This is a genomic window from Janthinobacterium goodfellowi, from assembly GCF_051380695.1.
Classification (GTDB): Bacteria; Pseudomonadota; Gammaproteobacteria; order Burkholderiales; family Burkholderiaceae_D; genus Janthinobacterium.
Genome location: NZ_JBNYXN010000002.1, coordinates 1 through 219,199, shown reverse-complemented (window position 1 = coordinate 219,199; position 219,199 = coordinate 1). Strand labels below are relative to the sequence as shown.

Here is a 219,199-nt window from a genome sequence, read left to right as displayed (position 1 = left end):
GCGCCAGCGACCAGCGTGGCGCCGCGCGTGCCGCCAGCCTGAAAACCGGCAAACAGGATGCTGTTGCGGCGGTCCGGCGCGAATGCCTTCAGATGGTGCAGCACGCGCCCTCCCGTCGCCATGCCGCTGGCGGCGATGATCACCATTGGCATGCGCCGCTGGTTCAGCTCGATCGACTCCTGTGCACTGTTGATGATCGTGGCGGCATTCGACATGGCCTCGCACTGCGCCGGCGTCAGGCGATGATCGTGCGGATAGCGGCGATACAGCATGGTGGCATCCACCGCCATGGGGCTGTTCAGGTAAACGGGCAGCGCCGGAATGACGCCACGCTGCTTGAGCAGATGCACGTCATACAGTATCGTCTGCGCACGCCCGACGGCAAAGGCGGGAATGATCGTGACACCGCCGCGCGCGGCAGTCTCGCTGATGGTCGTGCCCAGCAGTTCCATGGCGTCGCTGGCGTCATGGCGCCGGTCGCCATAAGTCGACTCCACGACCAGATAGTCGGCCTGCGGCAAGGATTCCGGAGGCGCCATGAGCACATCGTTCGGACGCCCGAGATCACCGGAAAAGACCACCCGGATGCCCTCTCCCTGCAGCAGCACGCTGGCCGCGCCAAGGATATGACCGGCACGCTGCAGTTGCACGCGCAAGGAGGAACCGATGGTGAAGGGCTGGCCAAACGCCACGGGAGAAAGGTGTTCGAGCGCCAGGATGGCATCGGCCTCGGTGTACAGGGGCAAGGCGGGGTGATGTTTGCTGAAGCCATGCCGATTCGCGTACTCGGCCTCCTCCTCCAGCAGGCGGCCGCTATCGGGCAAGATGATGCGGCACAGATCGCATGTCGCGGCACTCGCATAAATCTTGCCACGAAAGCCGTCGCGCACCAGCAGCGGCAGGTAACCGCTATGATCCAGGTGGGCATGCGTGAGCACGACGGCACTGATCTCGGCCGGCGCCAGCGGCAAGCCCGCCCAGTTGCGCAAGCGCAACTGTTTATACCCTTGGAACAGGCCGCAATCGACCAGAATCGTCTCATTACCGCTGCTAACCAGATATTTCGAACCGGTGACCGTCCCCGTCGCACCCAAAAAGGTCAGTTTCATCATCGTCCCCCAGCAAGCAGTACAACGTTCAGTCGCTGCTGAACGTCAGGTCCCATGCGCGCGTCACGCGGGCTCTCTCCCGACAGAGCCGTGGGCCGCCTACAGCACGCCAAGTTCCAGCGCATAGCGGATCAACTCGGCGTTACATGCCATTTTCATCTTTTTCAGGACGCGTGCACGGTAGCTGGTGACGGTATTCGGGCACAACTGCAACGCGGCGCCGATCTGCACCAGCGACTGGCCAGCGGCGATGCGCTGGAACACTTCCAGTTCGCGCTCGGATAGACTCTCGTGCGCCCCCAGCGGCCCCTGGGCAACCAGCATTGCCAACCGCTCCCGCATCGCCGCGCTGATGTACTTTCCACCGGAAGCCACCTTGCGCACGGCCTGCACCAGTTCGTCGGCTGAAACATCCTTGGTCAGGTAGCCAGAAGCCCCGAGATGCAGCGCCCGCAAGCCGTAGACATCCTCCGAATAATGACTCAGTATCATCACCGGCATGTGCGGCCTGGCAAACCGCAGGGTTTGCAACAGTTGCATGCCGTTTTTTCCCGGCATGGCAATATCAACAAGGGCCACATCGAATGCCTCGGACGCAATACGTTCAGTCGCCTCGTCAAAATTTGTTGCCTGAGCGCCAACGCAAATATCCTGTGCCGTGCCGAGCATCAGCGACACGCCGTTGCGCGCAATGGCATGGTCGTCCACCAATAGCACCCGAATGATTCGCGCTTCCATGAACGAGGTCCTGACGATGTCTTGCCCAGAGTGTAAGGATGATTGCCGTGCATTTGATTCTGCGCCGAACGGCAAGCGGCGTCAACGCTTGGCTGCAGCAGCCGCGCCTGCGCGTCAGACAAAGCCTCTGCGTACTGGCAAAGAATGGATGTAGGGGATCCCCTACCCAAAAGCTTGTGGAATTTGCTACGCAAGACCAGCGGTTAATCTTATATGCACCTTGCCTGGGCGCGCACATACTATTAAGCGTGTAGAAATACATATGGTCAGAAACATAAAAATTTAATGCAAACCATGGACAACAATAAGAGGCACCCATGAACATCCAACTCCCGACCAGTCAATCGCTGCCAGCGAAAAATTTCATTAGCGGCAATACCTGCGCGAAATGCAGTTCTCGGCTGCGCTGCCTGCCATACGGCCTGGACGAGCGTAGCGTCGCTCAGATCGATAGAATCATTGGCAAACGGCACTGGGTGGAACGCAATGAGTTGCTGCTAAGGGTAGGCGAGCCTTTTAGTTGCCTGTACATTATTCACGGCGGCCAGTTCAAGACGTTCCGCGATAGCGCACATGGCAAACAGCACGTCATGGGCTTTCACATGGCCGGCGAAATTCTGGGCATGAACGCCATCAGTACCGGCATTCATGACAGCAATGCAATGGCCCTCGAAGACAGCGAGGTCTGCGAAGTCCCCTTTGCCCAGCTACAGATACTGTGCGCAAACATTCCTACGCTACAACAACATTTCCACCGCATCTTGAGCGAAGAAATCAATCGTGACCAGCGCGTCATGCGCTTCCTGGGCAGCTCGGCCGAGCTGCGCTTTGCCACTTTCCTGCTGGATCTGTCGAGCCGTTTCGCGGCCCGCGGCTACTCGCGGCATGACTTCACGGTACTGATGTCGCGTGAAGACATCGGCAACTACATAGGCTTGACGATGGAAAGCGTCAGCCGCCTGATGTCGAAGTTCCGCCGCCAGGGCTGGATCAGCACGGACGGCAAGGATTTGCATATCCTCAATTACGGGGCCATGGAAGCCCTGGCCAACGACGAACCCATGAAATCAGGGGCACGCATCGATTCGTTCACGGAGCGGACCACGGCGATACTGGCCTCCATCTCGAAGACGGCAAGCCATGCCTGAGCAGCGCGACGGCCGCGCAGCGTCGATTCCCGTGGCGCGCCACGGGCGGCTGCGGGCGGGCTAGTCGCCGCCGGAAATCGGCGGACCGATGCCGTGCTCTATGGCAAAGCGCGTAAGCTGGACATTGTTCTTGGCCCGCGTCTTTTCCAGCAGGCGCGCCCGGTAAGTGCCTACGGTATTGATACTCAAATGTAGGAGCTGTGCGATGTCTGCCAGGTCTTCGCCGGCAGCGAGCAGCCGCAGGACTTCGAGCTCACGATCCGACAGTTGCTCGTGCCAGGCCATCCTGCTGCCACTGATCATGTCGGCAAGATCTTCCGTCACCGCCGAGCTGATATATTTCCCACCAGAGGCCGCCTTGTGGATGGCTCCAAGCAGTACGGACGCATTGCAGTTCTTGGTCAGATAGCCCGCGGCGCCATATTGCAGTGCCCGTACGGCGTACACCGTCTCGGCATACATGGACAGCATCAGCACGGCAACGCGTGGCCACTCCCGGCGTAATTTCTTTAACAATTGCAAGCCGTTCTGATCGGGCAATCCGATATCGACAATGGCAACGTCAAACGCCTGAGCCTGCAGCAGATACAATGCCGCGCGTGCCGTCTCGGCCTCGGCCACGACTTCTATGCCGTCGTCCGTGCCCAGCATTAAGCGTATGCCATTGCGGGCAACGACATGGTCGTCCACCAGCAATACCCTGATTTTCCCGCATCTCATGCGCCCCCCCGTATCGGCAACCGCACGGCCAGCAAGGTTCCGTGCTCGACGGCCATGAAACGGATATCGCCGCCAAAATGCTGGGCGCGCTCGCGCATGCCTGCCAGCCCCCAGGAGTCGGCGGTCACCAGACTCTCGCAATGCATGCCCTTGCCATCATCTTCCACTTCCATCCGGATCGATGAATAGGCATGACTAACGCGCACGTCGACCCGCGTTGCCCCGGCATGGCGGACGACATTGGTGAGTGCTTCCTGCAAGATGCGGAACAAGGCGGTACTGCGCTCGGGGTCGATCTCCAGCAGCACAGTCTCCGCAGAAATATGGGTGCGGCAAACGAGACCTGCCCTGGCGCAGACTTCCTCCGCATGCCACTCCAGTGCTGCCCACACACCAAGCTGATCGAGCACGCTGGGACGCAGTTCGGTGATCACCCTGCGTAAGGCTGCGGTAGCGGTATCGAGCAGGGAACAGGCATCCTCGAGCCGAGGCTGCAACGTCCCCCCATTGCGCTGGTCCTGTATCAGGGCAACAGAAAGGTGGGCCTTGACACCAGTTAATACACTACCGAGTTCATCGTGCATTTCCCGGGCGATCCGGATACGCTCCCCTTCCTTCACACGCTCCTGATGGGCAATGAACTGGCGCAGCTTTTCATGCGACTTTTCCAGCGTTTCCAGCGCCAGCTTGCGCACGCTGATATCCTCCACCATGCCCACGTATTGCCGGGTGAGTCCGGCGCCGCCGCATACCGTCGTGGCACTGAGTATGGCCCAAATGACATGGCCATCCTTGTGCAGGTAGCGTTTTTCGATGCGATAACTGCTGATTTCGCCGCTGCACAGGCGCTGTCCGAACTGCACGCTGTTGGCAACGTCGTCGGGATGCGTCAGTTTCAGGTATCCCATCGCCAGCAGTTCCGGCGCCGTATAGCCGAGCATCTCGCACAGCGCCCGGTTCACGGTGACCCAGCGGCCCTGCATATCAGCCATGATCATGCCAAGAGATGAATTTTCAAATGCCCCGCGAAATCGCTCTTCGCTGGCATGCAACTGCGCCGCCGCCATGGTGCGTTCGGTAATATCATTGAGTATCAACAAGACGACGCCTGGCCCAAAATGCTCCTGGCTCAATTTAGCTTCCACCATGGCTGAAAATACGTCGTCCGCGCCCTTTTTCATGCGCAGGACGGCCGAACACGATGCGTCGCGGTCTAGCAGGCGCTGATGCAGGAAATAGAAGATATCCTGGTCATCAGGAAGAATGAAACGCGTGAACGGCTGCCTGGATAGCATCTCCAACGGTGTGCCTAGCAAGACCGATGCGGTAAGATTGGCCTGAATGATGATACCGCGCGCATCCATGCTGATATAGCCGACTGGCGCTTGGTCGTACAGGCGGTTATATAATTCGCCAGTGTTTTTCAAGGCCACCTGGGCCGCGCGCAACTCATCGTTCTGCATTTCCAGCTCGATTTCTCGCACGCTCATCTCGCGCTGCGTTGCTTGCAGGGACGCGGGATAACGCTCGTGAGAGCGGCGCCTGGCCGATCTCTGTTTCAGCCTGAGCCGTAGTTCCGCATGCTGGCGCAATGAAGTCCAATATTGCTCTGTCTGAAACGGAACGGAAAAATGCTTTCTTCGCTTCGCACACATAGTCGGATGACAATACCCGTCGTTGGCAAGATGCCACCTGTAGTATCACATCGGGGTAAGGTTCCGGGATGCAAATATACTAACAAGCAGTCATAATTTATATTAGCGCAATAGCGAGCTCAGTCATAGTAGTGAGAGAAAAATTAACGTTTTTTGCACAAAAGGGCCGCAGGCAGGCCACGGTGCATCGCATCCACCGTCCGGGGTTGTCGCCCACCAAGGTCCCGCCAGCGCAGAACCTGACACTGAGCCATCGGACGACCTGCTGCAGGGACATGAAAAATGTGTGGCGGAGGAGGACTGAAGCGAGGTATGCCGATGCTTGACTGGCTCGCAGGACATGCGGCGGCGACCAATTCGCTGGTTACACTGAATCAGGTCAGCGTGGACTGGATAATTAACAATAGCCCCACCTTACCGTGCCATGCGATGCTCGCCGCACCCGCATGCCGTCAAGCGCCGGACAGGTTCGAACCCAACGCTTTAAGTGTCGTCGATTGAATACAAAGCGGTGACAGCGCATTGCCTGAATCAACCTGAAGACAGCCCGACACGCGAGTGATCTTGACGATGCCTTCGTGCCTGACCTCAACAAAGGCGGCGCCCTCCCCGTTCAAGGTGGAATGCAGGCGCAAATGGCCATGCAACAAGAGATAATCACTGCCGCTTCGAACTATCCAGATATCTGCATGCATGGGGGCCGTCCTGTCATTGTGCATTTGCGAAATATGCAGGACAGTAGCTGAATCGCCCCACGCGCTTGCCAGCGGGGGGGAAGATGGTGTTGCCTGCTAATGGTTACTGTATTGCTTCGTGTAGGCGCAGTCACGAGCAAGGAATGATCTACATCAACAAAGGGGATAACATCAGCCCTGCAGACAACATTATTATCAAAAAATACTCGACATTGATGATGATGCTCCTTACAGACGGACAAGCTGGCGCTCATGCCCATGCAAATCGGCCTGGCCGCCGTCGTCAGCGCCCTGACTTGCCATGTCTGCCTGCCCCGCATACTCCTGGCACCAGTTCTCATTGATTTCAACGGCATTTATGCGGGAAAACTTCTTTGCGCGGGAATCGCAGGTGCATACATTATTGCGCCCCGATGCCTTGGCCTTGTATAGGGCATGGTCGGCAGCATTGAGCAGGGTGATGGCTAACGTTTCCATTTTAATCAAGGGAAACACCGCCACGCCGATACTTACCGTCACCTTGCACAGGGGACTGCCAATATGGGGAATGCCCAGAGTCTCTATGCCATGACGAATGGTTTCCGCAAGTGATACAGCGCCGTCGATATCCGATCCTGGCAAGAGCAGAACCATTTCCTCGCCGCCATACCGTGCGGCCATATCACCCGCCCTGCGCATGCCCGTCGCGACCACGCCGGCAATTTTTTTCAAGCATTCATCGCCAGCCACATGGCCATAAATGTCGTTATATTGCTTGAAAAAATCAATATCGATCATCATCAGGCCCAGGGAATTTCCTGCCCGCTGGGCCCGGCTGAACTCCACCATCAATGCTTCATCAAAACTCCGTCGATTTGCCAGGCCCGTCAAGCCATCGTGCAAGGCCAGGTCTGTCAGGCGCTGGTTGGATACTTTTAACTCATCGCTCGACTCCTTGAACTCCTCCTCGATGATCAAGTGTGAGTTCAGCTGGCTGAGCAAGCGGCAGCCAAAAAATCCGTTCAACAAGATCAAGGCGCTCAACGCCGCAATTTGCAGGCAGGCGTCATTGCGCCAGCCACTCAGGACTTCATCCTGCGACAAGGCGGTCACGATCACCAGCGGATACTCGCTGATCTTACGATAGCTGATGATCGTTGTTTTCCCGCCAAAACCCTCGCTGGCATGCGTTTCCTTGATCTTTACCATCGACGAGGATTCAGAAAACAGTTTGAATGACAAGTCGGCAACTTCGGACATTCCGCCATCATAGGGAATTTTCACTACGAGACTGCCGTTGTCATGTGCCAGCAAGATCGTTCCTTGCTCGCCGATGGAAAAGTCCTCATAGAACTTTCTAAAATAATTGAGGCGGACAGTAGCGAGCACAACGCCGCCAAAACTCCCATCGGGAAGATTAATTCTGCGTGACAGCGCCATAATCCATTCACTCTGGCCCAATCGTCCCGCGCCCATCCCCATATAAGGCCGCTGGTCATTATGCAAACGATGGTACTGAAGATATTCATTGCCCGGGTTGTCGAGATTGACGGGCATCTCCCTGCCGGAATTGATCAATGGCCTGCCATCATCGGCAAAGACGATGATCGCCTGCAGTTGGGGAAGTTCCGCGACACGGCTCCTCAACAACGCTTGCATACGGGATTGGTCAAAGCCTGACGTTCCCGACATGGCGCCGCGCTCGACCAGTCCAAGCAGCAGCGTATCGACCTCCTTGAGCGTATCGTAGGCATGCTGTGCAACAGCCTGGCTGACATTCGCGGCCGCGTCGCGCGCTTCGTGCAGCCGCACTTCACGCGCACGCCATATCGTCGACAGCTGGATCGCCAGGATAGACAGGCATACCAGCACAGCACATCCTGTGGCCAGGGTGCCCAGGGAAAAATGCCGGAAAAGAAACCCGCGTGGATAGTCGGCAGAACGCCCGGCAGCAGACATAGACTCGCCCTTTCCACTCGGTAGATAGCTGCAGCAACGCGGCGGCGATATGCGGCGAAGGCGAGGCTCGGCGTCACCCGAAGTGCGCGGTGGCGGGCCGCAGCCACCTAGGCCGCAGGAATGCGCGCGCTGGCCTGCAGCCAGGATAGCCCTGCACCAGCCGTGCAACAGTCCTAGCTGATCGGGATATGCTTGCTGGCCTTGCCGCTCTTTTTCGGCAAACTGAGGGTCAGCACCCCCTCGGCATAACTGGCGACCACCTTGGCATCGTCGATGTCGTGTGCCAGCGTAAAACTGCGGCACTGTTGGCCATACGTACGCTCCGTACGCAGCAACTTGCCGATTTTCACTTCGCTCTCGTGTTTCAATTCGGCCGTGATCGATACGACGCCGCCCTCGACGTCTACCTTGATGTCCTCTTTTTTCACGCCGGGCATCTCCGCCTTCACGGTATACGCCGTATCCGTTTCCGACACATCGATCTTGATGCGCGGCTCCACATGCCAGTCGCGCAGGGCGGGCCGAAGGTGAAAATCGCGAAACCAGTCCTCGATGCCATTCAAGGATTCGAAGCGCGCGATGTCAGAAAATGGATCGAATCGGGTCAGATGATTAGCCATGATAATGTTCCCTCCCAGGTTACCGGCACCCGGATAGATGCGTGAACTGATGATATTGATTTGCTACAGGAAAATGAATGATGCACATCAAACGATGCGTGGAATCCTTGTACCGCCAAGCGCAGCCGGACCTGCCGCAGCGGGCAACAGAACGCATTCCTAGCTCAGGGTGCGCACCAGCCTGGTGATTGCCATCGGTGACCGGCTACGATCGACCTCGACGCTGAAGCTGCACCATTCCCCCGTCGGGGTAATGACGGCAAGGTCGTCCACATCGGCAGCCGACACCATCCGGTGCCGCGCGAACGCCGGCCCATACTTGCGTGCAGGCAGCTGGGTATCGATCAGCGCCTGGATCGCTGTGGCGCCGTGCACGTCGCCGAACAGCGACGCCGTCGACCACGACGCATCGGGATGCAGCAAGGCCACCGCCCCCGCGCCGTCGCGCAGGTCCACGCAATCGAGAAATTGCATCAACAGCAGGCGCCTGGAATTGCGCGCAGCATAGCTTGTGTGCAGCAGCACGCGCGCCTGGACGGCATTGGCTTCCTGCATTTCCGTGGCGTACCAGGTTTGCACAGCCCGGTTTTCATGCGCACTGTGCCGCACCGCCTGCTTGTCGAGTTCGTAGATCGCCCGCATGCGCTTGTCCAGCACCAGGGGATCCATCGATTTGGGCTCGCCACCGCCGCCCAGGCAGCCGCCGACGCAGGCCATGACCTCGATGGCGACGAATTGATCGCGCCATGCGTCCGTCTCCAGCAGGTGCTGTACCGCGGCGATGCCATTGCAAATGGCGACCGTACCCAAACCAGCGATCTGCGCCGTCTTGATCCCCTGGTCGATGCCGCGCAATGGCTGCCACTCCAGCGCCAGCGCGTCCTGCCTGCCAAGCAAGTGGGCGGCGGTGCGCAACATGGCCTCCATCACGCCGCCCGACGCGGCAAAGATCTGTGCGGCGCCCGTGCTTTCCCCCAGGGGATCGTCGAAAGCGCCATCGTCCGCCAGCGCATGGAAGGCGATGCCGCGCGACTTGATCATCCTGGCCAGCTCCCGCGTGGTCAGGACATGGTCGACGTCGCCGGACAAGCCGGGCCGGACCGCCTCGTCCTTCTTGGCCGTGCAGGGCATGACGCTGACCACGTAAGGTTCCTCCCTGCCCTCGGCAAAGGCAGGCCCGAGCGAGCGCGCGAAGGCGCTGCGCTTCGTCAGCGCGCCATGCATCTGCTGCGGCGATTTGGTCGTGCTCAGGTGCGCCAGCAGGTCCGGCCGGTTGATTTCCACCCAGTTCACCCATCCCGGACAGCAGGACGTCAACAGGGGCAAGGGTTGCGCGCTTCCTGCCTGCCCTTTGATGCGCGCCAGCAACTCGCTCGCTTCTTCCATGATCGTCAGGTCGGCGCCGAAATTGGTGTCGAACACATAGTCAAAACCAAGTTGCCGCAAGGCATTGATCATTTTCCCCGTACTGACCGTGCCGGCCAGCATGCCGAATTCTTCGCCGATGGCAACGCGCGTGGCCGGCGCCACTTGCACCACGCAGACGCGCTCGTGCGCATCCAAGGCATGCAGCACCGCGTGCCAGTGCGGCGTCTCGACCAGCGCACCAACGGGACAGACCAGCGTACATTGACCGCAAGAAATGCATTGGGTATTGGCCAGGGTATGGTCAAAGACAGTCACCGGCAAGCGCCCCGCGCCGCGTTCGGCGAAGCCGATCACGTATTGCTGCTGCCCCGATGCGCCGCACGCTTCCACACACAGGCCGCATTCGATGCATTTGGACAGATCGCGCCAGATACTCGGCGAGGTATGATCGATCAAGCGGTGCTCGGGATGCGCCACCGAGCCGCGCGGCAGCTTTTCCCAGCGTTCTTCCCACTGATTTTCGCTGATCAGGCTTTGCAAGCGGCAAGAGCCGTTGACTTCGCAGCGCAGGCAGTCGTTCGGATGGCGCGCCAGCAGCCATTGCGCATCCATCGCACGAAAGGCATGCAGGTCGTTCGATGCCGTCTCGATAATGTCCCCTGCCTTTGCCAGTGTGATGCAGGCCGGCTGCGGGTGGGGCTGGCCGGCCACATGCACCAGGCACATGCGGCACACGGCATGGGTAGGCAAGCGCGGATAGTAGCAAAGCGTGGGAATATGCACGCCAGCTTGCCTCGCGGCATCGAGGTAGGTGGAGCCTTCCTCGACGTCGACAGCCCGTCCATTGACCGTCAACGAGATCATGTGTATCACTCCCGGCGCACCGCGGCCACGCACTTGCCCGGCGGCAAACAATGCTAGCCCATATACTGCCCGCCATTGACATCAAAGGTTGCCCCCGTGATGAAGCCGCTGGCGTCGTCGGCCAGGAACGCCACCAGGCGCGCGATGTCCGCAGGCGTGCCGAGCCGGCCAACGGGGATGCCGGCGATGATTTTTTGCAGGACTTCGGGGGCGACCTCGGCCACCATGTCAGTATCACAATAGCCGGGAGCGACCGCGTTCACCGTGATCTGCTTACGCGCCCCCTCCAGCGCCAGCGCCCGCGTAAAGCCGAGAATACCGGCTTTGGCGGCGGCGTAATTAGACTGCCCAAGCTGGCCCTTCTCGCCGTTGACGGAACTGATATTGACGATACGGCCGAACTCGCGCGCCCGCATGCCTTCCATGACATGACGGCACATATTGAACATCGAGCCGAGATTGGTATTGATGACCTGCCACCATTGGTCGGGATCCATGCGGTGCAATAGCGCATCGCTGGTGATGCCGGCATTGTTGATCAGGATATCGACGGGCCCCATTTGCTGCTCCACAAGGGCAATGCCATGGCGGCAGGCGTCGAAATCGCTGACATCCCATCGGAATACGGGAATCGCTGTCGCCTCGAAAAATGCGCCGGCAGCGTCCGCATTGCTGTGGTAGACGGCGGCGACCCTGTGGCCGCCCGCTTGCAATGCGAAGGAAATGGCCTTGCCCAGCCCTCGGGTACCACCAGTGACAAGTGCGATTCGTTGCATGAAGACTACTCCCATGGCGGCAATCCGATCGATCTTGCGGCAGCTTCCGCCGGCAAGCGCATTGCGGCAAACGGCGCGACTTGCGTTCAATGTACGCGACTGCAGGCAGTCACGTCACTGGCGCTGTATGACATAGATCAATTCCTGCCAGACTAAATCGGCACAACGCGGCAGCAGCATAGAGCCACCCCGTCCTTCGAGCGCGCCGGATTTCCCTCTGCGTTCATCATGGCGTCGTCTTCAACGGCCTGATCGCAACGGACGTCGTCATGATGTGAGATGCGGCAGCACCCGGGATCGATCGGCGACCGGCGACCGGCTGTTGGTGAGCGGCGGCGTTGGCGTGCTCGCTCCTCATTGATCAAGCGATACCGTCGCAGGACTGCCAATGCGAGGATTGCGACCGCCAGGACGCCGCCGCCTGGGCCCCAGTTCCGGAACGCGCGCGGATATCGAACGGATGTGAGAACCTTCAACCATGGAAACTTATACGCCTGCCCGTTCGGCATGCTGCCTGGCACGACCGAGAGAACAGTGATGTAGATCATGGTCAATGGCGGGCAAGCGGCGCTAGCATGAGGCACGCTCATATCATGAGCACAAATCAGCACCCATTACGGAGGGAAATGCCATGTCTATCGGAAATCACTGCCGCCAGGTCGCAGCGGCGTGCTTGTTCATGCTGCTGGCGTCGGGGGTTGCTGTGGCGCAAAGCAATGGCCGCCAAAGCAGCGCGCCCGATCTCGCCAACAAGGCGATGGAGAGCGCCAACAAGCGCGTTGAAGCCGCCATTCCAGTGGTACACGAGCTACAAGCCGATGCGGGCATGCAGCCATTGCTGCAACAAGCCAAGGGCATCTTAATCGTTCCCTCATATGGCCGCGCTGCATTGGGGGTGGGTGCTCAAGGGGGCGGCGGACTGCTGCTCATCAGGGGCCCCAATGGCAACTGGAGCGGCCCCGCCTTCTACAATCTGGGCGGCTTGACGCTGGGTTTGCAAGCCGGCGCAGAGGGCGGCCCCATCGTCATGGTCCTGAACAATGATAAGGCCGTCAACGCGGTCATGAAGAAGAATAACTTTTCCCTCAACGCCGCAGCGGGGCTGACCGTGGTCAATTGGCGAAAAATGGCGCAGGGCACGGTCGGCATCGGCGACGTCGTGGCCTGGAGCGGAACAAAAGGCCTGTTCGGCGATGTCGTGGCCGTGGGATTGAGCGACATCCGATTCAACCAGCATTTGACCGATGCCTTTTACGGACGCACCTTGTCGCCCAAGGATTTCGCTACAGGGAACATTGACGATCCCCACGCCCTGCCCTTGCAACTAGCGCTGGACGCAGCGTCGGCGGCGCCGAAATAGGCTGTGCGTTGCAGCATGACCATTGGCGCAGGACTGGCATCCAGGAAACGCGGCGCGCCGGGAACAACGAGGCCACCTTGCATGAGACGAAGCGAAAGGATTTGCCATGCTGACAATGGTACTTGAGCACGTCGGACCTGGGGCGCAGCTGCACGCACTGGAGCGCCCGGTGCCGGCACCAATGGGGCAGGATGTGCTCCTGCGCGTTCTGGCCTGTGGCGTTTGCCGCACGGACCTGCACCTGCTCGATGGCGAACTGCCCGCGCACCGCATGCCACTCGTGCCAGGACATGAAATTGTCGGCGCGGTGGTTGCCGTCGGCGCCCGGGTAAACAATCTGCAGATCGGCGCGCGCGTGGGCGTGCCGTGGCTGGCAGGCAGTTGTGGCGCCTGCGTGTATTGTTGCTCTGGCAGCGAAAACCTGTGCGATGGCGCCCGCTTTACCGGCTACGACCGCGATGGCGGCTATGCCGAATACGTGCTGGCCGACGCACGCTACTGCCTGCCGCTCCCGGATAGCCATGACGACGTGCACGCAGCACCGCTGCTATGCGCAGGACTCATAGGCTACCGTGCCTATGCCATGACGGGCGCGGCGCGCAGGGTCGGCATCTACGGCTTCGGTGCCGCCGGACACATCGTGGCGCAACTGGCGGTAGCCCAAGGGCGCGAAGTCTACGCTTTCACGCGCGAAGGTGACGTGCGCACGCAGCATTTCGCCCGCTCTCTAGGGGCGGCATGGGCGGGGGCATCGACAGGGCCGGCCCCGGTCGCGCTGGATGCGGCTATCCTGTTCGCGCCGGATGGCGCTCTGGTGCCACTGGCGCTGGCCGCCTGCGCCAAAGGGGGCAAGGTCGTCTGCGGCGGCATCCACATGAGCGACTTGCCCGCCATGCCATATTCCTTGCTGTGGGGAGAGCGCAGCGTGCGCTCGGTCGCCAACCTGACCCGCGCCGACGGCATGGCGTTCCTGGCGCTCGCAGAACGTTACGACCTCAGGACGACGCCATTGGCCTATCCGCTGCTTCAGGTCAACGAGGCGCTGGCGGACTTGCGCGCCGGGCGATTTGACGGCGCCGCCGTGCTGGTACCCAGCCTCAGGTCCTGAGTCATAATCGTCAGCCTGGCAGCTGCCATTGATCCAGGCTAAGCGGAAGGAATGCAAAACAAGGGGATGCCGCGCCCGGGCAGTAAAATCCATGCTGGCGACCAAGCTGTCGCTGGCAAAGCGCTCTCGTGGCGTTCATCATTGCGACGGCAGGCGGGTCATGCGCCGCTGATTCACGAACGTTGTACATTGAAAGGCAAAATGTATGTCTGGCGACACCCAAGTTTCTGAGCGGATCAAAAGCTGCCGCGAAAATCTTCGTATCTCACAAGTGCTGCTTGCCGAACTGGCGGGCATCAATCCCACGCAACTATATCGCTACGAATCAGACAAGGCCAAACCACGGCCGGATGCGGCAGATAGAATTGCCGCGGCCCTCGGCGTCAGCACCGCCTGGCTTGTCCACGGGACGTTGCCTGTTGCCAGAGGGGCACAAATCGACCCGCCAGTGCCGGCAGGAGGGGGGCTGATCGTGAAATTCCTGGAACTCCCCCCCGCGCTTGCCTTCGTCGTGAAGCGACTGGCCATGCAAAATGGCAGCACCGTAGAGATGGAATTGCTGGACCTCGTGCACCAAGGCCTCGAAGCCAAGCACAAAAAAAAACTGGCTTGCGCTGAGTCCGCAGCTAGTTCAGCCTTGCCTGCGTCTGGCGAAAATTCAACGGCGCCTTGAACGGAACTTCCATCTGCCGGCGGGTGCGGTACGCCGCGGATCCAGTCAACGAAATCGATGGGCGTTCGCCGGAACTGAACCCCTTGGTGCAAGGTGCGCTAAATGGATTGCTGGTTCCATTACAGCAGATGCAGTGGAAACGGACGCCGCCAGTTGCCGTGATGACTCCATGCAGTGAGCATGCGCAAACGCGCCTGCGCGTTCTGCCAGACAAAGCCGGAAACCCATTCGCGTGGCGCTGATGGAATCCAGCCTCCGGCCTTGGCGTTGCTCTGAGGTCGATAAGACCGGGTAAAACGATGCTTGGGCCCAGTTCGGCCCCTTTGCGCCGAGATGATCGACCGGACGCACATCAAAAAAATGGCCGTTGATAATTCTTTTTGAATTATCAACGGCCATATATTTTTCACTGTAAAATCAAACAGTTAAAGCGAACTCGTCATTCCCATTCGATGGTCGCCGGCGGCTTGCCCGAGATATCGTAGACGACGCGGTTGATGCCGCGCACTTCATTGATGATGCGGTTGGAGACCTTGCCCAGCAGGCTGTGCGGCAGGTGCGCCCAGTGGGCCGTCATGAAGTCCTGCGTCTGCACAGCGCGCAGGGCCACCACGTATTCGTAGGTGCGGCCATCGCCCATCACGCCCACCGATTTGACGGGCAGGAAGACGGCAAACGCCTGGCTCGTCGCTTCGTACCAGTTCGCTGGCAGCGCGTCCGGGTCGACGGCCTGGCCGGCGACGAATTCGTACGGCGTGTTGCGCAGTTCTTCGATGAAGATGGCATCGGCGCGGCGCAGCAGGTCGGCGTAGTCCTTCTTGACTTCGCCGAGGATGCGCACGCCCAGGCCCGGGCCCGGGAACGGGTGGCGGTAGACCATGTCATGCGGCAAGCCCAGGGCCACGCCCAGTTTGCGCACTTCATCCTTGAACAGCTCGCGCAACGGTTCCAGCAGCTTGAGTTTCATGGTGTCCGGCAAGCCGCCCACGTTGTGGTGGCTCTTGATGGTCTGGCCCTTCTTGCCCTTGCCGGCCGATTCGATCACGTCCGGGTAGATCGTGCCTTGCGCCAGCCATTTGGCGTTGACCAGCTTGCCCGATTCGACCTGGAACACTTCGACGAATTCGCGGCCGATGATCTTGCGCTTCTGCTCGGGATCGGTGACGCCGGCCAGATGGCCCATGAACTGCTCTTCCGCATCGACGCGGATGACTTTCACGCCCAGGTTCTTGGCGAACATGTCCATCACCATCTTGCCTTCGTCCAGGCGCAGCAGGCCGTGGTCGACGAAGACGCAGGTCAGCTGGTCGCCGATGGCGCGGTGGATCAGGGCTGCCGCCACGGAGGAATCGACGCCGCCGGACAGGCCCAGGATGACGTCATCGGTGCCCACTTGCGCGCGGATCTTTTCCACCGCTTCGCTGATGTAGTCGGGCATGTTCCAGTCCGACTTGCAGCCGCAGATTTCATGCACGAAACGGCCGATCATGGCCTTGCCCTGCACCGTGTGCGTCACTTCCGGGTGGAATTGCACGCCGTAGAACTGGCGCTCTTCATCGGCCATGGCGGCGATCGGGCAGCTCGGGGTGTTGCCCATCAGCTTGAAGCCTGGCGGCATTTCCAGCACCTTGTCGCCATGGCTCATCCACACTTTCAACATGCCGTGGCCTTCGTCGGTGACGAAGTCGGCAATACCGTTGAGCAACTTGGTGTGGCTGCGGGCACGCACTTCGGCGTAGCCGAATTCGCGCACCAGGCCGTTTTCCACCTTGCCGCCCAGCTGGGCCGCCATGGTTTGCATGCCGTAGCAGATGCCCAGCACGGGCACGCCCAGCTCGAACACGGCTTGCGGCGCGCGCGGCGAGTCGCCGTCCAGGGTGGAATTGTGGCTGCCCGACAGGATCACGCCGGCGGCGCCATAGTTGCGCACGAATTCGTCGCTGACGTCATACGGGAAGACTTCGGAAAACACGCCGGAATCGCGCACGCGGCGGGCGATCAGCTGGGTGACTTGGGAGCCGAAATCGAGAATGAGGATTTTAGAATGCATGATGGGGACTTTATCTGTGGTCATTACAAAACCGGCGCACTGGGCGCCGGTCTGGTCTGTCGCTATTTACTCGGAACGGTAATTCGGCGCTTCCTTGGTAATCTGCACATCATGGACATGCGACTCGCGCATGCCGGCCGAGGTGATTTCCACGAATTCCGCCTTTTCGCGCAGTTCGTCGATGGTCGCGCAACCGCAGTAACCCATCGATTGACGCACGCCGCCCACCAGCTGGAAGATGATCGCCAGCACGCTGCCCTTGTAGGCCACGCGGCCTTCGATACCCTCAGGCACGAACTTGTCGGCCTTCATGGTGGCGTCCTGGAAATAACGGTCAGCCGAACCATCGGACATCGCGCCCAGCGAACCCATGCCGCGGTACGATTTGTAGCTGCGGCCCTGGTACAGGATCACTTCGCCTGGTGCTTCTTCCGTACCGGCAAACATGGAACCCATCATGACGGTCGAGGCGCCAGCGGCCAGCGCTTTCGAGATATCGCCCGAGAAGCGGATACCGCCGTCGGCGATACATGGCACGCCCGTGCCTTCGAGTGCTTCGGCAACATTCGAGATGGCCGTGATTTGCGGCACGCCCACACCGGCGACGATACGCGTGGTGCAGATCGAGCCAGGACCGATGCCGACCTTGACCGCGTCGGCGCCGTATTCCACCAGCGCCTTGGCGGCGGCGGCGGTAGCGATGTTGCCGCCAATTACTTCCACTTGCGGGTACTTGGTCTTGATCCAGCGTACGCGGTCCAGGATGCCTTGCGAGTGGCCGTGAGCCGTGTCGACCACCAGCACGTCGACGCCGGCGGCGACCAGCAGGTCGATGCGCTCTTCATCCTTGGCGCCCACGCCGACGGCAGCGCCGACCAGCAGTTTGCCCTGGCTGTCTTTCGACGCGAACGGGTGGGAGGTCGACTTCTGGATATCCTTGACGGTGATCAGGCCGCGCAATTCGAATGCGTCGTTGACCACCAGCACGCGCTCGAGGCGGTGCTTGTTCATCAGGCGCTTGGCTTCGGCCGTATCGGCGTCTTCCTTGACGACCACCAGCTTTTCGCGCGGGGTCATCTTGGCGGAAGCTTCCGCGTCGAGTTCCTGCTCAAAGCGCAAATCGCGGTTGGTGATGATGCCGACGACTTCCTTGCCTTTGACAACGGGGAAACCGCTGATGCCGTATTGTTCCGTCAGAGCGATCACGTCGCGGATTTTCATGTCCGGCGGAATCGTGATCGGATCGCGCAGCACGCCAGCTTCGAAACGCTTTACGCGGGCCACTTCACGTGCCTGGTCCTTCGGATTCAAATTCTTGTGGATGATGCCGATGCCGCCTTCCTGAGCCATCGCGATCGCCAGGCGGGCTTCCGTCACCGTGTCCATGGCTGCGGACAGCAAGGGAATATTCAGGGTGATGTTGCGGGTCAGGCGAGTTTTGAGGGACGTATCGGCGGGCAGAACGTTGGAGTAGGCTGGGACGAGCAGCACGTCATCGAATGTGAGTGCTTTTTGAAGTAGACGCATAGCATTTCCTATTGGCGCAAAAGCAGATTATACAGAAATTCTGGACTCCTGTCTTAAACATTCTGAAACCCTTGTAGACATAGAGTGCATGCCGTTCCTCCCTGTAACCAACGGCCTGGAAAAGTCTGGAAAAGTCTGCGCTTTCGCCCAAATTTCGCCCTCATTCTGCTGCAACCGTGATGCTTCCTAGCCCATCTGCCCTACCTCTGGCCTACAGTACTAACAAGCATAAATTCGGCTAGTTCAACGATTTCAAAATATCATCGAGGCATGCTGGTTTCAACAAGTGTTGATCGAATCCAGCATGCCTTACCTTTGCGCGTGTCTCATCGTCTCCCCACGCAGTGAGAGCCACGAGCTTCGTACAGTCCATGGCCGCACAGCCTCTTATTGCGGCAGCAACCTCCAAACCATTCATTCCAGGCATCCCAAGGTCTAAGAAAAGGACATTGGGGACGTTAGTGCTAGCCTCCCTGATAGCTGACGGACCATCGTAGAGTGCCTGAGCATCATACCCAGACATTACCAAAAATTCAGCGAGGAGATCAGCCGCATCATGGTTGTCATCAACAACCAAAATTCTGAGATTGGGAATTTGATTTGCCATTTTATTCCACCTGTAGATGCACTTCCCTGACCAAAGAAGCTTGAAAAGCCGACAGGTTCGAGGACGGCGGAGAAAAAACCAGCGGCCTCGATGGCCAGGACAGGTTCTTTATTGCAATAACACATACAACACATACGAATGAGGCGATCATGACGGAAGTTGCTAATTTTAACAACGTTTTTTGCGGGTGTCTGTAGGATCGTACGCTATTCGGATGTCGTCAAATTGGCTATAAGCGCCAACTCAGGCACGAAAATAAAGAAACTCCAGAGTTAGTATTCGCGAGAATCATTCCCCTCTAGCCGCTCTATAATTCCCACAAGAAATTGTGCCGCGCAACAATTCGTGCCTCCCTTCGCTAGCGCCAGAGCCATGCTGATCAAGCTCCCCATTTTCTGTAGAAAGGTCAAATTATGTCGCAACCTGCGGTGCTTGCTGAACCACTCAGCGTTGAGCGAAGAACCGACTTCCTTACCGCTAAGATCGTAGATTTGGCTATCGATATGGAAAAAAGTCTCGGGGCGGTCCAGGCAATTGTTTATATGCGAAGGCACAATGTGAACATGACTGTCGCGCTGAGAGTGATCCTACGGGAAGCAGAGCGTAGAAAAGTTACAGAGTGGGAGGATTCGCCTACTCGTCACGATTATGTCGCTGACACAAGGTAGGCATTAGAAAGAGCGTGTATGCAAGGCTCCATGACGACAATGACGGCCCGCCCCCCCCCTAGCCTTGGGGCCTTCGACCACTTTGCTCTCTACGGCACGCCCGCCAGCTATCAGCACCAGGGCGAATACCTGCAGCTGAACTATGGCAGCGCGGCGGCCGGCTGCCAAGTCATAGTGCTGGTCGACCAACAACAGCGCGTATCCGGCTGGGCATCCGCCGGACGATCTTGCCCGGCACGCTGATCGGCCGTCGACTCACTCAGGTGGTTGCATTATGGCAAAGCAAGGCTCGCCGTCCAGTTGCACCCGAAGCGAGGCACGGATCAGCCCGGACATGCCGACGCGCGGCCCCAAGCTGCGCTCCAATTCATCGGCCGCCGCGGCGATCTCGCGCAGGCGCCGAACCTCCCACAAAAGCGCGCGCACGTCGGCCGAGTCATTGCGACCTTGAATTTCTTTCAGCTGCTCAATGCTGAGGGGTTTTCGAATCTTGCTCATATCTTTTCGTTTGCCCGGTGCCAGTTCATCCTCACGCGTTAAACCGGTCGGCATTCTATCGAACCAAGTGCGCCTCGCGCTTCGTCAGCTCGCGTTCTTTCATCTCGATGCTAACCAGCCACCCGCCGCGCTCCAGCTGCTCCTGACGGCTCTCAAAACTCGAGCGCAACTGCAGGCCGCCCAGTTCGAACGACTCTTCCGACATCCACTCGATATAACAGTCGACCAGGCGGCCCTCCGGAAATGTCGAAATCTGATGGCTGCGCAGCTCAGCGCACGTGGTCTGGCGGTGAAGCACATTTGAGTAATTATCAGCCACCGCCAGCAACCCACGCGAGCCACTGCTCTCACGCGCAAGTTTTTTCGGTAGCGCCACTCCAGATCTATACAGTTCCCTAGCGCGGAATCCGATAGCGTTTTCCGGTACGAAAAGTTTGCATACCCAGGTCTGGGCGACCTCGCGGGTGTGGCCGGACTCATCCTTCGTTGCCTCAATGCCACTCAACACCATATTCCATCCTTGAACCCGCACCAGTTTGGGCTTGGCCAGCTGCGCCAGGATGCGCGGCGCGCCTATAGTCTGCAGGCGTGCCACTTTTGAAGGGCGTCGATTCCCCTCCAGCGTTACGTCGACCACCAACAGTTCGAGCAGCATGGCACCCTCTACTACCGGTGCAGGGGCTGCCAGCACCGCCCCTTCCTCTCGACGCCTTGATGCCCAAACCTTCATCATTCATTCCAAATATACTGTACAAAAATACAGTATATTGCCAAGCTTAGGAAACCAGAAGGCGAAATTTGTAACTAGAAGAGTCCGCCCTGCTCCGCTGGCGCGGCCGGCTGAGGCGCTTTCGAACGGGATCGCGTCTGCATAGGGTCAGGCTGCGCGACAAGCAGCTCCGCCGGATACTGCCGATAAACGTCCTCTTCCGACACCAGCGAGCCGTCCAGCCAACCCTGATACTGATCCGGGTCCAGGATCATCACCATGCGCTTTTCATCGTCAGGCTTGTGGAAGCGCTGCATCAGTGGGTGTCCGTCAGCATTGATCGTCAGCATCGAGAACGACAGTAGCTGATCCGCTGGTCGGTATTCCCATATTCCAGCGATGGCCACCGGTCCGCCGTCAGCGCGCTCGATGCGCCAGCGCACGGGTTTGCCGGTTTCGTAGTTGGGTTCGAAGAAGTTGGCTGCCGGGATGATGCAGAACTGTTTGCGCTTCCAGGCGCTGCGGAAGGATGGCTTGCTGGCCACCGTCTCCGTGCGCGCGTTATAGGTCTGGCGGGCGAGCTTGTGGTCTGCCCAGTGCGGAACCATGCCGAACATGGCTTGGACGATTTCCAGCTGACCAGGTGCCTCGTGCGAGTCGCGCAGGATTGGCGCCATGTAGCCGGGCCATGCCTCGGGTGGCAAGTCGAGCAGCGGATATCCGGCTCGAAAGCTTTCTTCGATCTGCTCTTTACGGCTGGGGGTGTAGTCAGCGCACATTTAATCAATAATTGCGTAAAGCCTATCAATGAAACCAGTTACCAAATCGCGAGATTGCGTTAAAAATACCAATGCGTCGTGGTCAGTATTTTCCAATTTAAATTTCAAATCACCGGCATCCCGAGAAATGGCAATCGTTATCCTTGGATTAAATTGGCTTAACATCTCCACATCTGACATCTTACCATTCAAATTTACAACCATACCTTTACCCATGGGCAAATCACCCATAAAGCAATTTTCAAATATTACTTGTCCTCCACCATCACCGAACTTGACCAGCCCACCCACACTTGTGCTTGCTGGTCTGGCCACTTTAGTTTGCGATGTCAAATTCTGATGTTTATTATGATTTGTAAATCCACAAAGATCTAACAAAGTATTTTCCATTAACGAATGGGGCTGGATGGATTCAATTTCCTTGTAAATTACATTATTAACCGTTTCAATTTTTGGATAGGTTCGACTAACATAATCCCTAAATCTTCGCTCATCTACGGCATACGGAAAATAAATCTTAGGAGGATCCTTTTTGTACACAAAATAATAAATATCAATCGCACTATAATCCAATACACTACGCAGATGCTCTAACGCACTTTTTACTTTAACTTTTGGAATACTCTCGATAGAAAAATCACTCTTTGCTTTTTCATATACCCCGGCTAAATTCAGGAGAATTTCGTCTACTTCTTGAAGTAGCTCCCGAATTGCATCGCGTCTGGACATTGGTATTCCTTGAATAAGTTGGATTTCCGATGCTACACCAAAACGCGACCTTTCAACACTTAGCATCATAAAATTCTAATCCGGCAAGATCGAGAGATTTGACCTATTGCTCCATGTCTCGGCCACGCACGAACTCTTGGCAGGCCCTTCCCATCACCGCCATCTCATCAGTTGCGGTATCAGGGCATGAATATCTCGCACGACCGCGTGCTAGTAGCCCGTCGATGGAATCGGCTGCAGGGCCTATTCCAGCGCTATCAGCACCGGCTAGTGCAGCAAATGCAGCACATGCACGGAAGGTGGGTTTGCTGGCTACAGTCTCGGTGCAGGGGTTGTAAGTCCGGCGCGCCTGCTGAAATCCATCCAGCGCGGCACAAGCCCAAGCATGACCCGTGGGATCTCCAGATCGCCGAAAATCACATGTGACCCGAAAAAAATTAGCGCCATGTAGCCTGCCTCGCCTCTGGCGGTAGGTCGAGTTGAAGCGAGCGAACGCCGAGGTGCTCTGCTCCTTACAACTCGAGTGAAATCAGCACACATGCAAAATAGCAATCTGAAATTTCATATAAACGATGAAAAATTCTACGACTTATTCAATAAAATCAAAAACTTACGAACAAGTATTAAGGATATCACGACATATCTTTTGATCTTTATCCTTATAGCACCTACAATAAATAAACAGAGAAAGAAACGTCAACAACACTACCCGCCGCATTGACGTTTTCAGCTTGCCGTCTAAATGTTAGAGGGTAGCCCACCTCTGAACACGGAGCAATTTCACGATGAAAATATCATTGAAGATTAACCACTTTAAGTTGGACATTGACATCCCATCAACGCTAGCCATTACCCTTCTCTCAATATTGCAAATTATTTTCTATTAACCCGAGGCCTCAAACGCTAAAAAGAGCGTTTGAGGCCTCTGCCCCCAGGAAAGCGATGCTGTTATATAATTTCACACAAATAATATCACTTCATCACGCGTGGAAGTAACCGTCTAAACTACAGTCGTCCACAGTGAATTTTAAAGGTAACGTTAAAATAAGCCAGCCGGATCAGAATCTTTATCCCAACTGTAAATAATTAACTCCGTGCGCTCGACTGCCTTGCCACCTCCACCCACGTTGTACTGGATGCCGGTTGTGTCCATCTGAAAACACGCAAACACACGCCGGATGTCCGGATGGTCATTCAGGCTCAGGATGGCCTTGCCCTTCAGCCTGGCCATCAGCTCGGCCATCTTCTCGTACTGCGCGAAGTCAAACTCCAGGCCATAGCCGGCGGTTTCCCAGTACGGAGGGTCCAGGTAAAACAGCGTGTGCGGCCGGTCGTAGCGTTCCATGCACTTGTACCAGTCTAGGTTCTCGATGTAGGCGCCGGACAGGCGCAGGTGTGCGGCCGACAAATTCTCCTCGATACGCAGTAAATTGATCGGTGGCGCGGTCGTGGCCGTGCCCCACGTCTGCCCATCAACCTTGCCACCGAAGGCTTGCTGCTGCAGGTAGAAGAAACGTGCCGCGCGCTGCAGGTCCGTCAGAGTATGAGGCGGCGTGTCCTGCAACCACTTGAACACCTCGCGGCTCGACAGCGCCCACTTGAACTGGCGCACGAATTCCTCTAGGTGATTCTTGACGACCCGGTATAGGTTGATCAGCTCGCCGTTGACGTCGTTGAGCACTTCCACCTCGGCCGGCGGCCGCATGAAGTACAGCGCGGCGCCGCCGGCGAAAACCTCGACGTAGCAAGTGTGGGGTGGAAATTGCGGAATGATGCGGTCGGCCAGGCGTCGTTTGCCGCCGATCCAGGGGATGATGGGTAATGCCAAAATGTGTACCTCCTAGTGTTAAAGTCGAATTCCTCCCATGAGGCAATCCAATCCTACTCACCAGGTTCCACCGGCTGATTGCTGCTGTTAGCGCAGCGACAATCAGCGCTCTGCTTTCTCATCTGGCAGAATGCATCCCGCAATTGCCGCCTCCATCTCCACTTCATACTTCCGGCCGCGCGGCCAGTCCCGCGCCAGCGCCAGGACGATCTCGCCATCCGTTGCCGCGGGCGCCAGCTGGTCGAATTCGTAGGCCGGCCGCTGCGGTACCGACTTTACACATGGTGTAAAGACGGGAACTTCGACCAGCTGCGGCGCCGGCGGCGCGCTGGCGCAACCGGCCAGCAGCAATACAGGCATCCATTTCATCGCGCACCCTCCAGCAGCAGCCTGACGGCCGGCATCGCCTCATCGCAGGTCGCGGCGCGCGCGCCCGCGATCTGCGCCAGCGCTGCGTCGTACTTCTTGCTCTTGGCAGCGGTGGCCGCCTGCGCCGCTGCGCCGCGCTCCTGTGCCGCCAGGGTTGCCTTGGCCATGCCATCGATGGCGCGGTTTTGTTCGCTGATGGACGCGCGCAACGCAGCGCTGACGCGCTGCTCTTGCGCCAGCGCCGCGCGCGCGGCATCCCGGTCGCCGGCGGCCAGCCACCACCCGGTACCGCTGGAACTAGCCACGAGCAACAGCACGCCGGCCAGTACGATGGTGGCCGCCTTCCATATCCCGCTGACGGCGCCGACCGCCAACGCGCCCAGGGCGCTCATACGATGCCCGTCACATAGCTGACGCTGCCGCCGGCAAACTTGGCAGTCAGCACCTGGCGCCGCGGCGCACCTGCAGACAGGCCGATATGCACCCACGTTCCCTCGTAGATCAGCTGGTCGAAGGCGATATCGCTTTGCCGGATCAGCAGGGCCAGCGCCTTGGGCACCAGCTTGGCCGTGCTGATATCGGCGGCCAAGCCCAGCACGTGGGCACTGTTGCCGGTGCCGCCCACGGCCTTGTTAAGCGCGGGCGAGCGGTAGCCGCTGGAAATGGCGATGGGTGCGCCCACCAGCGCGCGTACCTGCTCCAGCAGCGCGGCCAGGCGTGTGAGGTTGGCTATGATGGCCGGTGACGGCGCATTGTCGATACCCTGGCGGGTGGCCACCTGTGAGGCGACCAGTTCGGCCAGGCTGAAATGTGGGCTCAGGTTCACAGGCCACCCCGCACGTCCTTGACGATCGCGGCCGCGTCACGCGCCAGCTCGCCAATGTCTTTGTCCTTGCGTTTATCGAGCCAGCGCACCGTGGCGCCCAGCACCCACCAGGCAGGCAAGCCGGCGGCCACCATCAGCGGTGCGGCGATGAACAGGAAGCCCAGAGCCGGGTCGCTGCCGTACAACACGGCGACGGCGCGAGCGCTGTCGAACAGGCCCGGCATCCAGTTGCGCACGACCACGACCAGGGCCGGACCCATCAGGGCGGAAAACAGAATGGTGACGAAGAAGCGCACGCCCGCTTCCTTGGCAGTTTTTGGCCACATAAACATGAATCCCAGTGAGGTTGCGGCAGCGCCGGCCAGGACCGGGATGCCAAAAAATTTAATCAGTGCGCCGCCAGCGGCGGTTGTTTCGATGGCCATGGATGCCTTTCAGGTGGTGGAAATGAAAAAACCCGCCGAAGCGGGTTTGAGTACTGTTATCTACGCCGGCGTGATTGACACCGAAAGCGTTCGCGCGCCACCGCCGCCGCCGGACGTCATTGCCGGCTGGCCCGTTGGCGTCACGCCCCAAGCCAGCGACACGTCGACAGGGCCGGCGGGCACCAGTATTGGTACGCTGGTAGAAAACGCATGCGGCTGGTCATCCGTTGCGGTTGTGGGCAGCCACCAGGAAAACACTGGAATACCTGCCACGCGCAACTGCAGCACGCCAGGTCCGGTGCCCAAATTCTTGTAGCCGAAATTGATGTGCACCATGCCCACCTGCTCGGAACCCAAGTTGAGATGGCAGGTATTCTCAGGGATCGAGACGACCGAGGAGTCGGTCGGCCCAGAAATCGCCGCACCCTGCGGACCAGATGTCGCTACAGCCGGCCGCGCCAAAATACCCTTCACCTGGTCGACAAACTGCTGGGCTGCAGTCAGGTACACCAGAAAGATACCCTTATTGGATAGGTGGTGGATACCATCGCCGCCATCGCTATCAGGATCCGATAGCAACGAGCCGGGATACGTGCCAAAAATTTCAGACTCATTGAAATACTGCGGCGCCACATCTGCCTCGGTGGCCAGCGCCAGGAAAAAATCGGTCACGGCGCCCGAGCCGACCGGAAATCCAACGCTGACCGTGCCGTGGTAGGTGCAGCTCGTATGCGTGGTGGAAATAACCAGCTGGCCGTTGTAGAAAACGTCATGGCGTGCGCCGGTGGCGCGCACGCGGATATTGCAGATGCCGGTTGGCACCACCGTGGCGGCGGCAATCACAGTCCCCCCATAGTAGAGCTGCACCGCGCCAGAGGTCAGACCGTACTGCACGCTATAGACTGGGAACGCTTTGTACGAGCGATAGCTGACACGGAACACGGAGTTCACAGCCGGGCTCACGTTGGCGCTGACGTCGATATCGCGCGCCGTCGCGCCCACACGGCTGATGACTGAGCCGCCGCCAAACGACATCACCCCACCGGCCTGCGACGGTGCGCCGCCGTTGACCGTCTGCCATTCGTCCGTGTCGCCCCAGTAACGGAAATCGCGCTCGACGCGATACGGAACCACCTCGGTACGGCGGCCGTCGCGCAGCATGCGGAATTGACTGTTGACGTCGATGAGGCCATAGCCGCGCTGCATGGCCGTGAGCCGCAGGAAATCAGCGATCGCCTGACGGCCCACCTGCGCGGCAGCGAACGCGCCGTCGTAGACGTCGGTCCTGGTGGTCGGCAGAAATGTCGGCGCCAAGCAAAACCATGGTTTTTTGGTCCAGGTCTCGGTATAGGTTTTAAAACTGTTCCAGCACTGCTCAAAGAAATTAACGTCCTCGCCCATGTTTTCCTGATGCCCCATGATGATCAAGTCAGGCGCGGCATCGCGCACGTAGTCCCGCCACGCATGCCCGGTAATCACGGAGCCGCCGGGCCACACCTCAGAATCGAGGCCGCCCGTTTTCGGCGCTCGGTAAAACGAACCGGGCGAAGTGAACGCGGCGTCTTGCAAGTCACGCAGCCCGCGGCCGCCCAGCGACAAGTTAATGACGTTCCACGTAATCCACGGTATTTGCGAGCGCATCATCTCGGCAAAATTGCGCACCCACGCATTGCAGTACCACGTGTCTGCACCCTCGGAAATACTGTCATTCGCCACCACGATGGTCACCTCGCCAGCAATCAAGGCATTAACGAATGTGCGATTGGGACGGGCAACCGACGATTGCGCCAGCGCCCGGCGCTGCGGCTCGCCAAAACTGGCCATCGCACGCGCGGCACGCAGGTACTCGGCCACCGCCGCCTCGCCGAGGCCGAGGCGCGCGGCGTCCTGCGGTTCGGCCAGGTCGCGCTGGTCGACCGCATTACCTACTCGCAGCACGCCATCGGGTTCGGACAGATCTACTGCCGTCAAGCCCTGAATCACGCGAAATTTCGCGGTCTCGAAAATGCCGGTCGTGGTGAACGGTAGGCTTCCCAAGATCGGCGCGTAGGTCACGCCACCATATTGTACGGTCTGCGTAGCGAGGGTCATCGCAACGCCCGCGGCATAAGGCACGGGTGGCAAATAGCCGAGCGAGCCAATGCCGGCAGTGACGTTAAACGCCGCGCTCAGCGCGTTCATTGCGGCGAATCTGCTTGGCAGCTCCTGCATCGTGGTATCAGCCTGGGCAATGTAATCCTCCGGCGCCGCACCGCGTCCTGGGAATGGTGACAGCGGCGGAATGGTCAAGACGGTCATGTGAGCCCTTCTAATTCAAGCGAACAAATGGAATGTGTGACATAACTAATGTCAATTGAAAAATCTTTGTAATAGCCATAAATAATGGTCGAGGTATAGGCGTCGCCATCAACGCCGATATAGACGATGGGCGTTGATCGATATTTCGCGAGCAGGTTTTTCACCATGTCGACGTTGCCCGCCTCGATCCAGAGCGAAAAGGTCGCACGGTTGCTGAAAGCTCCCTCGGCGACATCGAACTGACCAAACCGGTCGCGCGTCTTGACCCCGTAATCGCTGATGCCGACCTTGGCACCGTACTGCAGGCCCCCGAATTCGCGGGCCATGCCGACAACGATGCCACCGACCCGCACCATGTTCCCGGGATTGGTCAGGATGACGTCGATGCGCATGTTCGAATACGACGGCAGGTCTGTCAGCGCCAAGTCGGTGACACGCGTGATCGGCTCCCGAAAATAGCTGTAGATGTCGCTGATGCCCGATTTCGCGGCCGGGTTGATGGTCTTGTCGTACACCACGCCGAATTCGACATCGACGGCGACGATATGGATGATGGTGCAGTCCATATTCAGCAGCGCGATTGAGTTGCAGATCCCGGTTGTTTGCAGGCTGTAGCTGATGGTGCTGAGCTGCTCAACCTGCGACGTGATCGAGCGGTCGAATGGTTTCCAGCGGTTCGTCGGGCCGACATCCTCCCAATACGTCGGGCTGGACTCCGGCGCATGGCCGACATTGCCAGCCTGCAGGGACTCGTAGATTTTATGGACGTCAGGCCCGACGACGATGACGCGATCGCCCTGCGCGTACTTGGCGGCGCCCGAATAGGCCGGATAGTCATTCTCCGGTACATTCGTCGCCACCAGCACCGTGTCGGTGATCGTGAGCGGGCGGATTATTTTCATGCGGTTTCCACCTCTTTCGTTGGAATTGGCGTGGTGGCGCGTACCAGCACCCCGTTGTCATCCCACCTCTGCACCAAGCGTGCGACCTTGCCGACGCTTTGAACGATCGCCACGTTCTCGGCATGCGACTGCGTTTTGAAAGCCGTAAGTTCCTCGCGAAGCGCCCGGTTGTCCTCGCGTAGTCCTCGGATCTCGGCAACCACAGCATCGCTACCGCCTCCCGACTGCGCCGAATAATTGCGCGCCTCAAACGCCGTCAGCACGCGCTCCCCTGCATGCAGTTCGGCTGTATAGCCGTCGTACGGAACGGAACTCAGGCCGCCGGCATGCGAGCCATTGATCTGCTTCACGCCCAGCACACCCAGCGACGCAATGGCCTGCGCCACCGTGGCCGCGCCAGCGTTGACGCTATCGTTCAGGACGATCAGGCTCGACACCTGCTTGTCGAGCGCGACCTGCTGCGCCTGCGCGGCCGTGAGCTGGCTGCCAACGTTGGCGGCCATGATGGCCATGTCCGCCTGCACGCGGGCGTAATCCCGGGCGTACTGGGCCGCTGTACCGCTGGCCGCCTGGCTGGCGGTCAGGTAGGCGCTGGCGGCACCGGTCAGTCCAGTCTGGGCTGTGGCGTCGCCGGTGCGTGCTGCGGCCAGCATGGTGCTGTACTGGCGCTGCGCCTCGGCCGCTTTCTCTGTCGGCGAGAGCGTCGACAGGCTGCCCAGCACCAGGCCATCACGAAAAGTCTTGATGGAGCCGGCGAACGTGGTCAGCTTATCAATGGTGCTGGTGATCGCCTTGGACTCGGCGTCGTAGGCGTTGGCCAGATCCTGCCTGGCCGCGACTTGGTCGAATAAGGCACGGTTGCTGGCGTCGAGCGCGGCACGCTCTTGCGCGCGCAGCTGCAGCGTGGTCAACGTCAGCTTGTCGAGCTGCTGCTGCAAACCCCTGCGCTCACTGACGATCTCACTGGCAGTTTTCGCCACAGCGGCATATCCACCAGCTGCAGCAGCCAGCTGGGTCGTGTAATCGGTCGCTGCCTTGAAAGCCGGCGCCAGAGCCAGCAGCTTGATGTACAGCTCCTGATCCGCCGCGCTGGCCAGGTTCAGACCCAGCACCTTCTTCTTATAGTCGTCCATGGTCGTGTTACCGGCCATGCCGAGCTTGCCTAGCGTATCGGCCACGGTCGACAGCACGGGCGCCATCTGCTCGGCTTCCGTCAGGAAGTTTTCGGCAAAGAAGCTGGTCCCGCTGGTGAGCGCATCCAGGCTGCCGGCCAGCTTGATCAAGTTCTCGCGCGCGCCAATGGTGGCTACGCCCACGGCGCCGAAGGCATCTTGCGACGTGCGGCCGATCAGCTGCAGCACCGCGTCGACACCAGCGTAATTGCCGGCCACGCGCTGCAAGGTAACGCTCAGCTCCTCATTGCCGACCTTGAACTGGCCGAGACTCGGGACCAACTCCAGCGCAATCGCGTTGCCCACGCCCTCGAAGAACTTGGTAACCGCGCCCAGCCTGTCAGCTTCCGTGGTGAGCCCGGTCAGATTGATGTTCAGCGCCTGGGCGCGGGTGGCCAGGCTGGACGTATCGATACCCAGCGTATTGGCCAGGGTGGCCGACACGTTGCGAATCGCCGCGTAGGTTTCCACAAACGCATTGGACGTCGTGGCGTCGACGGCTTTACGGTCCGTGTCCGACTTGTCGCTGCGCAGCCAGCCGCCTTTTTGCGTCCATTTGGCATACTCATTGCCCGTGAACCCGGAACCGGACAGCGTCCCGGTAATGCCAGTCTCCCCGTATTTCTTGTCGCCCATGCCGAAGACGCGGTTGCCGATGCCGCCTATCACGCCACCGATGGCTCCGCCGATGGCAGCGCCGATAGGGCCACCCATGAATGCACCTGCGACGGCGCCAATGCCGGTGCCGCCAATCACCGTGGCATTGCTGCCGTATTGGCCAGAGATCAGTTTGCCGCCCAGCACACCAGCGGCGATGCCGGCAGCGGCCGTCACTGCTGCACCAGCATAGGCGCCGGCCGTAACGGCACCCGCGCTACCCACGCCGCCCGAAGCCGCGTACAGGCCGGCGGCATCTGCCGCGCCTACAAGCCCAGTACTACCCAGGCCTGCGCCAAAGGCTTCGACAGCTGTCGAACCAAACAGCGTACCCAGGCTGACCACGTTGGTACCGAGGCCGGCTGTGATACCCGCAAAGCCCTGCGAGGCAATGGTGTATGCGGTTTTGGCGCTTTGCAGCAGGTTGGCCGCCGCGCCAACGCTACCAGCAACGCCGCCAGCACCACCTATCCCACTGAGGTCGCCAGCCATTGCCATGCTGGTGGCATTGGCGCCAGTCATCGACGCCCCGATATTGATAATCCACTTCTTGAGCGTAATCTGGTAGAGCCACGCAAACAGGCCGTTTTTCAGTGCGCCCCACACCCGGTCAACGGCGGAAATGCCGGAATTCCCAATCGATACAAAGGTGTCTTGGGCAGTAGAATCGATCGTTTCCCACATTTTCTTATTGGTTTCGATCTGGGCTTGTGCCAGCTTTACCTGATCCTGTTGATCCAGGCCTTGCGCCAAACGAAGCCGGGCGGCGCGCTGGTCCTCCAGGTACTTGAGAATAGCCGGCGCTTGCGCTATCTCTTCAGCAGTAGCACCCGCAGCAGCCTGCCCTTCCATAAATTGTTTCTGGTAAGCGATTGCCAGGTCCAGGCGTGCAACCTCTTCGCGCTCGATGACGCTGCGCGCCTTCTCATGGATGTGGTTCGAATCCTCGATCTTTTGCGCTTCTTGATTGATGCTAGAAATATACTTATTGATTGCATCGTTTGATGCGGTAACCACGGCAACCTTCCGCAAGCGTTCCTCTTCGTCCCGACGGAAACTCTCGTCAAAGAAGGCTTTCTCAGCCGCGTCACGCTTCCCGAGGATCTCGTTGATCTGCTTTTCGTGTTTCGCAGCCTCGCCGCTGGTGCGGCTGTTGTGACTGGTCAACGCATCGAGCTCAAGGTCATACGCATCAATCTGCGCTTCGTACGTTTTGGTCGCATACGAGCGCTTGTTCTCGTAAGCCTGCTGAACTGACAACTCTCCGCCCTTCAGGTACATATCATCGAGCCGACCGAGCGCGTCGTAGTGCGCCTTTGCAGTCGCAGCTTCTTTCGCGTACTGCTTGATTTGGTCCGCAAGCTGCGTGTTTTCTACCTGGTCAATCTTTACGCCCGTAGGCTTTTTGGAAAATTCCTTGATGGTCGCGAGACGGCGCGCCTCAATGGCCTCCGGCGTGATCATAGCCAGGATGAGGGGATCACTCGATTTCAGGTCGATGAGCGCTTGCTGCGTCCTCCTATTCTTCTCCAATTCGATATTCAGTCGGCCAAGAGATTCTTCCTTGCGCTTATCATCGGCCGCCTGCATACGTTGCATATCATGCATCAAGGCTGATTTTTTTTGCTGCGCATCTCCCTGCGCAATAGCTTCGGCCTCGGCGATATTCAGTTTTTCAACAGCGGCCGTTAATCCCAGGACAATTTTGGTGCGCGTCGCATCCATTTCTGGCGAGATGTCACCCGGCGCCCGTCCCAGGCGAACATTGCTTTCTGCTAGCTGCTGGTCAAAGTGGCTCAGACGGAAACTGTAAGCGTCCACATCTTTGGCTAGTGAGCCTTTCTTGGCGAACTCACCGATTGCGGACATAGCCTCGCCGATGGCCTCGGTGACAGCATGCCAAGCAGTTGCTACTGACCCGAGATTTTTCACCATCTTCTCGGCACCGTCTTTCGTTGCCTTTGCAAATTCTTCCGTTGCCAAGGCGGATGCAGCCTTTTGCTCCCCCTCTTTTTCCAAGGCGCGAATATGTGCAAACACTTCGATTGTCAAGAAGTGATAGGTATCGTCAAGCTTCAATGCAGCCCGGGTGATTGCCTCGGTGGAGCGCGCGCCATTACCTGTCATTTGCACAGCCAGCGACTCAAATTCTGCAATGGTCTTTTTAATGGAGCTGCTGCCAGCATGCTCAAGAGCAATAACGGCATCCGAAATGTATGCGATCTGGTCGCCAGTAAATTTTCCGGTGCCGGCCAGTTCAGTAACCACCTTCTTGGCTTCACGGAGGCTGCCGCCGGCCTCGGTGGCCGCATGCGCCATTTCGTTCAGCTTATCGCTGGTCACCCCTGCATAATTATTTGTCGAGATCAGGGCATTGTTCATTTCGCGCTGTTCACTGGCGCCTTTAATCATGGCGTAGGCAACCGTGCCCAGTGCACCAGCAAAGGCCAGTGCTGCCAAGCCGGCGGCGCTGAATAGCAGGCTGGCGGCACCAGTTTGTTCGCCGAGAACCATCATCGAGCCGCCAAAGCGTTGGAACTGCCCCTGACTCAGCTCATGGGCAAGCACCAGCAGTTCGCGCTTGGCGCTCGCCGATTGAAAACTCAGGCCCTCCATGTGGCCGCCCGCCGACTTCGCGCCGGCGCCGGCCTCGGCCAGCTTGTTGATCAGCGGTGAAGCGGCGTCGGATACGCCCAACTGGGCGGCGCGATAGGTTTGTAGCTGCTGGGTCGTCATGCCCAGCGTGGCCACCTGGTCTTGCAGGCTCTTGATAAAGCGATCGCCAGCCTGAGCCGCTCGATCCTGCGCGCCAGCGGCGTCGCGGGCAGCCCGCTCTTCGCGGTGCATCGCATCGATGCTATTACCCAGGGCTGCCGCCTTCGTCTGAGCGGCGCTTCCCAGGCCAAGCTCGGCCGCACGATAACGCTCCAGTTCACCCCGCGCCATTCCGAACGTGTCGATCTCGCGTTGCAGCTCGATCAGCATCCTGTGGTTGGATTCCTCCAGCGTGCGCGCAGCATCGGCGGCCTGCCGCATGATACGGGTCGTGTCGGCCATCGCACCGTTGTAGTCAGCCTGCTTCTTCCAAGTACGTTCGGTGGCATTGCCAAGACTATCAATCCCAGCGGCGGCGGCCTCACTGCTACGCCAGACGCCCATAGATGAGCCCATGAACCCATCGAGCGTATTACTGCCGCCCAGGAATACCGTGCGGATCCGGGTAGCAGTGGCGCCCATCGCATCGATAGAAGCGGTCGCAGCATCCACCTTTTGGACCACGCGTGCGCCTGCCTCGCCCACGGCATCGACAGCAGCTGCACCTTCCGCAGTTTTCCCCTTGGCGTCCGCGCTCGCCTTCCCAAGTTTGTCAATGGCCGACGTCGCGCTGTCGACCTTTTTCTCGACACTTTGACTGGCGGCGCCAAGGCGATCCATGGCCTGGGCGCCCTGCTCCAGTTGGCGCGTATCGATAGAAAGGCCAAGCTCGGCGATATCAGGCATTTATTATTCCTTCTTGTTTTGATGGTGCATGAAGAGCACGTCAAGGCGATCGATCACGCCTTCCTCGAACGGATCGAAGCGCACGCCGTGGCGCGCCTGCCAGGCCAGTATCTCGGCACTGGTCAGCGCGTTCACGGCCATGCCGCACTGGCGTTTCTGGTTCAGCTGGGTGAACCATGTCCAGATATAGGCCAGCTCGGGCGGCAGCTGCGGCACCGCCGGCGCCTCGGGTGCCCGGTAGAGCGGGTTTTGCCGCGCGGTGTCCAGGTGATCGCCCTTGGCGTTGCCGTCGCCTGCCGCTGCCGCACGATCAAACAGATGATCGGCGTACAGCAGCAGGGCCTGGGTCAGACTTTCAAAAAATTGGCGTCGTTTTCCAGGGCGGTCGTGACGCGGTCCTGCCAGGTCGGGTACTTGTCGAAAGCCACGGCGATCATGTCCTTGTCGAACGGCACGGCGGCGCCGTTACTGGTGAAGCCGTACCAGTCAACGGCCACGGCCAGCGCCAGGCGCTTCTGGTTGTCGTCGATGACGCTCACCAGCTGATTGGAGCCTTCATCGGTCGAGGCGTCGATGGCCGTCTTGCGCTTGGCGGACTTCTTGTAGCCTTCGGCGCGCACGGCGTGGCTTTCCTTGCGATACTCGTCGGAGTTCTTGCCGACGATCTTGATGCCGGCCACGGGCTCGCCGTCGGCGTCGAAGATCACGGGCACGTCGAAGGTGACACGCGCGGCAGGCGCGGACAGGTTGGCGATATCGAAGCCGGCGACGGCGATGGCTTGAGCGGCGTTCAGGGTTACAGGGGCTTGGGTAGTGTTCATGGGTAGTGCCTTTCGTGGGTTTTGATAGTGCCCGTGCCGGCCGCCGCGCCCACGAAGGCGACAACGACCGGTCGGTGCTGGGGTGGCGCTTGCGCCAAAAAGAAAACCCGGCGCTTGGCCGGGTCAGGAAAGAAGTGATGGCTGAATCTGTGTTGCGATCTGGTCGAGTGCCTTTTTCAACGGGGGCTTGACCTGCTTATGCTCGCTCAGGCCCTTGCCGCACATGCTGGCAAACTTGTCTTGCGCGTCGACGGCCGCCCTGGCCTTGAACCAGGCCGCCATCAGCGAGCGGGTGGGTGCGGCTTGGCGGTCCACCTCATCCAACTGGTCGAGTACCCAGGCGCGGAAGGCCTGGCCATTTGCGGTCCGGGAGAACATGCCGATCAAGTGCGCGCCGCGAAGGCTAAACAGGCGAACTTCATTGACCAGATTCGCGTTTCCCAAACTGACGGTCTCGACAATCGAGGTCATCGATGTCGAGAATTCGCGCTTATGGCGCTCGAAAATTCGCGACACCTGGTCGCTCCGTTTGTAGCCCAGTGCGACTGCGATATCGGCGGCGGTCAGCCAAGTGCGGCCATCGAGCTCGACCAGAGCAAAATTGTGTTCGTTGAATTTCAGTTCTTGCATGGCAGAGCCTTTCATGGAAAGCCCGGCGTGTGGCCGGGCGGACTGGTTACAAACTGGTGTCTTGAAAGGCCACGGTCGTGGCCTCGTGCTGCGCGTCGGCTCCCTGATAGCGCAGGATGTCGAACGCGCAGGTGACGATCTTGTTTTTCTCGCCATCATCGACCTTCGCCGAGGTGATCTTGATGCGGCCCATGGCGATCGTCATGACCTCAGCCAGCGGCGCCGTGCTGGCCGCCATGGCGTAGGCCAGCGACAGCTCGACTTCTTGCTTGAAGTAGTCGATGTATGCCGAGTCCTGCATCAGCACCGTGAACTGGCCGCTGCCGAGCACCTTGCCGCGCGAGGCGGCCGTGGCGAACTTCGAACCGATCACCGGATCGATCTTGACCTGGCCATCCAGCGACAACGACATGCCCGTGCAGATTTGCGACGGAATGCCCGCCACCGACAGCATCGCAGTGGCGCCGGAGAACTTGCCGGTACCGGGCGTGGCGGCCGGAGCCGCGAAGTACGCCGCCGGCGTGGTCGGGCCCTCCAGCTTGCCCATCAGGGTGAAGTCCATGCTCGTGATGCCATTCGGCTGCACGGCGATGTCGACCTTGCTGACCAACTGGTCGATGAAGCAGCGATTCACGGCAATGCCCGGATCCTGCACTTCGGCGGTGAACCAGTCCGTGGTGTGCCCGGTCAGCGGCGTGAAGCTGCGCTTGCCGGTTGCGGTCACGGTCACCGGATCGCCCTCCACCTTCACCGTCATGGCGCTGCCGTCCATGAACTGACCCGTGAGCTTCAGCGCCGTGGCGGACGTAACGAAGAAATTCTTGCCATTATTGGCGGCGCCCGTGGTCAAGAAGCCACCGATGCGCACGACGGTACCGGCGCGGTGGCCGTCTGCCAGCCAGGAACCGGCGCTGCGGGTCAGGCCCGTGGCACCCGATGCGATGGTGTTCTGCGCCGCGGTGGTACCGCCGGACGTGAAGTCGCGGCGCAGCAGCGCGGCCAGCAGCACGGCGTAGGTGCCGCAGCTGGCTTCACCCTTGATAGCGCCGGAGGTCCGGAAGTTGCCCAGGCGCGTGTCGCTCTGTTGCTGACTTGGGTCGATCTCGTTGCTCGAGTACTTGTCGGCGTCCGTGTCGAAGGTCGCCGTCACGCGTGGGTACAGGCGGCCGTTGGCGGCCAGCGCCTTCGTGCCTTCCGCCGGTTGCTTGCCGATTACGAGCAGGCTGTCGATGCCGTTTGCAGTGGTCATGGTGTGGATTGCCTTTCTTTGGTCGAAAAAAAAGACCGCCGAGGCGATCTGTGTGGGGTGATGCGGATTACAGGTTGCAGAACCAGCGAATCTTGACCGGGACCATCCAGCGGTCGCCTTCCTCGCGCCCATCGGCGATTATGGGCGTGCGCTCGATCTGCACGGTCACATCGCCCTTCGTGAAGCTTGCGCCGCGCTTGAATAGTGCCGCGATCATTTCAGCGCGCGCGCCGACGGCTGCGGTGCCCTGCCCTGGCGGATACATCAGGCTGACCTGGAAAATTCCGCTCTCCTGGCGCGAGCCGTCGCCCATGGAATGGTTGTTTGGTTCCGCTGGCAGCAGGTAGGCAGCTTGATAAGGCCGGCCGGTGACTGGGGTGTAAGGCACGTTCTGCCAGGCCGTGTCGATGGCCGGCGCAAGGCTGGCGAGCGCTGCTTCCAGCGCCGCGCGTATTGTTGGTTGGCTCATAATTTATAGGTCGAATAGCCCTGCGCAAACTCGCTGGCGGTGGTGCCACTGCGTACACCGTTCACGGCGTCATCCACAATGGTGCGGAATTCCACGACCGTCAGCATCACCACGCCGACGGGGGCCTGGCGGGACCAGCCCTCCTCGATGCGCTTCGCATACGGCAGGTTGTTCACGAGATAGATCACGTCGCCCGCCTTCGCCGCACTGATCGTGCTGCCGTGTGCGGCAATCGTGGCACTGCCGTCCTTGTCGATCAGGTCCCGCACGCCCGCAGCCGGCGAGCCGATGGAAAGCTGCCAGTTGGCACGGAAGCGGCCGCCGGTGTAGCCAGGCGGCGGTTTGTGCTTCCAGAACTTGGCGTCACCTACCGGCGAGCGCTGCACAAGCTTGTTGTCGACCTTCATGGTGATGGCGCGCACCACCAGATCCTGATTGGCCTTCGTCTTGGCGATGAACTCGGCAATCTGCATGGAAAAAGACATGCTGGCCATCAAAGCCCCCTGAGTTGCAGCGTGTGCAGCACGGCCACGTCAACCGGCGCTGTGGTTTCGACGGTTTTCACCGTGTAACTGGCTCCGCCGAACAGCACTAGGTCGGCCGCCGTCGGCGCCGGCATGGCCTGGCCATTGCGCTGGAGCGGTGACAGCAGCAGCTTCTGGTCGCCCGCCTGGATCAATGTGCCATCGATGTTCTCGGCCTCGTAGGCGATCTTCACGCCCGTGCCTTCGTAGTCTGCGGTAGTGGTGGGCGCCGCGCCCAGGTTCGGGTCGTATTCTCCGTTCACGATCTGGCGCAGCACCACAATGCCACCCTTGCGGCGCAGCGAGGCGTCGGCGCGAGCAGCCGTCTTTGGGTAGTCGACCATCAGTCAGCCTTCAAATAGTCATGCGGCGGGGTCTTGCCGAAGCGGACTGCCTTGATGGCGGCCCTGCCGTCGATCAGCGCGCGCAGCACGCGATGCCAGCCGTCCATAATGAAGCCCTCTTGACTCAGAATCACCGGATGACGGGTATCAACGTCCAGCGCGCGCCGCATATGGTGCGCCATGCCGAACGGTGAGCCTTCTGGCGTCCAGACTTCGGTGCCGAGATAGATAGCCGCCAGTGGCAAGTCAAACGGCTCCAGGTCCTTGGAGCGAGCGATGAGGTTTGTGACCGTCCACACCTTGCCGTTATGGCTGTACGTATTCTCGTGGGCAGCGCAGCCCTCGATTTGCACCACCGGGAATGTACTCATGCTCGTGTCACCTTAATCGAATTGCCGCCGCCGGCCGAACCAAAGTACGGCGCCAGGAGCGCGTCGACGGCCACGAAGCGCTCGCGCGCATCCGCGGTGTTCTGGAAGTACTCTGTTTCCAGAGGCCCAGTCTTGTCCTTCTTGATCGCGTTCGAACCGGTATCTAGGTCGGGCAGTAGATCCTCGCCGCGCCCGGCGCGCACCGCCAGGTCCACGCAGGCATTGACCACGTCCGCAGGAACACTGGTGCTCGGCACCGTGAAGCCGTCGACCACCACGTTGTAACGTGGCCAGTCCAGCGCCTGGTGCTGATACACCCGGCGGCCGGTCCAGCGGGTGCGGTAAGTAGCCATGAAGAGCGCCGCTTTGCGCAAGGCGATCTCTTTGTCGGCATCGGCCAGCGCCGCCCAGCTCGTCATGCCCAGGCTGGCGCAACGCGCGTCCGCCGCAGCGACACTGGCATAGGATTCGGCGTCGGCCAGGCCTTCGCCGGTTTCGATGATGATGGGCATAACGGCTTTCGGATGGTGGATCAATGAATGCCCCGACTTGGGGCGCAGGTGGGCAGCGCTTAAGTGGTCTTGGCCTTGGCAGGTTTCGATTCAGCGGCTGCCACCTGGGAGACTGCGGCTTGCTTGGCCGCTTCGTCGCGCAGGCGCTGGGCTTCAGCTTCGTTGGCGGCGGCCTGCGCCACGTTGCGAGCGGCGGCAAGTTCATTTTCGTGCGTATGCTTCGCAACGCGCTCTTTCTCGGCCGCCAGCTCCCGTTCGCGTTGCTGCAAATCTTCGAGCGCTGCCAGCAGATCAGCGCGAGCAGCCATCAACTCGGCCGCGGTCGGCACGCGCTCGCCCGCGCCTTGATCAATATATTCGGCCTTGATCGTGACTTCCGGCACGTCTTCAGCGGCATTGGCGCGGCCAACAGCCACGTTTGCATCGATGATCTTGAGGCCAGCCTGGCGCGCGAGCGCCTTGACGTCCTCGTTATACTGGAACATCGGCCCGGCCAGATACCAGATGTTTTCCGGATCTTTTTCCATTTGGAACTCCGTTTTTTATGCTTTATTGAAGAAGCCGCGCCCCGTTTAGAGGCGCGGCGCAGGCTTACTTGGTCGCGTCACCGATGGTGATCACGCCAGCCGTATGCTTATCGCTGGTGGCGACCTTGTCCCAGTTGGAGCCGGTGCCCAGTGCGGCGTCGGATGGCGATTTGCCGCCCGAGGCTTCGTCCCAGGTGTAGCCCTTCAAGCCCAGGCCGAAGGTGTAGTCGACCTGCATCGTGGTTTCGATACGCTGATTGCCGTTGGTCGTTTCGATGTTGCTGATGATGTCCGAACCGTCGGTAACGGTTGCAGCACCTTCGGCCAAGGACAGCACGCGCAGCTTGGCAGGTGCCGCAGGACCAGGCGCAGGGCCGACGGCAGCCGAATACAGCGCCGGCGCGTCGGTAACCACCACCGGCTTGCCCAGCACATCCACCACGCGCACGTTTTGTGCTTGGAACAGCTGGGTGGCATTGGCCAGGTTGGCGCCGATCAGCTTGTGGAAGGTCGTGCCGTTCATGATCTGCGCCACCAAATTGCCACTGTGGTCACCGAACTTGCCGTGGGCTTCATTCATGGCGATATAGTCCACACCACGCGTCGCGCTCACATCGTTGACCGTGTTGGCGTTGTTGCTGATGGCAGCAACCAGCGCCAGGATAGCCGTGTTCAGCTGATCCGCCAGCATCGCTTCGGCGAAATTGCGCGAGGCAACTTCGATGCCTTCTGCCGTCGGCTTGTGCAGCCAGGTCATCTGCGAAGGCTCGAAGCGGATCGGACCGAAGCCGCCGGCGATCTTTACCGAGTTGTGCTTCAACTGGGTCAAGTCGGTCGACGCCGCCGCGCCGTTGGCGCCGTAGCGATTAACGCGGCGCTGGGCGGAATGAATAGCCGCAAAAAACGATTCCTGCAGGAAGTCGCCTTCAAAGCCTTCGGTGGTGAGGCGAATGGCGCCGTTACTGGCCGCGTTGAACTTGTCCACCATTTGCGCCAGCGTTTCGATGGTCGCCGGCATGATGTACTTGTTGAAGACTTGCATTTGGGAGAGAGACATTTTTTAGCCTTTCGCTAATTCGGGATATTGAGCAGCAAAAGCAGCGGCACGCTCTTCGCGCGTCCCACCGAGATTGCCGGTTTGTTTTTGTCCGCCACCACCGCCCTGCTGCGCACCGCCGCCGGATGCGCCCGACCCCTTGAGGATCTGATCCTTGTAGGGATACTGGTCCACCAGCGTTTCGAGCGCTTCATCGAAGTCAGCGAGATCGCCCGGGCGCGTGCGCGAGAAAATCTTGTTGCCAGCACCGTCGTAAGCCACGATCTTGCCTGCCTCGACCTTGAAGGCCTGGCCGAAGCGCGCCTGGACCAGATCGACCGGAATGGCAAACTTATCGGTGATGAGCTTCGAACGGTTGAAGCTGCCGCCGATCATTTCCGAATACAGGTTGCCGGTAATGGCGTCCAATTCGGTCTTGGTGCGGGCCAGCTCGTCGGCGTGGGCCTTGTTGGCGGCGGCGACCTGCTCTTCTGCTGCCTTTTTCGCTGCCAGCTTGATTTCTTCAACCTTGCCGGCCGCGACCAACTTGCCTTCGTCGACGTTCTTCATCAGTTCGATCGCTTTCGCTGCAGCGGCAGGGTCGTCAATGCCAGCGAACGCTTGCAGCTTTGCCTCGGCAGCTTCCTTTGCTTCGCGGTGAGCCTTCGCCTCACCATTCAGGCCCTGGATCTTCTGCACGGCGGCGGCCGCATCGAACGGGACTTCCTTCCCGTCGTCATGTACGTAGACTGGCTTGCCATCCTGGACAACGACATTGCCATTTGCATCGAGTTTGAGTTTCATTTGGTGGCTTTCTGGGCATCCGCCCTCGTGAATGGCCTTCCGGCCGTGCACCGCGTCGCGTCCGCTTGCGGCATAAAAAAAGCCGCCTGGTTGCCCGGGCGGCCTGAAATAAAGGAAAAAAAACCCGCCGTAACGGGTTTGCTGATTTGCGTTTCTAACTTATAGCCAATATTTGCTCAACTCACGCTGAATGGCGCTTTCTAGAATATCTTTATCGACTTTCCCGTTTGCCCCAAGGCGTATGGATAGATGGAGGGCATAGTCGCTCCCCTCCCTTCGGACCGAGTCGCATTCAATGAATTCGTTTTTCTCGTCGCCGGTAAAGTAAGCGAAGAAATCGAACCCATCGCCTTGAACCCAGTAACCGCACCGCTTCTCATCATGCTCAACAAATATATCGAACGCCATCTTTACGCCTTCCAGTAATCAATGTTTTAGGTAAGTTACCTATTTTTCATTTTACTGGTACTTCGCCCGCAATTGCTCCAACGTCAGCTTGCGGCCCTTCAAGTTCATCAGGTCGTTCAACGTAATCTTGCCCGCTTCGTACATCTCGGCGCGGCCCGGCCCCAGGTATTCAGCACGCCAAGCCTTATCCTTGCTGGCCAGGAAATCCTTGAAGTTCATCTTGCTGCTGACCGCACCGCCGTCGCTCGGCCTTGTATTGTCGCCCGGCTCGTCCAGCTCAATGCCCAGTTCGGCGAAGGTCTTGGTGCGCGTGCTGATCACGCATCGGCAGCTGAAGTGAATGGCACCAGGCCCGCCCGCCCACTCGTGGGTGTGGTTAATGGGCTCCTGCTCGTGCAACGAGTACTCGTGCAAGTCGCGCATGGCGCACAGCAGGCAGGTGTGCGAATCCAGCGTGGCCAGCCACACTAGACACTCGATCAGGTCGCTGTTCTGCTGGAACGACGCCAGGCGCGCGGCATTGGCCACGGCCTGCACCGAGCTGTGCACCAGCGCGCGAGCGTTCGCGGCTGACGTTTTCAAGATGCCCTGCTCGCCCGGTGCAACAGGATCCAGCGCAGGCGCTGGCCCCTTGGCTGGCGGGGCCGCTGGCGCGCCTGGTGTCCCGGCCGGCATCGGTGGCGCGGCAGGCGTGCTTGGCGCCAGATCGGCCGCCTTGACGCTCTTGCCCAGCACGCGCGACACGATCTGCGAGGTCGTTTCACCCTGTGCCGCGCCGAGCCGGACCTGGCTGGCGAAGCGGAATTGCGTGTCGAGCGCTTGGCGCTTCCACCAGTCGGCCGACGGCGCGCCCTTGATCAGCGTATCGCCGACCAGCTTTTCGAGGTAAGTGGCAGGCGGCAGCTTTGCGCCCAGCTCGATCTTGAGCGCCTGCGTCAGCACGTTGGCCGTGTAATCGGCCTCGATGCGTACAATGCCGGTCAGGTTGCGGGTCATTTCCGCCTGCATGCCGGTGTAATGCGAAGAAATCACCGCGTTCGACTCGCGCAGCAGCGCGCCCAGGCGCTGCTTGCCGTAGGTCGATATCTCGCCCTCGTTCAGTTTGGCTGTCAACTCCCGTGACATGGCAGCCATCAGCAGCAGGATCTTCTCTTGCGTGCCGGAAGAAAAGCGCAGCAGGTTCAGCGAGTGCACGAGGAACATCTCGGCAATCCACTCTTCGACCGCGCCCACTTATGCCCCCACCAAGTCAGGCGGTGCCGACTGGATGCGCTCTTGCTCCGTCTCCCAGTCCAGATCCGGCGACAAGATGCCGCGGCGCTGCAGTTCGTTGAAGTAGGTTTCGCCCGAGATTTTCCCGCCGGAGGCGCTCTTGAACAGCAGCTCCGCACTGGCGGCAGCCAAAGAGGCGGCGCCGAAGTCTTTGAAAATGGTGATATGGCCGCCTTCGGCCTCCCCCACCCATTCAGCCATGAACTGCAGCGCTTGGTCGCCAGCGTCTTCGACGTTGCCTGCGATCTTCTGCAGTGCGCATGCTCCCTGCTCGTTGTCGGCTAGGGTCTGCGATTCGGTCACGTTGCCCGGCTTGATCACCAGCAGTTCGGCGCCGGCCTGGCGCATGCGGTCTTCCAGGTCGAGGATGGACAGGCGGCCGGCCTCGATGGCCTTGCCGCCGTGTTCCACGAACTTCAGGTCGCCCTCTGGCGATTCCGACTTGACCGCGCTGCCGGCGCCGACGGTAATGCTGCCTTCACCCAGCATCTTGGCAAACAGGATCGGCACGCGCGCGACGTGCAAGATATTCTGCTGGTCGCTCTTGCTCTGCCAGTGCTCTATGTTGCTGTGCGCCAGCTCGAGCAGCGGCGGCGTGGCCTGCATGTAGCCCAGGCGCTTGCCGTAGACCGGCACGAAGGGAATTGTCTCCAGCGTCGTGACACCTTCCTCGTACAGCGCCCATTCCTTCTTGCTGCCGGCTTCGCGCTGACGCCAAGTCTGCCAGGTGCCGCGCCCCAAGACGCGCACCTGCTCGATTTCCTTGGTGTCGAAGTCGCCATTCGGCTCGGACACGCTTTCCAGCAGTCTCAACTGGGTCAGCCCGTTTAGGCTGGTTGCATTCTTCGGCAGCCAGCCCAGGACGTTCTGCACGTGGATCTGGACGAAGTACGGGCGCACGCCGGCGGCCTGCTCGTCGGCCTTCGTGACCAGGTTGCCTGCCTTGGGGAAGTCGACCAAGATGCCGGCGAAGCCGTACCCCATCGCCTCCTGGGTAATCTCCGACAGGAAGCTGTGCAGGTCGCGCCCAGATAGGTCGACATTTTGCAGCCAGGGCTTGAGCCGGTCCGGCACATCCTCGCCCAGCGTCACCGGCTTGCTAAACGGCTTGGCCGACAGCACGTCGATGGTGTGCGCATAGGCCGGGAACAGCGTGGCCACGGCCAGGCGCAGCTCGTAGCTCTTATCGTCCTCGCCGGGCCACTGCGGCAGATACTTCTTTCCGGCGGCCCGCATGGTCTTGGTGCCGCCCAGCAGCGCGGCGATCAGCGCGCAATCCTCGTTCAGCTTCGCGGCTTCGGCTGATTGTTTGCGTACGGCATCGGTCATGGAAATCCTTGTTATTACATGCGCAGCGGCGCCGTGGTCGTCGCGCTCTTCACGATCGGGTAGCGCTTCACGAGGAAGTAGCCATTGGCGTCGTTCGGGTGGTCATGGCCGGCCTTCTTGTCCGGCTGGCCGTCCGCGCCCCACACCTGCTGCTCCAGCGCCTCGGTGGTGGTCGGGCACTGGTCGGTGTTGATCTTCCAGCGGCGCTCGCCCTGGGCGTTCAGGATCATCCCGTTGTAGGCGTTGACCCGGTCCTTGACCGCAGGGTTTGAATGGTTCACTTCAAGCAGGAAGCCCGCCTGGCGCAAGATGGACAGGTCGGACTCGCTCGCGTTCTTGCTGCTGGTGTTCTGGCCGGACGCATCCGGGAAAATCTTCACCTGATGGCCTTTGTCCTTGAAGTCTTCTTTCAGGATCTTGGCCATGGCCGGTGTATCACGCACCTGCACGCGCTCGGCCAGCGTGCGCGGCAGCCCTTCCCGGACCACGTTGATGCAGGCAGTCATGTTCTGCACGTTAAAGTCGAGACCCACCATCAGCGGCTCGCCGGGCAGGATGATCTCGTTCGTGTGGTTCAGCGCGCGGTCGAAATCGGCATACACGCTGCCGCTGGTCAAGTTGGTGAACTTACCGCGCAGGTAGGCGTCGATCAGCGCCGGCGGATAGCTGGCCATCAGCGACGGGATATAGTCGCCTGGCAGGTTCAGCTCATTGTCGAAGGTGCTGGCCTGGATCAGGCCGTACAGGCTGGCCAGCTCAGGCTTGTCCCGGATGGCCTTCACGAACTGCTGGTAGACGAACTTGAAGCCCTCGGGCGTCGTCGTCACGTTGATGCCGTTCATCAGGCCCGGCACCTTGTAGCGCATGCGGGCGATGATCTTGCGCCAGGCCATCTGCGCCTTCTTCAGCGGCATCACGTCCAGCTCATCGATCAGCGCGTGGCCGATCTTGAAGCCGACGATGGTTTCTGGCTTCTCCATCGACCGGCAGATGACCGTGCCACGGTACCGGCGCCCCTCGTACACCTCGACTTCGTGGTCGCCCTGCTTCACCTTGATGCGCAGGCCCATCGCGTAGGCCACCTCCTCCATCGTGGGATAGAAGATGTCGCGAATCTGCGGATAGGTCGGCGCGAAGTAGCCCTGGTTGATGCCCGGCCACTGCCAGAAGTGGGCGCAGATGCCGGCGCAGCCAACGAACGTCTTGCCGGAGCCGAACCCGGCCACGTAGGCCTTGAACTTGTGCGGCAGCTGCAGGAAGCTCGATTGCGGGACGTTCAGGTCAAACTGGATTGTCGTCATGGCGCTTGGCATCTTTCACGCCGAAGGTAATGGCGACAGGTGTTGGAGCGTCGTCGTCCGGCTTCACGTCCTTACTAGCTTTCAGCAGGTTCATGCCGATCTCGGCGGCGCCGTTCGCCATCCTGGTCAGTACGGCAATATCGCCCAGAGCCAAGCGGCTCTTGTCGTCCAGCGGTTCGGCGTCATCGATCTCGCCAGCCTTGTTGTGCGCAATGCCGGCCAGCCGGTGCGCGGTGGCAGCGCCATATCGTGCGGCGCCAGCCAAGTGCATCGAGATTTCTTTCAGCTCGTCGGCCAAAGTTCGCGCACTTATCTGCGCACCAATCGGCAATGCGCTGAATGCCGATTCAGCCGCAACCAATTGATTTGCAACATCTTTTATTTGTTTCGTCTGCGCACCAAAGCGTTTTCTGATCGCCGCTTCGGATACGCCAAATTCTCTCGCGAGCACTCGGCCCGCCTCACCTTTCAACAGGCGTAGGCCAATCTCCGACCACTGCTTCTCAGCAAGGGATGACTTTCTTCCCATATCTACGCCTTTTCCAATCATCCTCACAAAGAAGACGTAAAAAAAGCCGCAAATGCGGCTTGTTTAGGAACTAATACAAACTAAACGGTCAGCGGTCCTTTAACCATGGCATACAGGATTATTTGTCCAAATTCGTATATAGCTTTAGCTCTTTTTTCATCGAATTGTCCATTACCCGGTGGAATAGAAAAACGGCCGGGATTTAGCCCTGCGAAAATTTCACCCTGCGCGGGAACGATGACTCCCCAGACCGGCTGCCAAGTCGAATCTGAAGACAAACGAAGAACTTTCTTTTCAATTTGTAAATTGCCTATCAGTCTTTCGCCAGCAAGTGAGAAAGACAGTGTGAAGCGGCCCTCTCCGATATCGCTTCGAATAGTGCCGAAAATATCGTTTTCGCCGGTCGACGAAAATTGCACACCATGATTTGAATTTAGATCCCCTTGCGAGTATTGCTCGGCTAAAGTGGCAATAAGCAGTGCTGCTCTCTGCCGAATTTTTTTGGCATCGCCATCTGCACGATGAATGACATCCCATTCGGTAGAATCTACTGACCTGAAATTCATAGTGAACCCCTTAGGTTTTTAAGGATTCAATTATTGCATATAAACCAATAGCGTTCCCAACTTGTTCAACGTAATTTCCGTGGTTCACCCCACCTCACCTTGCCAGGCGATTCCCACATAGAGCATCACGGGTGGCATCGTCACGCCCAGCCCCCAAAGTGCGATGGTCCCGCCAAAACTCAACACGGCCAGCTCGTCGGCGCTTGGGCGCCAGTACGACACCACTGCAGACAGTTCGCCCACGTACGTGCGCGTGATCGACAGCGCGTTGCACGGCAACTCGCCTTGGTCCCAGCCTGCGGGGGCGCCGAGCACCGCATTGTTTGATGAGTGTTGCACTCTATTCATAATATTCAAAAGGTAGGAAACGATTGATGCAAATCAATTCCGATGAATCTTCTTTCGGCATGATCTAGTTTTCCATCTAGCAATACTGGTGCATGCCAAACGATCCTAAATTTACGTCCAAACCGTTATCGATCTCCCGCCCTGACAAAGAAACCGAAGAGATCATCGAAAATGCGGTACGCATAGCAATGGAAGTTGGCATGACAGCTGCAGAGGCATATCTGCAGCTACACAACGTCAATAAACGAACTGCATTGCGCGTACTAAGCCAAGACCCTACGGTGCGGAGAAAGCCGCGCTAATTCCTCTATGTCTCTACGTAGCTAATGCCTGAACCAAGCTGCCAAATGAATCGAATTCACTTCGTACCACCTTCAACGTTTTGTTGACGACAATCCAATAGGTTGTGCAGTGCGCAAGCAAAAACAAAAATGCTTTATAGTCAATATAAATTAACCAACTTGGGTCGCAAAAATGGACAATTTTGAGGCTGGCTTTCCTAAACGGTTCAGAATATATGTTCCAGCAAATGATATCGAGCTAAACAACCTACTACTATTGATAAACAAACACGCCACTATTTTTTGTGAGCCGGTTGAAGTCTGCACTGACACGTACTATTCTGTTCCTCTAAGAAAAGTCACTTTCGCCGTTCCCGCATCCTTCCATCTGACATGCTCAATAGTAACTAAGTGGCTTGTTTCATTAAATATGACCGGTGGGCAGGTCGTTATGAATAAGATTGAAAAACAAAAAAGCCCGCGACCATGAGGTGGCAGGCTTTGGCTTTGCTCCTGTGAGCAAAGGACATGATGATCGTCAAATTCAAGGCGAGCACGTCCGATGCATGGATGGGTACTATCGCGAGTTCTAGCTATCGGTGGCGCGAAGCGCACATTACGATTTCCAGAAGAGTTTTCTTGAGTAAGAGCCTACATTATACAGCGAAATACTGTCCGTAAACACAGGTTTTAAAAATCCCTACGCTACAGGTAGTCGTCGCGTAAAAGGCCCCGCGCCCGGCCAGAATGACTGTCATAAATGGAGCTCAATTCACTCACCATGTCCTTGACGCGCTCCAGCTCCAGGCCAGCCACGCCGTACACAGGCGCCACGCCGGTTCCTTTGCATGACGTGCACTGCCCGTTCCCCAGCAGCACCTTGACTCCGGTACCACTGCAGCCCTTACACTTTCCATCCAGCCAGTGCGCCAGCGATCTTTCAGCCACTCGGCGATACAGTGCCTGCGCCGACTGCGCATCCCAGGCCGTATTTTCCGGTACCCAACGGCGCATGCGGCCACGCCGGATGACTTCGTCGGTCCAGATGCGCAGCAGCTGTGCAAGGTTCTGCTGGTTGCCCTCGAACATACGCGTGAGCGTTCCGTCGGCGTACTTCACGCGGCACAGCAGCGCGCCGATGTCGCCAGCCAGCGCCGCGGCGGCCAGCGGGTCAGTCTGATGGTGCTGTGCGTCGTCCATCAGGTTGCTCGATCCGATTGACGCAACATACTTTTCAGCAAATCCCATGCTTTACTCCTGTCCGAATTCGACAATCGTAGCATGCGATTTCCCCTGCCTGGCAGAGGAATGCGCCAGAAGCTGGGCAAACTAAATACTGCTCACTTTGGCGAAAATAAGAAACCGTCAATAGGTACCTGGTACTAAGTTCACACACTCGGCGCCAAGCTGATATGCGGACAAATTTTCGAAGGTTGTTGATGCAATTTCGCGCATCGCTTCTATCGTAAAGAAACCTTGATGTCCGGTAACAAGAACGTTCGGGAACGTCATCAGGCGCTGGAAAATGTCATCCGTGATGATGTCGCCAGACCGATCTTCGAAGAAAAGGTTGCTTTCTTGCTCGTACACATCGATGGCCAAGGAGCCCAGTTGGCGCGACTTCAACGCTTCAATCACCGCCTGTGTATCAACGAGAGCGCCACGCGAAGTATTGATCAACATAGCCCCCTCCTTCATCAGATTCAGCGTATCGGCATTTATGAGGTGGTGGGTATCGGTAGTGAGCGGACAATGCAGCGAGACGAAATCCGACTCGGAGAGAAGCTCGGACAGCTCGACTACTTCGCCAATGGATTCAAACTCCGATGATGGGAACGGATCATACCCCAGTAGCCGGCAGCCGAATCCATTAAAAATCCTTGCAGTCGCCAGCCCAATTTTGCCAGTGCCGATGATCCCCACCGTCTTCCCGTGAAGATTGCTGCCCAGTAGCCCATCGAGCGCAAAGTTTCCTTCCCGCACCCGAGCATATGCGCGGTGAGTTCGCCGGTTCAGCGTGAGAGTTAAGGCCAGCGCATGCTCAGCAACAGCCTCCGGTGAATATGCAGGCACGCGCGCGACGAAAAGGTCCAACCGCCGTGCGACTTCCGTGTCGAGATTGTTGAACCCCGCGCAACGCAGCAAAATCGCGCGGACGCCAATGTGGGCAAGAGCATGCAGTACTTCCGCATCAAGCACATCATTTACAAACACGCATATTGCCTGGCAGCCTTGCGCAAGAGCCACCGACTGCAGAGCCAAGGACTCAGTGTGAAAACGCATCTCCACGGCATCACGAGCATCGCGTTCATCTGCTTTCTCATTGAGGAAACGGCGATCATATGGTTGGGAGCTGAACACAGCGATTTTCATCTTAAATATCCTTTGTGCAAACGCACTTTGTAAATGGTAAAAATAGCTACACAGGAGATTACTCCTTTCGTAGCTGTATGACCACGCAATTGGGCACCTTGCGGTGAAGACTACCGGCTAGAGAAAAAGGAACGTTCTGCCTGAATCGTGCGACACTGCAGCAGATTGTGTTTCATTCCGGGCGAATATGGTCACTTTGGAAATTTGTCAACATCCAGCCCGTATCTAAGTAAGCCCGGTCATCTTGCAGAGCAGCTCTTGCGATATCTTCACAAAGCCCGGCATCTATCAGTACAAGAACCGCGAACTCCAGGCCATGTATGCGTTTCAGATACACCCCGGCAGCAATCAGTCGTAACGTTTTTTCAGTGGCATTATCAAACATAGCACCCTCCCTGTTTCAGTAGGATGCGACAGGTGAAGGTTGAGGTGTTGATTCGTATCAAGTAAGCGCCAAAAGCTTGCCGTATTTGGCACCTTCCATAGAGGAATTGCATGCGCCGCAAAGCAGTTATACACGTTCCAAAAATACTGATAACTGGTGTAAAGCCAACAGCTGCGGTGTACGTCCGCATGTCTACAGACAATCAGAACCATTCGATCTCACATCAACTGCATCGCATCTCCGAGTACGCGAGTCGCAATGGCATAGAAATAATCAAAACATACACGGACGAAGGTAGAAGTGGACTCGATTTTTCCTCACGCCCAGGCTTGCGTTGCCTGATTGAAGAGGTGCAGAGTGGCGCAGCACCATTTCAGTCGATTCTTGCCTATGATGTGAGCCGCTGGGGAAGGTTCCAGGATTTGGACGAAAGCGCCTACTACGAATACATATGCCGCCGCGCAGGGGTCGCCATCGTATATTGCGCAGAAGACTTCGAGAACAATGGATCTTCGGTCTCGTCCATAATTAAGAGCGTAAAGCGCGCCATGGCTGCCGAATACAGCAGAGAACTATCATCCAAGGTTTTTGCAGCGCAATGTCGGTTCGTAGAAATGGGGTTTAAACAAGGTGGGCGAGCGGGATTTGGATTGCGCCGGATTCCTATCAGCTCAAGCGGCAAAGCCAAGCATGCACTCGGATTTGGCGAAAGAAAGAACCATCCTACAGACCGTGTGCTCCTCGTCCCTGGTCCACCCGATGAACTTGAGATTCTTCGAGGGATCTTCGACTGGTACGTGCTGGAGAAGCTGAGTGAAAGCGAAATTGCTTTCTTGCTGAATGCAATGGAGGCGCCTCGCGAATGCGGGCGCGCTTGGACCCGCGACTGCGTTCGAGACGTGCTTACAAATGAAAAGTACATCGGCAACATCATCTACAACAGAACTTCTTTTAAACTCCGAAAGCATCACATCGAAAATCCAACGTCGATGTGGATACAAAGGATCGGCGCCTTCCCTCCCCTTATCCCGGTTACCCTTTTCCGCAAAGCGCAGCAAGAACGCAAACATCGCCTCGCTCCGATTCCAAAAGAAGAACTCCTGGCAATGCTGCGCAAGCTACATGAAAAACATGGAAAGGTGACCACCGTGCTAATTGATCAGGACGATACACTTCCCGGCGCACAGATGTTCGCCTACTACTTTGGCACCATGCTGGAAGCCTACGCACTTGCTGGGCTGCCACCTATCAACGAACATAAGTTCTTGGCCACCCGGAAAATCGTACGAACTGTTCGCGCAGAAACGCACGAACAAATTGTGAAACTCATTGCTAATACGGGTGTCAGCCATGTAAACGGGCCATCTCGCAATACTCTGCTGCTCGATGATCGGTGTGTCTTGAAAATCACGATAGCAAGATGCCTGTACGAAAAGCAGGCCCCTCCTCGCTGGCGGATACGACTGGATGAGGAGTCCAGATGCGGCTTTGTTCTGGCAGTACTCCTTGATCTTGAAAACACAAAAGCAAGTTATTTTTATCTATTCCCGAAGGCTGAGTTCCTCAAAGTGCAAATCACGCTAACTGAAGCCAACATGCACAATCTGGACCAATATCGATATCCATCGCTAAATGCTATCTTCGAAGGACGTCCCACAATAAACATCCCAGCTTACTGCTAAAGCCATGCCTGGGTTCAAGCGCGCATATCGCCGTTAAGGACCTCAAAAAGGTCACAGTCCAATCGTTGGGCAAGTATCAAGACGTGGTTATCAAGGTGAAAAGTCAGGAGCGAGGGCCGACTACAAGTAGGTCAGATACAACTTGTCTACCACGCGGCCATTTTGGTCTAGATCAATCGACCACGCTTCAAGATCGGAAGACAAGCGGTTCTCGAACCACAGCCGCTCGGCGCAAGGATGAGTGCATGGCCCCCTACTATAACGACCGACCACGCCCCCCGGGCGCTCCACATGTGACGGCGTGCCGAAGCGGGCAAGCACCGCTTGCCGAGTATCGCCAGGCTGAGTTTGATAGAACGCCTCCTTGCGGCTGTTGAAGACCACGCAGCATGCGGCGACATACCAGGCCGGGCTGAGGATGAGCAGGCACAGTAGTATTTTTTTAGGCGATATCTTGATTGGCATGCCGTATTGTCGATGACTTTATCGGGCGCGGCAAGCTTTGCGAAACGATCTTGATTCATGATTTTATCGTGCATATTACTCAACTCGATAAAACAATGCCCCTATTTTAGTCCTGCACGGCTGCAGATTCCGCTCTTGGCCGTTATGCCAGCTGCGATTATGCAGCGACTCTATTTTAACGAAATAGAATCATGGATCGACGTACTCGGAAGCAGAAACCTTGCCTCCTTCATTGGAGCACCAAACCGAAGCACCGCGCCTGACGTTGACAGCACCACAACCAAGCCGCCCTTGATTATTATTTGATCAAATGGATTGGATTGATTTGAAACAAACGTCCAAACAGGTTCATGATTTTGCAGCGATTCCAAAATGACGACGCCGATTGAGCCGTGTTCCATAGCCTCTCCGCATTTAACGATGTACTGCCCACCATACAGCTCTTCCTGTGCCAGAATCGCGACATTGAACCAACCGCTAAGTTCCTGTTTTTCCTGCGCTCTGGCCATCCCGGTTTCGTGCACTTCGTAGATGTCACCATTGCTGCACATGAGGCCATTGTAGTTTCGCACCTCCTGGTTCTTCCACTTTATTGCCATCACTGTCATTGATTCCATATTTAGAAACGGGCGACTGCACGCCCTGAATTAAACAACCGCTACACTACCAAACACCGGCTCAACGATTTGAACAGTGTGTTGCGTTGACTGATTGAATCCGCACCCCACAGCGGACGATTAGAATGCCTCAGTAAAGGTTTTATTGCCGTCATGACAAAAAGAGGGTTTTTAAGGCGTTCTAATATAGCAGCAAGGCTCAGACAGATTCTAAGGTAAACGGAACCAATTACTGCCCAAGCATCTGGTCCAGCCTTCGTTGATCCCCCGCCGCCACAAACCACTGCGCCTGCCAGCGCTGCGTGCGCTGCGCCTGGATGGATTCCGGCGCGCACCACGGCGGATACACGCGCAGCGCGCGCTTGCCTCCAGCTCCGGGGCGCGACATCACGCCCCGCTCGATCAGCACAGCGCGGGAAAAGATGAAAAAGCCGTGCCGCACGCCGTCGCCGTCGGCCACGGCGATGACGACGGCATCGACGGGGTCCGCTTCATCCAGCGGGGCGATCTCGGCGCCGGGATGGGGGCGCTTCCAGACGGTGACGAACTGGCCGGTTTTCGTCGGCGTGGTTTTGGCCATACGCAAGACCAGCCGCTTGCCGTGCAGCTCGGCGCGGCAGGCGCCGTATTCCGCGCTTTCCGCTTCCGGCACGGGTGCTTGCGGCAAGCCCAGGAACGCCCATGGACTGGCCTTCATTGCGCGCTGAATTCGGCTGCGGCCTTGGCCGCCCACAGGGCCTCGTCATGACTGGCGAACGGCCTGTCGTAGCCGTCGACCTTGCCATCCTCGTCGACAAAGTACAGCCACCAGCCGTCGCCCTGTTCTCGGATTGCCGTGTGACCTGGTGCGCAATGGGATTCGATGGGGTCGCTGGAGGCCAAGGTGGCGATGCTGATGCCGCGGTGAGTGATCAGGTGGGGTGTCATGGCAAAATAGCTAATGCAAAATAAATAATGGCGATAGTGTAGCCGCGCTGGTCACCCTCTGGCTACTGCTCTGCGGAAAAAAGACCGCTGCCGCAAATGGCTTGCGCTACACTATTCCTTCCTACGGAGGAGAACATGGCATCACAACAAGGCACGGTGGATTTTTTGCTCGACCAGATGGCGGGTGTGGGCAGCATCAGCGCGAAAAAGATGTTTGGCGAGTACGGCCTGTATTGCGAAGGCAAGATGTTCGCCATCGTCGCCGACGATCAGTTGTTTATCAAGCCCACAGAGGCCGGCCGTGCCTGGATCAGCGCGCTCTGCACGCCACAGGAAGCGCCGCCCTACCCTCAAGCCAAGCCATATTTCCTGATCGATGGCGAACTGTGGGACGAACGCGAGTGGCTGACCCAGTTGGCGCAGCGCACAGCAGCCGAACTGCCCCTGCCGAAACCAAAGCCAGTGCCGAAACCCAAAAAACAGCTTTGACCCGGCCGACGAATACATCAAATTTCATTACCTACTGATTCAATTCGCCAACCACCGCCCTCCCGTTTCGGCCTGGTCCGAACAATAAAAAAGCGGAGCGGATAAATATCAGCAGCCACTTTGATCTTTACGTTCGCGTCCTCCATCATAAATCCTTTCACTTCGTGCGCCTCCAGCGCGCCGTCGGACAGCTGCACGGCAAAATCCGGCGTGTAAAAAGTGTTATCGGCCAGGCGAAATTTCAGGCCTTCGAACTTGTACCAGGCCACCTCGCCGGCAGCCTTACGCAGCTCCAGCGTCCTGGCGTACGCCGCCTCCGTCTGGTTCATGGCGCCGACCTTGAGGCGGCCCAGCGCCTGCAAGCCACGGGCCATCATTGCGTTTTCTCCAAGCGATGTGTGACCGCCTTGACGATTGCAGCACGGGCCGCGGCGTCCCTGTCCGGATAGAACCGGTACCACTCCAGGAAACCGGCGGCATCGACGCCCGCCGACATCGGCATCAGCCGGATCTCGAACTGTGCGACCAGCGGCGCGGCTGCAGCCCAGTCGCCCATCCAGTCGGGCACCAGCGCCTGTCCACGGCTTGCGGCCGCGCCCGGCGGCGGCGTGCCGACCCAGGCTCCGCCCACCTCGACAATGCTTGACCAGCCCAGCAGCTCGGCCAGGCGTTTGTTTGCTGCGATTTTGTTTTCTTGATTTTGCATAGAGCCTCTGTATTGAATTCTTTTCGTATCGGATGAGGCTTGGTGGCGGCCCCACCACGTTCGTGCAGTAGCGAACCGCTCCACAAGCCTGAGCAGCTTTTGCCGCTATGCAGCGCGCCCATTAATGCGGGCCAGCGGCGCTGCGAGCGCGCCAACTGGCACCATGGCGATGATTTGCTGCGACGTTCCACCCGCCATCACCAGCACGGCCAGCTTCTGGTCGCCGATCATCATCGGCGGCTCCACGCCAAAACCGGCGCGCTGGTTTTGCGCTTCCGACATACCCACCAGCACGGGCGTGTAATCTGGCCGCTCATTGCGCATGCGGTACCCGCGGTACCGGTTCTCAAACTCTTTGCCGACAAATGGCCACTCCTGCTCCGTCTTCGCGCCCAGCGAGACCCAGCCACCCATCTCGACCAGCACACGGTGGATCAGCGGATCATCGAACACGACGCTTCGGTATGGCCCAACGACGCGCAATGCGCGGTCGACCTTCGACCAAGCCACAAGCGCCGAGTCTTGTGTCGTCCCGCCCATCATCCGGATCAGGTCGGCTGGTTTCGGCGCAAACTGCCCGGTATCGGGATTGCGGACGTGACGATCGAATGCCTGGCGCACGGCCGGCAGGTCGTACTGGCGCAGCGCGCCCCACCAGATCGTGATCGCAAACTCGCTCGCAACGCGGCCGTAAAGCTCGGTAATCGCGCCGACCATGCCTGAAAATTCTTCGTAGTCATCCTGCGTCATGCTCGTCTCCCTGCGGTGCTGCATTGCCGAAAATTCGGGCTTTGGCGCGCTCAGCGTTGGCCATGGTCTGCGCATAGACCGTGCCAGCGCCCTGTCCCGGGCCGGCGCGCACGGCGTGTTGGGTGATCCATTCGGCCTTGAACCCGCGCCAGCCGCGTTCGCAGCAGATGCGCAAGGCGTTTTCCAGGGTCAGCCCGGCTTTTTCGGCTTCACGCACGATGCCCTGCATGGCCGTGCGCGTGATCGGCGCCTTGTGCTTCGTTCGCAGCGCCTTGAAATCGGCGACGATCTGCGATTCGACGTCGGGAAACAGTGAATCGGGAGCCGGAGGCGACTTGTCTTTGTTCTTTACTGGTTTATGGTTATTGGTTATTGGTTCTTGGTTAGTTTTTGATCCGGTTTCAGCTGGGTTGTCAGTAGCATCCGAATCAGAACCGGATGGAAACCCGCTGGGTTCTTGATTGGTTGCAGCTTGCTTGCGGGGGCGACCGCCCAGCTTGCCATTTGCTTTCGCTGTCTCTGCCTTGACTTGATAGTCCGCAATCACCTGCTCACAGACCTCGTGCCGGTAGCCCGCATCTGTCTTGAGGAACTTGAAGCGAAGCAGTCGTTCAACAATCGCGCGCTCGTCCGCCGCCTCGACGCCCAAGGCGTCGCACAGCACATCTATATCGAGCGGAAGTGGCGCCTCGACGTCGTAGTAGACGTCCATCATGTCGCGGTAAATCCAGCGCGCCTGGCGAGACATGTTCACTGTCCCCGAGCGGAAGTCGCCGATGTGGAAGGGGTAATAATTCAAGGATGGGCCTCCATAAACAGTGATTCTTGAATCGGCGCCGCCTTACGGCTCCAGAATGTGAGGGCCTGGTGCGACTCGATTCGCCCGCGCATGATGTCTGCGCGGGCATCCTTCGTCAGCGGTGGATAGTTCCCGTTGCGCCAATTCTTGTCGATGCCGACATTGCGTGCGATGTTGGTACTGTCGACGCTGGCGAACGGAAAGCGCGTGAAAATTCCTGGGTCAAGCATTCGCAAGCCATGGATCTTGGCGCACGGCCGTCCGGCCCGATCGCAAATGACGTCCATTGCCTCCGCCATGCGCGTCCACCAAGCTGGTGTGCCGATTTGCGCAAACTCGCCCGAACTGCCCAGGCAGATGCGGGGCCATTCACTGACGAGCCGGTCCAGGCGATCGAGCGATTCGTGCAAATGCCATACCGGCGCGCCGACGTGCGGCGCCGACGTACGCCACGGCCATTCGGCCAGCAGCGCGTCGTTATCGGCCTCGCTGCCATCGATGACGTCAGGTATCACTGCGAAATCAAAACTCGGGTAGCGGTGTAGCTCGCCTACCCATTCGTAGAACAACGACCAGTAGGTGATAGGCTGTCCACTGCGCCAAGCTGAAAACGCCCCATTGTCGACGGCAAACGACTGCGCTACCTCCAGCGCAATAGCTAGTTGTTCAGGGTAGCGGAACGACACGAACGCGTGACCTTCTTTGACCGCACGCACAGCGGCTGTAGCCGGTGTGATTGGCAGGCCGTGATATGGGATCATGGGCGAGCCTCCTGGCCACGCGCTGCGCCGAACAGCGCAGCCACCAGCGGATCGCCTACGGCGCCCGCCTTGCGGATCCAGTACTTGCTGCGCCAGCGCGCCTTCATTGAGTCATAGCGGCCATCCTTCTTGGCCTTGGCCTCGAAGCGCAGGCGAATCTGGCGTTTGGTCAGGCACGGTAAAGTGCACGGCGCGTCTGGCAGGTTGCCGACGGCATACACGGCCATGGCGGCGCCGGCGCGCGGGTGCGGCTTCCAGCTGGCGATGTAAATCTTGTGCTCGGCGTGCAGCAGGCGCACCCAGCGCAGCACGGCCGCCTGGCTGACGCCTGACTTGTTGACGATATCTGCTTTGGTGCCGGGCATGGCGCCCAGCACGAAATCACGGAAGTTAATGCGCGTCATGTATGTTCCATATTTTGTTTTTGGTCACTGGGCAGCGAAGCGAGCAGGCCCATCGACCGTAAAATTTCGTGTGTGGTGCCGACGGCCGCGCGAAAGGCAGCCTCCAGTCCGGCCAGAGACAGATCAGCCGGGCGCGGGCGCCGGCCGTCGAGCACGTCGTGGCATGCGCTGCAGCCGAATGCTGCGGCGCTATCTGGCGCCTTCAGGCCCATGCCCTTGCCGTCTGCCAAGAAATTGCTGTGGCAAAGCACGGTGGTGTCAGGGTCGAAGTTGCAGACGGCCAGGCGCAGCGTGCAGTCCCGGCCGCGCGCGGCGCGCCGGATCGGCGTCGAGCGTGGGCCCTTGGACTTCAAGCTGGCCTTGCGCTTCGGCGCCGTGCGTTGGTGCGACTGCACGGAGAGCATGCCGGTGCTGGACATGGGCGAGGTGTGCTTGAATGGTTTTCGCGCCAAGGACTTACCGGGTTTCATGGGCGAACGTTTCATTTCCCACCACCAATATTCGACGTGTTATTATTCAGCCAACTAAAATAGGAGAAAGTATGGCTTGGTATAGCAAATGGGCGATCCTGGTTATCGCGGCAGCAATCGGCTTGGGTGGATACAACGGCATACCTTGGTGCAAAATGGGCGTTGCTGAGTGGGCATATTGGATTGCCGCGATTGGCACCGTTGGTACTTTGATAGGAACGATTTGGCTGGCAACCTCTGAAAACCGCAGAAGGAGGGAACACGCCCTCAGTGCCGCCAGAATTGTCATAGCTAAAATGCAGTTCCCGATGATTCAAACTGCACTTGCAGCGCTTAGAATCAGTAATACACTTGAAGAATATCAAGCTCGAATTCCACAGGTGGAAGGCCTTATCCAGAGAATGCCTCAAAAATGGAAAGCCTTGGGTGATGAGCTCTCCGCACTGGACTATTGGAGCACTAATGAACTTGTGGCTTTGCTTGAATTTGACAGAAGTAAAGCTCAGCTCATAGCCGCATTTCAATCGCAAATATTGTTTGCGAGCAAGCAACTTACTGGCATATCCATTTCGGAGAAAACCACTCCACAAATAATGAGTGATGTTCAAGTTGCTATTAATATTCTCCACAAAGCAGCCACCTCCCTTACCGTGATAGGGAAAGACTTTAGTAGCGATGCTGTCTTCAGATACTGAATGAATCAATTCCATAGGTGGACGGAGCGCGCCGGCATCAAAAATATTGAATTGGCTCATGACGATTTCCCAATCATCGTCACCGCCCTGCGCGCCGCGCCCAAGCGTTTGCGAGCGACCTTGCGCTCCTGGATCGAGTTGTGAGCGGCCATGCAATATGGGCAATCGTCCAGCAGATGCTGACTGTTCCATTCCTTGTGCGTGCCGCCATAGCCGTGATCGTTGTCGACGGTTTCCGATGCGTAGGCCAGCGACAGATGCGTAATTGGGCCTTTCGGGCCGCATTCGCTATCATCGCGGGCTATCGGGCATGCACTCAGGCCTTCGCCAATCAGGCGCGACAGGCGCTTGACCTCGGCCGTGGCCGCGACAAGCTCCTGACACGCCGCCAGAGCGAGCTGCTCAGGCGGCGCCGGGGATTGCGCGGGCAGGAGCGCAAATTCGGCGCGAGCAACTGCAGCGAGACGAGCCACCGAAGCCATGTATTCCTGGTCACTGTCATCGTCGCCCCCCTGTTTGATGATCTGCTTGGCATCGGCGCGGCATGCCGCATCAAGCGACAGCCAGCGGCGCCGACCACCATGGAAGACGGCTGCAATTGAAGTTTTAACAGGCATGGTCAATCCTCCATCGCGCGCTTGATGCCAGCGGCGTCGAGGCCAGCAGCCTTGCAACCCAGGCGGGTAGCGTAGAAATAGATCATGTCGCCGCAAGCGCGGCCGGCCGTCGCAAGACCAGCGGCCACTAAGCGCTGCATGGCCTCGTGTTGCTGGCCACTACCGGCGGCAAAATAATTGCGCCAGCCCCAACGATTCTTCGGCTTGCCCTGCACCGCGCCCAGCATGTGTTGCAACTTGGCGAAGTCGCCGGGCATGATTGCGGCACGCACGGCGGCCAGCGCACATGCGGCGCATTTGCCATTCTGGGTCAGCTGCTTAGCCGTGCTGGCCTTGCCGCAGGCGCAGACCTTGCGGATCAGCGAATATGCGGGTGCGGCTTGGTTTGCCAAGTGATGGCGAGTAATTTGGGCGGGACTGGCGATCATACTAACATTTCCTTTTGATAGGGCAATTCATGTGGAAACTCGCTAACAAGCACGCCAGTAAAGTAGTTACCTTTGTACTTATTTCCGGATTGCTCATATTTTTCGCATACACGATCTGCATTTGGCCGAAACTGCAGCCTGGAGATAAAGGCACATGGTCTGGTGCACTTGGCACCGTAGGCACGCTGATTGGGACAATCTGGCTTGCAACAAGCGAGAGTAGGCGGCGTCATCGTGATGAGATAACCCGAGCGAGACTTCATGCTGCTAGTTTTCTGCTTCAGCTTGCTCATGCAAGTGGCGCGATTGGCAAACTTATTAGATCGCTCCAAATCGACGCTCAAGTTGATAGAGGCCCGGATCCGATACTCGCTTGCTTGAGGGACATGCAGGGCATCGAACTTTGGACAATTGAAGACCTCATTCCATTGGCGCCGCTCTCCAAAAATTTTGCCGCACTGTTGGCCGAATCGGCCGACCAAATAAAATCGTTCACTAAAATTCTGGACATGGCCGGACGAGACTCGTCGCTTAGTACATCCGAAAAAAGAAAAATCTTTGCTGAAAAGGCCGTGCACCTCATGACCGGAACCGCCTCTAACTTGGACGTCGCCATTCAGCAATGTGACGCGGCACGGACAGCAATCCATTTGTCTGGTGATTAACAGTTTCACGCTACCCTCGCAATCTCGCGCTCATGCGCGAAGTTGGCGAGGATTAGCGCCTTGGCCATGGGCGGGCAGACCGAATTGCCGCACATGCGCACTTGGGCGCTCTTCGTCAGTTTCAGGCCCTGGGCCGGGTCATCGCCGATGATGTAATCGTCGGGAAAGCCTTGGGCTCGGAACAGCTCGCGCGGCTGCAGCATGCGCAGGCCGATATCCACGATCTGATAATCCTGGCCGTGGATCGTCACCAGGCCGAAGCGGTCCCGGCTTGTAACGGTGGCCAGCGGCCCGTCGATCTCCGGCGCCTGGTCCGTGCCGTAATAGCTCAGCAGGAAAGCGCGCACCTCGGCGTGGTGCTGGCCGCCGGCGCTGACCGTGCCCAGTGGCTCATCGGTACCGGCCGCCGTGCTGGTGCCTCGCAATTTGACCAGGTTGCTGGTGACGATACCCAGTGCATGCGGCGCGCCTGCTGGGTTTTCCTTTGGCCCGGCCGTGATCGTCGGCAGCGGCGCGTTCATGTCGCTGCCCGTGGCGCCGGTGCGGAACTTGGTGATGTGCGCCGACACCATCGAGAAGTGTCCGCCCGTTACCTGTGCGCAGATAGTGCGCAGCGGCGCGTCGGCCGGCATCACGCGCTGGGTGCTCGCGTTGGCATGCTCCGTCAAGAAAGCGGTCACCAGGCTGTGGTGGTCGCATGCGGTGACCGTGCCGATAGGATCGGCCAAGTCGGAACCCACAACGCCGGTGTAGTGCTTGGCCAGGAAAGCCGTGGCTACCGCCTGATTGCCCGCGGCGGTGATAGTCGGCACCGGCATATCAGCGCCCGCGCCAGGATGACCGGTGGTATTGGTCATGACGAACGGAGCAAGCTCGGCCTCGACCAGCGCATGCTTCGCGGCCGCGCCCACCACCGTGCCCAGTGGCTTTTCAATATCCAGCGCGCGTGGCGCCTGGCCCTCGCGCTCCCCGTAGCCCACCTGTACCAGCGTGGCCACGCCCAGCGCCTTCTCGCCACGGTGGGCGCCAGTGATGGTGCGGAACGGTTCGCCGATGGATTCGGTGCGGTCGCCGCCCTGGTGCGTGACCGGGACGATGGTCGGCGCGCAGAAATAGCTGTCGTTGCGTGCCAGCAGCGTGCCGAATGGGCGTGCAGTCGGGCGCGGCTCACCTGCGCGGGCCGGGCCGCCAGCCCCGACGATGAACGGTTCAGGGGCATCGACCACATACCGCATGATGCCCTTGGCGATGCGGCGCAGCGTGGCCGGCGCCAGCGGCTTGTCGCGCTCGAAGATCGACGGGCACGGCAGGCTGAAGTCGATGCACTCGGCCGCCGTGCGGTACGGCAGCAGCTTGCCGGCGCGCACGCCGATACTGTCGGGCGCGCCATGCGTCGGCTCTGGCCACTTGATGGCGATGCCGTCGCGGCGCGCCACCAGGAAGAAGCGCTTGCGGATTGTGGGCGTGTCGTGATCGCAGCCGCGCATTTCGCGGTAATCGACGGTGTAGCCGTGCGCGCGCAGCTGGCGGATGAAACTGTCGAAGGTCTTGCCTTTCTTGGCCGGGTCCGGCTTGGCGCTGCCGTCGGCCTCGACCAGCAGTGGGCCCCACGTTTTGAATTCCTCGACGTTTTCCAGCATGATGACGCGCGGCTTGCACTTGGCAGCCCAGCGCAACGTCACCCAGGCCAGGCCACGGATGCGCTTTTCGACGGGCTTGCCGCCCTTGGCCTTGGAAAAATGCTTGCAGTCGGGCGACAGCCAGACCAGGCCCACAGGGCGGTTGTTCGTCACCTTGATCGGGTCGACGTCCCACACGCTTTCGCACAGGTGCGTGGTGTAAGGGTGGTTCGCGGCGTGCATGGCCAGCGCTTCGGGGTCGTGGTTGATCGCGATATCGACCGGGCGGCCGAATGCCTGCTCTAGGCCAGTACTGGTCCCGCCGCCTCCGGCGAAGTTGTCGATGATCAGTTCGCTGCCCAAGTCGAGCGACAAGGTGAAGGCGTCGCGCTTCATGCTAAGATTCCTTTCTCAACTTGGAGATCGTGATGCGCGAAAGCTACAAATACCGCGGTTGTGACATCGAAGTCTGGGCGCAACAGCTCACCACTCGGGGCAACTTGGGCAAGATCACAGGAACCTTCACAATTTCGCGAGCACCGCTTGCCAAAGTGCAGTCGTTCTCCGGAGTTCGCGACGAGTTGCAACCTCCAGAAACGGAGAAAGCTGCGCGTGAATATGCGTTGCAGGTTGCAAAGGATTGGATCGACGCTCAATGGTTCGCCGATAAAATGTAAAGATTGCTCTTTCAGCATGGCGTCACCTCCGCAGCTGGCGCGCCGAATAAAGTCGCAACCATGCAATCACGGCCGTGCTGGCCGCGCGGCCAGTTGCTGCTGCGGTTGCGATACAGGTCGAATTCGGCCTGGTCGTCCAAATCGGGCATGCCGCACAGGGCGCGCGAGTGAGTCGCGGCGGCCTGGATGAGGATCAGCTTGCCACTGGCAACCAGCACGGCCAGACGCTTGCGAACCGTTTCACGGTGCAAGGCAAGATCGTCGGCAATATCGATGATGGTCGCGGCGCCGCAGCGCTTGACCGTAGCCAAGATATCGACGGCCCGATCAGCGTTTACCGGATTCCGAGTGCCGACCGTCATGCTTGGCCTCCGATCATTGGGGCTGCCAAAATCCCAGCATTGACGCTCTCTTGATCTACATCAAATGTACGGTTGACCTTATTCAAAGCGGTCCCCGCTACACTCTTACTATTGCTACAGAACCTGCTAAACTCAAATTTCGACCTAGAAAGGGAGAGATGAATACCATTAATATGCATATCGTGAATGGCTTTACCTATCACGTGGATGCAATTCAAGAAATTGATAACCGACACAGAGGTCAAATTTACATATTTGGCCGCGAAGACACCGGGGAGAATTTTTCCCCGCCAAAGATTATCTATACGCCGACCGCGTTCAAGACCGCGCGCGCAGCTATCATCGAAGCAGAGTCCTACTGCTATGAAGTATTTCAAAATGGGGACTTGGAGAGTTTTTTGGCTGTCACTGAACAGCAAACTGCCAACGGCGACTAGTTCTGGCCCCCCTACTTCATTAGATACAGTGGCCAGTACAACCTGAAAACTCTCAGTTATGCCTATCGTGTTTACAAGCGAGCTACTGGTGTACAATTCACACATAATTTCTTCCGGAAATAAGGTTTCAAGGAAAGCCCGCACGCAAGCGGGCTTTTTTATTGGCCGACACGCTGCTCTTCGAGCATTGCTTCGTAGTGCTGGCGCGTCCGGACGTGACCGGGGTCGACTGGCAACGCGCCATCGGGCGGCTCGTGCTGGGCGTCACCGCCCTGCTCGCCCTGCGCCGTACTTGCGCCGGGCGCCGGCCGCAATGTCGTCCAGGTCAAGCCGCCACCTCGGCGCGCGCGATGCGTTTGAGTTCGCGGATCGACACGTCGAGCACCTCGTGCATGCGGATCAACAGCGAGGCGCCGATAGGCAGGCGGCCGTGGCGAATCTTGGAAATCACTGGCGGCACCACTTCCAGCGCGCGGGCCAGAGCTGCGTCGTTTTTCGGGCCCTTAGCCAGCAGCATGTCGAGCAATTCGTTATTGCCATGGGCGTCGTCCAGTGAGCGGTACGGCTTAATTGCATTTGTTTGCGTCATGTCATATTCCTAATTGATGGTGATTAAAGTGGCCGATTCCGGCCATGCGATGCTGTAGTTGTAGGGTGCGGGTTCGTTATGGCGGCAAGCGCCGCGGCACCTCGTACTTCTTCGCCACCCTGTCGGTGGCATCGCGCCATTTCTGGCGCGCTTCCTTGTGCGCGGCCTTCGCCGCGCTCTCCCCCTCCCCGTCCTTGGCGCCCTGCAGGTCTTTCTCGGCCTGGCGGTAAATCATCGAACGCTGGAAAACCAGCTCCTTTTCCTCGGCCGTGACCTCAGCTGCTCTATTCAATAGCTGCCTCCATGCCGTTAAACCCGCATCCGCACGACGCGCGGGACGACGCCAAAGCACGGGCGCGGCGTCGGCAAAACCTGGGCCCTGTTATTTACTGATTTGGGCCTAGTGCCGCTGGAAAACGGCGGCGTATCATTCCGTTTCGGCCTGGCGTCCAGGTGATTGCGGATGATCACGATCGTGCATTCGTTCAGCACGTCGCTGACGGTCTTGCGCATTGCAGTACATGCAGCTTGCAAGGCATCCTTGTTCTCGTCGGTGATGTAGCCTTTGACGAGCGCGGTACGTTTTTGCTTCTGTTTCATGGTTTTCTCCTGGTGGTCGGTGTTACAGGGTTTGGGTACAGCAAAAGTAGGTAGAAGTTGCCAACGTGTTAAATTTCTATTCCCATGTATCAATTAACAAGAAAGGCAACCTCCATGGAAAACGAAACCTATGTGGTAAAGCTCGCTCTGGATGCGAACGCACCGGTGCTTTGGCCTAAAGACGTGCCTGCGCCGGCTGTTGGCGACAAAATAACTGGCTTAATCCACGGCCTCGCAGTCAAAGGGACGGTGGTCGAACGTGAATGGGGTGTCGACTTCGCTCCTGGAAAAGCGGTGATTGCCACAGTGCTGACGATCACTGTGAAATCTCAATCACTGGCGCAACCAAAATCGGCAACAGTCCAGCCGCTGAAACTTTGACGGCATTCGAACGCGGGCCGGTCGCATTGACGAGGTACACCACGGAGCTCTCGCGCATTGCGATGATTGCCGTGTAGCCGCCAGCGCTGGGCGTCACTTCGAAGGTTGGCGCGAACGGGTCGGCGGACGGGCTCGCGGCAGTTGGAGTGATAGCGGTCGGGCGTTGCGGTTCCGAAAAGTCTCGCAAAGCAACTGCGTCATCCCGGTGCTGGCAAAGTGTCGTAAGCAACGCCGTGTGCACGCGTAACTCGGCCAGGATGGCCAGTTGAATGGCGCGGTAGCTTGGACTCGCCGCAGGCCGAGCCACTTTTTTCTTTGTCGAGGTGCTCATGCTGGCTCCCTTAATTGTTTGAGGCATTCATCGAACGGCACGCCAGCCGGCAGCTGGCGCGGTTCGAGCAGCGGGATGCGCACGAAGTCTTCCGCCGGGCGCGGCGGGGAAATTGGGATCAGAGGGATCATGGCTTCGCACCCACGTCGATGCCGACGGCGGCGCGTGCAGGAACCGTGTCGAAGATGGCGTTGGTGGTGGGAAGCTGGCGGCCGGCGTGGCCTGGCGCTGGATCGGGATCTGTGGCGCGGTGGGGCGTGAGCGCAGTAGCCAGTTCTGGCCAGATCTTGTGCCAGTCATCGGGACGAAGCTCTTTGCGTGTCACTTTGCCGCAGGTCTGCTTTTCGATGGTTGGACAATGCTGGATCGCGACCGGACGGATGCCTTCTATCCACTGGTGCAAAAGCGCTGCGGAAACATTGATCGCACGAGCGAATTCAGCCTTCTTCGTGTCTGACTCGATGAGGTAGTTTTTGAGGTCCATGCCGCAATAATAGCATTGCTAGTATTAATGTCAATAGCATAGCTCGTTGCGCTCTTAAATAGCATCGCTATACTTCGCAAATGAAAAAAGAACCCAAGGCACTAGAAGATTGGCAGGTAGAAGACGCGCGGCGCCTCAAGGCGCTCTTCGATGCGCGCGAGCCGAAAATCTCACAGGCTGAATTTGGTGCCCAATATGACATCGGCTCGCAGGGCATGGTGTGGCAATATGTGGCGGCACGCCGCCCGCTCAACATCAAGGCCGTAACTGCCTTTGCCCGTGGCCTGGGCGTTACCGTCGAAGAAATAAGTCCAACAATCGCAAGCGAGATCACATCAGCCGCTTCGCATACCAGTTCGCTTGCCTCCCCGGCCGAAGTCCCGGATGCGAGGCTTGTAACTGGTGACGACGATATGGCACCACCAATGGTCGCTATCCGCATGGTTCCTGAGCATCTGCGGGCAGGGATCACAGGTTTTGAAACGGATCATCTTTACGAGGACGGGGGCCACTTGCACGTCCCGCGCCAGTGGCTCGAAGAGAATGACCTCTCTCCGGATCAACTGCGCGCCGTGAAGATCAAGGGCGACAGCATGGTACCGATGATGTATGCGGGCGATGTCGCAGTAGTAAATATTAAAGACAAAAGCCGTGTGAGCGGCGGCGTCTTTGCCTTGAACTTCAAGGGGGAATCGGTGGTCAAGCGGCTTCGATATGATCGCCGCGAGTGGTATCTGACCTCTGAAAATCCCGAATTTCAGCATGAGCCATGCAGGACTGGAGATTGCAATGTCATCGGTCGCGTTGTCCGTTTCGAGCCAAGGAACTTCAAGGATCGACTCTAGCGTGAAGGTATGGCGATTTGCGTTCAAAACAGCGAGTGTGGCTCCGGTAGCCGGTAGTGCTGCAGAAGTTCATGAGACGCGCGCGCACCCAAATAACGACATAATTTCCGGTCTTAAATTCTGCGCTACGATGCAGCTACGCACTCCTCTACGAGTGTTGTTGCGACATGGCGAGCTGTTTTCCGATCTGCCAAATGATCCGCCGCAGATTGCCCGCGAAATGTGGGAGGGCATTTGGATTGCTCAGGCCCGCAGCTTCCGCGAGCTTGGCATCGGTTTCGACGAGTTAGCCCTAAACCAGATGACGTCAGCCATCGGCCCAATTCCAGCCGATGGCGGCGGTTACTTAAGATTTCTGATCGCAGTGCGCGAGATTGTGGAGTCAGCAAATTCTATCGATGATCGCATGGAGTGGCTTCGAGACGAGGTGAGTAAGCCTCAGTGGGCGGGCTACGTAAATAATCGTTTTCACGGAGTTAGCGATATCTGCGACTATTTCTTCCCCCGCTTCCTCGACACTATTGGCAGGTTGCCGGACACGGCAGCTGAGGTGATGCGAGCACTGGGCCTGACTTCACCAAAAGTAATTGCAGGCACGGCGGACGTACAGTTGTTTGCTATTAAGGGAGTCGGACCGGCCATCCTGCACTCGATCCGCACCAGGTGCGCCGAAATCACCGCAGATCAGCATCACGATCGACTCGATATGGTTGCGCGATGAAGCGCGTGATAATTGCATGGATTTACACATTGTAATTTTGCCAAAATACGCTAGCGAAAAGCTGGCATTCACTACCTAAATTTGCACAAATGAAGATTACGTTATTGATCGGACTGATGGTCCTACCCATTGCAACCGCCTGCGCAGCCACGTGGAAGTGCGTTGACTCAACTGGACATCAATACAATTCTAGCCAGTCAGTCCCTATCGATAAATGTACAGTCATCAATGCCGACGAAGGTCATGTTTCCGCAGTTTCTGATGCGATCCCGTCGAAAGGTGTGGCGAAAGAGAAGAAGAGAAAAACCAAATCTGCTACGGGCGGTGTTTTCATTGGGATGTCCGCTGAGGAAGTTAGGACCGTCGGCTGGGGGCGTCCTGATAGCATCAACAGGACAACCACCGCACGCGGAACGCGCGAGCAATGGGTTTATGGTGGCCGAAACTACCTGTATTTTGAAGATGGATTTTTGACAACGATTCAAAATTAGCAACCAAGATGGCATTCACCATCGAAAAGTAGCCCGAGGCGAAGCGCCTGCAGATGGTCACGACCTATGCGGATATGGATGCGTGCCTGAGTGGTGCCGCGCGAGAGATCATGTTCTACCGCAAGGGCAGGCTGGTGGGGATTGCGTCTCCAAATTCTGGAGTACGCTTGGTTAAGTAATGCAACAATTCGTTAGAATTCAGCGATGCAACATTAGTTATAATCATGGAAACGCTTTGCGTTTAGTTGACCCCAAAGCCAACCCGGTTCTCCCCGTCCTTGATAAATTCGAGGTTCGCGTCCCGTAGCGACCGTTGAATTTTCGGCTTTCCGCGCTATACTCGTGACATGTCAGAAAAAATTACACAGTCGATGAAACGCATGCTTGAAGCGAAAAAACGCCTCAAAACGGACACGGCTGAAACTTTTTCGTACATAGCTGATGACTTGCGCGCGCAAAGAAAGGGAGTTTCAGAACAACAAGAAAGAGTGCGCAATGCAATCGACAGTGGATCAAGAATCACCAAGCGAAGAATACCTTTGTGACTACGTTTATATTGATAATTTACGCCTGTCGCATTATTATGCGCAGTTATCGAAAAACGGTTTGGTTACCAACCTAAAAACAACCGCTAAAGAAATCGGTAAACAAGGTTCCGACTTACAGCTTAAAACTCCAATTATTGGCGGCAAGGTGGCTGGGGAAAGAACCACCGAAGAATGGCAGGAAATTCAAATTGACTCTGCATTTTCGCGTCCTCAAGAAACATTAGATGCACTGTACAATGCTGGCTTCATAAACTCGGACATAGACAGTTCGAGAATTGGTTCCTTAGTGCTGGCAAAAGGGGCAATTTCCCTTTTTGACATTAGATTGCTTCGCGAACTTTGGCCAGTCATGGGTGAGATGCTTTCTACCCAAGAGACACTTCACATAGTTAATGAAGCTCAGCGTAAGAAAGCGAAGGCAGCAAAGAAGGCCGAATACGACGGCATCGCGGCAGTGGTTTCGAAACTACCTCATTCTTTGCAGGGAAGCTTGGCAACCGACTCCTGCGACTCTTGGTTCACCCTCAAGCCAGAATGCATGCTATTAAATCCCGAAGATCTCGCGTTCAAGCATGGTAGTGATCTATCTGGTGAGTGGCATGTATTAGCAATCCTTGACGCGTTACCAAATGACCCAACGGAAGTGCCATCTGTACCAAATATCCCTACTGAAATGGAGGAATCCATGAGGGCAATTCTATTTGGCTTGAAAAGCATATTCGGACGCCCAGCAGACCGGTTTGGAATTACCCCGATCATGATTTTTCGAACAATCAAGAAATCATAAAATTTTACCGCTGTATCTCTGCTTTTTCGTGGTAAGAGAAACCCTATCCTATCTCCCTCGTGCTTTCCCTCGATGCACTAATGCAGGTATGCGCCGCCATCATCAAGATTAAGCAAGTCCAGCTGGCTGTGGTCCAGGTCGAGCTCGAGCACACTTGGCCGTCCACCGGCCCGGCCGCGCTGGCGCATGCGCAGCTATTCTTCCCTACCCTGCCTATTTTGCTGCTGGCGCCACGCGTCGGCGGCTTCTCGCGCAACTACGCCGCGTTCGATATCACTCCGCTGATCAGTCAGATCAACGCTGACGAAATCGAATGGCAGGCCCACCGGCGCCCACCGCCACCCGAACTACCCTTCTAAGCAAATATACCAGCCTCGACGATTCGGGGCTTTTTTTCGTCGATTACTCCCCAGTGGTTGAAATTTCGCATTTTTACTAGCAATGCTATTGCATTGATAAAATAGCTTTGCTATTATTCACTCGTCGAAAGCAAACACAGGAGTACGACATGTCCCCAGCAGAGCTCGCAGCACTCGAAGCGGTCCTCGTCGCCCACGGCGAAGTGATCCCGGCAATCGCAATCCCAGCGCGCGGCTGATCGTCATGAGCGCCCGCGACCACGACGCAGCCCTGCTGCATGCCGAGCTGGCACAGCACCAGGCTACCGCCACAGCGCCGGCCCCGCGCTTTCACTTCGACGTGACGATTCGCTTCACGGACGGCACATACCGCAACAAGGTCCGTGCCCGCAACAAAAGTGTGGCGCATGCCATGGCCCTGACGGATGCACGTATGGCCTCTCCCTGCAGCACCTTCTACGGCAAAGAGCTCGGCCATCTGGTCGAGCTGGCCAAACAAGAGCAGCGGTCGCCCGCGCCGTAGTTCAAGGCGGGACAGGCCGGCGGGCCGGATAAATGCCCTGTGGGATCAGCATGCCCCGATTGATCTTCGTGAGGATCCGGCGCCCGGGGAAGCCCGGCGCCACAACCAACCTTGAAGGAAATACAGCATGTCGAATTTCAAAAAAGATCAGAAGGTGAATGTGAAGGGCACGAAAACCGAGCCGCTGCCGCGCCCGGGCAAGTTCGTGAAGACGCACCCCGGCGCCCGTGGCGACTTCCTGGAAGTGCTGCTGGACGGCTCGACTGCATCTGCCAAGTTCCGCCCTTCGCAGGTGTCGGCAGCCTAATTTCGCCCCGGCCAGTCGCCCTGGCCCGTTTCGCCGGCGTAACCGGCGGCCAACAAAGCAAGGGACGGGCGTGAACTTCGCCTCGATCGTCGCGCTGCAAAAGCGACGGCCGGCCTTGAAGCAGCTGGGTTTGTGACCAGCCCCTTGCTTTGTTGGCGGCCCACCAGCCGCAGGAATCACACGCCCGACGGATTTTTCCGGGTCGTCAACATACCGCCCCGTAGTGGCTGTGGCGTCGGACAGTGCGGCCGACATCAGCAGGGTTCGATTCCCTACCGGGGCGCCAGATCATAACCAGAGGAGCAGGACATGAGCTACATCATCACCATCCGCACTGCCAGCACGGTGCAAAGCTTCGCCGCCATCGGCAACTTGGGCGCGCTGATCGATGCTGCCTACGACGGCGGCGCCCTGGGCGTCACGGCAATGGTGCGGCCATGATCGCCCTCTTCCACCGACTGCTGGCCGCCCACCGCCACTACCAGGCGCAGCACCAGCACCGCATGAACAAGATGCGCCTGGCCGGCGTGCGCCGCGAGCTGGCCGGACTCGAAGAAATGCGCAAGGAACTGATCACCGCGCAGATCGAAGCACTGATCGACCTTGACGCATCCGCCGCGCGCGTGCAGCGCCTGGGCCGCGCCCACCGGGAGGCGCAGTGGACGTCGTCAGCCAAGCCGTGATTGACGTGGCAAGCCAGGCCCTGCGCAACTGGCATGCCGGCCACGCCATCGTCTACGCCATCCGCCTTGCGCTGTTGAAGTCGGAAATTATAAAACTCACAAGGAAAAAGTCATGAACGAAGTAATCGAAATGCCGCGCCGCGAAAGCGCCGGCCTGATTGCCGCCGAAGTGCACCGCTACTCGCTGGCCGAGATTCGCGAGCGCGTCAACCTGGTCCAGGAGGTGATGCGCGGGATCATGAAGCTCAACACCCACTACGGGACGATCCCCGGCACGCCGAAGCCGACTCTGTACAAGCCAGGCGCAGAAGTGCTGTGCGTGACCTTCCGCATCGCCCCGATCTATCGCATCCTCGATCTCAGCACCGACTTGGTTGCACGCTTCCGCGTTACTTGCATCGGCCAGCATCAGGTATCCGACATCATGTTGGGCGAAGGCGTCGGTGAATGCTCTTCCGCCGAGGAGAAATACAAGTGGCGCGCCGCAGTATGCGCCGAGGAATTCGATCTGACTCCTGAAACGATGCGCCGCCTGAAGTTCGCAAAATATAAAGGCAACGTTGAAAAGAAGGTGCAAGTGCGCACGGAAGCAGCCGACCTTTCAAATACGGTTCTGAAAATGGCGTGCAAGCGCGCCATGATCGCCATGACATTAAACGTCACAGCAGCATCCGACATTTTTACGCAGGACATCGAAGACTTGCCGGAAGAATTGCGCGTCCAGGATGCCGGCGACCCAGCAATGTCACCCTTGGCGCTTGAGTGGGTGGCCAAGGCCAATGCTGCGCCAACCGCTGATGATCTGGCAGCCGTATGGAAGGCTGGCGTCAAAGCGATCAACGAGGCCAAGGACGCCGTTGCGTCGAACGCCTTCAAGGCGGCAGTGACGGAACGCGGCAAGGCACTCACTGCCGCACAGCCGGCGCCAAAGGCAGAGAAACCAGCACCTCAACCGCTCTCCTCTGCAGCGGCCGAAATACTCGCCGATATGGAAGTGCTCGCCGACGATGGCGCCGAGGTTTTCGCCGCAAGCTGGGCCAGCCTGTCGAAAACCACGCAGAACATGCTCGCCGCTCACTACGACGGCCTGATGGCGCGCGCTCAGAAAGCAGGAGGGGCAGCATGAGATTCATTACCTGCGCCCAAGGCACGCCGGAATGGCACCAGGCCCGCGCCGGCGTCGTGACGGCCTCTTGCTTCGTCGATGCAGTGTCCACCCTGTCGCGCACTTCTGGCAAGCGCAAGGCCGGCGATCCTTCCATCGCCTCGGACAAATACGCCGCAGACCTGGCCATCGAGCGCATCAGCGGCAAGCCGTACGGTGCACCAGTCAAGGCCTGGGTGCTGGATCGCGGCCACGAAATGGAGCGCCTGGCACGCATGGCGTACGAGGCGCGCACCGAATCCATGGTTACCGAGGCGGGCCTCGTGCTGACGGACGACGGCTTGTTCGGCTATTCGACGGACGGGTTTGTGGGTAATGAAGGCCTGATCGAGATCAAGGCGCCAATCGACAGCGTGAAGATCGTCGAGATCCTGGAGACAGGCGACCTGACCGAATACATGCACCAAATGCAGGGCGGCATGTGGATCACGGCTCGCAAGTGGTGCGATTTCATCATGTACGTGCCCGACTTGGCCAACGCCGGTAGCGACCTGTACATCAAGCGCGTGATGCGCGACGACAACTTTATTGACGCAATGGTGCTGGACCTGGCCGCTTTCGCGCGCCGCGTATCGGATCGCGAAATTCTTTTCAAACTCAAGGAGGCAGCATGATCACCGAAACCACCCAGGCCACGCCGGCCACCACCGCCCTCACCTTGCCGCAGCGCGCGGCCGTCGCGCTGGGCGCCGTGGACTACGAGGCAAAAATCAAGGAACAGGTTGCCGCCTCGACCGATATCACCGCCGTCATCGATCCCGCCGGCCGCGAGCAGGCGCACCGCATCGGCATGAACCTGCTGAAACTGCGCACCGGCATCAAGGCCGTCGGCGAGGCCGCACGCAAAGACGCGACAGACTTCAGTAAGGCGGTGATTGCAAAGGAAAAAGACCTGATTGCGCTGATCACGCCAGAAGAAAATCGCGTGTTCGAGCTGCGCGACGCTTACGACACCAAGGTCGAGGCCGAAAAGCAAGCTGCGATTGCGAAGGAGCGCGAACGCATTACTGCGATCCAGGCTGATATTGCGGCAATCCATGATGCGCCGCTGGAACTGGTGGGCAAGTGCGCTGCCGATATTCAGGCGGCCGCAGCTACCGTGGCTGCCATCGTCGTGGATAAGGAGCGCTTTGCCGAATTCGAGAAGGATGCTGCCAAGGTCGTTGCCGAAGTGAGCGCCAAGCTGGCCAGCCTGCATGCCGCAGCCGTGGCGAACGAAGAAGAAGCCGCCCGCATTGCCGCCGAGCGCGCCGAGTTGGCGCAACTGCGCGAAGCGGCTGCCGAGGCCCGGCGCATCGCCCAAGTGGAAGCTGACCGCATCGCTGCCCAGCGCCAGGCTGAAGACGACCGCCGCGCGGCGCTGGTCGCCGAGCAGGAAGCCGAGGCGCTGCGCCAACGCGAGGCCCATGCCGCTGAATTGAAAAAGCAGGCAGACGCCCAAGCAGAGCAGAACCGGCTGGAGCAAGCGGAAATCGCACGCCAGCGCCAGGAACTGCTGGATATGCAGGCTGCTGCAGCCGAAGCCAAACGGCTGGCCCAGGTCGAAGCCGACCGCCTGGCCAATGATGCTGCGCAAGCCGAGCAGGCCGCGCAGCTCGCCGTAGCGCGCGCTGCCGAGCCGCCCGCCGCCCAAGTTGCGGCGCTCACGCCAACTGCCCCCATCGGCATGCGCCGCACACCTGCGCCCATCCCGCCGGCCCCGATCCGCCCAGCGCCAGCACCTGACCTCCTCGACGCCGCTGCCGATGACCTCTACCCATCCGACAGCGACATCCTCGATGTGATGTATGACCAGTTCGGCCTGACGGCGGCCGAGGCCATCGATCGCCTGGCCAAGTTCGACTTTGCCGCCGCGCGTGCCGGCCTAGTCGCCGAAGCAGCATAAACACCGCCCCGCCCACCACCTGGAGAAACTAATGAATACAGCAGTCGCAGCACCACAAATCACCCTACAAACCATCCAGTCCTCGCAGATCGCGGCTATCGGCCACTGCCCGGCTACAGAAACCCTGGCCGTGCAGTTCTTCCGCAAGGGTGCGCCAGCGGACGTCTACCACTACGCCAACGTCACGGCCGCCGAGTATGCGGCCTTCGCCGGCGCCGAATCCATCGGCAAGCACTTCTACGCGCACATCAAGCCGCACGCCGACAAGCACCCGTACACGAACACGGGCACGCCGACCGTCGAGCTGGCGCCGGTCAAGCTGAGCAAGGAACTGCTGGCCGGCCTGCTGACGGGCCGCAAATACGGCAGCGAAATGGCCAAAGAAGAGGAGCAGCAGGCCAAGGCCGCCGGCCTGATCGTGATCTTCGGCGCCAGCGACGACCTGATGGAGTTTCGCGGCTTCGTGGACGACGAGCGCGGCGCGCCGACCATCGCTCTGCTCGACGCCAAGGGCTTGCTGCCATTCCGCGAGGATATCCAGCACGACGACGATGCGCTCAAGGATTATTTCGCCAGGGCGCCGCAGGTGCGCGCCGTGGATGCCCTGTGGTGCAAGGAGGACGGCTACAGCTGGACTTACCGCACCGACGTGCCGCACGCCACGTTCGAAATCGTGGAAGACGGCGAGCCGTATTGCCGCGGCATCGTGATCGACGTGGCTGACCTGGGCGGTGCAGCATGACCACCCGCGCCGAACGCCAAGCACAGGCTACCGCAAAGCTCCAGGCCGCATGTGACAAATTCAACGCTGCGCACCAGGTCGGCGCCGCCGTCAGCGTCAAGCTGGACAGTGGAGAGGTCCGCAAGACGGTCACGACCAGCGAAGCGCAGGTGCTCAGCGGCCACACCGCAGTCATCTGGCTGGATGGCATCAGCGGCTGCTATGACTTGGAACGCGTGACGCTGCTCGCGCCGGCCAGCACGGCCGCAGTATCGCCGCCATGACGAAGCAAACCTACTTCCTCGTACACGACGAGGCACGGCGCCGAGCGGTTGAATTTGCCAAGATCGCGCCGCCCGGCTGGATGGTGGTGTTTTCCGAGCCGAAGAAAAAGCGGGCCCAGGAAGAAAAGTACCACGCCATGATCGGCGAGATCGCCAAGCAGGTCGAGCACATCGGGCGCAAGTGGGATGCGGATGACATGAAGCGGCTGCTGGTGGACGAGTTTGCCGACGAAATGCGCCTGGCCGGCACGCCGCTGCACCACGACGGGCGCGTGACACCCAGCTTCGACGGGCGCCGCATCGTGCAGTTGGGCGTCCAGACCAGCGACTTCTACGTGAAGGAAGCCGCGCAGTTCATTGAATTTTTGTATGCCTTCGGTGCCGCGCGCGGCGTCGTGTTCTCAGAATAAGGAAGCGCCATGTTTTTCAAGAATTTGCAGATTTACCGCTTGCCCGCCGCTTGGTCCATGACGGCCGCAGTACTCGAGCAGGCGCTTGCGCAGCAGCAGTTCACGCCCGCCACCAGCATGGACCTGGTGCGCCAGGGCTGGGCCGCGCCGCGCGGCACCGGCGCGCCGCTGGTGCACGCTGTCAACGGCCAATTCCTGCTGCAGCTGAAAACCGAGAGGAAGCTGTTGCCGTCGACCGTGATCAACCAGGTGGCCGCCGCCCGCGCGCTGGAAATGGAAGAAGCCCAAGGCTTCGCGCCCGGCAAGAAGGCCATGAAGGAACTGAAGGAGCGCGTCACCGACGAGCTCCTGCCGCGCGCGTTCGCCATCCTCAGCACCACGGCCGTGTGGATTGACCCGATCAACGGTTGGCTGGTGGTGGATGCGGCCAGCCCGGCCAAGGCTGACGAGGTGGTCAAGCTGCTGCTGAAATCCGTCGATAAGCTGCCGCTGGAAAGCCTGCGTGTGCAGCGCTCGCCAGTGGGCGCGATGACGGAATGGCTGCAGGTGGACGAATCCCCGGCAGGCTTCACGGTCGACCAGGACGCGATCATGCGCGCCACGGGCGAAAGCAAGGCCCAGGTGGCCTACAAGCGCCACACCCTGGAGGCCGACGATATCCGCCGCCACATCGCCGCCGGCAAGCAGTGCACACGCCTGGCCATGACCTGGAGCGACAAGATCAGCTTCGTGCTGGACGAGTCGCTGGCCATCAAGTCAGTGAAGCCTATGGAAATTATCAAGGAAGGCGCCACGCGCAACGACGACGAGCGCTTCGACAGCGATTTTGCGCTGATGACGGGCGAGCTGGCCAAGATGCTGACCGACCTGGTCGAGGCGCTGGGCGGCGAGGCCGACATGGAGGCGCAAGCAGCGGGCCCGGCTGTTGCCGGCCAGCAGAAGATCGAACGCGCCGTGAACTTGACTGCCGATCTGTACAAGCTTCGCGCCCGTTACCGCGATGTGCTCAAAGAGCTGTATGACAGCACCGTGCAGCCGGCCGTTGCCCGCGTGCGCGAACACATGGCGGAAACCGCCGAGGGCGCGATTAAATCGGCGTTGACGCTGGCCAAGGAGCTGCCAGGCGGCTCGCGATCCGCCGACCTGCTGCTGGTAGCCGCCATTGAGATCATGGAACCAAGCCCACGGCCAGCCAAGGGCCACGAGCCCGTGCGCGAACAGCGCCCGGTGCTGTCGCTGAACGGCGAAGCGGCAGGCGCCGTGCCGCCCGGCGACGGCAGCGCGAGCGACCCGCTGTACGACCAGGCCGTCGAGGTGGTACGCACGCACCAGCGCGCGTCGATCTCGTTGGTGCAGCGCCACCTGCGGATCGGCTACAACCGGGCGAGTAATCTGCTGGAAGCCATGGAGGCGCAAAGCGTAGTCTCTGTCATGCAGTCGAATGGCAACCGCCATGTGAGCGCCTAAGATGGAAATTTTCAATTTAAATTCGGAGCGGCTCACCCGCGATCGCCAAATATCTCCGATCAAGAAATGCAAGCGAATCGGATATGGAAGTGGCGCTTTCGCTGAACAAAGCTGGGAGGTTGCCAACCGCGTAAGTGGGAAGCAGCCCAAGACGCCCCACGCTTTGCTGCAATATTTGGTCAGCAGCATCAGCCGCTTCGATACCTGCCACTACATTGCGGCAGGCGGCAAGAATTATGCGCATTTCAGCAGTTTCATCGAGTGGACTCTTCCAAATTGGTATGTCGGCAACCGCAGCAAGCGCGGAGTGCAGGCGGCTTACTATCACCTGAGCCCTATCTCTGGGGATCCGAGCATCGTTGATTACTCCGTTTGCAGCCCTCAGCAGCCCCTGAACCTCGACCGCGAAAAACGCAATGGCGGCAATCACATTGGCTTTTTCGGTCGTTACCTGCTTCGCCTGCGCCAACTCCGCTCTATTGTGCTGAGCATGCATGATCCAGACCGCAGCAATGATTGTTCCAACGGAAGCTGCAGCTTGCACCCACGCGGCCGCTTCTGCGGACTCTATGCCTTTTTTATCAATCGCGAAGACCAAGCCGAAGACCAGCAAGACGCCAGTCACTACCAGCAGCAGAAAGGCCGCGCCTTGCTTTCGAGTAATTTTATTCATGGAGCAATATTAGCATGAGCAAAGATCGCCCTATCCTCATGAACGGCGCCATGGTGCGCGCCCTGCTCGACGGCAGCAAGACGCAAACGCGGCGGGTTATGAAGCCGCAGCCGGAGCCCAGCCCGCACCGCCCAGGCGACTACCAGTGGCCCTGCGACGCATTCCAGTCCATGGTAAGCGTTGCGGATACGCGTGCGCCAGGCGCCCATGGCATGGCCGGGGATGCGTGCCCGCACGGTGCGCACGGAGATCGCCTCTGGGTACGCGAAACCTTCTTCGCCTACGGCCGCTGGGTCACGCGCTACAGCGAGAAGAAGGGGCGAGACGAATGGCACTTCATCGACATGACGGCCGAATGCGACCGCACGTACCAGTACGACGCCGATTCACCGGACCTGCCACTGGTAACCGGGCGCGGCGGCGCGATGCCAGGCTGGCACAGACGCCCAGCCATCTTTATGCCTCGCGCGGCCTGTCGGATCCTGCTGGCGATCCAATCGGTGCGCGTCGAGCGCCTGCAGGACATCAGCGACGCCGACATTGTGGCCGAAGGCATCGACATGGATGCGCTGGCCGAAGCGCAGGACCGCTACGACATCGTGTGCAAAGGATCTGGCGCCTGTGGGCGCGCAACCGAGCGCACGGCCTGGCGCGACCTTTGGGAATCGACCGGCGGCGATTGGGAAGCCAATCCGTGGTGCTGGGCCATCACCTTCAAGCGAGTTGCACCATGAACCCGCGCATCTACAAGAAGCAGGCCAAGCGCGCCGTGCAGTTGCTGCGCAGCCATGGCAACACGACGAAATACAGGCCGTCGAGCGAGCCAGGCGTCACCGATGAGCCATTTTCGTGGAAACGCGGCAAATGGCTGCGTCAGCACCGACCCGCCGAATACAGCTTGTGGCAGCGCATCGGCTCGATTCCAGAGGTTTCCTGGCAAGACTTCGATGGCGAGTGGGATGGTCATGATTCCCGCACCGGCTGGGAGCGCCATTACGACCACGCCCGCTTGCCGTCAGATTACTGGGAAGGACCGGAATGGGAAAGCGGCGGCAAGCCGTGGCCGCGCATGACCACCAGCCAGCGCATGGGGATGTGGCGGCACAACCAGATTGCGCCAGGCTGGCAGTGGCGCGGTGGGCGAGCAGCAAAGGTGGTGCCATGACCGACAACGACGAAGTACCGAACAGCGAACGCAGCCCCGGCGCCGCGCGCTTGGCGGCGGTCCTGATCCTGATTTACGTGGCGGCGACCCTGGCGGGCGTCCTGGCCGCGACAACCTGAAAGGTGAATATGGAAAAGAAAATTGAAGCGACACCGGTAGCCTGGAGCGCACCATGAACATGAGCGAGCACGACGTAGTGGCCAGGATGGTTGCCGCAATTGAGCGTGCGCACCAGCCCCTGACTTGGGTGAAGCTGGAGCGCTACGTCGAAATATCAGGTGATTCCGTCGATTCCGTGCAAGCCCGCCGCAAGGCTGGCAAGTGGCTCGATGGCAATCAATGCAAAATTGTGGATGGCCGGCTGTGGATTAATTTGCCGGCAGTAGAGGAATGGGTAGCAAAATGGGAACAATCAAGTCCAGCCCGCCAGGCGTCGAACTCCGGTCGGGCGTCCAAAGCGAATCGATCCGCATAAAATTTATGTACCGGGGCACCGAGTGCCGGGAAACACTGAAGCTCGCGCACAGCAAAGCAAACATCAAATACGCCGAACGGCTGCGCGGCGAGATCCTGAACGCCATTGCGATGGGAAATTTCAGCTATACCAAGTACTTCCCCGATTCGACGCAGTTGAAGAAGTTCGGCTTGCAGTCGCGCCAACACAGTGTGACGGTAGGAGACCTACTGAGGCAGCAATTTGAAATCTATGAGCGCATTCTGGCCCCCAGCACACTCAAAAGCTACCGGGGCATTCTGACAACCCGTCTGTTGCCTCAGTGGGGGGATACGATGCTCAGCGAGCTTTCACCGGCCGCGCTCCGCGCCTGGATATCGGGCATGGGAATCAAAGCGGCCTCTACACGCCAAGTTTTAATACCCTTACGTGGCGCCCTGGAGCTTGCGATAAATGACGACCTGATCGATGTCAATCCGCTGGATAGGGTGCGACTGCAGAAAACTTTGGATCGAGATGCCTACAAAGCTGAGTATGAAGTCGATCCATTCAGTGCGCAGGAAATCGCGGCCATTTTGGGTTCGGCGCAAGGCCAGGCGCGAAACGTATTTCAGTTCGCGTTTTACACTGGCATGCGCCCGAGCGAATATATAGCACTACGTTGGGATTCCATCGACTGGACGGGGTTCAAGGCCAAGGTCGAGAGGTCGCGTGTGATGGGGATATCACGAGAGGAACTGAAGACGCGCGCGGGCCGTCGCTTGGTAGAGCTTCGCCGCGGCGCCGTAGAGGCGTTGGTTGCACAAAAACAACATAGCTTTCTTGCCGGTGGACTGGTGTTTCAAGATCCGGCCACAGGTGAAGGCTGGGACAACACACAGCGCTTGAGCCTGTTCTGGGCTCAGATGATAAAGAAGGGTAAGGTGCGGTACAGGAATCCGTATCAAACGCGGCATACCTTCGCCTCAACACTTTTATCTACAGGGGCAAACCCGATGTACGTGGCAAAGCAGATGGGGCATACGGATACGACCATGATCACCCGGACCTATGGGCGTTGGCTGGAGCAGGAAGGCGGCGTTTTGCCTGACCTTTACCTCAAGATGGCGGATGGGTTGAAGGAAGGGACTGCTTGATATTTTCGCCCACGTTTCGCCCACGGAAACATGAGCCAGTCTGTAACCCGCATGAATCCTAGCTATAGTCCGAACGAAGCAAGTTATACAGAAATCCAGGAACTTTGTCTTGAACTTCGGCAAACTTCCACTGCTCCAGCGGCGTTGCCGCAGGCATGAGCGGACAGGCAGGCAGATCATATGCTGTTTTATCCGCATGCCAGCGCAGGCCGCAGCACATACCTGCCGTGTCACAGCGGCGTTTTGCAAGGCTGCAAACAGGATCCGGCGTGACCCCGCCGGAGCGGATTTATCGTTGATGCGCCATGCAACACAAAGCCTGCAGTACTGCCGGGCCGGTCGCCAGGCTCGGCAGCGGCCGCGACCGGCGACGTGGACTTATGCGCGCTGCAATTCGCCCTCAAGCTCGCCAACGGTCATGGGGACATAGTCCGCATCCAGCGGCATGCGATCCTTGCCATAGCGCCTGACCAGGTAGGATGAGTCCGCCGCTTCGTGGCTGGTTTTCACCTGCAGAAAGCCCGCTTCGGTTGCCACTTCCGCATACTGGCAGGCGTCGCCGCAGCAATAGCTGCGCCATTCGATGTCATGGATGTTCATTATTGTCCCGTCCCGTAATAAAAGCCCGTAAAACCATCACAAAAACGCAAGCTGTCCGCCAATTGCAACTGACGAATGTACTCGCACGATTTTTCAAATGCCGACTTGGTCAACAGCAAGTTGTCGCCGGTGGCATCCTCGCCGCTGCCCGTATCGCCCAGTGCGGTGACGCCATGCCAGAAGGGAAACCAGGTATCGCCATAGGCAACGATCACATCAGCCATGCGCTTGATCTGCGATGCTTTTTGCCAGCCGGGGATATGCCCGGTGACACCGCCGGTCACCTTGGCAATCCCGCTGGCCGTCGCGCTTCCCCAATCACATGCGCCAACGTGATGCGGATTATCGATGCCAAACGGCGTCACGCTCACATTGATCTTGCGCGCGTGGCGCTGCATCTTGATGCCCGTTCCCTTGATGATCTTTTCTGACAGGCGGCTGCTCGACGATTGCGGCGAAGCATAGAATTCCAGGCCGCGTGTCATGCCGGAGTTCAGATACAAAGCCGTCACCGGAAGCACTTCATACAGCAGGGCGCCGGGCGACGTGATCGTACTCATGGCGTCGGCGCCACCCAGGTGATTGGTCGTGTGGTTGATGCACTCCCAGCCGGCGTCATAGGCGACTTGCAAGAACGGATTGACGCCGCTCCAGTCGCTCACCACCTTGTCGCCATTCAGCCAAATGCGCTTTGGCACCGCGACATAGCCCTTCCATTTGTAGGAATCGAAAATGGGCAGATAATAGCTGGCCATGTCAGCGCCGACGGAATCGGTGCCGAGCACGATCTGCGCCTGCGTGTCGAAATCCGTCCAGATGGAATCGAAATACACATCCGCCCCGGCCATGTTCGACATGTCGATTTTTATGCCGGTAATGGCCGCATCCTTGATGTTTGCCGCCGCGCCTGTGCGATAGGAACCGCCGAGCACACCGAAGGGATGATATTCGGTGACGCCGGAACCGCTGACATAGGCGTTCGGGTCGCGCATGACGAATTTGAGAAAATTCCAGCCCTCGCGCACCTGGTTCGAGTTGAACCCCACCGTCAGCGCATTCGCATTCGAGCCGGCGGCATCGGTCGTCAATGTGAAACCGATGGAGCCGGCAGGGGTTCCGCCGGGTTCATAACCGGGCAGGTTGTCAACGTAAACCCACAGGCCGATTTTGCCTTTCAGCTCCTTGACGCGCGCGGAGGCGGCAAAGTTTGCCAATTTGATTTCATGCGTCGCATTGACCGTCGGAGACCAGCGCAGCAGCTCCGTCTGGCCGGTACGGCTGGTGATGCCGACAGCATTGCCAGCCGCATCATAACCGGTGTAGCCCTGGGTCAGCACGGGAGTGCCGCCGGCGACGGTCCACACGCCACTGGTAAAATTGGCGACCATGCGGCCGGCATTCCTGAGGCCGCGCAAGATGCCCGTAGGCTGGCCGAAGGCGAGCGTCCGCCCCTCCCCCGCCTGAAAAAGCGGCGCAAGCCTTTCGGGCATGAGACGCGACGGCATCGCGCTGATAGTATTATTGCTCATGGTATATAGCCTTTCATGTCAGTTTTATCAAAGTGAAATACAGACGGGCCATCCAGCCCATGACACCAGCACCCATCCGGGCACCCTCGCTCCCGGAACCTTCCATAAAAAAACGTACAAACGGGCCAGGCACGCCCGCGTCAAGCCGGCACGGCGCCGGCGCCCTCCCTCAGGCGCCGCTGCGCCGCCTCCTTCGCTTCGCGCTGCCCTTGGGCTTCACGATTGAGCCTGCCGATGGCGGCGACGGCCGCATCGGCATCAAAGGCGGCTTCGCGGCCATCGGGATAGATAAAGATCGGGCGCTTGCCACGCCCCTCGCCCGTCGTTGCAATACTTCCGTCTGGGTTGAATTTGAACGGCATGGTCTCTCTTTCCGGGCATGACGCCCAATGGCTAGCCTTCCGGCCGTGCGCCGCTTATCGTTGCGGCAATAAAAAAGCCCGCCGAAGCGGGCCCTGCTCAAATGAAGACGGAGAAAACAAAATATAAAATAAATAAAACAACCAGCGAGCGATCGCTCAGCCATTTGTGCACTCCGCACTGCACGCAAGAGCAACTGGCACGCGTGGGGTAAGCAGCTCCTGTGCCGCCCGCTTACGCTCATCTGTTCCAGCTATCGGCGCTGCATGCGCGGCGCGGGGTACCGGAAGAACTTTACTGAAATGCAATGCGCATATCTTAACACAAAAACACTGTACATAAACACAGTTTGCAGAATTTATATGCCCATTTCTGCCGGCGCCATGCAGCGCCGCTAGCGCAAACGACGCCTGGAGCGCTCCGCATGGCGGGCGACCGTGGCGGCAAGCTCGCTGACCATATCCTTGATGCGCTCGCGCTCAAAACCGCCGGCACACTCCACCTCGGCCTTGCCCGTGCCCGTGCATGCCGTGCAATCGCGCAAACTTGTGGGCGACATGCCGGTGCCCTGGCATGGCTTGCACCTGTCATCGAGCCAATATGCCAGCGACGCATGGGCAACCCGCTTATACAGGGCCTGCGCCGTGCAGATATCGCGTTCGGAATTGATCCTGACCCAGCGGCGCGCCTGGCCCTTTGCCGTCACCGCAGCCGTCCATATCCGCAGCAATTGCACCAGGTTACCGCTGTTGCCATCGGATTGGCTGTCGACGAGGACATCCGCGTATTTCACGCGACAAAGCAAAGCACCGAGGTCGCCCGCCAGCGCAGCAGCCGCGATCACGTCCAATCCGTGATGAAACGCGTCATCCCTCAAGTTTGACGAACGCAACGACGCTACAAATTTATTGGCGAATCCCATATATCCTCCTTGGCGATTCGACTATCGTAGCATCCAATATTTGCTATTTGGCAAAACTTTGGCGCCATAATGCAACCATCCGAGTCAACTGCGGATGTGCGGCACGGATCGATATACGAAAGAATGTGTTACTGAAGAGGGGAAGCCGGCGCCTTCCCGGCCGCTTTGAATGGAGGCATCGAGGCAAGCCGCAATTGATGATCACCGCCGCTTCCAGGGCAATGTGTTAAGGCGCGGCGCCAGGCAGCGATACGCCCTTCATTTGACTGCCCGGCCCCGCACCTGAAGATGCGCTGCCAGGTCAGGCCTTGGCAGGTTTGCTGCCGGCGCGGCGCCGGCGCGCTTCTTTCGGGTCGGCTTGCAAGGGCCGGTAGACCTCCACCCGGTCATGCTCGTGCAATACGGTATCCAACGGCTTCCTCTTGCCATAGATGCCCACCATATTGATGGCCAGGTCGATGCCGGGGAAGGCCTGCAGCAAGCCGCTTTGCATCACCGCCTGCCCGATGGTGGTGCCGGCAGGCACCGTCAAGGCACGCAGGAAGTTGCTATCCGGCAAGGCGTAACAGACTTGCACGTGAATGCTGGCCTCAGCCATATACCGTCTCCGCGCGCTTGCAGAAGGAATCGACCATGCTGTTGGCGATCATGCCGAAGACGGGGCCGATGATCTGCTCGAGCACGCGGCTGGAAAACTCGTAGTGCAGGTCCAGTTCGATCTTGCAGGCATCTTCGCGCAGGGCCTTGAAGGTCCATACGCCGTCGAGGGTCTTGAAAGGACCGTCCACCAGCTTCATCTTGATGGAAGTCGGCGGCACGTTCTCGTTGGACGTGGTGAAGCTTTGGCGCACGCCGTGGTAATGTATGCCCACGCTGGCGACAACCGTGTTCTCGCCCCGCTCGCGAATCTCGACCGCACCGCACCAGGGCAGGAATTTGGGATAATCCTCCACCGCCGCCACCAGCGCGAACATTTGTTCGGCGCTATAGCCGAGAAAAACTGATTTATGTACTACTGCCATTGAAGAACCATTTGCTATGATGTTGGATACATTTGATTTTATCGCGCTTGCGCGAGACAGTAGTTTAACCGACCCGCGCACATTTACCATCTCATGACCATAGCAGACAACAGAAAAGCCTTCCACGACTACTTTATCGAGGATCGCTACGAAGCGGGCATCGTACTGGAGGGCTGGGAAGTCAAAGCCATCCGCGACGCCCGCGTACAAATCAAGGAAGCCTACGTCGTCGTCCGCGGCGATGAGCTCTTCCTGTTCGGCGCGCATATCAGCGCCCTGCCGACCGCCTCCACCCATATCCACCCGGAAGCCGTACGCACGCGCAAGCTGCTGCTGCACCGCGCGGAAATGGATAAACTGATCGGCAAGGTGGAACGCTCCGGCTATACCCTGGTGCCGCTCAACCTGCACTACAAGGGCGGCCGCGTGAAATGCGAAATCGGCTTGGCCAAGGGCAAGAAACAGCACGACAAGCGGGCGGCCGAACGCGACCGCGATGGCGCGCGCGAAGTACAGGCGGCAATGAAATCGCACCGCCGCTGATCCGGCACTGCGCGCAACATGCCGCACCGATACCAGCAAGCCCGGCTATATGCCGGGTTTTATTTTGCCGATTGCCTGCGGCCAGCGGAAAAACTCGGCGCGGCGGGAATAAGACAGGGAAGGAAAGAGATACGGCGGGAAAAAACGGGGAGCGGCGAAAATGCCATGGGGATACGGCGATATACATCAGCTTGGCCTGCCTGGCCCAAGACAACAGTAAAGTTCCGGATGCTTGCGTGCTGCCTGGTATTACCCCTGCACGACTCCACAGGACAAGCATCCGAATGAACGGTTTTTTAAGCCTTCAGAATCAAACCTTCAGCAAATCACGCGACTTGCCCGAATCGGTCCATTCCTTGACCCATTTCGGCTGACGGCCACGGCCAGTCCACTGCTGCGTCGCATCATCCGGATTGCGATAGCGTACCGCAACCGTGCCGGTTTTAGCGCGGATACCCGTACCAACCAGGTCTTTTACGGAAACGCCGACGCTCTGGGCAATCGCCAGGATTTGTTCGCGCGCTTTGGACAGATCGTCCTGTTCGCGTTTCTTCATTTGCTTCTTGATGTCGTCCTGCAAGGTGCGCAGTTCGGACAGGGATAAGCTGGACAGATCCATGATATTTCCTTGTGTGAGTTGAAAAATATAACTGAACAGTTAAATTCTATCCAATTGTAACGCGACTGCGGTGATTTTTCTAAAGATTTGATTGTTTTTTACAATTCTTTTACCAAAAAACCGACTTCCCCGGCTTTCAAGCGATGCAAATCATCAATCAAGAAGGGAACATCGCACATGGACCGCCTGCCCAGGTACCTCTACCTCTGCTTTGTGCGGTAGCGATGCAATACAGCGCCATCGGCCCCATTTATTCTCCAATATTTTTTGTTTCATTGCAATTTATAGTAATTCTAAATTGCAATTCGAAAATAGCTACGAGCCAATACTATCGCCAATCGCGCATCGCATCAAACGCCATCCGACATCCACACCGGACATAGGCGCAATCATCGCCATGCATGCGCGGCAGATTTTACGCCATTCAAAGAAATCAGCGCCGCACGAGAGCACATAATCGAGAAAGTGCGCACAGCATAGCATGAAGAAAATATTATCAGCGTTAGGCATTCGCCCGCAGATACTCTTTCCCTGCTGCCGCCAGATAATCATGGCGGCGCAAATGCAAACTGCCCGCTATACAGCGGGCAGTATTGAGGACAAACTTGCTACGGATTTGCTATTCACCCAAGCTGCAGTCAATCACGGAATAGCCACGCCACTTTTCGGCTTCTGCGTTTTTACCACCTGCATCGCCGTGGCGATCAAACCGCTCATATCGCCCAGATTGGCCGGCACGATAATCGAGTTATTCGTTTTCGCCAATTGTGCGAAGGCGCCCACATACTGCTCGGCCACTTTCAGGTTGACGGCATCTTCACCGCCCGGCTCGCGGATGGCGGCGCCCACCTGGCGCAACGCTTCGGCGCTGGCCTGCGCCAGCGCGACGATGGCCGTGGCCTGGCCTTCGGCGCGGTTGATCGATGCCTGCTTCTCGCCTTCCGAACGGGCAATATTCGCTTCACGCTCGCCGCTGGCGATATTGATCTGCTCCTGTTTGCGCCCTTCCGAAGCGGCAATCAGCGCGCGCTTTTCGCGCTCGGCCGTAATCTGCGCCTGCATCGCATGCAGGATTTCCTTGGGCGGCGTCAAATCCTTGATTTCATAGCGCAATACCTTGACGCCCCAATTCGCCGCCGATTCATCGATGGCATTCACGATGGCCGTATTGATATGGTCGCGTTCTTCAAATGTCTTGTCGAGTTCCATTTTACCGATCACCGAACGCAAGGTCGTTTGCGCCAGTTGCGTAATGGCGGCAATATAATTCGACGAGCCATATGAAGCACGCATGGCATCGGTAATCTGGAAATACAGAATGCCATCGACCTGCAATTGCGTATTGTCACGCGTAATGCACACCTGCGGCGGCACATCGAGTGGAATTTCCTTGAGCACATGCTTGTAAGCGATGCGGTCGACAAAAGGCACGACAATATTCAAGCCAGGACCCAATACCGCATGGAACTTGCCCAAGCGCTCCACCACCCAGGCATGCTGCTGCGGCACCACATTGACCGTCTTGAAGACAAATACCAACGCCAGCAATAACAAGATCAGCGACATGCTTCCGATACTTACTTCCATAATCTATTCTCCAGGTTATCCAACAATCAAACGGCTGCCGCGCACGGCACGTATGGTGTAATGACCGGCCTGCGTATCGCTGCCGGGTATCAGTTCCACATCCCACAAGGCGCCGCGATACATGACGCGCGCCGCGCCATCGACCCAATGCGCGACCGACACGCTTTGGCCGATATCCAGATTCACATTCGGATCCTGCGCCGCATCGCGCCGCCCCGCCCTGCCAAAACGGCTGCGCCGCAATAACAGCGTGGCGGCCACGCCGACCACGGCGGCCGTCAGGGCCTGCCAGCTGCCATTTCCACCCGCCAGCGCCACCAGTCCGCCAGCACCGATGCCGATGGCGATCATCAGCAGATAAAACGTGCCTGTAAATAATTCCAGGATCAATACCGCGCCAGCCGCGACAAACCAGCCTACCCATTCAGCCATGATGCCTCCATCTTTGTGAATCCAAAATAAAAAACCCCGCAGCCTATATAAGCGACGGGGTTTAATGCGCAGTACTGCCTGATATTATTCTTGCCAAACACCTATATACAAGCAGTCTAACGCAATTCCGGATGGCGTCAATAGCCAGGGGCGAATTAGCGGCGCCGGCCCGGCGTTTATTCCTCCAGCAGGCTGCGCAACATCCACGCCGTCTTCTCATGCAAATCGAGGCGCTGCGTGATCAGGTCGGCCGTCGGCTGGTCATTGGCTTTTTCCAGCAGCGGGAACAGGCGGCGCGCCGTGCGCGCGGTCGCTTCCTGCGCCGATACCAGGTGGCTGACCATGTCCAGCGCCGGCGGCACGCCGTCGATTTCCTTGATCGACGCGAGCTTGACGAATTCCTTGTAGGTGCCCGGCGCCGGATAGCCAAGGGCGCGGATGCGCTCGGCGATCAGGTCCAGCGCGGCCCACTGCTCCGTGTATTGCGTCATGAACATCAGGTGCAGGGTGTTGAACATCGGCCCCTTGACGTTCCAATGAAAATTGTGGGTCATCAGGTACAAGGTGTAGCTGTCGGCCAGCAGGCCGGACAGGCCTTCCGCAATTTTCGCGCGGTCCGCTTCGGAAATGCCGATGTCGATCTTTGCCACTTTGCTCGGTTTCTTGCTTGCCATGTGAACTCCCGTTTCAATGTATTGGTGGAATCATTTTAGCTGATCTGGCGCAAGCCCATCGGATACTGCCGTGCGCCGCACGGCAGGCATAAAAAAACCCGCTGCCGGGTGAGCGGCAGCGGGTTTTTCAACGGACCGGAAAGACGCTTACGCTTTCAGCGCAGCGAGCTTTTGCCACGTATCGATCACCGAGTCCGGATTCAGGGACATCGACTCGATGCCCTGCTCCATCAGCCAGACGGCAAAATCCGGATGGTCGGAAGGACCCTGGCCGCAGATGCCGATGTACTTGCCGCGTGCCAGGCAAGCCTTTATGGCCAGGGCCAGCAGCGCTTTCACGGCAGGATCGCGCTCGTCGAAGTCGGCGGCCAGCAATTCCATGCCGGAATCGCGGTCCAGGCCCAGGGTCAGCTGGGTCAGGTCGTTCGAACCGATCGAGAAGCCGTCGAAATGGTCGAGGAACTGGTCGGCCAGGATGGCGTTCGACGGCACTTCGCACATCATGATGACGCGCAAGTCGTTCTCGCCGCGCTTCAGGCCATTCTTTGCCAGCAAGTCGATGACTTTCTCGGCCTGGCCCAGGGTGCGCACGAATGGCACCATGATTTCCACGTTCGTCAGGCCCATGTCATTGCGCACGCGCTTCATCGCTTCGCATTCCATGTTGAACGCTTCGGAGAAGTCGGCCGACAGGTAGCGCGCCGCGCCGCGGAAGCCCAGCATCGGGTTTTCCTCGTCCGGCTCGTAGCGCGAACCGCCGATCAGCTTCTTGTACTCGTTCGACTTGAAGTCGGACAGGCGCACGATGACTTTCTTCGGCCAGAACGCGGCGGCGATGGTGGCGATGCCTTCGGCCAGCTTGTCGATATAGAACGCTTTCGGCGAAGCGTGGCCGCGCGCCACCGATTCCACGGCCTTTTTCAGGTCGGCATCGATGTTCGGGTATTCGAGGATCGCGCGCGGATGCACACCAATATTGTTATTGATGATGAATTCCAGGCGCGCCAGGCCCACGCCCGCATTCGGCACGGACTGGAAGTCGAACGCCAGCTGCGGATTGCCCACGTTGAGCATGATCTTGGTATCGAGTTTCGGCAATTCGCCGCGCGACACTTCCGACACTTCCGTTTCCAGCAAGCCATCGTAGATCTTGCCTTCGTCGCCTTCCGAGCAGACCACGGTGACAAACGTGCCGTCTTTCAGCACCTCGGTCGCGTCGCCGCAGCCGACGACGGCAGGCACGCCGAGTTCACGGGCAATAATTGCTGCGTGACAAGTACGGCCGCCACGGTTGGTGACGATGGCCGACGCGCGCTTCATGACCGGTTCCCAGTTCGGGTCCGTCATGTCGGCAACGAGCACGTCGCCTGGCTGCACGCGCTCCATGTCGGCCGGGTCGTGAATCACGCGCACGGGGCCGGCGCCGATCTTCTGGCCGATGGCGCGGCCGGACGTCAGCACGGTGCCGGTGCTTTTCAGCTTGAAGCGTTCCTGCACGTCGGTCGCCTTTTGCTGCGACTTGACGGTTTCAGGACGCGCTTGCAGGATGTACAGCTTGCCGTCGCGGCCATCCTTGCCCCACTCGATGTCCATCGGACGGCCGTAGTGGTTCTCGATGATGACGGCGTACTTTGCCAGCTCCACCACTTCGCTGTCGTTCAGCGAGTAGCGGTTGCGCATTTCGACGGGCACGTCGACGGTTTTCACGGAACGGCCGGCTTTCGCTTCGTTCGTGAATTCCATCTTCAGCAGCTTCGAGCCGATATTGCGGCGGATTACAGGCGACTTGCCTTTTTCCAGCATCGGCTTGTGCACATAGAACTCGTCGGGATTGACGGCGCCCTGTACCACAGTCTCGCCCAGGCCATAGCTGGAGGTGACGAAGACCACGTCCTTGAAGCCCGATTCCGTGTCGATGGTGAACATCACGCCGGCCGCGCCCAGGTCGGAACGCACCATGCGCTGCACGCCGGCCGACAAGGCCACTTCAGCGTGCGTAAAGCCCTTGTGCACGCGGTACGAGATCGCGCGGTCGTTGTACAGCGACGCGAACACCTGTTTCATGGCTTCGAGCACGTTGTCGATGCCGACCACGTTCAGGAAGGTTTCTTGCTGACCGGCAAAAGACGCGTCCGGCAAGTCTTCCGCCGTGGCCGAGGAACGCACGGCAAACGACATTTCGGTGTCGGAATCGGCCACCAGTTTGGCGTAGAACTGATCGATTTCAGCGGCCAGGCGTGGCTGGAACGGCGTTTCGACGATCCATTGACGGATCTCGGCACCGGCTTGCGCCAGCGAGCGCACGTCATCGATGTTCAGCCCTTCGAGGCGCTGGGCGATGCGTTCGGCCAGCGGCAAGCCGCCGTTGGCGCTATACGAGAGGAAATCGCGGAATGCCTGCGCCGTGGTGGCGAAGCCACCGGGCACGCGCACGCCGGCTTCCGCCAGCTGGCTGATCATTTCGCCCAGGGAGGCGTTCTTGCCGCCGACGGATTCGACATCCGTCATGCGCAAATGCTCGAACGAGGCAACATACACCGCGTCCTTGTCTTCCTGCTGTTGCGATACTGCGTTGGTCATAATGACACCCTTACTGATGATAGAAATCTTTACGCGCGGCGCACAGACAGTCTTCTTGTTATTCTTGGCGTCGTGCAGCACAATCATACCGTTGCAGCCATTTTACCTTGTGCGGCGCAAATTGACGACGCACAATCTCGATCCGAAGACCCATGACACAAGAACCACGCCCTCCCCTGCCCCCTGCGGCCCGCACCGTCTTCTTCGTTTCCGACGGCACCGGCATCACCGCCGAGACGTTCGGCCACTCGGTGCTGACGCAGTTCGATCTGCGCTTCCGCCAGATCCGCCTGCCCTTCATCGATACCATGGACAAGGCCTACGATGCGGCGCGCAAGATCAACGAAGCCTTCGCCGCCGATGGCCAGCGCCCGATCATTTTCTCCACCCTCGTGAAGAACGACCTGTCGGCCGTGATCCGCAAGTCCAGCGGCATGCACATGGACCTGATCCAGACCTTTGTCGCCCCGCTGGAGCAGGAACTGGGCGTAATGTCGACCCACACCATCGGGCGCTCGCACAACATCGTCGACAGCGAGGAATACAAGAACCGCATCGAGGCGATCAACTATTCGCTGGCGCACGACGATGGCCAGTCGCACAAGAACCTGTCCTCGGCCGATGTCATTCTGGTGGGTGTTTCGCGCTCTGGCAAGACCCCGACCAGCCTGTATCTGGCCATGCAATACGGTATCAAGGCGGCCAATTATCCGCTGATTCCCGACGATTTCGAGCGCGACAAGCTGCCATCGGCGCTGCTGGAATTTAAGAATAAAATTTTCGGATTAAGCATTACGCCCGAACGTTTGTCGGAAATACGCAACGAAAGACGCGCTGGAAGCAAGTATGCGGCCATCGAAAATTGCCGTTACGAGGTCAACGAGGCGGAAAAGATGATGAAACGCGAAGGCATCCGCTGGCTCTCCTCGACCACCAAGTCGATCGAAGAGATCTCCACGACGATCCTGCAAGAGATTAAGCCGAACCGCCGCGAGTACTAGCACGCCGGACCAAACCTGCTGCGCGTACGCTCGCTACGGTTTGGTCAGGTGTTCGTTTCTCTCGAAAGCACCGTCAGCGCCGCCACCAATTGGTCCAGTTCAGCGGTGGTGGTCGTGACGGCCACCGTGGCGCGCACGACGTCGGCATCGCCGATATTGCGCTGCACGGTGAATATGCCAAAGCGCTGCAGCAAGGCTTGCTGTAGCGCGCGCGCCTCCATGCCGTCGACGGCAAAGGCGACGAGCGCCGTGCCGCGTTTTGCATCGAGCGGCGACAGGATGCGCACGCCGGGCAACTGCGCCACCCGTTCGACCCAGTAATTGCGCAGCCAGGCCAGGCGTTCCCTCTTGGCCGGCGTGCCGCCCAGGCGCGCATGGAAGTCCAAGGCGGCGGGCGCGGCCAGGATGGCGCCGATCGGCGGCATGCCCATGTGCAGGCGGCTGCGGATATCGTCAAGCGGATAATCGTCGTCGCCACAATGCGGCTCGATCTTGTGCAGCTGCGACGCGCGGATATACACGACACCGAGTCCCGCCGGCGCCCCCAGCCATTTGTGCAGATTGAAACCGGCGAAATCGATGCCCATGGCTTGCACGTCGACGTCGACCTGCCCCAGCGCATGGGCGCTGTCGAGCAGCACGTCGATGCCGTGTTCGCGCGCCAGCGCCATGATGGCCTGCAACGGCAGTTGCTGGCCATTGGCCGGCGTCACCTGCGACAGCAGCAGCAACTTGGGCTTGACGGCCTGGCGCATGGCTTGCGCGTAACGGGCGATGATCTCGTCATCGCCGATGGGCAAGCGCAAGGTGACTTGTGTGCTGGTGACGCCACGGCGCTGCGCCAGCCAGCGCATGGCCGTGCGCATGGCCGGATAATCGAGATTACTCCACAGCACCGTATCGCCGGGCGCCAGGCCGTGGTATTGCGTGATCAGCACCTGCATGGACTCGGTGCCGCTGCGGGTCAGCAGGATCTCGTGCGGCTGCGCGTGAATCAGCGCGGCGACGCGCTGGCGCAGAATATCCACATGCGTGCGCGTGAACTCGCCGCGCACGAAGGGACTCAGTTGCTCGTTGGTGTAGCGCACGGCCTGCTCGAAGGCCGCTTGCACGGGGGCGGCCATGGCACCGAAATAGCCGTGTTCGAGATTGACGATAGCGTCTGGCGGCGCGGGATAGAACGCGGCGACCTGGCGCCACCAGGCCTCGTCGCGTGCGGCACCGTCGGCGAGCGAAGGAAAAACCGGATGATCAGGCATGGCGGGCCTTGGTGTGAAAGTGTCAGGACTGGCCCTGGCGCAGCTGCTCGAAGAAGCACACGGCGGCGCAGGCGGCCACGTTCAGCGATTCGATCTGGCCCAGGTGCGGAATGACCACCTGGTGCGTCGCCATCGACAGCAGGTCGTCGGCCACGCCCTGCCCTTCATGGCCGAACAGCCAGGCGACGGGCTGGCGCAGGTCGACGTCGTACAATCGCTGCGTGGCATAGCCGCTGGTGGCAAGTGTCGCCACTTTCGCGTCGGCGACCAGTGCCGCCAGATCGACGTTTTCGAAGATGTCGAGCACGAAGTGCGCGCCCATCGCCGCGCGCAGCACCTTGGGCGACCAGCAGAAGGCCGTGCCGGCGCTGCAGTACACCTGCGTGATGCCGGCGGCAGCCGCGCTGCGCAGGATGGAGCCCACGTTGCCCGGGTCTTGCAGGTTATCGAGCAGCACGGCCGACACGCTCAGGGGCTGCGTGACGGCCCGTTCCGGCGTCTCGATGAGGAACATCACGCCCACGCCATGTTCGACCTGGCTCACCGCGTGGTACAGCGCGTCGGGCAAGCCCAGTACGTGCGCGCGCTGGCTTTCCAGCTGGCCGACGATCTCCATCACTTCCGGATTGCGCAAGGCGCTTTCGCTGACGATGCACTGCTCCGGCATGCCGCGCAGCTGCAGGTAGGATTGGCACAGGTGCACGCCGTCGAGCAAAGTGCGGCCCGACTTGCGGCGCGCCTGCGAACTGCCCGCCAGCTTCAATAAATCCTTGTATTGCGCATTGTCGCGCGAGGTGATCGTCTTCATGCCGCCACCTCCTGTCCGCCGAACAGGGCGATCACGTTGCGCACGGGCGCGAACGAGCGGCGGTGCACGGGCGAGGCGCCGTGCAGGTGCAGGCGTTCCAGGTGCAATTTCGTGCCATAACCCTTGTGCTGGTCGAAGCAGTACTCGGGATAGGCCGCATGCAGGTGCACCAGGGCCGCGTCGCGCGCCGTCTTGGCCAGGATCGAGGCGGCGGAAATCGAATCGACCTTATCGTCGCCGCCGATGATGGCCATGCCGCGTATCGGCATCACGGGGCAGCGGTTGCCGTCGATCAGGGCCAGGGTCGGCACGGTTGCCAGCGCCTCGACGGCGCGGCGCATGGCCAGCATCGACGCCTGCAGAATGTTCAGGCGGTCGATTTCCTCTTCCGACGCTTCGGCGATGGCCCAGGCCAGGGCCTTGGCCTTGATTTGCGGCGCCAGCAGGTCGCGCCTGGCTTCGCTGAGTTTCTTCGAGTCGCGCAAGCCGTCGATGGGCTGGTTCGGGTCGAGGATCACGGCGGCGGCGAAGACGGGGCCGGCCAGCGGACCGCGGCCTGCCTCGTCGACGCCGCAGATGATTTCGTCGAGCGAGAATGGCAAGTCGTCAAACAGACCAGGATAGATATTTTTCACGTTGAATCTTTGGTTGGTACTGCGGTTGAAGCGGTGATCGGGAATTACTTGCGGTTGGCGGCGATGACCTGCATGACGGCGTTGGCGCTTTCGCGCGCGCTGTCGCGCAGCAGGCTGTGGTGCATGTCCGTGAAGCGCTGCACCAGGCGCAAACGGCCCGGCACGTCGCTCAGCTGCTGCCACATGGCGTCGGCCAGCGCTTGCGGACTGGCCGCGTTTTGCAGCAGCTCGGGCACCACGTAATCGCGCGCCAGGATGTTCGGCAAACCTATCCACGGCTGGTAGCCCATGTGGCGCATGATTTCCCACGAAGCGCGCATCATCTTGTAGGCGATGACCATGGGCTTCTTGTACAGCGCCACTTCCAGCGACGCCGTGCCCGAGGCCACCAGCACCGCATCGGCGGCGCAGATGGCGGTATGCGAGCCGCCATCGGTGAGCAGGATTTCGACGTCCTGCAAGCCCGCCTCACGGATCAATTGCAAAAAGTACTGACGCTGCTTTTCGCCAGCCATGGGCGCAACGAAACGCAGGGAGCGGTCGCGCGCCAGCAGCAGCTTGCAGGCGCCGACAAACGCCACCGTATTGTATTTGAGTTCGCCCATGCGGCTGCCCGGCATCAGGGTCACGACGTTCGCGTCTTCCGGCAAGCCCAGGACACGGCGCGCGGCCGCCTCGTCGGGCTGCAGGGGGATCATCTCGGCCAGCGGATGCCCGACATAGGTGACGGGCACGCCTGCCTTGCGGTAGATCTCTTCCTCGAACGGGAAGATCACCAGCATGTGCGAGACGGCCTTGATGATTTTCTTGATGCGCCCACCGCGCCAGGCCCAGATCTGCGGCCCGATGTAGTGCACGGTGGGGATGCCGCCTTCCTTCAGCTGCTGCTCGAGTCCCAGGTTGAAGCCCGGGTAGTCGGCGCCGATGAAGACGGCGGGACGCTCGGCCAGCAACTGGTCGCGCAGCGCGTTCTGGATGCCCTTGATCTCGCGGTAGCGGGGAATGATCTCGAACAGGCCGCGCACGGTCAGCTTGTCGAGCGGCCAGTCGGATACAAACCCCTGCTTGGCCATGTGCTCGCCACCGATGCCATGGAAGCGCGTGCCGGGCAGCTGCGGCACGAGGCCGGACAGCAGCCGGCTGGCCAGCAGGTCGCCCGACACCTCGCCGGCGACGATGGCGACGTTGGCGACCGGCAGGCCGCTGGCGTGGTCAGCGGACGATGCCACGCGACGCCACGCCCAAAAATTCGCGCATGGCGCGAATGTGTTGCGCCACCTCGGGCGACGATGCCGCTTCTTCTTCGAACAGGGCCGCCTTGGATTCTTCCAGGGTCAGTCCCGAGCGGTAAATGAGCTTGTACGCGGTGCGGATGCCGTTGATCTGCTCGCGCGTAAAGCCGCGGCGTTTCAATCCCTCGATATTGACGCCATGGGCCTGCGCCGGATTGCCGTTCAGGAGCACGAACGGCGGCACGTCCTGTGTCAGGCTGGTGCTCATGCCGACAAAGGCGTGCGCGCCGATCTTGCAGAACTGGTGCACATTGGCGAAGCCACTCATGATGACCCAGTCGCCGATCTCCACGTGCCCCGCCAGCTGGGCATTGTTCGAAAAGATCGTGTTGTTGCCCACCAGGCAGTCGTGCGCCAGGTGCACATATGCCGAGATCCAGTTGTCATTGCCCAGGCGCGTCACGCCGCCGCCCTGCACGGTACCGGTGTTGAAGGTGCAGAACTCGCGGATGGTGTTGCGGTCGCCGATTTCCAGGCGCGTCGCCTCGCCCGCCCATTTTTTATCCTGAGGCTGCGCGCCGATGGAAGAAAACTGGAACAGGTGGTTGTCGCTGCCGATCGTCGTGTGGCCGTCGATGACCACATGCGGACCAACTTTGGTGCCGGCACCGATGCGCACGTGCGGACCGATGATGGTGTACGGACCCACCTCGACCGAGCTGTCGAGCTCGGCCTTCGGGTCGATGACTGCCGTTGAGTGGATGGCCGCCATATCACTGCACCGCTGGCTGGCTCGCAGACTGGCTCGCATCTTGCGCGCTGCGGATGGTGCACATCAGTTCCGCTTCCACCGCCAGCTTGCCATCGACCGTACCGACGGCCTTGTATTTCCAGATGCCGCGCGAGACGCGCAGGATTTCCACGTCCATCTTCAGCTGGTCGCCCGGTTCGACAGGACGCTTGAAGCGCGCATTGTCGATGCCGACGAAGTACACCACCGAGTTCTCGTCCGGTTTCACGCCCATCGACAGGAACGACAGCAAGGCCGCCGTCTGCGCCAGCGCTTCGATCATCAGCACGCCAGGCATGACCGGCTTGTGCGGGAAATGTCCCTGGAAGAACTCTTCATTGACCGTCACGTTCTTGATGGCGGTAATGGTCTTGTCCGCTTCCCAGTCCAGCACGCGGTCGACCAGCAGCAGCGGGTAGCGGTGCGGCAGCAGCGATTTGATGGCGAGGATGTCGAGGGTCTTTTTTTCAGTAGTCATTTTTCGTCTTGCGTGGTCAGTGTTTTAATTGTTTTTTCAAGCGCGCGGATCTTCTCGCGCATGCTTGACAGGTTGCGCACGATGGCGGCGCTCTTTTCCCAGTCGGCGTTCTTGGCCAGCGGATAGAAGCCCGTGTACTGGCCCGCTTCCAGGATCGAACGCGAGACCATGCTGCCCGAGCCCACATGGACGCGGTCTGCAATGGTCAGGTGGCCCAGCACCATGGCGGCGCCGCCAAAGGTGCAGTACTTGCCGATGATGGCGCTGCCGGCCACGCCGACGCAGCCGGCCATGGCCGTGTGCGCGCCGATATGGCAGTTGTGGCCGATCTGGATCTGGTTATCGAGCTTGACGCCATCTTCGATGATGGTGTCGGCCAGTGCGCCGCGGTCGATGGTGGTGTTGGCGCCGATGTCGACATCGTCACCGATCACCACCCTGCCCGTCTGCGGAATCTTGATGTACACGCCGCCTTCGTTGGCGAAGCCGAATCCGTCGGTGCCGATCACGGCGCCCGAATGGATGATGCCGCGCTGGCCGATCACGCAGCGCGCGTGGAAGGTCACGTTGGCCAGCAATTGCGTGCCGGCGCCGATGACGGCGTCGCGCCCCACCACGCAGCCGGGGCCGATGACGCAGCCGGCGCCGATCACGGCGCCCGCTTCGATCACCGCGTGCACGCCGACGGAGGCGCTGGCGTCAACCTGCGCGCTGGCGTCGACAAAGGCGCCCGGATGGATGCCGATTGGCGCCTTGATCTCGTGCAGGGCGGCGAAATACTGCGCCGCGCGCGCGAAATACACATAGGGATTCGGGGTGACGATGCGCGCGCCGGCGTACTCGGCGCCGATCAGCGCGTCGTCGGCCGGCGTGAGGATCAGCGCGGCGGCGCCGCTCTGGGCCGCCTGTGCGCGGAATTTGCTATTGCTGAGAAAGCTGATGTGCGAAGCGCCGGCGTCGGCCAGCGGTGCGATCCCTGAAACTTCCAGATTGGGATCGCCCGCCAATTGTCCGCCGAAGCGTTCGACCAATTCTCCTAGTCGAGTGCCCATCTTTTACCTTTATAAGAACGCCTGCCAGTGCACGCAGCGCATGCACCGGCAGGCTTAAAACCATTTCGATTACTTGTCCAGCGCCTTCAGGACCTTGTCGGTAATGTCGATGCGCGGGCTGGCCCACAGGGCTTCCTGCAGCACGATGTCATATCCTTCGATATGCGCCATCTGCTGGATGATGGTGTTGGCTTTTTCCGCGATGGCGCTGCGCTCTTCGTTCGTGCGCTGGCTCAGGTCTTCGCGGAACTCGCGCTGGCGGCGCTGCAATTCCTTGTCCAGCTCGAAAAACTCGCGCTGGCGCTTGGCGCGCTCCGCCTCGCTCAGGGTCGGCATGTCCTTTTCCAGGGCTTCGTTGGCGACCTTGAAGCGGGCCGCCAGTTCCTGCACGGCTTTTTCGCGCGAGCGGAATTCTTCGGCCAGCTTGGCGCTGGCCAGCTTGGCCAGCCTCGATTCGTTATAAATACGTTCGCTGCTGATCCAGGCGATCTTCGACTCCTGAGCCTGCGCCTGCACCGGCAACAGCGAACTCCAGCACAATGCGATCACGGCAAGGGTCTTGGGCAGGGTAGCGGATGCGGTGTTCATGATACTCCATGGTCAAAAGGTAAAAGCTGTCGCCCCCGTTCAGATGGCCGGTTAGAAACCGGTGCCCATCTGGAACTGGAAGCGCTCCAGGCGGTCCGTCGGCTTGGCGTTCAGCGGTTTGGCATAGCTCAGCTTGAGCGGGCCCACCGGTGAAATCCAGCTGATGCCCAAGCCAGCAGAATAGCGCAATTGCGAGATCCGCATTTTTTCGCCTTCCTGGTAGACCTGGCCGCCATCAAGGAAACCGAACCAGCGCAAGCTGCGGTCATTGCCCGAACCGGGGAATGGCATCTGCAGTTCCGCGTTACCGATCAGGCGCGACGCGCCGCCCAAGGCATCGTTGGTGCTCGGTTCGACCGCGCCCAGCGAGGAACTCAGGTAGCCGCGCACCGAACCGATGCCGCCGCCGTAGAAGTTCTTGAAGACGGGGTAGACGTGCTTGCCGATGCCGTGGCCGTAATCGAGCTCGCCCTTCAGCGCCAGGGTGACCTTGCTGAACAGCGGACGGAAATACTGGTGCTCATAGATGGCACGGAAGTACTTCTGGTCGCCGATCAGGTCAGCCTCGAGGTTGACGCGCTGGTAGCGGCCGATCGATGGCGTCAGGGCGCTGTCGCGGCTGTCGCGCTGCCATGCCGCCGTCAGCGGGATGGAATTCGTGGTGGCCGAACCGATACCATCGGACGGGCCGCCGTTGTCGATCACGTACTGCTTGAAGCGGATCGGGCTGGTGATGTCCGTTTCGATGCGCGAGCGCTCGGCGCCGATGCCGAAGAAGACGGTGTCGACTTCCGAGAACGGCACGCCGAAACTGACGCGGCCACCGGTCTGCTTGATCTTGTAGCTGCCGATGTTGAGCGCAGGCGGTTCCGTCGTGCGCAGGTAGACTTCGAAGCTGCGCGAAATGCCATCGTCCGTGTAGTACGGATTGGTTTGCGAAAACGCGATCGTGCGGCTGTAATGGCTGGTATTGAGTTCGATGCCGACCGTGTTGCCGCTACCGGCGAAGTTGGCCTGCGAAATCGACGCCGACAGGGTGAACTTTTCCGACTGCGAGAAAGCGCCGCCGATCAGGAAGTTACCCGTGGGTTTTTCCACCACCGTCACGTTGACGTCGACCTGGTCGGTCGTGCCCTGCGCTTCCGGCGTGTCGATGGTCACGTCCTTGAAGTAGCCGAGGCGGTCCACGCGGTCGCGCGACAGCTTGATCTTGTTGCTGTCGTACCAGGACGATTCGAACTGGCGGAATTCGCGGCGGATGACTTCATCGCGCGTGGTGGTGTTGCCGGCGATATTCATATGGCGCACATACACGCGCTTGCCCGGATCGATGAAGAAGGTGAAACCGACTTCATGCTTTTCGCGGTTGATCTCGGGATTGGCGTTGACGTTGGCAAACGCATAGCCGAAGGTCGCCAGGCGGTCCTGGATGCGCTTGTTCGTCGCCGTCAGGCGCGCGCCCGAGTAGATCTCGCCTTCGCGCATCAGGTTCAGCGCTTTCAGTTCTTCTTCGCGGCCGAACATCTCGCCTTCGAACTTGGTGCCGGCAACCTTGTACTTCTCGCCTTCCGTGATATTGATCGTCAGGTAGATATCTTTTTTATCGGGCGTGATCGACACCTGCGTCGAGTCGACCTGCATCTCGATATAGCCGCGGTCCAGGTAGAAGGACTTGAGCGACTCGATATCGCCCGTCAGCTTGGTCTTCGAATATTGGTCTGCCTTGGTGTACCAGCTGAACCAGCCACCCGTGTTCAGGGCCAGCTGGTCGCGCAGTTCCTTGTCGGAGAAAGCCTTGTTGCCGACGATGTTGATCTGCTTGATGCGGGCCACGTCGCCCTCGTCGACGGCGAACACCACGTTGACGCGGTTGCGCTCGATCGGCGTAACGGTGGTGGTGATCTTCACGCCATACAGGCCATGCGACAGATACTGGCGCTTGAGTTCCTGTTCCGCGCGGTCGACGGAGGCCTTGTCGAAAATCTTGGCTTCACCGACGCCGATTTCCTTCAGGGCCTTGACCAGCACGTCCTTTTCAAATTCCTTGGTACCGGTAAATTCCACGGTGGCGATGGCCGGGCGTTCCTCGACCAGCACCACCAGCACGTCGCCATCGGCTTCCAGGCGCACATCCTTGAACATGCCAGTCGCATACAGGGCCTTGATGGCGGCAACGCTCTTCTCGTCGGAGAACGTTTCGCCGACCCGCACCGGCAGGTAGGCAAAGACGGTGCCCGCTTCAGTACGCTGGATCCCTTCGACCCGGATGTCCTTGACAGTAAATGGCTGGACGGCCAGCGCGTGGCCGGAACAGATGGCCATGACGGCGGCGCCGATCAGGCTGCGGCGAAAGGAAGGCAAGGCAAAACGAGCAGAATGTAATTTCATTGGGGTTATTCAATGGGTAAATCAATGGACAACATACACAAAAGATTGCTTGTGCGACTCACGCAATGGCATCAACCACCGCCCTAATTCAGCAATCGCAACACGTCATTAAAGACGGCAAGCACCATCAAGGTCAGCAACAAACCGATCCCCAGGCGCTGGGCAATCTCGCCTACGCGCTCCGGCAAGGGGCGTCCGGTCAAAACTTCCAGCGAATAATACAGCAAATGCCCGCCATCCAGAACAGGAATGGGTAGCAAATTCATCACGCCCAGACTGATACTGATGAAGGCGATGAAGCTCAGGTAGCTTACCAGGCCGATGCGCGCCGTCTGGCCCGCGTAATCGGCGATGGTAATGGGCCCCGTCACATTCTTCAGCGACACCTGGCCCGTGATCATTTTACCCAGCATTTTCAGGCTCATGACACTGGTATCCCAGACCTTGGCGGACGCCTTGCCTACGGCAGAGAATGGTCCCGATGCCACGGTGATCATATCCGGCACCTGTCCCAGCTTTGCCTGTATCTTACCAACTGTTACAGCTCCCTCCGCCCCGGCGCCCGGCACGGCGTCCGGCGTAATGGGCAAGGTCAGGTCCTGGCCCTGGCGCAAGAGCTGCAATTGCAGGGTCCGGCCCGGTGCCTGGCTCAGGGTGGCGATGACGGCCGCCACGTCGTGCACGGGCTGCTCGTCGATGGCCAGCAGCTCGTCGCCCTTTTGCAGGCCGGCGCGCGCGGCGGCGCCACCGGGCATGATTTCCATCAGGGTGGGCGCGGAACGGGCCATGGTCAGGCCCAGCTTGCCCAGCACGTCGCCTTCGAGGTCCGTCTCCGTCAGGCTGGCCGTCGGCAAGGTCGCTTCCTGCTGGCCACGGTCGGGACGGCGCACTTCGATGCGCGCCGGCAACTTGTCGAGGGTGGCCTGGATCAGTTCCCAGCGCAGTTCGGACCAGCTGGCCACGGCCTTGCCATTCACCGACTCGACCGTATCGCCGCTGCGCAAGCCGGCCGCATAGGCGGCCGTCTGCTCGGCCACGGGGCCCAGCTTGCTAGACGGCTCTTCGATGCCATGCATAAACAGACCCGCGTACAGCACGATGGCGACGAGGAAATTGGCCAGCGGGCCGGCGGCCACGATGGCGATGCGGCGCCACACGCTCTGGCGCGTGAACTCGCGGCGCAATTCGCTTTCCGGCAAATCGCTGAGGTCTTGCGCGCGGCTGTCGAGCATGCTGACATAGCCGCCCAGCGGCAGCGCGGAAATCGCCCATTCCGTCTGGTCCTTGCCAAACTTGCGCGAATACACCACTTTCCCCATGCCGATCGAGAAACGCAGCACTTTCACGCCGCACCAGCGCGCCACCAGGTAGTGGCCCAGCTCGTGCAGGGTAATCAGCGAACCGAGCGCGACGATAAAGGCCAGCAACGTGGTGATGAGCGTCATGCAGCCAGCCTTTGCGCGATATACGCTTGCGCGGCCGCTCTGGCCAGGCGGTCCTGCTCCATCACGGCTTCGATGCTGGAAGCGGCGCCATGCGGCACCGTCTCGATCACGTGCGCGATGACGCGGTCGATCTGGCGGAAGCCGATCCGCTCGTCGAGGAAAGCTTGCACGGCCACTTCATTGGCCGCGTTGAGCAGGGCCGGCGCCGTGCCGCCCGCGCGCAAGGCGTCGAAGGCCAGTGCCAGGCAGGGGAAACGGCGGAAGTCCGGACGTTCGAACTGCAGGGTGGCCACTTGCGCCAGGTCCAGCTGCGCCACGCCGGAAGCGATGCGCTGCGGATAGGCCAGCGCATGGGCGATCGGCGTGCGCATGTCCGGATTGCCCAGCTGGGCCAGCACGGAACCGTCGATGTACGACACCATCGAATGGATCACGCTTTGCGGATGGATCAGCACCTCGATCTGGTCGGCCGGGGCGCCGAACAGCCAGTGCGCCTCGATCACTTCCAGGCCTTTGTTCATCATGGTGGCCGAATCGACGGAAATCTTGCGTCCCATGGCCCAGGTCGGATGCTTGCATGCCTGGTCCGGCGTGACGGTGTCGAGCGTCTCGACGTCGCGCGTGAGGAAGGGGCCGCCGGAAGCCGTCAGCACGATTTTCGCCACGCCGGCGGCGCCAGGCGCGCGGCCATGGGCGTGCGGCATGCATTGGAAGATGGCGTTATGTTCGCTGTCGATGGGCAGCAGCACGGCGCCGTTATCGTGCACGGCATCGATGAACAGCTGGCCGGACATGACCAGCGCTTCTTTATTGGCCAGCAATACTTTCTTGCCGGCACGCGCAGCAGCCAGGGTGGGCGCCAGGCCGGCGGCGCCGACGATGGCTGCCATCACGCCCGTCACCTGCGCTGCGCTGGCGATGGCGCACAGGGCTTCCTCGCCGTACTCGACTTGCGTATCGACGCCCTGCCCGCTCAGCAAGCGCGTCAGTTCAAGGGCGGCATCCGCCGTGCCGACGACGGCGCGCCGGGGACGGAATTGCAGGCACTGGGCGGCCAGTTCGGCCACACGGCTGTGGGCGCTCAGCGCATACACGCTGTATTGCTCCGGATGACGCGCGAGCACGTCCAGGGTGGACACGCCGATCGAGCCGGTCGCGCCTAGAATGGTGATGTATTGCATGAGTTTCCTTAAAGCCAGCTGGCCACGAGGGCGGCAAATGGCAGGACCGGGATCAACGCGTCGATACGGTCGAGTACGCCGCCATGGCCGGGCAGCAGGTTGCTGCTGTCCTTGATGCCGGCGCGGCGTTTCAATTGGGATTCGAACAGGTCGCCGACGATGCTGGCGGCGACGACCAGCAGCAGCACCAGCAAGGCCACCAGCCAGCCGCGGCGCAATTGCAGCTGCACGGCAAAGGTGTCTTGCAGCACCGGCAGCGATGGCGCGGCCACGATGGTGATGGCGGCAATGGCGAGCACGGCGATGCCGCCGCCGATGGCGCCTTCCCAGGATTTTCCAGGGGAAATACTCGGCGCCAGCTTGCGCTTGCCGAACGCCTTGCCCGAGAAATAGGCGCCGATATCGGCGATCCACACGAGGGCCATGACGGACAGCAGGTACAAAGGGCTATGCAGGAACAAGGCGATGATGGCGACGAAGCAGCCGACGATGGTCACCGGATACACCAGGCTGAGCAAGGTATTGCCCAGGCCTTCGGTGGGCGGCAAGCCCGTCGCCAGCGAGGGCACGAAGCGGATCAGCCAGATGGCCACGCACAGGGCGAACCAGAAATTGAGCTGCGCCATGCCGTTACCGACAAAAAACGTATAGGCGAAGGCGGCAGTCCAGACGGCGGCGATCAGCAGCGCCTGGCGATTTTTGAAGATGCGGAAGCTTTCCCAGACGGCGGCGCCGAAGAACGCCGTGGCGATCACGGCGAAGGCGGGGAAATAATTCAGATACAGAACCGGCAGCAAGACCGCCAGGAGGACCAGGGCGGTGATTATCCGTGTTTTCAGCATCAGTTTGTCTTTTCGGTTAATTGCGCGCTGGTACGGCCAAAGCGCCGTTCGCGCTGCTGGTAAGACGCGATTGCCGCGTCGAGGCACTCGTCATTGAAGTCGGGCCAGAAAGTCTCGGTAAAAAACAACTCAGTGTACGCCAGTTGCCACAGGAGGAAATTGGAAATGCGCTGCTCGCCGCCCGTGCGGATGAACAGGTCGGGCTCGGGCGCATAGGCCATGGCCAGGTGCGGCGCCAGTTGCTCTTCCGTGTAAGCGTGTCCGGCGCTCTGGCCATTGGCTGCAGCCTCGGCCGTCATTTTGTTGACTGCCTGCATGATGTCCCAGCGGCCGCCATAGTTGGCGCAGATGGACACCGTCAGGCGCGTATTGTTCGCCGTCTTGCGCTCCGCGTTGGCGATCAGGGTTTGCAGCTCCTCATTGAAGCGCGACAGGTCGCCCACGACCTTCAGGCGGATATCGTTGGCGTGCATGCGCACGACCTCGCGTTCCAGCATCGTGACGAACAGGCGCATCAGCATCGACACCTCTTCTTCCGGGCGGCGCCAGTTTTCCGAACTGAAGGCAAACAGGGTCAGATATTCGATGCCCCGGTCGAGGCAAGTCTCGACGACACGGCGCACGGTGTCCGCCCCCTTGACGTGGCCTGCCACGCGCGGCAGGAAGCGCTTGGTTGCCCAGCGGCCATTGCCATCCATAATGATTGCCACATGGCGCGGCACCGTGCCCACCTCAGGTACTGCCGTTGTCGAACTCGAATAGATCATGAAAACACGAATACCAAAAATAAAAGATAACTATTATGCGCCAAATAGCACTGCCCGGAAAAGCCATGCTTTCCCGGGCAGCGTCAAAAGTACTGAAAACTAGACAGTCAGCACTTCTTTTTCTTTATCGACAACCATCTTGTCGATGTCGGCAATAAACTTGTCCGTCAGTTTCTGCACTTCTTCCGACGAGCGGCGCTCATCATCCTCGGAGCAGGCTTTTTCCTTGACCAGCTTCTTCAGCGACTCGTTCGCATCGCGGCGAATGTTACGCACGGCAATCTTCGCGTCTTCCGCTTCGCTCTTGACCAGCTTGACCATTTCCTTGCGACGCTCTTCCGTCAGCGGCGGCGTCGGCACGCGGATCAGGTCGCCCTGTGCCGATGGGTTCAAGCCCAGGTCGGCGTCGCGGATGGCTTTTTCGATGGTGTTGGCCATCTTTTTCTCGTACGGCTGCACGCCGATGGTGCGCGCGTCGATCAGGGTCACGTTGGCCACCTGGGTCAGCGCCGTCGGCGAACCGTAGTATTCGACCATCACGTGGTCCAGGATACCCGTATGGGCGCGGCCGGTACGCACTTTGGCCAGATCGGCCCGCAGTGTTTCCAGCGACTTCGTCATGCGTTCCTGGGTATTTTTCTTAACGTCAGCTAAGGACATTGCTGTACTCCTTGTCTTGATAATAATGAATATTGCTACTTCGCTTGCGATGAGAACACTAGCGCAGCCGGGAGTGCCGAAAACCGCTCAGGGCAAGGCGCAGCGCCGAATGTACGGCGAGGCGCTGCAACGCAGCCATGGACGGTTTCCCGGTGCTCCGCTTCCCTTAAACGTGAACCAGGGTGCCTTCGTCTTCGCCCATGATGACGCGCATCAGCGCGCCTGGCTTGGTGATCGAAAACACTTTGATGGGCAGTTTCTGGTCGCGGCACAGTGCGAATGCGGTGGCATCCATCACTTGCAGGTGCTTGGCGATGGCGTCGTCGAACGTAATCGTGTGGAACAGGGTGGCGTTCGGATCCTTCTTCGGATCGGCCGTGTAGACGCCGTCGACCTTGGTGGCCTTCAGGACGATCTCGGCGCTGATCTCGGAACCGCGCAGGGCGGCTGCCGTGTCGGTGGTGAAGAACGGATTGCCGGTACCGGCGGCGAAGACGACCACTTTGCCTTCTTCCAGGTATTGCAGGGCTTTCGGGCGGACGTACGGCTCGACCACTTGTTCGATGCCGATAGCCGACATGACGCGCGCGGTGATGCCGACATGGCGCATGGCATCAGCCAAGGCCAGTGCGTTCATCACGGTGGCGAGCATGCCCATGTAGTCGGCGGTGGCACGGTCCATGCCTTGCGCGCCAGGCGCGACGCCGCGGAAGATATTGCCGCCGCCAATCACGATTGCCAGTTCCACACCCAACTTCGCCACCTCGGCCACATCGGCCACCATGCGCTCGATCGTGGCGCGGTTGATGCCGTAGGGATCATCGCCCATCAGGGCTTCGCCGGACAACTTGAGGAGGACGCGCTTGTAGGCTGGTTTTGACATGAGCTGGGGCTCCATAAATGAGGTTATTCGAGTATGACATGGCGCAGCGCCTTGCAGCGCCGGATAGGCGGGTGGAAGCTGCCCATGCCGCCGCCCGGCACGACAGGTGCGGGCGGGCCAAAAAAACGGGCCTCTCGGCCCGCTTTACTTACGCTCCCTGGGAGGCAGCCATCTGTGCTGCGACTTCTGCTGCGAAGTCGTCTTGCTTCTTCTCGATGCCCTCGCCTACCACGTACATGGCAAAACCTTTGACGCTGGTGTTAGCCGCCTTCAGCATTTGCTCAACCGACAGCTTGTCGTTTTTCACGAAAGCCTGGTTCAGCAGCGAAACTTCTTTCAGGAACTTCTGTACGGAACCTTCCAGGCGCTTGGCCAGGATTTCCGGCGATTGCGCTGGCTTGCCTTCGGCAGCCGCTTTGGCTGCGTCTTCTTCGGCTTTCAGTTGTGCAACCGAACGCTCTTTTTCGATCAGTTCCGCTGGCACTTCGTTCGACGACAGCGACACTGGCTTCATGGCAGCGATGTGCATGGCCACGTCTTTGCCCACTTGCTCATCAGGGCCGTCGAATTCGACGATCACGCCAATGCGCGAACCGTGCAGGTACGAAGCCAGCTTGGCGCTGGTTTCGAAACGCTGGAAGCGGCGGATGGTCATGTTTTCGCCGATTTTGCCGATCAGGGCAGCGCGCACGTCTTCCAGGGTCTTGCCGTCGAGTGGCAGGGCCAGCAGGGCAGCGACGTCAGCCGGGTTGTGTTCCGCTACCAGACGGGCAGCGTTGTTGGCCAGTGCCAGGAAATCGTCGTTTTTCGCAACGAAGTCGGTTTCCGAGTTCACTTCGACCAGGGCGCCTACGCCGTTGGCGATGTAGGTTGCCACGACGCCTTCAGCGGTGATGCGTGCCGATGCTTTCGATGCCTTGCCGCCCAGCTTGACGCGCAGGATCTCTTCCGCACGCGCCATGTCGCCTTCGGCTTCGGTCAGTGCTTTTTTGCATTCCATCATTGGTGCGTCGGTTTTGCCGCGCAATTCGCCTACCATCGCTGCTGTAATCGCTGCCATGTGTTTCTCCTGATTCGGTGAGTCGATAGTCGCGGCCGGGCATGCATGCCTCGCCAGCGGTCACTATCGTTTTTTTGTTAAAAAAAAGGGGGAGCTGCTGCCACCCCTTTTCCCTTACTGCTGTGCTTACAAACGGCTATCCTGCGATAGCCTGGCCATTAAGCCTGTTCGTTTACTTCGACGAATTCGTCGCCAGCGGCTGCTTTAACCATTTCAACAACTTCGTTACCGGCAGCTGCACGGCCTTCGATGATTGCATCAGCAACACCGCGAGCGTACAACATGATGGCTTTCGAGGAGTCATCGTTACCTGGGATCACGAAGTTCACGCCTTCTGGGGAGTGGTTGGTATCGACAACGCCGATGACCGGGATACCCAGTTTAGCTGCTTCGGTGATCGCACCTTTGTGGTAGCCGACGTCGACAACGAAGATTGCGTCAGGAACGCCGCCCATGTCCTTGATGCCGCCGATCGATTTTTGCAGCTTGATCATTTCGCGGGAGAACATCAGCGCTTCTTTTTTCGACAGCTTCTCGATCGAACCGTCTTCGATCATCACTTCCATGTCCTTCAGACGCTTGATCGAGGTTTTGATCGTTTTGAAGTTGGTCAGCATGCCGCCCAACCAACGTTGATCAACGAAAGGCACGCCAGCGCGTTGTGCTTCAGCAGCGATGATTTCGCGAGCTTGACGCTTGGTGCCAACCATCAGGATGGTGCCACGGTTTGCAGCCAGTTGACGCACGTGCTTCATTGCGTCCTGGTACATCGCCATGGTTTTTTCCAGGTTGATGATGTGGATCTTGTTGCGATGGCCGAAGATGAACGGTGCCATTTTTGGATTCCAAAAACGGGTTTGGTGACCAAAGTGGACACCGGCTTCCAGCATTTCGCGCATTGTTACGGACATTATTAACTCCAGGGTTGGGTCTGGAATCCGATCAGTCACCATACAGGCACCCTTGTCGACCGGATTCGCGTGTTTATATAAATTAAAGACACTGTTTTACTGCATTGCTTAAAAGAGAATTCAAGCAACCCGGGATTCTACACTGAAATGCCTGCAGCATCAAGCCCACGCCGCAAATCGCGCGCGCTATGGAAACACCTAACGCACCATGATGGTGCAAGGCGTGGCGGCACCGTCTTTTCATCCGTTTTCCACGCATAATTCCCTTCCCGTCCATAGGAAGGAGGCGGCGGATTCAGGGCGCCTCGTTTATAATTTCGAGATATTTGCAGACTTTTCCCCATACAGCAGGAATCGTCTGTGCTTTTCACCTGAATTCTTGCAGATTGCGAATTACACCATGTCCACCATCCGTATCAATACCGCCGCCGACATCGAAGGCATGCGCGTTGCCGGCAAGCTCGGCGCCGAAGTGCTCGACTACATCACCCCCTTCGTCAAGGTCGGCGTCACGACGGGCGAACTGGATCGCCTTTGCCATGAATACATGGTCAACGTGCAGGGCACCATCCCTGCCCCGCTGAACTACTGCCCGCCCGGCTACACGCCCTACCCGAAGGCCATCTGCACCTCCGTCAACGACGTCATCTGCCATGGCATTCCCGGCGACAAGGTCTTGAAGAGCGGCGACTCCGTCAACCTCGACATCACCGTCATCAAGGATGGCTACCACGGCGACAACAGCCGCATGTTCCTCGTCGGCACGCCGACCATCCTGGCCAAGCGCCTGTCGGAGATCACCTATGAGTGCATGTGGCTGGGCATCGACCAGATCAAGCCGGGCGCCCACCTGGGCGATATCGGCCACGCCATCCAGCAGCACGCGGAAAAAGCCGGCTACAGCGTGGTGCGCGAGTTCTGCGGCCACGGCATCGGCAAGGTCTTCCACGAAGAACCGCAGGTATTGCATTACGGCAAACCAGGTACCCTGGAGCGCCTGGAAGCGGGCATGATTTTCACCGTCGAGCCGATGATCAACTCGGGCCGGCGCGAAATCCGCGAAATGAACGATGGCTGGACCATCAAAACCAAGGACCGCAGCCTGTCGGCGCAATGGGAACACACAGTGCTGGTCACGGAAACGGGCTATGAAGTGCTGACCGTCTCGCCCGGCATGCCGCCGCCGCCCGCCTTTATCGTCAATAAAGCCTGATCGATCAAACCCGACCCACCGCCACCCAGGGCCCAGATGAAAAAGCAAGTTCGGGAACAGCTGAAACAGCAACTGAAAGCCGACCGCCAGGTCGTCATTGCGGCCTTCCAGGCCGACGGCAAGCCTGAAAAACTGCTGCGCAGCCTGCGTCACAGCGTCGATGGCGTGCTGGCGCGCGCGTGGCAGGAAGCGGGCTTGCCGCCAGGCACGGCCCTGGTGGGGGTGGGCGGCTATGGCCGCGGCGAACTGTTTCCGTATTCCGACGTCGACCTGCTGATCCTGCTGCAACAGGCGCCCGATGCGGCCACGCAGGAAAAGCTCGAGGAACTGGTGCAGCTGCTGTGGGACCTGGGCCTGGAAATCGGCCACAGCATCCGCACGGTCGACGAGTGCCTGGTCGAATCGAAGGCCGACATCACCGTGCAGACGAGCTTGCTCGAAGCGCGCCTCGTGTGCGGCAACGCGGATTTGTTCGCACAATTGCAGCAGCGCTATGACGCGGCGATGGACCCGCAGGCCTTCTTCCAGGCAAAAACGGCGGAAATGCGCCAGCGCCATGCCAAATACGAAGACACGGCCTTCAGCCTGGAACCGAATTGCAAGGAAAGCCCGGGCGGCCTGCGCGACCTGCAGGTCATCCTGTGGGTGGCCAAGGCGGCCGGCCTGGCGAACTCGTGGCGCACGCTGGCCACGGGCGGCCTGATCACCCTGACGGAAGCGCGCCAGCTGATGGAAAAGGAGCGCGCCTTCAAGGATATCCGCGTGCGCCTGCACCTGCACGCAGGGCGGCGCGAAGACCGCCTCGTGTTCGACGTGCAGACGGCGATCGCCGAATCGCTGGGCCTGCAAGCGACAGGCAGCGGGCCGCACATGCGCCGCGCCAGCGAATTCCTGATGCAGCGCTATTACTGGGCCGCCAAGACGGTGACCCAGCTCAACACGATTTTGCTGCAAAACATCGAGGCACGGCTGTTCCCGCAAGACGACGTGGCAGTGCCCATCAACGAACGCTTCAATGAAGTCAACAGCCTGATCGACATCAGCGCCGACGATACGTTCGAACGATACCCGTCGGCCATGCTGGAAATCTTCGTCCTGATGACGGAGCGCCCGGCCCTGAAGGGCATGACGTCGCGCGCCACGCGGGCGCTGTGGCACGCGCGCTTCAAGATCGACGCCGCTTTCCGCCAGGATCCCGTCAACCGCGCCCTCTTCCTGCGCATCATGCAAGCCCCGGTCGGCATCATCCACGCGCTGCGGCGCATGAACGAGATGAGCATCCTGGGGCGCTACCTGCCGAATTTCCGCCGCATCGTGGGCCAGATGCAGCACGACCTGTTCCACGTGTACACGGTCGACCAGCACATTTTGATGGTGGTGCGCAATATGCGCCGCTTCACCATGAGCGAACACGCGCACGAATACCCGTTCTGCAGCCAGCTGATGGCCGATTTCTCGCAATCGTGGCTGCTGTACGTGGCGGCCCTGTTCCACGACATCGCCAAGGGCCGCGGCGGCGACCACTCGAAGCTGGGCGTGGCCGACGCCACCCAGTTCTGCCAGGAGCACGGCCTGTCGGAAGAAGACACGGAACTGGTGGCTTTCTTGGTGGAAAATCACCTGACCATGTCGCAAGTGGCGCAAAAGCAGGACTTGTCCGATCCCGACGTCATCGCTGCCTTTGCGAAAGTGGTCAAGGACGAGCGCCACCTGACGGGCCTGTATCTGCTGACGGTGGCCGACATCCGCGGCACCAGCCCGAAGGTGTGGAATGCCTGGAAGGGCAAGCTGCTGGAGGACCTGTACAAGATCACCCTGCGCGTGCTGGGCGGCGAGCCGCACACGGCCGACCGCGAGCTCAAGAACCGCCAGCAGGAAGCGCTGGCCACCCTGCGCCTGTACGGCTTGCCGCCGGACGCCCATCTGAAACTGTGGCAGCAGCTGGACGTGGCGTATTTCCTGCGCCACGACGCGTCCGACATCGCCTGGCAGACGCGCTCGCTGTATGACAAGCTCGACAGCAAGTTGCCGGTGGTAAAATGCCGGCTGGCGCCCATCGGCGAAGGCTTGCAGGTGGCCGTGTACATTCCCGACCAGCCCGACCTGTTCGCGCGCATCTGCAGCTATTTCGACCGCAAGAATTTCAGCATCCTCGACGCAAAGATCCACACGACGAAAAATGGCTATGCGCTCGACACCTTCCTCGTCACCGAGCAGAACTTCGCCAAGAGCTACCGCGACATCATCAGCCTGATCGAGCATGAGCTGGGCGAACTGCTGCAGTCGCAGACGCCGCTGCCGCCGCCGGGCAAGGGACGGCTGTCGCGCCTGTCGCGCACCTTCCCCTTCCAGCCGACGGTGGACTTGCGGCCCGATGAAAAGGGCCAGTACTACCTGCTGTCGGTGGCCGCCAACGACCGCACGGGCTTGCTGTACGCGATCGCCAACGTGCTGACCAAGTACCGCATCAACTTGCACACGGCCAAGATCATGACCCTGGGCGAGCGGGTCGAAGACGTCTTCCTCGTCGACGGCCCTGCGCTCAACAATGCCCGCAACCAGATATTGCTGGAAACCGATTTACTCGATGCGCTGAAAGTCTAGACTTACCGCGCAACGCCTACCCTTACTGAAACTGAAACAACATGACCGAAGAATTATTACGCTTGTCCAAACGCATGTCCGAACTGGGCCTGTGCTCGCGCCGCGAAGCCGATGAATGGATCGCCCGCGGCTGGGTCCGCGTGGATGGCAAGGTGGTATCCGAGCTGGGCAGCAAGGTCTACCCCAGCCAGCGCGTCACCGTGGAACGCCAGGCGGCGGCCGAGCAATCGAAGCGCGTCACCGTGCTGATCAACAAACCCGTCGGCTATGTCAGCGGCCAGGCCGAAGACGGCTACACGCCCGCCGTGGCCCTGATCAAGGCGGAAAACCGCTGGGCGGAAGACCGCAGCCCGGAACAGTTCCACCCGACCCAGCTGCGCAGCCTGGTGGCCGCCGGCCGCCTGGACATCGATTCCGTCGGCTTGCTGGTCCTGACGCAGGATGGGCGCGTGGCCAAGCAGCTGATCGGCCACGATACCGACATCGACAAGGAATACCTGGTGCGCGTGAGCTACACCAAGGGCGGCACCCTGCCCGACAGCGAGCTGAAAAAGCTCAACCACGGCCTGTGGCTCGACGGCAAGCCGCTGCTGCCGGCCAAGGTGCGCTGGCAAAATGAAGACCAGCTGAGCTTCACCTTGCGCGAAGGCAAGAAACGCCAGATCCGCCGCATGTGCGAAGCCGTGGGCCTGAAAGTGCTGGGGTTGAAACGCGTACGCATCGGCAAGGTCAAGCTGGGCGACTTGCCGACGGGCCAATGGCGTTACCTGAGCGCGGACGAACAGTTTTAAGCGGCGACATCAAGCCGGCATGCCAGTCCAGGATACATAAGCAACAGGAATATAGTGATATAAAAACAATTATTGTGATTTACTTAGTAAATATTGCTTTAAACCTATACACTATTCCCCATTAGAATAAAAGAGATACGCTGTCGTGAACGATCCCATCCCCAATCCCCTGCGCAAAGGCGCGCCCAGCCTGGCTGACGTGGCCGAGCCGATGGCGCCCGGCACCAAGCCGCACCATATGAGCGATCCGTGGGATATCGGCGAAACCCTGTGCAGCCTGGCTGACAATGGCGATGCCATTTCCATCTACCCGACGGGCGGCGAAGACGTCATCATGGCGCGCATCCTGTCCGTCGACGATGACTTGCCGCAATTCGTACTGGAACTCAATGAAGGCGCGACCCTGCCCCCGGGTGGCGCCACGTTTGTGTCGTGGGTGCAAAGCGCCAAACTGCAATTCACCATCAATGGCGAATGGCAAGCGTATCCCGAACGGCCGAACGTCTACCTGACGAACTTCCCCAGTCATTGCCTGGTGCTGGAACGGCGCGAATCGACGCGCCTGGAAACGCCGCTGGGCGTGTACTACCTGGCCGCCTTCGTGCTCGAGGGGCGTCCGTATGAATTGCAGCTGTATGATTTCTCGGCCGGCGGCATCGGCATGCGCGCCCACCCGCGCGACACGGTGGGCCTGTACGTGGGGCGCAAGCTGTCGCGCGTACGCCTGGAACTGGGGCCGGACAAGGTCATGATCGCCGACCTGGAAATCCGCCTGTCGCGCACCTTCCGCTCCTTCCTGCTGGGCGAACAGGTGCAGATCGGCTGCCGCTTCCTGAACCTGACGCAGGCCATGCAGGATGAATTGAAAGTGCTGCTCGATAACATGGGCAGCGGCCGCAAGGTGCGCTAAATTCGCTGCACGCATAAAAAATGGCCGCCCAGCTGATGCTGCGCGGCCATTGTTTTATCGTCGACAGGAATGCGGCGCCTAGTCGTCGTCGTTTGGGTCGATATCCGGAAACATGACCTCGGTATAACCGAACTGCGTGAAGTCGACGATACGCATCGGATACAAAATGCCGTGCAGATGGTCCACTTCATGCTGCACCACGCGCGCATGGAAGCCGTCGCAGTCGCGGCTGATCGGCTGGCCGAACTGGTCGACGCCTTCATAGTGCAGCTCGCTCCAGCGCGGCACGCTGCCGCGCAGGCCGGGCACCGACAGGCAGCCCTCGAAACCCTCTTCCTTGCGCTCCGACAGAGGCGTCAGCACGGGGTTGATCAACACGGTTTCCGGCACTTGCGGCGCGTCGGGATAGCGCAGGTTCTGCTTGAAACCATAGATCACCACTTGCAGGTTGACACCGATCTGCGGCGCCGCCAGGCCCGCGCCATTGGCCGCATGCATGGTATCGAACATGTCGGCGATCAAGGCATGCAATTCGGGCGTATCGAATTCACGCACGGGCTCGGCCATCCGCAACAGGCGCGGATCACCCATCTTCAGAATTTCACGTACCGTCATTTTGCTTCCATTGCCGCTTGCAGTTCTTGCAGATAAGTACGGAAGGCCGCGCCCGTTTCCGGATGTTTCATGCCCATCGCCGTCGTTGCTTTCAGATAACCCAGTTTGGAGCCGCAGTCATAACGCTGCCCCTGGTAGCGGTAAGCCAGCACGCGTTCTTCGCGCATCAGGGCGGCGATACCGTCCGTCAGCTGGATTTCGCCGCCGGCACCCGTGCCGATATTTTCCAGGTGATTAAAGATGCGGCTGGTCAGCACATAACGGCCCACCACGGCCAGGGTCGATGGCGCCTCTTCGGGCGCGGGTTTTTCCACAATGGCCGAAACCAGCTCCAGGTCGGGCTGATAATTCTTTGCCGACACGATACCGTACTGCTTGGTTTCCGCGCGCGGCACGTCCTGCACCGCCAGCAGCGAGCAATTTTCATACTGGAAGACATCGGTCATCTGCGCCAGCACGGGGCGCACGCCTTCTTCCACGTCCATGAAATCGTCGGCCAGCAGCACGGCAAACGGTTCGTCGCCGATCACGGGGCGCGCGCACAGCACGGCATGCCCCAGGCCCAGCGGCGCCGACTGGCGTATGTAAATGCAATTGATATGCTTGGGAATGACGTTTTGCACCATTTCCAGCAACTGGCGCTTGCCGGCCGCTTCCAGTTCCGACTCGAGCTCATAGGCCGTATCGAAATGGTCTTCGATGGCGCGCTTGTTGCGGCCCGTGATGAAGATCATTTCCGTGATGCCTGCCGCCACCGCCTCTTCCACCGCGTACTGGATCAATGGCTTGTCGACGATGGGCAACATTTCCTTCGGTTGCGCCTTGGTCGCAGGCAAGAAACGGCTGCCCAGGCCGGCGACAGGAAAGACTGCTTTTTTGATTTTTTTCATGGATATTTTGTAATGTTTTGAATAATTAGTCTTGCGCGAGCAAGGCCAGCAAACCAGCCTCGTCGAGTATGGGCACACCCAGTTCCTGGGCCTTGGCCAATTTGCTGCCGGCGTCCGAACCGGCCACGACATAGCCTGTCTTCTTCGACACTGAACCGCTGACCTTGCCACCGGCCGCCTCAATCAGCTCCGCGGCTTCGTCGCGGCTCATGTTGGGCAAGGTGCCCGTCAAAACGAAAGTCTTGCCATCCACCTTGCCGCCAGCGGCTGGCATTTCAGGCAATTGTGACAGTAATTCATTTCGCAGGGCGTCCAGTTGACCAAGCAGCTTGACATTGCCCTCATCGGCCAGCCATTGCGCCAGCGCTTCGGCCACGGCGGCGGGCAAGCCCGCATGGAAGCTGGCGCCTTGCGACGCCAGGCTGGCCAGGGTCACGCCCCGCTCTACCAGCTGCCTGCTGCGCGGCTCCGTCAGCTTCGGGATGCCGATGGCGGCCAGCAAGGTGGTTTGTTCGAGCTGCGTGCGCAACTTGGCGCTGGGCGGGTGTTCGCCCTGCGGCGTGACACCCGCATCCAGCAATGCCTGCAGCGCCTGCTGGTTCTTTTCTTCGGCAAAGAAATCGGCAATCGACTCGGCCACAATGCCGCCGATGTCGGGCAGCACGCGCAGCAAGGCCGCAGGCGCCTGCCGCACATAGGCCAGACTGCCCAGCCACTCGGCCAGGGTCTTCGCCGTCGATTCACCCACGTGGCGGATGCCCAGCGCAAACAGGAAACGCTCGAGCGGCGGGCGCTTGCTGGCCTCGATGCCTGCCAGCAGGTTTTCCGCCCACTTGGTGGGAATCTTGCCTTGTTGTACCGTCTCTGGCGTCGAGCCGTCGCGTTCGTCGGCGCGCAGCTTCATTTCCAGTAATTTATCCAAAGTCAGGCTGTACAGGTCAGCCAGGCCATGCACATATTCGAGTTCGACCAGGGTATCGATATAACGTTCCCCCAATCCCTCGATATCCATCATGCGACGGCCCGCGAAATGGCGGAACGCTTCCTTGCGCTGTGCCGAGCAGAACAGGCCGCCCGAGCAGCGGGCGATGGCCTCGCCCTCTTCGCGCACCACGTGCGAGCCGCACACGGGGCACGCTTCCAGCATCTTGAAAGGCAGCGGCGCCTGTTCAGGACGCTTCTCCAGCACCACGCTCAGCACTTCGGGAATCACGTCGCCGGCGCGGCGCACGACGACGGTATCGCCCACGCGCACATCCTTGCGCAGCACTTCGTCCTCATTGTGCAAGGTGGCGTTGGTCACCGTCACGCCGCCCACGGACACGGGCGCCAGGCGCGCCACGGGCGTCATCGCGCCCGTGCGGCCCACCTGGATGTCGATGCCCAGCACCTGCGTCAGCGCCTCTTCGGCCGGGAACTTGTGCGCCAGCGCAAAACGCGGCGCGCGCGACACAAAGCCCAGCTCCTGCTGGTCTTCCGTCGCGTTCACCTTGTAGACCACGCCGTCGATTTCATACGGCAAGGCGGGGCGGCGCGCGCCGATATCGGCGTAATATGCGAGCAAGCCCTGCGCGCCCTGCACCACCCTGCGCTCCTTGGACACGGGGATGCCCAGGGTTTCATACCAGTCCAGCAAGGCCGAGTGCGACACCGGCATGGCGGCGCCATCGAGGGCGCCGATGCCGTAGGCATAGAAACGCAGCTTGCGCTGCGCCGTGATGCGCGAATCGAGCTGGCGCAGGCTGCCGGCAGCCGCATTGCGGGGGTTGGCGAATTCCTTCTGGCCCGCCTCGCGCTGGCGTTCGTTCAGGCGGGCAAAATCGCCCTTGAACATCATTACTTCGCCGCGCACGTCGAGCAAGGCGGGAATCCGGTCGCCCTGCAGGCGCAGCGGGATGCCGGCGATGGTGCGGATATTCGCCGTCACGTCTTCGCCCGTGGCGCCGTCGCCCCGCGTGGCGGCCTGCACGAACAGGCCGTGCTCATAGCGCAGGTTGATGGCCAGACCGTCGAATTTCACTTCGGCCGCATACGCGACGTCCTGCGCATCGAGGCCCAGGCCTTCGCGCACGCGACGGTCAAAATTGACGATATCGTCATCGGTGAAACCATTATTCAGCGACAACATCGGTACCGTGTGCGTGACTTGCTCGAATTGCGGCAGGGGCGCCGCGCCCACGCGCAGAGTGGGCGAATCCGGTTGCAGCAAGTCGGGATGGGCTGCTTCCAGCGCCTGCAGTTCGACGAACAGCTTGTCGTACTCGGCGTCGGGGATGATGGGATTGTCGAGCACGTGGTAGGCGTGCAGGTGCCGATTGAGTTCGGCCGTGAGTGCCAGGACGCGAGCGGCGGCGTCCTGGTTGATCGGATCAGTCATTGTTGCGGAATTCTTCAGCTAAATAAACGCAGGGCGCGGGTGGAACCGGCCGGAATGTCGGCCGCATCCATTTCCTGGTAAAACTCTTGCACCTGGCCGGCGATCTCGGCCAGCGCCGCATCGGACAGGGCCTGGTTGTAATCGTCGACGATGGTGGCGTCGAGGCGGCCCACCAGCGCCTTGGCGCAGGCGACCATGGCGCCGAAACCGTCGCGCGCGGGCGCCACGCATGGCACATCCAGCAGCAGTGTCAAACGGGGCGTGGTTTCCTCGGCCAGGGTGACATTCGTCGACAGCGAGAACAGATAGCTGCCTTCGCCGTCGGGCATGACGAAACGGCCGTCCGGACGCACGTCGAAGCCCTGCTTTTCCAGCGCGAACAGCAAGGTGGAAATGGCCCATGGCGCGCCATTCGTATGCAGGTTGACACCCAGCTGGGCGTCGTGGCCGGCGACGAAACGGTGCAGATTGCGCGCTTCGGCCATCACTTCCATCATGTCGGGCACTTCCGGCTCGGCGCCGATCTCGTCGGCCACGCCACGCAGGCGTGTGACCAGTTCCGAGTATTCGAGTTCATTCAGGGCCGTGCTGCGGCTGGCCAGCTGCACGCCACCCTGCATCTTGGTGTAGACACCGCCATGCGTGATCGGTTCCCAGTCGCCATTCACGTGCAAACCGATGAAGTGGACGGGCTTGTTGCCCACCAGGCGCAGGGTTTGCAGCACGGGCAGGATCTTGTCGCCGCGTACGGGCGCTTCCAGCGACAAAGGCAGCAGACAATCGATCAGCGGGTCGACCAGGCTGGTCGCCTGCTCGCTGGCGGCGCTCACTTCCTGCTGCAGCGGCGCGGCCACGGCAGCAGGCGCTTCCACGCCGGCATCGCCGAGCGACGGTTCCGCATGCACGGGGGCGTCGGGCACGGCGCTAGCGGGCGGCGCGCCGAACGACGGTTCGGCCTTGGCGGCGGGCGCAGCGTCAAAGCGCGGCTCCTGGCGCAAGACGGGTTCCTGGGTTTCCACTGCCGGCGCATCGCCGTCGCGCATCAACACGTCATCGTGGTCGGTGGAAAAAGCCCGCTCCACGCTTTTCTTGGCCTTGTATTCCTGCCATTTGTTGTAGGAGAAAACACCGACGATAAAGACGCCGCCGGCGCCGAACAAGGTAATTTGAAGGTCTGTCATGCTGCTTGTGCCTCGGTTGCAAAATTTGCGGCGGACTCCATGTCCACCGCCACGATGCGCGATACGCCCTGCTCCTGCATCGTCACACCGATCAATTGATGGGCCATTTCCATCGCAATCTTGTTATGCGAAATGAAAAGGAATTGGGTCTGGTCGGACATGCGCTTGACCATGCGGCAGAAGCGTTCCGTGTTCGAATCGTCCAGCGGTGCATCGACTTCGTCGAGCAGGCAGAACGGTGCCGGATTCAGGCGGAACATGGAAAACACCAATGCGGTCGCGGTCAGCGCCTTCTCTCCACCGGACAACAGGTGGATGGTGGCATTTTTCTTGCCGGGAGGCTGCGCCATGACTTGTACACCGGAATCGAGAATCTCGTCGCCCGTCATGGTCAGCCTGGCCTGTCCCCCGCCGAACAGGATGGGGAACAGCTCGGAAAAGTGGTGGTTGACCTTGTCGAACGTATCTTGCAGCAAGTCGCGCGTTTCCTTGTCGATCTTGTGGATCGCGTCTTCCAGCGTGTTGATCGCTTCCGTCAGGTCGGCATTCTGGGCGTCGAGGAAATTCTTGCGCTCGGATGCCTGCGCCAGTTCGTCCAGCGCGGCCAGGTTGACGGCGCCCAGCGACGTGATGGCATTGGTCAGGCGCGTCACTTCGCCCTGCAGATACGATGGGCGCATGTCCGGATGCAGTTTTTCCGTCAGGGCCGCTTCATCGGCGCCCGATTCCAGCAATTGCTGGGCGAATTGCTCCTGGTTCAGGCGCGCGGCCTGTTCCTTGAGCTGCATTTCCATGATCTTGTCGCGCTGCGGCTGCAGACTGCGTTCCGATTGCGTGCGCGCATCTTCGGACAGCCGCAGTTGCTGCGTAATCTGATCGAGTTCGTGGCGCGCGTCGGCCAGCGCCTTCTCCTGCGTCGTGCGGCGCTCGAGCAAGTCCTGCAAGCCGTCGGCGGCCGCGCCGCTTTCCAGGTTGGCCAGCTCCAGTTCGCCCGCCTGCAGGCTGGCCGTCACTTGCTGGGCCTGCGTACTGGCGGTGGCGATATTGCGGCGCAATTCCTCGATCTTCGCGCGGTGGGCTTTTTCCGCGTATTCCGTGTCCTTGGCGGCCCGCTCCAGGTCGCGCAAGGCTTCGCGCGCCTCGGCCAGGCGCTGTTCCTTCTGCAGGAAGTCCGTGTGGCCGTCTTCGTGCGCTTCCTGCAGGTTGCCCAGCTCCATGTCCAGCTGCTCGAATTTCTCTTCCGATTCGGCCTTGATCTGCTGCTGCTCCGCTTCCTGCGCGGCGATCTCGGCCAGGTCGGCGCCGATCTGCGTGCTGCGCTGGTTGAAGCGCGCTTCCACTTCCGACAGTTTCACCACGTCCAGTTGCAAGGTATGCACGGAGGAAGTGAGCTGCTGTATGCGCAAGCGCAAGTCGGACAGGTTGCGCGTGAGCGTCGCCACGGCCGCGTCGGCCCGCACGGAACGGGCGCGCGCCTCTTCGGCCAGTAGTTGCTGGGCGCGCAACTGCTTGCCGATATTGTCGATTTCCTGCTGGCGGCCCAACATGCCTTCCTGCTCCGAGTCGGCCGCATAGAAGCGCACGCTGGTGGCCGTGACCACGTGACCCGCGCGCGTGACGAAATAGCCGCCCGGCGGCAATTTCGCCCGTTCGGCCAGCGCCTCGGCCGCGTCTTCCACGGCGTAGGCGTTGTACAGCCAGTCCTGCAGCAAGCCGCGCAAGCCGGGATCGTTGAGTTTCAACAAGTTCAAAAACGGTTTCAGGCCTGGCACGTCCGGCAGCGGCAGCGGCGCCACGGTCGATGGCGCGTACAGGGCCAGCTTGGCCGGCGGCGCGTCGGCAAAGAAAGCCTTGGCCCAGTCGATGTTCGACAGTTGCAGGGCCGACGTACGCTCGCGCAAGATCGACTCCATGGCCGCTTCCCAGCCCGCTTCGATCTGCAGCTTTTGCCACAGACGGGGCAAGGTATCGAGTTCGTGCTTTTTCAGCCACGGCTGGACCTTGCCCTGCGTCTGCACCCGTTCCTGCAATTGTTTCAAAGCAGAAAGACGCGCTTCCAGCTGGGCGTTGGCCGCCGTTTCCGCATTGACTTGCGCCTGCGCCTCGGCCCGTTCCTGCTCCAGCTTCGGTTGCTGCTCCAGCGCCTCTTCCAGATAGAAACCCTGCTCTTCCAGGGTTTGCTGCTTTTCTTCCAGCTGCAGTTTCAGGTTTTCCAGGTGGCTGCTGTCGGGCAAACTCAGGCTGTTCTTTTCCTGCTGCAGGCGCTCGCGGCGCGTCAACAGGCTGGCCAGGATGTTCGAGGCATTGCGCTGGTGCGCCGATTCCAGTTCCAGCTGCTGCTGGGCCTGCATAATCCGCGCGCGCGATTCCGTACTCTTGTTCTGGGCGGCGCGCCAGGCGGCATCCAGTTCGGGCAATTGCTCGCCCTTCTGCTCGGCCATCATTTGCGACTGTTCCACCTTGGCGGCCAGTTCCTCGAGGTGGAATTCCGCCTCTTCGATCTGTTCCTGGTATTCGCTGCCTTGGCTGTTCCACTGGTCGCGCTGGGCCGTCAGGGTGGCCAGCTGGGCCTGCAAACGGGCGCGCGATTCGATGACGAACTTGATCTGCGCTTCCAGGCTGCCGATTTCCGCGTTCGTCTGGTACAGATGGCCTTGCGCCGTATGCAGGCGGTCGCCCACGGCAAAGTGCGCCTGGCGCATCTGTTCCAGGGTCAGCTCGACATTGCGCAGCTTGGCCGTCTGCTCTTCCAGGTCCGTCTGCGCCTGCTCCACTTCGCGGAAATAGCGCGTCTGCTCGTTTTGCGCCTCGTTCTTGCGCAGCAGCCACAACAGTTTCTGCTTTTCTTCCTGATCCGCCTGCAAGGCGTGGAAACGCGTGGCCACGGCCGCCTGCGCTTCCAGCTTTTCCAGGTTGGCATTGAGTTCGCGCAAGATGTCTTCCACGCGCAGCAGATTCTCGCGCGTGTCCTGCAGCCGGTTTTCGGTCTCGCGGCGGCGTTCCTTGTATTTGGAGACACCGGCCGCTTCTTCGAGGAAGACGCGCAATTCTTCGGGGCGCGATTCGATGATGCGCGAAATCATGCCCTGGCCGATGATGGCGTAGGCGCGCGGGCCGAGGCCCGTGCCGAGGAAGATGTCCTGGATGTCGCGCCGGCGCACGGGCTGGCCATTGATGTAATAGGTGGAGGTGCCGTCGCGCGTCAGGGTGCGCTTGACGGCGATCTCGGCGTACTGGCCCCACTGGCCGGACGCCTTGCCGTCGTTATTGTCGAACACGAGTTCCACGGAAGCGCGGCCGGCCGGCTTGCGGTGGGTGGAGCCGTTGAAGATGACGTCCTGCATCGATTCGCCGCGCAATTCCGACGCTTTCGACTCGCCCAGCACCCAGCGCACGGCGTCGATGATGTTCGACTTGCCGCAGCCATTCGGTCCGACCACGCCCACGAGCTGGCCTGGCACCTGAAAATTGGTGGGATCGACGAAAGACTTAAATCCCGACAACTTGATGGAAGAGAGACGCACGTGTTTTAGAGTTCCTGGCCTATGCTGGCGGTTGAATTATCGGCGAACCCGGTTCATATTCAGTTCAGATGCACCATTGCGACGGCAGCCTGGCCGCTCGCCGCAAAAAAGTGGTTCATCATACCATTTCCTGATGCTTTTCTGGCCAAAAAACCGTAGCGCCAGGTGCCTGCTGGCAGCGGATCACCGGGCAGGACGGCCATCCTGCGCCAGTTTCCAGTCCGCGCGGGAAAAAACGCGCTCATGGCCGGACAGCACCATGGCCAGTTTTTGCAGCCATTGCTCGGTCGGCATGGGTTCGGCCTTGAAGCTCAGCGCCACCATCAGTACCAGGCTGGCCAGGGCCAGCGCATGGCTGACGGCGAAATTGACGGCGCCACGGGCATTCCACATGAAACCCAGCGCCAGCGCCAGGCCCAGCACGCAGCCGCTGACGGCTTCCGACACGCTGTGCGCGTGCACGACCACGCGCGAAATGGCCACCAGCACGGCAAAGGCCACGCCGACGAGCACGCCCGCATGGCGCCAGCGCGGCGCGGCCCGCTGCAGCAGCACATACATCAGCACGGGAAATACGGCGCCGGCGCGCATGGCGTGGCCGCTGAAACCGGTAAAATCGAGCGTGCTGCTACCCACGCCCCAGCTCATGAAGGCCAGCTTCGACAGCACCACGAGGGCCAGGCCGCCGCCATACCACAAGCTCCAGCTGAGTACCAGCCGCCACTGGCGCGACACGAGCAGCCACAGGGCGATCGCCACGCCAGCCGGCCCCATCACGGACATGTCGGCCGCAAAAGAAATCCCATTCCACCAAGTCATCGTGCCTACGCTTATTTCATGATCAGCGTGCACTATGCCACGACTGGCCCTGCTTGCACCCGGGTTTTCATCAACTACGGGCAAGAATTACATTCCATTACAATTTCCACCTCGAAAATTGCCATAAGAAAATATTCTCGCGGATGCCGCACCGGCGACGCCTCAGATATTCGTCAGGCGCTTGCCCTTGGGCGGCGCAAAGTCGCGGATCGATTCGACCATGCCCACTTCCAGCGCCTGGTCGGCCGTCAGGTGCAGGTCGGAATACGCGTGCACCTGCCACTGCTCTTCCGTCAGGTTGACGTGGCCGCGCAGGATGCGCTCGGTGCGCATGTCGTCGGCGCGCAAGCCCTCGACGATGATGCTGAGCGCATCGGGGCGCGAACCGGGCGAGGCGGTCGCATGTGACTTGTGCACCATGAAGCGGGCCGTGTCGCTGGCATGGCGGTGCCGCCCCGCCAGGAACAGGGTCACGGCGATGGACGCCACGGCGCCCGCGTTGTAGGTGATGATGTCGAGCGGCAACTTGCTGAGGAAGTTGTACAGACAGATGCCATCGCTGACATAGCCGCCGTTGGACTGGATCAGGATGTGCGCGGTGGTGAGCTTGTCTTCCGTGATGTCGGCGGCGGCATTGAAGACGCGCCGCACCATGTCGCTGTTGACGTCGCCGGAGAGGGTAAAGTAACCGTGCTGCTCAGTGTTGTTTTGCGTCTCGCTGTGTGTAGTGTTCATGGCAGGCACCCGCAAGAAAGCCAGGATTTCATCATAGCGCATTCCCGCGCGGCCGGGCGCCCTTTTGCACCGGGCCAGCGCCCCTTCCAGCCCCGCAAAACGGGGTTTTTACTGCAATTTGGCAACGTCTTTTCAGATTGACAGAAACACCCTGCTGGCATATATTCCTCCCACTTGATCGGGAGAGGGCAACCCAGCGTTGCCGCCGAAGGGGCACTACCCAAAAACTCTCAGGCAAAAGGACCGATCAGGCGGACTGAAGCTGTTGCTTTGGCGACACGTTTTAGCTCAACTCTGGAGAGCGGCCGCGGCACATGCCGGCGGCCCACCGAAGGGGCGCACGGGGCAAGCCCCCGTAATCTCTCAGGTACAAAGGACAGGGGGGTCAGTGATCACGCTGGAAAGCCGTGTTTGGCTATTCTATGTTTTGTTAACTTCCCCCTTTACCTTCGTCCCGAGGAATCCATGACGCTCAAAGCGACCCCACTCAACAACGCCCACCGTGCCCTCGGCGCCCGCATGGTCGATTTCGGCGGCTGGGACATGCCCGTCAACTACGGCTCGCAAATCGAAGAACACAACGCCGTGCGCGGCGACGCCGGCATGTTCGACGTGTCCCATATGTGCGTGGTCGATATCGAAGGCCCGAACGTGCGCGCCTTCCTGCGCGGCTTGCTGGCCAATAACGTCGACAAGCTGCAAGTGTCGGGCAAGGCGCTGTACTCGTGCATGTTGAATGCCGAAGGTACCGTCATCGATGACCTGATCGTCTACTTCTTCAACGAAAACTGGTTCCGCCTCGTCGTCAACGCGGGCACGGCTGAAAAAGACGTGGCCTGGATGCAGCAGCAAAATACCGGCACCAACAGCGGCCTGACGATCACGCAGCGCCGCGATGGCAATGACGCGATGGCCCTGGTGGCCGTGCAAGGCCCGAACGCGCGCGCCAAGGTGTGGCAAGTGCTGCCGGAAACGCAAGCCGCGTCCGAAGCCATCAAGCCCTTCAACGTCGTCATCGTCAAGGACACGGCCTTCGGCGAAGTCATGCTGGCGCGCACCGGCTACACGGGCGAAGACGGCTTTGAAATCGGCGTGGCCGCCACCCAGGTGGAAGCGCTGTGGAACGCCCTGGCCGCCGCCGGCGTCAAGCCGGCCGGCCTCGGTGCGCGCGACACCCTGCGCCTGGAAGCGGGCATGAATCTGTACGGCCAGGACATGGATGAAACCGTCAACCCGCTCGACGCGGGCCTGGCGTGGACCATCGACCTGGTCAGCGAACGCGATTTCATCGGCAAGGCCGCCCTGCTGGCCAAGGGCCAGAATGCGCAATTCGTCGGTCTGATCCTGCGCGAAAAAGGCGGCGTGCTGCGCGCGCACCAGAAAGTCATCATCGCCGGCAGCGACGCCACGGGCGAAATCACCAGCGGCACCTTCAGCCCGACGATGCAGGAAGCCATTGCTCTCGCGCGCGTGCCGAACGGCGTCGCCGTGGGCGACACCGTGCACGTGGAAATCCGCGGCAAGCAGCTGGCCGCTTCCGTCGTCAAGCTGCCTTTCGTGCGTAACGGTAAAATCCTGGCTGCGTAAGCGTATTTATAGAGCCGCCCGCAAGACCGTACAACCATAATCAATAACGAACACTTACCATCTGGAGCCACACATGAACATTCCTGCAGACCTGAAGTACACCGCTTCCCACGAATGGGTACGCCTTGAAGGCGACGGCACGATCACCGTCGGCATCACCGAGTACGCGCAGGACGCCCTGGGCGACATCGTCTTCGTCGAACTGCCAACCGTTGGCAACAGCTACGGCGCCGGCGACGACGCCGCCGTGGTGGAATCGGTCAAGGCAGCGAGCGACATCTACGCGCCGATCGCCGGCGAAGTCGTGGCCGTCAACGACGACGTGGTCAACTCGCCAGAGTCGATCAATGCCGACGCCTACGCCAACTGGCTGTTCAAGATCAAGCCAGCCGACGTGTCGGCCCTGGACGGCCTGCTCGACGCTGCCGCCTATGGCGCCACCACCAGCGCGTAATCGCGTTTGATTCACGGGCCGCGTTTGCGGCCCGTTTGCATTTAATTTTGTAGCTATACCCCGCCGCCGCGCCCGCGCGCCGCATCCCGGTTTTTCAGTCTTTTTTGGCCTCTATATCATGACCCGCACCAGCCTGACCCAACTCGAAGCACGCGATGCCTTCATCGCCCGCCACATCGGCCCTTCCGCCACCGAACAGCAAGCCATGCTGGCGACCCTCGGCTATCCATCGCGCGCCGCGCTGATCGACGCCCTGGTACCGGCCAACATCCGCAACAAGGGCGCCCTGCCATTGGGCGCCTACTCGCAGCCGATGCCGGAACAGGAAGCCCTGTCGCGCCTGAAAGCCATCGCCGGCAAGAACCAGGTACTGAAATCCCTGATCGGCCAGGGCTATTACAACACGTTCACGCCAGGCGTCGTGCTGCGCAACATCTTTGAAAACCCCGCCTGGTACACGGCGTACACGCCTTACCAGCCCGAGATTTCGCAAGGCCGCCTGGAAGCGATCCTGAACTTCCAGCAAGTGATCACGGACCTGACCGGCATGGGCATCTCGAACGCCTCGATGCTGGACGAAGGCACGGCCGCCGCCGAAGCGATGACCCTGATCCAGCGCGTGGGCAAGTCGAAGTCGAACGTGCTGTACGTCGCCAATGACGTGCTGCCGCAAACCTTGGAAGTGGTGCAGACGCGCGCCCAGCCGATCGGCATCGAAGTGCGCACTTTTGATCCGGCGGAAATCGAGTCGCTGGACGCCTGCTTCGGCGTGCTGCTGCAATACCCTGGCGTGAACGGCGTCGTGCGCGACTACCGCGCCGGCGTGGAAAAACTGCACGCGAATGGCGCCATGGTCATCGTCGCGGCCGACCTGCTGGCCCTGACCATGCTCACGCCTCCTGGCGAATGGGGCGCCGACGTCGTCGTCGGCAACAGCCAGCGCTTCGGCGTGCCGCTCGGTTTCGGCGGCCCGCACGCGGGCTACCTGTCCACGCGCGATGAATTCAAGCGCAATATGTCGGGCCGCCTGGTGGGCGTGACCGTCGATGCGCAAGGCAACAAGGCCTACCGCCTGGCCCTGCAAACGCGCGAACAGCATATCCGCCGCGAAAAAGCGACATCGAATATCTGCACGGCGCAAGTGCTGCTGGCCGTGATGGCCTCGATGTACGCCGTTTACCACGGCCCTGCCGGCCTGCTGCAGATCGCCCAGCGCGTGCACCGCTTTACGGGCGTGCTGGCCGCCAACCTGAAGACCCTCGGCTATGGCGTCGTCAACGCGAGCTACTTCGACACCCTGACCATCAATGTGGCCGATGCGGCGCAGCTGCACGCGACGGCCATGCACCACGGCGTCAACCTGCGCAAGATCGACAACACCCATGTCGGCGTGTCGCTCGACGAAACCACCACGCGCGACGATATCGCGCTGCTGTGGAAAGTGTTCGCGCACGGCCTGGCCAACGCGCCAGCCGCCCCGGACCTGGACGCCGTCGAAGCGGCGGTGACCAGCGCGCTGCCGGCCAGCCTGGCGCGCGAGAGCGCCTACCTGACCCACCCTGTCTTCAACAGCTACCACTCGGAACACGAGATGCTGCGCTACCTGCGCAGCCTGGCCGACAAGGACCTGGCGCTGGACCGCACCATGATCCCGCTCGGTTCGTGCACCATGAAGCTGAACGCGACGAGCGAAATGATTCCCGTCACCTGGCCCGAGTTCTCCAACATCCACCCGTTCGCCCCCGACGCGCAAACGGTCGGCTACCGCGAAATGATCGCGCAGCTGGAAGAAATGCTGTGCGCTCTGACCGGCTACGCGGCCGTCTCGCTGCAGCCGAACGCCGGTTCGCAGGGCGAATACGCGGGTCTGCTGGTGATCAAGGCCTACCACGAATCGCGCGGCGAAGGCCACCGCAACATCTGCCTGATTCCATCGTCGGCGCACGGCACCAACCCCGCATCGGCCAACATGGTGGGCATGCAGGTCGTCGTCACCAGCTGCGACGCCAACGGCAACGTGGACCTGGCCGACCTGAAGGCGAAAGCGGAAAAGCACAGCGCCAACCTGGCCTGCGTGATGGTCACCTACCCGTCCACCCACGGCGTGTTTGAAGAAGGCATCCAGGAACTGTGCGAAATCATCCACTCGCACGGCGGCCAGGTCTACATCGACGGCGCCAACATGAATGCGCTGGTCGGCGTGGCCGCTCCCGGCTCGTTCGGCGGCGATGTGTCGCACCTGAACCTGCACAAGACCTTCTGCATCCCGCACGGCGGCGGCGGACCAGGCGTGGGTCCGATCGGCGTGGGCGCCCACCTGGCGAAATTCCTGCCGAACCAGCGTTCCTCGGGCTACCAGCGCGACGTCGCGGGTATCGGCGCCGTCAGCGCCGCGCCATTCGGCTCGGCCAGCATCCTGCCGATTTCGTGGATGTACATCGCCATGATGGGCGCGGAAGGCTTGACGGCAGCGACCGAGACGGCGATCCTGGCGGCGAACTACATCGCGCGCCGCCTGGCGCCGCACTATCCCGTACTGTACTCGGGCCACGACGGCCTGGTCGCGCACGAATGCATCCTGGACCTGCGCCCGATCACGGACGCCACCGGCATCAGCAACGAAGACGTGGCCAAGCGCCTGATGGACTTCGGTTTCCATGCGCCGACCATGAGCTTCCCCGTGCCGGGCACGCTGATGATCGAGCCGACGGAAAGCGAATCGAAAGTGGAAATCGACCGCTTCATCGACGCCATGATCGCCATCCGCGGCGAAATCGCCAAGGTCGCCAGCGGCGAATTCGACCACGACGACAACCCGTTGAAGAACGCGCCGCACACGGCACAGGTATTGATGTCGGACAACTGGGAACGCAAGTACAGCCGTGAAATCGCGGCCTACCCCGTCGCTTCCCTGCGTCAGCGCAAATACTGGCCGCCGGTCGGCCGCGCCGACAACGTGTACGGCGACCGCAACCTGTTCTGCGGCTGCGCCCCGATCAGTTCCTACGAAGAGGAATGACGCCAGACCAAACCTACTGCGCGTCGCGCTTTGCGGCCGGCGATGCTCACCGTACTAGAGTACGGTTGCGCTTCTCGGCCACAAATCACTGACGCTCGCTACGGTTTTTTCAGGCGTCGAAACTCAGCAATCAAGAAATGAAATCCCGGCAAAAGCCGGGAGTATTAAATTAAAACAGAACGGCAGGCCGCAAGGTCTGCCGTTTTTTTGTGCGCGCTCTACAGCGCCAGCAAGACGGCGCCCGGCAGCCCTAGGGTAGTGCCGAGTATCGTCAGGCACACGACGTCGCGCCGTTCGCAGCGGGTGCGGTGCGAACTCCAGGCGGCAAACAGCAGCGCCACGGCCACGCAGCTGAGTGAAATGCCCACTTCCGTCATGCCGTCTCTCCCGTCATTGTTGCTTCTTTCATCGTTCTCATCCTTTTCACTGATTGAGCAAGCTACCTACCGGTAGGCAGTAAGTGTACAATAAAAAAGACGGCGATGTCCATGCCGTGTTTTTGACCGATGAAGGAAACGCAATGCAGCAGCAAACCACTCTCCCCGCCGCCAGTCTCGGGCTGGCGGCTTCCCTGGCCCTCGTGGCCGTGCTGGGTCCGGCCGGCATCGACATGTACCTGGCCTCGATGCCTGCCATGGCGCGCGAGCTGCACACCTCGTATGCGAACGTGCAGCTGAGCCTGACCGTTTTCCTGCTGGCCCTGGGCGGCGGGCAGCTGCTGTGCGGGCCGCTGACGGACATGCTGGGCCGGCGCCGTCCATTGCTGGCCGGCATCGCCGTCTATATCGCTGCCGCCGTGTGGGCGTCACAGGCGGAGCAATTGCACACCCTGCTGCTGGCGCGGACGGTGCAGGGCCTGGGCGCGGCGCTGACCCTGGTCGTGGTGATGAGCATGGTGCGCGACGTGGCCGATGGGGTCAAAGCGGCGCAGCTGTTCGCCCTGTTGATGACCATCGTGGGCCTGGCGCCCGTGCTGGCGCCCGCCGTGGGCGGCTTGCTCGACGCGTACTATGGCTGGCGCGCCGTGATGCTGGCCCTGGCCGCACTGGGCGCCTTGACCCTGCTCAATAGCGCGTTGTTCCTGCCGGAAACCTTGCCGCCTGCACGCCGCATTGCGCCGCAAGGCATGCACCGCACGTATGCGCGCATCGCGCTCGACCGCGCCTTCCTGCTGCCTGCGCTGGCCCTGTCGGCCGCCTTCTTTTTCCTGTTTGCGTATATTGGCGGCGCGTCGCTCGTGTACCAGCGCGATTTCGGCCTGTCCGCCGGCAGTTTCGGCCTTGTGTTCGGCGCCACCGGTGTGGCCGTGCTGCTGGGCGCCATGGCCAGCGGGCGCCTGGTAAGCCGCCATGGCGTGGCGCGCTTGAGCGTGGCGGGCAGCCTGGCCATGCTGGGCGGCGCGGCACTGGCCCTGCTCGGTGCCTGGGCGGGCGCCGGCATCGCCGCCGTCGTGCCGGGCATGTTCATGGCCCTGTTTGGCCTGGGCATGGCGGAAGCGGCGCTGATGGCCATGGCCATGGGCTCGCAGCAGCGCGCGCTCGGCTCCACGGCCGCGATGCTGGGCGCCATCCAGATGAGCTTGTCGTCCCTGGCCACGCCGCTGGCGGCCGGCCTGTCCGAACGGGGGCCGCTGCCCTGGCTGCTGTTCTTGACCGCGGCCGGCCTGCTGGTATCATGGCTGACCCTGGCCACTGCGCGCGTCCATCCGGTCCATGCCAGCAGCCTGGGAGCGCACTGACGCCTCACCCACTCTCACCCCAATGATGAAAAAACGCTCGGCCTCGGCCGATAACATCTGCGCCGTCGCCGTCGTGCACTTTTCCGAACACGGCTACGACGCTTCCTCCCTCAGCGATATCGCCGCACAGGCCGGCATGCGCAAGGCGTCGCTGTACTCGCATTTCGCCGGCAAGGACGCCCTCTTCCTCGACGTCTTTGCCGACGCGTTGGCCGAAGAGCAAGCCTTCATGGACAGCTGCTTCGCCGACGAAGCGGCGCTGGCCGAGCCCGGCGGCCACCAGGCAGGCGCCCTGTACTGCGACCGCATGGCGCAGCGCTATGCGGACTCGGCCCACCTGCGCTTTTTGCTGCGCACGGCGTATCTGCCGCCCTCCCCACTGCGCGTGGAAGTGGGCACGGGCTACGAAGCCTTGCTGGCGCAGCTGCAGCAGTATTACGTGCAGAGCCTGACCCGTCTCGCGCCCACGTTATCGTCGCCGCGCATCGACCTGTACGCGCAAGCCTACCTGGGCATCGTCGACAGCCTGCACGTGGAGCTGATCTATGCGGGCGGCGCCGCGCTGCAGCAACGTCATGCGGCCTTGTGGCACATCCTCTCCGATTCGCTTTCTTTAAGCACTTGCAAGTCCTCATGAAATCGGGCCTGCCGTTCGACGTCTTCCCCGGCCCATGGACGGATCGCGAAAGCATGCGTCCACTGCCCCGGCGCTTGCCCGTTACGCCGAGATCAACGTGTGCAAGCGGGTGCCGGCATTGCCATTGGCCCTACGGCCAAAGGACATGCCGCCTTCCATGCCCAGCACCATGCACCATGCATAATCGGCCGCCACAAAATAATGGTGCTGTGGAATGGACAGCAATGCGTCCAGATGCCTGGCAAACTCCCCAACAGACGCCAGCAGGGCAAACTCGACGGCGTTGTCGCCGATATGAACAGCCTGGCCAGTCAAGCCATGCAGCGCCACCATCTCGCCAAAAAAATCGCAGCCGGCGGCCAGTTGACGACCGGCTGCGTTTTCATGGCGCTCGATCGAACCGGGTATGCGGCTCCAGCGTATTTTGGAACCGGCAACGGGATAGCACTGCGCAAGCCTGGAAAAATACCGGGCGCTGTCAGCCTCGACCAGCATGGCCCCTGCCTCTATCGCGCCATGCAAGTGCCGCAGCAATTCCACTTCAAAATAATTTTGCACGCCAGCCATCACGTGTCGCACCGTGCCGCATCGAGGCTGTAGACGACGGAATTCATCGCGGTATGCACAATCTGAAACAACGCGCCGTCCCAGCGGGACTTGCTGAAGTGGGAGGTACGGTCCAGGTAGCCTGGCGTGTTGGTGATGCCGTCGACAGCCAATGGTTTTCCGGCTTTGTCGAAGAGATGGGCTTGCCACACCTCACCGATGGCCGGGCCCAGGCATCGGTAGACTTCGACGCGATAGTGTTTGTCCGGTGACGAGCGCCATAATTTGCGCACTGGAATACGGAGTGCGAATGCGCCGTCGCGTACACAGCGTGCCGCTTGATTGACGGCCCCGGCATCCGCATCCCTTGCCAGCCGGAGCAGCACCGCAGTCAGTTCCAGCAGCATGCGTTCCTGTTGATCGGACGGGGAACAGGCCATGTAGGCGCCGATATCGAAGTCTTCCACATAATAGCTGGTGCAGCCCAGCACCTGGCTGCACTGCGCTTCGCCAGCCGGTTTTTCGCCGAAGATGACGGACAGCAGCGCAGAGCCATCAAGGACAAAATCGGGCGGCAAAAAATGCAGCAGCAATTGCCGCACATGGTGCGCGCTCGGATGGAAAGACCAGGTTCGCTGGTTGGAATAGCTCAGTGGTGTTTCCACTACCCTGATCTCTTTGAGTCGTGCCATAGGATGAATGCCTTTCATGGGCCTGCCTTGCTTGCATCTTCGTCGAACAGGACGGCCTGTCTGGATTATAACAATCGCAGCCAGGACGAGCGCCGGCAGAAAACCGGTGGCCAAGACCGGGCATACATTACGTTTCGGTAATGTAGAAGATCTTTGCTTGACCTTGCCAGCATGCACTTTTATCATCCGTGCATTATTCATTTACGGAGTCCCACGTGGGTACTTGTTCTAGTGACAGTAGCCGATCTTGTATCGGCGATTGCCTCGGCAGCTAAGCAGCAAGCAACGCGGAATTCCGTTTCCTCCGTGCCTTGCTAAGCAAGGTGCGGTGTCTCGCGCGGCCAGTCCGGCTGCGCGCCTCTCCCCCCCTCTTTCCGATCGCGACCGGCTACTGACCCGGATTGCCCGTAAGCACCATGGCTGCCATGGTACGCTTGCGGCACGCAAGTCTTGCCTGCGGCTGCGCCGCCCGTCAACACCTCGTCGTGAAAGGAAGAGCAATGAATCTCTTCACCCGCTTATTCGAATCGTTCCTGCGCAAGCGCCATACGGCTGGCAACTTCCGCCGCCGCGCCATGCCGCTGGAAAACAGCACTGCCCGGCCCGTGCCCGACCACCTGGCGCGCCAGTTGCTGGCTGCCGCGCATGAAGACCTGGACAGCGCCCTGAACCGCCTGCACACGCGCCTGGAAGGCTTGCGCGATGCCGAGGCGCAAGTGATCGGCGCGCAAACGGGGCCGAACGAGGTCGAGCATGAGAAACCACTGGCCTGGTACCAGCACCTGTGGCTGTGCTACAAGAATCCGTTCAACCTGCTGCTCACCGTGCTGGCCATCGTTTCCTACCTGACGGAAGACCCGAAGGCGACCATCGTCATCGGCACCATGGTGATTTTGTCGACCCTGCTGCGCTTCGTGCAGGAAGGCCGCTCGAACCGGGCCGCCGAACGCCTGAAAGCCATGGTCAGCAATACCGCCACCGTGCTGCGCAATGGCCAGCAGATCGAGCTGCCCATCCGCCAGCTGGTGCAGGGCGACCTCATCGTGCTGTCGGCCGGCGACATGATCCCCGCCGACTGCCGTTTGCTGTCCGCCAAAGACCTGTTCGTCAGCCAGGCCGCCATGACGGGCGAATCCTTGCCGGTGGAAAAGATGGCCGAGCTGGCCGACGCCCAGGGCAAAGACCCGATGGAGCTGGCCAATCTGCTGTTCATGGGCACGAACGTGATCTCGGGCGCCGCCACGGCGCTGGTCCTGGCCACGGGCAACCGCACCTATTTCGGCACCATCGCCACGCGCGTGACGGCTACCGAGCGCACGCCGACGGCGTTCGAGGCGGGCGTGAACAGCGTCAGCTGGCTCCTGATCCGCTTCGCCCTCGTGATGGCACCGCTCGTGTTCCTCATCAATGGCTGGACCAAAGGCGACTGGATGGAAGCGTTCCTGTTCGCCCTGTCCGTCGCCGTGGGCCTGACGCCGGAAATGCTGCCCATGATCGTCACCAGCACCCTGGCCAAGGGCGCCGTGAAACTGTCGAAAAAGAAGGTCGTCGTCAAGCGCCTGGATGCGATCCAGAACTTCGGCGCCATGGATGTGCTGTGCACGGACAAGACCGGCACCTTGACGCAGGACAAGATCGTGCTCGAGCGCCATACGGACGTCTTCGGCCAGCCGTCCGATGAAGTGCTGCAATTTGCCTACCTGAACAGCCACTACCAGACGGGCCTGAAAAACCTGCTCGACCGCGCCGTGCTCGACCACGTGGAATTGCAGACGGAAATGCAGCTGGCCCGCGATTACGTGAAGGTCGATGAAATCCCGTTTGATTTCGTGCGCCGCCGCATGTCCGTCGTCGTTTCCGAAAAGAATGATCACCATGAACTGATCTGCAAGGGCGCCGTCGAGGAAATCCTCGCCGCCTGCAGCCAGCTGCGCCTGAATGGCGTCAACGTGCCGCTCGACGCCGCGCTGCTGGACAAGGTGCTGGAAACCACGCATGGCCTCAATGCGGAAGGTTTGCGCGTGGTAGCCGTGGCCGTCAAGGAAGTGCCGCCCCATAAAACCGTGTATGGCGTGGCCGATGAAACGGCGCTGACCCTGATCGGCTATGTGGCGTTTCTCGATCCGCCGAAGGAATCGACGGCGCCCGCCCTGCGCGCGCTGGCGGAACATGGCGTCACGGTGAAAGTATTGACGGGCGACAACCACCTGGTGACGGCGAAGATTTGCCGCGAAGTGGGCCTGGCCGTGCATGGCGTGCTGCAAGGCCCGCAACTGGACGACATGGACGACGCCACCCTGGCCCGGGCAGCGGAAGAGAACACCGTGTTTGCCAAGCTCAGCCCGCTGCACAAGGAGCGCCTCGTGCGCGCCCTGCGCGGCAATGGACACATCGTCGGCTTCATGGGCGACGGCATCAACGACGCGCCCGCCCTGCGCGCGGCCGACATCGGCATTTCCGTCGATTCGGCCGTCGATATCGCCAAGGAAGCGGCCGACATCATCCTGCTGGAAAAAAGCCTGATGGTGCTCGAAGAAGGCGTGCTGGAAGGCCGGCGCACCTTCAGCAACATGCTCAAATATATCCGCATGACGGCCAGTTCGAACTTCGGCAATGTGTTTTCCGTGCTGGTGGCCAGCGCCTTCTTGCCGTTCTTGCCCATGCTGCCGTTGCACTTGCTGGTGCAAAACCTGCTGTATGACGTGTCGCAGATCGCCATCCCGTTCGACAATGTCGACGCCGAACTGATCCAGCAGCCGCTGAGCTGGAACCCGCGCGACATCGGCCGCTTCATGGTGTTCTTCGGCCCCATCAGCTCGATCTTCGACATCAGCACGTTTATCCTGATGTGGCATGTATTCGGCGCGAATACGCCGGAACAGCAGACCCTGTTCCAGTCCGGCTGGTTCGTCGTGGGCTTGCTGACGCAGACGCTGATCGTGCACCTGATCCGCACGCCCAAGCTGCCCTTCATCGACAGCATCGCGTCCGTGCCCCTGCTGGTGGCCACCACCGTCATCATGGCCGTGGGCGTGTTCCTGCCGATGGGACCGCTGGCGACTTACTTCAAGCTGCAAGCCTTGCCGTTGGGCTATTTCCCATGGCTGCTGGGCATCCTCGTCTGCTACACCGTGCTGACGACGTTCATGAAACGCGTGTATCTGCGCAAATTCGGCTGGCAATAGTATGATGAGCCGCTCTTTCCCCTACAAAAGGCACGCATGAGCGGCTCCTCCCTTTCCAAACGTCATCTCGCCCTGCTGCTGTCGGCCCTCGTCTTTCCCGGCAGCGGGCATTTTGTCTTGCACCGCAAGGCCCGTGGCTGCCTCTTCCTCGTGCCGGCCCTGGTCGCGCTGGCGATCGTATTGCGCCAGATCATGGCACGGTTAGACCAGGTTATGGCACAGATCGACAGCGGCGCCCTGCCCCTCGACGTGCCGCTGATCATGGAAAAAGTGGAAGCCCTCTCGGCCAACGACGGCCCCGCCATGACGGTGGCCGTTTGTGTGCTGGTGGCGTGCTGGATCGGCAGCCTCATCGACACCTTCCTGATCAAGCGATGACGGCGGAAGCAGAGGCGCGCAAAGCACGCAAGGAAGCCAGGATGCAGGCGCGCCGCGCCCAGCTGGCGCTCAAGCGCCAGGACCATGGCGGCCCGCTGGCCTGGCGCGGCTGGTTCGACGGGTCCGCCCACCCGAACCCGGGCAAGCTGGGCATAGGCGCCCTGCTGCTGGGGCCAAATGGCGAACGTATCGAAGTGAGCGAGGCGGCCGGCCATGGCAGCAGTAGCGACGCGGAATATGCGGCCCTGATAGCCGTGCTGCAGGCGGCGCAGGCCGTGCGCCCGCCGCCCGTGCAGCTGCTGCTGTTCGGCGACAGCCAGGTGGTGATCAATGATGTGCTGAGAACGACGCCCGCGAGCGCCAAGGGGCTGGAAACGCAGAGGGCCACCGTAGTGGCCCTGCTGGAACAATTCACGGAGGTCAGCTTGCGCTGGCTGCCGCGCCACCGCAATGGCGAGGCGGACCGGCTGTCGCAGCTGGCGATTGCCGGCTGGGTGGAGAAAGATTAAGCGGCGCGGCCGATCCGCAGCGCTTCCTGCTGTGCCTTGGCTGCCGGGCGCGCGGTGCCATTGATGCCCCTCAACCCGCCGGCACCGGCCTGCTGGCCATTCAATTTGAATACGCTGACGACCTGCGCCAGGTTGTGCGCCTGGTGCTGCATCGATTCGGCCGCCGCCGCCGACTCTTCCACCAGCGCCGCATTTTGTTGCGTGACGGCATCCATCTGGCCGATGGCACGGTTGATCTCGTCGATGCCCACGCTTTGCTCGCTGCTCGCCGCCGTAATTTCCGTGATGATGTCGCTCACGCGCTGCACGCTGTCGACGATATCGTTCATGGTCGAGCCGGCCTGCGCCACCAGCATGCTGCCCGCGTTGACTTGCTCCACGGACGCGCCGATCAGGGTCTTGATCTCTTTCGCGGCGCTGGCCGAACGCTGGGCCAAGTTGCGCACTTCGGATGCCACCACGGCAAAGCCACGGCCCTGCTCGCCGGCACGGGCCGCTTCCACGGCCGCATTCAGGGCCAGGATATTCGTCTGGAAGGCGATGCCATCGATGACGGAAATGATGTCGACGATCTTGTTCGACGAGGCGTTGATCGATTCCATCGTACCCACCACCTGCGCCACCACTTCGCCGCCCTTGACGGCCACTTGCGCCGCCGAGGCCGCCAACTGGTTGGCCTGGCGCGCATTGTCCGCATTCTGTTTCACGGTGGAAGTCAGCTCTTCCATCGAGGACGCTGTTTCCTCCAGGGAGCCGGCCTGCTCTTCCGTGCGGGAAGACAGGTCCTGGTTGCCGGCGGCAATCTGCGTCGAGGACGTGGCGATGCTGTCCGTGCCGCTGCGCACTTCGCCGACGATGTTGAGCAGGCTCGTGTTCATGTCCTTCAGGGCCAGCAACAGCTGCCCCGTTTCATCCTTGGCGCTGGCATCGATCTGCGCCGTCAAATCGCCATCGGCCACCTTGCGGGCGATGTCCACGGCCGTGCGCAGGGGGCGCACGATGCCCGTCGTCAGCAGCCAGGCGCAGACGACGCCGAAAGCCAGCGCCAGCACGGCCAGGGTCAGCAGCAAGTTGCGGCTCGTCTTGGCGACATCGTCGATTTCACGCGCCGTCGTGTCGATGCTGGCGCGCTGGTGCTGCAGCATGTCGTTGACCACTTTCAGGTATTTCGTCGAACCGGGCACGAAGATGCCCTGGAAAGCCTTCTCCGCTTCCGCTTCCTGCCCATCCGCCTTCAGCTTCGATACTTGCGCGCGTGAATCGAGGTAAACCTTGCGCTGTTCGCTCACCAGGCGGAACAGTTCCTTTTCTTCCGGGCTGGAAATCAAGGCTTCGATTTTCTTTTGCAGTTCGCCCGAGACGACCGACGATTGCTTGGCCTCTTCCGCAAAATACGCGCCCAGGGTCGTGTCGCTGCTGCGCGCGATGGCCGTGGTGCGGCGCACGCCGCTGTCGATTTTCGCGTACCAGTCGGAAATATAGCGTTCCTTCGCCAGCGGCAATTCCATCATGGTGCGTGTGGCCATGGCCACGTCGTGCAAGCGCCACACGCTGATGCCCGTGATGAGCATGGAAAACAGCAAGATCACGGCAAAACCCAGGCCGAGGCGCACACCAATACTGACGTTTCTTAACAAATTCATGTGAATATCCTAAAAAAGCGGAACCAGACTATATAAAAGGGAGTTGCGGCTGCACGGGGCAGCCGCGGCGCCATCAGCGCGTGCCGATGCGCAAGGCGGTTTGCGGCGTCGCCGGGCGCTTGACGCCCTTCAAACCGCTGACGCTGGCCTGCTGGCCATTCAGTTTAAAGACGCTGACGACCTGCGCCAGGTTGTGCGCCTGGTGCTGCATCGATTCGGCCGCCGCCGCCGATTCTTCCACCAGCGCCGCATTTTGTTGCGTCACGGCATCCATCTGGCCGATGGCACGGTTGATCTCGTCGATGCCCACGCTTTGCTCGCTGCTCGCCGCCGTGATTTCCGTGATGATGTCGCTCACGCGCTGCACGCTGTCGACGATGTCGTTCATGGTCGAGCCGGCCTGCGCCACCAGCATGCTGCCCGCGTTGACTTGCTCCACGGACGCGCCGATCAGGGTCTTGATCTCTTTCGCGGCGCTGGCCGAACGCTGCGCCAGGTTGCGCACTTCGGATGCCACCACGGCAAAGCCGCGGCCCTGCTCGCCGGCGCGGGCCGCTTCCACGGCCGCGTTCAGGGCCAAAATGTTCGTCTGGAAGGCGATGCCGTCGATCACACTGATGATGTCGACGATCTTGTTCGACGACGCGTTGATCGATTCCATCGTGCCCACCACCTGCGCCACGACTTCTCCGCCCTTGACGGCCACTTGCGCCGCCGAGGCCGCCAACTGGTTCGCCTGGCGCGCATTGTCCGCATTCTGCTTCACGGTGGAAGTCAGCTCTTCCATCGAGGACGCTGTTTCCTCCAGGGAGCCGGCCTGCTCTTCCGTGCGGGAAGACAGGTCCTGGTTGCCGGCGGCAATCTGCGTCGAGGACGTGGCGATGCTGTCCGTGCCGCTGCGCACTTCGCCGACGATGTTGAGCAGGCTCGTGTTCATGTCCTTCAGGGCCAGCAGCAGTTGCCCCGTTTCATCCTTGGCGCTGGCGTCGATCTGCGCCGTCAAATCGCCATCGGCCACCTTGCGGGCGATGTCCACGGCCGTGCGCAGGGGGCGCACGATACCCATCGTCAAGACCCACGCGCAGACGACGCCGAAAGCCAGCGCCAGCGCGGCCAGCACCAGCATCAGATTGCGGCTGGTACTGGCGACGGCGTCGATCTCGCGCGCCGTCGTGTCGATGCTGGCGCGCTGGTGTTCCAGCAAGTCCAGCACCATCTTCTGGTATTTCGCGGCGGCCGGCACGAAGGTCTTTTCAAACACTTCATTGGCGGCATCGACCTGCGCTTCACCCTTGAGCTTGTAGACCTGGTCGCGCGAACCGATGTACAGCTTGCGCTGTTCCAGCAAGCCCGCGAACATGGCTTTTTCAGCCGGCTTGTCGATCAGTGCCTCGATCTTCTTTTGCAGTTCGGCCGAGCTGGCCGACGAGACTTTCGATTCTTCGGCGAAATAGCTGCTGAGCGAGGTATCGCTGCTGCGGGCAATGGCGATGGTGCGGCGTACGGCGCTGTCGATGCGGCCATACCAGTCGGAAATATAGCGTTCCTTGGCCAGCGGCTGCTCCATCATGACGCGCGTGGCGCTGGCCACGTCGTGCAGGCGCCAGACGCTGATGCCCGTAATGAGCATGGAAAACAGCAAAATCACGGCAAAACCGAGTCCGAGGCGGACACCGATGCTGACGTTGCGTAATACATTCATGTGACTATCCTAAAAAGCCCTGCCGTCAACCTGAGACAAGCTGACGATCTCGCTCATGGGCGGGCGCTGGCTGGCCGCTGTCGCGAATTGGCGTAAAAAGTGAAACGAAAGTGAAACTGGCGCACGGTTCGGCTGAACCGTGCGCCAGGAAAGGTGCTAGCGTGCGCCTTGCAGAAAAAGCAAACAATGCTTGGGGTCAATTGTTTCCAAGAAACCCTCTCGACACCAGGGTGTCAGGAAATGTTCAGGGCAAGGCGCGTTGCCGAAGACAGTACGAAAGTACGGCAAGGCAATGCAACGCCGTCCTGGACTTTTCCTGACGGCCTAGGCTGCAAGCTTTTCGATCAGGCCCATGTCGGCGCTGGACATCAGCTGGTCGATATCGACCAGAATCAGCATGCGCTCGTCGATGGTGCCCAGGCCGATCACGTATTCCGTATTGATCGAACGGCCCATGTCCGGCGCCGGCTTGATCTGTTCCGGCATCAGGGTGGTGACGTCGGAGACGCGGTCGACAACCATGCCGACGACGCGGTTGCCGATATTGAGGATGATGACGACGGTGAACTGGTCATAGCTGGGCGTGCCCAGGTTGAACTTGATGCGCATGTCGACGATCGGCACGATGATGCCGCGCAGGTTGACCACGCCCTTGACGAACTCGGGCGCGTTGGCGATGCGGGTCGGCGTTTCGTAGCTGCGGATTTCGCTGACTTTCTGGATGTCGATGCCATACTCTTCCTGGCCCAGGGTAAAGGCCAGGTATTCGGCAGCCTTGGCAACGGTTGCGCCAGTGTCGCTGGAATTGGTGTTCATGATAATCCTTTCGTTAACTCGCCTGGGGCGCAGGCCAGGGCACGCTGCGCGCAACCCTGGACGTGACGCGCCATGCACGATGGAATGGCCGTCACTGCTATGTTTTTGCAAATACTTTCTCGCAATTAGCTTATGCTTCTAATTTCCGTGCGGCAATGTTACCCCATGTAAATTTTACATGCACTAAAAAAGAGCGGCCGTCTGATTTGGGGTTTTTAAAAATACAATTTATGTGGCGAATACGGCACGCCGCAGCTTCGCGCCCCCGCCGCACGGGGCGGCGTTTTATGCCACACTGGCGGCCCCTGCTTTTGACGACTTTGAACCATGCCTTCTTTACTTTCCCAATGGCAACCACGCCTGCTGGCGCTGGCCACGGCCGGCCTGGGCGACGACAGCGCCCACGACATCAACCACCTGCACCGCGTCTGGCGCAATGCCAGCGTCCTGCTGCAGGAACATGCGCAGGCCGACGCCCTCACCGTGATGGCCGCCTGCTATCTGCACGACCTGGTCAACCTGCCGAAAAACCACCCCGAGCGGCACCTGGCCTCGCGCATGGCGGCAACGCTGGCTTGCCGCCAACTGGCGGAACTGGATTTCCCGGCAGAAAAATTGGCCGGCGTGGCCCACGCCATCGAGACGCACAGTTTTTCCGCCGACCTGCCGCCGCGGACGATCGAAGCGCAAATCGTGCAGGATGCCGACCGCATCGACGCGCTGGGCGCCGTGGGACTGGCGCGCCTGTTCTACACGGCCGCGCGCATGGATAGCGCGCTGGCGCATGGCAGCGATCCGCTGGCCCGGCATCGGCCGCTCGACGACAAGGCGTATGCGCTCGACCATATCGTCACCAAGCTCGACAAGCTGCCCGGCAAGATGCAGACGGCGGCGGGCCGCTTGCTGGCCGAACAGCGCCTGGCCGTGCTGACGGATTTCCGCGCCGCCTTTGCCGACGAGTGGGGAATGAGCGCATAAGCTTGGCGGCGATAGCCAGCAGCGCGCATGCTGTCTATAATGCAAGCCTCAGCTATCGCGCCGCGCGTCAGCAGCATCCTGTAACGCGACGGCGCGATGCCAACGCGCCGAAAGCATGCATGTCCGATAAAACCAGCCCCGACAGCCATTCCCCGTCCGCCGCCGCGCCCGCGCGCGCCGGCAACCTCAATTTCATCCTCGTCTGCGTCTTCATCGACATGCTGGGCATCGGCTTGGTGGTGCCCGTGCTGCCCATCCTGATCGGCGACTTTGTCGACGGCAAGGATGCGCAGGCGTTCTGGTACGGCATCATGGCGGCCGTCTTCGGCTTGCTGCAGTTCATCTTCATGCCCATGCTGGGCGCCATCAGCGACCGCGTGGGACGCCGTCCCGTGCTGCTGTACTCGATGGCCGGCATGGGCATCAATTTCCTGGCCACGGGCTGGGCGCCGAACCTCGCTTGCCTGTTCATCGGCCGCATCATCGGCGGCGTCTCGTCGGCCAGCATGTCGGTCGCGTCCGCCTACGCCTCCGATATTTCCACGCCCGACAACCGCGCCAAGAGCTTCGGCAAGATCGGCGCCGCCTTCGGCCTGGGCTTCATCTGCGGCCCCATGCTGGGCGGCCTGCTGGGCGAGATCAATCTGCACCTGCCGTTTTACGTGGCGGCCGGCCTGTCGGCGGCCAATTTCATCTACGGCTATTTCTTCGTGCCCGAATCGCTGCAGCCCGGTCCCCGCGCGCCCTTTACTTTGGCGCGCATCAATCCGTTCGCGGCCCTGCTGAAACTGGTGCGCCGCGTGGAAATCCGCGGCCTGGTGCTGGCTTTCGGCCTGATGACGTTTGCGCAGATGATGCTCAACACCACCTGGGTGCTGTATACGCATTTCCGCTTCGACTGGACGCCGCGCCAGAACGGCATCGCCCTGTTCTGCGTGGGCCTGTGCGCGGCCGTCGTGCAGGCGGGCTTGCTGGGCATCCTCATCAAGCGTTTCGGCGAAATACGTTTGTCCCTACTGGGCATGGCATCGGGCGCCCTCACCTACCTGCTGTACGGCCTGGCAACGCAAGGCTGGATGATGTATGCGCTGATCCTGTGCAACCTGCTGGCCTTTGCCGCCGGTCCCGCCCTGCAGGGCATCATCTCGAAATCATCGAACGCCGGCGAACAGGGTGAACTGATGGGCTCCCTGCAATCGATCAGCAGCCTGGGCATCATCATCATGCCTTTGCTCGGCAGCATGATCCTCGGCGAAGTGAGCCATTTGCCGCCGCAAGACTGGCGCATCGGCAGCACCTTCTATCTGTGCGCCATCATGCAAACCCTGGGCATCGTGGTGGCCTGGCGCTACTTCCAGGCGCAGCGCCTGGCCCGACTTGCGGTTTCCACCACAAAGTAGTCGGCAGGATAATATTGCATTTGAGAAATAGATAGGCGAGAATGGAATAATCAAGCGGACGTTGCCGACGCCCGCGATTCGATGGTGAGCAAGGATGGGTATGACTGACTTTTATTCCAGCGTCTGGCGCCGGACCATGGCCATGCTGGCGCTGGCGCTGCCGCCCCTGGCGGGCGCGCAATGCTCGCGCGACATCCAGGTGCCCGTCTCGGCCATCGGCGCCAGCGTGGTGGTCAATGGCGCCACCATCGGCGGCATCTATCCCGACTTGCTGCGCAGCATGGGCGCCAAGCTCGGCTGCAATTTCATCTTCACGGCCGTGCCCCGGGCGCGCCTGGAGGCGATGTTCGAGGCGGGCAAGGCCGATATGCTGATTCCCGCCAGCAGCACGCCGCGGCGCGACCAGCACGGCCTGTTCATCCCCCTGATGGGCAGCCGTCCCCTGCTGATCTCGCTGCAGGGCACGCGCACGCCCATCAACACCATGCAGGAACTGATCGAGCGGCGCGAATTGCGCGTGGCGCTCGTGCGCGGCTACGACTATGGCGTGTCCTACCAGGCGCTGGCCAAGGAACTGAGCAGCCAGGGCCGCCTGTTCTACGAAGTCGACGCGCTGTCCGTGGCGCGCCTGATGCAAAGCGGCTTCATCGACGCCACCATCATGAGTCCCACCATCCTCGCCGGCGTGGCGCAAAACGATGCCCGCGTGTATGGCCTGGCCGACCGCCTGCGCCTGGAAGCATTGCCGGAATTGCCGTGGGGCATGAGCGGCGTCTACCTGTCGCGCAAGTCGCTGACGGCGGACGACCAGGCGGCCCTGCGCGAACTGCTGGAAAAAGCCAGCCGCTCGGGCACCCTGATGGAAGGTTTCCAGCGCCATCACCGCCAGGAACTGTTGTCGCAGAGCATACGCCCGCGCTAAGGCCCGCATGTCCGGTCTCGTCGTCGCCGTCGTCCTGTTTGCCGCCCTGCTGCACGCCAGCTGGAATGCCATCGTCAAGTCGGGCAAGGATACTTTCCTCACGACCGTGCTCGTCTCCGTGGGCGCGGCCCTGATCTCGCTGGCAGTCCTGCCCTTCGTCGCTGCCCCCGCCCCCGCCAGCTGGCCCTACCTGGCGGCCTCGGCCGTGGCCCAGCTCGCCTATTATTCTCTGCTGGCGGCCGCCTACAAGGCGGGCGACATGAGCCACGCCTACCCGCTGATGCGCGGCAGCGCGCCACTGCTCGTGGCGCTGGCCAGCTGGCCGCTGATCGGCGAACGCCTGTCTTCCATGCAGATGGGCGCCGTCGCCTGCATCTGCGCGGGCATCCTCGGCCTGTATGTTGCCGCGCGCCGGCCCGCCACGCCTGGCACCAGGATGAGCACGGGGCGCGCCACCGCCTTTGCGCTGGGCAACGCCTGCGTCATCGCCAGCTATACCCTGATCGACGGCATCGGCGTGCGCCTGTCCGGCGCGCCGGCCGCCTACACCATGTGGATTTTTGTCTTGAACGGCACGGGATTGCTTCTGTGGACGCTGCTGCGCCGCCGCGCCGGCCTGCTGGCGTATGCGCAAACGCAATGGCATCTGGCCGCCTTCGGCGGTTTCGGCACCCTCGCTTCGTATGGCCTGGCCTTGTGGGCCATGACGCAGGCGCCCGTGGCCGCCATCGCGGCCCTGCGCGAGACGTCGATCCTGTTCGCCATCGCCATTGCGGCCCTGTTCCTGCGCGAAAAGATCAGCCCCCGCCGCTACCTGGCCATCGGCCTGATCGCGGCGGGCGCCATTCTCATGCGCATGGGCTAGCGGGCGTCGAGCGGCGCGATCGGCAACTCGATGGCGCTGGCCGCCCCTGCCGCGTGGTACACGCGCTGCGTCGCCTTCTTGTAATCGCCTGGCTGCGCCAGGAAGATATTCGGCACGAAGGTTTGCGGGTTGCGGTCGTACAGGGGGAACCAGCTCGACTGTACTTGCACGGCGATGCGGTGCCCGGGCAGGAAGACGTGATTCGCGTTCGGCAAGGCGAAGCGGTAGCGCTCCACTTTGCCCGCCGGTATCGGCGTCGGGTGCTCGAAACTGTCGCGGTAGCGCCCGCGGAAGATATCCATGGCCACGCCCAGCTGGTAGCCGCCCATGGCCGGCTGCGACGGCACTTCGTCCGGATACACGTCGATCAGCTTTACCACCCAGTCGGCATCCGTGCCGCTGGTGGCGGCGAACAGGTTGACCATCGGTGCGCCGGCGATGCGCACGGCCGTTTTCAACGGTTCCGAAACATAGCTGAGCACGTCCGTGCGGTCCGCATAGCCGCGCTGGTCGCTGACCAGCCATGGCTTCCACACGTCGGCGTCGTTCAAGCGCACGGGACGCGCGACAAACGGCACGGGTTTCGCGGGATCGGCCACGTATTCGTCGAAGGCGCCGTTGGCAGCGTCCGCCGTCGCTGGCGCTGGCGCAAAGCCCAGCTTGTAGCCATCCTGCAGGTAGATCGGCGTCAGCTTGGTGTCGCAGGTCTCGCAGGCCAGCGGCCACTGCTGCAGGCGCTGCCACTGGTTGGTGCCGCTCTGGTAGGACACGACGGGCGCCGTGTTCGCTTCCGGCGCGCCATCCTTCAGGTATTGATTGAGGAATGGCTGCATGACTTTTTCGCGGAACTGGCGCGCCGTATCGCCGTCGAACTTCAGGGCGCCCAGGCTGGAGCCTTCATAGTTGACGCCGCTGTGGCGCCACGGGCCGATGGCCAGGTAATTGAGGTTGTTGTGCTTGTCGCGCCCTTCCATCGCCGTATAGGTGGCGTAGGGGCCATAGATGTCTTCCTGGTCCCACTGCCCCACCACGTGCATGGTGGGCACGATCAGCGGACGCTTGGCGAGGATTGTATCGAGCGCCTGTTCCTGCCAGTAACTGTCGTAGGCCGGATGCTCGAACAGCTTTTTCGTGTAGGTCAGCTTGTCGATGCCGAATTTCTTCGCGAAATCACCGGCCGAGCCGATGCGCAGATACGCGTCGTAATCGTCGTAGACGCCCAGCACGGGCGCCTCGCCGCTGCCGCGCACGCTCGTCTGCCACGCCAGGTAGGACAAGCTCGGCATGCGGAAGGCGCCGTTATGGAACCAGTCGTCGCCGCGCCAGCCGTCGACCATGGCGCTCATGGGAATGGCCACCTTCAGCGCCGGATGCGGATCGACCAGGGCCATCAGTACCGTATGGCCCTCGTACGAGGAACCCAGCATGCCCACCTTGCCATTGCTTTCCGGTACATTTTTCACCAGCCAATCGATGGTGTCCCACGCATCCGTGACGTTATCGACCTTGGTATTGTTCAGCGGACCGCGCACGGGGCGCGTCATCACGTAATCGCCTTCCGAGCCATGCTTGCCGCGCACGTCCTGGAACACGCGGACGTAGCCGTTTTCCACCAGCGTGTCGTCGCCCTGCGGCAAGGTGGCCAGCATGCTGGCGCTGGTGGCGCGCTGGGCGCGGCGGGCCGCGTTGTACGGCGTGCGCGTGAGCATGATCGGCGCCCGCTTGGCGTCTTTCGGCACGACGATCACCGTGTACAGCTTGACGCCGTCGCGCATGGGGATCATCACCACGCGCTTGACGTAATCATTCATATCGGGCAGCACCAGCTTGGCGCCGATATCGGGCGTCATCGGCGGCGTTTGCGCCATCGCCGGTACTGCAAACAAGGAACTGATAACAAAAGCCAGGCCGGTGAGCCGGACGGGGGACGACACGCGCATACTGTTCTCCAATGATTCATGCCACGTGAAAGTGGCCGAATGGCAATAGTACCCGGAAAGCAAGTTCTGCAGTAGGCTCGTCTCTGACGCAGCGCAGCAGATATATCGGCACGCAACTTGACAGAACGCGCACGAACTGCAACCATAACGCCATGAAATTTATCCCGTCACAACACGCCTGCTTGAATTGGTGGTCCCGCTCACTTTCGCGCGGCCACTCTATAGTGATGTGAATTTGATCCACGCCGCCTCGATCGGTGGCGTAACAGGCTCAGCCTGGATCATCCCCGATGCAGGCGGCTCAAAAGGAAACTTGATGAGCTTGCCTAACACTCCCGATACTCCCGACACCGACAACGCCCCGGCAGCACCGCTGTCCGCCGCCGCCATCGCTTCGCAATCCGTGATCCTGACGGGCGACCGCCCGACCGGCCCCCTGCACCTGGGCCACTACGTGGGCAGCCTGCGCGACCGCGTCGCCTACCAGAACAGCTACAAGCAATTCATCATGCTGGCCGACGCGCAGGCGCTGACGGACAATATGGATGACATCGACAAGGTGCACCGCAATGTCGTCGAAGTGGCGCTCGATTACCTGGCCGTCGGCATCGACCCGAGCAAGACCACGGTGTTCATCCAGTCGCAAATTCCGGAACTGGCCGAGCTGACCTTTTACTACCTGAACATCGTCACCGTGGCGCGCCTCGAGCGCAACCCCACCGTCAAGGAAGAAATCCGCCTGCGCGGCTTCGAGCGCGACATCCCGGCCGGCTTCTTGACCTACCCGGCCAGCCAGGCGGCCGACATCACGGCATTCAAGGCCGGCGTGGTGCCCGTGGGCGAAGACCAGATCCCGATGATCGAGCAAACGAATGAAATCGTGCGCCGCTTCAACCGCATGTACAACCGTGAAGTGCTGATGGAATGCAAGGCGCTGGTGCCCGATATCGGCCGCCTGCCCGGCATCGACGGCAAGGCGAAGATGAGCAAGTCGCTGGGCAACACCATCAACCTGGGCGCGACCTCGGCCGAAATCACGGCCGCCGTGAAAAAAGTCTATACGGACCCGCTGCACCTGCGCGTGGAAGACCCGGGCCACCTGGAAGGCAACATCGCCTTTACCTACCTGGACGCCTTCGACCCGGAAAAAGCGGCGCTGGCGGAAATGAAAGCCCATTACGTGCGCGGCGGCCTGGGCGACAGCATCGTCAAGAAGCGCCTGGACCTGGTCTTGCAGGACATGCTGGCGCCGATCCGCGCCCGCCGCGAAGAGTTCGCCAAGGACAAGGGCCAGGTCATCCAGATGCTGAAAGAAGGCACGTTCCGCGCTCGCGAAGTGGCGGCGCGCACGGCCGATGAAGTCAAGTCGGCGCTGGGCCTCAATTACTTCTGATCACCTGCCGTAACAGCAAACTGATGCGCTCAGGCGGAGTCGGGTAAAATCCCGCTTCCGCCTGGGCGCGATGCATTTGTGTCACCGTGGCACCAGCAATCCGTAGAGAGACAACGCGCCATGACCGATACCCCTATCGAACAGCTGCTGCAGCAGCATTTTTCCATCGATGCGCTGCAACAGGCCCCCGCGCCCCTGCAGCAGGCACTGCGCATGCTGGGCGGCTGGCTGGCAGCCGAACGCGACACACCATACCCGCACACGCCGTACGCGCAATTGCTGACGCAGCTGTCCGACACTTGCCTGCCCGCGCACGGCATGCCCGTGGCACAATTCCTGCAAGAACTCGACGCCACCGTGCTGGCCAATACGGCCCAGCTGAACCATCCGCAATACATCGGCCACATGACGCAGGCCTTGCCCTGGATCAGCGTGCTGGCCGAAGCGTTCACGGCCACCCTGAACCAGAACCAGGTCAAGATCGAGACGGCGTATGTGTCGACCCTGATCGAAAAACAGATCCTGGGCTGGCTGCACCGCCAGGTGTACCAGCAGGCTGACAGTGTCTACACGCAGGCGATGGCCGCCACCAGCGGCGCGCTGGGCAATGTCGTCAATGGCGGCACCATGGGCAACCTGACGGCGCTGGCCGTGGCGCTGGAAAGCCAATTGCCCGGCACGCGCAAGCGCGGTTTGTTTGCCGCCATGCAGGAATCCGGCTACGCGGGACTGGCCGTGATCGGTTCGGCCCGCAGCCATTATTCCGTGAAAAAGGCGCTGGCGACCCTGGGCCTCGGTGAAAACGCCCTGCACCTGGTGGCCGTCGACCGCGACAACCGCATCGACGTCGCCGCGCTGGAAGCGACCATTGCCGACTTGAAGTCGCGCAAGATCAAGGTCGTCGCCATGATCGGCATCGCCGGCACGACGGAAACGGGCGCCATCGATCCGCTGGCCGCCATGGCGGCGATTGCCGCGCGCGAGTCCATCTGGTTCCACGTGGATGCGGCCTGGGGCGGCGCGCTCTTGATCGCGGAACAGTACCGCCCCCTGTACGACGGCATCGCCCTGGCCGACTCCGTCGTCATCGACGGGCATAAATTGCTATGGGTGCCGATGGCACAAAGCATGGTGCTGTTCAAGGATAGCGCCAGCCTGAACCTGCTGAAGCACAACGCCAACTACATCTTGCGCGACAACTCGGGCGACCTGGGCCAGACCTCGCTGGAAGGCTCGCGCCGCTTCGATGCCTTGAAACTGTGGACCTCGTTCAAGGTGCTGGGCGTGTCCGGCTACACGACCTTGCTGCAGCAGGCGGCCACCCTGTCCGGCCAGTTGCAGCAGTTATTGGCCGACCAGCAGGATTTTGAACTCGTCACGCGCTCGGACACCTTTATTCTCACCTACCGCTACGTGCCCGCGCCCTTGCGCCAACGCATGGAGGCCTTGCTGGCCGGTGGACAGGTGGAGGCTGCTACCGAACTGAACAAGCAGCTGAACACCTTGAATGCCAAGCTGCAGAACCGGCAAAAGGCGCATGGCCACAGCTTCGTGTCGCGCACGGTCCTCGAATCGACGCGCTACCCTGGCCCGACCAACGTGCTGCGCGTGGTCATGACGAACGTCAAGACGCGCCCCCACCATCTGCGCGCCATTTTGGCGGAACAGCGGGCCATCGGGCAGGCGCTGGCAACGGAACTGGGGATGTAAGGATTTCTACCCAACAACCTTGACTGGATGCCCGATGCACCGCCTGAGCGCCCTCACCGATCTGCTGCAGCATCTGTTGAAATGGCTGCTGCTGGCCTTTGTCGTGGCCGTGCTGGCGGGAACGGCCTCGGCCGGCTTCCTGTTCGCCCTTGAATGGGCAACCGCGACGCGCCTGGCGCACGCCTGGCTGATCTGGCTGCTGCCCGTGGCGGGCTTTGCCGTCGGCTGGCTGTATCTGCGCTACGGCAGCAGTGTCGAGGGCGGCGCGAACCTCCTGATCGATGAAATCCACGATCCGAAAAAAATCATTCCGCTGCGCATGGTGCCGCTGGTGCTGGGCGGCACCGTCATCTCGCATCTGTTCGGCGCCTCCGTCGGGCGCGAAGGCACGGCCGTGCAGATGGGCGGCGCGCTGGCCGACCAGCTCACGCGCATGTTTCGCCTGAACAATGAAGACCGCCGCATCATCCTGATGGCCGGCATCAGCGCCGGCTTTGCCTCCGTCTTCGGCACGCCGCTGGCGGGCGCCATCTTCGGCCTGGAAGTGCTGGCCATCGGCCGCTTGCGCTACGAAGCCATGCTGCCCTGCCTGGCTGCCGCCGTCATCGCCGACCAGGTAGGCTTGCTGTGGGGCGTCCAGCATACACATTACGCCGTGCCTTTGATCCCCGCCCTCTCCGCCTGGACCTTGTGCGCCATGGTCATCGCGGGCGTGCTGTTCGGCGTGACCGGTAAACTGTTTGCGCACGCCACGCACGGCTTGAGCGCACTGATGAAGCGCTGGATCGCCTACGCCCCGCTGCGTCCGCTGGCGGGCGGCGTCGCCGTCGCCATCGCCGTGTGGCTGCTGGGCACCGACAAATATATCGGCCTGGGCATCCCCACCATCGTCGACGCGCTCAAGGAACCGCTGCCTGCATACGATTTTCTGGGCAAGATGGCGTTTACCATCGTCTCGCTGGGCACCGGTTTCAAGGGCGGTGAAGTCACGCCATTGTTCTTCATCGGCGCGACCCTGGGCAATGCGCTGGGCCCGCTGCTGCACCAGCCCGTCACTTTGCTGGCCGCCATCGGCTTTGTTGCCGTCTTCGCGGGCGCGGCCAACACGCCGATCGCCTCGACCCTGATGGCCATGGAACTGTTCGGCGCCGACATCGGCGTGTACGCGGCCATCGCCTGCGTCGTGGCCTACCTGTTTTCCGGCCACGCGGGCATTTACCGGGCGCAGCGGGGCGGGCATGCCAAGCGCACGGCCCACAAGGATTCAGCAGACACATGACCCAGAATATCTACGACAACGACGCCTTCTTCACGGCCTACAGCCAGCTGCCCCGTTCCGTCGGCGGGCTCGGCAGCGCACCCGAATGGCCGGCCTTGCGCGCCATGCTGCCTGCGCTACACGACAAAAACGTGCTCGACCTGGGCTGCGGCTATGGCTGGTTCTGCCGCTGGGCGGCAGAACAGGGCGCGGCGCGGGTCTTGGGCGTGGATGTGTCGGAAAAGATGCTGGCGCAAGCAAGCGGCATGGGAGAGCAGACAACCGTCAGCTATGCCAGGCTGGACCTCGAACAACTTGCCGTGGCGCCAGCGGCCTACGACCTCGTCTACAGCTCGCTGGCATTCCACTACATCGACAATTTCGCGGCTTTGCTGGCCGCCATCCGCCACGGCTTGAAGCCTGACGGCAAGCTGGTGTTTTCCATCGAGCACCCGATCTTCATGGCGCCGCGCCAGCCCGGCTGGCTGACGGATGGGCAAGGCCGCAAGCGCTGGCCCGTCGACAGCTACCAGCAGCAAGGCCCCCGCGTGTCGGACTGGCTGGCACCCGGCGTCATCAAGCAGCACCGCACTCTGGGCACGACCATCAATGCGCTGCTGCAAGCGGGTTTCCAGCTGGAACATGTGGAAGAATGGGGGCCGAGCGACGAGCAGGTCGCGCAGCAGCCGGCCCTGGCCGAAGAGCGCGAACGGCCGATGCTGCTGCTGGTGGCGTGCAGCCTGCGCTAGCCCCGGGCCCGCTCGAACAATTTGCCCGCCAGTTCCTCGATATCGCCGCGCATGGCCAGCGTATCCAGCCACAGCGGCGGAATCGCCTGCGCGCCATAATACGCGCCGGCAAGCTGGCCGACGATGGCGCCGGTCGTATCGGCATCTTCACCCAGATTGACGGCGCGCAATACCGCCGCTTCCAGGCTGTCGGTATGAAAAAAACACCAGAGAGCCGCTTCCAGCGATTCCACGCAATAGCCGGTACCGCGTATCTGCTGCTCCGTTTTGGCGAGGAAACTGCCGCTGGCCAGCTCCACCAGCTTCGGTTCGGCAGGCCGGAACGCGATACTGTCCAGCAACGCGTCCTTCGCCGTGCCCGCCAGCGCGCCGCACAGCAAGGCGGCGAGCAGCTGGCAGCTTTCGACGGCTTCCGCCGCCGCGTGGGTGGTGCGGGAACTGTCGGCAGCATAGGCCCCGGCCGCTTCGGCATCGGGATAGGCAAACAGCACGACGGGGGCCAGGCGCATGAGCGAACCATTGCCCGCCGTGTCAGGCGCGGCGGAGCCGCTCCAGGGATTGCCCGTCTGCTGGAAACTGGCCAGCGCACTCCTTACCGTGCCGCCGATATCGAAGCAGCTGCCGGTGGAGCTCAGGTAGCCCCATTGCCACCAGTTCAAGTACCGCACCATCTGGTCCGCCGCATCGAACGCCCCTTTCTGGACCAGGCTTTCGGCCAGGCACAGCGCCATCGACGTATCGTCCGTCCATTGTCCGGGCTGCAAGCCGAACGGGCCGCCGCCAGTCATGCCCGTCACCGGCGCAAAGCTGCCGCGCGGGGAAAATTCCACGGTCGTGCCGACGGCATCGCCGCAGGCAAGTGCCAGCAAGGCGCCCAGATAGCGCTTGTGTAAGGTTGGTTTGTGCAAAGTTGACATCATCATGTTTCTCCGTGGATTCCTGGCTGGCCACACTCATCCGGTTTCCGCCGCCAGCACGATTGGGAGGCGCTTTGCCACCTCAGCACGGTGCGCCAGCCGGCACTGGCCATCGCGCCATAAGGTCAAGTCTCGGTACGCCGCAGCGCCGCGCCGTCATGCAAGGCCAGCGGCATGGCCCTGGCCCAGCGGTTCGAGGACAGCGAAAACGTCAGTGCGCGCACCTGATGGTACCAGCCGGCGGGCACGTACAGCATGTCGCCCGGCTCGACGAGGCATTCGATCATGGCCGCCTGGCGCGCCAGGGGAAAACGCTGGAAATCGGGCGCTTCCGGGTCGAAGGGCGAGCCGAACAGGATGGCGTTCGCTTCGCTGGGGTAGAGAAAGGCGTCATGGTGCGGCGGCGACAAAAAGATGCGCTTGCAGCCCCACACTTGCGCGAAGATATTGTCGTCGTAATCGCAATGCAGGGGCGTCACCGTGCCAGCCGGTCCCACCCAGAAACGCGGCGGGCCCATCTTGTCGAAATACGTGGGCCAGTGGCACAGGCGGTTCAGCTCGCGCAATTCCAGGTTGCCCAGGTATGGCGGCAACGCGTGCGCCCCTTCTTCCACCAGGTCAAGATATTGCCCCATCGACATGTCCTGCATGGCGCGGTCGGCCGCGAACGCCGTATTGATGTAGTCGCCCACCCGCGCACGCACGGGCAGGTGGCTGAACTGTTCGCGCAAGACGCCGGGCTCCAGCTTGGACAAGGGCCAGCGCCGCACCAGCCCGCGCATCAGGAAGGGCAAGCCCAGCGCGGCGCGCGCGCGGAAGGCGGCGGCGTCCAGCATGGCCAGGCGCGGCACTTCGGTAATGGCGGGCAAGTCACGCGCCGCCCGCTTGATGGCCTCGCGCATGGCGTCGATGGACGTAACGCCGCGCACCTGCGCATCCTTGTCTTCGCGTGCCTGCTTGCGCGCCAGGGCCGCTTCGGGCGAGCTGAATTCGGCAGGCGGCCGCGGCGGCAGCGCGCGCGGCGCCGTGGATGGCGGGATTTGCCCAAGGGCAGGTGAATTTTTCTCTACTGACATAAACCTTCTTTGCTATCGATGCCTTGCGCGGCATGGGCCGGGCCTGCGCTATTTTAAGCGAATGCGGCCCGGCCGGTGCCGGCCAGCGCCAGCAGGACGGGAGCCATGCCGGCGGCGGGCAAACGCCAGTCCACGTCCACATGGGCTAGCGCGCTGTGCGGCATCGATGGGGCTTGCGCTTCCTGCGGCTCCTGCACCAGCGCCTTGCCGCCCCGGGCCTTGATCGCCCGCAAGCCTGCCGTGCCATCGTCGAGGTAGCCGCTGAGGATCACGCCCACCACCTTCGGCCCGAAAGCGGCGGCCGCGCTGCGAAACAGCGGGTCGATGGCGGGACGCGTGTGATGCTCCCTGGCCCCACGGGTCAGCTCGACGGTGGCCCGGCCAGCCAGGTTGGCGACGAGCATGTGCCGGTCCGGCGGCGCCAGCAGGATGCACCCGGCGCGCACGGCTTCGCCCGTTGCGGCAAAGCGCACGGGCAAGGCGGACGACTTGGCTAAGATTTCAGGCAGCACGCTGTTGCGCGCCCCCACGTGCATGACGGCCAGGATCGCCGCAGGGAAACTCGCCGGCAAGGCGGCAAAGATGGTGGACAGCGCATTCACGCCGCCCACGGAAGCCCCCATGACGATCAGCGTTTCCATGCCAGGCCCTTACGCCCAAGTCCAGCATGGATTCTGCGGCGCCCTGCGACGTGACTCCGTACGTCGGCTAACACAGACCCGTAACGTAACGACACCTGACAAACCCGACTAAAGGGCCGGGGTCGGACCCTGAGGGTCCGACCCCAGTTTTGCGCCATCGGGTTGCTATATCCTGGTGCCCGCGACGGCCGCTTGCCAGCTTAAAACACTCACTTATACTGGCGTCTTGAATATCGGGTCCACGATAAACTGCTGCGCCTTGATGCGCAAGGTCCGTTCCTCGTCCAGCTCGGCGCGCGTTTCGCCCAGCTCTTCGCGTTCCGCTTCCAGTTCCAGGCGGGCGGCGGCCAGTTCCGTTTCCACGCGCGTCAGGCTTTCCAGCTTCAGCTGGGCCTGGATCAGTTCGGCGCGCGCCGCTTCGGCGGCCTCTTCCAGGCGTGGGATGCCTTCGAGCTTGAACTGCGCCTTGGCCAGGTCCATGCGCGCCTGCTCGGCCGCCTCTTCCAGACGCGGCAAGCCTTCCAGGCGCAGCTGTGCCTTGGCCAGGTCCGTGCGGGCCTGGTTCGCCACCTGCCGCTCGCGTTCGAGTTCCTCGCGCAAGGTTTCCAGCTCGCCCGCCTGCAGGTCGAGCAACTCTTGCTGGCGCTCGTTTTCGCTGGCCAGGTCCATCAATTCCTGTTGATTGTCGTTCATCTCGGCTTCATGCGCGCTGTGGCTGGCGCTTAATTCCTGTCCTACATAATCGAGGATGGCTTGCTGCAGCACGGGCGACAGTTCGGCGGCGGCAGCGATCTGGCGCTGCGCGCCCGCCTTGCGGCGCTGCAATAGCTTGCTGATGGTACCCAGGCAGGCGCCGTTGCCCAGCCGTTCGCGCAAGGCGCGCACCGTGATGGCCTGGCCTTCGCCCGCCATCGCGTCCATTGCCGCATTGATCTGTTCCGCGCTTACTTTTGCCATGTCGTCTGCTCTTGAATGTTGCCCAGGGCAATCTTGCCCAGGGGCATTATCTTATGCCAGCGGAGGCAAAGCGTAAAGTATTTCTCAATAGTAATTGCAATTGCACAACGGAAGCGCGAGAAAACATGCGGCCTGGCGTGTTTTACTCTTCCAGCAAGCCGTTTTCCGTGAGCATATCCTGCACCAGTTCCAGCCGCAGCACGGGATTGTCCTGGCTCAGCAGCAATTGCTTTTGCATGGCGCTCAGGGACAGCAGCTCGCACCAGCGGTTCGCCACCCAGCCGCACTCATCGAGGCGGTACGGCGGCTGCAGCGGCATTTGATCGGGTGGAATCTTTTGCTCCTGCAAGGTGCGGATCAGCGCACCGAGCGCGTCGGCCACGTTCTGCTGCTCCTGGGGAATGGGGATGGTTTTATCGGGCGGCAAGGTTTCAATCCGCCCCATCCACAAACCGTGCTTCAGCTGTTCGCTGGAGACGATATGAAAGCGCTGCATGCCCATGCATTTGATTTGCAGCAAGCCCGACAGGGGCGCGGCCCAGTCGATGATGCGCGCCAGGGTGCCCACGGGCGCCAGGGTTTCCAACTGGCCCGGCTTGCGCACTTCCGCGCCGTCCAGCAGCTGCACCACGCCGAACGGCTGCTCGCCCATGATGCACTGACGTATCATGTCCAGATAGCGTACCTCGAAGATCTGCAGGGGCAGATAGCCATCGGGATACAGCACCGTATTGAGCGGGAACAAAGGTATCGAGGTCATAGGCGCATGATGGCACGAATGCGATATCCGTGCTGCGCGCCTTGCCCTGCCTGACCAACTGCGCCGATTATTTGTAGAAGCGCCTTTTCTTGGCCCGCTCCGCCGCCTTCGGCGCCAGCACTTTCACTGCTTTTTTCTGGATCGTGCCGCCAGCGGACGTGCCCGGCACGCGGTGTTCCGCCTCGAAACCTGGCTCCTCGTTGCGTTTGAGGGTTTGCCGCGTCAGCGCTTCCACGGCCGACAGCAATTCGACTTCATCGGCGCAGACGAGGGAAATGGCTTCGCCCGAGGCGCCCGCGCGGCCCGTGCGGCCGATGCGGTGGATATAGTCTTCGGCCACCGTCGGCAAGTCGAAATTGACGACGACGGGCAATTGGTCGATATCGAGGCCACGGGCAGCCACGTCGGTAGCCACCAGCACCTGCACCTCGGCAGATTTGAAACGGGCCAGCGCGCGCAGGCGGTTCGGCTGGGTCTTGTCGCCGTGGATGGAATCGGCGCGCACGCCCTGCTCCAGCAAGGTGTTGACCAGCAGCTCGACGCCCTTGCGCGTCTTGACGAAGACCAATACCTGGCCCCAGCGCTTTTTCTTCAGCAAGTGCAAAAACAGTTCCGGCTTGCGTTTCTTGTCACACACGATCACCGACTGCTTGACGGCTTTCACCGTGCTGTTGCGCGCGCTCACTTCCACCGACACGGGGTCCTTCAGCATGGTTTTCGCCATGGCGCGGATGGCATCCGAGAACGTGGCCGAAAACAGCAGGGTCTGGCGCTGCTTGGGCATCGTCATCAGCAATATATCGAGTTCACGCTCGAAGCCGAGGTCCAGCATGCGGTCCGCCTCGTCCAGCACCAGCGTCTGCACCTGCTCGAACTTGACGGCGCCCTGCGTCTGCAAGTCCAGCAAACGGCCCGGCGTGGCCACCAGCACGTCGAGGCCCTTGCGAAGCTTGCTGATCTGCGGCTCGATGGGCACGCCGCCATACGCGACAAAGCTGCGCAGCGGCAAGTTGCCACCATAACTGCGGAAGCTCGCATAGACTTGCTCGGCCAGCTCGCGCGTGGGCACGAGCACCAGCACGCGCACGCACTGGGGCGCCACCACGCCTTCCAGGGTCAGGCGCTGCAGCAAGGGCACGGCAAAGCCGGCCGTCTTGCCCGTGCCCGTCTGGGCGGCGGCCATCAGGTCGCGCCCGGCCAGCACGGCCGGGATTGCCTGTGCCTGCACGGGCGTGGGCTTGGCATAGCCGAGCTCATCGAGTTTGCGGACCAGGGGATCGATCAGGCCGAGGGAGGAAAACGTCATGGGGAAAGCAATCTTGGCAAATGAAAAGGCGGCGCGCACGGGCTGGCCGTGCGCGCAATTGCCGAGATTATAGGCCAGCGGGGATGCCGGCCGGGGTTTTCAGCACGAAAACAGCACGATCAGAACTTCATTTCCAGGGTCGCGCGCGCCTGCGGCGAACTCGGCGAAATGCTGTTGCGCACGATGGTCCCGCTGGCGTCCGCATAGGTGGTGTCGCTTTCGAAGTCTTGCGCCAGCAGGTTAGACACGGCCAGGCGCAGCTGGTTCTTCGCATCGAATTTCCACAGCGCATAAATGTCGAGGTCGCGCCGCGGCGACGTATAGGCGCTCTGGCGCTCGGTGATGCGCACGGGGCCGCCATTGCGGAAGTTGAAGCTGCCGCCCGTGCTCAAGACGCCGTCCGGCGTCTTGTAATCGAGACCAACGTTGCCGCTGACGGGCGTTTGCTGGTCGAGCCGGTTGTTTGGCCCCGGCACCTGCTCCACTTGCGACCAGTTGCGGCTGACGCTGGCGCGCAGGTCGATGGCCGGCACGGGCGCGGCCATCACGGCGCGCAGCGGGAACTTCGCTTCCAGTTCCAGTGTCTGCGTATTCGCGCGGCCGTCGTTGACGGGCGTGGATACCCAGCGGTCATTGATGAACAGCAAACCCTGGCGCGTATAGCCGTCGATGCGGCGGGCCGAGGCGCGCGCGCTGAGCAAGGCACCTTCGGCCCAGTAGTGCTCGTACGAAGCATCGATGCCCAGCGCCAGCTCCGGTTTCAGATACGGATTGCCTTCGCGGTCGGGGTCCGTCTGGCTGTTATTCGTCGAGGTATTGCGGCGCGGAATCAGGCTCGCCGTGGGCTGCGCCTTGTAGGTGCGCGTCAGGGCCAGGCGCACCTGGTCGCCCTTGGTATCGGGCAACTTCCACAGGGTTTGCAGCAGCGGGCTCCACACGCCGGTGCGCTGGTTCACTTCGTCGTAGGTATCGCCCGCGCTGCGCGTATCGATGCCTTCCCAGCGCACGCCCGCATACATGGACCAGCGCGGCGTGATTTCCCATTCATCCTGCACGTACAGCGCCAGGCGCTTGATGGTGGCGTCGAAACCCTCGTCGCTATTGACGGGCGGGCGCACGCCCAAGGCCGCTTCGCGCTGCCGGCGCGTTTCATCGCGCTCCGTGTAGGCGCCATCCCAGCCCATCGACAGGGCATGACCGGGCAGCAAGGGCGAGGAATACTTGCCGGTGGAACTGACGCCGTTTTCCGTCGCCTTCACGCCCACCTTGCGCTCGAGCGCCAGGCCGCTGCCGTCGATAAAACCTTGCTGCAGGCTGTCGGACGTGTTGCGGGCGGCCGAGGCGCCGATCTTCAGCTCCAGTTTGGCGCCGCCGGCCAGCTTGTGCATCCACGTCAGGTCGCTGCGGCCGAAGGCGTTGTGGTTGCTGGAACTGCCCGTATTCGTGTCGTAATCGGGGCGCACGCCCTGCTCCGTTTCCGCGCGGCTGACATTGCGATGGTTCGAGCGCCCGCCATTGAAGAAGAATTGCGCCGTCACGTTGTCGCCGTTGGCCAGCACCCAGTTCAGGCGCGGCGACAGATTGATGCCTTCCGGACGGCCGTCGCCCGTGCCATTCGTGCGGCGCAGCAGGTTTTGCCGGCCGTCTGGCGCATAGCCCAGCTCCAGTCCGGGATTGTCGTAGTGGTAATCGTAGCGGAACAGCGAAGCGGCCATCGAGTACGAGAAATTACCGTCGCGGTCGGACAGTTGCAGATTCATGCTGGGCGAAAAGCTCACGTCGCTGCCCTGCACGCCCAGCTTGAGTTCGCGCTGCGCCGTTTTGACGGCTTTTTTCAGCACCACATTGATTGTGCCGGCGATCGACTGGGTGCTGTATTCGGCGCTGGCCGCGTGCAGAATTTCGATGCGCTCGATCACGTCCGGCGACAGGGTGTCGAGCGAAAAACCGGCCGGCGCCCGCTCGCCGTTCAGCAATATCTGCGTATAGCCGCTGCCCAGCCCGCGCATGCGGATTTCACCGCCCGAACGGCCCGCCGCGCCGGACACGGTAATGCCGGGCAGGCGCTTGAGCACGTCGGTGACGTTCGTGTCGCCATATTTGAGGATTTCCTCGCTGCTGACGATCATCTTGCTGGCTGTATCGTCGCGGCGCGGATCATAGCCGCTGCCCTTGACTTCGACGGTTTGCATGGCGGGCGCGGCGGCTTTATCGGCCTTCAGCGGCGCGGCGGCGGCGTTATCGACGGCGGGCGTTTCGGATTGCTGGGCCTGGGCATTCCAGGCAAACAGGACAGCTGAACAAACAACGGTGAGGCGGAGGCAACGGCGTGGCATCATGAGCTGGCTGAAAAAAGTTGGCTGAATAAAAATGGCTAAAAGCTAAAAAACAGGCAGCCGTATTTTGCGACAATTTTGCTCTTATGGCACAGTTTCCTGAAAATAATTCCTATGGCAAATTAAATTCGGTGGCTGGCTGCGATACGCCCCCTTGCATACGGCACATATCATTGCCTGCCACATCGCCGCTATAATGCGTTTTCGCCATTATTCCCATCACCCCGTCAAAGGCTTCCCATCGTGTCTGACCGTCTTGCCGTTTTGCCTCAATATCTGCTGCCCAAGGGGGCGTTGACCAACTTTGCCGGACGCATCGCCGGTGCCAAGGGCGGCGCCATGACCACGCGGTTGATCCGCTGGTTCGTCGGCCGCTACAACGTCAACATGGATGAGGCGCTGGACCCGGACATCACGCACTACACGAGCTTCAACGACTTTTTCACGCGCGCGCTGCGCCCCGATGCCCGTCCGCTGGCCAAGGCCGACTACGTCTGCCCCGTCGATGGCCGCATCAGCCAGTTCGGCAAGATTGACAAGGACCAGATCTTCCAGGCCAAGGGCCACAACTTCAGCACCACGGCCCTGGTGGGTGGCGACGCGGCGCTGGCGGCCCGCTTCGAACACGGCAGCTTCGCCAATCTGTACCTGAGCCCGCGCGACTACCACCGCATCCACATGCCCTGCGACGGCCGCTTGACGCGCATGATTTATGTGCCCGGCGAATTGTTCTCGGTCAACCCGACGACGGCGCGCGGCATTCCCGGCCTGTTCGCCCGCAACGAGCGCGTCGTCTGCGTGTTCGACACGGCCAACGGCCCCTTTGTCATGACCCTGGTCGGCGCCACCATCGTCGGCAGCATGGCCACCGTCTGGCACGGCGTCGTCAACCCGCCCCGCACGGGCGAGATCCGCGACTGGAGCTATGCCAACGACAATGTCGTGCTGAAACAGGGCGAAGAACTGGGCCGCTTCCTGCTCGGTTCCACCGTCGTGATGCTGTTCCCGAAAGACACCGTGCAATTCAATGCCAACTGGCAACCGGCCGGCCCCGTGCAGCTGGGCGAAGTCATGGGCAACGTGCCCAGGTAAGCCAACAGGATGCGCGCCTACACGGGCGCATCCGTTTGATACATCTCTTCCATCAAATCGAGAAACGCCCGCGTCTTGGCCGGCATCAGGCGCCGGCCGGGAAATACGGCCCAGCCCGTGACCAGCGGGAAACTCCACTCCGGCAACACGCGCACCAGCTCCCCCGTCGCCACATAGGCCTTGGCAAAGCGGTCCGTGCTGGCCGCGATGCCCACGCCCGTGCAGGCCATGCGCACCAGCAATTCCGGCGAGTTTGCCAGCAGGCGCACGGGCAAATCGCGCTCCCACGTCGTCTTGCCGCGGATCAAAGTCCAATGCACGAGGCCATGCACGGCCCGTGGCAAGCTGAGCAGATCATGGCCATATAAATCGTCGGGATGCTCGGGCAAGCCGTGCACGCTCGTGTATTGCGGCGAGGCGTACAGCGCCAGGGTGCTGAAGGCCACGCGGCGCGCGGCCAGGCTGGCGTCGTCGGGCAAGTTGCCCATGCGGATGGCCAGGTCGAAGTTTTCTTCCAGCAAATCCACCCTGCGCGCCGACAAGTCCAGTTCCAGCGAAATGGCCGGATAGCGGCGCACGAATTCGGCCAGCACCTGGCGCATCAGCGCGTCACCGAAGTCGGCCGGCATGGAAATGCGCAGCAAGCCGCTGGGGCCTGCTTGCCGGTGCTGGGCCAGCGCGCCGGCCGCCTCCGTTTCCTCGACCACCTTGCGCGCGTGCTCGAGCAGGCTGGCGCCAAACTCCGTCAGCGCCAGCTTGCGCGTGGTGCGCAGCAGCAGCCGTTCGCCCAACTTCGCTTCCAGCTGCGAGATGCGGCGCGACAGGGTCGATTTGGGCAAGTCCACGCGCACGGCGGCGCGCGAAAAACTGCCGCACTCGACGACGCGGGCGAACAGCAGCAAATCTCCGGGATCGATATCCATAGTCTTGATTGTTCCATTGATGGATTAATGTTATCCATTTTAACGGCTTCCGGATGATTTTTGGAATTGCTATAGTTCATCCATCGCAAGACACCTCACAACGGAGAAAACAAGATGAACATCCTGCAAATCAATTCCAGCGCCCGCAGCACCGGTTCCGCCTCGACCCGCCTGGCTGACGCCATCGTTGCCCGCGTACAAGCCGCCAATCCTGGCGCCACCCTGGCCCGCCGCGACCTCGCTGCCCAACCGCACCCCGTGCTCGACGAGCCGACCCTGCAAGCGCTGTTCACACCGGCCGACAAGCGCACGCCGGAACAGGCGGCCCGCATCGCCCTGGACGACGCGCTGATTGCACAAGTGCAAGCGGCCGACGTCATCGTCATCGGCGCGCCGATGTACAACTTCGGCATCACCGTGCAACTGAAAAGCTGGTTCGACGCGATTGCCCGCGCCAACGTCACCTTCAAGTACACGGAAAACGGCCCCGTGGGCCTGCTGACCGGCAAGAAAGTCTACGTGGGCCTGTCCCGCGGCGGCTTGCACCGCGATAGCGCCAACGATAGCCAGGTGCCTTACCTGAACACCATGTTCGGCTTCCTGGGCATGACCGACGTGCAATACGTGTATTCGGAAGGCATGGGCATGGGTCCGGAAGCCGTGGCCAAGGCACAGGCGCAAGCCGATGCCGAGATCAACGCGATCCTGGTATAAGTACAAAGATTGATGGGCATCAAACCGGGACGGCGCACGAGCGCCGTTCGTCCCAACTGGAGAACACAATGAGCGACATCAATACCGTCAACACAACGCGCGCCGTCGAGCGCGTGATCGCCGGCCAGGCCGTCATGGATGGCGCCGGCGTGAAGATCAACCGCGTGTTGACGCAGCAGCTGCAGCGCCGTCTCGACCCGTTTTTGATGCTGGACAACTTCGCCAGCGACCAGCCGAACGACTACATCGCCGGCTTTCCCGAGCATCCGCACCGCGGTTTCGAGACGGTGTCGTACATGATCACGGGGCGCATGCGCCACAAGGACAGCGCGGGCCACGAAGGCTTGCTGACGTCGGGCGGCGTGCAATGGATGACGGCCGGCAGCGGCGTGATCCATTCGGAAATGCCGGAGCAGGAAGCAGGCGTGATGGAAGGTTTTCAGCTGTGGCTGAACCTGCCAGCGCGCGACAAGATGCGCACGCCGTGGTACCGCGATTTCACGAGCAGCGAAATCCCCCGCTACACGACGGACGCGGGCGTGGCCGTGCAAGTGATCGCCGGGACCAGCCATGGCGTGACGGGCGCCGTGCAGCGCGAGCTGACGGAACCGCTGTACCTCGATATCGACTTGCCTGCCGGCGCCAGCTTCGAGCAGCCCTTGCCGCCAGGCCATAACGCTTTCCTGTACACGTTCCGCGGCGAAGTGCGGGTCGATGGCAAGGCCGTGCCCGCCCTGCGCATGGCGATCTTCGCCAACACGCCAGGCAGCGACGGCGTGCGCATCGAAGCACCGGAAGGCGGCCGCGTGATCCTCGTCGCCGGCCAGCCCTTGAACGAGCCCATCGCGCAGTATGGCCCGTTTGTCATGAATACCCAGGCGGAAGTATTCCAGGCCGTACAGGATTTCCGCGAAGGCAAGTTTGGCGAGACGGCCGCGCAGTAAAAATGTTTGCTTAAGAAAAAACCTGCAGCGCCTCCGGGCCTGCAGGTTTTTTGTCGTGCCGGCTATTTTGTTGCTTTTCAATTACACTGACGGCAAGTTCATTCCACAAAGTATTCCATGCAGCCGACGCACACCGAACACGACGCCACCCATTTGCACGCCCACCTGAAGGGTGACGCCAAGCACACCCACTCGTTCGAGGGCCGCAGCCAGAGCATCCTCGCGTGGGCGCTGGGGCTGACCCTGTCGTTTGCCGGCATCGAGGTGGCGGCTGGCTTCCTGTCCAATTCGCTGGCGCTGATTTCCGACGCGGGCCACATGGTCACGGACGCGGCCGCGCTGGGCCTGGCCCTGCTGGCGCAACTGATCGCGCGCCGCCCCCCGTCGCCGCGCCACTCGTTCGGCTTCGGCCGCGCCGAGGCGCTGGCCGCCTTCGTCAATGGCCTTGCCATGCTGTGCGTGGTGGGCTGGATCTGCTATGAAGCCGTGCTGCGCTTTTCCGCCCCGCAACCCGTCAAGGGCGGCATGGTCTTCATCGTCGCCTTCATCGGCCTGGCGATCAACGTGGTGGTGGCGTGGGTATTGTCGAAAGACAAGCAAAGCGTGAATACGCGCGCCGCCCTCGTGCACGTGATGGGAGACATGCTCGGTTCGGTCGCCGCCATCGTCGCGGGCGCCGTGATTTACTTTACGGGCTGGATGCAGATCGACCCGCTGCTGTCGGTGCTGGTGTCACTGCTGATCCTGAAATCCACGTTCGGCGTGCTGCGCGAGTCTTACCACTTCCTGATGGAAGGCGTGCCCCTGCACATCGACTACATCGAAGTGGGCACGGACGTGGAACAAGTGGACGGCGTGATCGCCGTGCACGATCTGCATGTGTGGGATATGTCGCCGGGCCAGCCCGCTCTGATCGGCCACGTGGAAATCGAACACCTCGACCATTGGCCGAAGGTATTGCGCGCGATCAAGAAGATGTTGCTGGCCAAGCATGGGATAGACCACATCACCCTGCAGCCGGAGACGGCGGCGATGGCGGGGCTGCATCAAAGCGACAAAACGCATAGCCAGTGATGCGGGGAGTCCAGGCTGGGCTCCCCGCTTCCAATCAGCTTCTTCTGGCCTCCAGCACCCCGCTCACATCCTTGATCACATTCAGCGCTTTTAATAGTTGCGCCGTCGAGCTGATCTCGGCCGTAAACGTCATGCGGGCTTGGCCCTTGGCGCTTTGGGTGTTGACGCCGATCACGTTGATCTTTTCGCGTGAAAAGATTTCGGAGATGTCGCGCAGCAAACCCTGGCGGTCGCCGGCCAAAATGAAGATATCGACCGGATACACGGTATCGTGCCCGCCCGTGCTGCCCCATTCGGTAAAAATCACGCGCTCGGGCGACTTGGCGCGCATTTCCTCGAAGTTTTTACACGTGGCGCGGTGGATCGAGACGCCCTTGCCGCGCGTGACGAAACCCACGATGCTGTCCGGTGGCGCCGGCTTGCAGCACTTGGCCAGCACCGTCATCAAGCCTTCCGTACCGACCACCAGCACGCCGGACTTGGCGCCCTGCTCCACGCTGGAAGCGCGGCTCTTGCCCACCAGCACGGCGTCTTCCGGCACCACCACTTCGCCATTATCGTGCAGCGCCTGCTCCACATGGCGCAGGCTGAACTCATCCTTGCCCACCGACAGGAACAGCTCGTCGACTTTGGCAAAGCCCAGCTTTTGCGCCAGCGCCTCGAGGTTGACGGCCGTCTTGCCTTCGCGCTGCAGGGATTTTTCCACCAGCGCGCGGCCATGGGCCAGGGTTTCCTGCATGTCGATGGCGTGGAACCAGGCGCGGATCTTCGAGCGCGTGCGCGTGCTGACGGCGTAGCCGGCGCTGAGCCAGTCGCGCGACGGCCCGGCCGTGCCCGGCGCACCCTTGGCCGTGATGATTTCGCAGGTCTGGCCGTTCTTCAGCTGGGTATTCAGGGGCACCATGATGCCGTCGACCTTGGCACCGCGGCAGCGGTGGCCCACGTCCGTGTGCAGGTGATACGCAAAGTCGACGGGCGTGGCGCCCACGGGCAATTCCAGCACGCGCGCCTGCGGCGTCATGACGAAGATGCGGTCGTCCAGGGTGGCCGATTTCAGCTTTTCCACCCATTCGCGCTGGATTTCCTCCTGGCCCACGACGGCGTCGGCCACTTCCGTTTTCCAGGCCAGCAGCTGGCGCAGCCAGGCGATCTTTTCGTCGTACTTCTGGCCGGCAAAGTTCGAGCCGCCCTCTTCCTTGTAGCGCCAGTGCGCAGCCACGCCGTATTCGGCAAAGCTGTGCATTTCATTCGTGCGGATTTGCACTTCCAGCGGGCGGCCATCCTCGGCCGTCACCACCGTGTGCAGCGACTGGTAACCGTTGGGTTTCGGGCGCGAAATGTAATCGTCGAATTCTTTCGGGATGGGGGTCCAGATATTGTGAACCACGCCCAGTACCGTGTAACAGGTTTTCACGTCGGCAACGATGACGCGGAAGGCGCGCACGTCGTACAGGGCCGTGAAATCGAGTTCCTTGCCGCGCATCTTGTTCCAGATGCTGTAAATATGTTTCGGGCGGCCAAATACTTCCGCCTGGATACCGGCCGAAGCCAGTTCCGTCTGCAGGCGCAGAATCGCCGAGGACACGAAGCCCTCGCGCATCATGCGTTTTTCTTCCAGCATCTTGGCGATGCGTTTATACGCTTCCGGTTCGATGAAGCGGAACGACAAATCTTCCAGTTCCCACTTCAGCTGCCAGATACCGAGGCGATTGGCCAGCGGGGCGTACAAATCCAAGGTTTCCTTGCCGTATTCGCGCGTCATTTCATTGAACAGCTTTAATTCGGCAAAGTAACGCAAGGTCGTCACGCAGGCGGCCAGGCGCACCAGCACGACACGCATGTCGGACGCCATCGCCAGCAGCATCTTGCGCAAGGTTTCCACCTGGGCCACGGCTTGCTGCGCCGCATTCTTGCCGCGCCCGCCAGCGCCGCCGTGCTGCGCCTGGGTCAGCGCGCGCAGACGGATCAGCTGGCGCACGCCTGTTGCCAGGTCGCACACCTGCTTGCCGAAGCGCGGCTCGATGTCGGCCGCCGTATCGGGTTCCAGCAGGGTCAGCTCGAACATCAGGCCGGCGATGCGCGTTTCCGCATCGCTGCGCAGGAACGCCAGGGTGGTGGCCACGCCGATGGCGAAGTCCAGCGCGGAGCGGCCGGCAAAGGTCTGCTTGTCGCCATATGCTTCGGTGGCATACGCGAGCGCGTCCAGCACGCGCGCGCAGTCTGGCGCACTCAAGCCCTCTACCAGTTGTTCCGAGGTGGCGCTATTCGGGGCCGAGATGGAAACCATGTGATACCTTATAAACTTAACAACTCAATAACTTAGCGCTCTGCAGCGATGATGACGATTTCCACCAAGCAAGCCGGATTGGCCAGTTTCGCTTCCACGGTGGCACGCGGCGGCGTGTGGCCGGAAGCGACCCAGTCGTCCCACACTTCGTTCATGCCGTCGAAGTCCTTCATGTCGGCGATGTAGATCTGGCACGACAGGATGCACGTCTTGTCGCTGCCCGCTTCCATCAGCAAACGGTCGACGTGACCGAGCACTTCACGCGTCTGGCCGACGATGCCTTGCGTGGTGTCTTCCGCGATCTGGCCAGCCAGGTAAATGGTGTTGTTGTGTATCGCTACTTCGGAGAGGCGTTTGCCTACGTGCAGTCGTGTAATTTCCATGCTTCTTCTTTCGGTTGTTTCAAAATCTGTACAGCTGCTGGTGTTACTTGCCCAGCAAAAACTTGCGCGCGATGGCGATCTGGTCGTCGTGCACGAAAGTGGGCGCATGGCCCACGCCGGCGATTTCCACCAGCTGCGCCTTCGGGCCGCGGCCCAGCATCAGCGTGGCCGTCGCGTGTGACAGCAAGTCGGATTCCGACCCGCGCACCAGCAAGGTAGGACAGCGCACGGCATCATACGCGGCCCACAGCATGGCTTCGTCGCTGGCCGCCGATTCCGGCGTGGCCGAGCGGAACGGCATGGCCAGTCCCATATCATAGTGGCGGCGCCAGTGGCCATCCTTGTCTTGCCGCAACACATCAACCGCCAGTTTATGCCATTCCGCGTCCGTGTGCGGGCCGAAGCTGGCGGACACGTCGCGCACAAATTTGGCGCCCTGCTCGAAGGTCTCGAAACGCAAGTCCTGGCCGATGTAGTCGCCGATGCGCTGCAAGGCTTCGGGCGCCAGGGTCGGGCCGATATCGTTCAATACCAGCTTGCTGATCGGGCTGTGCGGCAACGAGGCCAGGCCCAGGCCAATCAAGCCGCCCATCGAGGTGCCGAACCAGTCCACCGTCTGGCGCTCGCCATTGGCTAGCACGCGCGCCAACAAGGTCACCATGTCGCTCACATACTGGGGCACGCGGTAAAACTGCGGGTTGGCCAGCCAGCCCGAGCGCCCGCGCCCCACCACGTCGGGGCAGATCACGCGGTAATCGCTGGCCATCGCGCGCGCCAGGTTGTCGAAGTCGTCGGCCACGCGCGTCACGCCATGGGCGCAGACGAGCACGTTCGGATTGTCGGGCGCGCCCCACTCCTTGTACGACATGGTGTGCAGGCCCGCCGGCGAGATGCACTGAACGGATTTGATGCTGGCTTCGATCATGCCGATTCCTTATTTGATATAAAAAGAGCACCGCTTTTTGCCTACCAAGGAGTATCCCGCGCGCGACGCTACGGCAGTGTAGCGCAGCGCGGGCAATGCTCCAAGCGCACGGCTGAAATGCTGCGCCGCAGCACGCCCGTCATGGCGCAATACCCGATATAGCGAAAATGCATATCTGCGGTTATCCACAATTGAGCACGCCTGCCAATGGGCGGATGATCGCAGCATCAACCCGCAAGAGGAGACCACTCGTGAAAAAACCATTCTATAAAATCCTGTACGTACAGGTGCTGTTCGCCATCGTGGCTGGCGTGCTGCTGGGGGTGTTCTACCCTTCGAACGCCGTCGACATGAAACCGCTGGGCGACGGCTTTATCAAACTGATCAAGATGATCATCGCCCCCGTGATCTTCTGTACCGTGGTCTCCGGCATCGCCGGCATGCAGGACGTCAAGAAGATCGGCCGCGTGGGCGGCAAGGCGCTGCTGTACTTCGAAGTGGTCTCCACCTTCGCGCTGGCCATCGGCTTGCTGGTTGCTAACATCCTGAAACCGGGCGCCGGCTTCAACGCCGATCCGGCCCACCTCGATGCCAAGTCGATCGCGCAATACACGCACGCCGAAGGCATGTCGACGGTGGACTTCCTGATGAATATCATCCCGAAGACCTTCGTCGATGCCTTCGCCAAGGGCGACATCCTGCAAGTGCTGCTGATCGCCATCCTGTTCGGCTTTTCGCTGTCCCTGCTGGGCGAGCGCGGCCGTCCCGTCACCAAGCTGATCGACGAACTGTCGCATGCCATCTTCGGCATGGTCAACATCATCATGAAAGTCGCTCCGATCGGCGCGTTCGGCGCGATGGCCTTTACCATCGGTAAATACGGCCTGGCTTCGCTGATCCCGCTGGCTAAACTGATGGGTTCGTTCTACCTGACCTGCTTCCTGTTCGTCTTCGTCGTGCTGGGCCTGATCGCCAAGTACACGGGCTTCTCCATCGGCCGCTTCTTGCTGTACATCAAGGAAGAACTGCTGATCGTGCTCGGTACCAGCTCGTCGGAATCGGCCCTGCCGGCCCTGATGAAAAAACTCGAGCGCCTGGGCTGCTCGAAACCGGTGGTCGGCCTGGTCGTGCCGACCGGCTACTCGTTCAACCTGGACGGCACCAACATCTACATGACCATGGCCGCCCTGTTCGTGGCGCAAGCCACCAACACGGACCTGACCATCTGGCAAGAGCTCACCATCCTGGGCGTGGCGATGCTGACCTCGAAAGGCGCGTCCGGCATCACGGGCGCCGGCTTCATCACCCTGGCCGCCACCCTGGCCGTGGTGCCGACGATTCCCGTGGCCGGCATGGCATTGATCCTGGGCATCGACCGCTTCATGAGCGAATGCCGCGCGCTGACCAACTTCGTCGGTAACGGCGTGGCCACCATCGTCGTATCGAAATGGGAAAAAGAACTGGACATGGACAAGCTGCACAGCGAGCTGGCCCATCCCACCCACCCGACCGACGACGCCTACGTTGCACCGACCGTGAATATCGTCAAGTAAACGGTACTCAACATTGAAAAGCCCTGCGGAGCGATCCGCGGGGCTTTTTTCATTGCGCGCGGGTTTTAACGCATCATCAACCCATGGTAAATCATCCATCAATATTTATCATGATGATCAATGAATGCAAAACCATTACAGTACTGCTTACTGTTCGCCGCCAGGCTCCCGCATAATGACATTGCGTTAATGCAAGCCTGACACCGAACCATCCACTTTTTGAATGGAGTACGCCATGTCCCTCTCGCCCGCCCTCTACGCCACCTGGTCCCCACGCTTGCTGGGCCTGCTGCGCATCATCCTCGGCTTCCTCTTCCTGCAGCACGGCACGGCCAAGCTGTTCGGCGTGCCGCATGTGGCCATGTTCGACGGCTTGCAACTGTTTTCCCTGATGGGAGCGGCCGGCGTCATCGAACTCGTGGGCGGCACCTTGCTGCTGCTCGGCCTGTTCACGCGTCCCGTCGCCTTCATCCTGTCGGGCCAGATGGCGGCCGCCTATTTCATCGCGCATGCGCCGGCCGGCTTTTTGCCGATCCTGAACGGCGGCGAAATGGCCGTGATGTACTGCTTCACCTTCCTGTACTTCGCGGCAGCAGGCGCCGGCGCCTACAGCCTCGACGGGCTGCGCGGCAAGGCGGGCGCATAAAAAAGGGCGGACATCGCTGTCCGCCCTTCTATTCCAGACCACCATCCATTTACACGGCGGAAACGTCCAGCTCCGCGCCCGTGGCCGCCTGCACTTGCTCCTTGGTCACGCCCGGCGCCAGTTCCACCAGTTTCAAACCGTTTTCCGTCACGTCGATGACGCCCAGGTCGCTGATGATGACGTCGACCACGCCTACGCCCGTCAGCGGCAAGTCGCATTGTTTCAGCAGCTTGTGCGACGTCGTGCCATCCTTGGCCGTGGCCACGTGTTCCATCAGCACGACGACGCGCTTGACGCCGGCGACGAGATCCATCGCGCCGCCCATGCCCTTGACCATCTTGCCTGGAATCATCCAGTTCGCCAGGTCGCCCTTTTCCGACACTTGCATGGCGCCCAGGATGGCCAGGTTGATCTTGCCGCCGCGAATCATGCCGAACGAATCGGCCGAGCTGAAGTAGGCGGCGCCGGGCAAGGCCGTCACCGTCTGCTTGCCGGCGTTGATCAGGTCGGCATCGACCTCATCCTCGGTAGGAAACGGGCCGATGCCCAGCAAGCCGTTTTCCGACTGCAAAAACACTTCGATATTGTCCGGCACATAGTTGGCCACCAGGGTCGGCAAGCCGATGCCCAGGTTCACATAAAAGCCATCCTGCAATTCCTTTGCCGCGCGCGCGGCCATTTCGTCACGTGTCCAAGCCATGATCATCTCCCAATCTTGTATTTAGTCGGCGCGCACGGTGCGCTGCTCGATGCGTTTTTCCGGGTTCGCGTTGACCACGATGCGGTGCACGAAGATGCTCGGCGTGTGGACCTGGTCCGGGTCGATCTCGCCCACTTCGACCAGTTTTTCCACCTCAACGATGGTGATCTTGCCGGCCATGGCCACGTTCGGGTTGAAATTGCGCGCCGTTTTGCGGTAGACCAAATTGCCCGCGCGGTCGGCCATGTAGGCTTTGACCAGCGACACGTCGGCCACGAGGCTGCGTTCCATCACGTATTGTTCGCCGTCGAATTCGCGCAGTTCCTTGCCGTCGGCAACGATGGTGCCCACGCCCGTCTTGGTGAAGAAGGCGGGAATGCCGGCGCCGCCGGCGCGCAGCTTCTCGGCCAGGGTGCCTTGCGGCGTGAATTCCAGTTCCAGTTCGCCCGCCAGGTACTGGCGCGCGAATTCCTTGTTTTCGCCCACATAGGAGGCGATCATTTTCTTGATCTGGCGCGTGGTCAGCAGCTGGCCCAGGCCGAAACCGTCGACGCCGGCGTTGTTGGAAATGGCCGTCAGGCCCGTCACGCCCGAATCGCGCAAGGCGCCGATCAGGGCTTCGGGGATGCCGCACAGGCCGAAGCCGCCAACGGCGATGGTCTGGCCATCTTGGACGATACCGGCCAGCGCCGAGGCGGCGTCAGGATAAACTTTATTCATGGGTGTCCCTCTATCTTTTGTTAAGCTTTGGTCTTGAGTCCATGACTCAGGCAGCGACTCAGCATAAAATACGCGAGTGGAAAGTACAATACCGTAGAACTACCGGCGCCGTGCCGACCATCCCCCTGTGAGAGTGATACGTATCAGATGAATGCCGCGTCAGCCATCGATTATGAAAGCATCTTCCTGCACGCGCCCGTGGGCATGTGCATGTCGGAAAACCGCATCATGCGCAGCTGCAACGAAGCGCTGGCGGCCATGTTCGGCTATGCGCGCGCCCAGCTGGACGACCAGTCCTTCGAAGTACTCTACCCCACGCACGACGAATTCCTGCGCACCGGTGACCGCATCATCCCCATCATGAACGCCAAGGGCCGCTATTCGGACGAGCGCATCATGCGCCGCAGTAATGGTGAATTGTTCTGGTGCCACGTCACGGGCCACGCCATGCTGCCGAACAATCCGCTGGGAGCGGGCATCTGGACGTTCGAGGACGTCAGCGAAAAACGTCCCGTGACGGCGGAGCTGACCCCGCGCGAGCGCGAAATCGCCGCCCTGCTGGTGGAAGGCAAGACCAGCAAGGTCATCGCCCGCCAGATCGACCTCAGCCCCCGCACGGTCGAAATGCACCGCGCCAAGCTGATGCGCAAGTTCGCCGCCTCGACCTCGTCCGAGCTGGTGCACAAGCTGGTGGGACTGCAGCTGCAGCGCTAGGGCTGCGGCCAAGATGACTATCGTTTAACGCCGAATAAAACCGTCGCGAGCGGCAGCGAGGCTCGGCGCCCCCTTGTGGTCAAGAAGCGCAACCGTGCTCTCGCACGGGGGCGCCGAGCTGGTGAGCATCGCAGGCCGCAAAGCGCAACGCGCAGCAGGTTTTATGGCGTTAAAAGGTGCTCATGCCGCCGTCGGCGGAGATGATCGCGCCGTTGATGAAATGCGAATCCTCTCCCGCCAGCAACAGCAGCAGGCCGTCGAGGTCTTCCGGCTTGCCCGGGCGTTTATTCGGCAGCATCTCGATCAGTTTCTTGCCCTGCTCGGTGGCGAAATAATCTTCGTTGATTTCCGTGGAAATGTAGCCGGGGCAGATGGCGTTGGTGTTGATGCCGTATTTGCCCCATTCCACGGCCATGGCGCGCGTCATGTGCACCATGCCCGCCTTGCTCATGCAGTACACGCCGATCTGCGGCAGCACCTGCAAGCCCGCCATCGAGGCGATATTGATGATGCGGTGCTGTTTCTTCGGGTCGCCCTTGGCGCGCGCGATCATGCGCTTGGCCGTTTGCTGGGCCACGAAGAACGATCCGCGCAGATTGGTGTCCATCACGAACGAGTAATCCTCGGGCGTGACGTCGACCAGGCGTTGCGTGGTGGAGACACCGGAATTGTTGACGAGGATATCGATGGGGCCCGCTTCCGTTTCCGCGTGCGCGATGGCCGACTTGATGCTGGCGAAGTCGGTCACGTCGAGCGACACCACGTGCGCGGCGCCGCCGTCCGCTTCGATTTCGGCGCGCAATTCCTTCAGGCGTTCGGTGCGGCGCGACGCCAGCACGACCTGCGCGCCAGCCTGGGCCAGCACTTTCGCAAAGCGCGCGCCGAGGCCGCTCGATGCGCCGGTAATCAGGGCAATCTTGCCCTCGAAATTGACTTCTATGCCCACGAGCTGCTCCTGTTTTATTTTAGATAACACTTTACGCCGTGCCTCTGGCACCGGGGCAAAATACCCTGCGCCACGCTTGAGCAAAGGTAAACGCCATCATTACACAAAATGGCCGGATTTAGATTGCGGCGAGGGGCAATGTCACGCAAAATGGCGCCAAAGTTGCAATCCTCGCCAAAAACAAGCACACTCGTGCTTAAATTTCTTCGAAGATTCCTCACCCACCCATTTAGTGACTAACAATCGAGACCATGACACAGCCTAATAACTTAGTTGAACAGTACGGACCGCGCGAGACCATGGAGTATGACGTGGTGATCGTCGGCGGCGGCCCCGCAGGCCTGGCGGCAGCGATCCGCCTGAAGCAGCTGGCCGCGGAAAAGAGCCAGGAAGTGTCCGTCTGCGTGCTGGAAAAAGGCGGCGAGCTGGGCGCGCATATCCTGTCGGGCGCCATCATGGACCCGAAAGCGCTGACGGAACTAATTCCGAACTGGAAAGAACTGGGCGCGCCCCTGAACACGGAAGTGACGGAAGACCGCATCCTGTTCTTGACAGAAACGAAAGCCTATAAAACGCCAGGCTTCGCCGTACCGGCCTGCTTTGAAAACCATGGCAACTACATCGTCTCGCTGGGCAATGTGGTGCGCTGGATGGGCCAGCAGGCGGAAAACCTGGGCGTGGAAATCTTCCCGGGCTTCCCTGCCGCGGAAATCCTGTACAACGACGACGGCTCCGTGAAAGGCGTGGCGACCGGCAACATGGGCGTCAAGCGCGACGGCCAGCCCGGTCCCGACTTCCAGCTAGGCATGGAACTGCACGCCAAGTACACGCTGTTCGCCGAAGGCGCGCGCGGCCACCTGGGCAAGCAATTGATGGCCAAGTATGACTTGAACGCCGGCAAGGACCCGCAATCGTACGGCATCGGCATCAAGGAATTGTGGGAAATCGACCCGGCCCAGCACAAGCCGGGCCTGGTGATCCACTCGAGCGGCTGGCCGCTGGACACGAAAACCTATGGCGGCTCCTTCCTGTACCACCTGGAAAACAACCAGGTCATGGTCGGCTACGTGGTGGGCCTGAACTACGAAAACCCGTATCTGTCGCCGTACGAGGAATTCCAGCGCTATAAAACGCATCCGGAAATCCGCAAGTTCTTCGAAGGCGGCAAGCGCATCTCGTACGGCGCGCGCGCGATTGCGGCCGGCGGCCTGCAATCGCTGCCGAAACTGGTGTTTGCCGGCGGCGCGCTGATCGGCTGCGATGCGGGCTTCCTGAACATGAGCCGCATCAAGGGCAGCCACGCGGCCATCAAGAGCGGCATGCTGGCGGCGGACGCGGCCTTCGATGCGCTGGGCGAGCAGCGCCAGCACGACGAACTGACGAGCTACCCTGTCGCGTTTGAAAAATCGTGGCTGCATGAAGAACTGCACGTGGCGCGCAACGTCAAGCCATGGCTGTCGAAGGGTTTGTACCTGGGCAGCCTGATGACGGGCATCGACCAGCTGATCTTCCGCGGCAAGGCGCCGTGGACCCTGCACCACTCGCATGGCGACCATGAATGCCTGAAACCGGCGGCCCAGTCGAAACCGATCGTGTATCCGAAACCCGATGGCAAGCTAACCTTCGACAAGATGTCGTCCGTCTTCATCTCGAACACGAACCACGCGGAAGACCAGCCCATCCACCTGACGTTGAAAAACGCCAGCGTGCCCGTCGACGTCAACCTGGCCACGTATGCGGGTCCGGAAGCGCGTTACTGTCCCGCCGGCGTGTACGAGTTCGTGAAAAACGACGACGGCGCCGAGCGCCTGCAGATCAATGCGCAGAACTGCGTGCACTGCAAGACCTGCGACATCAAGGACCCGACGCAGAACATCGTGTGGGTCACACCGGAAGGCGGCGGCGGACCGAACTATCCGAACATGTAATCCGGTAGTCTCGCATGCCTTGCCGTTCAGTCAACGGCAAGGCATGCGACGGCAGCGCCATGGCTGCCGCGCTCCTACAGATACTTGTCGCCGGCCAGGCGGCTGCGTATCATTTTTGCCGGTGCGCCATAGCTGACGCACAGATCGGCCACGGGCCGCGTCACCACGGCGCCGGCGCCGACCACGCAGTGGCTGCCGATGCGCATGCGCTGCAGCAGCAAGGCGCCCATGCCCAGGGCGCTGCACATGCCAATAAAGCAATTGCCGCCCGTCGCGGCGGCAGGCGCCAGGCTGGAAAACGCCTCCATCACGGAATCGTGATCGAGCGAGGCGCGCGTATTGACGATACAGCCCTGCCCCACCTCGCAGCCGGGATTGATCACCGCCCCCGCCATCACCACGCTGCCGGCGCCGATGCGCACGGTCCTGGCGACGCTGGCCTGCGGATGCACGGCACTGACGAAAGGCAGCTGCGGGCACAATGCCGCCACGCGGGCCGTCACGCTTGCCCGCACAAAATTGTCGCCGATGGCCACCAGCACACCTGCCACGGCGAGCTGTTCCACCAGGACCGGCACATCGGACTCGGCGCCAAGCACGCGATAGCCCGAGGTTTCCTCGCCGACTTCCCGAAACGCGTCGATCAAGCCCGCAATGCGAAAGACCCCCTGCCGTTCGACCACGTCAATGACGACCTTCGCATGGCCCGACGAGCCTATGATTAAAATGTTATGCATATACGGGCTGAAAAGTGAACGATATCGGGCAGCGCTCATCTTCTAAAGACGGCGCCAATTCCGGGCATCATACCAGCAGCCCGGCGCAAGTCATCCCGCCCATCCGGCGCCAGGCCTGTTAAAACAGCCGCTTTCGTCCGCCCTTTGACCAGCCAGCAACACCATGTTTGCATTGCGACAGCATTCCTCAATAAATTCCACCTGGAAAGTTTCTCAGAAGCACTTCCACCAGTTACAATTCCCTCTGCTAACTATTTCACCTCCCCCCGCCCATGAACGCTAACGCCCTTCCCGCAGTGCCCCTCGATGCCGAATTGCAGCAGGCAATCACCGAACACCAGGCTGGCCGGTATGCCGAGGCGGAAGAGCTTTACCTGGCGATTTTGCAGGCACAGCCGTATCACGCCATTGCCAACCACAATATGGGCTTGCTGGCGGGCCAGGTCGGGCAATACCAGGCCGGTTTGCCGTACCTGCACAAGGCGCTGTCGGTGAACCCCGACGAAGGCCAGTTCTGGCTGTCGTATGCGGATGGCTTGCTCAAGGCAGGCGAACGCGAACAGGCGCTGGAGATCGTCACGGCGGCCATCGCGCGCGGCCTGGACAACGAACAGTCGCAGGGCTTGCGCAGCCGCATCGAAACGGCCATCGCCAGCACGCCGACGGCGCAGGAAACGCAGCACGTCATTGCGCTGTATCAAGCCGGCCACCATGCGGAACTGGAAGCGGCCAGCCACGCCCTGACACAGCGCTATCCGGAATCGGACTTTGCCTGGAGCGTGCTGGGCACCGCCCTGCAACTGCAGGGCAAGGATGCTTTCGACGCCCTGCTGAAAACCACGCAGCTGGCGCCCAACGATGCCGAAGCGCATGGCAACCTGGGCACCGCATGGCAGGAACGGGGCATGTACGACGAGGCGATCGACAGCTATGCGCGGGCGCTGGAATTGAATCCGGACTTTGTCGAGGCGCATGGCAACCTGGCGGCGGCGCTGCAGGCGCAAGGCAAGCTGGAGCAGGCCGAACAGGCATACCGGCAAGCGCTGGCGCTGCGTCCCGACTATGCCAAGGGCCATTTCAATCTCGGCAATACACTACAAGCGATGCAGCGCAGCGCCGAAGCCGTCGCCTGCTATCAAAGCGCGCTGGCCCTGCTGCCGGGCGATGCTGAAATCTACCTGAACCTGGGCAATGCCCAGCAAGACCTGCAGCAATGGCAAGCGGCCATCGTCAGCTATCGGGCCGTGCTGCAACTGGCGCCCCACACCACGGCGGCGCATGCCAACCTGGCCGCGGCGCTGCACGGGGCCGAAGACTACGCGGGCGCCGTGGTGAGCTACCGCCGCGCCATCGCACTGCATCCCGACGACGCCAAGCTGCACAACAACCTGGGACGCGCCCTCCAGTCGCTGGAGCAGCCGGAGGCAGCCATCGCCGCGTATGAACAGGCAATCGCGCTCGATGGCGACTTCACCCAAGCGCTGAGCAATCTGGGATTGCTGCAATGCAAGCAGAAGAATTACACGGCGGCCATCGACTACTGCGCAAGAGTGCTGCGCCTGCAGCCGGACGATGCACAAGCCTGCGGCCAGCTCGCCATCGCCTACTCGGCCGCCGAAGACAGGGATAATGCACTGAAGTATTTCCAGCAAGCCATCGCACTGGCTCCCGACAACGTCGCCAACCACAAGCTGCTGGCCGATTACTACAGCACCATCAAGTATTATCCCCTCGCGGTGGAAGCCTACCGCCGCACCCTGGAACTCGATTCCGGCGATAGCGAAACGCATAACCACCTGGGCGTCGCCCTGCAAGAACTGGAGCAATTCGACGCGGCCACCACCGCCTATATGCGCGCCCTCGAACTGGATCCGAAAAACACCTCGGCGCTGTGCAATCTGGGCTCGACGCAGCAGGCACAGAAGCAATTGGAACAAGCCAAGCAGACTTATCTGGCCGCCCTCGATATCGCCCCCGCGTTCGACCGCGCGCACTTTGCACTGGGCAATTGCTACGTACTCATGAACGAGCAGCTGCTGGCGCTCGAGTGCTACCACAGGACGCTGGAAATCAATCCCGACTATCGTGATGCGTACGTCAACCTCAGCGCCACTTTCAGCAATATCGGCAGGATAGAAGAAGCCATTGACGCCTGCCGCCAGGGCCTGGCCGTCTGCCCGCTGTGGGAAACCCTGTTCAGCAACTACCTGTTCCTCTTGTCGCATAGCACCGAAATCAGTCCCCAGCAGCTCTTTGCGGAGCATCAGCGCTTCAGCGACACCTTTGAAACGCATATCGCCCAAGGACGCGCGGAGCACAGCAATGTCCGCGACCCGCTGCGCACCTTGAAGGTCGGCTTCGTGTCGGGCGACCTGCACAACCATCCTGTGCCGCATTTCCTCATTCCGATACTGGAAAATATCGCCGACGGCGCCCGCTTGTCGCTGTATGCCTACCACAACAATCCGCAAAACGACGACATCACGGAGCGCCTGCGCGAAGTCATTCCCCACTGGCGCCAGGTCGAGCACCTGTCCGATCCGGACCTGGGCCAGCTGATCCGCGACGATGGCATCGACATCCTGATCGATTTGTCCGGCCACACGGGCAAGAACCGCCTGCTCATGTTTGCCTCCAAGCCCGCCCCGGTCCAGGCCAGCTGGATCGGCTACCCGCTCACGACGGGGCTGCAATCGATCGATTACTATCTGGGCGACCAGTTCTTCACGCCGCCGGACGAACTGGGCGACCAGTTCTCCGAAAAACTGTTGCTGCTCCCCGCCTGCGTGCCGTTCCTGCCGTCCAAGCTGGCGCCCGCCGTCCAGCCCGCGCCCGTATTGACCAACGGCTACATCACGTTCGGCAGTTTCAACCGCACCAATAAAATCAATCGCCAGGTCATCGCGCGCTGGGCCAGGGTGCTGCGCGCCGTCCCCGACGCCAGGATGATCGTGGCGGCCATGCCGAAGTCGGAAGCGCCGCCCCAACTGGCGGCCTGGTTCGCGGAGGAAGGCATTGCACCGGAGCGCCTGACCTTCGAAGGGCGCACGGGCATGGCCCAGTTCATGGCCATCCATCACCGCATCGATATCTGCCTCGATGCCTTCCCGTATTGCGGCAGCACGACCACCCTGCATGCGCTGTGGATGGGCGTGCCCACGCTCACGACGGCAGGCCCCACCATGCCTAGCCGCGCCGGCAACATGATCATGCGCCAGGTCGAACTCGACGACTTTGTCGCCACCGACGAAGACGATTTCGTGCGCAAGAGCGTGGCCATGGCGGCCAACCCCATGCTGCTGGGTGCCTACCGCTTCAGCATGCGGCACCGCCTGGAGCGCTCGACCCTGGGCAAGCCCAAGCTGATCACCGAGGGGCTGGAAAATGGCTTGCGCATCATCTGGCAACGCTGGTGCGAAGGCTTGCCGCCCGTGTCGTTCGAAGCGCCCGTGGCCGTGCCCAACCCGCCGATCGGATTATGATGAACGCTCCAAAAAACAAGCCCGTGTATGTCACCCAGCCCCTGCTGCCGCCGCTGGAGGATTTCCTGCCGTATCTGGAAACGATCTGGGACAACAAGATCCTCACCAATGGCGGCCCGTTCCACCAGCAGCTGGAGCAGGCGCTGTGCGACTACCTGGGCGTCAAGCATATCTGCCTGTTCGCCAACGGCACGCTGGCACTGATGACGGCCCTGCAGGCGCTGCGCATCAACGGTGAAGTCATCACGACGCCGTATTCGTTTGTCGCCACGGCCCATTCCCTGCTGTGGAACAACATCAAGCCCGTGTTTGCCGACATCGAGCCGCACAGCCTGAACCTCGACCCGACCAGGATCGAGGCGGCCATCACGCCGCAAACCACGGCCATCATGCCCGTGCATTGCTACGGCCGGCCATGCGACATCGAAGCCATCGAAAAAATCGCCGACAACTACAACCTGAAGGTGATCTACGATGCGGCGCACGCGTTCGGCGTGCGCCACCGGGGCGGCAGCGTGCTCAATCACGGCGATCTGTCCGTGATCAGCTTTCACGCCACGAAGATCTTCAATACCTTCGAAGGCGGCGCCATCGTCTGCCCCGACGCCAAGACCAAGCAGCGCATCGACCACCTGAAGAACTTCGGTTTCGTCGATGAAGTCACGGTGGTGGCCGCTGGCATCAACGGCAAGATGAGCGAGATCAATGCCGCCTTCGGCTTGCTGCAGCTCAAGGGCATCGATGGCGCGCGCCAGAAGCGCAAGGCGATCGATGCGCATTACCGCCAGCAGCTGGCCGGCATTCCAGGCATCACCTGCGTGCAGCAAGGGGATGCCGAGGCGGCCAACCACGCGTATTTCCCCATCCTGGTCGGCCCCGGCTATCCGCTGTCGCGCGACGCCCTGTTTCAATTGCTGCGCGACCAGGATATCTATGCGCGCCGCTACTTTTACCCGCTCATCAGCGACTTCCCCATGTACCGCGGCATGCCGTCCGCCGCGCACGCGAACCTGCCCGTGGCGCGGCTGGCGTCGTCGCAGGTGATCTGCCTGCCCATCTATCCGGACCTGGCGATGGAAACCGTGGACGCCATTATCGCCATGATCGCCGCCCCCGCGCTGCAACAAGAACCCGTACGGAACATCGCCTGATGCAAATTTCCACCGAAACCAATTTTTCCGGCGTGGCGGAGAACCACCGCTGGTCGGCCCAGTTCACGGTGCTGGGCTACGCGGATGGCGCCATCAGCACCCTGCCCCATCAATTCTTCCGCGACTGGCTGGACCAGGAACCGACGAACGGCCACTTCTATATCGGGCGCGGCTCCTGTTTCGGCGTCGGTTCGCTGGTGAAATACGACAGCGGACAGCAAAGCCTGTGCGTGGGACGCTATGTGGCCGGCGGCTCGCGCCTGAGTTTCATCCTCAATGGCCAGCACGAGATGCGCACGGTCTCGACCTACATGCTATCGATCCTCGGCGGCGGCTTGAAAAATGCGCCGCCGCCACAGTATGCCGACACGGTGATCAAGAACGATGTCTGGATCGGCGACGAAGTGATGGTGCTGGGCGGCAGCGTGATCGAAAACGGCTGCGTCATCGGCGCACGCTCGCTGCTGCCACCGAATTTCCGCTCGGAACCCTATGGCATTTATGCAGGCTCGCCGGCGCGCCTGATCCGCTACCGCTTCACGGAAAAAGTCCGTGCCGCGCTGCTGGAGTTGGCCTGGTGGGAAATGCCGCTGGCATGGGTACGCGACAATAACGCCATGTTTCTCGAAGACCTGTGCGCCGACGAGGCGAAGGCACTGCTGGTCATCGACATCCTCAAGAGCAGCCGCCGGCAATGGGAGGCGGAACACGGCGGCGTGGCGGACTGAGCCTGGTGCAGCTTGCCACTCAGGCAAGAAAAAATATATTTCCACACGGCATTTAATAAAGCGGAACGGATGGTCGTCTTGTACTGGTAGGAGCAGATAAACCGTCGCTCCTCACCGTAACCACCCAATTAGGAATGACACCATGCTGAGCCTTCACACCAACGCTGCTTCCCTGTCGGCACAAAACTCGATCTCGAACACCCAATCCAAGCTGTCGACTTCGATGACGCGCCTCTCCACCGGCTTCCGCATCAATTCGGCCATGGACGATGCTGCCGGCCTGCAAATCGCCACCCGCCTGAAAGCACAAACCAGCGGCATGACCGTTGCCATGAACAACACGCAAAACAGCACCTCGCTGCTGCAAACGGCCGAAGGCGCGTTCGCTGAAGTGACCAACATGCTGGTACGCATGAAAGATCTGGCCACCCAGGCAGCCGATGCGTCGTCGACCGCAAACGACAAGACCGCCATGCAGTCCGAGTACAACGCACTGGGCCAGGAACTGTACAACGTGATGACCAACACCACGTTCGGCGGCACCGCACTGCTGGGTGACGGCAGTGGCGCAGCCAAGGGCACGCTGTCCGCCGCGATGACGTTCCAGATCGGCGCCAGCTCGACCGAAAAAATGAGCTTCGACGTTTCCGGCAACCTGGGCACGTTGAATACCGCCCTGGCCGGCCTGAGCGCGAACTTCTCCAACGCCGCTGCCGCCGGCGCAACCGAACTGACCAGCACCGCCAACGCCACCATCGGCCTGCTGGCTACCGCCATCGACAGCGTCAGCACCGTGCGTTCGGCACTGGGCGCGACGGCCAACCGTCTGGACCACGTCAACACCAACTTGTCGAACATCGCCACCAACACCAAAGCCGCTACCGGCCGCATCATGGACACCGACTTCGCTACCGAAAGCTCGAACATGACGTCGTCGCAAATGCTGCTGCAAGCTGGCACCGCGATGCTGAAACAAAGCAACAGCATGTCCTCGATGGTCATGTCCCTGCTGCAATAATATGGACTTGGCCGCTTGCGGCCAGCCTCTCGAAGCCAGACTCCGGTCTGGCTTTTTTTTCGTGCGCAGCGGGCGCAGGCATGCCGCAATACCCACCGAACGGGCCGGCGAAACAAGAAATACCAATTATTTTAAGAAATTTCCTTAAAGCATTTAATTAAGGTGGCGGCACGGTCGTCTTGTACTGATAGGAGCAGATAACCGTCGCTCCTCACCGTAACCACCCAATTAGGAATGACACCATGCTGAGCCTTCACACCAACGCTGCCTCCCTGTCGGCACAAAATTCGATCTCGAATACCCAATCCAAACTGTCGACTTCGATGACGCGCCTCTCCACCGGCTTCCGCATCAACTCGGCAATGGACGACGCTGCCGGCCTGCAAATCGCCACCCGCCTGAAAGCACAAACGAGCGGCATGACCGTTGCGATGAACAACACGCAAAACAGCACCTCGCTGCTGCAAACGGCCGAAGGCGCGTTCGCTGAAGTGACCAACATGCTGGTACGCATGAAAGATCTGGCCACCCAGGCATCCGATGCGTCGTCGACCGCCAACGACAAGACCGCCATGCAAGCCGAGTACAACGCTCTGGGCCAAGAGCTGTACAACGTGATGACCAACACCACGTTCGGCGGCACCAAGCTGCTGGGCGACGGCACCACCGGTTCGGGCGCCACCCTGTCGACTTCGATGACCTTCCAGATCGGTGCCAGCTCGACCGAGAAGATGAACTTCGACGTTTCCGGTAACCTGAGCTCGCTGAACGCCGCGCTGACGGGCCTGAGCAAAAACTTCTCGTCGGCCGCATCCACCGGCGCAACGGAACTGACCAGCACCGCCAACGCCACCATCGGCCTGCTGGCTACCGCCATCGACAGCGTCAGCACCGTGCGTTCGGCACTGGGCGCGACGGCCAACCGTCTGGACCACGTCAACACCAACTTGTCGAACATCGCCACCAACACCAAAGCCGCTACCGGCCGCATCATGGACACCGACTTCGCCACCGAAAGCTCGAACATGACGTCGTCGCAAATGCTGCTGCAAGCTGGCACCGCGATGCTGAAACAAAGCAACAGCATGTCCTCGATGGTCATGTCCCTGCTGCAATAAGATGGACTTGGCCGCTTGCGGCCAGCCTCTCGAAGCCAGACTCCGGTCTGGCTTTTTTTTCGCCTGCCGCGCGACGCATTCGCGCATATTGAACTAAATTGCCATCACGTTTAACGATGTTGCCGGCATAGTCGCCTGTACAAGGTAGTACCCCGAACAATCATCCACTGGAGCCGCCGCGTGCTGAGCATTCATACCAATACTGCCGCACTGTCAGCCCAGCGGGCCATGGGCTGGGCCCAGCAAATGCTGTCGACGTCGATGACGCGCCTCTCCACGGGATTTCGCATCAATTCGGCCATGGACGATGCGGCCGGCTTGCAGATCGCCACCAGGCTGAGCGCCCAGACCAGCGGCATGGCAGTGGCCATGCGCAACACGCAAAACAGCACCTCGCTGCTGCAGACGGCCGAAGGCGCGTTTGGCGAAGTCACCAGCATGCTGGTGCGCATGAAGGACCTGGCCACCCAGGCGGCGGACGCCTCGTCGAACCAGAAGGACCGCGACGCCATGCAGGGCGAATACGATGCGCTGGGCGCCGAGCTGTACAACGTGATGACGAACACCCGCTACGGCGGCACTTTATTGCTGGGCAACGGCAGCGCTGGCAACGGCACCTTGTCGCAAGCCATGACCTTCCAGATCGGCGCCAGCGGCAGCGAGACGATGCAATTTAACGTGGCGGGCGACATGGGCGCGCTCAATGCGGCGCTGCAGGCGATCTCCGTCAATTTCGCGCCGGGCGCCACGGCCGGCGCCGAATTTGCCAGCAACAGCAGCGCCAATGGCATGATCGACCTGCTGGCGGCGGCCGTCGACAAGGTCGGCAGCGTGCGCTCGGCGCTGGGCGCCACCGCGAACCGGCTCGGCCATGTCTATAACAACCTGTCCAACATGATCACCCACACCAAAACCGCCATCGGCCGCATCATGGATGTCGATTACGCGGCCGAAAGCGCCAACATGAGCTCGGCGCAAATGCTGATGCAGGCAAGCACGGCAATGCTCAAGCAAAGCCAGAGCATGAGCAAGCTGATTCTTTCTTTACTACAATAGTGACTGGCAGGGCGCGATGACGGATCGGATGAATATGTATCAGCAGGAAGCAATGGCATGGCGATAGACCGCATTGCATCGGGCAATCCGGTGCCCCTGATTACCCAGCGCTTCGACGTCAGCCCCGCGACGCCGATGGTGCCGGGCGTGGTCCAGCCGCTGGTGCCCATCGGCCCCTACATGGCGCCCGCGCCCGATGCGGGCACCCTGCCCGCCCAGCTGCAGCAGCCGGGCCAGGACAGCCTGGCGTCGCTCATCAAGCCCAATGCCGATGGGGCTGGCGGCGCCATGCCGCGCGACAGCAGCGCCATGCAGGTCAATCAGCTGTTCTTCACGCGCCAGCTGGTCTGGCAGCCGCCCGACGCGGCACAGCTGGCCGCCTCGTGGCGCGTGATGGTCAAGACGTATGGCGAACAATACGCGGCGCTGCAGGAACAGGCGCGCGGCCAGCACGTGCCGGGCAACCTCTTCATGGCCGAGCAGCAACCGGCCCTGCTGCGCGAAGGCGCCCGTCCGCCCCTGACGGTCGACAGCGAAGCGTGGCGCTTTGCCGTGTATGGCTGGGGCGGCCAGCGTTTGCTGCTGCGCGTGCTGGCCAGCGACGAGGACGAAGAGGCAACACCGAGGCGGCGCGGCAAGGTGGCGTTGCGCGTCGAGCTGATCATCATCGGCATCGGCCGGGTCGTGATCCAGATGGAACCGTCCGGCGACGGCGTGCTGCTGGAACTGGCCGCCGACGAGGAAGCCGCCTTGCGCCATCTGCGCCTGGCCCTGCCCGAGATCGCCGACGCCGTGCGGCGCGCGGGCCTGCGCGTGCTGCGCTGCCGCCTGAACCGCCAGCTGCATGCGCAGCGCGTGCACAGCAATTACCCGATGCAGGCGGGCGCCGCTGCGCTGTCGCTGCCCCTGTTCCGCGCCATGGCCGAAGTGGCGCTGCTGCTGACGCAGCCGGAAGCGGAAGCGGCGGCCGATCCCGATGCGCCCGCAGCGCCCCCGTCCGCAGCCGAAGAGGAGACCTTCGCCGCCTCGAAGGAAGTCGCGGCGCCGCTCGGCTACGACTATGGCGACGAGGAAGAAGCGGCGCAAAGCGGCGCCGTGCTGCTGCTGGCCGACGGCCAGGAACACGAGCTGCTGCCGCCCATCGACGAGCAGGATTGAAGCAACAAGATTGAAGCAACATAAAAAAACGGCGCCCGCAGCGCCGTTTTTTTTATCGATCCGGCAGTTTATCCCACCGTGCCGATGATGCTCACTTCGCGGTTTTCCGGGATTTCGTTGTATGACAGCACGTGCAGGCCCGGCGCGAACAGGCGCGCGTAGCGGGCCAGCAGCGGACGGATCTGCGGCAGCACCAGCAGCAGCGGCGGCGTGGCTTGCTGCTTCATCTGCTCGCGCGCCACCGGCATGTTCACTTGCAGCTGCGACAGCAGGTGCGGGTCGATCGGATAGTTATCGAGCGTCACCTTGCCCGATTGGCGCGCCTGGTTCAAGGAGCCGAGCAGCATGTTTTCCAGCTCGCCGCCCAGGTTAAAGGCCTGCATTTCCATCTTCTGGCCGAACAGGCCGCTGACGATCTGGCGCCGCAGCGCGCAGCGCACTTCGGCCGCCAGCAGGATCGGGTCCTTGGTCGTTTCGGAACTGTCGAGCAAGGTGGTGGCGATGGGCACGATATCCTTCAACGACACGTTTTCTGCCAGCAAGACGCGGAACACGCGCAGCAGCTGCGTGTGCGTCAGCGCCTTGTCCAGCGCGCCAGCGAGCTTCGGCGACAGGGCCGTCAGGCGTTCCATCATGTTCGACACGTCTTCGTGGCGGAACAGTTCCGGCAGGTATTCGCGCACCATCTTCGACAAGTGCGTGGCGATCACGCTGGGCGCCTCGATGACCTGGTAACCGAGGCCCAGCGCATGCGCCTTTTCGCTCGGTTCGATCCACGTGACTGGCATGCCGTAGGCCGGCTCGATGCCGGGTATACCGTCCAGCTGGCCATACACGTTCGGCGATGGGATCGCCATCAGCCGGTCGGCCTGCACTTCCGCCTGCGCCACCACGGTGCCGGACAGCACGATGGCGTATTGCGACGGCTTCAGGGCCAGGTCGTCGCGCACACCGATATTCGGCAGCAGCAAGCCCATCGCCTCGGACAAACTCTGGCGCACGCCCTTGACGCGCTTGTTCAGCGGTTCACCTTGCGTTTTATCCACCATGCCGACCAGTTTATAACCGAGCATCACCATCAAGGGCTGCACGGCGGGCAGTTGCTGCCACTCCAGTTCGGCGGGCTTGTCGTCGCGCAAGGCCGCCTCGATGGCCGCCATGCCGGCCGCGTCGGGTCCCTTCACGCGCTTGGTCAAACGCCAGGCAACAAAAGCCAGCACGGCGGCAAAGGTCATGAACATGAACCACGGCATGCCCGGGATCAGGGCCAGCGCCACCATCATGCCGGCCGCGCTGAAGATCACCGTTGGCGAGGTCAGCACCTGGCCCGCTACCTGCTGTTCAAAGTCGCCCGAATCGCTGATGCGAGTCACCAGGATGGCGGCCGCAGCCGACAGCAGCAGCGCCGGAATCTGCGCCACCAGGCCATCGCCGATGGTCAGCAGTGCGTATTGGCGGAAGGCATCGCCAAACGACAGGTCGTGCATCAGCGAGCCGATGGCCACGCCGCCGACCATGTTGATGATCAAAATCAGGATACTGGCGACGGCATCGCCGCGCACGAACTTCGACGCACCATCCATGGCGCCATAGAAATCGGCTTCGGCGGCCACGTCCTTGCGGCGGATCTGGGCTTTTTCCTGGTTGATCAGGCCAGCGTTCAGGTCGGCGTCAATCGCCATCTGCTTGCCCGGCAAGGCATCGAGGGTAAAGCGCGCGGACACTTCCGAGATACGCTCGGCGCCCTTGGTGACGACGGCGAAGTTGATGATCATCAAGATCACGAAGACCACAATACCGACGACGAAGTTACCGCCAATCACCACGTTACCGAAGGCCTCGATCACCTTACCGGCCGCATCCGCGCCCGTATGGCCGTGCAGCAGCACCACGCGCGTGGACGCCACGTTCAGGGTCAGCCTGAGCATGGTGGTGGCCAGGATCACCGTCGGGAAGACGGAGAAATCGAGGGGCCGCTTGGCCGATACGCTGACGAGGATGACGATCAGTGCCAGCACGATATTGAAAGTGAACAGGATATCGAGCAGCACGGGCGGCAGCGGCAGGATGATCATCGCCAGGATCACCAGCAGGAACAGCGGCGTGGCGAACTTGTGGCGGCGCATTTCGGCAACCAACCGGTTCAGGAAATTCATGAAGGTACTACCTCGCTCAAATGAGATGGCACGACCACCTCGGTGGGAAATGGGGGCTGGGCGGCACGCTGCCCAGTACGGAATGCTTTCAGCTGCAGGATGTAGTTGAGCACCTGCGACACGGCCTGGTACAGCTGCACGGGAATCTGCTGCTGCACCTGGCTGGTGTTGTAGATGGCGCGCGCCAGCGGCGGCAATTCCAGCGTTTCGATGTTGTGTTCCTTCGCCACCTGGCGGATATACAGCGCCATCTCGTCGACGCCCTTGGCAACGACGAACGGCGCCTCGGCGCGGTCCTGGTCATACTTGAGCGCGACGGCGTAATGCTCGGGATTGACGATCACCACGTCGGCGTCGGGCACGGTCTTGCGCACGCTGCGCCGGCCGATCTGCTGCTGCAGCTGGCGGATGCGCTGGCGCACTTCGGGCCGCCCTTCGCTGCTCTTATGTTCTTCCTTGACGTCCTGCTTGCTCATGCGCTGGTTGCGGGCAAAGAAAAACGCCTGCGCCGGCACGTCGATGATGGCGAACAGGACGAAGACGGAAATGAGCGCCATCAGGCCGTCGAGCATCAGCGCCGAGCCGTCGAGCATGGCCTGCTGCAAGGGCCGGTGCTGCAAGTCCACGTACTGCGTCAGGCTGGAGCGGCTCACGTGCACGAGCACCATGCCCAGCACGGCGGCCTTGGCGATGGACAGGCCGAATTCAAAAGCATGCTTGGGCGACACCAGGCGGCCCAGGTTCTTGGCCGGGCTCAGGCGCTCCATCTTCGGCATCCAGTTCTTCGTGCTGATGACCCAGCCGCCGGGGATCAATGAGCCGAGCACGACGAACAGGGGCACGCAAAACAGCGGCACGATCATCTTGATCAGCAAGCTCACGGACGTCGTAAACGCCATCGACATGGCATTGTCCAGCGCACCCTTGCTGTCAAGCGGCATGAAGGCCATGGCGAACAGCTCGCGAAAGCTCACCAGATAGCCGGGCAGCAGGTAAATGAAGACCTTCATGCTGATCAGGATGCCCAGCGCCGTCGACAGGTCGCGCGAACGCACCACCTGCCCTTCCTGGCGCGATTTCTTCAGCTTCTGGGCTGACGCCTTTTCTGTCTTGTCGCCCGTGCTGCTATCGGCCATGCGTCACACCTTTCCGCGCGCTATCCATGGGCCACCCGCATCTGTTCGGCGATCATATCGAGCACGCGGTTCGTCATGGCGACATAGTGTTCCGGGATAAAGCGCACGATCTGCATCAGCATCAGCAGGCCGAACATGGTGATCATGGAAAAACCCAGCGAAAACAGGTTCAGCGACGGCGCCACGCGGTTCAGGAAGCCGAAGCCCAGCTGCACCACCATGGTGGAAAAGATGATGGGCAAGGCCAGCAGCATGGCCGCGGCGAAGATCCACGCCACGTTATACGCCACCGTCTGCAGCAGCAGCGCGCCGTAGCCCTGCCCCACGGGCCAGGCCTTGAAACTGGCGCCGATCACGCCCGTCAGCACCAGGTGGCCGTCGATGGCGAAAAACACGATCATGCACATGATGGTGAGCAAACCCGTGATCACGTCCGACGAAGTGCCGTTGAGCGGGTCGTTCATGACGGCCATGGAAAAGCCCACCTGGCTCGACACGAGGTAACCGAGCACCGACATGACGGACATGGCGAAGTGGAAGGCCAGGCCCAGGACGAAGCCGATGACGGCCTGCTCCAGGGTGGCGACGAGTGCATGCAGGGAAAACGGATCGATCTTCAGCAAGTCCTGCGACGCGCCCGAGGCCTGCATCACGGGCAGCATCAGGATCGCCAGCACCAGCGACAGCAGCACCCGCACGGGGACGGGCACCATGGCGTCGCCGATCACGGGCGAGGCGCTGAGCATGGCCAGGATGCGGCAGAACGGCCACCACACGGCCAGCAAAAACGGCAGCACCTGATTGAAAATCTGATCCATGGCGCGCGGCGCTATCCGACCAGGGTGGCGGCGCGCTGAAAAATGGACACGCAATAATCCATCAGGTAACCGGCCATCCAGCGTCCGGCCAGGATCAGGGCCAGCAAGGTGACCAGCAGGCGCGGCAGGAAACTCATGGTCTGCTCATTGATCGAGGTGGCCGCCTGCACCAGCGCGACCAGCAAGCCCATGAGCAAACCGGGCACGACCAGGATGACCACCAGCAGCATGACGACATGCAGCGCTTCGATGATCAGGTCGACGGCGACTTCAGGGGTAAACATGGATCAATAGCCCTGTATGCTGGTAACTAAGGTGTTGACGGTCAGGGTCCAGCCATCGACCAGCACGAACAGCAGCAGCTTGAACGGCAGCGAGATCACCAGCGGCGACAGCATCATCATGCCCATGGCCATCAGCACGGACGCCACCACCAGGTCGATGATGAGGAAGGGGATGAACAGCATGCAGCCGATCTGGAACGCCGTCTTGAGTTCGGACAAGACAAACGCGGCCAGCTTGACCGTGAAGCTGTGGTCTTGCGGACGCATGCTCGACGGTTCGCCGGCCAGGTGCGCGATCTGCGCCAGCGCGGCCTTGCTCGTCTGCGCCAGCATGAAGCGCGAAATCGGCACTTCGGCGATCTTCAGGGCTTCCTGCATGCCGATCTGGTCGCGGTCGTACGGCACGAACGCTTCCTTCCACACCTGGTCGCCGATGGGGCGCATGACGAGCAAGGTCAGGATCAGGGCGATGCCGGTGACGATGCGGTTGGGCAAACCCTGCTGCAGGCCCAGGGCCTGGCGCAGCAGGGACAGCACGATGACGAAGCGGGTAAAGCTGGTCATCATCATGACCATCACGGGCAGCAGCCCGAGCAGGGTCATGACGACGAGGATCTGCATCTTCACCGACAGGTCGGTCTTTGCGCCCGGCACCACGCCGGACAGCAGGTCCTGCGCGCCGGCGCCGGCGCAGCACAGCATCAAAAGAGGGACAGCCAGCGCGGCAGCCAGCGCACCGCGGCGCCGGCTCAAGCCGGGTACCGCCAGCTTCATGCTGTCATCAGGTCGAGATTGAGGCCGTCGAGGTCGATGACTTTGAGGCCATAGTTCTCGCCGGCCACCACCACTTCGGCACGGCCGATCGGCGTGCCGTTGACCTTGATCACCAGCGGTTCGCCGGCCAGCATGTCGAGTTCGATCACGCTTTCCGGGCCGATGGCCATCAGCTCTTCCAGCGAAATGCGGGCCGAGCCCACTTCCAGGGTCAGGGTGACGGGAATCTTGCGCATCATTTGCGGAATGTCGCGGCGCGCGCGGGTGCTGGCCACGTCGGAGACGTCGCCCTGGTCGATGATCATGTCATCGCCCAGGTCTTCCAGCAGGGTTTCGCTCTGGTTGGTATCGGTCATATTCATATTATTCGACATCTTCAAATGAGGTTAAACAGAGCTTGCCCTTATGTTCGGAAACAGCCGCTGTAAATAAACGGGAATCGTCGAGCATCACATCGGTGCGGCTCAGGCTGACGGGAATCACGTCGCCCACGCGCAAGTCGAACAAGGCGCCCAGCTGCATCTGCTTGCTGACCAGCCGGCCTTCCAGGGTCACTTGCAGGCGCGACGCGAGCGGGCGCACGCTGCCGCGCAAGGCTTTTTTCGCCTGCGCGCGCTCGGGCAGCAAGCCGCGCAGCACGTCGGCCATCAGCCGCTTGTCCAGCGAGAACCAGAACTGGCCGCTCTGCCCCGCCTCGACGTCGCTGAGCGCCACCGTGATGATCCAGCTGCCGCGCGCAGGATGCACGCCCGACTGCACGGCGACCTCGGCACTGGTGTCGATGTCGCTGCTCTTGCCCAGGGTTTGCAGGTTCTTGTGGATGCGGGCAAACAAGCTGCCCACCAACTGTTGTCCCAGCACCACAGCGAGGCGTTCTTCCGTGGCCGTCACGCGCACCTGCGCCGGATCGGGCAGCGCGCCCTTGGCGCCGGCACTACCATAGCGATAGTTCAGCACGCTCAAGAGTATCTGCCGCTCGAGCGCAAAGCCCGGCTGGCCGGCCGGCGCGGAAAAACTCAGCCAGCGGTTCACGCCGTCCTCGTTCTCCACGCGCGACAAGCTCACGGCATCGATCTGGAAATTGCCCCAGTAGCGACGGCTCATGGGCTGGCGCAGGGCCACGGCCAGGTCGTCGCGCAACTGGGCGCCGAATACATGCAGCAAATGGACAGGACGTCCAAGCAGACAGGAATCGAGGACTTGATGGCGCGCAGTTTGATCTGTCTTGGTAGTGATTGTCATGTAGTGGTCATGTCGGTATTGCGGTGGCAGAACAAATTATACGGATCGCCCGAAATTAAATACAGCATCATCTCGGCCTTGTCGGCCGGCCCGCAAGCAAACGATTGCGCTTCGTATCGCATGGTAGATGACTACGGTGCTGAACAATACATGAAAACGCTAAATATTGCCATGTATCAATATTCCTTGAGCCAATCCTCTCTTTACTTTATAGTTGCCGCGAGGTAAGCTTATAGCGACAAAATAGTGATTTGCAGTGCGCCATTCCGCTTACCTGATTCCGGTTTTTATGGCAGTTTCCATCCCGTTATTGCCACCAGCAGAAACTTTTATCAGTTAAATATTAGTTGTCATGGCCATGTAAATCATGTCGGCGTGGGTTTGCTGAGTTTGTTTGATTGAATCTGCTTGAGCGGATGGTGTGGCAACTGATAAAACTGATGGGCCCTGCGGATCGGGCCGGGCAGGATGGCATTCATGCAATGTCTGCCGGATTGGCAACACCAGTAATTCTATTGATACGTCACCGCATATTGAAAGTAGAGGGCAAGATGAGCAACGAACTCGCAGGTCTGATCAAGGCCGATCTGGCAGCACTGAGCAATGACGCGCGCGCCCTGGGCGCCAGCATCGCGCCCGCCGCCCAGTTCGGCGCAGGGGAACCATCCGGCTTCTCCTTTGCGCAAAGCATGCAAGACGCCATCGGCAAGGTCAACGGCGACGACCGCCTGGCCGCGCAGAAAATGAGCGACGTCGACAGCGGCAAGAGCGACGACATGGTCGGCGCCATGCTGGCCAGCCAGGAAGCGAGCCTGTCCTTCTCGATGTTGATGCAAGTGCGCAACAAAGTCATGGGCGCCGTCGACGAACTCATCAAACTGCCTCTGTAATCTTCACGTCCTGATCCACGCCCAGCCTCCCAGCGAAAGTTACCCCAAGTGATTACCACCATGAAGTCCGCATTTGCGCGCTGGCGCCCTGGCGCCCAGCCCGCCATCCCGCCCGCCCTGCTGAAGAACCTGGTTCCCATCGTCGTGCTGGCCATCGGCATCACCGCCATGGTGACCATGTATGCCTGGCGCGACCAGGCCAACTACAAGCCGGTATTTGGCGCGCGCGAAAAAGTGGCCGTGACGGACATGATGGCCACGCTGGATGCCGAGCACATCCCCTACCGTTTGCATCCGGACAGCGGCCAGGTGCTGGTGCCCGACGCCATGCTGGGCAAGGTGCGCATGCTGCTCGCCTCGAAGGGCGTGACGGCGCAGCTGCCGGCCGGCCTGGAACTGATGGACAAGAACGACCCGCTGGGCGTGTCGCAATTCGTGCAGGACGTGCGCTTCCGCCGCGGCCTCGAAGGCGAGCTGGCGCAAAGCATCATGACGATGGACGCGATCGCTTCGGCGCGCGTCCATCTGTCGATCGCCAAATCGACGTCGTTCGTCGCCAGCGACGGCGACAAATCGTCGGCTTCCGTCGTCGTGGCGCTGAAGCCGGGCCGCACCCTGGCGCCGGAACAGATCGCCGCCGTCATCAACATGGTGGCCGGCAGCGTCGCCAGCCTGGCGCCCACGCGCGTGAGCCTGGTCGATCAGGGCGGCAACCTGCTGTCCTCGCACGTCGACCTGACAGACGGTTTCGATGCGTCGGCCGCCGGCAATGAAGGCGCGAAACGTTTTCAGGATGAAATCCGCCACAACGTCATGGGCTTGCTGGGCCCCGTCATCGGCGAAGACAACTTCAAGCTCAGCGTGACGGCCGCCGTGAACAACGACCGCGTGGACGAAACGCTGGAGAAATACGGCGAAGCCCCGAAAGTGACGAGCGAGGCGATGCGCGAAGAGCAGGAACGCAACCGCACCGTGGCCGGCATTCCCGGCAGCCTGTCGAACCGTCCGCCAGCGGCGGCCGTGCCGGCACCGGCCGACGCCGCCGGCGCCGCCCCGGCCGATGGCGCGCCGAAGCCGTCCGACGACGGCACGGCCCGCAAGAACGCCACCACGCGCCAGTACGCGTATGACCGCAGCATCACGCAGATCAAGCGCAGCCGTGGCCGCCTGGAAAAACTCAGTGTCGCCGTCGTCCTCAACAGCGCCGCCGCACCGAATCCGAAAACGGGCTGGACCCCAGCCGAACTGGGCAATATCGAAAAAATGCTGACCAGCGGCCTGGGCATCAATGCCCAGCGCGGCGACAGCCTGAGCCTGACGGCGCTGGCCTTCCCTGCCAAGCCGCCCGTGGCGCAATGGTGGGAAGAGCGCGATACCGTCGTCGATTTCAGCAGTTGGCTGCTGTACGCCCTGGGCGCCGTGCTCGGCTACTTCCTGATCCTGCGCCCGCTGCTGCGCCTGCTGACCTCGCGCCTGGCGCCGCCGCCACTGAAGCAGCTCGATCCGGCGCTGGCACTGGGCGGCAGCAACGCCGCCGCCGGTGCGAATGGCGTGGCCGCCGCCGGCGCGCCGGCCCTGGGCGTGAACGGCAGCCCGCTGGCCCTCGAAGGCGAAGCCGCCGCCGGCAACAGTATGCCGGTCGTGCCGCTGCTGGAAAATTATGACTTGCCGCCACCAGGCTCGGCGGTCGACGTGATGGTCGACCACCTGAAAGTGCTGGCTGAAAAAGAACCCGAGCGTGTCGCCGAAGTCGTCAAACAATGGATGCAGAAAAATGGCCGAACTCAACAACAATAATCCCTCCGACGGCGCCGAATACGAAAGCGTCAGCCTGAATCCCGTGGAACAGGCCGCCATCGTGCTGCTGAGCATAGGCGAAGAACAGGCCGCCAATGTGCTGCGCTGCCTGTCGCGCGAAGAATTGCTGGAAGTCACGCAAGTGATGTCGCGCATGAGCGGCATCAAGGTCGAATCCGTGAAAACGGCCATGCAGACCTTCTTCGACGACTACCGCCAGCAAAGCGGCGTGCACGGCGCCTCGCGCAGCTACCTGAAGCGCTCGCTGGACATGGCGCTGGGCAGCGATATCGCCAATAGCGTGCTCAACAACATTTACGGCGACGCCATCCGTCCCAAAATGGCGCGCCTGCAATGGGCCTCGCCAAAATGGCTGGCCGAATACATCGTCAACGAACACGTGCAGATGCAAGCCGTGTTCCTGGCCTTCCTGCCGCCCGCGCTGGCCGGCCAGATCCTCGACGCCCTGCCCGCCGAAGGCCGCGACCTGGTCTTGCTGAACCTGGCGCGTCTGGACGAGATCGACCGCGACCTGCTGGTCGAGCTCGACGAACTGGTGGGCCGCTGCCTGGGCACGCTCGACACGCAAAGCACCAGCGTCGAAGGCATCCGCCAGGCGGCCGAGATTCTCAACCGCATGCCCGGCAACCGCGCCGCGCTGGTCGAACTGCTGCGCGCGCACGACCCGGATGTCGTCTCGGAAATCGAACTGAGCATGTACGACTTCCTGATCCTGGCCACGCAGAGCGATGTCACGCTCACGCGCATCCTGGAAGACGTGCCGATGGAACAGTGGGCGATTGCACTGAAGGGCGCGGAACCGTCGATCCGCGACGCCGTGCTGAAAACCATGCCGCGCCGCCAGGCGCAGAGCTTCGAAGACATGATGCGCCGCTCCGGCCCCGTGCCGCTGTCGCGTATCGAACAGACGCGCCAGGAGATCATGGCCACTGTCAAGGGCCTCGCCGATGCGGGCGAGATCGAAGTGCAACTGTTTGCCGAAGCGGTGATCGAATGAAACACTTCCGCTCGTATCGTTTCCCGCCCCTGTCGCAATTCATCGCTGCCGGCCAGCGCGCCGCCAGCGAGGACACGGATGGCCAGTGGCAGGCGTCCGTCTCGGAAGGCTTCGAGCAGGGCCAGCGCGACGGCTACGAAGTGGGCCTGGTGCAAGGCCAGCAGGACGGCTATGACGCCGGGCGCAGCGATGGCATGGCGCAGGGCCGCGAAGAAGGCCGCAATGAAACCCTGGTGGCACTGGACCGCCTGGCTCGCCCCGTCGACGCCATCTTGCGCGACCTGAAGAAAGTGCGCGCCGATTACCGCGAAGCGCAGCGCAAGGAAGTGGTCGACCTGGTGGCCAAGGTGGCGCGCCAGGTGATCCGCGCGGAGCTGGCGCTGCAGCCGGTGCAATTGCTGGCCCTGGTCGACGAGACCCTGGCCTCGATGCCGCCCACGCGCGAGGAAATCGACGTCTTCCTCAATCCGGAAGAACTCAAACGCATCAGCGAACTCGATCCGAAGCGCGCCAAGCGCTGGAACCTGATCGCCGATGCGCGCCTCGACGCGGGCGAATGCCGCATCAAGGCGGGCGACAATGAAGTCGACGCCGGCTGCCATCAGCGCCTGTCGGCCTGCATGGAACAGGTCAGCAGCCACCTGGCGCTGGCCGCCGAACACGCAGACCATGGCGCGCCTGCATGATCGCCGACACGCTGCGCAGCTTCGAGATCGGCGATATCCCGGTCGCGACCCCGACCGGCCGCCTGGTCGGCGCCTCCGGCCTGCTGCTGGAAAGCGCCGGCTGCCGTCTGCACACGGGCCAGCGTTGTCAAATTGAAACTGTGAGCGGCGAGTGGCTCGATGCGCAAGTCGTCGGTTTCCGCGAAAAACTGTCGTATTTAATGCCGTTCAAGAAGGCGACGGGCCTGACCACGGGCGCCAGGGTCCTGCCCCTGCCCGACAAGGCCAGTTTGCAGATCGGCCCGTCGTGGCTGGGCCGCATGGTCAATGGCCTGGGCGAGCCGATCGACGACCTGGGCCGCCTCGGCGGCGAACACGTCCTGGAAGTCACGCCGCCGAAGATCAATCCCCTGAAGAAACAACCGGTGGTCGAGCCGCTGGACGTGGGCGTGCGGGCGATCAACAGCATGCTGACCCTGGGCAAGGGCCAGCGCGTGGGCCTGATGGCCGGCTCCGGCGTGGGCAAGAGCGTGCTGCTGGGCCTGATCACGCGCCAGACGGTGGCCGATGTCGTCGTCGTCGGCCTAATCGGCGAGCGGGGCCGCGAGGTACGCGAATTCGTGGAAAAATCGCTCGGCGCCGAAGGCTTGAAAAAGGCCGTGCTGGTGATCGCGCCGGCCGACGAGTCGCCCTTGATGCGCATCATGGCCACCGAGCTGTGTCATTCCATCGCCGCCCATTTCCGCGACCAGGGCAAGCACGTGCTGCTGCTGGTCGATTCGCTGACGCGCTATGCGATGGCCTTGCGCGAAGTGGCGCTGGCCCTGGGCGAGCCGCCGGCCACGCGCGGCTATCCGCCATCCGTGTTTTCGAACCTGCCGCAACTGGTGGAAAGCGCCGGCAACGGCGCCCACCCGCAAGGCAGCATGAGCGCCATCTACACGGTGCTGGCCGAAGGCGACGACCAGCAAGACCCCGTGGTCGACACGGCGCGCGCGATTCTCGACGGCCACATCGTGCTCACGCGCGAACTGGCCGAGCGGGGCCACTACCCCGCCATCGACATCGCCGCCTCGATCAGCCGCTGCATGGCGCAGGTGATCACGCCGAACCACATGCAGGCGGCGCGCGCGCTGAAAGCGTCGATGGCGCGCCATGCGCGCGTGCGCGACCTGATCCCGCTGGGCGCCTACGTGCCCGGCGCCGACCCGATCACCGACCGCGCCGTGCAGCTGCACGCCCCCATCGAAGCCTTCCTGTGCCAGGGCACCAAGGAAGAGGCGCCGATGGGGCCGTGCATCGAACAACTTGAACAGATCATGGCCTAGGAGCATACGTGAGCGACGCGCATACCATCCGCAACCTGACCACCCTGGTCGGCCTGCGCAGCACCGAAGTCGAACGCCTGCAAGGCGAAATGGCGGCGCAGACGGCCGTACGCGAGCGCTACCAGAAAAACCTGGAGCGCCTGACGGGCCTGTACACGGATAGCGGCCCCAGCGGCGCCCTGCCCCTGGCCCTGTCCGTCAACTGCGGCAACTTCAAGCAGGCGGTGATGCAGATGGCCGACCAGCACCGTACCGACCTGCACCTGCACGAAGCCAACATGGCCGTTTCGCAACGCGCGCTCAATACAGCCTGGGCCAAGCGCGAGGTGCTGGACCAGGTGCTGACGCAAAAACAAAAACATGTTGCAAGTGAGCAACACCGAGTTGATGCCAAGCGACAAGACGAACTGGCGACGCAATTCTGGTTCCGCGGGCAGGTAAAATGAGGTTTGTGTAAGTTTCTTTCAGGAAAACTTCACGAAACGGGAATGGGGGTCGCCTTGTACCGGTATATCCCTTTATTCAGGAGTCTGGCATGGCAAACGCAATTACCGCACCACGATACGATCCGCTCGTCACGGCACAACAACTGGCCACCAAATCGGTGGCGGCGCAAAAGGCAGCCCTGGCCGATCAGACCACGCTTGCCAACAACACCTCCAGCGCGCTGGGCAACCTGAAATCGGCCATCTCGGCATTCCAGCTGGCGATGACGACCATGACGTCCAGCAAATCCGTGCTGAGCCAGTCCGCGACCTTCAGCAATACCGCGTATGGCACGGGCACGGCCGGCATCAAGGCGGCGCCTGGCAGCTACGCGTTCTTTGTCGAACAACTGGCCACGGCCAGCCAGACCTCGTATGGCGGCTTGAGCAGCACCACGCCCGCCAACGGCGGCAACATGACCATCCGCATCGGCGACCCGGCAGCCGCCGTCACCGCCGACAACGCCTTCGACATCGATCTGGCCGCCGCCAACAAGGATGGCGACGCCTATTTGACGCCGCAGGAGCTCGCCGCCGCCATCAATGGCAACAGCAAGAATAATGCGCGCGTCACCGCGTCCGTCATCAATATCGGCAACCAGGCGCAACTGGTGCTGACGTCGAACCTCACGGGCGTGGCCAATGCCGTCTCGATCGACACCAATAGCGTGACGGATCCGGCGCTGCAGACGGCGCTGCAAAGCGACATCAAAAGCCTCGCGGCGCCCAAGGATGCCATCGTGTGGCTGGGCGCCCAGGGTACCGGCACCAAAATTACGCAGGCATCGAACACGTTTACCAACGTACCCGACGTGAAGATGACGTTCACCAAGGCCATGACGGCAGGCGAGAATCCGCTGACCGTGACCGTCGGCACCGACAGCGCCGGCACGATTGCCAATGTGCAAGCCTTCGTCGACGCCTACAACAAGCTGAAAAGCGTGATGGATGGCCTGGCCAGCCCCGGCAATCCTGAAAAGAATATTGCCGCAGGCATCTTTGCCCACGATTCCGGTCTGAACGCCCTGCGCAGCAGCATGGGCGATGCCTTGCGCCTGAACGTCGATGGCGTATCGCTGGTGGCGTATGGCATTACCGCCCAGCGCGATGGCACGATCAGTCTGAATACGGCCAAGCTGACGGCCAAGCTGGCGGACAATCCTGGCGGCCTGGACAAACTGTTCGGCAATAACAGCCTGTCGGCGCCTGCCGGCGTGCTCGGCGGCCTGGACAAGGTGCTGGGCCAGTGGAGCAATATCACCAAGGGCCAGATCACCCAGCGCATGGCAGCGACGGACAAGTTGCAGAAGAGCCTGGCCAAGAGCGGCGAGCGTCTGACCGACCAGTACAACACGGCCTACAGCCGCTTCCTGGATCAGTATTCCCGTCTGCAAGTATTGCAAGAGCAAATGACGCGGAATTCCGACATGTTCGATGCCATGTTTAATAACAGTAAATCCTAAGGCGGACGTGCCAGCCGCGCCGCCACAGTTAACATAGCGAGAAGACAATAATGTTGAACAATGAAGCTTACGGCAGCTACCACGCCGTCAACCTGGACTCCCAGACCGCCCGCGCCACACCGGTCGAGCTGGTGCTGGTGCTGACGGACGGCCTGCTGGAAGAACTGGCGCGCGCGCGCGGGCACATCGTGGGCAAGCGCTACGAACAAAAGGCCATCAGCCTGGACAAGTGCACGCAAATCATCAACGGTCTGTCGAGCTCGCTCGATTTCGACAATGGCGGCGAAGTGGTGGTCAACCTGGCGCGCCTGTACGACTACTGCGTGGCGCGCCTGTACACGGCCGGCATCAAGCTCGACCCGACCCTGATCGACGAAGTGACGACCTTGATGACCACCATCAAGCGCGGCTGGGTGGGCGTCCAGGCCAACAATGCCTAGGCGCGCCGCGCTGCAGCAGCTGAGCCGGCAATTGAGTGCGGCGCTTGCCGAGCCGGACTGGCAGGCGATGGAAAAACTCTCGGCCAGCCTGGCGAAAAACATCCCGCTGCTGGCCGAGCGTGGCGCATGGACTGCGCTGGAACAAACAGAATTGTTGCAATTGCGCAAAATTCACGCGCAAGCGGTTAAAATTTGCTCTGAGGAAAAAGAACGCCTGGGCTTACACCTGGGCGCATTACAGGCAAATAAGGAAGGTTGGGTCGCCTACGCCGCACTCGGCGAATACGACCCGGACGGGAATCAAGCATGATCATGAACTTCAACACGGCGCCGGCCGCTCCGGCACGGGCGGCCCCTGCGGCATCTGCACCGGCGGCGGCGCCAGCGCCGTCACAGGCCGCCGCCTTGCCCGGCACGCCAGGCTATGGCGGCAATGGCGCCGCCCCCTCCGCCCTGCCCCTGTTTGCGCAGGTGCTCGACGTGACGGGCGTGGAGACGGCCGACGCCGGCACGCCCGCGCCCGCCAAGGACAGCGATACCGACAGCCCGGCCGACGCCAGCCTGCCGGCCATGGCCGCCCCCGTCATCGGCTTGCCGGTGGCCATGCTGCCGCCGACGGACGCGGCCGCGGCCGAAGCGCGCGCCGGCGCGCAGACACAAGCGCAGGCGAATGTGGCGCAAGCGAACCCGGCACTCAACATCAGCCTGCATCCGGCGGCGGTCACCCTGAACGCGCCTGCGCCCGCAACGGCGCAAGCGGCAGGCCGCGACACGCGCGAACCGCTGGCCGCCGCCAACCCGGCGACAGTTGCCAAGGGCAGCGCGCCGGCACAGCCATTCGAATCGCTGCTGCAGCAAGCCGCGCCGGTGACGGCCGCCGTCCCTGCCGTCGCCGCGCGCGAAGGCGAACGCGGCGCCGCGACGCCGGCGCCAGCCGCGTCCAACCTGGGCCTGACGGGCGCGGTGGCCAATACTGCCACGGCGGCCCCGGCCGGCGACACCATCAAGCTCAACGGCCCAGCCCAGCAATGGCAGGAACCGCTGCGCGAAGCGCTGGGCGAACGCCTGCAGACGCAGATCGGCCGCAACAGCGAACACGCGACGATCCGCCTCGACCCGCCCATGCTGGGCCGCATTGAGATTTCCATCCGCCACACGGCCGGCGCGCTGCAGGTGAACGTCACGGCATCGAACTCGGAAGTGTTGCGCCAGTTGCAAGGCATCGGCGACAACATGCGCAGCGACCTGGCGCAGCGCCAGTACACCGACGTGACCGTGAATATCAGCGCCACCCCGCGCAGCCCTGCCGCCCAGGCGTTTGCCGAAGGCGATGCGCGCGGCCAGCGTCAGCCGGGCCGCCAGCAGGACGATGCCGAACCGGGCCGCGCCCTGTCCGACGGCAGCACTGCCGCCACCACTTACGCCATGCACGAGCGAGAGACCGCCTGATGAATATGAAAATGAAACTGATCGCCGGCTTTATCGGCGTGGCCGTGCTGGCCGCCGGCGCGGCTGGCGGCGCCATGTGGTACCTGGCCAAGCCCGTCGCCGGCCATGCCGATACGGCCGAAGCGAAAGCCCCGCCGCCGCCCGCCACGGGCAAGAAGGCGCGCAAGTTCCTCACGCTCGACAAGGTCATCGTGATGCTGCGCCGCGGCCCCGGCGAAGGCGAAACGCATTACCTGTCGGCCGACCTGGTGATCGCCACCACCGAGGAAAAGGAAAAGCTGACCAAGGACCACTTGCCGCTGATGCGCTCGATCGCCGTCAGCACCCTGTCGAGCTTTCCGCTGGACAAGGCGCAAACCATGACCGTGGAACAGTATGCCGAGCAGATCAACAAGGCCTTCAATGTCAGCTACGAGCGCGAACAGATGGAAAAGCCGTTCACCGAAGTCATGGTCGGCAAGCTGATCATTGAATAAGCCAACACGCCAGCCGACCTAGTGGGAGATCCCTTGGCCTATGTAGAGCAATACCAGGAAGCGTATGGCGCCGGCGAATATGCCGCCGCCAGCGCTTGCGCGGCCGTGCTCAGCGTTGCTGAAGAGCAACAACATCTGGTGGCGTACTCCCCTTTGGTGAAACGCATCGTGCGCCAGCTCAATTCGCAGGTGTCCGGCGCCATCGACCGCGACGACATGGAACAGATCGGCCTGATGGGCCTGCTCGAAGCCCTGCGCCGCTACGGCGTGCCGGACCAGTCCTTCGGAAGCTATGCCAGCCTGCGCATCCGCGGCGCCATCCTCGATGAACTGCGGCGCCAGGACTGGCGCCCGCGCGCCGTGCGCCAGGAAAGCCACCGCCTGCGCGACAGCGTGCGCGCCCTGACCCGGCGCCTGGGACGCGAGCCGCAGGAGGCAGAAATCATGGCGGCCCTGAAGCTGACGCCGGAAGCCTTCCAGGAATATCAATTGGCGGAAAACGCCGAGCTGATCGCCAGTTTCGACGAAGTGCTGCAGGAAAGCCTGGGACAGGCCGACAGCGCACCGAGCCCGGAAGAGCAATTGATGGTGCGGCGCAGTCTGGAGCAAGCGCTGCGCGCGCTCGACGAACGCGAGCAGCGCGTGATCCAGATGTATTACGAATTCGAACTGAGCTACAAAGAAATAGCCGCCGTGCTGGACCTGAGCGACGCCCGCGTCTGCCAGCTCAACAAGACGGCACTGGGCAAGATGAAAGCCATGCTGCAAGACGCATAAGTTTCAGCACTATCCATCAAATTGACGCAGCACAATGACGCAGAAAGGCAGTTGACATGGTAATTATCGGTATCTTAATCGTGATGGGGTGTGTATTCGGAGGCTTCGCCCTGATGGGCGGCACCGTCCACGCGATCTGGCAACCGGTCGAGTTGATCATCATCATCGGCGCCGCCGTCGGCGCCCTGGTGCTGGGCAACCCCAAGCATGTACTCGGTGAAATGCTGCACCAGATGCGCAAGATCGTCACGCACAAGAAGCAAGGCTCGGAATTCCAGCGCCAGTTGCTGCTGCTGATGTATGAACTGCTGCAAACGGCCGCCGGCGGCCTGAAGGCGCTCGACGCCCACGTCGAGGCGCCGCGCGAAAGCGCCCTGTTCCAGCGCTATCCGCTGGTGCTGGAAGAGCCGAAGCTGCTGGCCTTCATCGTCGACAACTTCCGTTTGATGGCGATGGGCAAGATCAACGCGCATGAACTCGAAGGCGTGCTGGAGCAGGAACTGGAAGCCATCCACGACGAACTGCTGCAACCGTCGAAGTCGCTGCACAAGATCGCCGAAGCCATGCCCGGCTTCGGTATTCTGGCCGCCGTGCTCGGTATCGTGATGGCCATGAATTCCGTGGCCGACGGCGCCGATGCGGCGGAAATTTCGGAAAAAGTGGGCGCTGCCATGGTCGGTACCTTCATCGGCATCTTCTTTTGCTACGGCGTGCTCGATCCGATGTGCAACATGATGAAACAGCTGGTGGGCGAGGAAGGCTCGACCATGGAATGCGTGAAGGTCGTGCTGGTGACGCACGTGGCGGGCAAGCCGCCCCTGCTGGCCATCGATGCGGGCCGCCGTCTGGTGCAGCTGAACATCAAGCCGAGCTTCGCCCAGCTGGAAAGCTGGATCAATGCGCTGGAAGATGGCGGCGCCGAACAAGAGCAAGGCCAAGGCCGGGGAGGCCGCCGTGCTAAAGCCGCATGAGAAACATGAACAGGCCATCATCAAGCGTGCCGGACGCAAGCACGACGACGATGGTCATGGCGGCGCCTGGAAAGTAGCGTTCGCCGACTTTTGCCTGGCCCTGCTGTCGCTGTTCCTCGTGCTGTGGCTGATGGCCGCGCGCGAGCAGCAGGCGATGAAGGAAATCATGATGGATGCGTCAGCCAGCAGCCGCCAGGGCGAGGGCCAGGGCGTCATGCCGGAACAGAGCGGCGGTCCGCGCGGCAGCCTGATCGAGCGCTTCCCCATGCCCCGCAAGGGCTCGGGCGACACGCGCACGGAAGGCAAGCAGACGCAGGAAGGCAAGGCCGGCGCCGCGCCGCAAAACCAGACGAAAGTGAGCTACCAGTCGCCGGAAGACTTGCTGTCCCTGTCGCGCGCGCTCGACAAGCTCAGCGACGAAGCGGGATTGAAAAGCAACCTGCAATCGGTGATCACGCCGTACGGCTTGCGCGTCATGCTGCACGATACGGACAAGCAAGGCATGTTCGTGCGCGGCAGCGCCGTGCCGACCGACCGTTTCCGCAAGCTTCTGCGCCAGATGGGCCCCGTGTTTGCGCAAATGGACAACCAGATGCTGATCGTCGGCCACACGGACTCGATGCAATACGCCAATACCGGCTATGAAGGCTTTTCGAACTGGACCCTGTCGGCCAACCGCGCCATGTCGGCGCGCGCGCAATTGTTGATCGGCAGCATGAGTCCGGACAGCGTGCTGCAAGTGGTGGGCATGGCCGACCGCGCGCCGCTGGACGTGAAAAATGCCAGCGCCGGCATCAACCGCCGCATCGAACTGTTAATATTGACGCGTGGCCAGGCCGACAGCATCGCCGCCATGTTCGGCATGGCCGGACAAAAGCCGCAAGGCGACGAGTTGCAAGTGGGTGAACCGGACTCGGGCACCTTGCAGCGGCTGCGCGACAAACTGGGCCTGCCCGCAAAGAAGGAACGGGACGAGCATGCAAATTAAGGGCAAACAACGTATGAAAATCTCCTCCGGCAATACCGGCGCCGCCGTGCGCAGCAGCGCCGTCGCGCCGGCCGAGGCGATCGCCGAGAACGCGGGCGCCGCTGGCGCCATGGGCGGCTCGTCGGCCGGGGCGGAACTGCAATCGGCCGTGCTGCAACCGGCCATGGCCGCCCTGCGCGCCATGCCCGAGATCGACCACGAGCGCGTGGCCATGCTGCGCGATGCGCTGGCCAAGGGCGAATTGCCGTTCGATCCATCGAAGCTGGCAGGCTTGATCCAGCGTTTCCACGGCGGCGAGTCGTGACCGCGCCGCGCAAGGGCATCACGCGCCAGGAAGCCGTGCGCCGCGTGCTGCAAGGCATGACGGATGACCGCGCCGGCTATGCCGCCCTGCAAACCTTATTGGAAGAGCAATTCCAGGCCACCCTGCACCACCAGAGCGCGCGGCTGACGGCGCTGGCCGACCAGGTCATCGCCGCCGTCGAACCGCTCGATGCGCGCCGCCGGCAACGGGTCAGCCTGGTCACTGCCCTGCTGGGCCCGCAAGGCGATATGGCGCAATTGTTTGCGCTGCTGCAACAAGACGCGCGCACCACCGCCCAGCGCGACTGGGCCGCGCTGGAGCAGATGGTGCTCGAATGCAAGCGCCTGAATGCCCGCAACAGCGATTTATTAACAGAGCAGTACAGCATCATGCAGCGCGTGCTGCATGGCGAGGAAGATACGTATGCGCCAGGCTGATTTCCTGACCACCCGCGCCACGGCGGCGACGCCATCGACGGCGGCGACCCATGCCGTGCAAAGCAATATGCGCGCCACCGAATCCACGGCCTCCGGCGACAGCTTTGGCAGCGTGTTCCGGCAAGTGCAGGGCGAAGTGGCCCGCTTCATCGAACAGGGCGGCGGCAACGCCACCAGCCTGAGCCCGCAAGGACGCGCCTACCTGGAACAGAGCCAGCCCGTGAATGTACTGGGCGCCATCAGCCAGGGCGGCGAAATCGGCGAAACGCAGCAGCAATTCCTCGCCTCGATCAAGCCGTGGACGCAGGAAACGGGTGCGCGCCTGGGCGTGGCGCCAGAAATCGTCGCCGCCCACGCGGCGCTGGAATCGGGCTGGGGCCAGCGTCCGCTGCGCCAGGGCACGGGGGCGGATACGAATAACTTGTTCGGCATCAAGGCCGGCGGCAAATGGCAGGGCGACGTGGCCAGCAATGTCACCACCGAATACGAAGCGGGCAGCGGCACGGCCCTGAAGAAAACGGAGCGCTTCCGCAGCTACCCGGACCAGGCCAGCGCCTTCCGCGATTATGCGCAAGTGCTGCTCGACAACCCACGCTACCGCGCCGCCCTGAATACGGGCGCCGACGCGGGCGCGTTCGCGCAAGGCCTGGCGCGCGGCGGCTATGCCACCGATCCCAACTACGCCGCCAAGCTGACGCAGCTGGCGACGCGGCTGCAGCGCACGGCCGCCGCCGAGTAAGTCCCCCTCAACGGCCGGGAAGTTCAGCCGGTTCCACCACGCCCGCATCGACCACTCTGGCACGTATCACCGTGCCGCTGGTGGCGTTGCGCACGCGGATCACCTCGCCCAGCGCGCCCGGGTCCATCGCTTCGCCGGCCATGCTCACTTCCACCTGCTCCTTGCGCGCCACGATATTGACCGCACTGCCCCGCTTGACCAGCACGGGCGAGGCCAGTTGCCCTTGCCGCAGCACTTCGCCGGCGCGCAAGCTGCGCCGGCTCGACAGGCCAACGGCGCCGGGCAAGGAAGAAATACTGTCCGGCACCATCGTCACGTCGCGCCGCGCCATCGTCACGTCGCCCGCCTGCAGCGGCGTATTCGCCGTGACGGGGGCGCTGGTGACGGCCACTTGCGCCGTGATGCTGCCGCGCGCCAGCATCTCGTAACGCCATCCGTTGCTTCCAGGACACACCGCGACAAAGCGCATGCGCTGCGCCGAGCGGCTGTCCGCCGTTTCCAGCGTGACCGGCGCCGCGCACGCCGGCACGGGGCGCGTGCTTTTCACGACGGCCACCTGAAACTGGGGTTCCAGCAATCCTGCCGTGGCCGCCTGCTGTGCCAATTGCTCCCGCGCCAACTGTTCCACACGTGAAAATATATTGTCGGCTGGCAATTCTGCGCGACCTGCACTACTATATAGGCTGGTCAGTAAAAAGAGGCCGGGAAGCAGTATGTAACGACATGGCGCCTTGTTCCACATCACGGAATAGTTCTCAAAATGAATCATTGCTAACCTTAATCAAAGATACTGAAGCGGCATGACCTTACCATGCGTCAACATGACCAGGCTGGGATTTTACCTCTGCACCACCTATTTTCTGGCCCGAACCGCAAAAAGCACGATCGAATTCAATACAAAGGATGACCATGGGGATTAATTTCAAGGATGCGCTGGGCGTGCACGCCGATGCGCTCGCGCTGCGCGCCGACCGTACACGCGTGCTGGCGGCCAATATCGCCAATGAAAACACGCCCGGCTTCCAGGCCATGGACATGGATTTCGGCAGCGCCCTGCAGCAGTTGCAGGACAACGAAGCGGGCCTGCTGTCGACCGATGACGACGCCAGCGCCCTGTACCGCGTTCCCTACCACCCCAGCCGCGACGGCAATACCGTCGAAATCGGCGTCGAGCAGGCGGCGTTCTCGCAGAATGCCACCGACTTCCAGACCAGCCTCACTTTCGTCAACATGAAACTGAAGGGTCTGTCCAAGGCCATTTCCGGACAATAAGGATCAGCATGAGCTTCCAGGATATTTCCAAGATCGCCGGTTCGGCGATGGCGGCGCAAACCGTGCGCCTCAATACCATCGCCAGCAACCTGGCCAATGCCGATTCCGTTGCAGGTTCCGAAGGCGAAACCTACCGCGCGCGCAAACCCGTGTTTGCGGCCGTGATGGATGGCCCGGGCGCCAGCGGCGCCGGCGGACGTGTGCAAGTACTCGACGTGGTGCAAAGCGACGAGCCGCTGCGCAAGGTGTATGAACCGGGCCACCCGATGGCCAATGCCGATGGCATGGTGTTCTACCCCAACGTCAACCAGGTTGCGGAGATGACCGACATGATGTCGGCCTCGCGCGCGTTTGAAACGAATGTCGAAGTTCTGGGCCGCATCAAGTCGATGCAGCAATCGCTCCTCAAATTAGGTGAAGCATAATCCATGGAAACCAATCTCTTTACAAACAACAATAGTGGCGCCAGCAACAACGGCAGCAATGCCGTCAAGTCGCAAGGCAATGCCACCCAGGACATGTTCACCAAATTGCTGGTCGCGCAGATCAAGAACCAGGATCCCCTCGCGCCGACCGACCCGAGCCAGTTCGTCAATCAATTGACGCAGCAGGCGCAGACGGAAGCGATGCAAAACCTGTCGACGCTGACCAGCGCCAATGCCAGCGTGCTGCAATCGATGCAAGTGCTGGCCCTGGGCGCGCAAGTGGGTTCCGAAGTCATGGTCAACACCGACACGGTACAGCTCGACAAGAGCAAGGTCAGCGGCAGCATCGCGCTGGCCGCCGGCACCACCAAGACCACGGTGACCCTGAAAGGCATCGACGACAAGGAATACAAGATCGAACTGGGCGCCAAGGGAGCCGGCACGGTGCCGTTCACCATCGACCCCGTCGCGCTGGGCTTGCCTGCTGGCACCTATACCATGGCCGTCACCACCAGCGGCAGCGAAAAGCCGACGGTCGATATCGCAGGCAAGCTCAACAGCGTGCGCCTGTCGTCCGGCGGCAGCATGATTCTGAGCGTGTCGAACCTGGGCGAAGTCAACCCTGGCGCGATCACCGGTTTTAACGGCAAGACGGCCTGATCCGCCCACGCCCTCGTTTCCTGAACACTAATCTCGTCCTTCACTAAAGGAAGTCAACATGAGTTTCGACATCGCCCTGTCCGGTATCCAGTCCATCAACCAGCAGTTGAACAGCACCAGTAACAATATCGCCAATGCCAGCACCTACGGCTTCAAGAGCAGCCGCGCCAACTTTTCGGCCATGTACGCCGGTTCGCGCGCGACGGGCACGGAAATCGGCTCGCTGACGCAAAGCATGTCGCTCAATGGCGGCGTGCTGAACACGGGCCGCGCGCTCGACGCGGCCATCGACGGCCGCGGCTATTTCGTCTCGCGCGATGCGCAAAACACCCTGAGCTACAGCCGCGTCGGCATTTTCTCGGCCAGCAACAGCGGCTACCTGGTCGATTCGAACGGCAAGATGGTGCAAGGCTACGCCGCGATCAAAGGCAGCACCACCCTGGGCACCATGGGCGACATGCTCATTCCGACGGGCCAGATTCCCGCCGTGGCGACGACCAAGCTGGCGTATGCCGCCAACCTGTCGTCCGAATGGACCATCAAGACCCCGGCCTTCGACAAGACCAATGAACTGAGCTATAACAGCGGCAAGTCCTCGATCGTCTACGATTCGCTGGGCGCCAAGCACTCGCTGGGCCAGTACTTCGTCAAGACGGCGACGGGCGTGGACGTGCACTACACCTTCGACAACGCCGACGTGACGCCGGTGACGAGCATGACGTTCGACACGTCGGGCAAGCTGGTAACGGGCACGTCCGCCTCGCCAGTACTGCCGACGCCGCCAGGCGCGGCGCCGATGACGGTCGCCATCGATTACACGGGCACCACCCAGTTCGCCGGCGAAGCGACGACCTCGACCGACCGTGCCGACGGCTATGCCTCGGGTACCTACATGGGCGTGGAACTGGCCGTCGACGGCTCCGTGGTGGCGAAATACACGAACGGCCAAAAACAGAGCATCGGCGTGATCGCCCTGGCCACCTTCCCCGACGAAGGCGCGCTGACTGCCGTCAACGATACCAGCTGGGTCGCCTCGACCACTTCCGGCACCCCCATGTATGATCGCCCGGGCGTCGGCATGGTCGGCAAACTGGTGACGAGCTCGCTGGAACAGTCGAACGTCGACATCACCTCCGAACTGGTGGGCCTGATGACGTCGCAGCGTAACTACCAGGCAAACTCGAAGGTCATCTCGACCGAGAACGCCATGCTGCAATCGCTGATGCAAGCGCTGTAATCCACGATACGCAAAGGTAAAGAGCAATGGATGCGCTGATTTATACCGCCATGAGCGGGGCCGACCGCGCCCTGCGGGCACAGCAGGTACACGCCAACAACCTGGCCAATATCGAGACGGGCGGCTTTCGCGCCAACCTGGAAGTGTCCACTGCCCAGCCGCTGCAAAACGGCTATGGCTACGACGACCGCCACATGACGCAGACGCAGTCGAGCGCCGTCGGCACGCGCACGGGCGCCATCAAGGAAACGGGACGCGAACTCGACGTGGCCGTCACGGGCCCCGGTTTTCTCGCGGTGCAATGGCAAAACGGCGAAGCCTACACGCGCGCCGGCGCCATGGATCTCGATGAAACGGGCGCGCTGACCATCAATGGCCGGCCCGTGCTGGGTGAAGGCGGTCCCATCACGATTCCCGAGCACACCAGCCTGTCGATCGGCGCCGATGGCACGATTTCCATCCAGGTGCCAGGTACGGCACAGATGCAGACCGTCGACAAGCTCAAGCTGGTCAATGCGGAAGCGGGCGAACTGACGAAGAACGAGGCGGGCCTGATCGTGGCGCGCAGCGGCGAAGACTTGCAGGCCGACCCGGCGGTGCGCCTGCGCGACCGCCATCTGGAAGGCAGCAACGTTTCGGCCGTCGAGGAAATGGTCGCCACCATGAGCCTGAACCGCAGTTTCGAGATACAGATGAAAGTATTCAAGGCCAGCGATTCCATGACGGAATCGGGCAACCGCCTGCTGGGCGCTTAAGCCCAACGCCAATCAATTACCAGGAGTAAATCATGAATCCAGCAATGTGGATCAGCAAGACCGGCGTGCAGGCGCAAGACGCCAAGCTGCAAGCCATCGCGAACAACCTGGCCAACGTCAACACGGTCGGTTTCAAGCGCGACCGCGTCGTCTTCGAAGACCTGTTCTACCAGGTCGAGCAGCAGCCGGGCACGCAGCGCGCCGACAATACCCTCTCGCCATCGGGCGTGCAGCTGGGTAACGGCACGCACATGGTGGGCACGCAAAAGGTGTTTACCACCGGCAGCCTGCAAACGACGAGCCGCGAATTCGACGTCGCCATCACCGGCAACGGCTTTTTGCAGGTGCTGCGCCCGAACGGCGAGGCGGCCTACACGCGCGCCGGCCAGCTGGGCATCAATGAAAACGGCGTGATGGTCAACGCCCAGGGCTTGCCGCTGGTGCCGCAGATCACCGTGCCGAACAATGCCACGGCGATCACCATCGGCGAAAACGGCATGGTCACGGCCACCGTGCCGGGCAACGTCAACGGCACCCAGCTGGGCCAGCTGAACCTGACCAGCTTCATCAACCCGACGGGCTTGCTGGCACTCGGTGAAAACCTGTTCCAGGAAACGGCATCGAGCGGCACGCCGACGGAAGGCCGTCCCGGCGAAGGCGCCCTGGGCAAGCTGAAGCAGTTCGCGCTGGAAGGCTCGAACGTTCAGGTGGTCGAAGAGATGGTCGACATGATCGCTGCCCAGCGCACCTATGAAATGAATACCAAGGTGCTGTCGGCCGCCGACAATATGCTGCAATACCTGGCGCAAGCGGCACGCTGATGACGGTCGCCATGAAAGCCACGGCGGCCCTGCTGCTGGTGTCGATGGCCGGTTGTGCCAGCCAGCCGGCCGCGCCGGCGGCGCCCAGCTTTTCCGACACGCCGCTGCCCGTGGCGCCGCGCAGCGCTGCGCGCGGCGGCGTGGGCGGCGGCGTGTTCAATCCCGACGCGGGCCTGGACCTGATCTCGGACAGCCGCGCCTTCCGCGTGGGCGACGTCGTCACCGTGGCCCTGCAGGAAACCACGCAGGCGAGCAAGAAGGCCGGCACCTCGTTCAACAAGGGTTCCTCCGTCGGCGTGAAGGCGGCCAACATCCTCGGCAAGACCTTGCCGAAGACGGGCATCGACCTGTCCGCCGACCGCAACTTCGCCGGCGACTCGACCAGCACGCAGCAAAATGCGCTGTCCGGCGCCATCACCGTGATCGTGCAGGAAGTGCTGCCGAACGGCTTGCTGCGCGTGCAGGGCGAAAAAACGCTGACCCTGAACCAGGGCGAGGAATTCGTGCGCCTGCGCGGCTACCTGCGCGCGGCCGACATCGATTCCAACAACCAGGTCTCGTCCTTGCGCATCGCCAATGCACAGATCGCCTATTCCGGCCAGGGCACCCTGGCCGAAGCCAATACACCAGGCTGGCTGACGCGCTTCTTCGTCGGCCCATGGATGCCGTTTTAAGGTGAGCTCATGAAATTTCGTTCCGCCCTGCCCCTGGCAGCCATGCTGGCCGCGCTCTCCGGCCTTGCCCTGCCCGCCAGCGCCGCGCAAGTGCTGCGCAACCTGGTCAGCATCGAAGGCGTGCGCGACAACCCGCTGGTCGGCTATGGCCTCGTCGTGGGCCTGAATGGCAGCGGCGACACCACCCAGGTGAAGTTTTCCAGCCAGTCCGTGGTCAACATGCTCAAGCAGTTCGGCGTGAAGATGCCGGACGGCGCCGAAGCGAAAAGCAAGAACGTCGCCACCGTCATGGTCAGCGCCGTGTTTCCACCAGGATACCGCCGCGGCCAGGCCATCGACGTCACCGTCTCGTCGCTGGGCGACGCGAAAAGCTTGCGCGGCGGCACCTTGCTGCTGACGCAATTGCGCGCGGCCGACAATGAAACGTATGCGCTGGCGCAAGGCAACGTCGTCGTCGGCGGCTTGAACGCCACCGGCAAGAGCGGCTCGTCCGTCACCGTCAATACGCCCACCTCGGGCCGCATTCCCAACGGCGCCAACATCGAGCGCGAGATTCTCAGCGATTTCTCGACCAAGCCGACCGTCACGCTGAACTTGCGCCACCCGCATTTCGAGACGGCCATCAATATCGTCGAAGCCGTCAACCGCCGCTTCGGCGCCGTCGCCACCACGCGCGACGCCACCAGCGTGGAAGTGCTGGCGCCGGAAAACCCGACCCAGCGCGTGGCCTTCATGGCCAAGCTCGAAGCGCTGTCCGTCGATGTCGGCGTCGATACGCCGAAAGTGGTGTTCAATTCGCGCACCGGCACCGTGGTCATCGCCGAAGGCTTGCGCGTCAAGGCGGCCGCCGTCACGCACGGCTCGCTGAAAGTGGTCATTTCGGAAAGCTCGGCCGTCAGCCAGCCGGCGCCGTTCGGCCGCGGCCAGACCACCGTCACGCCGCAATCGAAGGTGTCCGTCGACCAGGGCAACGGCAATATGTTCAAATGGCCGGCCGGCGCCAAGCTGCAGTCGATTATCGACGTCGTCAACAGCCTGGGTGCGTCGCCCGATGACGTCATGGCAATCTTACAGGCGCTCGACCAGGCAGGCGCCATCGAAGGCGAACTGGTGGTCATATGATGATGAATATCAACGACAGCAGCAGCGCCCTGCCCTCGGCGCTCGACGACCGCTCCCCTGCGGCAGCCGCGCCGGCCGATCCCCGCTATGCGGCCAAGGCCACCGAGGCGGCCGTCAAGTTCGAAGCCTTCTTCATCTCGCACATGCTGCGCCAGATGCGTTCGGGCACGCGCGAGATGGCGGGCGAAGACAGCGTCTTCAAGGACCCGGTCAACAGCGACATGCTGGAAATGGCCGACAACCTGGTGGCCGACAAGATGGCCGGCCAGCGCGCCTTCGGCATCGCCGACGCCATCCTGCGCCAGCTGCTGCCGCCTGCCGGCGCCCCTGTGGCGGCCCGTGGCGCTGTCAAGACCGACAATATTGCAGCGCCGCTTAATAAATCCGTCTGAAGCGTCGCCTGTACAAGGTAACAACGATTCAATGCCTGCCCACCCGCACGCGCCACTCTCTTCACGAAAGAAACTTGCCCAATGAGCATCATCAGCAATGCATTGTCAGGCAGCATCGCCGCCCAGGCCGCACTCAATGCGGCCAGCCAGAACATCGCCAACCTGCAAACGGCGGGCTATACGCGCCAGGGCGTGCTGTTGTCCTCGCTTGGCGCCGGCGTGGGTGTGCGCTCGGCCGGCAATGGCGTGGAAGTGTCCGCCCTGCTGCGTTTTGCCGATGCCTATAAAAGCCAGCAAATGTGGCGCGCCGCGTCCGACCAGGGCGCCCGGTCGCAGACCCAGCCTTACCTGACCCAGCTCGAGCGCGTGATGGGCGACGATGCTTCCAGCATCAGCAACGGCATCGACGGCTTTTTCGCCGCCCTGAACGCCTCGGCCGTCGACCCGACGTCGACGCCGCTGCGCCAGCAGATCGTCACCTCCGCCGACGCCATGGCGCAGCGCTTCAACAGCATCAGCACGGTCATGAGCAACCAGTTGCTGTCGGTGCAGCAGCAACGGGCAGCGATCGTGCCGCAAGCGAACACGACGCTGGCGAATATCGCCGCGCTGAACCAGCGCATCAGCACGTCCACGGCTTCGGGCACGAATGTGTCGTCGCTGATGGATGCACGCGACCAGTTGATCGATGGCCTGGCCTCGCAAATGGGCATCGAAGTGCTCGACCAGCCGGACGGCTCGCGCAATGTCTCGCTGAAGTCGGGCCAGCCGCTGGTCATCGGCAGCATGGCCGGCACCCTGAGCAGCAACATGACGAACACGGGCGAGCAAACCCTGAGCCTCAATTTCGCCAAGTCGACCTATACCCTCGATCCGGTGGTGATCGGCGGCCAGATGGGCGGCCTGGGCGAGTTCGAGCAAAATACCCTGAAACCGCTGCAGCAGTCGCTGCAGGATATGGCCACCCAGCTGACCAGCAAGGTCAACGCGCAGCTGGCACTGGGGAAAACCATGAACGGCACCCCCGGCGGCCCCCTGCTGGCCTACGCGAATGGCAAGCTGAGCATTACTCCCGGCTTCAACGCCAAGGACCTGGCCCTGTCGCTGACGGGCCAGGCCGGCGACAGCGGCAACTTGCAGAAATTGATCGAGATCAAGAATCAACCGATCACCGTCAGCTGGGTGGGTTCGGTCCTGATGAGCGACGCGGACACGCAGCTGGTCGGCAAGCTGGGCATCTACAGCCAGCAGAACCAGGCCTTGCTGAAGACGGCCAACACGGTGCGTTCGCAAGCGATCGACGACTGGAAATCGACCAGCGGCGTGAACAAGGATGAAGAAGCGATGAGCCTGGTCGAATTCCAGAATATGTATCAAGCAAACATGAAAGTCATTTCCGTGGCGAATACCTTGTTTGACGCCACTTTGCAAATGATGGGTTAAGGAGAAGATCATGCGTGTCGCCAGTAGCCAGTACCAATCGCTGATCAATATTTCGCTTCAGCAAAATCAGGAACGCATCAATTTCCTGACCCAGCAGATGTCTTCGGGCCTGCGCATCCAGCTGCCGTCGGATGACCCGATCGGCAACGTGCGCATTTCGCGCCTGACGCGCGAGCAAGCCATGGTCACCCAGTACCAGGACAATATCGCCACGGTCAAAGTGCGCCTGCTGAAAAACGAAAACTACCTGTCGAGCATGGTCACCGACATGGGCCAGGCGCGCGACCTGCTGGTGTGGGCCGCCGACGGCAGCAACACGCCGGGCGACCTGAATGCGATGACGCAATCGCTGACGGCCATGCGCGACAGCGTGCTGTACACGGCCAACCTGAAAGACCAGGAAGGCCGCTACATGTTTTCCGGCACCGCCACCGACCAGCCCGCGATCAAATACGACCCGGCGGCAACCGTCGGCTCGCGCTACAGCTACGTCGGCAATACCGACACGCAGACCGTGGTGGTGGGCAATGGCGTGACGCAGGCGGCCAACGTCGACGTGAAGAACCTGGAAGTGTGGCTCAACAAGATCGACCAGGTCGTCGCCACCCTCGGTGCGCCAGGCGTGAACCCCAACGATCCGGCCGTGCGCGCCATCGTCAACGACGGCCTGGGCGGTACCGATGATGGCATGGATTTGCTCTCCGGCAAGATCGCCATCTTCGGCGGCGCACAAAACATTCTGTCCACCTTGTCCGGCAACCTGGCCAATGTCTCGCTGTCGAACGATTCGGCCCTGCTGGACCTGAAAAAGACCGACATGGGCGCGGCGGCCATCGAACTGACCGGCTACCAGACGGCCCTGCAGGCAACATACAAGGCGTACGCCAAGGTTGGCACCATTTCCCTGTTTGATCTTCTCTGACCATCATGCAAATCGTTCAGACCTCCTCCTCTTCCGGCGTCAATGCCAAAGGCGCCGGCACAGCCCGCGTCGTCGATGACGCGTCCGCCGCCATCAACGGCAGCGCCAGCGCGCGCAGCGGTGCGCCGGCGGCAAAGAGGTCGACGGCGAGCTTGCAGCGTGGCCTGAGCAACTGGGATCACCAGCTGCAGGGGGAGATTTCCAACGCACAGCAAACACTCGACTACCTGGAACGCAGCAGCAGCCAGCTGCAAGCGCTGAAAAGCGAGCTGGCGGCCAAGCTGGCCGCGCGCCAGGGCCGCGAAGGGCAAGTCGAGGCAAGAGTACGCCAGTTCAGCAATACCTGGCGCCAGCGCGCCAGCGCCTCGGGCGGCACGCTCGACGCACAGCTCAGCTATACCAGCCCGCAGGCGGCACAGCAGCAATTCAGCATCCGCGGCCTGACCATGGCCAGCCTGCAGGAAGGCCCGCAGGAAGTGCTGGCGTTTTCCGTCGGCGGCGCGAACCAGGCCTTGCGCTCGGTGAATATCGAACCTGGCCTGAGCGCGAACGAAATCGTCTCGCGCTTCGACCGCGCCTTGATGCCATCGGGCATCAGCGTCAAGCAGGGCGAGAATGGCGAACTGGTGTTCAGCACGCCGGAAGCGGCCTGGGCCAACGTGCGCGACAGCCTGTCCGTGCGCGGCAGCGGCATCCGCTACCCGACCGGCCAGATGAGCCGCGTGCGCACGGATGCGGAACCGGCCGCCATCGCTCCGGAAGAATGGAATACGGGCGACGTGGAAGCCCTGCGCGCCACCTTGCAGCAAGTGGTGCAGGCGCTGGCGCAGCTGCAGGCGGCGCGCAGCTCCGTCAGCCTGGCCCTGGCGCAAGCTACGGGACGGGTCGCCCGCGCGCAACCGGTGCAAGTGAGCGTCAGCATGGATACTCTGGCGGAAAACTTCACGCAAAAGGCCAGCGAGCCGGGCTATGAATCGCTGCTGGCGATCAGCTCGGCATTGGTCGGCATCAGCCGCGAGCGCGTCGTCGCCCTGCTGGGCCTGGAATAATCGCTCTTCGCGCGTGCGCCGCCCTGGCGCACGCGGCAATAATGGGGCACGCCCCCTAGCTCAGGACGGTGGAAATCCGTAGGCTCTGTCCCCGACAAATAGGGGAACTCAAGGAATCTTCCCCAGCCCCGGCTGTCTGACTGTACATATCAGACAAACGGGAGCCTTTCATGCAGCCAGCTGAATGGAAAACCTTC

232 protein-coding genes, 1 pseudogene and 2 riboswitches (1 of these 235 cut by a window edge) are annotated in these 219,199 nt (G+C 61.1%); of the genes and pseudogenes, 100 read left to right on the top strand and 133 right to left on the bottom strand.

The window, feature by feature from the left end:
- Both ACQ4WQ_RS09040 and ACQ4WQ_RS09035 read right to left on the bottom strand, forming a co-directional pair.
- Nucleotides 1–1,109, bottom strand: the 5' portion of a protein-coding gene (locus ACQ4WQ_RS09040) for an MBL fold metallo-hydrolase RNA specificity domain-containing protein (RefSeq protein ID WP_436497377.1). 250 nt of this gene lie to the left of the window's left edge; the window shows 1,109 of its 1,359 coding nt (coding positions 1–1,109); the start codon lies at nt 1,107–1,109; the stop codon falls past the left edge of the window.
- Nucleotides 1,110–1,208: 99 nt separating this feature from the next.
- Nucleotides 1,209–1,847 carry a response regulator gene (locus tag ACQ4WQ_RS09035; RefSeq protein ID WP_436496324.1) on the bottom strand — a complete coding sequence of 213 codons (639 nt, stop codon included), beginning with the start codon at nt 1,845–1,847 and terminating at the stop codon, nt 1,209–1,211.
- 317 nt (nt 1,848–2,164) lie between these two features.
- On the opposite strand from ACQ4WQ_RS09035, the gene ACQ4WQ_RS09030 reads away from it, so the two are divergent.
- Nucleotides 2,165–2,995, top strand: a complete 831-nt coding sequence (locus tag ACQ4WQ_RS09030) for a helix-turn-helix domain-containing protein (RefSeq protein ID WP_436496322.1) — start codon at nt 2,165–2,167, stop codon at nt 2,993–2,995.
- A gap of 60 nt (nt 2,996–3,055) precedes the next feature.
- On the opposite strand, the gene ACQ4WQ_RS09025 is transcribed toward ACQ4WQ_RS09030, so the two are convergent.
- From ACQ4WQ_RS09025 to phbB, 7 genes are all read right to left on the bottom strand, one after another.
- Nucleotides 3,056–3,685, bottom strand: a complete 630-nt coding sequence (locus ACQ4WQ_RS09025) for a response regulator (protein WP_436496320.1) — start codon at nt 3,683–3,685, stop codon at nt 3,056–3,058.
- Between the two features lie 26 nt (nt 3,686–3,711).
- Nucleotides 3,712–5,205: a PAS domain-containing sensor histidine kinase gene (locus ACQ4WQ_RS09020; protein WP_436496318.1), complete on the bottom strand. Its 1,494-nt coding sequence runs from the start codon at nt 5,203–5,205 to the stop codon at nt 3,712–3,714.
- A 617-nt stretch (nt 5,206–5,822) separates the two neighbouring features.
- Nucleotides 5,823–6,065, bottom strand: coding sequence for a hypothetical protein (locus ACQ4WQ_RS09015; RefSeq protein ID WP_436496316.1), 243 nt, complete (start codon nt 6,063–6,065; stop codon nt 5,823–5,825).
- Between the two features lie 228 nt (nt 6,066–6,293).
- Nucleotides 6,294–8,003 carry a sensor domain-containing diguanylate cyclase gene (locus ACQ4WQ_RS09010; protein WP_436496314.1) on the bottom strand — a complete coding sequence of 570 codons (1,710 nt, stop codon included), beginning with the start codon at nt 8,001–8,003 and terminating at the stop codon, nt 6,294–6,296.
- Between the two features lie 173 nt (nt 8,004–8,176).
- Nucleotides 8,177–8,623, bottom strand: coding sequence for an Hsp20/alpha crystallin family protein (locus ACQ4WQ_RS09005; protein ID WP_436496312.1), 447 nt, complete (start codon nt 8,621–8,623; stop codon nt 8,177–8,179).
- Nucleotides 8,624–8,782: 159 nt separating this feature from the next.
- The gene (locus tag ACQ4WQ_RS09000) at nt 8,783–10,855 is read right to left on the bottom strand and encodes a [FeFe] hydrogenase, group A (RefSeq protein ID WP_436496310.1); all 2,073 of its coding nucleotides are present in this window, start codon (nt 10,853–10,855) and stop codon (nt 8,783–8,785) included.
- 53 nt (nt 10,856–10,908) lie between these two features.
- A complete protein-coding gene (gene phbB / locus ACQ4WQ_RS08995) occupies nt 10,909–11,631 on the bottom strand; it encodes an acetoacetyl-CoA reductase (protein ID WP_436496308.1) in 723 nt (240 codons plus the stop codon).
- 631 nt (nt 11,632–12,262) lie between these two features.
- Here phbB and ACQ4WQ_RS08990 point away from each other — a divergent pair.
- The 3 genes from ACQ4WQ_RS08990 (at nt 12,263) to ACQ4WQ_RS08980 (ending at nt 14,772) form a co-directional block, all read left to right on the top strand.
- The gene (locus tag ACQ4WQ_RS08990; protein ID WP_436496306.1) at nt 12,263–12,991 is read left to right on the top strand and encodes a lipid-binding SYLF domain-containing protein; all 729 of its coding nucleotides are present in this window, start codon (nt 12,263–12,265) and stop codon (nt 12,989–12,991) included.
- A gap of 106 nt (nt 12,992–13,097) precedes the next feature.
- Nucleotides 13,098–14,099, top strand: coding sequence for a zinc-dependent alcohol dehydrogenase family protein (locus ACQ4WQ_RS08985; RefSeq protein WP_436496304.1), 1,002 nt, complete (start codon nt 13,098–13,100; stop codon nt 14,097–14,099).
- Between the two features lie 205 nt (nt 14,100–14,304).
- Nucleotides 14,305–14,772 carry a helix-turn-helix domain-containing protein gene (locus ACQ4WQ_RS08980; protein ID WP_436496302.1) on the top strand — a complete coding sequence of 156 codons (468 nt, stop codon included), beginning with the start codon at nt 14,305–14,307 and terminating at the stop codon, nt 14,770–14,772.
- Nucleotides 14,773–15,211: 439 nt separating this feature from the next.
- Here ACQ4WQ_RS08980 and guaA read toward each other — a convergent pair whose 3' ends face one another.
- From guaA to ACQ4WQ_RS08795, 37 genes are all read right to left on the bottom strand, one after another.
- Nucleotides 15,212–16,822, bottom strand: coding sequence for a glutamine-hydrolyzing GMP synthase (gene guaA / locus ACQ4WQ_RS08975; protein WP_426075120.1), 1,611 nt, complete (start codon nt 16,820–16,822; stop codon nt 15,212–15,214).
- 66 nt (nt 16,823–16,888) lie between these two features.
- Entirely contained in the window at nt 16,889–18,349 is a 1,461-nt protein-coding gene (gene guaB / locus ACQ4WQ_RS08970) for an IMP dehydrogenase (RefSeq protein WP_326458636.1), read from the bottom strand.
- 238 nt (nt 18,350–18,587) lie between these two features.
- Nucleotides 18,588–18,956 (bottom strand): response regulator, encoded by a 369-nt coding sequence (locus ACQ4WQ_RS08965; protein ID WP_436496300.1) that lies wholly within the window; start codon nt 18,954–18,956, stop codon nt 18,588–18,590.
- 923 nt (nt 18,957–19,879) lie between these two features.
- Complete coding sequence (locus ACQ4WQ_RS08960) at nt 19,880–20,176, bottom strand: hypothetical protein (RefSeq protein ID WP_436496298.1); 297 nt, start codon at nt 20,174–20,176, stop codon at nt 19,880–19,882.
- 1 nt (nt 20,177) lies between these two features.
- Complete coding sequence (locus ACQ4WQ_RS08955) at nt 20,178–20,777, bottom strand: hypothetical protein (protein ID WP_436496296.1); 600 nt, start codon at nt 20,775–20,777, stop codon at nt 20,178–20,180.
- Nucleotides 20,778–20,926: 149 nt separating this feature from the next.
- Nucleotides 20,927–21,610: an SOS response-associated peptidase gene (locus ACQ4WQ_RS08950; protein ID WP_436496294.1), complete on the bottom strand. Its 684-nt coding sequence runs from the start codon at nt 21,608–21,610 to the stop codon at nt 20,927–20,929.
- Nucleotides 21,611–22,339 (bottom strand): hypothetical protein, encoded by a 729-nt coding sequence (locus ACQ4WQ_RS08945; RefSeq protein ID WP_436496292.1) that lies wholly within the window; start codon nt 22,337–22,339, stop codon nt 21,611–21,613.
- A gap of 1,039 nt (nt 22,340–23,378) precedes the next feature.
- The gene (locus tag ACQ4WQ_RS08940) at nt 23,379–24,167 is read right to left on the bottom strand and encodes a DNA adenine methylase (RefSeq protein ID WP_436496290.1); all 789 of its coding nucleotides are present in this window, start codon (nt 24,165–24,167) and stop codon (nt 23,379–23,381) included.
- 102 nt (nt 24,168–24,269) lie between these two features.
- Nucleotides 24,270–24,527, bottom strand: a complete 258-nt coding sequence (locus tag ACQ4WQ_RS08935; RefSeq protein ID WP_436496288.1) for a hypothetical protein — start codon at nt 24,525–24,527, stop codon at nt 24,270–24,272.
- Nucleotides 24,528–24,532: 5 nt separating this feature from the next.
- Nucleotides 24,533–24,928, bottom strand: a complete 396-nt coding sequence (locus ACQ4WQ_RS08930; RefSeq protein WP_436496286.1) for a hypothetical protein — start codon at nt 24,926–24,928, stop codon at nt 24,533–24,535.
- Complete coding sequence (locus tag ACQ4WQ_RS08925; RefSeq protein ID WP_436496284.1) at nt 24,925–25,362, bottom strand: D-Ala-D-Ala carboxypeptidase family metallohydrolase; 438 nt, start codon at nt 25,360–25,362, stop codon at nt 24,925–24,927. Before ACQ4WQ_RS08925 ends, ACQ4WQ_RS08930 begins: the two co-directional genes overlap by 4 nt.
- Entirely contained in the window at nt 25,359–25,688 is a 330-nt protein-coding gene (locus tag ACQ4WQ_RS08920; protein WP_289897448.1) for a hypothetical protein, read from the bottom strand. The genes ACQ4WQ_RS08925 and ACQ4WQ_RS08920 overlap by 4 nt, the downstream gene beginning before the upstream one ends.
- Nucleotides 25,689–25,847: 159 nt before the next feature.
- Entirely contained in the window at nt 25,848–28,085 is a 2,238-nt protein-coding gene (locus ACQ4WQ_RS08915) for an SGNH/GDSL hydrolase family protein (RefSeq protein WP_436496282.1), read from the bottom strand.
- Nucleotides 28,082–28,987, bottom strand: a complete 906-nt coding sequence (locus ACQ4WQ_RS08910; protein ID WP_436496280.1) for a carbohydrate-binding protein — start codon at nt 28,985–28,987, stop codon at nt 28,082–28,084. Before ACQ4WQ_RS08910 ends, ACQ4WQ_RS08915 begins: the two co-directional genes overlap by 4 nt.
- Nucleotides 28,984–34,317, bottom strand: coding sequence for a phage tail length tape measure family protein (locus ACQ4WQ_RS08905; RefSeq protein WP_436496278.1), 5,334 nt, complete (start codon nt 34,315–34,317; stop codon nt 28,984–28,986). The genes ACQ4WQ_RS08910 and ACQ4WQ_RS08905 overlap by 4 nt, the downstream gene beginning before the upstream one ends.
- 3 nt (nt 34,318–34,320) lie before the next feature.
- Nucleotides 34,321–34,584 carry a phage tail assembly chaperone gene (locus tag ACQ4WQ_RS08900; RefSeq protein ID WP_436497375.1) on the bottom strand — a complete coding sequence of 88 codons (264 nt, stop codon included), beginning with the start codon at nt 34,582–34,584 and terminating at the stop codon, nt 34,321–34,323.
- Nucleotides 34,585–34,664: 80 nt separating this feature from the next.
- Nucleotides 34,665–35,138 (bottom strand): hypothetical protein, encoded by a 474-nt coding sequence (locus ACQ4WQ_RS08895; RefSeq protein ID WP_436496276.1) that lies wholly within the window; start codon nt 35,136–35,138, stop codon nt 34,665–34,667.
- Nucleotides 35,139–35,261: 123 nt separating this feature from the next.
- The gene (locus ACQ4WQ_RS08890; protein ID WP_436496275.1) at nt 35,262–35,768 is read right to left on the bottom strand and encodes a BRO family protein; all 507 of its coding nucleotides are present in this window, start codon (nt 35,766–35,768) and stop codon (nt 35,262–35,264) included.
- Nucleotides 35,769–35,814: 46 nt separating this feature from the next.
- Nucleotides 35,815–37,017 carry a phage tail tube protein gene (locus ACQ4WQ_RS08885; RefSeq protein WP_436496273.1) on the bottom strand — a complete coding sequence of 401 codons (1,203 nt, stop codon included), beginning with the start codon at nt 37,015–37,017 and terminating at the stop codon, nt 35,815–35,817.
- A gap of 67 nt (nt 37,018–37,084) precedes the next feature.
- Nucleotides 37,085–37,486: a phage tail terminator-like protein gene (locus ACQ4WQ_RS08880; RefSeq protein WP_436496271.1), complete on the bottom strand. Its 402-nt coding sequence runs from the start codon at nt 37,484–37,486 to the stop codon at nt 37,085–37,087.
- Nucleotides 37,483–37,980 carry a hypothetical protein gene (locus ACQ4WQ_RS08875; protein WP_436496269.1) on the bottom strand — a complete coding sequence of 166 codons (498 nt, stop codon included), beginning with the start codon at nt 37,978–37,980 and terminating at the stop codon, nt 37,483–37,485. The genes ACQ4WQ_RS08880 and ACQ4WQ_RS08875 overlap by 4 nt, the downstream gene beginning before the upstream one ends.
- Nucleotides 37,980–38,354, bottom strand: coding sequence for a hypothetical protein (locus tag ACQ4WQ_RS08870; RefSeq protein WP_436496267.1), 375 nt, complete (start codon nt 38,352–38,354; stop codon nt 37,980–37,982). Before ACQ4WQ_RS08870 ends, ACQ4WQ_RS08875 begins: the two co-directional genes overlap by 1 nt.
- The gene (locus ACQ4WQ_RS08865) at nt 38,354–38,725 is read right to left on the bottom strand and encodes a hypothetical protein (RefSeq protein ID WP_166449436.1); all 372 of its coding nucleotides are present in this window, start codon (nt 38,723–38,725) and stop codon (nt 38,354–38,356) included. The genes ACQ4WQ_RS08870 and ACQ4WQ_RS08865 overlap by 1 nt, the downstream gene beginning before the upstream one ends.
- A complete protein-coding gene (locus ACQ4WQ_RS08860; RefSeq protein ID WP_436496265.1) occupies nt 38,722–39,237 on the bottom strand; it encodes a DnaT-like ssDNA-binding protein in 516 nt (171 codons plus the stop codon). The genes ACQ4WQ_RS08865 and ACQ4WQ_RS08860 overlap by 4 nt, the downstream gene beginning before the upstream one ends.
- A gap of 59 nt (nt 39,238–39,296) precedes the next feature.
- Nucleotides 39,297–39,764, bottom strand: a complete 468-nt coding sequence (locus ACQ4WQ_RS08855) for a hypothetical protein (RefSeq protein ID WP_436496263.1) — start codon at nt 39,762–39,764, stop codon at nt 39,297–39,299.
- 64 nt (nt 39,765–39,828) lie between these two features.
- On the bottom strand, nt 39,829–40,806 hold the full coding sequence (locus ACQ4WQ_RS08850) for a major capsid protein (protein WP_436496261.1): 978 nt from the start codon (nt 40,804–40,806) through the stop codon (nt 39,829–39,831).
- An 18-nt stretch (nt 40,807–40,824) separates the two neighbouring features.
- Nucleotides 40,825–41,604 (bottom strand): DUF6651 domain-containing protein, encoded by a 780-nt coding sequence (locus ACQ4WQ_RS08845; protein WP_436496259.1) that lies wholly within the window; start codon nt 41,602–41,604, stop codon nt 40,825–40,827.
- Between the two features lie 159 nt (nt 41,605–41,763).
- A complete protein-coding gene (locus ACQ4WQ_RS08840; RefSeq protein WP_436496257.1) occupies nt 41,764–42,012 on the bottom strand; it encodes a hypothetical protein in 249 nt (82 codons plus the stop codon).
- Nucleotides 42,013–42,063: 51 nt separating this feature from the next.
- Nucleotides 42,064–43,245: a structural protein gene (locus tag ACQ4WQ_RS08835; RefSeq protein ID WP_436496255.1), complete on the bottom strand. Its 1,182-nt coding sequence runs from the start codon at nt 43,243–43,245 to the stop codon at nt 42,064–42,066.
- A complete protein-coding gene (locus ACQ4WQ_RS08830; protein ID WP_436496253.1) occupies nt 43,246–44,613 on the bottom strand; it encodes a DUF4055 domain-containing protein in 1,368 nt (455 codons plus the stop codon). It lies immediately after the preceding gene.
- 14 nt (nt 44,614–44,627) lie between these two features.
- Nucleotides 44,628–45,914 carry a terminase large subunit domain-containing protein gene (locus ACQ4WQ_RS08825; protein ID WP_436496251.1) on the bottom strand — a complete coding sequence of 429 codons (1,287 nt, stop codon included), beginning with the start codon at nt 45,912–45,914 and terminating at the stop codon, nt 44,628–44,630.
- The gene (locus ACQ4WQ_RS08820) at nt 45,895–46,443 is read right to left on the bottom strand and encodes a helix-turn-helix domain-containing protein (protein WP_436496249.1); all 549 of its coding nucleotides are present in this window, start codon (nt 46,441–46,443) and stop codon (nt 45,895–45,897) included. The genes ACQ4WQ_RS08825 and ACQ4WQ_RS08820 overlap by 20 nt, the downstream gene beginning before the upstream one ends.
- 80 nt (nt 46,444–46,523) lie before the next feature.
- Nucleotides 46,524–47,009, bottom strand: coding sequence for a hypothetical protein (locus ACQ4WQ_RS08815; protein WP_436496247.1), 486 nt, complete (start codon nt 47,007–47,009; stop codon nt 46,524–46,526).
- An 84-nt stretch (nt 47,010–47,093) separates the two neighbouring features.
- Complete coding sequence (locus ACQ4WQ_RS08810) at nt 47,094–47,357, bottom strand: hypothetical protein (RefSeq protein WP_436496245.1); 264 nt, start codon at nt 47,355–47,357, stop codon at nt 47,094–47,096.
- 986 nt (nt 47,358–48,343) lie between these two features.
- A complete protein-coding gene (locus ACQ4WQ_RS08805) occupies nt 48,344–48,886 on the bottom strand; it encodes a DnaJ-like cysteine-rich domain-containing protein (protein WP_436496243.1) in 543 nt (180 codons plus the stop codon).
- A 117-nt stretch (nt 48,887–49,003) separates the two neighbouring features.
- Nucleotides 49,004–50,011 (bottom strand): 2-hydroxyacid dehydrogenase, encoded by a 1,008-nt coding sequence (locus ACQ4WQ_RS08800; protein ID WP_436496241.1) that lies wholly within the window; start codon nt 50,009–50,011, stop codon nt 49,004–49,006.
- Between the two features lie 172 nt (nt 50,012–50,183).
- Nucleotides 50,184–50,396, bottom strand: coding sequence for a hypothetical protein (locus ACQ4WQ_RS08795; protein ID WP_436496239.1), 213 nt, complete (start codon nt 50,394–50,396; stop codon nt 50,184–50,186).
- A gap of 110 nt (nt 50,397–50,506) precedes the next feature.
- Here ACQ4WQ_RS08795 and ACQ4WQ_RS08790 point away from each other — a divergent pair, with 110 nt between their 5' ends.
- Nucleotides 50,507–52,078, top strand: a complete 1,572-nt coding sequence (locus tag ACQ4WQ_RS08790; protein WP_436496237.1) for a recombinase family protein — start codon at nt 50,507–50,509, stop codon at nt 52,076–52,078.
- A 120-nt stretch (nt 52,079–52,198) separates the two neighbouring features.
- Here the strand turns inward: ACQ4WQ_RS08790 and ACQ4WQ_RS08785 are convergent, their stop codons facing one another.
- From ACQ4WQ_RS08785 to ACQ4WQ_RS08770, 4 genes are all read right to left on the bottom strand, one after another.
- Complete coding sequence (locus ACQ4WQ_RS08785) at nt 52,199–52,543, bottom strand: hypothetical protein (protein ID WP_436496235.1); 345 nt, start codon at nt 52,541–52,543, stop codon at nt 52,199–52,201.
- Between the two features lie 170 nt (nt 52,544–52,713).
- Entirely contained in the window at nt 52,714–53,151 is a 438-nt protein-coding gene (locus ACQ4WQ_RS08780) for a hypothetical protein (RefSeq protein WP_436496234.1), read from the bottom strand.
- A gap of 238 nt (nt 53,152–53,389) precedes the next feature.
- Nucleotides 53,390–53,857: a MepB family protein gene (locus ACQ4WQ_RS08775; protein ID WP_436496232.1), complete on the bottom strand. Its 468-nt coding sequence runs from the start codon at nt 53,855–53,857 to the stop codon at nt 53,390–53,392.
- Nucleotides 53,854–54,087 (bottom strand): hypothetical protein, encoded by a 234-nt coding sequence (locus ACQ4WQ_RS08770; protein ID WP_436496230.1) that lies wholly within the window; start codon nt 54,085–54,087, stop codon nt 53,854–53,856. Before ACQ4WQ_RS08770 ends, ACQ4WQ_RS08775 begins: the two co-directional genes overlap by 4 nt.
- Before the next feature lie 135 nt (nt 54,088–54,222).
- Here ACQ4WQ_RS08770 and ACQ4WQ_RS08765 point away from each other — a divergent pair, with 135 nt between their 5' ends.
- Nucleotides 54,223–54,576, top strand: coding sequence for a TfoX/Sxy family protein (locus ACQ4WQ_RS08765; RefSeq protein WP_436496228.1), 354 nt, complete (start codon nt 54,223–54,225; stop codon nt 54,574–54,576).
- Between the two features lie 17 nt (nt 54,577–54,593).
- On the opposite strand, the gene ACQ4WQ_RS08760 is transcribed toward ACQ4WQ_RS08765, so the two are convergent.
- The 7 genes from ACQ4WQ_RS08760 to ACQ4WQ_RS08730 all read right to left on the bottom strand — a co-directional run bounded on the left by ACQ4WQ_RS08760 (nt 54,594) and on the right by ACQ4WQ_RS08730 (nt 58,481).
- Nucleotides 54,594–54,953, bottom strand: a complete 360-nt coding sequence (locus ACQ4WQ_RS08760) for a DUF1064 domain-containing protein (protein ID WP_436496226.1) — start codon at nt 54,951–54,953, stop codon at nt 54,594–54,596.
- Nucleotides 54,950–55,282 carry a hypothetical protein gene (locus ACQ4WQ_RS08755; protein ID WP_436496224.1) on the bottom strand — a complete coding sequence of 111 codons (333 nt, stop codon included), beginning with the start codon at nt 55,280–55,282 and terminating at the stop codon, nt 54,950–54,952. Before ACQ4WQ_RS08755 ends, ACQ4WQ_RS08760 begins: the two co-directional genes overlap by 4 nt.
- Before the next feature lie 105 nt (nt 55,283–55,387).
- Nucleotides 55,388–56,032 (bottom strand): DUF6475 domain-containing protein, encoded by a 645-nt coding sequence (locus ACQ4WQ_RS08750; RefSeq protein ID WP_436496222.1) that lies wholly within the window; start codon nt 56,030–56,032, stop codon nt 55,388–55,390.
- Nucleotides 56,019–56,831, bottom strand: a complete 813-nt coding sequence (locus tag ACQ4WQ_RS08745; protein ID WP_436496220.1) for a YdaU family protein — start codon at nt 56,829–56,831, stop codon at nt 56,019–56,021. Before ACQ4WQ_RS08745 ends, ACQ4WQ_RS08750 begins: the two co-directional genes overlap by 14 nt.
- Nucleotides 56,828–57,592, bottom strand: a complete 765-nt coding sequence (locus ACQ4WQ_RS08740) for a hypothetical protein (protein ID WP_436496218.1) — start codon at nt 57,590–57,592, stop codon at nt 56,828–56,830. Before ACQ4WQ_RS08740 ends, ACQ4WQ_RS08745 begins: the two co-directional genes overlap by 4 nt.
- A complete protein-coding gene (locus ACQ4WQ_RS08735; RefSeq protein ID WP_436496216.1) occupies nt 57,589–57,996 on the bottom strand; it encodes a hypothetical protein in 408 nt (135 codons plus the stop codon). Before ACQ4WQ_RS08735 ends, ACQ4WQ_RS08740 begins: the two co-directional genes overlap by 4 nt.
- Nucleotides 57,993–58,481: a nuclease domain-containing protein gene (locus ACQ4WQ_RS08730; RefSeq protein WP_436496214.1), complete on the bottom strand. Its 489-nt coding sequence runs from the start codon at nt 58,479–58,481 to the stop codon at nt 57,993–57,995. The genes ACQ4WQ_RS08735 and ACQ4WQ_RS08730 overlap by 4 nt, the downstream gene beginning before the upstream one ends.
- A gap of 56 nt (nt 58,482–58,537) precedes the next feature.
- Between ACQ4WQ_RS08730 and ACQ4WQ_RS08725 the strand changes: the two genes are divergently transcribed.
- The gene (locus ACQ4WQ_RS08725) at nt 58,538–59,161 is read left to right on the top strand and encodes a hypothetical protein (protein WP_436496212.1); all 624 of its coding nucleotides are present in this window, start codon (nt 58,538–58,540) and stop codon (nt 59,159–59,161) included.
- Between the two features lie 56 nt (nt 59,162–59,217).
- Here the strand turns inward: ACQ4WQ_RS08725 and ACQ4WQ_RS08720 are convergent, their stop codons facing one another.
- Together ACQ4WQ_RS08720 and ACQ4WQ_RS08715 are read right to left on the bottom strand one after the other, a co-directional pair.
- On the bottom strand, nt 59,218–59,778 hold the full coding sequence (locus tag ACQ4WQ_RS08720; RefSeq protein WP_436496210.1) for a hypothetical protein: 561 nt from the start codon (nt 59,776–59,778) through the stop codon (nt 59,218–59,220).
- Nucleotides 59,779–59,780: 2 nt separating this feature from the next.
- Nucleotides 59,781–60,206: a hypothetical protein gene (locus ACQ4WQ_RS08715; RefSeq protein ID WP_436496208.1), complete on the bottom strand. Its 426-nt coding sequence runs from the start codon at nt 60,204–60,206 to the stop codon at nt 59,781–59,783.
- 29 nt (nt 60,207–60,235) lie between these two features.
- On the opposite strand from ACQ4WQ_RS08715, the gene ACQ4WQ_RS08710 reads away from it, so the two are divergent.
- On the top strand, nt 60,236–60,871 hold the full coding sequence (locus ACQ4WQ_RS08710; protein WP_436496206.1) for a hypothetical protein: 636 nt from the start codon (nt 60,236–60,238) through the stop codon (nt 60,869–60,871).
- 5 nt (nt 60,872–60,876) lie between these two features.
- Here ACQ4WQ_RS08710 and ACQ4WQ_RS08705 read toward each other — a convergent pair whose 3' ends face one another.
- A complete protein-coding gene (locus ACQ4WQ_RS08705; protein WP_436496205.1) occupies nt 60,877–62,886 on the bottom strand; it encodes a DNA cytosine methyltransferase in 2,010 nt (669 codons plus the stop codon).
- 32 nt (nt 62,887–62,918) lie between these two features.
- On the opposite strand from ACQ4WQ_RS08705, the gene ACQ4WQ_RS08700 reads away from it, so the two are divergent.
- Nucleotides 62,919–63,167 carry a hypothetical protein gene (locus ACQ4WQ_RS08700; RefSeq protein WP_436496203.1) on the top strand — a complete coding sequence of 83 codons (249 nt, stop codon included), beginning with the start codon at nt 62,919–62,921 and terminating at the stop codon, nt 63,165–63,167.
- Nucleotides 63,168–63,178: 11 nt separating this feature from the next.
- Here the strand turns inward: ACQ4WQ_RS08700 and ACQ4WQ_RS08695 are convergent, their stop codons facing one another.
- Nucleotides 63,179–63,529, bottom strand: coding sequence for a helix-turn-helix domain-containing protein (locus ACQ4WQ_RS08695; protein ID WP_436496201.1), 351 nt, complete (start codon nt 63,527–63,529; stop codon nt 63,179–63,181).
- Nucleotides 63,530–63,687: 158 nt separating this feature from the next.
- Between ACQ4WQ_RS08695 and ACQ4WQ_RS08690 the strand changes: the two genes are divergently transcribed.
- Nucleotides 63,688–63,966 carry a hypothetical protein gene (locus ACQ4WQ_RS08690; RefSeq protein WP_436496199.1) on the top strand — a complete coding sequence of 93 codons (279 nt, stop codon included), beginning with the start codon at nt 63,688–63,690 and terminating at the stop codon, nt 63,964–63,966.
- Between the two features lie 325 nt (nt 63,967–64,291).
- Here ACQ4WQ_RS08690 and ACQ4WQ_RS08685 read toward each other — a convergent pair whose 3' ends face one another.
- The 3 genes from ACQ4WQ_RS08685 to ACQ4WQ_RS08675 form a co-directional block, all read right to left on the bottom strand.
- A complete protein-coding gene (locus tag ACQ4WQ_RS08685) occupies nt 64,292–64,555 on the bottom strand; it encodes a helix-turn-helix domain-containing protein (RefSeq protein ID WP_436496197.1) in 264 nt (87 codons plus the stop codon).
- A gap of 76 nt (nt 64,556–64,631) precedes the next feature.
- On the bottom strand, nt 64,632–64,847 hold the full coding sequence (locus ACQ4WQ_RS08680) for a hypothetical protein (RefSeq protein WP_436496195.1): 216 nt from the start codon (nt 64,845–64,847) through the stop codon (nt 64,632–64,634).
- A 17-nt stretch (nt 64,848–64,864) separates the two neighbouring features.
- Entirely contained in the window at nt 64,865–65,155 is a 291-nt protein-coding gene (locus tag ACQ4WQ_RS08675) for a hypothetical protein (protein ID WP_436496193.1), read from the bottom strand.
- 114 nt (nt 65,156–65,269) lie between these two features.
- Between ACQ4WQ_RS08675 and ACQ4WQ_RS08670 the strand changes: the two genes are divergently transcribed.
- Nucleotides 65,270–65,536 carry a hypothetical protein gene (locus ACQ4WQ_RS08670; RefSeq protein WP_436496191.1) on the top strand — a complete coding sequence of 89 codons (267 nt, stop codon included), beginning with the start codon at nt 65,270–65,272 and terminating at the stop codon, nt 65,534–65,536.
- Here ACQ4WQ_RS08670 and ACQ4WQ_RS08665 read toward each other — a convergent pair.
- Genes ACQ4WQ_RS08665 through ACQ4WQ_RS08655 form a run of 3 tightly spaced genes read right to left on the bottom strand, consistent with a single transcriptional unit; the run spans nt 65,472 to nt 66,351 of the window.
- The gene (locus tag ACQ4WQ_RS08665; RefSeq protein WP_436496189.1) at nt 65,472–65,867 is read right to left on the bottom strand and encodes a hypothetical protein; all 396 of its coding nucleotides are present in this window, start codon (nt 65,865–65,867) and stop codon (nt 65,472–65,474) included. The genes ACQ4WQ_RS08670 and ACQ4WQ_RS08665 overlap by 65 nt on opposite strands.
- Nucleotides 65,864–65,998: a hypothetical protein gene (locus ACQ4WQ_RS08660; RefSeq protein WP_436496187.1), complete on the bottom strand. Its 135-nt coding sequence runs from the start codon at nt 65,996–65,998 to the stop codon at nt 65,864–65,866. The genes ACQ4WQ_RS08665 and ACQ4WQ_RS08660 overlap by 4 nt, the downstream gene beginning before the upstream one ends.
- Nucleotides 65,995–66,351, bottom strand: coding sequence for a transcriptional regulator (locus tag ACQ4WQ_RS08655; protein ID WP_436496185.1), 357 nt, complete (start codon nt 66,349–66,351; stop codon nt 65,995–65,997). The genes ACQ4WQ_RS08660 and ACQ4WQ_RS08655 overlap by 4 nt, the downstream gene beginning before the upstream one ends.
- Before the next feature lie 80 nt (nt 66,352–66,431).
- On the opposite strand from ACQ4WQ_RS08655, the gene ACQ4WQ_RS08650 reads away from it, so the two are divergent.
- The 18 genes and pseudogenes from ACQ4WQ_RS08650 to ACQ4WQ_RS08565 all read left to right on the top strand — a co-directional run bounded on the left by ACQ4WQ_RS08650 (nt 66,432) and on the right by ACQ4WQ_RS08565 (nt 77,547).
- The gene (locus ACQ4WQ_RS08650; RefSeq protein ID WP_436496183.1) at nt 66,432–67,196 is read left to right on the top strand and encodes a S24 family peptidase; all 765 of its coding nucleotides are present in this window, start codon (nt 66,432–66,434) and stop codon (nt 67,194–67,196) included.
- Nucleotides 67,141–67,917: a hypothetical protein gene (locus tag ACQ4WQ_RS08645; RefSeq protein ID WP_436496181.1), complete on the top strand. Its 777-nt coding sequence runs from the start codon at nt 67,141–67,143 to the stop codon at nt 67,915–67,917. The genes ACQ4WQ_RS08650 and ACQ4WQ_RS08645 overlap by 56 nt, the downstream gene beginning before the upstream one ends.
- Nucleotides 67,918–68,006: 89 nt before the next feature.
- Nucleotides 68,007–68,408: a hypothetical protein gene (locus tag ACQ4WQ_RS08640; protein WP_436496179.1), complete on the top strand. Its 402-nt coding sequence runs from the start codon at nt 68,007–68,009 to the stop codon at nt 68,406–68,408.
- Nucleotides 68,409–68,903: 495 nt separating this feature from the next.
- Nucleotides 68,904–69,743 carry a hypothetical protein gene (locus tag ACQ4WQ_RS08635; protein WP_436496177.1) on the top strand — a complete coding sequence of 280 codons (840 nt, stop codon included), beginning with the start codon at nt 68,904–68,906 and terminating at the stop codon, nt 69,741–69,743.
- An 80-nt stretch (nt 69,744–69,823) separates the two neighbouring features.
- Nucleotides 69,824–70,102, top strand: a complete 279-nt coding sequence (locus ACQ4WQ_RS08630) for a hypothetical protein (RefSeq protein ID WP_436496175.1) — start codon at nt 69,824–69,826, stop codon at nt 70,100–70,102.
- Between the two features lie 244 nt (nt 70,103–70,346).
- Nucleotides 70,347–70,625 (top strand): hypothetical protein, encoded by a 279-nt coding sequence (locus tag ACQ4WQ_RS08625; protein ID WP_436496173.1) that lies wholly within the window; start codon nt 70,347–70,349, stop codon nt 70,623–70,625.
- A gap of 127 nt (nt 70,626–70,752) precedes the next feature.
- Nucleotides 70,753–70,932, top strand: coding sequence for a hypothetical protein (locus ACQ4WQ_RS08620; protein WP_436496171.1), 180 nt, complete (start codon nt 70,753–70,755; stop codon nt 70,930–70,932).
- Nucleotides 70,933–71,241: 309 nt separating this feature from the next.
- A complete protein-coding gene (locus tag ACQ4WQ_RS08615; protein ID WP_436496169.1) occupies nt 71,242–71,373 on the top strand; it encodes a hypothetical protein in 132 nt (43 codons plus the stop codon).
- Nucleotides 71,370–71,615, top strand: a complete 246-nt coding sequence (locus ACQ4WQ_RS08610; protein ID WP_426070220.1) for a hypothetical protein — start codon at nt 71,370–71,372, stop codon at nt 71,613–71,615. The genes ACQ4WQ_RS08615 and ACQ4WQ_RS08610 overlap by 4 nt, the downstream gene beginning before the upstream one ends.
- Nucleotides 71,591–71,731, top strand: coding sequence for a hypothetical protein (locus ACQ4WQ_RS08605; protein WP_436496167.1), 141 nt, complete (start codon nt 71,591–71,593; stop codon nt 71,729–71,731). Before ACQ4WQ_RS08610 ends, ACQ4WQ_RS08605 begins: the two co-directional genes overlap by 25 nt.
- Nucleotides 71,728–72,741: a hypothetical protein gene (locus ACQ4WQ_RS08600; RefSeq protein ID WP_436496165.1), complete on the top strand. Its 1,014-nt coding sequence runs from the start codon at nt 71,728–71,730 to the stop codon at nt 72,739–72,741. The genes ACQ4WQ_RS08605 and ACQ4WQ_RS08600 overlap by 4 nt, the downstream gene beginning before the upstream one ends.
- Complete coding sequence (locus ACQ4WQ_RS08595; RefSeq protein WP_219890102.1) at nt 72,738–73,394, top strand: lambda exonuclease family protein; 657 nt, start codon at nt 72,738–72,740, stop codon at nt 73,392–73,394. The genes ACQ4WQ_RS08600 and ACQ4WQ_RS08595 overlap by 4 nt, the downstream gene beginning before the upstream one ends.
- Entirely contained in the window at nt 73,391–74,665 is a 1,275-nt protein-coding gene (locus ACQ4WQ_RS08590; protein WP_436496163.1) for a coiled-coil domain-containing protein, read from the top strand. The genes ACQ4WQ_RS08595 and ACQ4WQ_RS08590 overlap by 4 nt, the downstream gene beginning before the upstream one ends.
- 31 nt (nt 74,666–74,696) lie before the next feature.
- The gene (locus ACQ4WQ_RS08585) at nt 74,697–75,407 is read left to right on the top strand and encodes a KTSC domain-containing protein (RefSeq protein ID WP_436496161.1); all 711 of its coding nucleotides are present in this window, start codon (nt 74,697–74,699) and stop codon (nt 75,405–75,407) included.
- Nucleotides 75,404–75,670 carry a hypothetical protein gene (locus ACQ4WQ_RS08580; RefSeq protein ID WP_436496159.1) on the top strand — a complete coding sequence of 89 codons (267 nt, stop codon included), beginning with the start codon at nt 75,404–75,406 and terminating at the stop codon, nt 75,668–75,670. Before ACQ4WQ_RS08585 ends, ACQ4WQ_RS08580 begins: the two co-directional genes overlap by 4 nt.
- Nucleotides 75,667–76,080, top strand: a complete 414-nt coding sequence (locus ACQ4WQ_RS08575; protein WP_436496157.1) for a recombination protein NinB — start codon at nt 75,667–75,669, stop codon at nt 76,078–76,080. Before ACQ4WQ_RS08580 ends, ACQ4WQ_RS08575 begins: the two co-directional genes overlap by 4 nt.
- 9 nt (nt 76,081–76,089) lie before the next feature.
- Nucleotides 76,090–77,013: pseudogene (locus ACQ4WQ_RS08570) on the top strand (recombination-associated protein RdgC); the annotation flags it as partial.
- 129 nt (nt 77,014–77,142) lie between these two features.
- Nucleotides 77,143–77,547 (top strand): DNA translocase FtsK, encoded by a 405-nt coding sequence (locus ACQ4WQ_RS08565; RefSeq protein WP_436497373.1) that lies wholly within the window; start codon nt 77,143–77,145, stop codon nt 77,545–77,547.
- Nucleotides 77,548–77,563: 16 nt separating this feature from the next.
- Here ACQ4WQ_RS08565 and ACQ4WQ_RS08560 read toward each other — a convergent pair whose 3' ends face one another.
- Nucleotides 77,564–78,220 carry a hypothetical protein gene (locus ACQ4WQ_RS08560; RefSeq protein WP_436496155.1) on the bottom strand — a complete coding sequence of 219 codons (657 nt, stop codon included), beginning with the start codon at nt 78,218–78,220 and terminating at the stop codon, nt 77,564–77,566.
- 14 nt (nt 78,221–78,234) lie between these two features.
- Here ACQ4WQ_RS08560 and ACQ4WQ_RS08555 point away from each other — a divergent pair, with 14 nt between their 5' ends.
- The 5 genes from ACQ4WQ_RS08555 to ACQ4WQ_RS08535 are packed head-to-tail and all read left to right on the top strand — an operon-like array spanning nt 78,235 to nt 80,975.
- The gene (locus ACQ4WQ_RS08555) at nt 78,235–78,954 is read left to right on the top strand and encodes a hypothetical protein (RefSeq protein WP_436496153.1); all 720 of its coding nucleotides are present in this window, start codon (nt 78,235–78,237) and stop codon (nt 78,952–78,954) included.
- Nucleotides 78,951–79,385 carry a hypothetical protein gene (locus tag ACQ4WQ_RS08550; protein WP_436496151.1) on the top strand — a complete coding sequence of 145 codons (435 nt, stop codon included), beginning with the start codon at nt 78,951–78,953 and terminating at the stop codon, nt 79,383–79,385. The genes ACQ4WQ_RS08555 and ACQ4WQ_RS08550 overlap by 4 nt, the downstream gene beginning before the upstream one ends.
- Nucleotides 79,382–79,504: a hypothetical protein gene (locus ACQ4WQ_RS08545; protein ID WP_436496149.1), complete on the top strand. Its 123-nt coding sequence runs from the start codon at nt 79,382–79,384 to the stop codon at nt 79,502–79,504. The genes ACQ4WQ_RS08550 and ACQ4WQ_RS08545 overlap by 4 nt, the downstream gene beginning before the upstream one ends.
- 53 nt (nt 79,505–79,557) lie before the next feature.
- Nucleotides 79,558–79,860 carry an excisionase family protein gene (xisR, locus tag ACQ4WQ_RS08540; protein ID WP_436496147.1) on the top strand — a complete coding sequence of 101 codons (303 nt, stop codon included), beginning with the start codon at nt 79,558–79,560 and terminating at the stop codon, nt 79,858–79,860.
- Nucleotides 79,788–80,975 (top strand): site-specific integrase, encoded by a 1,188-nt coding sequence (locus ACQ4WQ_RS08535; RefSeq protein ID WP_436496145.1) that lies wholly within the window; start codon nt 79,788–79,790, stop codon nt 80,973–80,975. The genes xisR and ACQ4WQ_RS08535 overlap by 73 nt, the downstream gene beginning before the upstream one ends.
- A 378-nt stretch (nt 80,976–81,353) precedes the next feature.
- On the opposite strand, the gene ACQ4WQ_RS08530 is transcribed toward ACQ4WQ_RS08535, so the two are convergent.
- From ACQ4WQ_RS08530 to ACQ4WQ_RS08505, 6 genes are all read right to left on the bottom strand, one after another.
- A complete protein-coding gene (locus ACQ4WQ_RS08530) occupies nt 81,354–81,575 on the bottom strand; it encodes a hypothetical protein (protein ID WP_436496143.1) in 222 nt (73 codons plus the stop codon).
- Complete coding sequence (locus ACQ4WQ_RS08525) at nt 81,575–83,104, bottom strand: hypothetical protein (protein WP_436496141.1); 1,530 nt, start codon at nt 83,102–83,104, stop codon at nt 81,575–81,577. Before ACQ4WQ_RS08525 ends, ACQ4WQ_RS08530 begins: the two co-directional genes overlap by 1 nt.
- Nucleotides 83,105–83,244: 140 nt before the next feature.
- Nucleotides 83,245–83,466: a hypothetical protein gene (locus tag ACQ4WQ_RS08520; RefSeq protein ID WP_326458633.1), complete on the bottom strand. Its 222-nt coding sequence runs from the start codon at nt 83,464–83,466 to the stop codon at nt 83,245–83,247.
- Between the two features lie 392 nt (nt 83,467–83,858).
- On the bottom strand, nt 83,859–84,386 hold the full coding sequence (locus ACQ4WQ_RS08515; protein WP_436496139.1) for a hypothetical protein: 528 nt from the start codon (nt 84,384–84,386) through the stop codon (nt 83,859–83,861).
- Nucleotides 84,387–84,687: 301 nt separating this feature from the next.
- A complete protein-coding gene (locus tag ACQ4WQ_RS08510; protein WP_436496137.1) occupies nt 84,688–84,984 on the bottom strand; it encodes an RnfH family protein in 297 nt (98 codons plus the stop codon).
- Entirely contained in the window at nt 84,977–85,408 is a 432-nt protein-coding gene (locus ACQ4WQ_RS08505; RefSeq protein WP_035818194.1) for a type II toxin-antitoxin system RatA family toxin, read from the bottom strand. The genes ACQ4WQ_RS08510 and ACQ4WQ_RS08505 overlap by 8 nt, the downstream gene beginning before the upstream one ends.
- Before the next feature lie 93 nt (nt 85,409–85,501).
- On the opposite strand from ACQ4WQ_RS08505, the gene smpB reads away from it, so the two are divergent.
- Nucleotides 85,502–85,951, top strand: coding sequence for an SsrA-binding protein SmpB (smpB, locus tag ACQ4WQ_RS08500; RefSeq protein WP_034784131.1), 450 nt, complete (start codon nt 85,502–85,504; stop codon nt 85,949–85,951).
- 310 nt (nt 85,952–86,261) lie between these two features.
- Here the strand turns inward: smpB and ACQ4WQ_RS08495 are convergent, their stop codons facing one another.
- The 5 genes from ACQ4WQ_RS08495 to ppsA form a co-directional block, all read right to left on the bottom strand.
- The gene (locus tag ACQ4WQ_RS08495) at nt 86,262–86,570 is read right to left on the bottom strand and encodes an H-NS histone family protein (protein ID WP_010397665.1); all 309 of its coding nucleotides are present in this window, start codon (nt 86,568–86,570) and stop codon (nt 86,262–86,264) included.
- Nucleotides 86,571–87,212: 642 nt separating this feature from the next.
- The gene (locus ACQ4WQ_RS08490) at nt 87,213–88,157 is read right to left on the bottom strand and encodes an SPFH domain-containing protein (RefSeq protein WP_326458630.1); all 945 of its coding nucleotides are present in this window, start codon (nt 88,155–88,157) and stop codon (nt 87,213–87,215) included.
- A gap of 15 nt (nt 88,158–88,172) precedes the next feature.
- Nucleotides 88,173–88,589, bottom strand: coding sequence for an NfeD family protein (locus tag ACQ4WQ_RS08485; protein ID WP_326458629.1), 417 nt, complete (start codon nt 88,587–88,589; stop codon nt 88,173–88,175).
- Between the two features lie 176 nt (nt 88,590–88,765).
- A complete protein-coding gene (locus ACQ4WQ_RS08480) occupies nt 88,766–89,263 on the bottom strand; it encodes a Dps family protein (RefSeq protein WP_034752224.1) in 498 nt (165 codons plus the stop codon).
- Nucleotides 89,264–89,410: 147 nt separating this feature from the next.
- Complete coding sequence (ppsA, locus tag ACQ4WQ_RS08475; protein WP_436496134.1) at nt 89,411–91,843, bottom strand: phosphoenolpyruvate synthase; 2,433 nt, start codon at nt 91,841–91,843, stop codon at nt 89,411–89,413.
- 152 nt (nt 91,844–91,995) lie between these two features.
- Between ppsA and ppsR the strand changes: the two genes are divergently transcribed.
- Complete coding sequence (ppsR, locus tag ACQ4WQ_RS08470; protein ID WP_326458628.1) at nt 91,996–92,844, top strand: posphoenolpyruvate synthetase regulatory kinase/phosphorylase PpsR; 849 nt, start codon at nt 91,996–91,998, stop codon at nt 92,842–92,844.
- Between the two features lie 44 nt (nt 92,845–92,888).
- Here ppsR and ACQ4WQ_RS08465 read toward each other — a convergent pair whose 3' ends face one another.
- From ACQ4WQ_RS08465 to rpsB, 17 genes are all read right to left on the bottom strand, one after another.
- Entirely contained in the window at nt 92,889–94,103 is a 1,215-nt protein-coding gene (locus ACQ4WQ_RS08465) for an aminotransferase class V-fold PLP-dependent enzyme (protein ID WP_436496132.1), read from the bottom strand.
- A gap of 22 nt (nt 94,104–94,125) precedes the next feature.
- Nucleotides 94,126–94,911, bottom strand: coding sequence for a TrmH family RNA methyltransferase (locus ACQ4WQ_RS08460; RefSeq protein ID WP_326458626.1), 786 nt, complete (start codon nt 94,909–94,911; stop codon nt 94,126–94,128).
- Nucleotides 94,908–95,546, bottom strand: coding sequence for a ribonuclease HII (gene rnhB / locus ACQ4WQ_RS08455; RefSeq protein WP_070288016.1), 639 nt, complete (start codon nt 95,544–95,546; stop codon nt 94,908–94,910). Before rnhB ends, ACQ4WQ_RS08460 begins: the two co-directional genes overlap by 4 nt.
- A 44-nt stretch (nt 95,547–95,590) precedes the next feature.
- Nucleotides 95,591–96,775, bottom strand: coding sequence for a lipid-A-disaccharide synthase (lpxB, locus tag ACQ4WQ_RS08450; RefSeq protein WP_436496129.1), 1,185 nt, complete (start codon nt 96,773–96,775; stop codon nt 95,591–95,593).
- Nucleotides 96,759–97,550: an acyl-ACP--UDP-N-acetylglucosamine O-acyltransferase gene (gene lpxA / locus ACQ4WQ_RS08445; protein ID WP_034784140.1), complete on the bottom strand. Its 792-nt coding sequence runs from the start codon at nt 97,548–97,550 to the stop codon at nt 96,759–96,761. The genes lpxB and lpxA overlap by 17 nt, the downstream gene beginning before the upstream one ends.
- A gap of 1 nt (nt 97,551) precedes the next feature.
- Nucleotides 97,552–98,046 (bottom strand): 3-hydroxyacyl-ACP dehydratase FabZ, encoded by a 495-nt coding sequence (gene fabZ, locus ACQ4WQ_RS08440; RefSeq protein ID WP_436496127.1) that lies wholly within the window; start codon nt 98,044–98,046, stop codon nt 97,552–97,554.
- Nucleotides 98,043–99,098 (bottom strand): UDP-3-O-(3-hydroxymyristoyl)glucosamine N-acyltransferase, encoded by a 1,056-nt coding sequence (gene lpxD, locus ACQ4WQ_RS08435; RefSeq protein ID WP_436496125.1) that lies wholly within the window; start codon nt 99,096–99,098, stop codon nt 98,043–98,045. Before lpxD ends, fabZ begins: the two co-directional genes overlap by 4 nt.
- 69 nt (nt 99,099–99,167) lie before the next feature.
- Nucleotides 99,168–99,686: an OmpH/Skp family outer membrane protein gene (locus ACQ4WQ_RS08430; RefSeq protein ID WP_046684967.1), complete on the bottom strand. Its 519-nt coding sequence runs from the start codon at nt 99,684–99,686 to the stop codon at nt 99,168–99,170.
- 51 nt (nt 99,687–99,737) lie between these two features.
- On the bottom strand, nt 99,738–102,074 hold the full coding sequence (bamA, locus tag ACQ4WQ_RS08425) for an outer membrane protein assembly factor BamA (protein ID WP_326458621.1): 2,337 nt from the start codon (nt 102,072–102,074) through the stop codon (nt 99,738–99,740).
- 83 nt (nt 102,075–102,157) lie between these two features.
- Nucleotides 102,158–103,519: an RIP metalloprotease RseP gene (gene rseP, locus ACQ4WQ_RS08420; RefSeq protein WP_436496123.1), complete on the bottom strand. Its 1,362-nt coding sequence runs from the start codon at nt 103,517–103,519 to the stop codon at nt 102,158–102,160.
- The gene (gene ispC, locus ACQ4WQ_RS08415; protein WP_436496121.1) at nt 103,516–104,700 is read right to left on the bottom strand and encodes a 1-deoxy-D-xylulose-5-phosphate reductoisomerase; all 1,185 of its coding nucleotides are present in this window, start codon (nt 104,698–104,700) and stop codon (nt 103,516–103,518) included. The genes rseP and ispC overlap by 4 nt, the downstream gene beginning before the upstream one ends.
- 8 nt (nt 104,701–104,708) lie before the next feature.
- A complete protein-coding gene (locus ACQ4WQ_RS08410) occupies nt 104,709–105,542 on the bottom strand; it encodes a phosphatidate cytidylyltransferase (RefSeq protein WP_326458618.1) in 834 nt (277 codons plus the stop codon).
- Nucleotides 105,542–106,309, bottom strand: a complete 768-nt coding sequence (gene uppS / locus ACQ4WQ_RS08405; RefSeq protein ID WP_326458617.1) for a polyprenyl diphosphate synthase — start codon at nt 106,307–106,309, stop codon at nt 105,542–105,544. Before uppS ends, ACQ4WQ_RS08410 begins: the two co-directional genes overlap by 1 nt.
- 99 nt (nt 106,310–106,408) lie before the next feature.
- Nucleotides 106,409–106,969 (bottom strand): ribosome recycling factor, encoded by a 561-nt coding sequence (gene frr, locus ACQ4WQ_RS08400; RefSeq protein WP_070221522.1) that lies wholly within the window; start codon nt 106,967–106,969, stop codon nt 106,409–106,411.
- A gap of 166 nt (nt 106,970–107,135) precedes the next feature.
- Nucleotides 107,136–107,852, bottom strand: a complete 717-nt coding sequence (pyrH, locus tag ACQ4WQ_RS08395; protein WP_034752258.1) for a UMP kinase — start codon at nt 107,850–107,852, stop codon at nt 107,136–107,138.
- A 148-nt stretch (nt 107,853–108,000) separates the two neighbouring features.
- Nucleotides 108,001–108,912 carry a translation elongation factor Ts gene (gene tsf, locus ACQ4WQ_RS08390; protein ID WP_070221523.1) on the bottom strand — a complete coding sequence of 304 codons (912 nt, stop codon included), beginning with the start codon at nt 108,910–108,912 and terminating at the stop codon, nt 108,001–108,003.
- A gap of 158 nt (nt 108,913–109,070) precedes the next feature.
- A complete protein-coding gene (rpsB, locus tag ACQ4WQ_RS08385) occupies nt 109,071–109,823 on the bottom strand; it encodes a 30S ribosomal protein S2 (RefSeq protein ID WP_086137733.1) in 753 nt (250 codons plus the stop codon).
- A gap of 400 nt (nt 109,824–110,223) precedes the next feature.
- Here rpsB and map point away from each other — a divergent pair, with 400 nt between their 5' ends.
- The 4 genes from map (at nt 110,224) to ACQ4WQ_RS08365 (ending at nt 115,341) form a co-directional block, all read left to right on the top strand.
- Entirely contained in the window at nt 110,224–111,036 is an 813-nt protein-coding gene (gene map, locus ACQ4WQ_RS08380; protein ID WP_326459945.1) for a type I methionyl aminopeptidase, read from the top strand.
- A gap of 36 nt (nt 111,037–111,072) precedes the next feature.
- Nucleotides 111,073–113,640, top strand: a complete 2,568-nt coding sequence (locus tag ACQ4WQ_RS08375; protein ID WP_436496117.1) for a [protein-PII] uridylyltransferase — start codon at nt 111,073–111,075, stop codon at nt 113,638–113,640.
- A gap of 41 nt (nt 113,641–113,681) precedes the next feature.
- The gene (locus tag ACQ4WQ_RS08370) at nt 113,682–114,431 is read left to right on the top strand and encodes a pseudouridine synthase (protein WP_034752263.1); all 750 of its coding nucleotides are present in this window, start codon (nt 113,682–113,684) and stop codon (nt 114,429–114,431) included.
- A 145-nt stretch (nt 114,432–114,576) separates the two neighbouring features.
- Nucleotides 114,577–115,341 carry a flagellar brake protein gene (locus ACQ4WQ_RS08365; RefSeq protein WP_436496115.1) on the top strand — a complete coding sequence of 255 codons (765 nt, stop codon included), beginning with the start codon at nt 114,577–114,579 and terminating at the stop codon, nt 115,339–115,341.
- Nucleotides 115,342–115,419: 78 nt separating this feature from the next.
- Here the strand turns inward: ACQ4WQ_RS08365 and def are convergent, their stop codons facing one another.
- The 7 genes from def to ACQ4WQ_RS08330 all read right to left on the bottom strand — a co-directional run bounded on the left by def (nt 115,420) and on the right by ACQ4WQ_RS08330 (nt 125,482).
- The gene (def, locus tag ACQ4WQ_RS08360; protein WP_436496113.1) at nt 115,420–115,956 is read right to left on the bottom strand and encodes a peptide deformylase; all 537 of its coding nucleotides are present in this window, start codon (nt 115,954–115,956) and stop codon (nt 115,420–115,422) included.
- Nucleotides 115,953–116,846, bottom strand: a complete 894-nt coding sequence (galU, locus tag ACQ4WQ_RS08355) for a UTP--glucose-1-phosphate uridylyltransferase GalU (protein WP_436496111.1) — start codon at nt 116,844–116,846, stop codon at nt 115,953–115,955. Before galU ends, def begins: the two co-directional genes overlap by 4 nt.
- 25 nt (nt 116,847–116,871) lie before the next feature.
- Nucleotides 116,872–119,223 carry an NAD-dependent DNA ligase LigA gene (gene ligA / locus ACQ4WQ_RS08350; RefSeq protein WP_436496109.1) on the bottom strand — a complete coding sequence of 784 codons (2,352 nt, stop codon included), beginning with the start codon at nt 119,221–119,223 and terminating at the stop codon, nt 116,872–116,874.
- A gap of 14 nt (nt 119,224–119,237) precedes the next feature.
- A complete protein-coding gene (locus ACQ4WQ_RS08345; RefSeq protein ID WP_436496107.1) occupies nt 119,238–120,404 on the bottom strand; it encodes a cell division protein ZipA C-terminal FtsZ-binding domain-containing protein in 1,167 nt (388 codons plus the stop codon).
- Entirely contained in the window at nt 120,401–123,928 is a 3,528-nt protein-coding gene (gene smc, locus ACQ4WQ_RS08340) for a chromosome segregation protein SMC (protein WP_436496105.1), read from the bottom strand. Before smc ends, ACQ4WQ_RS08345 begins: the two co-directional genes overlap by 4 nt.
- 183 nt (nt 123,929–124,111) lie before the next feature.
- A complete protein-coding gene (locus ACQ4WQ_RS08335; RefSeq protein WP_326459952.1) occupies nt 124,112–124,747 on the bottom strand; it encodes a phosphatase PAP2 family protein in 636 nt (211 codons plus the stop codon).
- Between the two features lie 162 nt (nt 124,748–124,909).
- Entirely contained in the window at nt 124,910–125,482 is a 573-nt protein-coding gene (locus tag ACQ4WQ_RS08330) for an ATP-dependent Clp protease proteolytic subunit (protein WP_436496102.1), read from the bottom strand.
- 169 nt (nt 125,483–125,651) lie between these two features.
- Nucleotides 125,652–125,738: riboswitch (glycine riboswitch) on the top strand.
- 28 nt (nt 125,739–125,766) lie between these two features.
- Nucleotides 125,767–125,872, top strand: a riboswitch (glycine riboswitch).
- Between the two features lie 75 nt (nt 125,873–125,947).
- Here ACQ4WQ_RS08330 and gcvT point away from each other — a divergent pair.
- The 3 genes from gcvT (at nt 125,948) to gcvP (ending at nt 130,542) form a co-directional block, all read left to right on the top strand.
- The gene (gene gcvT, locus ACQ4WQ_RS08325) at nt 125,948–127,069 is read left to right on the top strand and encodes a glycine cleavage system aminomethyltransferase GcvT (RefSeq protein ID WP_326459954.1); all 1,122 of its coding nucleotides are present in this window, start codon (nt 125,948–125,950) and stop codon (nt 127,067–127,069) included.
- A 73-nt stretch (nt 127,070–127,142) separates the two neighbouring features.
- Nucleotides 127,143–127,523, top strand: a complete 381-nt coding sequence (gene gcvH, locus ACQ4WQ_RS08320; RefSeq protein WP_070221532.1) for a glycine cleavage system protein GcvH — start codon at nt 127,143–127,145, stop codon at nt 127,521–127,523.
- Between the two features lie 118 nt (nt 127,524–127,641).
- On the top strand, nt 127,642–130,542 hold the full coding sequence (gene gcvP, locus ACQ4WQ_RS08315) for an aminomethyl-transferring glycine dehydrogenase (RefSeq protein ID WP_436496100.1): 2,901 nt from the start codon (nt 127,642–127,644) through the stop codon (nt 130,540–130,542).
- A gap of 218 nt (nt 130,543–130,760) precedes the next feature.
- Here gcvP and ACQ4WQ_RS08310 read toward each other — a convergent pair whose 3' ends face one another.
- Nucleotides 130,761–130,919: a hypothetical protein gene (locus tag ACQ4WQ_RS08310; RefSeq protein ID WP_436496098.1), complete on the bottom strand. Its 159-nt coding sequence runs from the start codon at nt 130,917–130,919 to the stop codon at nt 130,761–130,763.
- Nucleotides 130,920–131,062: 143 nt separating this feature from the next.
- Between ACQ4WQ_RS08310 and ACQ4WQ_RS08305 the strand changes: the two genes are divergently transcribed.
- Both ACQ4WQ_RS08305 and ACQ4WQ_RS08300 read left to right on the top strand, forming a co-directional pair.
- Nucleotides 131,063–132,280, top strand: a complete 1,218-nt coding sequence (locus tag ACQ4WQ_RS08305; protein ID WP_436496096.1) for a Bcr/CflA family efflux MFS transporter — start codon at nt 131,063–131,065, stop codon at nt 132,278–132,280.
- 22 nt (nt 132,281–132,302) lie between these two features.
- Nucleotides 132,303–132,917, top strand: a complete 615-nt coding sequence (locus ACQ4WQ_RS08300; RefSeq protein ID WP_436496094.1) for a TetR/AcrR family transcriptional regulator — start codon at nt 132,303–132,305, stop codon at nt 132,915–132,917.
- Nucleotides 132,918–132,998: 81 nt separating this feature from the next.
- Here ACQ4WQ_RS08300 and ACQ4WQ_RS08295 read toward each other — a convergent pair whose 3' ends face one another.
- Nucleotides 132,999–133,484, bottom strand: coding sequence for a hypothetical protein (locus tag ACQ4WQ_RS08295; protein WP_326459961.1), 486 nt, complete (start codon nt 133,482–133,484; stop codon nt 132,999–133,001).
- Entirely contained in the window at nt 133,484–134,173 is a 690-nt protein-coding gene (locus ACQ4WQ_RS08290) for a hypothetical protein (protein WP_436496092.1), read from the bottom strand. The genes ACQ4WQ_RS08295 and ACQ4WQ_RS08290 overlap by 1 nt, the downstream gene beginning before the upstream one ends.
- Nucleotides 134,174–134,655: 482 nt before the next feature.
- Here ACQ4WQ_RS08290 and mgtA point away from each other — a divergent pair, with 482 nt between their 5' ends.
- The 3 genes from mgtA to ACQ4WQ_RS08275 are packed head-to-tail and all read left to right on the top strand — an operon-like array spanning nt 134,656 to nt 138,227.
- A complete protein-coding gene (gene mgtA, locus ACQ4WQ_RS08285) occupies nt 134,656–137,340 on the top strand; it encodes a magnesium-translocating P-type ATPase (protein ID WP_436496090.1) in 2,685 nt (894 codons plus the stop codon).
- A 36-nt stretch (nt 137,341–137,376) separates the two neighbouring features.
- Nucleotides 137,377–137,718 (top strand): hypothetical protein, encoded by a 342-nt coding sequence (locus ACQ4WQ_RS08280; RefSeq protein WP_436496088.1) that lies wholly within the window; start codon nt 137,377–137,379, stop codon nt 137,716–137,718.
- Nucleotides 137,715–138,227, top strand: a complete 513-nt coding sequence (locus ACQ4WQ_RS08275; RefSeq protein WP_436496086.1) for a ribonuclease HI family protein — start codon at nt 137,715–137,717, stop codon at nt 138,225–138,227. The genes ACQ4WQ_RS08280 and ACQ4WQ_RS08275 overlap by 4 nt, the downstream gene beginning before the upstream one ends.
- Here the strand turns inward: ACQ4WQ_RS08275 and ACQ4WQ_RS08270 are convergent.
- From ACQ4WQ_RS08270 to ACQ4WQ_RS08260, 3 genes are all read right to left on the bottom strand, one after another.
- The gene (locus ACQ4WQ_RS08270; protein ID WP_436496084.1) at nt 138,224–139,870 is read right to left on the bottom strand and encodes a methyl-accepting chemotaxis protein; all 1,647 of its coding nucleotides are present in this window, start codon (nt 139,868–139,870) and stop codon (nt 138,224–138,226) included. The genes ACQ4WQ_RS08275 and ACQ4WQ_RS08270 overlap by 4 nt on opposite strands.
- 73 nt (nt 139,871–139,943) lie before the next feature.
- The gene (locus ACQ4WQ_RS08265) at nt 139,944–141,572 is read right to left on the bottom strand and encodes a methyl-accepting chemotaxis protein (RefSeq protein WP_436496082.1); all 1,629 of its coding nucleotides are present in this window, start codon (nt 141,570–141,572) and stop codon (nt 139,944–139,946) included.
- A 324-nt stretch (nt 141,573–141,896) separates the two neighbouring features.
- Nucleotides 141,897–142,388 carry a chemotaxis protein CheW gene (locus ACQ4WQ_RS08260; RefSeq protein WP_034752308.1) on the bottom strand — a complete coding sequence of 164 codons (492 nt, stop codon included), beginning with the start codon at nt 142,386–142,388 and terminating at the stop codon, nt 141,897–141,899.
- A 327-nt stretch (nt 142,389–142,715) separates the two neighbouring features.
- On the opposite strand from ACQ4WQ_RS08260, the gene ACQ4WQ_RS08255 reads away from it, so the two are divergent.
- The 4 genes from ACQ4WQ_RS08255 to ACQ4WQ_RS08240 all read left to right on the top strand — a co-directional run bounded on the left by ACQ4WQ_RS08255 (nt 142,716) and on the right by ACQ4WQ_RS08240 (nt 146,553).
- Nucleotides 142,716–143,366, top strand: coding sequence for an HD domain-containing protein (locus ACQ4WQ_RS08255; RefSeq protein ID WP_436496080.1), 651 nt, complete (start codon nt 142,716–142,718; stop codon nt 143,364–143,366).
- 119 nt (nt 143,367–143,485) lie between these two features.
- Nucleotides 143,486–144,766, top strand: coding sequence for a TCR/Tet family MFS transporter (locus tag ACQ4WQ_RS08250; RefSeq protein ID WP_326459969.1), 1,281 nt, complete (start codon nt 143,486–143,488; stop codon nt 144,764–144,766).
- Between the two features lie 100 nt (nt 144,767–144,866).
- A complete protein-coding gene (locus ACQ4WQ_RS08245) occupies nt 144,867–145,688 on the top strand; it encodes a substrate-binding periplasmic protein (RefSeq protein ID WP_436496078.1) in 822 nt (273 codons plus the stop codon).
- A gap of 7 nt (nt 145,689–145,695) precedes the next feature.
- Nucleotides 145,696–146,553, top strand: a complete 858-nt coding sequence (locus ACQ4WQ_RS08240; RefSeq protein ID WP_326459971.1) for a DMT family transporter — start codon at nt 145,696–145,698, stop codon at nt 146,551–146,553.
- Here the strand turns inward: ACQ4WQ_RS08240 and ACQ4WQ_RS08235 are convergent.
- Nucleotides 146,550–148,493: a CocE/NonD family hydrolase gene (locus ACQ4WQ_RS08235; RefSeq protein ID WP_436496076.1), complete on the bottom strand. Its 1,944-nt coding sequence runs from the start codon at nt 148,491–148,493 to the stop codon at nt 146,550–146,552. The two genes, ACQ4WQ_RS08240 and ACQ4WQ_RS08235, sit on opposite strands and share 4 nt — an antisense overlap.
- 316 nt (nt 148,494–148,809) lie before the next feature.
- On the opposite strand from ACQ4WQ_RS08235, the gene trpS reads away from it, so the two are divergent.
- The 4 genes from trpS (at nt 148,810) to ACQ4WQ_RS08215 (ending at nt 153,603) form a co-directional block, all read left to right on the top strand.
- The gene (gene trpS, locus ACQ4WQ_RS08230) at nt 148,810–149,886 is read left to right on the top strand and encodes a tryptophan--tRNA ligase (protein ID WP_436496074.1); all 1,077 of its coding nucleotides are present in this window, start codon (nt 148,810–148,812) and stop codon (nt 149,884–149,886) included.
- Nucleotides 149,887–150,006: 120 nt separating this feature from the next.
- Complete coding sequence (locus tag ACQ4WQ_RS08225) at nt 150,007–151,596, top strand: pyridoxal-dependent decarboxylase (protein WP_436496072.1); 1,590 nt, start codon at nt 150,007–150,009, stop codon at nt 151,594–151,596.
- 34 nt (nt 151,597–151,630) lie between these two features.
- Entirely contained in the window at nt 151,631–152,875 is a 1,245-nt protein-coding gene (locus ACQ4WQ_RS08220; RefSeq protein WP_436496070.1) for a voltage-gated chloride channel family protein, read from the top strand.
- Nucleotides 152,872–153,603: a class I SAM-dependent methyltransferase gene (locus ACQ4WQ_RS08215; RefSeq protein ID WP_436496068.1), complete on the top strand. Its 732-nt coding sequence runs from the start codon at nt 152,872–152,874 to the stop codon at nt 153,601–153,603. Before ACQ4WQ_RS08220 ends, ACQ4WQ_RS08215 begins: the two co-directional genes overlap by 4 nt.
- Here ACQ4WQ_RS08215 and ACQ4WQ_RS08210 read toward each other — a convergent pair.
- The 7 genes from ACQ4WQ_RS08210 to ACQ4WQ_RS08180 all read right to left on the bottom strand — a co-directional run bounded on the left by ACQ4WQ_RS08210 (nt 153,600) and on the right by ACQ4WQ_RS08180 (nt 161,599).
- A complete protein-coding gene (locus tag ACQ4WQ_RS08210; RefSeq protein WP_436497371.1) occupies nt 153,600–154,520 on the bottom strand; it encodes an ADP-ribosylglycohydrolase family protein in 921 nt (306 codons plus the stop codon). The two genes, ACQ4WQ_RS08215 and ACQ4WQ_RS08210, sit on opposite strands and share 4 nt — an antisense overlap.
- A 125-nt stretch (nt 154,521–154,645) precedes the next feature.
- Nucleotides 154,646–155,596, bottom strand: a complete 951-nt coding sequence (locus tag ACQ4WQ_RS08205) for a cupin-like domain-containing protein (protein WP_436496066.1) — start codon at nt 155,594–155,596, stop codon at nt 154,646–154,648.
- A gap of 53 nt (nt 155,597–155,649) precedes the next feature.
- A complete protein-coding gene (locus tag ACQ4WQ_RS08200; RefSeq protein ID WP_436496064.1) occupies nt 155,650–156,237 on the bottom strand; it encodes a chemotaxis protein CheB in 588 nt (195 codons plus the stop codon).
- A gap of 213 nt (nt 156,238–156,450) precedes the next feature.
- Nucleotides 156,451–157,194 (bottom strand): DNA-binding protein, encoded by a 744-nt coding sequence (locus tag ACQ4WQ_RS08195; protein WP_326459979.1) that lies wholly within the window; start codon nt 157,192–157,194, stop codon nt 156,451–156,453.
- A gap of 142 nt (nt 157,195–157,336) precedes the next feature.
- A complete protein-coding gene (locus tag ACQ4WQ_RS08190; protein ID WP_436496062.1) occupies nt 157,337–157,954 on the bottom strand; it encodes an LON peptidase substrate-binding domain-containing protein in 618 nt (205 codons plus the stop codon).
- A 67-nt stretch (nt 157,955–158,021) separates the two neighbouring features.
- A complete protein-coding gene (locus ACQ4WQ_RS08185; RefSeq protein ID WP_034752386.1) occupies nt 158,022–159,260 on the bottom strand; it encodes a DEAD/DEAH box helicase in 1,239 nt (412 codons plus the stop codon).
- A gap of 119 nt (nt 159,261–159,379) precedes the next feature.
- Nucleotides 159,380–161,599 (bottom strand): TonB-dependent receptor plug domain-containing protein, encoded by a 2,220-nt coding sequence (locus ACQ4WQ_RS08180; RefSeq protein ID WP_436496059.1) that lies wholly within the window; start codon nt 161,597–161,599, stop codon nt 159,380–159,382.
- A 240-nt stretch (nt 161,600–161,839) separates the two neighbouring features.
- On the opposite strand from ACQ4WQ_RS08180, the gene asd reads away from it, so the two are divergent.
- A complete protein-coding gene (gene asd / locus ACQ4WQ_RS08175; RefSeq protein ID WP_326459982.1) occupies nt 161,840–162,688 on the top strand; it encodes an archaetidylserine decarboxylase in 849 nt (282 codons plus the stop codon).
- A gap of 17 nt (nt 162,689–162,705) precedes the next feature.
- Here the strand turns inward: asd and ACQ4WQ_RS08170 are convergent, their stop codons facing one another.
- Complete coding sequence (locus tag ACQ4WQ_RS08170; RefSeq protein WP_326459983.1) at nt 162,706–163,611, bottom strand: LysR family transcriptional regulator; 906 nt, start codon at nt 163,609–163,611, stop codon at nt 162,706–162,708.
- A 114-nt stretch (nt 163,612–163,725) separates the two neighbouring features.
- Here ACQ4WQ_RS08170 and ACQ4WQ_RS08165 point away from each other — a divergent pair, with 114 nt between their 5' ends.
- From ACQ4WQ_RS08165 to ACQ4WQ_RS08155, 3 genes are all read left to right on the top strand, one after another.
- Nucleotides 163,726–164,325 carry an FMN-dependent NADH-azoreductase gene (locus ACQ4WQ_RS08165; protein WP_070221553.1) on the top strand — a complete coding sequence of 200 codons (600 nt, stop codon included), beginning with the start codon at nt 163,726–163,728 and terminating at the stop codon, nt 164,323–164,325.
- A gap of 68 nt (nt 164,326–164,393) precedes the next feature.
- Nucleotides 164,394–165,269, top strand: coding sequence for a pirin family protein (locus ACQ4WQ_RS08160; protein ID WP_436496056.1), 876 nt, complete (start codon nt 164,394–164,396; stop codon nt 165,267–165,269).
- Between the two features lie 117 nt (nt 165,270–165,386).
- Nucleotides 165,387–166,343 (top strand): cation diffusion facilitator family transporter, encoded by a 957-nt coding sequence (locus ACQ4WQ_RS08155; protein WP_436496054.1) that lies wholly within the window; start codon nt 165,387–165,389, stop codon nt 166,341–166,343.
- Between the two features lie 34 nt (nt 166,344–166,377).
- Here the strand turns inward: ACQ4WQ_RS08155 and ACQ4WQ_RS08150 are convergent, their stop codons facing one another.
- Genes ACQ4WQ_RS08150 through ACQ4WQ_RS08140 form a run of 3 tightly spaced genes read right to left on the bottom strand, consistent with a single transcriptional unit; the run spans nt 166,378 to nt 169,938 of the window.
- Entirely contained in the window at nt 166,378–168,630 is a 2,253-nt protein-coding gene (locus tag ACQ4WQ_RS08150) for a RelA/SpoT family protein (RefSeq protein WP_436496052.1), read from the bottom strand.
- 32 nt (nt 168,631–168,662) lie between these two features.
- Nucleotides 168,663–169,013 (bottom strand): RidA family protein, encoded by a 351-nt coding sequence (locus tag ACQ4WQ_RS08145; protein ID WP_070221557.1) that lies wholly within the window; start codon nt 169,011–169,013, stop codon nt 168,663–168,665.
- A 43-nt stretch (nt 169,014–169,056) separates the two neighbouring features.
- The gene (locus ACQ4WQ_RS08140) at nt 169,057–169,938 is read right to left on the bottom strand and encodes an alpha/beta fold hydrolase (protein WP_436496050.1); all 882 of its coding nucleotides are present in this window, start codon (nt 169,936–169,938) and stop codon (nt 169,057–169,059) included.
- Nucleotides 169,939–170,153: 215 nt separating this feature from the next.
- Between ACQ4WQ_RS08140 and ACQ4WQ_RS08135 the strand changes: the two genes are divergently transcribed.
- A complete protein-coding gene (locus ACQ4WQ_RS08135) occupies nt 170,154–171,491 on the top strand; it encodes a dicarboxylate/amino acid:cation symporter (protein ID WP_244556333.1) in 1,338 nt (445 codons plus the stop codon).
- Nucleotides 171,492–171,726: 235 nt separating this feature from the next.
- The gene (locus ACQ4WQ_RS08130) at nt 171,727–172,137 is read left to right on the top strand and encodes a DoxX family protein (protein WP_436496048.1); all 411 of its coding nucleotides are present in this window, start codon (nt 171,727–171,729) and stop codon (nt 172,135–172,137) included.
- Nucleotides 172,138–172,186: 49 nt separating this feature from the next.
- Here the strand turns inward: ACQ4WQ_RS08130 and ACQ4WQ_RS08125 are convergent, their stop codons facing one another.
- Complete coding sequence (locus ACQ4WQ_RS08125; protein ID WP_070221586.1) at nt 172,187–172,837, bottom strand: CoA transferase subunit B; 651 nt, start codon at nt 172,835–172,837, stop codon at nt 172,187–172,189.
- Between the two features lie 21 nt (nt 172,838–172,858).
- A complete protein-coding gene (locus tag ACQ4WQ_RS08120; RefSeq protein WP_116744142.1) occupies nt 172,859–173,557 on the bottom strand; it encodes a CoA transferase subunit A in 699 nt (232 codons plus the stop codon).
- Between the two features lie 147 nt (nt 173,558–173,704).
- Between ACQ4WQ_RS08120 and ACQ4WQ_RS08115 the strand changes: the two genes are divergently transcribed.
- On the top strand, nt 173,705–174,271 hold the full coding sequence (locus ACQ4WQ_RS08115) for a LuxR C-terminal-related transcriptional regulator (protein WP_152252618.1): 567 nt from the start codon (nt 173,705–173,707) through the stop codon (nt 174,269–174,271).
- Nucleotides 174,272–174,440: 169 nt separating this feature from the next.
- On the opposite strand, the gene ACQ4WQ_RS08110 is transcribed toward ACQ4WQ_RS08115, so the two are convergent.
- The gene (locus tag ACQ4WQ_RS08110) at nt 174,441–175,217 is read right to left on the bottom strand and encodes an SDR family oxidoreductase (RefSeq protein ID WP_034752351.1); all 777 of its coding nucleotides are present in this window, start codon (nt 175,215–175,217) and stop codon (nt 174,441–174,443) included.
- A 251-nt stretch (nt 175,218–175,468) separates the two neighbouring features.
- Here ACQ4WQ_RS08110 and ACQ4WQ_RS08105 point away from each other — a divergent pair, with 251 nt between their 5' ends.
- Nucleotides 175,469–177,145, top strand: a complete 1,677-nt coding sequence (locus ACQ4WQ_RS08105) for an electron transfer flavoprotein-ubiquinone oxidoreductase (RefSeq protein ID WP_436496045.1) — start codon at nt 175,469–175,471, stop codon at nt 177,143–177,145.
- A 74-nt stretch (nt 177,146–177,219) separates the two neighbouring features.
- On the opposite strand, the gene ACQ4WQ_RS08100 is transcribed toward ACQ4WQ_RS08105, so the two are convergent.
- A complete protein-coding gene (locus ACQ4WQ_RS08100; protein WP_436496043.1) occupies nt 177,220–177,882 on the bottom strand; it encodes an acetyltransferase in 663 nt (220 codons plus the stop codon).
- Nucleotides 177,883–178,154: 272 nt separating this feature from the next.
- Between ACQ4WQ_RS08100 and ACQ4WQ_RS08095 the strand changes: the two genes are divergently transcribed.
- The 7 genes from ACQ4WQ_RS08095 (at nt 178,155) to ACQ4WQ_RS08065 (ending at nt 187,593) form a co-directional block, all read left to right on the top strand.
- Entirely contained in the window at nt 178,155–181,364 is a 3,210-nt protein-coding gene (locus tag ACQ4WQ_RS08095; protein ID WP_436496041.1) for a tetratricopeptide repeat protein, read from the top strand.
- Nucleotides 181,361–182,515, top strand: a complete 1,155-nt coding sequence (locus tag ACQ4WQ_RS08090) for a DegT/DnrJ/EryC1/StrS family aminotransferase (protein WP_436496039.1) — start codon at nt 181,361–181,363, stop codon at nt 182,513–182,515. Before ACQ4WQ_RS08095 ends, ACQ4WQ_RS08090 begins: the two co-directional genes overlap by 4 nt.
- Nucleotides 182,515–183,243 carry an LbetaH domain-containing protein gene (locus ACQ4WQ_RS08085; RefSeq protein ID WP_436496037.1) on the top strand — a complete coding sequence of 243 codons (729 nt, stop codon included), beginning with the start codon at nt 182,515–182,517 and terminating at the stop codon, nt 183,241–183,243. Before ACQ4WQ_RS08090 ends, ACQ4WQ_RS08085 begins: the two co-directional genes overlap by 1 nt.
- 142 nt (nt 183,244–183,385) lie before the next feature.
- On the top strand, nt 183,386–184,261 hold the full coding sequence (locus ACQ4WQ_RS08080) for a flagellin N-terminal helical domain-containing protein (RefSeq protein WP_436496035.1): 876 nt from the start codon (nt 183,386–183,388) through the stop codon (nt 184,259–184,261).
- A gap of 242 nt (nt 184,262–184,503) precedes the next feature.
- Nucleotides 184,504–185,379: a flagellin N-terminal helical domain-containing protein gene (locus ACQ4WQ_RS08075; protein WP_436496033.1), complete on the top strand. Its 876-nt coding sequence runs from the start codon at nt 184,504–184,506 to the stop codon at nt 185,377–185,379.
- Between the two features lie 180 nt (nt 185,380–185,559).
- On the top strand, nt 185,560–186,435 hold the full coding sequence (locus ACQ4WQ_RS08070; RefSeq protein ID WP_436496031.1) for a flagellin N-terminal helical domain-containing protein: 876 nt from the start codon (nt 185,560–185,562) through the stop codon (nt 186,433–186,435).
- Nucleotides 186,436–186,492: 57 nt separating this feature from the next.
- A complete protein-coding gene (locus tag ACQ4WQ_RS08065; RefSeq protein ID WP_436496029.1) occupies nt 186,493–187,593 on the top strand; it encodes a hypothetical protein in 1,101 nt (366 codons plus the stop codon).
- Nucleotides 187,594–187,661: 68 nt separating this feature from the next.
- On the opposite strand, the gene ACQ4WQ_RS08060 is transcribed toward ACQ4WQ_RS08065, so the two are convergent.
- Genes ACQ4WQ_RS08060 through ACQ4WQ_RS08030 form a run of 7 tightly spaced genes read right to left on the bottom strand, consistent with a single transcriptional unit; the run spans nt 187,662 to nt 194,003 of the window.
- Entirely contained in the window at nt 187,662–189,749 is a 2,088-nt protein-coding gene (locus ACQ4WQ_RS08060) for a flagellar biosynthesis protein FlhA (protein ID WP_326457476.1), read from the bottom strand.
- The gene (locus ACQ4WQ_RS08055; protein WP_326457477.1) at nt 189,746–190,885 is read right to left on the bottom strand and encodes an EscU/YscU/HrcU family type III secretion system export apparatus switch protein; all 1,140 of its coding nucleotides are present in this window, start codon (nt 190,883–190,885) and stop codon (nt 189,746–189,748) included. The genes ACQ4WQ_RS08060 and ACQ4WQ_RS08055 overlap by 4 nt, the downstream gene beginning before the upstream one ends.
- 20 nt (nt 190,886–190,905) lie before the next feature.
- Nucleotides 190,906–191,703: a flagellar biosynthetic protein FliR gene (locus tag ACQ4WQ_RS08050; protein ID WP_436496026.1), complete on the bottom strand. Its 798-nt coding sequence runs from the start codon at nt 191,701–191,703 to the stop codon at nt 190,906–190,908.
- An 11-nt stretch (nt 191,704–191,714) separates the two neighbouring features.
- Nucleotides 191,715–191,987, bottom strand: a complete 273-nt coding sequence (locus ACQ4WQ_RS08045; protein WP_034757874.1) for a flagellar biosynthetic protein FliQ — start codon at nt 191,985–191,987, stop codon at nt 191,715–191,717.
- A gap of 3 nt (nt 191,988–191,990) precedes the next feature.
- The gene (gene fliP, locus ACQ4WQ_RS08040; protein ID WP_326457479.1) at nt 191,991–192,761 is read right to left on the bottom strand and encodes a flagellar type III secretion system pore protein FliP; all 771 of its coding nucleotides are present in this window, start codon (nt 192,759–192,761) and stop codon (nt 191,991–191,993) included.
- Nucleotides 192,758–193,123: a FliM/FliN family flagellar motor switch protein gene (locus ACQ4WQ_RS08035; RefSeq protein WP_046684914.1), complete on the bottom strand. Its 366-nt coding sequence runs from the start codon at nt 193,121–193,123 to the stop codon at nt 192,758–192,760. The genes fliP and ACQ4WQ_RS08035 overlap by 4 nt, the downstream gene beginning before the upstream one ends.
- Nucleotide 193,124: 1 nt before the next feature.
- Nucleotides 193,125–194,003 (bottom strand): FliM/FliN family flagellar motor switch protein, encoded by an 879-nt coding sequence (locus ACQ4WQ_RS08030; RefSeq protein ID WP_436496023.1) that lies wholly within the window; start codon nt 194,001–194,003, stop codon nt 193,125–193,127.
- Nucleotides 194,004–194,554: 551 nt separating this feature from the next.
- Here ACQ4WQ_RS08030 and fliE point away from each other — a divergent pair.
- From fliE to ACQ4WQ_RS07945, 17 genes are all read left to right on the top strand, one after another.
- Nucleotides 194,555–194,893: a flagellar hook-basal body complex protein FliE gene (fliE, locus tag ACQ4WQ_RS08025; RefSeq protein ID WP_326457482.1), complete on the top strand. Its 339-nt coding sequence runs from the start codon at nt 194,555–194,557 to the stop codon at nt 194,891–194,893.
- A gap of 60 nt (nt 194,894–194,953) precedes the next feature.
- On the top strand, nt 194,954–196,690 hold the full coding sequence (gene fliF, locus ACQ4WQ_RS08020; protein WP_436496021.1) for a flagellar basal-body MS-ring/collar protein FliF: 1,737 nt from the start codon (nt 194,954–194,956) through the stop codon (nt 196,688–196,690).
- A complete protein-coding gene (locus ACQ4WQ_RS08015; protein ID WP_326457484.1) occupies nt 196,668–197,708 on the top strand; it encodes a flagellar motor switch protein FliG in 1,041 nt (346 codons plus the stop codon). Before fliF ends, ACQ4WQ_RS08015 begins: the two co-directional genes overlap by 23 nt.
- Nucleotides 197,705–198,394 (top strand): flagellar assembly protein FliH, encoded by a 690-nt coding sequence (fliH, locus tag ACQ4WQ_RS08010; protein WP_326457485.1) that lies wholly within the window; start codon nt 197,705–197,707, stop codon nt 198,392–198,394. Before ACQ4WQ_RS08015 ends, fliH begins: the two co-directional genes overlap by 4 nt.
- On the top strand, nt 198,391–199,701 hold the full coding sequence (fliI, locus tag ACQ4WQ_RS08005) for a flagellar protein export ATPase FliI (RefSeq protein WP_326457486.1): 1,311 nt from the start codon (nt 198,391–198,393) through the stop codon (nt 199,699–199,701). Before fliH ends, fliI begins: the two co-directional genes overlap by 4 nt.
- Nucleotides 199,702–199,709: 8 nt before the next feature.
- Nucleotides 199,710–200,147: a flagellar export protein FliJ gene (gene fliJ / locus ACQ4WQ_RS08000; protein WP_436496018.1), complete on the top strand. Its 438-nt coding sequence runs from the start codon at nt 199,710–199,712 to the stop codon at nt 200,145–200,147.
- A gap of 89 nt (nt 200,148–200,236) precedes the next feature.
- Nucleotides 200,237–201,649 carry a flagellar filament capping protein FliD gene (gene fliD, locus ACQ4WQ_RS07995; protein WP_326457487.1) on the top strand — a complete coding sequence of 471 codons (1,413 nt, stop codon included), beginning with the start codon at nt 200,237–200,239 and terminating at the stop codon, nt 201,647–201,649.
- Between the two features lie 50 nt (nt 201,650–201,699).
- Entirely contained in the window at nt 201,700–202,089 is a 390-nt protein-coding gene (gene fliS, locus ACQ4WQ_RS07990; protein ID WP_034757830.1) for a flagellar export chaperone FliS, read from the top strand.
- Nucleotides 202,082–202,399 carry a hypothetical protein gene (locus ACQ4WQ_RS07985; RefSeq protein WP_436496016.1) on the top strand — a complete coding sequence of 106 codons (318 nt, stop codon included), beginning with the start codon at nt 202,082–202,084 and terminating at the stop codon, nt 202,397–202,399. The genes fliS and ACQ4WQ_RS07985 overlap by 8 nt, the downstream gene beginning before the upstream one ends.
- The gene (locus tag ACQ4WQ_RS07980) at nt 202,396–203,538 is read left to right on the top strand and encodes a flagellar hook-length control protein FliK (protein WP_436496014.1); all 1,143 of its coding nucleotides are present in this window, start codon (nt 202,396–202,398) and stop codon (nt 203,536–203,538) included. The genes ACQ4WQ_RS07985 and ACQ4WQ_RS07980 overlap by 4 nt, the downstream gene beginning before the upstream one ends.
- Entirely contained in the window at nt 203,538–204,014 is a 477-nt protein-coding gene (locus ACQ4WQ_RS07975; RefSeq protein WP_436496012.1) for a flagellar basal body-associated FliL family protein, read from the top strand. Before ACQ4WQ_RS07980 ends, ACQ4WQ_RS07975 begins: the two co-directional genes overlap by 1 nt.
- A gap of 33 nt (nt 204,015–204,047) precedes the next feature.
- Nucleotides 204,048–204,791 carry a FliA/WhiG family RNA polymerase sigma factor gene (locus ACQ4WQ_RS07970; protein WP_326456117.1) on the top strand — a complete coding sequence of 248 codons (744 nt, stop codon included), beginning with the start codon at nt 204,048–204,050 and terminating at the stop codon, nt 204,789–204,791.
- A 56-nt stretch (nt 204,792–204,847) separates the two neighbouring features.
- Nucleotides 204,848–205,762, top strand: coding sequence for a flagellar motor stator protein MotA (gene motA / locus ACQ4WQ_RS07965; RefSeq protein WP_034757817.1), 915 nt, complete (start codon nt 204,848–204,850; stop codon nt 205,760–205,762).
- Nucleotides 205,689–206,750 carry a flagellar motor protein MotB gene (locus ACQ4WQ_RS07960; protein WP_326456116.1) on the top strand — a complete coding sequence of 354 codons (1,062 nt, stop codon included), beginning with the start codon at nt 205,689–205,691 and terminating at the stop codon, nt 206,748–206,750. The genes motA and ACQ4WQ_RS07960 overlap by 74 nt, the downstream gene beginning before the upstream one ends.
- 13 nt (nt 206,751–206,763) lie before the next feature.
- The gene (flgM, locus tag ACQ4WQ_RS07955; RefSeq protein WP_034757812.1) at nt 206,764–207,054 is read left to right on the top strand and encodes a flagellar biosynthesis anti-sigma factor FlgM; all 291 of its coding nucleotides are present in this window, start codon (nt 206,764–206,766) and stop codon (nt 207,052–207,054) included.
- On the top strand, nt 207,051–207,491 hold the full coding sequence (gene flgN, locus ACQ4WQ_RS07950) for a flagellar export chaperone FlgN (protein WP_326456115.1): 441 nt from the start codon (nt 207,051–207,053) through the stop codon (nt 207,489–207,491). The genes flgM and flgN overlap by 4 nt, the downstream gene beginning before the upstream one ends.
- On the top strand, nt 207,478–208,230 hold the full coding sequence (locus ACQ4WQ_RS07945) for a glycoside hydrolase family 73 protein (protein WP_326456114.1): 753 nt from the start codon (nt 207,478–207,480) through the stop codon (nt 208,228–208,230). Before flgN ends, ACQ4WQ_RS07945 begins: the two co-directional genes overlap by 14 nt.
- A gap of 7 nt (nt 208,231–208,237) precedes the next feature.
- Here the strand turns inward: ACQ4WQ_RS07945 and flgA are convergent, their stop codons facing one another.
- A complete protein-coding gene (flgA, locus tag ACQ4WQ_RS07940) occupies nt 208,238–208,834 on the bottom strand; it encodes a flagellar basal body P-ring formation chaperone FlgA (RefSeq protein WP_436496009.1) in 597 nt (198 codons plus the stop codon).
- 305 nt (nt 208,835–209,139) lie between these two features.
- Between flgA and flgB the strand changes: the two genes are divergently transcribed.
- From flgB to ACQ4WQ_RS07880, 12 genes are all read left to right on the top strand, one after another.
- Nucleotides 209,140–209,502, top strand: coding sequence for a flagellar basal body rod protein FlgB (flgB, locus tag ACQ4WQ_RS07935; RefSeq protein WP_034758109.1), 363 nt, complete (start codon nt 209,140–209,142; stop codon nt 209,500–209,502).
- An 8-nt stretch (nt 209,503–209,510) separates the two neighbouring features.
- Nucleotides 209,511–209,927 (top strand): flagellar basal body rod protein FlgC, encoded by a 417-nt coding sequence (gene flgC, locus ACQ4WQ_RS07930; protein ID WP_034757795.1) that lies wholly within the window; start codon nt 209,511–209,513, stop codon nt 209,925–209,927.
- Between the two features lie 3 nt (nt 209,928–209,930).
- The gene (locus ACQ4WQ_RS07925) at nt 209,931–210,587 is read left to right on the top strand and encodes a flagellar hook capping FlgD N-terminal domain-containing protein (protein WP_326456112.1); all 657 of its coding nucleotides are present in this window, start codon (nt 209,931–209,933) and stop codon (nt 210,585–210,587) included.
- A gap of 58 nt (nt 210,588–210,645) precedes the next feature.
- Nucleotides 210,646–211,824, top strand: coding sequence for a flagellar hook protein FlgE (locus ACQ4WQ_RS07920; RefSeq protein ID WP_326456111.1), 1,179 nt, complete (start codon nt 210,646–210,648; stop codon nt 211,822–211,824).
- A 26-nt stretch (nt 211,825–211,850) separates the two neighbouring features.
- Complete coding sequence (locus ACQ4WQ_RS07915) at nt 211,851–212,579, top strand: flagellar basal body rod protein FlgF (RefSeq protein WP_436496006.1); 729 nt, start codon at nt 211,851–211,853, stop codon at nt 212,577–212,579.
- Nucleotides 212,580–212,611: 32 nt separating this feature from the next.
- A complete protein-coding gene (gene flgG, locus ACQ4WQ_RS07910) occupies nt 212,612–213,400 on the top strand; it encodes a flagellar basal-body rod protein FlgG (RefSeq protein ID WP_180338421.1) in 789 nt (262 codons plus the stop codon).
- A complete protein-coding gene (flgH, locus tag ACQ4WQ_RS07905; RefSeq protein WP_436496004.1) occupies nt 213,400–214,074 on the top strand; it encodes a flagellar basal body L-ring protein FlgH in 675 nt (224 codons plus the stop codon). The genes flgG and flgH overlap by 1 nt, the downstream gene beginning before the upstream one ends.
- A gap of 9 nt (nt 214,075–214,083) precedes the next feature.
- Complete coding sequence (locus ACQ4WQ_RS07900; protein WP_436496002.1) at nt 214,084–215,196, top strand: flagellar basal body P-ring protein FlgI; 1,113 nt, start codon at nt 214,084–214,086, stop codon at nt 215,194–215,196.
- Complete coding sequence (locus tag ACQ4WQ_RS07895) at nt 215,193–215,588, top strand: rod-binding protein (protein ID WP_436496000.1); 396 nt, start codon at nt 215,193–215,195, stop codon at nt 215,586–215,588. The genes ACQ4WQ_RS07900 and ACQ4WQ_RS07895 overlap by 4 nt, the downstream gene beginning before the upstream one ends.
- A gap of 81 nt (nt 215,589–215,669) precedes the next feature.
- The gene (flgK, locus tag ACQ4WQ_RS07890) at nt 215,670–217,031 is read left to right on the top strand and encodes a flagellar hook-associated protein FlgK (protein WP_436495998.1); all 1,362 of its coding nucleotides are present in this window, start codon (nt 215,670–215,672) and stop codon (nt 217,029–217,031) included.
- Nucleotides 217,032–217,041: 10 nt separating this feature from the next.
- The gene (gene flgL, locus ACQ4WQ_RS07885; RefSeq protein WP_326456106.1) at nt 217,042–217,953 is read left to right on the top strand and encodes a flagellar hook-associated protein FlgL; all 912 of its coding nucleotides are present in this window, start codon (nt 217,042–217,044) and stop codon (nt 217,951–217,953) included.
- Between the two features lie 5 nt (nt 217,954–217,958).
- Nucleotides 217,959–219,002, top strand: a complete 1,044-nt coding sequence (locus tag ACQ4WQ_RS07880; protein WP_326456105.1) for a hypothetical protein — start codon at nt 217,959–217,961, stop codon at nt 219,000–219,002.
- Nucleotides 219,003–219,199 lie beyond the last annotated feature (197 nt).

Excerpts from the sequence above, each read along its gene's own strand:
- ACQ4WQ_RS09035 (WP_436496324.1), bottom strand. The coding sequence starts at position 1,847 with ATGGAAGCGCGAATCATTCGGGTGCTATTGGTGGACGACCATGCCATT.
- ACQ4WQ_RS09030 (WP_436496322.1), top strand. The coding sequence starts at position 2,165 with ATGAACATCCAACTCCCGACCAGTCAATCGCTGCCAGCGAAAAATTTC.
- ACQ4WQ_RS09020 (WP_436496318.1), bottom strand. The coding sequence starts at position 5,205 with ATGAGCGTGCGAGAAATCGAGCTGGAAATGCAGAACGATGAGTTGCGC.
- ACQ4WQ_RS09015 (WP_436496316.1), bottom strand. The coding sequence starts at position 6,065 with ATGCATGCAGATATCTGGATAGTTCGAAGCGGCAGTGATTATCTCTTG.
- ACQ4WQ_RS09010 (WP_436496314.1), bottom strand. The coding sequence starts at position 8,003 with ATGTCTGCTGCCGGGCGTTCTGCCGACTATCCACGCGGGTTTCTTTTC.
- ACQ4WQ_RS09005 (WP_436496312.1), bottom strand. The coding sequence starts at position 8,623 with ATGGCTAATCATCTGACCCGATTCGATCCATTTTCTGACATCGCGCGC.
- ACQ4WQ_RS09000 (WP_436496310.1), bottom strand. The coding sequence starts at position 10,855 with ATGATCTCGTTGACGGTCAATGGACGGGCTGTCGACGTCGAGGAAGGC.
- phbB (WP_436496308.1), bottom strand. The coding sequence starts at position 11,631 with ATGCAACGAATCGCACTTGTCACTGGTGGTACCCGAGGGCTGGGCAAG.
- ACQ4WQ_RS08990 (WP_436496306.1), top strand. The coding sequence starts at position 12,263 with ATGTCTATCGGAAATCACTGCCGCCAGGTCGCAGCGGCGTGCTTGTTC.
- ACQ4WQ_RS08985 (WP_436496304.1), top strand. The coding sequence starts at position 13,098 with ATGCTGACAATGGTACTTGAGCACGTCGGACCTGGGGCGCAGCTGCAC.
- ACQ4WQ_RS08980 (WP_436496302.1), top strand. The coding sequence starts at position 14,305 with ATGTCTGGCGACACCCAAGTTTCTGAGCGGATCAAAAGCTGCCGCGAA.
- guaA (WP_426075120.1), bottom strand. The coding sequence starts at position 16,822 with ATGCATTCTAAAATCCTCATTCTCGATTTCGGCTCCCAAGTCACCCAG.
- guaB (WP_326458636.1), bottom strand. The coding sequence starts at position 18,349 with ATGCGTCTACTTCAAAAAGCACTCACATTCGATGACGTGCTGCTCGTC.
- ACQ4WQ_RS08965 (WP_436496300.1), bottom strand. The coding sequence starts at position 18,956 with ATGGCAAATCAAATTCCCAATCTCAGAATTTTGGTTGTTGATGACAAC.
- ACQ4WQ_RS08960 (WP_436496298.1), bottom strand. The coding sequence starts at position 20,176 with ATGCCGACCGGTTTAACGCGTGAGGATGAACTGGCACCGGGCAAACGA.
- ACQ4WQ_RS08955 (WP_436496296.1), bottom strand. The coding sequence starts at position 20,777 with ATGCTGCTCGAACTGTTGGTGGTCGACGTAACGCTGGAGGGGAATCGA.
- ACQ4WQ_RS08950 (WP_436496294.1), bottom strand. The coding sequence starts at position 21,610 with ATGTGCGCTGACTACACCCCCAGCCGTAAAGAGCAGATCGAAGAAAGC.
- ACQ4WQ_RS08945 (WP_436496292.1), bottom strand. The coding sequence starts at position 22,339 with ATGTCCAGACGCGATGCAATTCGGGAGCTACTTCAAGAAGTAGACGAA.
- ACQ4WQ_RS08935 (WP_436496288.1), bottom strand. The coding sequence starts at position 24,527 with ATGCCTGTATTGCTGCTGGCCGGTTGCGCCAGCGCGCCGCCGGCGCCG.
- ACQ4WQ_RS08930 (WP_436496286.1), bottom strand. The coding sequence starts at position 24,928 with ATGAGCGCCCTGGGCGCGTTGGCGGTCGGCGCCGTCAGCGGGATATGG.
- ACQ4WQ_RS08920 (WP_289897448.1), bottom strand. The coding sequence starts at position 25,688 with ATGTGGCCAAAAACTGCCAAGGAAGCGGGCGTGCGCTTCTTCGTCACC.
- ACQ4WQ_RS08915 (WP_436496282.1), bottom strand. The coding sequence starts at position 28,085 with ATGACCGTCTTGACCATTCCGCCGCTGTCACCATTCCCAGGACGCGGT.
- ACQ4WQ_RS08910 (WP_436496280.1), bottom strand. The coding sequence starts at position 28,987 with ATGAAAATAATCCGCCCGCTCACGATCACCGACACGGTGCTGGTGGCG.
- ACQ4WQ_RS08905 (WP_436496278.1), bottom strand. The coding sequence starts at position 34,317 with ATGCCTGATATCGCCGAGCTTGGCCTTTCTATCGATACGCGCCAACTG.
- ACQ4WQ_RS08895 (WP_436496276.1), bottom strand. The coding sequence starts at position 35,138 with ATGAACACTACCCAAGCCCCTGTAACCCTGAACGCCGCTCAAGCCATC.
- ACQ4WQ_RS08890 (WP_436496275.1), bottom strand. The coding sequence starts at position 35,768 with ATGCAAGAACTGAAATTCAACGAACACAATTTTGCTCTGGTCGAGCTC.
- ACQ4WQ_RS08885 (WP_436496273.1), bottom strand. The coding sequence starts at position 37,017 with ATGACCACTGCAAACGGCATCGACAGCCTGCTCGTAATCGGCAAGCAA.
- ACQ4WQ_RS08880 (WP_436496271.1), bottom strand. The coding sequence starts at position 37,486 with ATGAGCCAACCAACAATACGCGCGGCGCTGGAAGCAGCGCTCGCCAGC.
- ACQ4WQ_RS08875 (WP_436496269.1), bottom strand. The coding sequence starts at position 37,980 with ATGGCCAGCATGTCTTTTTCCATGCAGATTGCCGAGTTCATCGCCAAG.
- ACQ4WQ_RS08870 (WP_436496267.1), bottom strand. The coding sequence starts at position 38,354 with ATGGTCGACTACCCAAAGACGGCTGCTCGCGCCGACGCCTCGCTGCGC.
- ACQ4WQ_RS08865 (WP_166449436.1), bottom strand. The coding sequence starts at position 38,725 with ATGAGTACATTCCCGGTGGTGCAAATCGAGGGCTGCGCTGCCCACGAG.
- ACQ4WQ_RS08860 (WP_436496265.1), bottom strand. The coding sequence starts at position 39,237 with ATGCCCATCATCATCGAAACCGGCGAAGGCCTGGCCGACGCCGAATCC.
- ACQ4WQ_RS08855 (WP_436496263.1), bottom strand. The coding sequence starts at position 39,764 with ATGGAAAAAGATCCGGAAAACATCTGGTATCTGGCCGGGCCGATGTTC.
- ACQ4WQ_RS08850 (WP_436496261.1), bottom strand. The coding sequence starts at position 40,806 with ATGCAAGTCTTCAACAAGTACATCATGCCGGCGACCATCGAAACGCTG.
- ACQ4WQ_RS08845 (WP_436496259.1), bottom strand. The coding sequence starts at position 41,604 with ATGAAACTCAAACTCGATGCAAATGGCAATGTCGTTGTCCAGGATGGC.
- ACQ4WQ_RS08840 (WP_436496257.1), bottom strand. The coding sequence starts at position 42,012 with ATGGCGTTCGATATATTTGTTGAGCATGATGAGAAGCGGTGCGGTTAC.
- ACQ4WQ_RS08830 (WP_436496253.1), bottom strand. The coding sequence starts at position 44,613 with ATGACCGATGCCGTACGCAAACAATCAGCCGAAGCCGCGAAGCTGAAC.
- ACQ4WQ_RS08825 (WP_436496251.1), bottom strand. The coding sequence starts at position 45,914 with ATGACGACAATCCAGTTTGACCTGAACGTCCCGCAATCGAGCTTCCTG.
- ACQ4WQ_RS08820 (WP_436496249.1), bottom strand. The coding sequence starts at position 46,443 with ATGGGAAGAAAGTCATCCCTTGCTGAGAAGCAGTGGTCGGAGATTGGC.
- ACQ4WQ_RS08815 (WP_436496247.1), bottom strand. The coding sequence starts at position 47,009 with ATGAATTTCAGGTCAGTAGATTCTACCGAATGGGATGTCATTCATCGT.
- ACQ4WQ_RS08810 (WP_436496245.1), bottom strand. The coding sequence starts at position 47,357 with ATGAATAGAGTGCAACACTCATCAAACAATGCGGTGCTCGGCGCCCCC.
- ACQ4WQ_RS08805 (WP_436496243.1), bottom strand. The coding sequence starts at position 48,886 with ATGGGATTTGCTGAAAAGTATGTTGCGTCAATCGGATCGAGCAACCTG.
- ACQ4WQ_RS08800 (WP_436496241.1), bottom strand. The coding sequence starts at position 50,011 with ATGAAAATCGCTGTGTTCAGCTCCCAACCATATGATCGCCGTTTCCTC.
- ACQ4WQ_RS08795 (WP_436496239.1), bottom strand. The coding sequence starts at position 50,396 with ATGTTTGATAATGCCACTGAAAAAACGTTACGACTGATTGCTGCCGGG.
- ACQ4WQ_RS08790 (WP_436496237.1), top strand. The coding sequence starts at position 50,507 with ATGCGCCGCAAAGCAGTTATACACGTTCCAAAAATACTGATAACTGGT.
- ACQ4WQ_RS08785 (WP_436496235.1), bottom strand. The coding sequence starts at position 52,543 with ATGCCAATCAAGATATCGCCTAAAAAAATACTACTGTGCCTGCTCATC.
- ACQ4WQ_RS08780 (WP_436496234.1), bottom strand. The coding sequence starts at position 53,151 with ATGACAGTGATGGCAATAAAGTGGAAGAACCAGGAGGTGCGAAACTAC.
- ACQ4WQ_RS08775 (WP_436496232.1), bottom strand. The coding sequence starts at position 53,857 with ATGAAGGCCAGTCCATGGGCGTTCCTGGGCTTGCCGCAAGCACCCGTG.
- ACQ4WQ_RS08770 (WP_436496230.1), bottom strand. The coding sequence starts at position 54,087 with ATGACACCCCACCTGATCACTCACCGCGGCATCAGCATCGCCACCTTG.
- ACQ4WQ_RS08765 (WP_436496228.1), top strand. The coding sequence starts at position 54,223 with ATGGCATCACAACAAGGCACGGTGGATTTTTTGCTCGACCAGATGGCG.
- ACQ4WQ_RS08760 (WP_436496226.1), bottom strand. The coding sequence starts at position 54,953 with ATGATGGCCCGTGGCTTGCAGGCGCTGGGCCGCCTCAAGGTCGGCGCC.
- ACQ4WQ_RS08755 (WP_436496224.1), bottom strand. The coding sequence starts at position 55,282 with ATGCAAAATCAAGAAAACAAAATCGCAGCAAACAAACGCCTGGCCGAG.
- ACQ4WQ_RS08750 (WP_436496222.1), bottom strand. The coding sequence starts at position 56,032 with ATGACGCAGGATGACTACGAAGAATTTTCAGGCATGGTCGGCGCGATT.
- ACQ4WQ_RS08740 (WP_436496218.1), bottom strand. The coding sequence starts at position 57,592 with ATGATCCCATATCACGGCCTGCCAATCACACCGGCTACAGCCGCTGTG.
- ACQ4WQ_RS08735 (WP_436496216.1), bottom strand. The coding sequence starts at position 57,996 with ATGACGCGCATTAACTTCCGTGATTTCGTGCTGGGCGCCATGCCCGGC.
- ACQ4WQ_RS08730 (WP_436496214.1), bottom strand. The coding sequence starts at position 58,481 with ATGAAACGTTCGCCCATGAAACCCGGTAAGTCCTTGGCGCGAAAACCA.
- ACQ4WQ_RS08725 (WP_436496212.1), top strand. The coding sequence starts at position 58,538 with ATGGCTTGGTATAGCAAATGGGCGATCCTGGTTATCGCGGCAGCAATC.
- ACQ4WQ_RS08720 (WP_436496210.1), bottom strand. The coding sequence starts at position 59,778 with ATGCCTGTTAAAACTTCAATTGCAGCCGTCTTCCATGGTGGTCGGCGC.
- ACQ4WQ_RS08715 (WP_436496208.1), bottom strand. The coding sequence starts at position 60,206 with ATGATCGCCAGTCCCGCCCAAATTACTCGCCATCACTTGGCAAACCAA.
- ACQ4WQ_RS08710 (WP_436496206.1), top strand. The coding sequence starts at position 60,236 with ATGTGGAAACTCGCTAACAAGCACGCCAGTAAAGTAGTTACCTTTGTA.
- ACQ4WQ_RS08705 (WP_436496205.1), bottom strand. The coding sequence starts at position 62,886 with ATGAAGCGCGACGCCTTCACCTTGTCGCTCGACTTGGGCAGCGAACTG.
- ACQ4WQ_RS08700 (WP_436496203.1), top strand. The coding sequence starts at position 62,919 with ATGCGCGAAAGCTACAAATACCGCGGTTGTGACATCGAAGTCTGGGCG.
- ACQ4WQ_RS08695 (WP_436496201.1), bottom strand. The coding sequence starts at position 63,529 with ATGACGGTCGGCACTCGGAATCCGGTAAACGCTGATCGGGCCGTCGAT.
- ACQ4WQ_RS08690 (WP_436496199.1), top strand. The coding sequence starts at position 63,688 with ATGAATACCATTAATATGCATATCGTGAATGGCTTTACCTATCACGTG.
- ACQ4WQ_RS08685 (WP_436496197.1), bottom strand. The coding sequence starts at position 64,555 with ATGACGCAAACAAATGCAATTAAGCCGTACCGCTCACTGGACGACGCC.
- ACQ4WQ_RS08675 (WP_436496193.1), bottom strand. The coding sequence starts at position 65,155 with ATGAAACAGAAGCAAAAACGTACCGCGCTCGTCAAAGGCTACATCACC.
- ACQ4WQ_RS08670 (WP_436496191.1), top strand. The coding sequence starts at position 65,270 with ATGGAAAACGAAACCTATGTGGTAAAGCTCGCTCTGGATGCGAACGCA.
- ACQ4WQ_RS08665 (WP_436496189.1), bottom strand. The coding sequence starts at position 65,867 with ATGAGCACCTCGACAAAGAAAAAAGTGGCTCGGCCTGCGGCGAGTCCA.
- ACQ4WQ_RS08660 (WP_436496187.1), bottom strand. The coding sequence starts at position 65,998 with ATGATCCCTCTGATCCCAATTTCCCCGCCGCGCCCGGCGGAAGACTTC.
- ACQ4WQ_RS08655 (WP_436496185.1), bottom strand. The coding sequence starts at position 66,351 with ATGGACCTCAAAAACTACCTCATCGAGTCAGACACGAAGAAGGCTGAA.
- ACQ4WQ_RS08650 (WP_436496183.1), top strand. The coding sequence starts at position 66,432 with ATGAAAAAAGAACCCAAGGCACTAGAAGATTGGCAGGTAGAAGACGCG.
- ACQ4WQ_RS08645 (WP_436496181.1), top strand. The coding sequence starts at position 67,141 with ATGTCATCGGTCGCGTTGTCCGTTTCGAGCCAAGGAACTTCAAGGATC.
- ACQ4WQ_RS08640 (WP_436496179.1), top strand. The coding sequence starts at position 68,007 with ATGAAGATTACGTTATTGATCGGACTGATGGTCCTACCCATTGCAACC.
- ACQ4WQ_RS08635 (WP_436496177.1), top strand. The coding sequence starts at position 68,904 with ATGCAATCGACAGTGGATCAAGAATCACCAAGCGAAGAATACCTTTGT.
- ACQ4WQ_RS08630 (WP_436496175.1), top strand. The coding sequence starts at position 69,824 with ATGCAGGTATGCGCCGCCATCATCAAGATTAAGCAAGTCCAGCTGGCT.
- ACQ4WQ_RS08625 (WP_436496173.1), top strand. The coding sequence starts at position 70,347 with ATGAGCGCCCGCGACCACGACGCAGCCCTGCTGCATGCCGAGCTGGCA.
- ACQ4WQ_RS08620 (WP_436496171.1), top strand. The coding sequence starts at position 70,753 with ATGTCGAATTTCAAAAAAGATCAGAAGGTGAATGTGAAGGGCACGAAA.
- ACQ4WQ_RS08615 (WP_436496169.1), top strand. The coding sequence starts at position 71,242 with ATGAGCTACATCATCACCATCCGCACTGCCAGCACGGTGCAAAGCTTC.
- ACQ4WQ_RS08610 (WP_426070220.1), top strand. The coding sequence starts at position 71,370 with ATGATCGCCCTCTTCCACCGACTGCTGGCCGCCCACCGCCACTACCAG.
- ACQ4WQ_RS08600 (WP_436496165.1), top strand. The coding sequence starts at position 71,728 with ATGAACGAAGTAATCGAAATGCCGCGCCGCGAAAGCGCCGGCCTGATT.
- ACQ4WQ_RS08595 (WP_219890102.1), top strand. The coding sequence starts at position 72,738 with ATGAGATTCATTACCTGCGCCCAAGGCACGCCGGAATGGCACCAGGCC.
- ACQ4WQ_RS08590 (WP_436496163.1), top strand. The coding sequence starts at position 73,391 with ATGATCACCGAAACCACCCAGGCCACGCCGGCCACCACCGCCCTCACC.
- ACQ4WQ_RS08585 (WP_436496161.1), top strand. The coding sequence starts at position 74,697 with ATGAATACAGCAGTCGCAGCACCACAAATCACCCTACAAACCATCCAG.
- ACQ4WQ_RS08580 (WP_436496159.1), top strand. The coding sequence starts at position 75,404 with ATGACCACCCGCGCCGAACGCCAAGCACAGGCTACCGCAAAGCTCCAG.
- ACQ4WQ_RS08575 (WP_436496157.1), top strand. The coding sequence starts at position 75,667 with ATGACGAAGCAAACCTACTTCCTCGTACACGACGAGGCACGGCGCCGA.
- ACQ4WQ_RS08565 (WP_436497373.1), top strand. The coding sequence starts at position 77,143 with ATGGCGGAAACCGCCGAGGGCGCGATTAAATCGGCGTTGACGCTGGCC.
- ACQ4WQ_RS08560 (WP_436496155.1), bottom strand. The coding sequence starts at position 78,220 with ATGAATAAAATTACTCGAAAGCAAGGCGCGGCCTTTCTGCTGCTGGTA.
- ACQ4WQ_RS08555 (WP_436496153.1), top strand. The coding sequence starts at position 78,235 with ATGAGCAAAGATCGCCCTATCCTCATGAACGGCGCCATGGTGCGCGCC.
- ACQ4WQ_RS08550 (WP_436496151.1), top strand. The coding sequence starts at position 78,951 with ATGAACCCGCGCATCTACAAGAAGCAGGCCAAGCGCGCCGTGCAGTTG.
- ACQ4WQ_RS08545 (WP_436496149.1), top strand. The coding sequence starts at position 79,382 with ATGACCGACAACGACGAAGTACCGAACAGCGAACGCAGCCCCGGCGCC.
- xisR (WP_436496147.1), top strand. The coding sequence starts at position 79,558 with ATGAACATGAGCGAGCACGACGTAGTGGCCAGGATGGTTGCCGCAATT.
- ACQ4WQ_RS08535 (WP_436496145.1), top strand. The coding sequence starts at position 79,788 with ATGGGAACAATCAAGTCCAGCCCGCCAGGCGTCGAACTCCGGTCGGGC.
- ACQ4WQ_RS08530 (WP_436496143.1), bottom strand. The coding sequence starts at position 81,575 with ATGAACATCCATGACATCGAATGGCGCAGCTATTGCTGCGGCGACGCC.
- ACQ4WQ_RS08525 (WP_436496141.1), bottom strand. The coding sequence starts at position 83,104 with ATGAGCAATAATACTATCAGCGCGATGCCGTCGCGTCTCATGCCCGAA.
- ACQ4WQ_RS08520 (WP_326458633.1), bottom strand. The coding sequence starts at position 83,466 with ATGCCGTTCAAATTCAACCCAGACGGAAGTATTGCAACGACGGGCGAG.
- ACQ4WQ_RS08515 (WP_436496139.1), bottom strand. The coding sequence starts at position 84,386 with ATGGGATTCGCCAATAAATTTGTAGCGTCGTTGCGTTCGTCAAACTTG.
- ACQ4WQ_RS08510 (WP_436496137.1), bottom strand. The coding sequence starts at position 84,984 with ATGGCTGAGGCCAGCATTCACGTGCAAGTCTGTTACGCCTTGCCGGAT.
- ACQ4WQ_RS08505 (WP_035818194.1), bottom strand. The coding sequence starts at position 85,408 with ATGGCAGTAGTACATAAATCAGTTTTTCTCGGCTATAGCGCCGAACAA.
- smpB (WP_034784131.1), top strand. The coding sequence starts at position 85,502 with ATGACCATAGCAGACAACAGAAAAGCCTTCCACGACTACTTTATCGAG.
- ACQ4WQ_RS08495 (WP_010397665.1), bottom strand. The coding sequence starts at position 86,570 with ATGGATCTGTCCAGCTTATCCCTGTCCGAACTGCGCACCTTGCAGGAC.
- ACQ4WQ_RS08490 (WP_326458630.1), bottom strand. The coding sequence starts at position 88,157 with ATGGAAGTAAGTATCGGAAGCATGTCGCTGATCTTGTTATTGCTGGCG.
- ACQ4WQ_RS08485 (WP_326458629.1), bottom strand. The coding sequence starts at position 88,589 with ATGGCTGAATGGGTAGGCTGGTTTGTCGCGGCTGGCGCGGTATTGATC.
- ACQ4WQ_RS08480 (WP_034752224.1), bottom strand. The coding sequence starts at position 89,263 with ATGGCAAGCAAGAAACCGAGCAAAGTGGCAAAGATCGACATCGGCATT.
- ppsA (WP_436496134.1), bottom strand. The coding sequence starts at position 91,843 with ATGACCAACGCAGTATCGCAACAGCAGGAAGACAAGGACGCGGTGTAT.
- ppsR (WP_326458628.1), top strand. The coding sequence starts at position 91,996 with ATGACACAAGAACCACGCCCTCCCCTGCCCCCTGCGGCCCGCACCGTC.
- ACQ4WQ_RS08465 (WP_436496132.1), bottom strand. The coding sequence starts at position 94,103 with ATGCCTGATCATCCGGTTTTTCCTTCGCTCGCCGACGGTGCCGCACGC.
- ACQ4WQ_RS08460 (WP_326458626.1), bottom strand. The coding sequence starts at position 94,911 with ATGAAGACGATCACCTCGCGCGACAATGCGCAATACAAGGATTTATTG.
- lpxA (WP_034784140.1), bottom strand. The coding sequence starts at position 97,550 with ATGGCGGCCATCCACTCAACGGCAGTCATCGACCCGAAGGCCGAGCTC.
- fabZ (WP_436496127.1), bottom strand. The coding sequence starts at position 98,046 with ATGACTACTGAAAAAAAGACCCTCGACATCCTCGCCATCAAATCGCTG.
- lpxD (WP_436496125.1), bottom strand. The coding sequence starts at position 99,098 with ATGGGCACTCGACTAGGAGAATTGGTCGAACGCTTCGGCGGACAATTG.
- ACQ4WQ_RS08430 (WP_046684967.1), bottom strand. The coding sequence starts at position 99,686 with ATGAACACCGCATCCGCTACCCTGCCCAAGACCCTTGCCGTGATCGCA.
- bamA (WP_326458621.1), bottom strand. The coding sequence starts at position 102,074 with ATGAAATTACATTCTGCTCGTTTTGCCTTGCCTTCCTTTCGCCGCAGC.
- rseP (WP_436496123.1), bottom strand. The coding sequence starts at position 103,519 with ATGACGCTCATCACCACGTTGCTGGCCTTTATCGTCGCGCTCGGTTCG.
- ispC (WP_436496121.1), bottom strand. The coding sequence starts at position 104,700 with ATGCAATACATCACCATTCTAGGCGCGACCGGCTCGATCGGCGTGTCC.
- ACQ4WQ_RS08410 (WP_326458618.1), bottom strand. The coding sequence starts at position 105,542 with ATGCTGAAAACACGGATAATCACCGCCCTGGTCCTCCTGGCGGTCTTG.
- uppS (WP_326458617.1), bottom strand. The coding sequence starts at position 106,309 with ATGATCTATTCGAGTTCGACAACGGCAGTACCTGAGGTGGGCACGGTG.
- frr (WP_070221522.1), bottom strand. The coding sequence starts at position 106,969 with ATGTCCTTAGCTGACGTTAAGAAAAATACCCAGGAACGCATGACGAAG.
- pyrH (WP_034752258.1), bottom strand. The coding sequence starts at position 107,852 with ATGTCAAAACCAGCCTACAAGCGCGTCCTCCTCAAGTTGTCCGGCGAA.
- tsf (WP_070221523.1), bottom strand. The coding sequence starts at position 108,912 with ATGGCAGCGATTACAGCAGCGATGGTAGGCGAATTGCGCGGCAAAACC.
- rpsB (WP_086137733.1), bottom strand. The coding sequence starts at position 109,823 with ATGTCCGTAACAATGCGCGAAATGCTGGAAGCCGGTGTCCACTTTGGT.
- map (WP_326459945.1), top strand. The coding sequence starts at position 110,224 with ATGTCCACCATCCGTATCAATACCGCCGCCGACATCGAAGGCATGCGC.
- ACQ4WQ_RS08375 (WP_436496117.1), top strand. The coding sequence starts at position 111,073 with ATGAAAAAGCAAGTTCGGGAACAGCTGAAACAGCAACTGAAAGCCGAC.
- ACQ4WQ_RS08370 (WP_034752263.1), top strand. The coding sequence starts at position 113,682 with ATGACCGAAGAATTATTACGCTTGTCCAAACGCATGTCCGAACTGGGC.
- def (WP_436496113.1), bottom strand. The coding sequence starts at position 115,956 with ATGACGGTACGTGAAATTCTGAAGATGGGTGATCCGCGCCTGTTGCGG.
- galU (WP_436496111.1), bottom strand. The coding sequence starts at position 116,846 with ATGAAAAAAATCAAAAAAGCAGTCTTTCCTGTCGCCGGCCTGGGCAGC.
- ligA (WP_436496109.1), bottom strand. The coding sequence starts at position 119,223 with ATGACTGATCCGATCAACCAGGACGCCGCCGCTCGCGTCCTGGCACTC.
- ACQ4WQ_RS08345 (WP_436496107.1), bottom strand. The coding sequence starts at position 120,404 with ATGACAGACCTTCAAATTACCTTGTTCGGCGCCGGCGGCGTCTTTATC.
- ACQ4WQ_RS08335 (WP_326459952.1), bottom strand. The coding sequence starts at position 124,747 with ATGACTTGGTGGAATGGGATTTCTTTTGCGGCCGACATGTCCGTGATG.
- ACQ4WQ_RS08330 (WP_436496102.1), bottom strand. The coding sequence starts at position 125,482 with ATGAACACTACACACAGCGAGACGCAAAACAACACTGAGCAGCACGGT.
- gcvT (WP_326459954.1), top strand. The coding sequence starts at position 125,948 with ATGACGCTCAAAGCGACCCCACTCAACAACGCCCACCGTGCCCTCGGC.
- gcvH (WP_070221532.1), top strand. The coding sequence starts at position 127,143 with ATGAACATTCCTGCAGACCTGAAGTACACCGCTTCCCACGAATGGGTA.
- gcvP (WP_436496100.1), top strand. The coding sequence starts at position 127,642 with ATGACCCGCACCAGCCTGACCCAACTCGAAGCACGCGATGCCTTCATC.
- ACQ4WQ_RS08310 (WP_436496098.1), bottom strand. The coding sequence starts at position 130,919 with ATGACGGAAGTGGGCATTTCACTCAGCTGCGTGGCCGTGGCGCTGCTG.
- ACQ4WQ_RS08305 (WP_436496096.1), top strand. The coding sequence starts at position 131,063 with ATGCAGCAGCAAACCACTCTCCCCGCCGCCAGTCTCGGGCTGGCGGCT.
- ACQ4WQ_RS08300 (WP_436496094.1), top strand. The coding sequence starts at position 132,303 with ATGATGAAAAAACGCTCGGCCTCGGCCGATAACATCTGCGCCGTCGCC.
- ACQ4WQ_RS08295 (WP_326459961.1), bottom strand. The coding sequence starts at position 133,484 with ATGGCTGGCGTGCAAAATTATTTTGAAGTGGAATTGCTGCGGCACTTG.
- ACQ4WQ_RS08290 (WP_436496092.1), bottom strand. The coding sequence starts at position 134,173 with ATGAAAGGCATTCATCCTATGGCACGACTCAAAGAGATCAGGGTAGTG.
- mgtA (WP_436496090.1), top strand. The coding sequence starts at position 134,656 with ATGAATCTCTTCACCCGCTTATTCGAATCGTTCCTGCGCAAGCGCCAT.
- ACQ4WQ_RS08280 (WP_436496088.1), top strand. The coding sequence starts at position 137,377 with ATGAGCGGCTCCTCCCTTTCCAAACGTCATCTCGCCCTGCTGCTGTCG.
- ACQ4WQ_RS08275 (WP_436496086.1), top strand. The coding sequence starts at position 137,715 with ATGACGGCGGAAGCAGAGGCGCGCAAAGCACGCAAGGAAGCCAGGATG.
- ACQ4WQ_RS08270 (WP_436496084.1), bottom strand. The coding sequence starts at position 139,870 with ATGAATTTGTTAAGAAACGTCAGTATTGGTGTGCGCCTCGGCCTGGGT.
- ACQ4WQ_RS08265 (WP_436496082.1), bottom strand. The coding sequence starts at position 141,572 with ATGAATGTATTACGCAACGTCAGCATCGGTGTCCGCCTCGGACTCGGT.
- ACQ4WQ_RS08260 (WP_034752308.1), bottom strand. The coding sequence starts at position 142,388 with ATGAACACCAATTCCAGCGACACTGGCGCAACCGTTGCCAAGGCTGCC.
- ACQ4WQ_RS08255 (WP_436496080.1), top strand. The coding sequence starts at position 142,716 with ATGCCTTCTTTACTTTCCCAATGGCAACCACGCCTGCTGGCGCTGGCC.
- ACQ4WQ_RS08250 (WP_326459969.1), top strand. The coding sequence starts at position 143,486 with ATGTCCGATAAAACCAGCCCCGACAGCCATTCCCCGTCCGCCGCCGCG.
- ACQ4WQ_RS08245 (WP_436496078.1), top strand. The coding sequence starts at position 144,867 with ATGACTGACTTTTATTCCAGCGTCTGGCGCCGGACCATGGCCATGCTG.
- ACQ4WQ_RS08240 (WP_326459971.1), top strand. The coding sequence starts at position 145,696 with ATGTCCGGTCTCGTCGTCGCCGTCGTCCTGTTTGCCGCCCTGCTGCAC.
- ACQ4WQ_RS08235 (WP_436496076.1), bottom strand. The coding sequence starts at position 148,493 with ATGCGCGTGTCGTCCCCCGTCCGGCTCACCGGCCTGGCTTTTGTTATC.
- trpS (WP_436496074.1), top strand. The coding sequence starts at position 148,810 with ATGAGCTTGCCTAACACTCCCGATACTCCCGACACCGACAACGCCCCG.
- ACQ4WQ_RS08225 (WP_436496072.1), top strand. The coding sequence starts at position 150,007 with ATGACCGATACCCCTATCGAACAGCTGCTGCAGCAGCATTTTTCCATC.
- ACQ4WQ_RS08220 (WP_436496070.1), top strand. The coding sequence starts at position 151,631 with ATGCACCGCCTGAGCGCCCTCACCGATCTGCTGCAGCATCTGTTGAAA.
- ACQ4WQ_RS08215 (WP_436496068.1), top strand. The coding sequence starts at position 152,872 with ATGACCCAGAATATCTACGACAACGACGCCTTCTTCACGGCCTACAGC.
- ACQ4WQ_RS08210 (WP_436497371.1), bottom strand. The coding sequence starts at position 154,520 with ATGTCAACTTTGCACAAACCAACCTTACACAAGCGCTATCTGGGCGCC.
- ACQ4WQ_RS08205 (WP_436496066.1), bottom strand. The coding sequence starts at position 155,596 with ATGTCAGTAGAGAAAAATTCACCTGCCCTTGGGCAAATCCCGCCATCC.
- ACQ4WQ_RS08200 (WP_436496064.1), bottom strand. The coding sequence starts at position 156,237 with ATGGAAACGCTGATCGTCATGGGGGCTTCCGTGGGCGGCGTGAATGCG.
- ACQ4WQ_RS08195 (WP_326459979.1), bottom strand. The coding sequence starts at position 157,194 with ATGGCAAAAGTAAGCGCGGAACAGATCAATGCGGCAATGGACGCGATG.
- ACQ4WQ_RS08190 (WP_436496062.1), bottom strand. The coding sequence starts at position 157,954 with ATGACCTCGATACCTTTGTTCCCGCTCAATACGGTGCTGTATCCCGAT.
- ACQ4WQ_RS08185 (WP_034752386.1), bottom strand. The coding sequence starts at position 159,260 with ATGACGTTTTCCTCCCTCGGCCTGATCGATCCCCTGGTCCGCAAACTC.
- ACQ4WQ_RS08180 (WP_436496059.1), bottom strand. The coding sequence starts at position 161,599 with ATGATGCCACGCCGTTGCCTCCGCCTCACCGTTGTTTGTTCAGCTGTC.
- ACQ4WQ_RS08170 (WP_326459983.1), bottom strand. The coding sequence starts at position 163,611 with ATGGATATCGATCCCGGAGATTTGCTGCTGTTCGCCCGCGTCGTCGAG.
- ACQ4WQ_RS08165 (WP_070221553.1), top strand. The coding sequence starts at position 163,726 with ATGAACATCCTGCAAATCAATTCCAGCGCCCGCAGCACCGGTTCCGCC.
- ACQ4WQ_RS08160 (WP_436496056.1), top strand. The coding sequence starts at position 164,394 with ATGAGCGACATCAATACCGTCAACACAACGCGCGCCGTCGAGCGCGTG.
- ACQ4WQ_RS08155 (WP_436496054.1), top strand. The coding sequence starts at position 165,387 with ATGCAGCCGACGCACACCGAACACGACGCCACCCATTTGCACGCCCAC.
- ACQ4WQ_RS08150 (WP_436496052.1), bottom strand. The coding sequence starts at position 168,630 with ATGGTTTCCATCTCGGCCCCGAATAGCGCCACCTCGGAACAACTGGTA.
- ACQ4WQ_RS08145 (WP_070221557.1), bottom strand. The coding sequence starts at position 169,013 with ATGGAAATTACACGACTGCACGTAGGCAAACGCCTCTCCGAAGTAGCG.
- ACQ4WQ_RS08140 (WP_436496050.1), bottom strand. The coding sequence starts at position 169,938 with ATGATCGAAGCCAGCATCAAATCCGTTCAGTGCATCTCGCCGGCGGGC.
- ACQ4WQ_RS08135 (WP_244556333.1), top strand. The coding sequence starts at position 170,154 with ATGATCGCAGCATCAACCCGCAAGAGGAGACCACTCGTGAAAAAACCA.
- ACQ4WQ_RS08130 (WP_436496048.1), top strand. The coding sequence starts at position 171,727 with ATGTCCCTCTCGCCCGCCCTCTACGCCACCTGGTCCCCACGCTTGCTG.
- ACQ4WQ_RS08125 (WP_070221586.1), bottom strand. The coding sequence starts at position 172,837 with ATGGCTTGGACACGTGACGAAATGGCCGCGCGCGCGGCAAAGGAATTG.
- ACQ4WQ_RS08120 (WP_116744142.1), bottom strand. The coding sequence starts at position 173,557 with ATGAATAAAGTTTATCCTGACGCCGCCTCGGCGCTGGCCGGTATCGTC.
- ACQ4WQ_RS08115 (WP_152252618.1), top strand. The coding sequence starts at position 173,705 with ATGAATGCCGCGTCAGCCATCGATTATGAAAGCATCTTCCTGCACGCG.
- ACQ4WQ_RS08105 (WP_436496045.1), top strand. The coding sequence starts at position 175,469 with ATGACACAGCCTAATAACTTAGTTGAACAGTACGGACCGCGCGAGACC.
- ACQ4WQ_RS08100 (WP_436496043.1), bottom strand. The coding sequence starts at position 177,882 with ATGCATAACATTTTAATCATAGGCTCGTCGGGCCATGCGAAGGTCGTC.
- ACQ4WQ_RS08095 (WP_436496041.1), top strand. The coding sequence starts at position 178,155 with ATGAACGCTAACGCCCTTCCCGCAGTGCCCCTCGATGCCGAATTGCAG.
- ACQ4WQ_RS08090 (WP_436496039.1), top strand. The coding sequence starts at position 181,361 with ATGATGAACGCTCCAAAAAACAAGCCCGTGTATGTCACCCAGCCCCTG.
- ACQ4WQ_RS08085 (WP_436496037.1), top strand. The coding sequence starts at position 182,515 with ATGCAAATTTCCACCGAAACCAATTTTTCCGGCGTGGCGGAGAACCAC.
- ACQ4WQ_RS08080 (WP_436496035.1), top strand. The coding sequence starts at position 183,386 with ATGCTGAGCCTTCACACCAACGCTGCTTCCCTGTCGGCACAAAACTCG.
- ACQ4WQ_RS08075 (WP_436496033.1), top strand. The coding sequence starts at position 184,504 with ATGCTGAGCCTTCACACCAACGCTGCCTCCCTGTCGGCACAAAATTCG.
- ACQ4WQ_RS08065 (WP_436496029.1), top strand. The coding sequence starts at position 186,493 with ATGGCGATAGACCGCATTGCATCGGGCAATCCGGTGCCCCTGATTACC.
- ACQ4WQ_RS08060 (WP_326457476.1), bottom strand. The coding sequence starts at position 189,749 with ATGAATTTCCTGAACCGGTTGGTTGCCGAAATGCGCCGCCACAAGTTC.
- ACQ4WQ_RS08055 (WP_326457477.1), bottom strand. The coding sequence starts at position 190,885 with ATGGCCGATAGCAGCACGGGCGACAAGACAGAAAAGGCGTCAGCCCAG.
- ACQ4WQ_RS08050 (WP_436496026.1), bottom strand. The coding sequence starts at position 191,703 with ATGGATCAGATTTTCAATCAGGTGCTGCCGTTTTTGCTGGCCGTGTGG.
- ACQ4WQ_RS08045 (WP_034757874.1), bottom strand. The coding sequence starts at position 191,987 with ATGTTTACCCCTGAAGTCGCCGTCGACCTGATCATCGAAGCGCTGCAT.
- fliP (WP_326457479.1), bottom strand. The coding sequence starts at position 192,761 with ATGAAGCTGGCGGTACCCGGCTTGAGCCGGCGCCGCGGTGCGCTGGCT.
- ACQ4WQ_RS08035 (WP_046684914.1), bottom strand. The coding sequence starts at position 193,123 with ATGAATATGACCGATACCAACCAGAGCGAAACCCTGCTGGAAGACCTG.
- ACQ4WQ_RS08030 (WP_436496023.1), bottom strand. The coding sequence starts at position 194,003 with ATGACAATCACTACCAAGACAGATCAAACTGCGCGCCATCAAGTCCTC.
- fliE (WP_326457482.1), top strand. The coding sequence starts at position 194,555 with ATGAGCAACGAACTCGCAGGTCTGATCAAGGCCGATCTGGCAGCACTG.
- fliF (WP_436496021.1), top strand. The coding sequence starts at position 194,954 with ATGAAGTCCGCATTTGCGCGCTGGCGCCCTGGCGCCCAGCCCGCCATC.
- ACQ4WQ_RS08015 (WP_326457484.1), top strand. The coding sequence starts at position 196,668 with ATGGCCGAACTCAACAACAATAATCCCTCCGACGGCGCCGAATACGAA.
- fliH (WP_326457485.1), top strand. The coding sequence starts at position 197,705 with ATGAAACACTTCCGCTCGTATCGTTTCCCGCCCCTGTCGCAATTCATC.
- fliI (WP_326457486.1), top strand. The coding sequence starts at position 198,391 with ATGATCGCCGACACGCTGCGCAGCTTCGAGATCGGCGATATCCCGGTC.
- fliD (WP_326457487.1), top strand. The coding sequence starts at position 200,237 with ATGGCAAACGCAATTACCGCACCACGATACGATCCGCTCGTCACGGCA.
- fliS (WP_034757830.1), top strand. The coding sequence starts at position 201,700 with ATGTTGAACAATGAAGCTTACGGCAGCTACCACGCCGTCAACCTGGAC.
- ACQ4WQ_RS07985 (WP_436496016.1), top strand. The coding sequence starts at position 202,082 with ATGCCTAGGCGCGCCGCGCTGCAGCAGCTGAGCCGGCAATTGAGTGCG.
- ACQ4WQ_RS07980 (WP_436496014.1), top strand. The coding sequence starts at position 202,396 with ATGATCATGAACTTCAACACGGCGCCGGCCGCTCCGGCACGGGCGGCC.
- ACQ4WQ_RS07975 (WP_436496012.1), top strand. The coding sequence starts at position 203,538 with ATGAATATGAAAATGAAACTGATCGCCGGCTTTATCGGCGTGGCCGTG.
- motA (WP_034757817.1), top strand. The coding sequence starts at position 204,848 with ATGGTAATTATCGGTATCTTAATCGTGATGGGGTGTGTATTCGGAGGC.
- ACQ4WQ_RS07960 (WP_326456116.1), top strand. The coding sequence starts at position 205,689 with ATGCGCTGGAAGATGGCGGCGCCGAACAAGAGCAAGGCCAAGGCCGGG.
- flgM (WP_034757812.1), top strand. The coding sequence starts at position 206,764 with ATGAAAATCTCCTCCGGCAATACCGGCGCCGCCGTGCGCAGCAGCGCC.
- ACQ4WQ_RS07945 (WP_326456114.1), top strand. The coding sequence starts at position 207,478 with ATGCGCCAGGCTGATTTCCTGACCACCCGCGCCACGGCGGCGACGCCA.
- flgB (WP_034758109.1), top strand. The coding sequence starts at position 209,140 with ATGGGGATTAATTTCAAGGATGCGCTGGGCGTGCACGCCGATGCGCTC.
- flgC (WP_034757795.1), top strand. The coding sequence starts at position 209,511 with ATGAGCTTCCAGGATATTTCCAAGATCGCCGGTTCGGCGATGGCGGCG.
- ACQ4WQ_RS07925 (WP_326456112.1), top strand. The coding sequence starts at position 209,931 with ATGGAAACCAATCTCTTTACAAACAACAATAGTGGCGCCAGCAACAAC.
- ACQ4WQ_RS07920 (WP_326456111.1), top strand. The coding sequence starts at position 210,646 with ATGAGTTTCGACATCGCCCTGTCCGGTATCCAGTCCATCAACCAGCAG.
- ACQ4WQ_RS07915 (WP_436496006.1), top strand. The coding sequence starts at position 211,851 with ATGGATGCGCTGATTTATACCGCCATGAGCGGGGCCGACCGCGCCCTG.
- flgG (WP_180338421.1), top strand. The coding sequence starts at position 212,612 with ATGAATCCAGCAATGTGGATCAGCAAGACCGGCGTGCAGGCGCAAGAC.
- flgH (WP_436496004.1), top strand. The coding sequence starts at position 213,400 with ATGACGGTCGCCATGAAAGCCACGGCGGCCCTGCTGCTGGTGTCGATG.
- ACQ4WQ_RS07900 (WP_436496002.1), top strand. The coding sequence starts at position 214,084 with ATGAAATTTCGTTCCGCCCTGCCCCTGGCAGCCATGCTGGCCGCGCTC.
- ACQ4WQ_RS07895 (WP_436496000.1), top strand. The coding sequence starts at position 215,193 with ATGATGATGAATATCAACGACAGCAGCAGCGCCCTGCCCTCGGCGCTC.
- flgK (WP_436495998.1), top strand. The coding sequence starts at position 215,670 with ATGAGCATCATCAGCAATGCATTGTCAGGCAGCATCGCCGCCCAGGCC.
- flgL (WP_326456106.1), top strand. The coding sequence starts at position 217,042 with ATGCGTGTCGCCAGTAGCCAGTACCAATCGCTGATCAATATTTCGCTT.
- ACQ4WQ_RS07880 (WP_326456105.1), top strand. The coding sequence starts at position 217,959 with ATGCAAATCGTTCAGACCTCCTCCTCTTCCGGCGTCAATGCCAAAGGC.